Source organism: Dickeya fangzhongdai (genome assembly GCF_002812485.1).
In the GTDB taxonomy this organism is placed as follows: Bacteria; Pseudomonadota; Gammaproteobacteria; order Enterobacterales; family Enterobacteriaceae; genus Dickeya; species Dickeya fangzhongdai.
In genome coordinates this window covers 1-230,686 of sequence record NZ_CP025003.1, presented here as the reverse complement: position 1 = coordinate 230,686, position 230,686 = coordinate 1, and the positions used below count along the sequence as shown (strand labels likewise).

The 230,686-nt window shown below is 57.6% G+C and carries 203 protein-coding genes, 2 pseudogenes and 1 riboswitch (1 of these 206 cut by a window edge); of the genes and pseudogenes, 104 read left to right on the top strand and 101 right to left on the bottom strand.

Features of this window, described 5'->3' with window-relative positions; all coding sequences use genetic code 11:
- A protein-coding gene (gene fadA, locus CVE23_RS01055) for an acetyl-CoA C-acyltransferase FadA (protein ID WP_100848697.1) crosses the window boundary here: on the top strand, positions 1–690 show its 3' portion. 474 nt of this gene lie to the left of the window's left edge; only the last 690 of its 1,164 coding nucleotides appear in the window; the start codon falls outside the window, past its left edge; the stop codon is at positions 688–690.
- Positions 691–736: 46 nt separating this feature from the next.
- Here the strand turns inward: fadA and CVE23_RS01050 are convergent, their stop codons facing one another.
- From CVE23_RS01050 to ubiD, 5 genes are all read right to left on the bottom strand, one after another.
- Positions 737–1,165, bottom strand: coding sequence for a DUF6691 family protein (locus CVE23_RS01050; protein WP_100848696.1), 429 nt, complete (start codon positions 1,163–1,165; stop codon positions 737–739).
- Positions 1,166–1,198: 33 nt separating this feature from the next.
- The gene (locus tag CVE23_RS01045) at positions 1,199–1,627 is read right to left on the bottom strand and encodes a YeeE/YedE family protein (protein WP_038920535.1); all 429 of its coding nucleotides are present in this window, start codon (positions 1,625–1,627) and stop codon (positions 1,199–1,201) included.
- 36 nt (positions 1,628–1,663) lie between these two features.
- A complete protein-coding gene (locus CVE23_RS01040; RefSeq protein WP_072093578.1) occupies positions 1,664–1,981 on the bottom strand; it encodes an ArsR/SmtB family transcription factor in 318 nt (105 codons plus the stop codon).
- Positions 1,982–2,284: 303 nt separating this feature from the next.
- A complete protein-coding gene (gene fre / locus CVE23_RS01035) occupies positions 2,285–2,986 on the bottom strand; it encodes an NAD(P)H-flavin reductase (protein WP_038663391.1) in 702 nt (233 codons plus the stop codon).
- Between the two features lie 49 nt (positions 2,987–3,035).
- Positions 3,036–4,523 carry a 4-hydroxy-3-polyprenylbenzoate decarboxylase gene (ubiD, locus tag CVE23_RS01030; protein ID WP_100848695.1) on the bottom strand — a complete coding sequence of 496 codons (1,488 nt, stop codon included), beginning with the start codon at positions 4,521–4,523 and terminating at the stop codon, positions 3,036–3,038.
- 211 nt (positions 4,524–4,734) lie between these two features.
- Here ubiD and rfaH point away from each other — a divergent pair, with 211 nt between their 5' ends.
- Positions 4,735–5,223 carry a transcription/translation regulatory transformer protein RfaH gene (gene rfaH / locus CVE23_RS01025; protein ID WP_100848694.1) on the top strand — a complete coding sequence of 163 codons (489 nt, stop codon included), beginning with the start codon at positions 4,735–4,737 and terminating at the stop codon, positions 5,221–5,223.
- 31 nt (positions 5,224–5,254) lie between these two features.
- Here rfaH and hemB read toward each other — a convergent pair whose 3' ends face one another.
- The 12 genes from hemB to argC all read right to left on the bottom strand — a co-directional run bounded on the left by hemB (position 5,255) and on the right by argC (position 17,031).
- Positions 5,255–6,277: a porphobilinogen synthase gene (gene hemB, locus CVE23_RS01020; protein ID WP_100848693.1), complete on the bottom strand. Its 1,023-nt coding sequence runs from the start codon at positions 6,275–6,277 to the stop codon at positions 5,255–5,257.
- Positions 6,278–6,279: 2 nt separating this feature from the next.
- Positions 6,280–7,074 (bottom strand): 3'-5' ssDNA/RNA exonuclease TatD, encoded by a 795-nt coding sequence (tatD, locus tag CVE23_RS01015; protein ID WP_100848692.1) that lies wholly within the window; start codon positions 7,072–7,074, stop codon positions 6,280–6,282.
- Between the two features lie 113 nt (positions 7,075–7,187).
- Positions 7,188–7,958 (bottom strand): Sec-independent protein translocase subunit TatC, encoded by a 771-nt coding sequence (gene tatC, locus CVE23_RS01010; RefSeq protein WP_049855339.1) that lies wholly within the window; start codon positions 7,956–7,958, stop codon positions 7,188–7,190.
- 3 nt (positions 7,959–7,961) lie between these two features.
- Positions 7,962–8,528: a Sec-independent protein translocase protein TatB gene (tatB, locus tag CVE23_RS01005; RefSeq protein WP_049855338.1), complete on the bottom strand. Its 567-nt coding sequence runs from the start codon at positions 8,526–8,528 to the stop codon at positions 7,962–7,964.
- Between the two features lie 3 nt (positions 8,529–8,531).
- A complete protein-coding gene (gene tatA / locus CVE23_RS01000; RefSeq protein WP_013319898.1) occupies positions 8,532–8,786 on the bottom strand; it encodes a Sec-independent protein translocase subunit TatA in 255 nt (84 codons plus the stop codon).
- Between the two features lie 97 nt (positions 8,787–8,883).
- On the bottom strand, positions 8,884–10,521 hold the full coding sequence (ubiB, locus tag CVE23_RS00995; protein WP_038920541.1) for a ubiquinone biosynthesis regulatory protein kinase UbiB: 1,638 nt from the start codon (positions 10,519–10,521) through the stop codon (positions 8,884–8,886).
- Entirely contained in the window at positions 10,518–11,126 is a 609-nt protein-coding gene (ubiJ, locus tag CVE23_RS00990; RefSeq protein WP_038920542.1) for a ubiquinone biosynthesis protein UbiJ, read from the bottom strand. Before ubiJ ends, ubiB begins: the two co-directional genes overlap by 4 nt.
- 13 nt (positions 11,127–11,139) lie before the next feature.
- The gene (gene ubiE / locus CVE23_RS00985) at positions 11,140–11,895 is read right to left on the bottom strand and encodes a bifunctional demethylmenaquinone methyltransferase/2-methoxy-6-polyprenyl-1,4-benzoquinol methylase UbiE (RefSeq protein WP_100848691.1); all 756 of its coding nucleotides are present in this window, start codon (positions 11,893–11,895) and stop codon (positions 11,140–11,142) included.
- A gap of 121 nt (positions 11,896–12,016) precedes the next feature.
- Entirely contained in the window at positions 12,017–13,549 is a 1,533-nt protein-coding gene (gene rmuC / locus CVE23_RS00980) for a DNA recombination protein RmuC (protein ID WP_100848690.1), read from the bottom strand.
- Between the two features lie 188 nt (positions 13,550–13,737).
- Entirely contained in the window at positions 13,738–15,111 is a 1,374-nt protein-coding gene (argH, locus tag CVE23_RS00975; RefSeq protein ID WP_100848689.1) for an argininosuccinate lyase, read from the bottom strand.
- A 117-nt stretch (positions 15,112–15,228) separates the two neighbouring features.
- Positions 15,229–16,002, bottom strand: a complete 774-nt coding sequence (gene argB, locus CVE23_RS00970) for an acetylglutamate kinase (RefSeq protein ID WP_038663426.1) — start codon at positions 16,000–16,002, stop codon at positions 15,229–15,231.
- A gap of 24 nt (positions 16,003–16,026) precedes the next feature.
- Complete coding sequence (gene argC, locus CVE23_RS00965) at positions 16,027–17,031, bottom strand: N-acetyl-gamma-glutamyl-phosphate reductase (RefSeq protein WP_038663429.1); 1,005 nt, start codon at positions 17,029–17,031, stop codon at positions 16,027–16,029.
- A gap of 214 nt (positions 17,032–17,245) precedes the next feature.
- On the opposite strand from argC, the gene argE reads away from it, so the two are divergent.
- On the top strand, positions 17,246–18,397 hold the full coding sequence (gene argE / locus CVE23_RS00960) for an acetylornithine deacetylase (RefSeq protein ID WP_100848688.1): 1,152 nt from the start codon (positions 17,246–17,248) through the stop codon (positions 18,395–18,397).
- Between the two features lie 350 nt (positions 18,398–18,747).
- The gene (gene ppc / locus CVE23_RS00955; RefSeq protein WP_049855334.1) at positions 18,748–21,387 is read left to right on the top strand and encodes a phosphoenolpyruvate carboxylase; all 2,640 of its coding nucleotides are present in this window, start codon (positions 18,748–18,750) and stop codon (positions 21,385–21,387) included.
- Between the two features lie 62 nt (positions 21,388–21,449).
- Here ppc and CVE23_RS00950 read toward each other — a convergent pair whose 3' ends face one another.
- A complete protein-coding gene (locus CVE23_RS00950; RefSeq protein ID WP_038920546.1) occupies positions 21,450–22,232 on the bottom strand; it encodes a tyrosine-protein phosphatase in 783 nt (260 codons plus the stop codon).
- 264 nt (positions 22,233–22,496) lie between these two features.
- Positions 22,497–23,258: a uridine phosphorylase gene (gene udp / locus CVE23_RS00945; protein WP_013319909.1), complete on the bottom strand. Its 762-nt coding sequence runs from the start codon at positions 23,256–23,258 to the stop codon at positions 22,497–22,499.
- Between the two features lie 287 nt (positions 23,259–23,545).
- Here udp and CVE23_RS00940 point away from each other — a divergent pair, with 287 nt between their 5' ends.
- Positions 23,546–24,373, top strand: coding sequence for a dienelactone hydrolase family protein (locus tag CVE23_RS00940; RefSeq protein ID WP_049855332.1), 828 nt, complete (start codon positions 23,546–23,548; stop codon positions 24,371–24,373).
- Positions 24,374–24,541: 168 nt separating this feature from the next.
- Here the strand turns inward: CVE23_RS00940 and metE are convergent, their stop codons facing one another.
- A complete protein-coding gene (gene metE / locus CVE23_RS00935) occupies positions 24,542–26,809 on the bottom strand; it encodes a 5-methyltetrahydropteroyltriglutamate--homocysteine S-methyltransferase (protein ID WP_100848687.1) in 2,268 nt (755 codons plus the stop codon).
- Between the two features lie 104 nt (positions 26,810–26,913).
- On the opposite strand from metE, the gene metR reads away from it, so the two are divergent.
- Positions 26,914–27,852, top strand: coding sequence for an HTH-type transcriptional regulator MetR (metR, locus tag CVE23_RS00930; RefSeq protein ID WP_049855330.1), 939 nt, complete (start codon positions 26,914–26,916; stop codon positions 27,850–27,852).
- Here metR and CVE23_RS00925 read toward each other — a convergent pair.
- From CVE23_RS00925 to CVE23_RS00900, 6 genes are all read right to left on the bottom strand, one after another.
- Positions 27,755–28,654, bottom strand: coding sequence for a carboxylate/amino acid/amine transporter (locus CVE23_RS00925; protein ID WP_038921155.1), 900 nt, complete (start codon positions 28,652–28,654; stop codon positions 27,755–27,757). The two genes, metR and CVE23_RS00925, sit on opposite strands and share 98 nt — an antisense overlap.
- A 110-nt stretch (positions 28,655–28,764) precedes the next feature.
- On the bottom strand, positions 28,765–29,370 hold the full coding sequence (gene pagP, locus CVE23_RS00920; RefSeq protein ID WP_038921156.1) for a lipid IV(A) palmitoyltransferase PagP: 606 nt from the start codon (positions 29,368–29,370) through the stop codon (positions 28,765–28,767).
- Positions 29,371–29,746: 376 nt separating this feature from the next.
- Positions 29,747–30,568, bottom strand: a complete 822-nt coding sequence (cysE, locus tag CVE23_RS00915) for a serine O-acetyltransferase (RefSeq protein ID WP_013319915.1) — start codon at positions 30,566–30,568, stop codon at positions 29,747–29,749.
- A 130-nt stretch (positions 30,569–30,698) separates the two neighbouring features.
- A complete protein-coding gene (gene gpsA, locus CVE23_RS00910; protein ID WP_038920552.1) occupies positions 30,699–31,718 on the bottom strand; it encodes an NAD(P)H-dependent glycerol-3-phosphate dehydrogenase in 1,020 nt (339 codons plus the stop codon).
- Positions 31,718–32,188, bottom strand: a complete 471-nt coding sequence (gene secB / locus CVE23_RS00905; protein WP_038920553.1) for a protein-export chaperone SecB — start codon at positions 32,186–32,188, stop codon at positions 31,718–31,720. Before secB ends, gpsA begins: the two co-directional genes overlap by 1 nt.
- A gap of 99 nt (positions 32,189–32,287) precedes the next feature.
- Positions 32,288–32,719, bottom strand: a complete 432-nt coding sequence (locus CVE23_RS00900; protein WP_038663462.1) for a rhodanese-like domain-containing protein — start codon at positions 32,717–32,719, stop codon at positions 32,288–32,290.
- Positions 32,720–32,945: 226 nt separating this feature from the next.
- Between CVE23_RS00900 and envC the strand changes: the two genes are divergently transcribed.
- Both envC and CVE23_RS00890 read left to right on the top strand, forming a co-directional pair.
- The gene (gene envC, locus CVE23_RS00895) at positions 32,946–34,220 is read left to right on the top strand and encodes a murein hydrolase activator EnvC (RefSeq protein ID WP_049842694.1); all 1,275 of its coding nucleotides are present in this window, start codon (positions 32,946–32,948) and stop codon (positions 34,218–34,220) included.
- Between the two features lie 41 nt (positions 34,221–34,261).
- The gene (locus CVE23_RS00890) at positions 34,262–35,167 is read left to right on the top strand and encodes a divergent polysaccharide deacetylase family protein (protein WP_100850381.1); all 906 of its coding nucleotides are present in this window, start codon (positions 34,262–34,264) and stop codon (positions 35,165–35,167) included.
- Positions 35,168–35,204: 37 nt separating this feature from the next.
- On the opposite strand, the gene tdh is transcribed toward CVE23_RS00890, so the two are convergent.
- Together tdh and CVE23_RS00880 are read right to left on the bottom strand one after the other, a co-directional pair.
- Positions 35,205–36,227 carry an L-threonine 3-dehydrogenase gene (tdh, locus tag CVE23_RS00885; protein WP_100848686.1) on the bottom strand — a complete coding sequence of 341 codons (1,023 nt, stop codon included), beginning with the start codon at positions 36,225–36,227 and terminating at the stop codon, positions 35,205–35,207.
- A 10-nt stretch (positions 36,228–36,237) separates the two neighbouring features.
- Positions 36,238–37,434, bottom strand: a complete 1,197-nt coding sequence (locus tag CVE23_RS00880; RefSeq protein ID WP_100850380.1) for a glycine C-acetyltransferase — start codon at positions 37,432–37,434, stop codon at positions 36,238–36,240.
- A gap of 262 nt (positions 37,435–37,696) precedes the next feature.
- Here CVE23_RS00880 and rfaD point away from each other — a divergent pair, with 262 nt between their 5' ends.
- Genes rfaD through CVE23_RS00855 form a run of 5 tightly spaced genes read left to right on the top strand, consistent with a single transcriptional unit; the run spans position 37,697 to position 42,893 of the window.
- The gene (gene rfaD / locus CVE23_RS00875; RefSeq protein WP_049855326.1) at positions 37,697–38,629 is read left to right on the top strand and encodes an ADP-glyceromanno-heptose 6-epimerase; all 933 of its coding nucleotides are present in this window, start codon (positions 37,697–37,699) and stop codon (positions 38,627–38,629) included.
- A 30-nt stretch (positions 38,630–38,659) separates the two neighbouring features.
- Positions 38,660–39,712, top strand: coding sequence for an ADP-heptose--LPS heptosyltransferase RfaF (gene rfaF / locus CVE23_RS00870; protein WP_038920558.1), 1,053 nt, complete (start codon positions 38,660–38,662; stop codon positions 39,710–39,712).
- Positions 39,709–40,680, top strand: coding sequence for a lipopolysaccharide heptosyltransferase RfaC (gene rfaC, locus CVE23_RS00865; protein WP_100848685.1), 972 nt, complete (start codon positions 39,709–39,711; stop codon positions 40,678–40,680). Before rfaF ends, rfaC begins: the two co-directional genes overlap by 4 nt.
- 12 nt (positions 40,681–40,692) lie before the next feature.
- A complete protein-coding gene (gene rfaQ / locus CVE23_RS00860) occupies positions 40,693–41,778 on the top strand; it encodes a putative lipopolysaccharide heptosyltransferase III (RefSeq protein WP_100848684.1) in 1,086 nt (361 codons plus the stop codon).
- Positions 41,775–42,893, top strand: a complete 1,119-nt coding sequence (locus CVE23_RS00855) for a glycosyltransferase family 4 protein (protein ID WP_100848683.1) — start codon at positions 41,775–41,777, stop codon at positions 42,891–42,893. The genes rfaQ and CVE23_RS00855 overlap by 4 nt, the downstream gene beginning before the upstream one ends.
- A 94-nt stretch (positions 42,894–42,987) precedes the next feature.
- Here CVE23_RS00855 and CVE23_RS00850 read toward each other — a convergent pair whose 3' ends face one another.
- From CVE23_RS00850 to CVE23_RS00840, 3 genes are read right to left on the bottom strand one after another with little or no spacing between them, the layout of a single operon-like run.
- The gene (locus CVE23_RS00850) at positions 42,988–44,196 is read right to left on the bottom strand and encodes an O-antigen ligase family protein (protein ID WP_038920562.1); all 1,209 of its coding nucleotides are present in this window, start codon (positions 44,194–44,196) and stop codon (positions 42,988–42,990) included.
- Positions 44,196–45,302 carry a glycosyltransferase family 9 protein gene (locus CVE23_RS00845; protein ID WP_100848682.1) on the bottom strand — a complete coding sequence of 369 codons (1,107 nt, stop codon included), beginning with the start codon at positions 45,300–45,302 and terminating at the stop codon, positions 44,196–44,198. Before CVE23_RS00845 ends, CVE23_RS00850 begins: the two co-directional genes overlap by 1 nt.
- Positions 45,299–46,423, bottom strand: a complete 1,125-nt coding sequence (locus CVE23_RS00840) for a glycosyltransferase family 4 protein (RefSeq protein ID WP_038663493.1) — start codon at positions 46,421–46,423, stop codon at positions 45,299–45,301. The genes CVE23_RS00845 and CVE23_RS00840 overlap by 4 nt, the downstream gene beginning before the upstream one ends.
- Positions 46,424–46,973: 550 nt before the next feature.
- Here CVE23_RS00840 and waaA point away from each other — a divergent pair.
- The 3 genes from waaA to coaD are packed head-to-tail and all read left to right on the top strand — an operon-like array spanning position 46,974 to position 49,511.
- Positions 46,974–48,251, top strand: a complete 1,278-nt coding sequence (gene waaA, locus CVE23_RS00830) for a lipid IV(A) 3-deoxy-D-manno-octulosonic acid transferase (RefSeq protein ID WP_100850379.1) — start codon at positions 46,974–46,976, stop codon at positions 48,249–48,251.
- On the top strand, positions 48,251–49,042 hold the full coding sequence (locus CVE23_RS00825) for a glycosyltransferase family 2 protein (RefSeq protein WP_100848680.1): 792 nt from the start codon (positions 48,251–48,253) through the stop codon (positions 49,040–49,042). Before waaA ends, CVE23_RS00825 begins: the two co-directional genes overlap by 1 nt.
- Positions 49,032–49,511 carry a pantetheine-phosphate adenylyltransferase gene (gene coaD, locus CVE23_RS00820; protein WP_038920566.1) on the top strand — a complete coding sequence of 160 codons (480 nt, stop codon included), beginning with the start codon at positions 49,032–49,034 and terminating at the stop codon, positions 49,509–49,511. Before CVE23_RS00825 ends, coaD begins: the two co-directional genes overlap by 11 nt.
- A gap of 43 nt (positions 49,512–49,554) precedes the next feature.
- Here the strand turns inward: coaD and mutM are convergent, their stop codons facing one another.
- From mutM to radC, 4 genes are all read right to left on the bottom strand, one after another.
- The gene (mutM, locus tag CVE23_RS00815; RefSeq protein ID WP_100848679.1) at positions 49,555–50,364 is read right to left on the bottom strand and encodes a bifunctional DNA-formamidopyrimidine glycosylase/DNA-(apurinic or apyrimidinic site) lyase; all 810 of its coding nucleotides are present in this window, start codon (positions 50,362–50,364) and stop codon (positions 49,555–49,557) included.
- A 75-nt stretch (positions 50,365–50,439) separates the two neighbouring features.
- A complete protein-coding gene (gene rpmG, locus CVE23_RS00810) occupies positions 50,440–50,607 on the bottom strand; it encodes a 50S ribosomal protein L33 (protein ID WP_012763802.1) in 168 nt (55 codons plus the stop codon).
- Positions 50,608–50,618: 11 nt separating this feature from the next.
- Positions 50,619–50,855 carry a 50S ribosomal protein L28 gene (rpmB, locus tag CVE23_RS00805; RefSeq protein WP_012763801.1) on the bottom strand — a complete coding sequence of 79 codons (237 nt, stop codon included), beginning with the start codon at positions 50,853–50,855 and terminating at the stop codon, positions 50,619–50,621.
- Positions 50,856–51,093: 238 nt separating this feature from the next.
- On the bottom strand, positions 51,094–51,759 hold the full coding sequence (gene radC, locus CVE23_RS00800; RefSeq protein WP_038920568.1) for a RadC family protein: 666 nt from the start codon (positions 51,757–51,759) through the stop codon (positions 51,094–51,096).
- A gap of 189 nt (positions 51,760–51,948) precedes the next feature.
- On the opposite strand from radC, the gene coaBC reads away from it, so the two are divergent.
- From coaBC to slmA, 3 genes are all read left to right on the top strand, one after another.
- Entirely contained in the window at positions 51,949–53,220 is a 1,272-nt protein-coding gene (coaBC, locus tag CVE23_RS00795) for a bifunctional phosphopantothenoylcysteine decarboxylase/phosphopantothenate--cysteine ligase CoaBC (RefSeq protein WP_049855320.1), read from the top strand.
- On the top strand, positions 53,189–53,647 hold the full coding sequence (gene dut / locus CVE23_RS00790; RefSeq protein WP_038663517.1) for a dUTP diphosphatase: 459 nt from the start codon (positions 53,189–53,191) through the stop codon (positions 53,645–53,647). The genes coaBC and dut overlap by 32 nt, the downstream gene beginning before the upstream one ends.
- 108 nt (positions 53,648–53,755) lie before the next feature.
- Positions 53,756–54,352, top strand: coding sequence for a nucleoid occlusion factor SlmA (slmA, locus tag CVE23_RS00785; RefSeq protein ID WP_013319939.1), 597 nt, complete (start codon positions 53,756–53,758; stop codon positions 54,350–54,352).
- A gap of 48 nt (positions 54,353–54,400) precedes the next feature.
- On the opposite strand, the gene pyrE is transcribed toward slmA, so the two are convergent.
- Positions 54,401–55,042 (bottom strand): orotate phosphoribosyltransferase, encoded by a 642-nt coding sequence (gene pyrE, locus CVE23_RS00780; RefSeq protein WP_100848678.1) that lies wholly within the window; start codon positions 55,040–55,042, stop codon positions 54,401–54,403.
- A 103-nt stretch (positions 55,043–55,145) separates the two neighbouring features.
- Complete coding sequence (gene rph, locus CVE23_RS00775; RefSeq protein WP_033568040.1) at positions 55,146–55,862, bottom strand: ribonuclease PH; 717 nt, start codon at positions 55,860–55,862, stop codon at positions 55,146–55,148.
- Between the two features lie 178 nt (positions 55,863–56,040).
- On the opposite strand from rph, the gene CVE23_RS00770 reads away from it, so the two are divergent.
- The 12 genes from CVE23_RS00770 to CVE23_RS00715 all read left to right on the top strand — a co-directional run bounded on the left by CVE23_RS00770 (position 56,041) and on the right by CVE23_RS00715 (position 69,085).
- Positions 56,041–56,442: a YidH family protein gene (locus CVE23_RS00770; RefSeq protein WP_049842701.1), complete on the top strand. Its 402-nt coding sequence runs from the start codon at positions 56,041–56,043 to the stop codon at positions 56,440–56,442.
- A 6-nt stretch (positions 56,443–56,448) separates the two neighbouring features.
- Positions 56,449–56,787 carry a DUF202 domain-containing protein gene (locus CVE23_RS00765; protein WP_038920571.1) on the top strand — a complete coding sequence of 113 codons (339 nt, stop codon included), beginning with the start codon at positions 56,449–56,451 and terminating at the stop codon, positions 56,785–56,787.
- Between the two features lie 244 nt (positions 56,788–57,031).
- The gene (dgcN, locus tag CVE23_RS00760) at positions 57,032–58,039 is read left to right on the top strand and encodes an N-acetyltransferase DgcN (RefSeq protein WP_038663531.1); all 1,008 of its coding nucleotides are present in this window, start codon (positions 57,032–57,034) and stop codon (positions 58,037–58,039) included.
- Positions 58,040–58,043: 4 nt separating this feature from the next.
- On the top strand, positions 58,044–59,009 hold the full coding sequence (dgcA, locus tag CVE23_RS00755) for an N-acetyl-D-Glu racemase DgcA (protein ID WP_100848677.1): 966 nt from the start codon (positions 58,044–58,046) through the stop codon (positions 59,007–59,009).
- 20 nt (positions 59,010–59,029) lie between these two features.
- A complete protein-coding gene (locus tag CVE23_RS00750; RefSeq protein WP_100848676.1) occupies positions 59,030–60,925 on the top strand; it encodes an ABC transporter ATP-binding protein in 1,896 nt (631 codons plus the stop codon).
- A 195-nt stretch (positions 60,926–61,120) separates the two neighbouring features.
- Positions 61,121–62,677 carry a glutathione ABC transporter substrate-binding protein gene (locus CVE23_RS00745; protein WP_038920573.1) on the top strand — a complete coding sequence of 519 codons (1,557 nt, stop codon included), beginning with the start codon at positions 61,121–61,123 and terminating at the stop codon, positions 62,675–62,677.
- A 17-nt stretch (positions 62,678–62,694) separates the two neighbouring features.
- On the top strand, positions 62,695–63,615 hold the full coding sequence (locus tag CVE23_RS00740; RefSeq protein ID WP_038920574.1) for an ABC transporter permease: 921 nt from the start codon (positions 62,695–62,697) through the stop codon (positions 63,613–63,615).
- An 8-nt stretch (positions 63,616–63,623) separates the two neighbouring features.
- Complete coding sequence (locus CVE23_RS00735; RefSeq protein WP_038920575.1) at positions 63,624–64,526, top strand: ABC transporter permease subunit; 903 nt, start codon at positions 63,624–63,626, stop codon at positions 64,524–64,526.
- 11 nt (positions 64,527–64,537) lie between these two features.
- Complete coding sequence (locus CVE23_RS00730) at positions 64,538–65,596, top strand: DmpA family aminopeptidase (RefSeq protein WP_100848675.1); 1,059 nt, start codon at positions 64,538–64,540, stop codon at positions 65,594–65,596.
- Between the two features lie 33 nt (positions 65,597–65,629).
- Positions 65,630–66,451, top strand: coding sequence for a M55 family metallopeptidase (locus CVE23_RS00725; RefSeq protein ID WP_038920577.1), 822 nt, complete (start codon positions 65,630–65,632; stop codon positions 66,449–66,451).
- Between the two features lie 27 nt (positions 66,452–66,478).
- Entirely contained in the window at positions 66,479–67,438 is a 960-nt protein-coding gene (locus CVE23_RS00720) for an isoaspartyl peptidase/L-asparaginase family protein (protein WP_100848674.1), read from the top strand.
- 321 nt (positions 67,439–67,759) lie between these two features.
- Positions 67,760–69,085 (top strand): sulfotransferase family 2 domain-containing protein, encoded by a 1,326-nt coding sequence (locus tag CVE23_RS00715; RefSeq protein ID WP_100848673.1) that lies wholly within the window; start codon positions 67,760–67,762, stop codon positions 69,083–69,085.
- Positions 69,086–69,699: 614 nt separating this feature from the next.
- Here the strand turns inward: CVE23_RS00715 and CVE23_RS00710 are convergent.
- The 6 genes from CVE23_RS00710 to CVE23_RS00685 all read right to left on the bottom strand — a co-directional run bounded on the left by CVE23_RS00710 (position 69,700) and on the right by CVE23_RS00685 (position 76,347).
- Entirely contained in the window at positions 69,700–71,211 is a 1,512-nt protein-coding gene (locus CVE23_RS00710) for a serine hydrolase domain-containing protein (RefSeq protein ID WP_100848672.1), read from the bottom strand.
- On the bottom strand, positions 71,208–71,948 hold the full coding sequence (locus tag CVE23_RS00705; RefSeq protein ID WP_038920581.1) for an ABC transporter ATP-binding protein: 741 nt from the start codon (positions 71,946–71,948) through the stop codon (positions 71,208–71,210). Before CVE23_RS00705 ends, CVE23_RS00710 begins: the two co-directional genes overlap by 4 nt.
- Before the next feature lie 63 nt (positions 71,949–72,011).
- Entirely contained in the window at positions 72,012–72,842 is an 831-nt protein-coding gene (locus CVE23_RS00700) for an ABC transporter ATP-binding protein (protein ID WP_100848671.1), read from the bottom strand.
- Positions 72,843–73,745 (bottom strand): ABC transporter permease, encoded by a 903-nt coding sequence (locus tag CVE23_RS00695; RefSeq protein ID WP_038663569.1) that lies wholly within the window; start codon positions 73,743–73,745, stop codon positions 72,843–72,845.
- Positions 73,742–74,752 (bottom strand): ABC transporter permease, encoded by a 1,011-nt coding sequence (locus CVE23_RS00690; RefSeq protein WP_038920583.1) that lies wholly within the window; start codon positions 74,750–74,752, stop codon positions 73,742–73,744. Before CVE23_RS00690 ends, CVE23_RS00695 begins: the two co-directional genes overlap by 4 nt.
- Positions 74,752–76,347 carry an ABC transporter substrate-binding protein gene (locus CVE23_RS00685; RefSeq protein ID WP_049855311.1) on the bottom strand — a complete coding sequence of 532 codons (1,596 nt, stop codon included), beginning with the start codon at positions 76,345–76,347 and terminating at the stop codon, positions 74,752–74,754. Before CVE23_RS00685 ends, CVE23_RS00690 begins: the two co-directional genes overlap by 1 nt.
- Before the next feature lie 202 nt (positions 76,348–76,549).
- Here CVE23_RS00685 and CVE23_RS00680 point away from each other — a divergent pair, with 202 nt between their 5' ends.
- The 9 genes from CVE23_RS00680 to CVE23_RS00640 all read left to right on the top strand — a co-directional run bounded on the left by CVE23_RS00680 (position 76,550) and on the right by CVE23_RS00640 (position 85,363).
- Positions 76,550–77,626 carry a dipeptidase gene (locus CVE23_RS00680; RefSeq protein WP_100848670.1) on the top strand — a complete coding sequence of 359 codons (1,077 nt, stop codon included), beginning with the start codon at positions 76,550–76,552 and terminating at the stop codon, positions 77,624–77,626.
- 128 nt (positions 77,627–77,754) lie between these two features.
- On the top strand, positions 77,755–78,663 hold the full coding sequence (locus CVE23_RS00675; protein WP_038920586.1) for a LysR family transcriptional regulator: 909 nt from the start codon (positions 77,755–77,757) through the stop codon (positions 78,661–78,663).
- A gap of 129 nt (positions 78,664–78,792) precedes the next feature.
- Entirely contained in the window at positions 78,793–79,656 is an 864-nt protein-coding gene (locus CVE23_RS00670; RefSeq protein WP_038920587.1) for a YicC/YloC family endoribonuclease, read from the top strand.
- Between the two features lie 167 nt (positions 79,657–79,823).
- Complete coding sequence (locus tag CVE23_RS00665; protein WP_038920589.1) at positions 79,824–80,144, top strand: helix-turn-helix domain-containing protein; 321 nt, start codon at positions 79,824–79,826, stop codon at positions 80,142–80,144.
- A 188-nt stretch (positions 80,145–80,332) separates the two neighbouring features.
- The gene (locus CVE23_RS00660; protein ID WP_100848669.1) at positions 80,333–82,711 is read left to right on the top strand and encodes a glycoside hydrolase family 19 protein; all 2,379 of its coding nucleotides are present in this window, start codon (positions 80,333–80,335) and stop codon (positions 82,709–82,711) included.
- Positions 82,708–83,178 carry a hypothetical protein gene (locus tag CVE23_RS00655; protein WP_100848668.1) on the top strand — a complete coding sequence of 157 codons (471 nt, stop codon included), beginning with the start codon at positions 82,708–82,710 and terminating at the stop codon, positions 83,176–83,178. Before CVE23_RS00660 ends, CVE23_RS00655 begins: the two co-directional genes overlap by 4 nt.
- Positions 83,179–83,660: 482 nt before the next feature.
- Positions 83,661–84,011: a hypothetical protein gene (locus tag CVE23_RS22580; protein WP_145958389.1), complete on the top strand. Its 351-nt coding sequence runs from the start codon at positions 83,661–83,663 to the stop codon at positions 84,009–84,011.
- A 23-nt stretch (positions 84,012–84,034) separates the two neighbouring features.
- The gene (locus CVE23_RS00645; protein WP_145958388.1) at positions 84,035–84,589 is read left to right on the top strand and encodes a hypothetical protein; all 555 of its coding nucleotides are present in this window, start codon (positions 84,035–84,037) and stop codon (positions 84,587–84,589) included.
- Between the two features lie 48 nt (positions 84,590–84,637).
- On the top strand, positions 84,638–85,363 hold the full coding sequence (locus CVE23_RS00640; protein ID WP_145958387.1) for a hypothetical protein: 726 nt from the start codon (positions 84,638–84,640) through the stop codon (positions 85,361–85,363).
- 150 nt (positions 85,364–85,513) lie between these two features.
- Here the strand turns inward: CVE23_RS00640 and CVE23_RS00635 are convergent.
- Positions 85,514–85,897 (bottom strand): annotated as a pseudogene (locus CVE23_RS00635) (type VI secretion system PAAR protein); the annotation flags it as partial.
- Between the two features lie 167 nt (positions 85,898–86,064).
- The gene (locus CVE23_RS00630) at positions 86,065–86,748 is read right to left on the bottom strand and encodes a hypothetical protein (RefSeq protein ID WP_038920591.1); all 684 of its coding nucleotides are present in this window, start codon (positions 86,746–86,748) and stop codon (positions 86,065–86,067) included.
- A gap of 83 nt (positions 86,749–86,831) precedes the next feature.
- Here CVE23_RS00630 and CVE23_RS00625 point away from each other — a divergent pair, with 83 nt between their 5' ends.
- Positions 86,832–87,050: a DUF7661 family protein gene (locus CVE23_RS00625; RefSeq protein ID WP_038920592.1), complete on the top strand. Its 219-nt coding sequence runs from the start codon at positions 86,832–86,834 to the stop codon at positions 87,048–87,050.
- A gap of 140 nt (positions 87,051–87,190) precedes the next feature.
- Here the strand turns inward: CVE23_RS00625 and bhsA (CVE23_RS00620) are convergent, their stop codons facing one another.
- Complete coding sequence (gene bhsA, locus CVE23_RS00620; RefSeq protein ID WP_049842698.1) at positions 87,191–87,436, bottom strand: multiple stress resistance protein BhsA; 246 nt, start codon at positions 87,434–87,436, stop codon at positions 87,191–87,193.
- A gap of 419 nt (positions 87,437–87,855) precedes the next feature.
- Entirely contained in the window at positions 87,856–90,543 is a 2,688-nt protein-coding gene (locus tag CVE23_RS00615; RefSeq protein ID WP_225622628.1) for a fibronectin type III domain-containing protein, read from the bottom strand.
- A gap of 577 nt (positions 90,544–91,120) precedes the next feature.
- On the opposite strand from CVE23_RS00615, the gene CVE23_RS00610 reads away from it, so the two are divergent.
- Positions 91,121–91,759 carry an acyl-homoserine-lactone synthase gene (locus CVE23_RS00610; protein WP_038663597.1) on the top strand — a complete coding sequence of 213 codons (639 nt, stop codon included), beginning with the start codon at positions 91,121–91,123 and terminating at the stop codon, positions 91,757–91,759.
- Here the strand turns inward: CVE23_RS00610 and CVE23_RS00605 are convergent.
- Positions 91,725–92,477, bottom strand: a complete 753-nt coding sequence (locus CVE23_RS00605; protein WP_038921165.1) for a helix-turn-helix transcriptional regulator — start codon at positions 92,475–92,477, stop codon at positions 91,725–91,727. The genes CVE23_RS00610 and CVE23_RS00605 overlap by 35 nt on opposite strands.
- Positions 92,478–93,390: 913 nt before the next feature.
- On the opposite strand from CVE23_RS00605, the gene CVE23_RS00595 reads away from it, so the two are divergent.
- The 15 genes from CVE23_RS00595 to CVE23_RS00525 all read left to right on the top strand — a co-directional run bounded on the left by CVE23_RS00595 (position 93,391) and on the right by CVE23_RS00525 (position 108,057).
- The gene (locus CVE23_RS00595; RefSeq protein WP_038920593.1) at positions 93,391–93,702 is read left to right on the top strand and encodes a hypothetical protein; all 312 of its coding nucleotides are present in this window, start codon (positions 93,391–93,393) and stop codon (positions 93,700–93,702) included.
- Positions 93,695–95,023, top strand: coding sequence for a diaminopimelate decarboxylase (gene lysA, locus CVE23_RS00590; RefSeq protein ID WP_038920594.1), 1,329 nt, complete (start codon positions 93,695–93,697; stop codon positions 95,021–95,023). The genes CVE23_RS00595 and lysA overlap by 8 nt, the downstream gene beginning before the upstream one ends.
- The gene (locus tag CVE23_RS00585) at positions 95,020–95,928 is read left to right on the top strand and encodes a hypothetical protein (RefSeq protein WP_100848663.1); all 909 of its coding nucleotides are present in this window, start codon (positions 95,020–95,022) and stop codon (positions 95,926–95,928) included. Before lysA ends, CVE23_RS00585 begins: the two co-directional genes overlap by 4 nt.
- Before the next feature lie 12 nt (positions 95,929–95,940).
- Complete coding sequence (locus CVE23_RS00580) at positions 95,941–97,524, top strand: class I adenylate-forming enzyme family protein (protein ID WP_100848662.1); 1,584 nt, start codon at positions 95,941–95,943, stop codon at positions 97,522–97,524.
- A 5-nt stretch (positions 97,525–97,529) separates the two neighbouring features.
- On the top strand, positions 97,530–97,838 hold the full coding sequence (locus tag CVE23_RS00575) for an acyl carrier protein (RefSeq protein ID WP_100848661.1): 309 nt from the start codon (positions 97,530–97,532) through the stop codon (positions 97,836–97,838).
- Positions 97,835–99,379, top strand: a complete 1,545-nt coding sequence (locus CVE23_RS00570) for an AMP-binding protein (protein WP_100848660.1) — start codon at positions 97,835–97,837, stop codon at positions 99,377–99,379. Before CVE23_RS00575 ends, CVE23_RS00570 begins: the two co-directional genes overlap by 4 nt.
- Positions 99,360–100,883 carry an AMP-binding protein gene (locus CVE23_RS00565; protein ID WP_100848659.1) on the top strand — a complete coding sequence of 508 codons (1,524 nt, stop codon included), beginning with the start codon at positions 99,360–99,362 and terminating at the stop codon, positions 100,881–100,883. Before CVE23_RS00570 ends, CVE23_RS00565 begins: the two co-directional genes overlap by 20 nt.
- Before the next feature lie 97 nt (positions 100,884–100,980).
- Positions 100,981–101,412 (top strand): VOC family protein, encoded by a 432-nt coding sequence (locus CVE23_RS00560; protein WP_038920600.1) that lies wholly within the window; start codon positions 100,981–100,983, stop codon positions 101,410–101,412.
- On the top strand, positions 101,409–102,542 hold the full coding sequence (locus CVE23_RS00555; protein WP_049855300.1) for an acyl-CoA dehydrogenase family protein: 1,134 nt from the start codon (positions 101,409–101,411) through the stop codon (positions 102,540–102,542). Before CVE23_RS00560 ends, CVE23_RS00555 begins: the two co-directional genes overlap by 4 nt.
- A gap of 1 nt (position 102,543) precedes the next feature.
- A complete protein-coding gene (locus CVE23_RS00550; protein WP_038920602.1) occupies positions 102,544–103,056 on the top strand; it encodes a hypothetical protein in 513 nt (170 codons plus the stop codon).
- 93 nt (positions 103,057–103,149) lie between these two features.
- Positions 103,150–104,073, top strand: coding sequence for a 3-oxoacyl-[acyl-carrier-protein] synthase III C-terminal domain-containing protein (locus CVE23_RS00545; protein ID WP_100848658.1), 924 nt, complete (start codon positions 103,150–103,152; stop codon positions 104,071–104,073).
- 100 nt (positions 104,074–104,173) lie between these two features.
- Entirely contained in the window at positions 104,174–105,310 is a 1,137-nt protein-coding gene (locus CVE23_RS00540) for an acyl-CoA dehydrogenase family protein (RefSeq protein ID WP_100848657.1), read from the top strand.
- Positions 105,294–106,151 carry a hypothetical protein gene (locus CVE23_RS00535; protein ID WP_038920605.1) on the top strand — a complete coding sequence of 286 codons (858 nt, stop codon included), beginning with the start codon at positions 105,294–105,296 and terminating at the stop codon, positions 106,149–106,151. The genes CVE23_RS00540 and CVE23_RS00535 overlap by 17 nt, the downstream gene beginning before the upstream one ends.
- 38 nt (positions 106,152–106,189) lie before the next feature.
- A complete protein-coding gene (locus CVE23_RS00530) occupies positions 106,190–107,128 on the top strand; it encodes a beta-ketoacyl-[acyl-carrier-protein] synthase family protein (protein ID WP_038920607.1) in 939 nt (312 codons plus the stop codon).
- Positions 107,129–107,409: 281 nt separating this feature from the next.
- Positions 107,410–108,057, top strand: a complete 648-nt coding sequence (locus CVE23_RS00525; RefSeq protein ID WP_049855295.1) for a GIN domain-containing protein — start codon at positions 107,410–107,412, stop codon at positions 108,055–108,057.
- On the opposite strand, the gene CVE23_RS00520 is transcribed toward CVE23_RS00525, so the two are convergent.
- From CVE23_RS00520 to CVE23_RS00500, 5 genes are all read right to left on the bottom strand, one after another.
- Positions 108,045–108,803 carry a 4'-phosphopantetheinyl transferase superfamily protein gene (locus CVE23_RS00520; RefSeq protein ID WP_225622627.1) on the bottom strand — a complete coding sequence of 253 codons (759 nt, stop codon included), beginning with the start codon at positions 108,801–108,803 and terminating at the stop codon, positions 108,045–108,047. The genes CVE23_RS00525 and CVE23_RS00520 overlap by 13 nt on opposite strands.
- Entirely contained in the window at positions 108,772–110,091 is a 1,320-nt protein-coding gene (gene vfmI / locus CVE23_RS00515) for a two-component system sensor histidine kinase VfmI (RefSeq protein ID WP_023638054.1), read from the bottom strand. The genes CVE23_RS00520 and vfmI overlap by 32 nt, the downstream gene beginning before the upstream one ends.
- On the bottom strand, positions 110,084–111,484 hold the full coding sequence (vfmH, locus tag CVE23_RS00510) for a two-component system response regulator VfmH (RefSeq protein ID WP_038920611.1): 1,401 nt from the start codon (positions 111,482–111,484) through the stop codon (positions 110,084–110,086). Before vfmH ends, vfmI begins: the two co-directional genes overlap by 8 nt.
- Before the next feature lie 203 nt (positions 111,485–111,687).
- Positions 111,688–114,123, bottom strand: a complete 2,436-nt coding sequence (locus CVE23_RS00505) for an ADOP family duplicated permease (protein ID WP_038920612.1) — start codon at positions 114,121–114,123, stop codon at positions 111,688–111,690.
- Between the two features lie 4 nt (positions 114,124–114,127).
- Positions 114,128–114,835, bottom strand: a complete 708-nt coding sequence (locus CVE23_RS00500) for an ABC transporter ATP-binding protein (RefSeq protein WP_038663661.1) — start codon at positions 114,833–114,835, stop codon at positions 114,128–114,130.
- Positions 114,836–115,426: 591 nt separating this feature from the next.
- Here CVE23_RS00500 and vfmE point away from each other — a divergent pair.
- On the top strand, positions 115,427–115,990 hold the full coding sequence (vfmE, locus tag CVE23_RS00495; RefSeq protein WP_038663664.1) for an AraC family transcriptional regulator VfmE: 564 nt from the start codon (positions 115,427–115,429) through the stop codon (positions 115,988–115,990).
- Positions 115,991–116,053: 63 nt separating this feature from the next.
- On the opposite strand, the gene CVE23_RS00490 is transcribed toward vfmE, so the two are convergent.
- The 9 genes from CVE23_RS00490 to CVE23_RS00450 all read right to left on the bottom strand — a co-directional run bounded on the left by CVE23_RS00490 (position 116,054) and on the right by CVE23_RS00450 (position 128,291).
- Positions 116,054–117,142, bottom strand: coding sequence for an alpha/beta fold hydrolase (locus tag CVE23_RS00490; protein WP_100848655.1), 1,089 nt, complete (start codon positions 117,140–117,142; stop codon positions 116,054–116,056).
- Positions 117,129–118,484 (bottom strand): MATE family efflux transporter, encoded by a 1,356-nt coding sequence (locus tag CVE23_RS00485; RefSeq protein WP_100848654.1) that lies wholly within the window; start codon positions 118,482–118,484, stop codon positions 117,129–117,131. Before CVE23_RS00485 ends, CVE23_RS00490 begins: the two co-directional genes overlap by 14 nt.
- 20 nt (positions 118,485–118,504) lie before the next feature.
- Positions 118,505–119,116 (bottom strand): VfmB protein, encoded by a 612-nt coding sequence (locus CVE23_RS00480; protein ID WP_038920615.1) that lies wholly within the window; start codon positions 119,114–119,116, stop codon positions 118,505–118,507.
- Positions 119,106–119,372 carry an acyl carrier protein gene (locus CVE23_RS00475; RefSeq protein ID WP_174213724.1) on the bottom strand — a complete coding sequence of 89 codons (267 nt, stop codon included), beginning with the start codon at positions 119,370–119,372 and terminating at the stop codon, positions 119,106–119,108. Before CVE23_RS00475 ends, CVE23_RS00480 begins: the two co-directional genes overlap by 11 nt.
- Positions 119,373–119,385: 13 nt before the next feature.
- On the bottom strand, positions 119,386–120,342 hold the full coding sequence (locus CVE23_RS00470; protein ID WP_225622625.1) for a 3-oxoacyl-[acyl-carrier-protein] synthase III C-terminal domain-containing protein: 957 nt from the start codon (positions 120,340–120,342) through the stop codon (positions 119,386–119,388).
- Between the two features lie 314 nt (positions 120,343–120,656).
- A complete protein-coding gene (gene indC, locus CVE23_RS00465; protein WP_100848653.1) occupies positions 120,657–125,123 on the bottom strand; it encodes an indigoidine synthase IndC in 4,467 nt (1,488 codons plus the stop codon).
- Positions 125,124–125,397: 274 nt separating this feature from the next.
- Complete coding sequence (locus tag CVE23_RS00460; protein WP_038920620.1) at positions 125,398–126,090, bottom strand: HAD family hydrolase; 693 nt, start codon at positions 126,088–126,090, stop codon at positions 125,398–125,400.
- Between the two features lie 11 nt (positions 126,091–126,101).
- Positions 126,102–127,052 (bottom strand): pseudouridine-5'-phosphate glycosidase, encoded by a 951-nt coding sequence (locus CVE23_RS00455; RefSeq protein WP_100848652.1) that lies wholly within the window; start codon positions 127,050–127,052, stop codon positions 126,102–126,104.
- Between the two features lie 345 nt (positions 127,053–127,397).
- Positions 127,398–128,291 (bottom strand): carboxylate/amino acid/amine transporter, encoded by an 894-nt coding sequence (locus tag CVE23_RS00450; RefSeq protein ID WP_100848651.1) that lies wholly within the window; start codon positions 128,289–128,291, stop codon positions 127,398–127,400.
- 357 nt (positions 128,292–128,648) lie between these two features.
- On the opposite strand from CVE23_RS00450, the gene CVE23_RS00445 reads away from it, so the two are divergent.
- Positions 128,649–129,149 carry a MarR family winged helix-turn-helix transcriptional regulator gene (locus tag CVE23_RS00445; RefSeq protein ID WP_038663695.1) on the top strand — a complete coding sequence of 167 codons (501 nt, stop codon included), beginning with the start codon at positions 128,649–128,651 and terminating at the stop codon, positions 129,147–129,149.
- Positions 129,150–129,253: 104 nt separating this feature from the next.
- Here the strand turns inward: CVE23_RS00445 and argG are convergent, their stop codons facing one another.
- Positions 129,254–130,603 carry an argininosuccinate synthase gene (gene argG, locus CVE23_RS00440; RefSeq protein ID WP_100848650.1) on the bottom strand — a complete coding sequence of 450 codons (1,350 nt, stop codon included), beginning with the start codon at positions 130,601–130,603 and terminating at the stop codon, positions 129,254–129,256.
- A gap of 119 nt (positions 130,604–130,722) precedes the next feature.
- Between argG and CVE23_RS22575 the strand changes: the two genes are divergently transcribed.
- The gene (locus tag CVE23_RS22575; RefSeq protein WP_145958386.1) at positions 130,723–130,944 is read left to right on the top strand and encodes a hypothetical protein; all 222 of its coding nucleotides are present in this window, start codon (positions 130,723–130,725) and stop codon (positions 130,942–130,944) included.
- Here CVE23_RS22575 and CVE23_RS00435 read toward each other — a convergent pair.
- The gene (locus CVE23_RS00435; RefSeq protein ID WP_100848649.1) at positions 130,917–131,777 is read right to left on the bottom strand and encodes a nickel/cobalt efflux protein RcnA; all 861 of its coding nucleotides are present in this window, start codon (positions 131,775–131,777) and stop codon (positions 130,917–130,919) included. The two genes, CVE23_RS22575 and CVE23_RS00435, sit on opposite strands and share 28 nt — an antisense overlap.
- 99 nt (positions 131,778–131,876) lie before the next feature.
- On the opposite strand from CVE23_RS00435, the gene CVE23_RS00430 reads away from it, so the two are divergent.
- A complete protein-coding gene (locus CVE23_RS00430) occupies positions 131,877–132,155 on the top strand; it encodes a metal/formaldehyde-sensitive transcriptional repressor (RefSeq protein ID WP_038920625.1) in 279 nt (92 codons plus the stop codon).
- Between the two features lie 257 nt (positions 132,156–132,412).
- Entirely contained in the window at positions 132,413–132,988 is a 576-nt protein-coding gene (locus CVE23_RS00425) for a DJ-1/PfpI family protein (protein WP_038663704.1), read from the top strand.
- 72 nt (positions 132,989–133,060) lie between these two features.
- Here the strand turns inward: CVE23_RS00425 and xylR are convergent, their stop codons facing one another.
- The 4 genes from xylR to xylF all read right to left on the bottom strand — a co-directional run bounded on the left by xylR (position 133,061) and on the right by xylF (position 138,235).
- Positions 133,061–134,266 (bottom strand): D-xylose utilization transcriptional activator XylR, encoded by a 1,206-nt coding sequence (gene xylR, locus CVE23_RS00420; protein ID WP_042861607.1) that lies wholly within the window; start codon positions 134,264–134,266, stop codon positions 133,061–133,063.
- Between the two features lie 196 nt (positions 134,267–134,462).
- A complete protein-coding gene (gene xylH, locus CVE23_RS00415; RefSeq protein WP_042861608.1) occupies positions 134,463–135,647 on the bottom strand; it encodes a xylose ABC transporter permease XylH in 1,185 nt (394 codons plus the stop codon).
- Positions 135,625–137,166, bottom strand: a complete 1,542-nt coding sequence (locus CVE23_RS00410; RefSeq protein ID WP_100848648.1) for a xylose ABC transporter ATP-binding protein — start codon at positions 137,164–137,166, stop codon at positions 135,625–135,627. Before CVE23_RS00410 ends, xylH begins: the two co-directional genes overlap by 23 nt.
- A 73-nt stretch (positions 137,167–137,239) precedes the next feature.
- Positions 137,240–138,235 (bottom strand): D-xylose ABC transporter substrate-binding protein, encoded by a 996-nt coding sequence (gene xylF / locus CVE23_RS00405; RefSeq protein ID WP_038920629.1) that lies wholly within the window; start codon positions 138,233–138,235, stop codon positions 137,240–137,242.
- A gap of 366 nt (positions 138,236–138,601) precedes the next feature.
- Between xylF and xylA the strand changes: the two genes are divergently transcribed.
- Together xylA and xylB are read left to right on the top strand one after the other, a co-directional pair.
- Positions 138,602–139,921, top strand: a complete 1,320-nt coding sequence (gene xylA / locus CVE23_RS00400; RefSeq protein WP_038920630.1) for a xylose isomerase — start codon at positions 138,602–138,604, stop codon at positions 139,919–139,921.
- Between the two features lie 119 nt (positions 139,922–140,040).
- Complete coding sequence (gene xylB, locus CVE23_RS00395) at positions 140,041–141,501, top strand: xylulokinase (protein WP_100848647.1); 1,461 nt, start codon at positions 140,041–140,043, stop codon at positions 141,499–141,501.
- Between the two features lie 105 nt (positions 141,502–141,606).
- On the opposite strand, the gene exaC is transcribed toward xylB, so the two are convergent.
- Positions 141,607–143,145: an acetaldehyde dehydrogenase ExaC gene (exaC, locus tag CVE23_RS00390; RefSeq protein WP_039691870.1), complete on the bottom strand. Its 1,539-nt coding sequence runs from the start codon at positions 143,143–143,145 to the stop codon at positions 141,607–141,609.
- Between the two features lie 368 nt (positions 143,146–143,513).
- On the opposite strand from exaC, the gene fdhD reads away from it, so the two are divergent.
- The 3 genes from fdhD to CVE23_RS00375 all read left to right on the top strand — a co-directional run bounded on the left by fdhD (position 143,514) and on the right by CVE23_RS00375 (position 147,346).
- Positions 143,514–144,338, top strand: a complete 825-nt coding sequence (gene fdhD, locus CVE23_RS00385) for a formate dehydrogenase accessory sulfurtransferase FdhD (protein WP_100848646.1) — start codon at positions 143,514–143,516, stop codon at positions 144,336–144,338.
- A gap of 228 nt (positions 144,339–144,566) precedes the next feature.
- Entirely contained in the window at positions 144,567–145,193 is a 627-nt protein-coding gene (sodA, locus tag CVE23_RS00380; protein WP_038920635.1) for a superoxide dismutase [Mn], read from the top strand.
- A gap of 266 nt (positions 145,194–145,459) precedes the next feature.
- On the top strand, positions 145,460–147,346 hold the full coding sequence (locus tag CVE23_RS00375) for a methyl-accepting chemotaxis protein (protein ID WP_100848645.1): 1,887 nt from the start codon (positions 145,460–145,462) through the stop codon (positions 147,344–147,346).
- A gap of 177 nt (positions 147,347–147,523) precedes the next feature.
- Here the strand turns inward: CVE23_RS00375 and tnpA are convergent, their stop codons facing one another.
- From tnpA to CVE23_RS00340, 5 genes are all read right to left on the bottom strand, one after another.
- Positions 147,524–147,982, bottom strand: a complete 459-nt coding sequence (gene tnpA / locus CVE23_RS00365; RefSeq protein WP_038918153.1) for an IS200/IS605 family transposase — start codon at positions 147,980–147,982, stop codon at positions 147,524–147,526.
- A 199-nt stretch (positions 147,983–148,181) separates the two neighbouring features.
- The gene (locus CVE23_RS00355) at positions 148,182–148,796 is read right to left on the bottom strand and encodes an MltR family transcriptional regulator (protein WP_202438406.1); all 615 of its coding nucleotides are present in this window, start codon (positions 148,794–148,796) and stop codon (positions 148,182–148,184) included.
- A gap of 77 nt (positions 148,797–148,873) precedes the next feature.
- On the bottom strand, positions 148,874–150,022 hold the full coding sequence (locus CVE23_RS00350; RefSeq protein ID WP_038921167.1) for a mannitol-1-phosphate 5-dehydrogenase: 1,149 nt from the start codon (positions 150,020–150,022) through the stop codon (positions 148,874–148,876).
- A gap of 75 nt (positions 150,023–150,097) precedes the next feature.
- On the bottom strand, positions 150,098–152,005 hold the full coding sequence (locus CVE23_RS00345) for a PTS mannitol transporter subunit IICBA (RefSeq protein WP_100848643.1): 1,908 nt from the start codon (positions 152,003–152,005) through the stop codon (positions 150,098–150,100).
- Positions 152,006–152,513: 508 nt separating this feature from the next.
- Positions 152,514–153,224: a DUF3053 domain-containing protein gene (locus CVE23_RS00340; RefSeq protein ID WP_038920638.1), complete on the bottom strand. Its 711-nt coding sequence runs from the start codon at positions 153,222–153,224 to the stop codon at positions 152,514–152,516.
- A gap of 514 nt (positions 153,225–153,738) precedes the next feature.
- Positions 153,739–153,833, top strand: a riboswitch (guanidine-I (ykkC/yxkD leader).
- 71 nt (positions 153,834–153,904) lie between these two features.
- Here CVE23_RS00340 and CVE23_RS00335 point away from each other — a divergent pair.
- The 7 genes from CVE23_RS00335 (at position 153,905) to CVE23_RS00305 (ending at position 162,092) form a co-directional block, all read left to right on the top strand.
- The gene (locus CVE23_RS00335; protein ID WP_049855280.1) at positions 153,905–154,960 is read left to right on the top strand and encodes a putative urea ABC transporter substrate-binding protein; all 1,056 of its coding nucleotides are present in this window, start codon (positions 153,905–153,907) and stop codon (positions 154,958–154,960) included.
- Positions 154,961–154,976: 16 nt separating this feature from the next.
- Positions 154,977–155,789 carry an ABC transporter permease gene (locus tag CVE23_RS00330; protein WP_038920640.1) on the top strand — a complete coding sequence of 271 codons (813 nt, stop codon included), beginning with the start codon at positions 154,977–154,979 and terminating at the stop codon, positions 155,787–155,789.
- A 26-nt stretch (positions 155,790–155,815) separates the two neighbouring features.
- A complete protein-coding gene (locus CVE23_RS00325) occupies positions 155,816–156,595 on the top strand; it encodes an ABC transporter ATP-binding protein (protein ID WP_038663755.1) in 780 nt (259 codons plus the stop codon).
- A 16-nt stretch (positions 156,596–156,611) separates the two neighbouring features.
- Positions 156,612–157,331, top strand: a complete 720-nt coding sequence (locus CVE23_RS00320; protein ID WP_038920643.1) for an urea amidolyase associated protein UAAP1 — start codon at positions 156,612–156,614, stop codon at positions 157,329–157,331.
- A gap of 2 nt (positions 157,332–157,333) precedes the next feature.
- Positions 157,334–157,969 (top strand): urea amidolyase associated protein UAAP2, encoded by a 636-nt coding sequence (locus tag CVE23_RS00315; protein WP_049855278.1) that lies wholly within the window; start codon positions 157,334–157,336, stop codon positions 157,967–157,969.
- Between the two features lie 101 nt (positions 157,970–158,070).
- Complete coding sequence (gene uca / locus CVE23_RS00310) at positions 158,071–161,664, top strand: urea carboxylase (RefSeq protein WP_100848642.1); 3,594 nt, start codon at positions 158,071–158,073, stop codon at positions 161,662–161,664.
- Between the two features lie 110 nt (positions 161,665–161,774).
- A complete protein-coding gene (locus CVE23_RS00305; RefSeq protein ID WP_100848641.1) occupies positions 161,775–162,092 on the top strand; it encodes a hypothetical protein in 318 nt (105 codons plus the stop codon).
- 238 nt (positions 162,093–162,330) lie between these two features.
- On the opposite strand, the pseudogene CVE23_RS23200 reads toward CVE23_RS00305, so the two are convergent.
- From CVE23_RS23200 to CVE23_RS00275, 6 genes and pseudogenes are all read right to left on the bottom strand, one after another.
- A pseudogene (locus tag CVE23_RS23200) lies at positions 162,331–162,582 on the bottom strand (RHS repeat-associated core domain-containing protein); the annotation flags it as partial.
- Between the two features lie 117 nt (positions 162,583–162,699).
- The gene (locus CVE23_RS00295; protein ID WP_049855275.1) at positions 162,700–163,398 is read right to left on the bottom strand and encodes a hypothetical protein; all 699 of its coding nucleotides are present in this window, start codon (positions 163,396–163,398) and stop codon (positions 162,700–162,702) included.
- A gap of 3 nt (positions 163,399–163,401) precedes the next feature.
- Positions 163,402–167,784, bottom strand: a complete 4,383-nt coding sequence (locus CVE23_RS00290) for an RHS repeat-associated core domain-containing protein (RefSeq protein ID WP_225622623.1) — start codon at positions 167,782–167,784, stop codon at positions 163,402–163,404.
- An 11-nt stretch (positions 167,785–167,795) separates the two neighbouring features.
- A complete protein-coding gene (locus CVE23_RS00285; protein ID WP_100848640.1) occupies positions 167,796–168,203 on the bottom strand; it encodes a DUF1795 domain-containing protein in 408 nt (135 codons plus the stop codon).
- A 13-nt stretch (positions 168,204–168,216) separates the two neighbouring features.
- Positions 168,217–170,070 (bottom strand): type VI secretion system Vgr family protein, encoded by a 1,854-nt coding sequence (locus CVE23_RS00280; RefSeq protein ID WP_100848639.1) that lies wholly within the window; start codon positions 170,068–170,070, stop codon positions 168,217–168,219.
- A 114-nt stretch (positions 170,071–170,184) separates the two neighbouring features.
- On the bottom strand, positions 170,185–170,703 hold the full coding sequence (locus tag CVE23_RS00275) for an Hcp family type VI secretion system effector (RefSeq protein ID WP_012768188.1): 519 nt from the start codon (positions 170,701–170,703) through the stop codon (positions 170,185–170,187).
- A 573-nt stretch (positions 170,704–171,276) separates the two neighbouring features.
- Here CVE23_RS00275 and CVE23_RS00270 point away from each other — a divergent pair.
- Positions 171,277–172,653 carry an MFS transporter gene (locus tag CVE23_RS00270; RefSeq protein WP_100848638.1) on the top strand — a complete coding sequence of 459 codons (1,377 nt, stop codon included), beginning with the start codon at positions 171,277–171,279 and terminating at the stop codon, positions 172,651–172,653.
- An 89-nt stretch (positions 172,654–172,742) separates the two neighbouring features.
- Here the strand turns inward: CVE23_RS00270 and glyS are convergent, their stop codons facing one another.
- The 3 genes from glyS to CVE23_RS00255 form a co-directional block, all read right to left on the bottom strand.
- Positions 172,743–174,827: a glycine--tRNA ligase subunit beta gene (glyS, locus tag CVE23_RS00265; protein ID WP_100848637.1), complete on the bottom strand. Its 2,085-nt coding sequence runs from the start codon at positions 174,825–174,827 to the stop codon at positions 172,743–172,745.
- Between the two features lie 9 nt (positions 174,828–174,836).
- Complete coding sequence (glyQ, locus tag CVE23_RS00260; protein WP_100848636.1) at positions 174,837–175,751, bottom strand: glycine--tRNA ligase subunit alpha; 915 nt, start codon at positions 175,749–175,751, stop codon at positions 174,837–174,839.
- A 142-nt stretch (positions 175,752–175,893) separates the two neighbouring features.
- Complete coding sequence (locus CVE23_RS00255; protein WP_049855498.1) at positions 175,894–176,700, bottom strand: sulfite exporter TauE/SafE family protein; 807 nt, start codon at positions 176,698–176,700, stop codon at positions 175,894–175,896.
- Positions 176,701–176,888: 188 nt separating this feature from the next.
- On the opposite strand from CVE23_RS00255, the gene CVE23_RS00250 reads away from it, so the two are divergent.
- The 3 genes from CVE23_RS00250 (at position 176,889) to ghrB (ending at position 179,416) form a co-directional block, all read left to right on the top strand.
- Positions 176,889–177,449, top strand: coding sequence for a DNA-3-methyladenine glycosylase I (locus CVE23_RS00250; RefSeq protein ID WP_049855497.1), 561 nt, complete (start codon positions 176,889–176,891; stop codon positions 177,447–177,449).
- Complete coding sequence (locus CVE23_RS00245) at positions 177,446–177,901, top strand: N-acetyltransferase (RefSeq protein ID WP_049855496.1); 456 nt, start codon at positions 177,446–177,448, stop codon at positions 177,899–177,901. The genes CVE23_RS00250 and CVE23_RS00245 overlap by 4 nt, the downstream gene beginning before the upstream one ends.
- A 552-nt stretch (positions 177,902–178,453) precedes the next feature.
- Complete coding sequence (gene ghrB, locus CVE23_RS00240) at positions 178,454–179,416, top strand: glyoxylate/hydroxypyruvate reductase GhrB (RefSeq protein WP_100848635.1); 963 nt, start codon at positions 178,454–178,456, stop codon at positions 179,414–179,416.
- 102 nt (positions 179,417–179,518) lie between these two features.
- Here the strand turns inward: ghrB and CVE23_RS00235 are convergent, their stop codons facing one another.
- On the bottom strand, positions 179,519–180,727 hold the full coding sequence (locus CVE23_RS00235) for an aldose 1-epimerase family protein (protein WP_100848634.1): 1,209 nt from the start codon (positions 180,725–180,727) through the stop codon (positions 179,519–179,521).
- A gap of 392 nt (positions 180,728–181,119) precedes the next feature.
- On the opposite strand from CVE23_RS00235, the gene CVE23_RS00230 reads away from it, so the two are divergent.
- Positions 181,120–182,376: a valine--pyruvate transaminase gene (locus tag CVE23_RS00230; RefSeq protein ID WP_038663807.1), complete on the top strand. Its 1,257-nt coding sequence runs from the start codon at positions 181,120–181,122 to the stop codon at positions 182,374–182,376.
- Positions 182,377–182,441: 65 nt separating this feature from the next.
- On the opposite strand, the gene bhsA (CVE23_RS00225) is transcribed toward CVE23_RS00230, so the two are convergent.
- A complete protein-coding gene (gene bhsA / locus CVE23_RS00225; protein ID WP_038920657.1) occupies positions 182,442–182,693 on the bottom strand; it encodes a multiple stress resistance protein BhsA in 252 nt (83 codons plus the stop codon).
- A 330-nt stretch (positions 182,694–183,023) separates the two neighbouring features.
- Between bhsA (CVE23_RS00225) and CVE23_RS00220 the strand changes: the two genes are divergently transcribed.
- Genes CVE23_RS00220 through CVE23_RS00195 form a run of 6 tightly spaced genes read left to right on the top strand, consistent with a single transcriptional unit; the run spans position 183,024 to position 190,357 of the window.
- Positions 183,024–184,667, top strand: coding sequence for a TIGR04028 family ABC transporter substrate-binding protein (locus CVE23_RS00220; RefSeq protein WP_100848633.1), 1,644 nt, complete (start codon positions 183,024–183,026; stop codon positions 184,665–184,667).
- A gap of 25 nt (positions 184,668–184,692) precedes the next feature.
- Positions 184,693–185,634: an ABC transporter permease gene (locus CVE23_RS00215; protein WP_038663815.1), complete on the top strand. Its 942-nt coding sequence runs from the start codon at positions 184,693–184,695 to the stop codon at positions 185,632–185,634.
- Between the two features lies 1 nt (position 185,635).
- Positions 185,636–186,496, top strand: coding sequence for an ABC transporter permease (locus tag CVE23_RS00210; RefSeq protein ID WP_038920660.1), 861 nt, complete (start codon positions 185,636–185,638; stop codon positions 186,494–186,496).
- Positions 186,493–188,172: a dipeptide ABC transporter ATP-binding protein gene (locus CVE23_RS00205; RefSeq protein WP_100848632.1), complete on the top strand. Its 1,680-nt coding sequence runs from the start codon at positions 186,493–186,495 to the stop codon at positions 188,170–188,172. Before CVE23_RS00210 ends, CVE23_RS00205 begins: the two co-directional genes overlap by 4 nt.
- Positions 188,173–188,201: 29 nt before the next feature.
- Complete coding sequence (locus CVE23_RS00200; protein WP_100848631.1) at positions 188,202–189,242, top strand: putative FMN-dependent luciferase-like monooxygenase; 1,041 nt, start codon at positions 188,202–188,204, stop codon at positions 189,240–189,242.
- Positions 189,239–190,357 (top strand): alkylhydroperoxidase domain protein, encoded by a 1,119-nt coding sequence (locus tag CVE23_RS00195; RefSeq protein ID WP_038920663.1) that lies wholly within the window; start codon positions 189,239–189,241, stop codon positions 190,355–190,357. Before CVE23_RS00200 ends, CVE23_RS00195 begins: the two co-directional genes overlap by 4 nt.
- Before the next feature lie 195 nt (positions 190,358–190,552).
- Here the strand turns inward: CVE23_RS00195 and glk are convergent, their stop codons facing one another.
- A complete protein-coding gene (gene glk / locus CVE23_RS00185; protein ID WP_038920664.1) occupies positions 190,553–191,521 on the bottom strand; it encodes a glucokinase in 969 nt (322 codons plus the stop codon).
- 140 nt (positions 191,522–191,661) lie between these two features.
- Positions 191,662–191,952 carry a DUF3861 domain-containing protein gene (locus CVE23_RS00180; RefSeq protein WP_038663832.1) on the bottom strand — a complete coding sequence of 97 codons (291 nt, stop codon included), beginning with the start codon at positions 191,950–191,952 and terminating at the stop codon, positions 191,662–191,664.
- A 118-nt stretch (positions 191,953–192,070) separates the two neighbouring features.
- Here CVE23_RS00180 and CVE23_RS00175 point away from each other — a divergent pair, with 118 nt between their 5' ends.
- The gene (locus CVE23_RS00175) at positions 192,071–192,514 is read left to right on the top strand and encodes a MarR family winged helix-turn-helix transcriptional regulator (protein WP_100848630.1); all 444 of its coding nucleotides are present in this window, start codon (positions 192,071–192,073) and stop codon (positions 192,512–192,514) included.
- Between the two features lie 24 nt (positions 192,515–192,538).
- Here the strand turns inward: CVE23_RS00175 and CVE23_RS00170 are convergent, their stop codons facing one another.
- Both CVE23_RS00170 and CVE23_RS00165 read right to left on the bottom strand, forming a co-directional pair.
- A complete protein-coding gene (locus tag CVE23_RS00170; protein WP_084682755.1) occupies positions 192,539–192,991 on the bottom strand; it encodes a GNAT family N-acetyltransferase in 453 nt (150 codons plus the stop codon).
- Between the two features lie 395 nt (positions 192,992–193,386).
- Positions 193,387–194,283 carry a LysR family transcriptional regulator gene (locus tag CVE23_RS00165; RefSeq protein WP_038920666.1) on the bottom strand — a complete coding sequence of 299 codons (897 nt, stop codon included), beginning with the start codon at positions 194,281–194,283 and terminating at the stop codon, positions 193,387–193,389.
- Between the two features lie 700 nt (positions 194,284–194,983).
- Here CVE23_RS00165 and CVE23_RS00155 point away from each other — a divergent pair.
- From CVE23_RS00155 to frc (CVE23_RS00135), 5 genes are all read left to right on the top strand, one after another.
- Positions 194,984–196,291, top strand: coding sequence for an MFS transporter (locus tag CVE23_RS00155; RefSeq protein WP_038920669.1), 1,308 nt, complete (start codon positions 194,984–194,986; stop codon positions 196,289–196,291).
- Between the two features lie 53 nt (positions 196,292–196,344).
- Complete coding sequence (gene oxc / locus CVE23_RS00150) at positions 196,345–198,090, top strand: oxalyl-CoA decarboxylase (protein ID WP_100848628.1); 1,746 nt, start codon at positions 196,345–196,347, stop codon at positions 198,088–198,090.
- A gap of 39 nt (positions 198,091–198,129) precedes the next feature.
- Positions 198,130–199,407 carry a formyl-CoA transferase gene (frc, locus tag CVE23_RS00145; RefSeq protein WP_100848627.1) on the top strand — a complete coding sequence of 426 codons (1,278 nt, stop codon included), beginning with the start codon at positions 198,130–198,132 and terminating at the stop codon, positions 199,405–199,407.
- A gap of 5 nt (positions 199,408–199,412) precedes the next feature.
- Positions 199,413–199,844, top strand: a complete 432-nt coding sequence (locus CVE23_RS00140) for a PAS domain S-box protein (protein ID WP_100848626.1) — start codon at positions 199,413–199,415, stop codon at positions 199,842–199,844.
- Between the two features lie 130 nt (positions 199,845–199,974).
- Positions 199,975–201,222, top strand: coding sequence for a formyl-CoA transferase (gene frc, locus CVE23_RS00135; RefSeq protein WP_100848625.1), 1,248 nt, complete (start codon positions 199,975–199,977; stop codon positions 201,220–201,222).
- A 178-nt stretch (positions 201,223–201,400) separates the two neighbouring features.
- Here the strand turns inward: frc (CVE23_RS00135) and CVE23_RS00130 are convergent, their stop codons facing one another.
- Genes CVE23_RS00130 through CVE23_RS00115 form a run of 4 tightly spaced genes read right to left on the bottom strand, consistent with a single transcriptional unit; the run spans position 201,401 to position 206,019 of the window.
- Positions 201,401–202,663, bottom strand: coding sequence for an MFS transporter (locus CVE23_RS00130; protein WP_100848624.1), 1,263 nt, complete (start codon positions 202,661–202,663; stop codon positions 201,401–201,403).
- Between the two features lie 46 nt (positions 202,664–202,709).
- Complete coding sequence (locus CVE23_RS00125) at positions 202,710–203,414, bottom strand: 2OG-Fe dioxygenase family protein (protein ID WP_038663863.1); 705 nt, start codon at positions 203,412–203,414, stop codon at positions 202,710–202,712.
- A 15-nt stretch (positions 203,415–203,429) separates the two neighbouring features.
- Positions 203,430–204,836, bottom strand: a complete 1,407-nt coding sequence (locus CVE23_RS00120; protein ID WP_100848623.1) for an ATP-grasp domain-containing protein — start codon at positions 204,834–204,836, stop codon at positions 203,430–203,432.
- A gap of 22 nt (positions 204,837–204,858) precedes the next feature.
- Positions 204,859–206,019 carry a KamA family radical SAM protein gene (locus CVE23_RS00115; RefSeq protein WP_100848622.1) on the bottom strand — a complete coding sequence of 387 codons (1,161 nt, stop codon included), beginning with the start codon at positions 206,017–206,019 and terminating at the stop codon, positions 204,859–204,861.
- Between the two features lie 577 nt (positions 206,020–206,596).
- Between CVE23_RS00115 and CVE23_RS00110 the strand changes: the two genes are divergently transcribed.
- On the top strand, positions 206,597–207,718 hold the full coding sequence (locus CVE23_RS00110; RefSeq protein ID WP_049855478.1) for an aminotransferase class V-fold PLP-dependent enzyme: 1,122 nt from the start codon (positions 206,597–206,599) through the stop codon (positions 207,716–207,718).
- A 2-nt stretch (positions 207,719–207,720) separates the two neighbouring features.
- On the opposite strand, the gene CVE23_RS00105 is transcribed toward CVE23_RS00110, so the two are convergent.
- A complete protein-coding gene (locus tag CVE23_RS00105) occupies positions 207,721–208,191 on the bottom strand; it encodes an Lrp/AsnC family transcriptional regulator (RefSeq protein WP_038920680.1) in 471 nt (156 codons plus the stop codon).
- A gap of 218 nt (positions 208,192–208,409) precedes the next feature.
- Here CVE23_RS00105 and CVE23_RS00100 point away from each other — a divergent pair, with 218 nt between their 5' ends.
- Entirely contained in the window at positions 208,410–209,039 is a 630-nt protein-coding gene (locus CVE23_RS00100; RefSeq protein WP_225622622.1) for a YitT family protein, read from the top strand.
- Between the two features lie 14 nt (positions 209,040–209,053).
- On the opposite strand, the gene CVE23_RS00095 is transcribed toward CVE23_RS00100, so the two are convergent.
- The gene (locus tag CVE23_RS00095) at positions 209,054–209,788 is read right to left on the bottom strand and encodes a GntR family transcriptional regulator (RefSeq protein ID WP_038920683.1); all 735 of its coding nucleotides are present in this window, start codon (positions 209,786–209,788) and stop codon (positions 209,054–209,056) included.
- 207 nt (positions 209,789–209,995) lie between these two features.
- Between CVE23_RS00095 and CVE23_RS00090 the strand changes: the two genes are divergently transcribed.
- Together CVE23_RS00090 and CVE23_RS00085 are read left to right on the top strand one after the other, a co-directional pair.
- The gene (locus tag CVE23_RS00090; RefSeq protein WP_038663885.1) at positions 209,996–211,348 is read left to right on the top strand and encodes a class-II fumarase/aspartase family protein; all 1,353 of its coding nucleotides are present in this window, start codon (positions 209,996–209,998) and stop codon (positions 211,346–211,348) included.
- Positions 211,349–211,390: 42 nt separating this feature from the next.
- Positions 211,391–212,812, top strand: coding sequence for a DASS family sodium-coupled anion symporter (locus CVE23_RS00085; protein ID WP_049855475.1), 1,422 nt, complete (start codon positions 211,391–211,393; stop codon positions 212,810–212,812).
- Positions 212,813–212,968: 156 nt separating this feature from the next.
- On the opposite strand, the gene gorA is transcribed toward CVE23_RS00085, so the two are convergent.
- On the bottom strand, positions 212,969–214,321 hold the full coding sequence (gene gorA / locus CVE23_RS00080; protein WP_038920686.1) for a glutathione-disulfide reductase: 1,353 nt from the start codon (positions 214,319–214,321) through the stop codon (positions 212,969–212,971).
- A 362-nt stretch (positions 214,322–214,683) separates the two neighbouring features.
- On the opposite strand from gorA, the gene rnz reads away from it, so the two are divergent.
- Positions 214,684–215,598, top strand: a complete 915-nt coding sequence (gene rnz / locus CVE23_RS00075) for a ribonuclease Z (RefSeq protein WP_049855473.1) — start codon at positions 214,684–214,686, stop codon at positions 215,596–215,598.
- A 40-nt stretch (positions 215,599–215,638) separates the two neighbouring features.
- Here rnz and CVE23_RS00070 read toward each other — a convergent pair whose 3' ends face one another.
- Positions 215,639–216,481, bottom strand: coding sequence for a 23S rRNA (adenine(2030)-N(6))-methyltransferase RlmJ (locus CVE23_RS00070; protein WP_038920694.1), 843 nt, complete (start codon positions 216,479–216,481; stop codon positions 215,639–215,641).
- A 372-nt stretch (positions 216,482–216,853) separates the two neighbouring features.
- On the opposite strand from CVE23_RS00070, the gene CVE23_RS00060 reads away from it, so the two are divergent.
- The 8 genes from CVE23_RS00060 (at position 216,854) to CVE23_RS00025 (ending at position 224,159) form a co-directional block, all read left to right on the top strand.
- Positions 216,854–217,138: a DUF2623 family protein gene (locus tag CVE23_RS00060; RefSeq protein ID WP_038920695.1), complete on the top strand. Its 285-nt coding sequence runs from the start codon at positions 216,854–216,856 to the stop codon at positions 217,136–217,138.
- A 146-nt stretch (positions 217,139–217,284) separates the two neighbouring features.
- Positions 217,285–219,327 carry an oligopeptidase A gene (gene prlC / locus CVE23_RS00055; protein ID WP_049855472.1) on the top strand — a complete coding sequence of 681 codons (2,043 nt, stop codon included), beginning with the start codon at positions 217,285–217,287 and terminating at the stop codon, positions 219,325–219,327.
- Positions 219,324–220,076, top strand: coding sequence for a 16S rRNA (guanine(1516)-N(2))-methyltransferase RsmJ (gene rsmJ / locus CVE23_RS00050; protein WP_038920697.1), 753 nt, complete (start codon positions 219,324–219,326; stop codon positions 220,074–220,076). Before prlC ends, rsmJ begins: the two co-directional genes overlap by 4 nt.
- 195 nt (positions 220,077–220,271) lie before the next feature.
- The gene (locus tag CVE23_RS00045) at positions 220,272–221,456 is read left to right on the top strand and encodes an MFS transporter (protein WP_100848620.1); all 1,185 of its coding nucleotides are present in this window, start codon (positions 220,272–220,274) and stop codon (positions 221,454–221,456) included.
- A gap of 344 nt (positions 221,457–221,800) precedes the next feature.
- Entirely contained in the window at positions 221,801–222,220 is a 420-nt protein-coding gene (locus CVE23_RS00040; RefSeq protein WP_100848619.1) for a TIR domain-containing protein, read from the top strand.
- Positions 222,221–222,222: 2 nt separating this feature from the next.
- Entirely contained in the window at positions 222,223–222,726 is a 504-nt protein-coding gene (locus tag CVE23_RS00035; RefSeq protein ID WP_100848618.1) for a toll/interleukin-1 receptor domain-containing protein, read from the top strand.
- Positions 222,727–222,820: 94 nt separating this feature from the next.
- Entirely contained in the window at positions 222,821–223,135 is a 315-nt protein-coding gene (locus CVE23_RS00030) for a TIR domain-containing protein (RefSeq protein ID WP_100848617.1), read from the top strand.
- Positions 223,136–223,184: 49 nt separating this feature from the next.
- A complete protein-coding gene (locus CVE23_RS00025; protein ID WP_100848616.1) occupies positions 223,185–224,159 on the top strand; it encodes a caspase family protein in 975 nt (324 codons plus the stop codon).
- A gap of 287 nt (positions 224,160–224,446) precedes the next feature.
- Here CVE23_RS00025 and gyrB read toward each other — a convergent pair whose 3' ends face one another.
- The 4 genes from gyrB to dnaA all read right to left on the bottom strand — a co-directional run bounded on the left by gyrB (position 224,447) and on the right by dnaA (position 230,605).
- Positions 224,447–226,858, bottom strand: coding sequence for a DNA topoisomerase (ATP-hydrolyzing) subunit B (gene gyrB / locus CVE23_RS00020; RefSeq protein ID WP_038920700.1), 2,412 nt, complete (start codon positions 226,856–226,858; stop codon positions 224,447–224,449).
- A gap of 17 nt (positions 226,859–226,875) precedes the next feature.
- A complete protein-coding gene (gene recF, locus CVE23_RS00015; RefSeq protein ID WP_013320098.1) occupies positions 226,876–227,961 on the bottom strand; it encodes a DNA replication/repair protein RecF in 1,086 nt (361 codons plus the stop codon).
- 150 nt (positions 227,962–228,111) lie between these two features.
- Entirely contained in the window at positions 228,112–229,212 is a 1,101-nt protein-coding gene (gene dnaN, locus CVE23_RS00010; RefSeq protein ID WP_033568156.1) for a DNA polymerase III subunit beta, read from the bottom strand.
- A gap of 4 nt (positions 229,213–229,216) precedes the next feature.
- Positions 229,217–230,605: a chromosomal replication initiator protein DnaA gene (gene dnaA, locus CVE23_RS00005; protein ID WP_188726101.1), complete on the bottom strand. Its 1,389-nt coding sequence runs from the start codon at positions 230,603–230,605 to the stop codon at positions 229,217–229,219.
- Positions 230,606–230,686 lie beyond the last annotated feature (81 nt).

The window sequence follows — 230,686 nt, the reverse complement described above, 5'->3', positions numbered from 1 at the left end:
CACATCAGCCGCGAGATGCAGGACGCTTTCGCCGCCCGTTCGCACCAGCGCGCCTGGGCCGCCACCCAGTCCGGCGCCTTTCGCCGCGAAATTATCCCCACAACCGGCCATAACGCCGATGGCGCGCTGCAACCGTTTGACTACGACGAGGTGGTCAGGGCGGAAACCAGCGTCGATGCGCTGGCGGCGCTGCGCCCGGCGTTTGATCCGGTCAATGGCACCGTCACCGCCGGCAGTTCATCGGCGCTGTCGGACGGCGCGGCGGCGCTGCTGGTTATGAGCGAGTCCCGCGCTCTGGCGCTGGGGCTGACGCCTCGGGTACGCATCCGCGCCATGGCGGTAGTCGGGTGCGATCCGTCAGTGATGGGATACGGCCCGGTGCCCGCCACCCAAAAAGCGTTGCAACGGGCGGGGCTTGCGCTGAGCGATATCGGTCTGTTTGAACTGAATGAGGCGTTCGCCGCCCAAACGCTGCCTTGCATCAAGGCGCTGGGGCTGATGGACAACCTGGACGATAAGGTCAACCTGAACGGCGGCGCCATCGCACTCGGTCATCCGCTGGGATGTTCCGGCGCGCGTATCACCGCTACGCTTACCAATCTGATGGAACAGCGAAATGTGGAATTCGGCGTGGCAACCATGTGCATCGGTTTGGGTCAGGGCATCGCCACCGTGCTTGAGCGGGTATAACGCCGCTTCCGCCAATACCTGTTAGTGGTATCGGCGGGCGCCAGTATCAGGGAACCGTCGCCCGTTTGCGGGCGACAAACCACTCATACAGCCCCATGCCTGCGAGCATGGAGGCAAAGAACACCCAGCCTTTCACGGTGCCATACGACAGCAACACCAGGGCCGGGCCGGGACAAATACCGGCCATTCCCCAGCCGATGCCGAACAGCAGGCTGCCCACCACCAGCGGTTTATCGACCGCTTTTTTTAGCGGCAGGGAGAACGACGCCACGCACAGCGGCTTTGACATCCGGCCGACAACGCGAAACCCCATCACCCCGACCACCAGCGCGCCACCCATCACCAGCGCCAGCGAAGGGTCCCACTGCCGGGTAATATCCAGAAAACCCAGCACTTTCTGCGGATTCGCCATCCCGCTGATCAGCAACCCGAGGCCGAAAACCAACCCGGCCAGAAAAGAAAACAGATTATTCATTTCCGCTCCTTAACGTGCATCATCGCGCTATGCTCAACGGAACGCGCCCAGCGCCCAGACGGTGACGAACGCCGCGCCCATAAAGGTCAACGTCGCTACCAGCGAACGTAACGAAAAACGGGACAAGCCGCACACGCTATGCCCGCTGGTACAGCCCGCCCCGTAACGGGTACCGAACCCTACCAGCAGGCCCGACGCCACCAGCCAGGGCATCGGCGTGGCTATCGCGCTTTCCGGCAGCGGCGCCGCCAGTTGGTAAAGCCAGGGCGCAGCGAGCATCCCCAGCACAAACGCCAGCCGCCATCCTTTATCCTGCCATGTTCGGCTCAACAGGCTGCCGAGAATGCCGCTAATGCCGGCGATACGCCCGCAGAACAGCGCCAGCATCACCACCGCCACGCCAATCACCATACCGCCCGTCAGACTCATCAACGGGGTGAATGCCTGCATATCAATCGTCATGATCGGCTCCTTAAGCGGCCGGTTGCAGAAATACGATTATTTTGGGCAATACAACGTATACAGCGTACTGAGCAGCGTCAGGATGCGCGGGTCCTCAATACGGTAGAAAATCTGTTTGCCCTCGCGGCGCGTCGCCACCAGTTTTAAGCGCCGCATTACGGCAAGCTGCTGCGACAGCGTCGGCTGGTGAATGCCCAGCGCCTGTTCCAACTGCCCGACCGACGCCTCGCCCTGGCTCAAAAAACACATCAGCATCAGCCGGTCGTCATTCGCCAGCGCCCGCAGCACATCCGCCGCGCCATGTGCGGCCTCGCGCATCATCTGTTGTGTGATTTCCGGGTCTGTCGCCGCCATAAGGGCACCTTTGTTTGTCTTGCTTGCAAAATACAATATATATTTTTATATAATATATTATTGTATATAGTAGTCAAGCCAACCACGGGAACCCCGCCATCACAGCTGGGACTCACCCGCCCTTACGTTTTGCCTGTCGGCAGTGTGACAGACGGCTTTATAAGCGATCGGGTATCCGTAGCGCAGTAGGCAGGCTGGAGAGTTCAATCGGTTGAAAAGCGGTGGGCAGTTGAAAAATCGCAGACAGTGAAAACAGCGCGGCCGGGCATCAATCCCGGCCGCGACAGAACAACGCAGAAATGATCAGATGAAAGAAAAAGCGTCGCTGTACATGTGCGCAAGCTGCGCGCCGCGCTCATTGCAGAAACGCTCGCGGGCGATTTTCGCCATCTCGAAGCGGCCCGCGATATAAATATCGTGCGACGCCAGCGAACCGAAATCCTGCAACACCGCGCTCAGCACCGTGCCGGAGCGGCCATGCCACTGTTCATCCGGCTGCTCGACCACCGGGATCACGTTCAGGTTGGGATGCGCCTGCGCCAGCCCTTGCAGTTCCCCCAGATCGTACAAGTGGCTCAGTTCGCGCCCGCCCCAATACACGGAGACCGGACGCGTAGGCTGGTTTGCCAGCACCGTCAACAGGATGGAACGCACGTAGGAGAATCCGGTACCGCCGGCAACCAGGATCAGCGGCCGTTCACTGTCTTCACGCAGCCAGGCCTCGCCGTGGGGAATGTCCACCACCAACGACTTTTCTTTCAGAATGCGATCCATTACCGCCATCGCATACAGATTCATCTCGGAAGCCCCGATATGCAGTTCGATAGACCCTTGTTCAATCGGCGTGGAGGCCACGGAGAACGGGCGCTTGTCGCGCTCGTCCATCACCACCATCAGATATTGCCCGGCACGGAAGGAAAAAGGCGCCGATGGCAATAAGCGCACCCGGTAAACCGTATCGGTGATGGCTTCCACCGACGTTACTGTACAGCTCAACGTTGTCATGCGATCCCTCTGTAGGGTCTAAAGCAAAACGGGAACAGAATAAGCGCCGTCAGTGCGGCTTATCGCTGTCATTCAATATGGCTAACTCGTCCCATATGGCATCCACACGGGCGACAACCGATGGGTCCTTGGTAATCGGGTGACCCCATTCTCGCTGCGTCTCGCCCGGCCATTTGTTGGTGGCATCCAGCCCCATTTTGGAGCCGAGCCCGGAAACCGGCGAGGCAAAATCCAGATAATCGATCGGCGTATTTTCCACCAGCACCGTATCGCGCGCCGGATCCATACGCGTGGTGATCGCCCAAATCACATCTTTCCAGTCGCGGGCATTAATATCATCATCGCAAACGATAACGAATTTGGTATACATGAACTGGCGTAAAAAGGACCAGACGCCCATCATCACCCGTTTGGCATGCCCGGCATACTGTTTTTTCATAGTAACCACCGCCAGGCGGTAAGAACAGCCTTCCGGCGGCAGATAAAAGTCGACGATTTCCGGAAACTGCTTTTGCAGCAGCGGCACGAATACCTCGTTCAGCGCCACGCCAAGCACCGCCGGCTCATCAGGCGGCCGTCCGGTATAAGTGGAATGGTAAATCGCGTCGCGTCGCTGGGTGACATGGGTGACGGTAAAGACCGGGAAATGATCGACTTCATTGTAATAACCGGTGTGATCGCCATAAGGGCCTTCCGGCGCCATTTCATCCGGGTCTATATACCCTTCCAGCACGATTTCGGCGCTGGCCGGCACTTCCAGATCGCTGGACAGGCATTTCACTACTTCGGTCTTGTGACCACGCAGCAATCCGGCGAAGGCATATTCGGACAAGGTATCCGGCACCGGCGTCACCGCGCCCAGAATCGTGGCGGGGTCGGCGCCCAGCGCCACCGCCACCGGGAAACGCTCGCCGGGATGCTGCTGGCGCCATTCCTGAAAATCCAGCGCGCCGCCCCGATGCGACAACCAGCGCATAATCAGCTTGTTGCGGCCGATTAACTGCTGGCGGTAAATACCCAGATTCTGGCGCTCCTTGAACGGTCCGCGCGTCACCGTCAGCCCCCAGGTGACCAGCGGTGCGGCATCACCCGGCCAGCAGTGCATAATCGGAATCCGCCCCAGATCCACCTCGTCGCCTTCCCACACCTGTTCCTGACAGGGCGCGCTCGACAGCCGTTTGGTCGGCATGTTGAGCACCTGACGGAATTTAGGCAGCTTGTCCACCAGATCGCGGAAACCGCGCGGCGGCTCCGGCTCTTTCAAAAACGCCAGCAAGCGGCCGACATCGCGCAACGCGCTGACCTCTTCCTGCCCCATGCCCAGCGCCACGCGCTTGGGCGTGCCGAACAGATTGCACAGCACAGGCATACCGTAACCTTTGGGATTTTCAAACAGCAGGGCCGGGCCTCCGGCACGCAAGGTGCGATCGGCGATTTCGGTCATTTCCAGATAGGGGTCAATCGGCTGGTGGATACGTTTGAGCTCGCCTCTCGCTTCGAGTTGAGCGAGAAATTCACGTAAGTCACGGTATTTCATGCTGAATCATCAGAAAGGTCAGTGGTGGGGCTATTATAGAGGCTCTTGGTCATGCTGTCGCTTCCCGCCCGCGCTATTTCTGGCGGCGGTTAGCTCGCGCCTGTGACCAACGCAACGCGCGATTACACGTTTTTGCCGGAAATTTTTATCCCGCAAGGCGTAACGCTTTTGTTATCCTCTCCCGCTGTGAGAGCCACAGAAAAGTGAAATTATGCGAGCCTGGTACCTACTTTATTGCAAGCGCGGCCAACTGTTACGGGCAAAAGAACACCTGGAACGTCAGGAAGTGGCCTGCCTGAGCCCGATGATCGCGCTGGAGAAAATCGTACGAGGGAAACGAACCGAGGTCAGCGAGCCGCTGTTCCCCAATTATCTGTTCGTCGAGTTCGACCCGGAGCACATACACACCACCACCATCAGCTCGACGCGCGGCGTGAGTCATTTTGTCCGTTTCGGCAACCTGCCGGCCCTGGTGCCTCAACAGGTGATTGACGATTTGCTGCAGCATCCGTGCGCCACGCATATCGACCCGGAAACGCCGCAACCCGGCGACGAGGTGACCATTACCGAAGGGGTGTTCAGCGGCCTGCAGGCCATCTACACCGAACCGGATGGCGAAGCGCGTTCCATGCTGCTGCTCAATCTGCTGAACAAGCAGGTGCGGCAAAGCATCGACAACCGTCAGTTCCGAAAAGCGTAAACCGCCAGGGCGCAGCCCTGACGGTTTATCATCAGCGACGCAACGCCTCGTCCCGCAGCCATTCGGCCACGCGTTTGGCGAAATAGGTCAGCACCCCATCCGCCCCGGCGCGTTTGAAGCACAGCAACGACTCCATCACCAGCGGCTGTTCCTGCAGCCAGCCATTCTGGATCGCCGCCATCTGCATCGCATATTCGCCAGACACCTGATAGGCGAAAGTCGGTACGCCAAAGGTGTCTTTCACACGGCTCACCACGTCCAGATACGGCATCCCCGGTTTCACCATCACCATGTCGGCCCCTTCCTGCAGATCCTGCGCGATCTCCTGCAGCGCCTCATTGGTGTTGGCTGGATCCATCTGATAGGTTTTCTTATTGCCGCCTTTCAGGTTGCCCGATGAACCGAGCGCATCGCGGAACGGCCCGTAGTAACAGGACGCGTACTTGGCTGAGTAAGCCATGATCTGGGTGTTCACCAGCCCTTGATCTTCCAGCCGATCGCGGATAGCGCCGATACGGCCGTCCATCATGTCGCTGGGCGCGACGATCTCCGCGCCGGCTTCAGCGTGGGACAATGCCTGGCGCACCAGAATCTCTTTGGTGATGTCATTGACCACATAACCGTCTTCATCGATCACGCCGTCCTGACCGTGCGTGGTGTAAGGGTCCAGTGCGACATCCGTCAGCAGCCCCAGCTCCGGCACCGCGTCTTTCAACGCGCGCACGGTACGCTGCACCAGCCCGTCCGGGTTGTAGGCTTCTTCGGCCAGCAACGATTTTTTGTCCGCTTCAATCACCGGGAACAGCGACAGCACCGGGATACCCAATTTAGCGATGATTTCCGCTTCCCTGACCAGCTCATCGATCGTCAGACGATACACGCCCGGCATGGAGGGCACTTCCTGACGTCCCTGTTTGCCTTCCATGACAAATACCGGGTAGATGAGGTCGTTAACCGTGACCTGATGTTCCGCCACCAGACGGCGGCTGAAATCATGACGGCGCAGACGACGCATGCGCCGTCCGGGAAACGTACCGGGAAAAGCATGACTCATAATTATTCTCCTTTCTGGCCCGGCCGGAAAATCCGGCGGGCGTTTTCATCCACATTTCTGCCAAGCCATTCGGCATCCTGCCCGCGCCAGGCCGCAACCTGACGGACAATATGCGGCAGAAAACAGGGTTCGTTACGGCGGGATGCAGGTTTAGGATGTAAATCCCGGGGTAACAGGTAGGGCGCGTCGGTTTCCAGCAGCAACCGATCGTCTGGAATACGGGGCAACAGCGCGCGCAACGCCAGCCCACGACGCTCATCGCACACCCAGCCGGTAATGCCGATCATCAACCCGGCGCGCAAACTGTCGTCCAGCTCGTCGCCGGAACCGGTGAAGCAGTGCAGTACCGCGGCCGGCAACTTATCGAGCCACGGCGTCAGCAGCGCCATAAAACGCGCATGCGCATCGCGACAGTGCAGAAAGACCGGCATCGCGCGTTCAGCGGCAATCGCCAGTTGCGCGCTGAATGCCAGCTCCTGCTCCTGTGGGGTGGAAAAGTTGCGGTTGAAATCCAGCCCGCACTCGCCAATCGCCAGCACCTGCTCACTTCCTGCCAGTTGATGAATCAACCCGGCGGTATCGTCATTCCAGCCGCTGGCGTCATGCGGATGAACCCCAGCGGTCGACCAGCAGTAATCGGGATATTGCGCGGCAAGCAGACATGCCTGCTCGCTCTCTTCGGCGCTGGTCCCCGTCAGCAGCAGACCGGTCACGCCAGCCTGACGGGCGCGCGCCACAACCTGTTCCCGATCTGATCGAAATTGCGAGCTGGTGAGGTTAACGCCAATGTCGAACATGCACAGATATCCCAAAATCCATCGCGGTTATCCCGATGGATAACCCCAAAAAACAACACCTCCCGAAAGAGGTGTTGCAGTAAGAAGACCGCCGTTTCACGGCGAGACGCCACTCAGGAAGAGGGCGCAGACTCGTCCACGTCTTCTTCTTCGTCTGTCCGGCGCCGTTTACCGACGTAGAACCGGGCGAAAAACACCCCGATTTCAAACAGTAAATACATCGGGATCGCCAGCAAAGTCTGGGAGAACACATCCGGCGGCGTCAGCAACATGCCAACCACAAACGCGCCCACCAGAACGTAGGGCCGCTTCTGTTTCAGGCTCTCCGGCGTCACCACCCCGCTCCAGCACAGCAGCACGATCGCCACCGGCACTTCGAACGACACGCCGAACGCCATGAACAACGCCATAACGAAATCGAGGTAGTTGTTGATATCGGTGGCAATCAGCACCCCTTTCGGCGCGGTCTGAGCAAAGAAGCTGAACGCCAGCGGGAAGACGACGAAATAGGCGAACGCCATCCCCATGTAGAACAACAGGCTGCTGGACACCAGCAACGGCATCATCAGCCGCCGCTCATGTTTGTACAACGCCGGGGCCACAAACGCCCAGATCTGATATAGCACCAGCGGCGCGGACAAAAAGACCGACACGATCAGCGTCAGCTTGATCGGGGTAAAAAACGGCGACGCCACGTCGGTCGCAATCATGCTGGCGCCGGCCGGCAACTGTTTGATGAGCGGCGCGGAGACAATCTGATAGATGTCGTTAGCGAAATAGACCAGTGCCAGAAACACCACCAGCACGCTGATAATGCTATTCAACAACCGCTTACGCAGTTCGATCAGATGGCTGATCAGCGGTTGGGTTTGATCAACAGCCATAGGTTAACGATCACCAGAAGGTTGGGAGGAAGGCGCTGACGCCGTCTGTTCAGATTTGGTCTTGCTTTCAGCATGGCTGGCGGACGCCGCACCTGCAGGCGCTGTCGGCGGCACAGCCGTCATCGCCTCGCCGCGCGTAACCGGCTCCACAGCGGGAGTCGCGGTGACCGCTGGCGTCGGCCCGGCATTGCGCTCGACGTCCAGAACACCATCGTGCGCCGCTTCAGGATCGGCAAGCGGTACATGTTCCGGCGCATCGCTGCCATCCAGCTTGATGCTGTGAGGGCGCTTCATCGCTTCGGCAGCCTCTTTCAGTTCATCCATCGACGCTTTAAGCTCCGGCGACAAATTCTGCAGTTGGCTGGCCTGTTCCACTTTCTTCAGGCTTTCCTGCAATTCCTGCAGTTTCATCTCTTGCGCCAGTTCATTCTGCACCGTCGATGCCAGCGAGCGCAGCGCGCGAATCCATCCCGCTACGGTTCTTACCGCTACCGGCAGGCGTTCAGGCCCCAGCACTACCAGACCGATCACCATCACCAGCAGCAGTTCACTAAACCCGATATCAAACACCGATTACACCTGCTCTTTATGCTGGCTTTTCTCTTCCTGACTGGCTTGCGGCTTCTGCTCCGAAATGGATTTGGTCGCAAAGTCAGCGTCCTGTTGTTTGTCGTCGTTGGCAGCGGGCTGATCGTCGCTCATCGCTTTCTTGAAGCCCTTAATCGACGCGCCCAGGTCGGAACCCAGGGTTCTCAGCTTGTTGGTTCCGAACAGCAGTACCACGATCACCGCGATAACCAACAGATTCCAGATACTAATACCGCCCATACTGTGCTTACCTCTTTACTCAAAAGGAATTCATGTGACACGTTCATCAGGAACCGTCAGGCTCCTGATGAGGCGCTTGTTCAATGGGTGCAACTGCTCAACGAGTACTACGCCAGCCGATAATCCAGGCCACAAAACCGGCGGCAATTAGGCCAGCCGGTACGATATCGGCCTCTACCTTACTGACCAACAGTATCGTCCCGCTCAACAGCAGCGTCGCCCCGACACCCAGCATATAACGGGCCCGACCATGGCGGGTGCGTTGTGTCCGCAGCTCGCTGGTCAACAGCTCCATGTTCTGCTTCAGCATCTTATGCTGGCGTAAACCGTCATAGAACAATTCGGGAATCTCAGGCAGTTTTTCCACCCAAAACGGCGCTTTCTCTTTAAATGCGCGCAACATGGCGGGCAATCCAACCTGATCCTTCAGCCAGGTTTCCAGAAAAGGCTTGGCCGTCTTCCACAAATCCAGTTGCGGGTAGAGCTGGCGCCCCACGCCCTCAATGTACAGTAACGTCTTCTGCAGCAGCACTAGTTGGGGCTGCACTTCCATATTGAAGCGACGCGCCGTATTAAAGAGGTTCAATAATACATGACCGAAAGAAATTTCTGCTAACGGCTTTTCAAATATTGGCTCGCACACGGTACGGATGGCGAATTCGAACTCTTCTACATTGGTATCTTGCGGAACCCAACCGGAGTCTACATGCAGCTCGGCGACGCGGCGGTAGTCGCGGTTGAAAAAGGCGATAAAGTTCTCCGCCAGATAGCGCTTATCGTTTTTATTCAGCGAACCGACAATACCGCAGTCAATGCCGATATATTGCGGGTCTTCCGGATGCTCGTAGCTGATGAAGATATTGCCGGGATGCATATCGGCATGGAAGAAGCTGTCGCGGAACACCTGGGTGAAAAAGACTTGCACGCCGCGCTCGGCCAGCAGCGGCATATTGATGCCGTGCCGCTTGAGCGCCTCGATATCCGACACCGGAATACCGTAAATACGCTCCATTACCAGCACTCGTTCGTTGCAGTAATCAGAGTAGATTTCCGGCACATACAGCATCGGGCTATTTTCAAAATTGCGCCGCAACTGGATGGCGTTGGCGGCTTCACGCAGCAGATTCAGTTCATCCAGCAACGTTTTTTCATACTCGCGCACCACTTCGCGCGGCCGCAGACGACGCCCGTCCGGCAGCAGAATCGGCAGCCAGCCAGCCAGACGATTCATCAACCGCATATCCGCCTTGATGACCGGCAGAATATCCGGACGAATGACTTTGATGACGATGTCTTTGCCGGTGGTTTTCAGCCTGGCGGTGTGCACCTGAGCAATCGACGCCGAGGCCAGCGGTTTGGCGTCAAAATCATCGAACCAGGTTTCCAGTTTTCCGCCCATCGACATCTCGATCTGCCGACGGGCCAGCTCGCCGTCAAACGGCTCCACCTGATCCTGCAGCATCGCCAGTTGGTCGGCGATAGCGGGGGGAAACAAGTCACGGCGGGTCGACATCATCTGGCCGAACTTGATCCATACCGGACCCAGCTCTTGCAGCGCCAGACGCAAACGCTCGCCCAATGGTTTGTCCTTGTGGCGATTCGGCAACCAGAACCAAAGGCAACGCCAAAGACGCAACGGCGTCGTCAGAGGAATACGCGGAATCAGCTCATCCAGACCATAACTCAGCAGCACCCCGATAATCCGGTACAGCCGCAGCAATTCTCCCGGCGTCATGGCGATCCCTCCAGTTTTGCCAGCCGGCGGGACAGGGTTTCCGCCGACTGCGCCAGAGCGTCCACTTCATCGGCAAACCACAGCCCTTCCAGTTTGCCCGGCGCCAGACGCCACTCTTCGGTCACCGTTTCCGACAACGCCTGCTGCTGGCGGCACGCCGAGCGCATTAGCGCCCCGGCCACGTTGCCGACCGCCTGACTCAGCCCTTGCGCCACCACATCGCCCAGCCAGGGCGACAGCCACTCCGCCGGGTCAAACTCCGCCAGATCCAGCAAGGTGACAAACTGCTGCGCAACCTGAATGTCGCCTTCCAGCACCAGCTCGCCACTACGCATCAACGCGGACAATTGCTGCCGGTCGCGCAGTTTCACCAGCGCCGACAGGCGGGTCTGCAACAGGCAATCCGGCTGCGCCGACCACTGACTCATGACATCGAGACGGTACTCGGAGAAAACCAATACCAGCGGCGTATCCAGCTCCGCCACTTCAACTCGCAACGTTTTTCCGTGCAAACGCTGACGGGCGGCTTTCATGCTCCGGTCGCGGAACAACAGCTGGTTGAGCGCTGTTTCCAGTGCCGCCGTCAACACAGGCATTATCAACATGGGAGTATCCAACTCAGAATTTAAATCCGCGATGCAACGCCACGATACCGCTGGTCAGATTGAAGTAATCCACACTGTCAAAACCGGCATCGACCATCATCCCTTTCAGAGTTTCCTGATCCGGGTGCATACGGATAGACTCCGCCAGATAGCGGTAGCTGCCGGCGTCGCTGGCTATCATTTCGCCAATGCGGGGCAGCACATGGAAAGAGTAAGCATCGTATACCTTGCTTAACGCTTTCACGGTTGGCTTCGAAAACTCCAGTACCAGCAGGCGACCACCAGGCTTCAACACCCGATACATGGAACGCAGCGCCTTCTCTTTTTCGGTTACGTTACGCAACCCGAACGAAATAGTGATGCAGTCGAAAAAGTTATCCGGAAACGGCAGGGCTTCGGCATTGGCCTGAACATAGCTGACATTGCCCACCACACCGTGGTTGCGCAGTTTCTCGCGTCCTACTTTCAACATCGACGCGTTGATATCCGCCAGCACCACTTCGCCTTCATCCCCCACCAGACGGGAGAATTTAGCGGTCAGGTCGCCGGTGCCGCCAGCCAGATCCAGCACGAGCTGGCCGCGGCGCACACCGCTGCATTCGATGGTAAACCGTTTCCAGATGCGGTGAATGCCAAACGACATCAGATCGTTCATCAGGTCATATTTGGCCGCCACAGAATGAAAAACACCCGCGACCATGGCTTCCTTATCGTCTTTAGCCACCGTGCGAAAACCAAAATGTGTCGTTTTTTCCGAATCGTCTACCATGTTATCCGCCTGCTTTTTCAACTTCAGGATCGTGTTACCTATTAATGGGTAGAGAGTGTAACAGACCCCGCCCAAAAGCGACCGCCCTTCTTTTCACCCTATACATCGAACCTGATCAACATCATACCGCCGTGCCGTTGTGCACATCATCCGTACCGCATTCAGCCGCATCGTCATCCAGATCCTGCGACAGCGCGGGCAACTCATCATACGCCAACGGTTCGTCTTGCATTACAGGCACGTTGACCGGCCGCTTAATCTCCACCCCCAGCGCACGAAACCCTTCGGCCTGACCGATCAGGTTGCCACGCCCGGACACCAGCTTTTTCATCGCCTGACGGTAACTGGCCTGCGCTTTGTCCAGCCCCTGCCCCAGCGCGGCCATATCGTCAACGAACAAACGCAGTTTGTCATACAGCCGGGACGCCCGTTCGGCGATCAGTTGCGCATTGCGGCTTTGCTGCTCGTAACGCCAGAGATTGTTAATTGTCCGTAACGCTACCAGCAAAGTCGTGGGGCTGACCAGCATAATATTGTGACGCAGTGCCTCGGTAATCAGATCAGGCTGGCGGTCGATCGCCACCAGAAACGCCGGCTCGACCGGGATGAACATCAGTACATAGTCGAGCGAACGCAACCCCGGCAGTTGCTGGTAGTCTTTACTGCCCAGCAGCCGGATATGATTGCGGATGGACAGCAGATGCTCGTTTAGCGCCGCCGCCCGCTCGACCTCGTTGTCGCTGTTGAAATAACGCTCATAGGCCACCAACGACATTTTGGCGTCGATGACTACATCCTTGCCGTGCGGCAGCCGGACTATCACATCCGGTTGCAGGCGACTGTTGTTGCCGGTTTGTACGCTGACCTGGGTGTCATACTCATGCCCTTCGCGCAGCCCGGAGCTTTCCAGCACCCGACTTAACACCACCTCTCCCCAGTTGCCCTGGGTTTTGTTGTCCCCTTTCAACGCATTGGTGAGGTTGATGGCTTCCTGCGCCATACGGGCGTTAAGCTGTTGCAGGTTACGGATCTCATGGGCCAGCGTGTGTCGCTCCTTCGATTCGGCGCCAAAGCTCTCCTGCACCTGACGGCGAAAACCGTCCAGTTGTTCGCGTAGCGGCGTCAGCAGCTTTTCCATGCTCTGCTGATTTTGCTGGTCCACTTTGTGCCCGCTCTGTTCAAAGATGCGATTGGCAAGGTTTTCAAACTGGGTGGACAACCGCTGTTCGCTGTTCATCAGCAACCGCTGCTTTTCTTCCGCCGCCAGCCGGGTTTCTTCAAGGCGGATCGTCACTTCGCGCAGTTCCGCTTCCTGTGCGCCGTTGGCTTCGCGCAGCGCACGCAGCTCCTGATTAAGCTGAACGCACTCTTCCCGCAGCTCCGCCAGTTGCCGCAACTTTTCCTCGCCAGCCGCCAGTTGGCCGTGCAGCATACGCAGTTCCTGCGTCTGCTGATCCAGCCGCTGCTGGTCCTGCCGTCGCATCTGCTGGCTTTCAATCAGCTGTTGGCGCGCCTGTTCCAGCGCCTGCTGTTGCAACTGTAATTCGGTGTCATGCCGCGCCTGACGCTGTTGCTGCCACAGGCTGGCAGCCAGCCAACCCAGCAGCAGGCCGACCACGCCGCCGCCGACGCCATAAAACAAGGAGATCTCCACACCGCCTCCGGGTTATGAGTACCACTGCCCGCCAAGGTAAAATGAGGCTGTATATATGTCCAGAGGTGACGTGAGAAATCGGCCGAAAAAGCCGCTGTCAAACGAGAAAATGCGAGCCGACTTCAGAAAGCGGGCGGCAGAAAAAACAAAACCGGCCCTTGAGCCGGTTTTGGAATTTATCGCAAGGATTACGCCAGACGCTGTTTTGCGTCGGCGATGGCGCGCGCGACCTGTTGCGGCGACACCCCGCCCTGCGCGGCGCGTTTTTCCAGACAGGACTGCAACGACAGCACCGGATACACATCGTCTTCGATCACGGCGCTGAACTGTTTGAGATCCGCCAGCGACAACGCTTCCAACGCTTTGCCCTGACGAATGGCCTCCACCACCGCTTCACCGACGATGTGGTGCGCTTCACGGAACGGCACGCCTTTGGCGACCAGATAGTCGGCCAGTTCGGTGGCGTTGGCGTAGCCCTGCTGCGCCGCTTCCTGACAACGCGGACGTTTCACCTGAATGCCTTCCAGCACCAGCGCCGCCATCATCAGGCAATCGTGCCAGGTGTCCAGCGCGTCGAACAGCCCTTCCTTGTCTTCCTGCATATCTTTGTTGTACGCCAGCGGCAGGCCTTTCAGCGTCACCAGCATGCCGGCCAGCGCGCCCTGCACCCGTCCGCATTTACCGCGGATCAGCTCCAGCGCGTCCGGGTTCTTTTTCTGCGGCATCAGCGAGGAGCCGGAGGTCACGCGGTCGGACAGTTCGACAAACGCCGCTTCGCCGCTGTTGAAGAAGATCAAGTCTTCAGCGAAGCGCGACAGGTGCACCATGCCGATGGAGGCGTCAGACAACAGTTCCAGCACGTGATCGCGATCGGATACCGTATCCAGACTGTTGCGTGTCGCCGAGGCAAAACCCAGCCAGCCGGCCAGTTGCTCGCGGTCGATAGGATAGGCGGTGCCTGCCAGCGCGCCGCAACCCAGCGGGCTGACGTCCAGGCGCTTGAGCGTGTCTTCCAGACGACTCTCGTCACGCGCGAGCATTTCATGATAAGCCAGACACCAGTGGGCGAACGTTACCGGCTGCGCGCGCTGCAAATGGGTATACCCCGGCATCACCGCATCCTGATTAGCCTCGGCGGTAGCGACCAGCGCGGCGCGCAGATGACGGATCGCCTGCGCCAGTTCGCTCACCTGCGCCTTGCACCACAGTTTCAGGTCGGTAGCGACCTGATCGTTACGGCTGCGCCCGGTGTGCAGTTTCTTGCCCAGATCGCCGACTTTCTCGATCAGTTTCTGCTCCACCCAACTGTGGATGTCTTCCGCGTCGCTTTGCAGGATAGCGTCGGGATCCGCCTGCACCTCTTTCAGCAGTGCGTTGAGCGCCAGCTCCAGTTGCTGCTGTTCCTGAGCGCTCAGTACGTTCACCGTCACCAGCGCCTTGGACCAGCCGATGGATCCGATGATGTCCTGCTCCGCCAGACGGTAATCAAACCGCAGTGAATCGTTGAACTGTTTAAAACGTTGATCTGCCGCCTGCGTGAACCGTCCGCCCCACAAAGCCATAACTACACTCCCGGTATCTCTGATAAAGGCGGGCCGACTCCTGTCCGCCCCGCCGTTGAACTGCTCGTATTTCTCCGGCGGTTGTCGCCGGGAGAAAACGTGATTGATGCTCGCGGCTTACGCCAGAATACGGGTGCCGATGGACACGCCGTTGAACAACGCCGGCAACTGCTCGGCGTGACGCCAGCTGGCGATATCCACCGGACGTCCCAGCGCGCGCGCCGCGTCCAGCGCCGCATTAACCTTGACGATCATGCCGTCGGTAATAATGCCCTGCGCGATCAGTTCTTCCGCTTTGCCGGCGGTCATTTCCGCGATGCGCTGACCTTTGCCGTCCAGAATGCCGCTGACATCGGACAGCAGGATCAGGTCGGCGCCCAGCGTCTGCGCCAGCGCGGTGGCGGCCTGATCGGCGTTGACGTTCATCAGTTCGCCGCCGGCAGTGATGCCGATGGAGCTAATGACCGGCAGATAACCGGCATTCAGCAGGGTGTTGAGCAACGCCGGAGAGCCGACTTCGGCTTTACCCACGTGCCCCAGTTCGTCGTTCAGTTGCGTGACCACCGTGCTGCCGCCATCCGCCAGACTCAGGCCAACGGCGTTGATGCCGTGACGAATCGACCAGGCCAGCAGGGTTTTGTTGGCGGAACCGGCCAGCGCGCCGGTAATGATGTCGATCTGATCGGCGGGCGTCACGCGCAGGCCGTTCTTCTTGACCACCGGCAGCGACAGTTTCTTCATCAGGTCGTCCACCAGACAACCGCCGCCATGCACGATCACCAGCGGGCGCTGATGCTGCTGACGGTAGGTCACCAGCGCGGTGAACAGGCGCTCCAGCGCCTCTTCGCTATCCAGTAATACGCCGCCTAATTTGATAATTAACGGATTCATCGGTCTTTGCGCCTCAGGGTGTCATCAGAGTAAGGATTGGGTTTCAGGGAAACCGAAGCGAATGTTCATGCACTGCACAGCCTGCGCCGCCGCGCCTTTGAGCAGGTTATCTTCGGTGGCGACCACGATCAGGTGCTCGTCCTGCACCGCGAAGCCGATGTCGCAGAACGGCAGACCGACCACCGATTTCAGCGCCGGTACGCCTTTCTCATACAACCGCACCAGCGGTTTGTCATGGTAGGCGTTGTGGTAAGCTTCCGCCACGTCCTGCGCGGTAACGCCCGGCTGCAGGCGGCAGGTGATGGTCGCCAGAATGCCGCGCGGGAAATTGCCCAGATGCGGGGTAAAAATCACCGGAATGCCGAGATGGGTGGCGATTTCCGGATGATGGCGATGATTGAAAATGCCATACGGCTGCAGGCTGACTTCACAAAAGCTGTTGGTCATGCTCGCTTTACGGCCAGCGCCGCTGACGCCGCTGGTGGCGTCGATCACCGGCCACTGGTTCGGGTTCAGCAAGCCGCCTTCCACCAGCGGTTTCAATGCCAGCTGGGACGCGGTCGGGTAGCAACCCGGCACCGCGATCAGCTGCGCCTGTTTGATGCTGTCCGCCTGCCATTCCGCCAGACCGTACACCGCCTGCGCCAGCCAGTCGGCGTGCTGATGCTCGAAACCGTAGTAACGGGTGTAGAATTCAGGATCCTGCACGCGAAACGCGCCGGAAAGATCGAACACGGTGCAGCCGGCTTTCAGGAACTGCGGCGCCAGATCGTGGCTCACCTTGTGGTCGGTGGCCAGAAACACCACGTCCACGCCTTTGGCGGCGTCGGCCACGTCGGTCAGCGGCTGCACCGGCAAGTCAATAATGCCTTTAAGCTGGGGATGCAGGTCGGAAATGCGTTTTCCCGCATCAACACTTTGCGCGGAAACCGCCAAAGCGGTTATGTTCATCTGCGGGTGACGGTTCAGGTACAGGGCCAGCTCAGCGCCGGTATAGCCACTTGCACCAACGATCAACGTATTCAGCATGAGTTCGGTATACCTTTATTGCCAGATAGGTGGAACAGGAAGCAGGCTCATCAGCGCGGCCACGCCGTTCACCCACAAAAGCCAGAAGAAACGATTATGCGACAATCTCGTATCGCCGCACAGCTTATGATTTCATTTCGCCTGGCATTATTGTATTTTTATTCACAATAAATGCATGAATATTGATACTATCCTAACCCAGAGGCTGTCAACAGTGAAGATGAATTTACCCCCTTTTATGGAGCTGTACCGGGCATTGATCGCCACCCCGTCCATCAGCGCCACCGAGCGCGCCCTGGATCAAAGCAATGAGACCTTAATCAACCTGTTGGCGGGATGGTTTAGCGATCTGGGTTTTCATGTCGACGTGCAGCCGGTACCCGGCACCTTTAATAAATTCAACCTGCTGGCCCGACTGGGAGAAGGCAGCGGCGGGCTGCTGCTGGCCGGCCATACCGACACGGTGCCGTTCGACGACGGCCGCTGGACGCGCGACCCGTTCACCCTGACCGAGCACGACAACAAACTCTACGGGCTCGGCACCGCCGACATGAAAGGCTTTTTCGCCTTTATTCTCGATGCGCTGCGCGATGTGGATGCCGGTAAGCTGACCAAACCGCTGTACATTCTGGCGACCGCGGATGAAGAAACGACGATGGCAGGCGCCAAGTATTTCTCCGAATCGACCGGCATTCGCCCGGACTGCGCGATTATCGGCGAGCCGACGTCATTGCAGCCGGTGCGCGCCCACAAGGGCCACATGTCGAATGTGGTTCGTATTCAGGGCCAGTCCGGCCACTCCAGCGACCCGTCGCGCGGCGTCAACGCCATCGAACTGATGCACGAAGCCATTTCCGAACTGATGGTGCTGCGCAACACGCTGCAAGAGCGCTATCACAACCCGGCGTTCCATATCCCTTATCCGACCATGAACTTTGGTCACATTCATGGCGGCGACGCCGCCAACCGCATCTGCGCCTGCTGCGACCTGCACATGGATATCCGCCCGCTGCCGGGCATGACGCTGAGCGATCTCAACGGTCTTATGAGCGAAGCGCTGGCGCCGGTCAGCGAACGCTGGCCCGGCCGTCTCACCATCAGCGAACTGCATCCGCCGATTCCGGGTTACGAGTGCCCGGCGGATCATCATCTGGCGCAGGTGGTGGAAAAACTGGTGGGGCAGCCGACCGATGTGGTGAATTACTGCACCGAAGCGCCGTTCATTCAGGAACTGTGCCCGACGCTGGTGCTTGGCCCCGGCTCCATCAATCAGGCGCATCAGCCGGATGAATTTATCGACATGTCGTTCATCAAACCGACGCGCACGTTGATTACCGAGTTGGTGCATCACTTCTGCCAGCACTGATTTCGTGTTCTGGCGTTGCCCGGCTGTGACCGCCGGGCAACATTGCCATTGCCGCCGAAAAAAACTCTGCACGCATCCAACCGGCTACCCGCCTCTTTTTTATTGTCTTCTTGCCGCCTTCTCATTGCCGTTCTTGCTTTCGCCGCCGCTATAAGATAAGCGTCACTTATCGGCAAGCTTTTGTAATTAAATTTCACAAATTGCCTTTGCACCGGTTAAACAGGTACAACTGTAGGGATTAAAGGACGTTCATTGACGAACAATGGCGAACGTGGCTAGATAACAGACAGTAACCACACAATTTTTGTGTGTAATAAATTTACAAAATCAAGAGATGGGTCAGGGTAACTATGAATGAACAATATTCCGCCATGCGGAGCAATGTCAGCATGCTGGGTAAATTGCTCGGCGACACCATCAAGGATGCGCTGGGCGCCAATATCCTTGAGCGTGTTGAAACAATCCGCAAGCTGTCCAAAGCCTCGCGAGCCGGCAGCGAAACACACCGTCAGGAACTGCTGACCACACTGCAGAACCTGTCCAACGAGGAACTGCTGCCGGTCGCCCGCGCGTTCAGCCAGTTCCTTAACCTGACCAACACGGCGGAGCAGTACCACAGCATTTCTCCGCACGGCGAGGCGGCCAGTAACCCGGAAGCGCTGGCGACGGTGTTTCGCAACCTGAAAAGCCGCGACAATCTGAGCGACAAGGACATCCGCGACGCGGTGGAATCGCTCTCCATCGAGCTGGTGCTGACCGCGCACCCGACCGAAATCACCCGCCGCACGTTGATCCACAAACTGGTTGAAGTGAATACCTGCCTCAAGCAGCTCGACCACGACGATCTGGCCGACTATGAACGCCATCAGATCATGCGCCGTCTGCGCCAGTTGATCGCCCAGTACTGGCATACCGATGAAATCCGCAAAATCCGCCCGACGCCGGTGGACGAAGCCAAGTGGGGCTTCGCGGTGGTGGAGAACAGCCTGTGGGAAGGGGTGCCGGCGTTCCTGCGCGAACTCGACGAACAGATGGACAAGGAACTCGGTTATCGTCTGCCGGTGGATTCGGTGCCGGTACGCTTCACCTCCTGGATGGGCGGCGACCGCGACGGCAACCCGAACGTGACCGCTGAAGTCACCCGCCGCGTACTGCTGTTAAGCCGCTGGAAAGCCGCCGATCTGTTCCTGCGCGACGTACAAGTACTGGTGTCCGAGCTGTCGATGACCACCTGTACCCCGGAGCTGCAACAGCTGGCGGGCGGCGACGAGGTGCAGGAACCCTACCGCGAGCTGATGAAAACGCTGCGCGCGCAGTTGACCGCCACCCTGAACTATCTGGACGCGCGTCTGAAAGGCGAGCAACTGGTCGCGCCCAAAGATCTGCTGGTCACCAACGAGCAGTTGTGGGATCCGCTGTACGCCTGTTACCAGTCGCTGCATGCCTGCGGCATGGGCATCATCGCCGACGGTCAGTTGCTCGACACCCTGCGCCGGGTACGCTGCTTCGGCGTGCCGCTGGTGCGTATCGACGTACGGCAGGAGAGCACCCGTCACACCGACGCGCTGGCGGAAATCACCCGCTATCTGGGGTTGGGAGACTACGAAAGCTGGTCGGAATCCGACAAACAGGCGTTCCTGATCCGCGAGCTTAACTCCAAGCGTCCGCTGCTGCCGCGTCAGTGGGAACCCAGCGCCGACACGCAGGAAGTGCTGGAAACCTGCCGGGTGATCGCCGAAACCCCACGCGATTCCATCGCCGCCTACGTGATCTCGATGGCGCGCACCCCGTCCGACGTGCTGGCGGTGCATCTGCTGCTGAAGGAAGCCGGCTGCCCGTACGCGCTGCCGGTGGCGCCGCTGTTCGAAACGCTGGACGACCTGAATAACGCCGACAGCGTCATGATCCAGTTGCTCAACATCGACTGGTATCGCGGCTTCATTCAGGGCAAACAGATGGTGATGATCGGCTATTCCGACTCCGCCAAAGACGCCGGGGTGATGGCCGCCTCCTGGGCCCAGTACCGCGCGCAGGACGCACTGATCAAGACCTGTGAGAAATACGGCATCGCGCTGACGCTGTTCCACGGTCGCGGCGGCTCCATCGGCCGCGGCGGCGCGCCGGCTCATGCCGCGCTGCTCTCCCAACCGCCGGGAAGCCTGAAAGGCGGCCTGCGCGTCACCGAACAGGGCGAGATGATCCGCTTCAAGTTCGGTCTGCCGGAAGTCACCATCAGCAGCCTGTCGCTCTACACCTCCGCTATTCTGGAAGCCAACCTGCTGCCGCCGCCGGAACCGAAGCAGGAATGGCATCACATCATGAACGAGCTGTCGCGCATTTCCTGCGACATGTACCGCGGCTACGTGCGGGAAAACCCGGACTTCGTGCCTTATTTCCGCGCCGCCACGCCGGAACTGGAACTGGGTAAACTGCCGCTGGGGTCGCGCCCGGCTAAACGCCGACCGAACGGCGGCGTGGAAAGCCTGCGCGCCATCCCGTGGATTTTCGCCTGGACCCAGAACCGCCTGATGCTGCCCGCCTGGCTGGGCGCCGGCGCCGCGCTGCAAAAAGTGATCGACGACGGTCACCAAAACCAGCTGGAAGACATGTGCCGCGACTGGCCGTTCTTCTCCACCCGCATCGGTATGCTGGAGATGGTGTTCGCCAAGGCCGACCTGTGGCTGGCGGAATACTACGATCAACGGCTGGTGGAAGAGAAACTGTGGTCGCTCGGCAAACAGCTGCGCGAGCAGTTGGAAAAAGACATCAAGGCGGTACTGACCATCTCCAACGACGACCATCTGATGGCTGACCTGCCGTGGATCGCCGAATCCATCGCGCTGCGCAACGTCTACACCGACCCGCTCAACGTGTTGCAGGCGGAACTGTTGCACCGTTCGCGTCAGCAAGACACTCTGGATCCGCAGGTAGAGCAGGCGCTGATGGTCACCATCGCCGGCGTCGCCGCCGGGATGCGCAATACCGGCTAATGACCCACCAACACAAACCGGGAGCAATAGCTCCCGGTTTGTTACTGCAATCGTTCACGACCTCACGCCAGATACTTATCCCGCAGCCCTTCCCGCACCGACGCATCCAGTCCGTAATCCTGCTCCAGCCAGTTATCCACCGAGCCATGTCGTTCACGGATAGTATGCAGCGCGGTCACCAGAAACTCTTCGCGGGCGGAAAGCACGAAATCAAAGCGCTTCAGCGCCTTTTCACTCAGGCTCGACGCCAAATCTTCCAGCAACTGGCGACGGAACGGAATCAGGGTGGATTCGGTGATCAGATAATCTTCCATAACCGTTTGTTCATCCGCGCCCAGCGCGAACAGCACCAGCGCGGAACCAATGCCGGTACGATCCTTGCCCACCGCGCAATGTTGCACCAGCGCGCCATCGTCAGGCTGGCGCAGCAACGCCACCAAATGCTGGTAGGCCGGATTGCCGAACGGCAGGCGACGGTACAGTTCCAGCATAAAAGCGCGGGAATCGAACGCTTCGAGTTTTTCCGACCCCAGCGTTTCCAGGCTGGCGGTCACTTCATGCCGTAGCGGATTGGCGGGAACCTGATGATAACGGGCGCCGGACCACAGCCGGTCGGGCCGCAGCGAGGCTTCATCCTGATCGCGATAGTCCACCACGTGCGCCACCGGCACGCTGGCGAGATGGTCGATGTCACGTTCACTCAGCATGTCCAGCGCGCCGGAGCGAAACAGCCTGCCGCGCCGGACTTGCCGCCCGTCTGCCACGCGGATCCCCCCCAAATCACGGAAATTGACGCCGCCGTCAAGCGGAAGCAACGAGGGATGCAGTAATGAGGTTAAAGTCATATTTTTCCCTGTAGTTCTCGATATTTAGTTACCGATAATTCGTTATCGATACGGAGTTATCAATGCTGAATGATTACGGTTGACTCACCGTCGAATGATGGAAACCGATTCGTATTATCAGACCTGACAATTAAATTAGCATGAAGACGGGCAGGCAGATGAACCGCGCGAGAGAAGTCCCCGCGGAAACAGAAAAAGCGGTACGAAGGCTCGGCCATATCGTACCGCCCGCGCCGAACATATCGCCCGGCGATTGAATCACACTCAGGCGCTCAGCAGTTTGCGGGCCGCCGACAACACTACGTTGACCGACGCGTGTTCCGCTTTCTGCATCGTAGCGGTATCGGGGATTTCCTGCTGAGTACGATTGACAATCACGCCCGCCACCATTCCGGCGCGCAGCCCTTGACTGGCGCACATGGTCAGCAGCGTAGCGGACTCCATTTCATAGTTCAGTACGCCCATGCTCTGCCACTCCGCCATTGACCCCTGGAAACGGCGCACCACGCGGCCGGAATAGGTGTCGTAACGCTCCTGGCCCGGATAGAAGGTATCCGAAGAAGCTGTAACGCCGACATGCAGCGTCGCCCCCGCTTCACGCGCCGCTTCCGCCAGCGCGGAAGTACAGGCGAAATCCGCCACCGCCGGGAATTCCAGCGGCGCAAAATGCAGGCTGGCGCCGTCCAGACGAACCGCCGCCGTGGTCACCAGCACATCGCCCACCGCGATATGCGGCTGGATGGCGCCGGTGGTGCCGACACGCAGAAACGTGCGCACACCCAGTTGCGCCAGCTCTTCTACCGCAATCGACGTAGACGGGCCGCCAATACCGGTGGAACAAACAATCACCGGCTTACCCGCCAGTTCCGCGCGCCAGGAAGTGAACTCCCGATGCGATGCCAGAAACACCGGGTTCTCCATCAGCCGGGCGATTTTCTCCACCCGAGCCGGATCGCCGGGCACAATCGCCAGCGTGGCACCTTGTAAATCCTGCTTTGTTAAACCGAGATGAAATACATCGGACATAAACGCCTCCAGACAACGGTCAGGTACGGAACGATCTTAGCGCACACACTGCGGCCGTTAAGTGAAGTGCGTCGCTGATTGGAAAGTAACAAACATCCATTTACATTAATATTGTGATTTTAATCACAATTTAAACTGTAATCACCCGACGTTGCGTCACGCAATGTGGCACCGATTGCCTTATCGGGTTGCCGGTATTCGCAATACACTACAAAGTTCCTACACTTGCTTAACGCGGGGGCGGCATTATCCCGCTGGCAGATTCCAGTCTTGATAAAGGAAAGGCAATGAAAACCGATGAGCTACTGACACTCAGAGAGACCACACGGGCATTTTCGCCAGCCGTCATGCCGCTGGCTTCTTCCGCGATGACTACTGACGCCGCCGGGCTGGTCGCCGGCGAGACCACCATCCCTTCGCAGGGCGACAACCTGCCCGCGTATATTGCCAAACCGGAAAAAGCCGACGGCCCGCTGCCGATCGTACTGGTGGTGCAGGAAATCTTTGGCGTGCATGAGCACATCCGCGATGTATGCCGGCGACTGGCAAAACAAGGCTATCTGGCGATCGCGCCGGAACTCTATTTCCGTCAGGGCGACCCGCAACAGTACAGCGACATTCCCACACTGCTGAGCGAACTGGTCAGCAAGGTGCCGGATAATCAGGTGCTGTCCGACCTCGACCACACCGCGCATTGGGCGGTGCGCCAGGGTGGCGACGCCAGTCGGCTGGCGATCACCGGTTTCTGCTGGGGCGGCCGCATCAGTTGGCTGTACGCTGCGCACAATCCGCAGTTAAAAGCCGCCGTCGCCTGGTACGGCAAACTGGTCGCCGAAAAAACGCTGACCTCGCCTCAACACCCGGTGGACGTGGCGAAAGACCTGAGCGCGCCGGTGCTGGGCCTGTACGGCGGGCAGGATAAAGGCATTTCGCTGGAGCAGGTGGAAACCATGCGTCAGGCGCTACGGGCGGTCAATGCCGATGCGGAGATCGTGGTCTACCCGGAAGCGGAGCATGCTTTCCATGCCGATTACCGCGCTACTTACCACGAAGCCTCGGCCAAAGACGGCTGGCAACGCATGCTGGAGTGGTTCGCCCGCTACGGCGTGGTGTAACCCCGCAACAAATGTAAAAAGGGAGACGCTATCGTCTCCCTTTTTCATGTCAGGCGGTGATGCGGAACGTCCCGGCCCTGTGCGTCACATCCTGTGGTTCACGCGCGTCCTGTCATCCTTTGCGCCATTCCTCATCACCGTGTTCGGTTACTGACTGTTTTCGCTAACTTACTCGGCGGTTTCGCGCAGACGTTTCGCTGCCTGCACCATGTTCGCCAGCGACTGACGGGTTTCCGGCCAGCCGCGGGTTTTCAGGCCGCAGTCCGGGTTAACCCACAGACGTTCGGACGGAATACGCTGGGCCGCTTTGCGCAGCAGCGCTTCAATCCACTCTACGCTCGGCACGTTCGGCGAGTGAATGTCGTACACGCCTGGGCCGATTTCATTCGGGTACTCGAACTCTTCGAACGATTCCAGCAGTTCCATGTCGGAACGCGAGGTTTCGATGGTGATCACGTCCGCATCCAGTGCCGCGATGGAATCCATGATGTCGTTGAATTCGCAGTAGCACATGTGGGTGTGGATCTGGGTGTCGTCTTTCGCTACCGCCGCGTTCAGGCGGAACGCATCGACCGCCCACTCCAGATAAGCAGCCCAGTCGGAGCGGTGCAGCGGCAAGCCTTCACGTAGCGCCGGTTCGTCAATCTGGATGATGCCGATGCCGGCCTGTTCCAGATCCGCCACTTCGTCGCGCAGCGCCAGCGCAATCTGCCTGGCGATGGTTTCACGGGTGACGTCTTCACGCGGGAAGGACCAGCACAGAATGGTGACCGGACCAGTCAGCATGCCTTTCACCGGCTTGTCGGTCAGCGACTGGGCATATTTCGCCCACTCGACCGTGATCGGCTCCGGACGGCTGATGTCGCCAATCACCACCGGCGGTTTCACGCAACGGGAACCGTAGCTCTGTACCCAGCCGTTCTGGGTGAACACGAAACCATCCAGATGTTCGCCGAAATACTCCACCATGTCGTTACGTTCGGCTTCACCGTGCACCAGTACGTCCAGCTCCAGACGTTCCTGTTCCACAATCGCCTGTTTAATGTGCTCGGCGATGCCGATACGGTAGTTCTGACCGTCCAGACGACCCTGTTTGAAGTCCAGACGCAGGCTGCGGATTTCGGTGGTCTGCGGGAACGAACCGATAGTGGTGGTCGGCCAGGCCGGCAGGTTGAAACGCGCACGCTGTGCGTCGGCGCGTACCGGGTACGGATTCTGACGCAGACTGTCCTGCGCGGTGATCGCCGCCAGACGCTTCGCCACCTCCGGGTTGTTAACGCGAGTAGAGGTGCGACGGGCGCGGATCGGCGCGCTGTAAGCCACCAGTTCGTCGCCGTTGCCGCTGTTGAGCGCGCGGGTCAGCAGCGCCAGTTCCTGACACTTCTGAATCGCAAAGGCGAACCAGCTTTTCACTTCCTCGTCCAGACGGGTTTCGACGCTGAGATCGATCGGGCTGTGCAGCAGGGAGCAGGAGCTGCCCAGCCACAGAGCGCGTTTACCCAGCAGCGGTTGCAGGCGTTCGAACCAGCTCGCCAGATCGGCGCGCCACACGTTACGACCGTTGATCACGCCCAGCGACAGCACCCAGTCAGCCGGCAATTGCGCGTTCAGCGCCGCGGCGTCGTCTTTGCCGTGCACCAGATCGACATGCAGACCCTGTACCGGCAGCGCTGTGATCACGTCCAGATTCTGGCCGATGCTGTCGAAATAGGTGGTCAGCAGCAGTTTCACCTGCCCTTGCAGCGCATCGTAAGCCGGTTTGAAAGCGGCTTTCCACTCGGCGTCCAGTTCCAGCGCCAGCAGCGGCTCGTCAATCTGCACCCACTCGATGCCGCGTTTAGCCAGTTCGGCCAGCACCTGCTGGTACACCGGCAGCACCGCGTTCAGCAGATCCAGACGATTGAAGGCTTCCCCTTTGACTTTGCCCAGCCACAGGTAGGTCACCGGACCCAGCAGCACCGGTTTCACCTTGTGGCCCAGCGCCAGCGCTTCATCCACTTCATCCAGCAGTTGGGTCCAGCTCAGCTTGAACTGCTGGCCTTTGCTGAATTCCGGCACCATGTAGTGATAGTTGGTGTTGAACCATTTGGTCATTTCAGCGGCGGCGGCCGGCTCACCGGTCGGTGCGCGGCCACGGCCGATACGAAACAGGGTATCCAGATCGACGGAACCATCCGCATTCTGGTGACGGGCAGGTACATTCCCCAGCAGCAGGCTGGTGGTCAGCACATGGTCGTACCAGGCAAAATCGCCTACCGGCAGCAATTCCACGCCGGCGTCTTTCTGCTGTTGCCAGTGACGGGCACGCAACTCACGGCCCACGGTCAGCAACTCTTCCTGCGTGCTGTTCCCTGCCCAATAGCTTTCCTGTGCTTTTTTCAGTTCACGACGCAGACCGACGCGCGGAAAACCGAGAGTGTGATTTAAAATTGCCATGCTTGAATTCCCATTTAGCCGTCCAGATGTTTACACATCCATAATCCGCAGGTAGTGTAGTAAGTACAAGCGCAATTTATTCACTGTCACTGTGAAGGACTCTCATGATCGAACTTAAACACTTACGGACGCTGCAGGCGCTGCGCAACACGGGATCGTTAGCCGCCGCCGCCGCACAGCTCCATCAGACGCAATCCGCCCTGTCGCATCAGTTCAGCGATCTGGAACAACGGCTGGGATTCCGCTTGTTCGTCCGTAAGAGCCAGCCGCTGCGCTTTACGCCGCAGGGGGAAATTCTGCTGCAGCTGGCCGAGCAGATCCTGCCGCAGATACAGCAGGCGCTGCAGGCATGCAACGAGCCGCATCAGACCACCTTGCGGCTGGCGATCGAGTGTCACAGTTGTATTCAGTGGCTGACGCCGGCGCTGGAGAACTTCCACCAAAGCTGGCCGCAAGTGGTGATGGATTTCAAATCCGGCGTCACTTTCGACCCGCAACCTGCGCTGCAACAAGGCGAGCTGGACCTGGTGATGACCTCCGACATTCTGCCGCGCAGCGGCTTGCACTACTCGCCGATGTTCGACTTTGAGGTACGGCTGGTGCTGTCGCCGGATCATCCGCTGGCCGCCAAAGCCGTGATTGCGCCTGAGGATCTGGCGCAGGAAACGCTGATGATTTATCCGGTGCAGCGTCAGCGGCTGGATGTGTGGCGCCACTTTCTGCAACCAGCGGGGGTCAGCCCGTCGCTAAAAAGCGTAGACAATACCTTGCTGTTGATCCAGATGGTGGCGGCGCGCATGGGCATCGCCGCGCTGCCGCACTGGGTGGTGGAGAGCTTTGAACGTCAGGGGCTGGTCGTCACCAAAACCCTGGGAGAAGGCTTGTGGAGCCGGCTGTACGCCGCCGTTCGCGATGGCGAGCAGCGTCAGCCGGTTATCGAAGCGTTTATTCGCTCCGCGCGCCAGCATGCCTGCGAGCATCTGCCGTTTGTGCGGGACGCTTCACGACCCAACGCCGGTGCACCCACAAAGCAACCGCAATAATCGCAGAACCGATGAGAAAGCTGGTCCAGTTCGGCGTTTTCTGCCAGAACGCGAAATTGACCAGCAACCCGGCCGGGACGTGAAAGTTGTTCATGATACTCAACGTACCGGCGTCCACCTGAGTCGCGCCGTAGTTCCACATGAAATAGCCAAGACCCGACACCACCACGCCAAGAAACGCCAGCACCCCCCACTGCACCGGTGCGGTGGGCAGTTTGGTCAGATTGCCGAATAGCGCCCAGGCTACCAGCGTCACCAGCGCGGCGCCGAGGTAGAACCAGGAAAAGGCGCTGTGCTGCGGCATCGGATGCACTTCCATCAGCCGTTTATACCCCACTTGCCCCACGGCAAAACAAACATTGGCCGCCTGTACCAGCAGCAGCCCCCACCAGAAATGTTCGCTCACGCCGTGATAGTGGATCACAGCGGCGCCCAGAACAGCCAGCAAGGCGCTGAATACATAGCCCCAGCGCAGGCGATGCCCGCTGAGCAGGTCGTAAATCAGCGTGACGTACAGCGGCGTCATCACCGAAAACAGCAGAATCGTCGGCACATTGAGGTACAGGTAACTGCGGAACAGGAACAGATACATGACGCCAAGCTGGAAAACGCCCACCAGCAGATACAGCCCCAACACTTTGGGGGAATAGCCGCGCCAGCGCAGGAAAGGCAGAAACACCAGCGCCGCCAGTACCAGCCGAAACATAGCGGAGAACCAACTATCAACCTGGCCGGCCAGGTATTCGCCAATCAGGCTGAAGGAAAACGACCACAAAATCGTGGTGATGATCAATAACGGCACGGCGTAACTCACTCTATCGCTGTTAACAGGAAGAGCATTGTAGTCGAGTTACGTGGCCGTATTTTCCTCAACTTGGTTTACATGAGAATAAAATACAACCAATCAATTAATCAAAATTGCCAGCGCAACCAGGCGAAGAACACGTTGCCATTATTATGCGTGCCGGGAATGTAAGTAGCCTGAAGAGACAGGCGCTGATAACTGACCGACGCCAGCGGCAGCAGCACCGGGATCGGGATATATTTCCAGTTGTCCCGCATGGTGGCCCCGGCGGTAAAACCCAACCCCAACTGAAAATCCTGATTTTCCAGCGGCCGCCAGCGTTTTTCATAGCCATAGCCGCCGATAGGCTCCCACTTGTTAAAAGAGTCCTTGAACGCCATCAGGTACAGGCTGTGCCAGTCGCCATCGCGATCCAGCCGGGATACGCCATAGCCTGCTCCCCAGGGACGCTCGTTGTACCTGTCGGTCTTCGTCTTGTCGTAAGTCCAGCGGTTATGCCAGGTCATGACCGGCACATACAGATCCTGAGACTGCCAGTGATGCCAGGTCTCCGACAGATTATCGCCGGCGCGCCGCCAGATTCCCGGCTCCGCGCCGCTTTCAACGACATCAGACGCCGTATTTTCGCCAGACGGCGCGGCAGCAAATGCCGGGGTAGATAACAGGGCAGACAGCGCAAAGAGGCAAGTGTGTGGTGTCAATTTTAATTGCATAAACAACATGTCCAAAGCGAATTACCAATGACCGGCAGGTCAGGTGGTCTGGCGTTTATGTCCAGAGGTTTATGGTCCGACCACCGATATACAACGATTTTCGCGATATTAAATACAACTAAAGCCAAACCACTGGGCTAATCCGGCACTTTTGAGAGACTTCCTAGACAAAGTGTAGAAGAAACAACCAAGTCAGGCGATTTGCCACAATAAGGGGGATAACGCGCGGACAACAGAGTATTCCTGCGGTACTAATGTGTTCTAAAAAGCTACCGCGCCGACTTTGCCAGCCAGATAGAAAAAGAGAGGAGCCCGCAGAGGCTAGGGTGAAAAAATCCGGTTATCCGGCTTGCCGGGCAGACAGGCCGGAAAAATATCAGATGCCGTCGCCGTCTTCGAAACCGCGCAACGAGCCGTTGAAGTACTGGTCCATATCCAACGAGGGTTTATCGCTTTCCGGGCGGCCAACAATTCGCGCCGGCACGCCGGCGGCAGTGGTATGCGGCGGCACCGGCTGCAAAACCACCGACCCCGCGCCAATCTTGGCGCCGCATCCCACTTCGATATTACCCAGGATCTTAGCGCCCGCGCCGATCATCACCCCTTCCCGAATCTTGGGATGACGGTCGCCGTTGGTCTTGCCGGTCCCGCCCAGGGTGACCGATTGCAGGATGGAAACGTCGTTTTCCACGACGGCGGTTTCACCGATCACGATACCGGTGGCGTGGTCCAGCATGATGCCGCAACCGATGCGCGCCGCCGGGTGGATATCCACCCCAAATGACACTGAAATCTGGTTCTGCAGGTAAATCGCCAGCGCCTGCCGTTCCTGCCGCCACAGCCAGTGGCCGATACGGTAAGCCTGCAGAGCATGAAATCCTTTCAGGTAGAGCAGCGGCGTCGAGTATTTATCCACCGCCGGGTCGCGCAGGCGCACCGCCAGAATGTCGCGGGCAGCGGACGCAATCATCTGCGGTTCGGCGCGGTAGGCCTCTTCCACCACTTCACGGATGGCAATCGCCGGCATGATGGCGTTAGCCAGCTTATTCGCCAGCATGTAGCTCAATGCGCTGCCCAGATTCTCATGTTTCAGCAGCGTCGCGTGAAAGAAACTGGCCAGCATCGGTTCGCATTCCGCCAGACTGCGCGCCTCTTCCTTAATGTTTTTCCAAACCAGCTCCAGCTCATCATTCGACATCGCGACACCTCTTTGAAAAACCGTCAACCCACCGCTTCACTTACAACTGCACGACGCGCTACTGCACAAAGCTCTATCAGCATAAAACAACAACGGGCCTCCCAAGGGAAGCCCGAACAATGCCCTGCCGTCACAGGCTGGCGCTTTCGTCTTTGCGCGCCCGGCCCAGCAGGCTCAACGCCGCTTCACGCGCGTCTTTACCACAATACAGCACTTGCCAGAGCTGCTCGGTGATCGGCATTTCCACACCGTAGCGCTGCGCCAGCGCCATCACTTCCTTGGTATTACGGTAGCCTTCCACCACCTGACCAATCTGGTTCTGGGCGCTGACCACGTCCATCCCTTGTCCCAGCATCATGCCGAAACGACGGTTGCGTGACTGGTTGTCGGTGCAGGTCAGCACCAGATCGCCCAAGCCCGCCATGCCCATAAACGTGGTCGGGTCGGCCCCCAGCGCCACGCCCAGCCGCGTCATTTCGGCCAGACCGCGGGTGATAAGCGCAGTACGCGCATTGGCGCCGAACCCCATGCCGTCAGACATGCCGGCGCCGATGGCGATCACGTTCTTCACGGCGCCTCCCAGCTGCACCCCGATAAAATCAGGGTTGCTGTAGACGCGAAAACTTTTGCCGCAATGCAGCAGATGTTGCAAATCGTCGGAAAACGGCTGATCGGTCGATGCCAACGCAATCGCAGTAGGCAACCCGGCCGCCAGCTCTTTGGCGAAAGTCGGCCCGGAGAGCACCGCCAGCGGGATCGTATTACCCAGCGCTTCGCGGGCGACGTCCTGCAACAGACGACCGGTTTCCGCTTCCAGCCCCTTGGTAGCCCACACCAGTCGCGCGTCCGCCCGCAGATGGGGCTTGAGCTGGCGCAGCACATCGCCAAACACATGGCTCGGCACCACCACCAGAATGTTGCGGCTGGCGGCCAACGCCTGCGACAGGTCCGCTTCCAGTTGCAGGGTATCCGGGAACGGTACGTCGGGCAGGAACGCCTGATTGCACCGTGCGGCCTGCAACGCCTGAATATGAGCGGGGTCATGGCCCCAGAGCACCACACGGTGGCCGTTGCGGGCCACCGTGATCGCCAGCGCGGTGCCGTAAGATCCGGCACCGACTACCGTCATTGCTGCATCAGACGGGTTCATCAGGCATCCAGCGTCTGAGCGGTGCCGTCCTGGCCTGCCTGCTGTTCCAGATAGTTCATGAACAGAGCGTCAAAGTTAACCGGAGCCAGGTTCAACTGCGGGAAGGTACCGCGGGACACCAGGCTGGTAATGCACTCGCGCGCGTACGGGAACAGCACGTTCGGGCAGTAAGCGCCCAGGCAGTGGGCCAGTTGGGTGCCTTCGATGCCGGAGACGGTGAAGATACCCGCCTGCTGCACTTCGCACAGGAACGCGGTTTCTTCGCCGAGGGTGGAGGTCACGGTCACGCGCAGCACCACTTCGTACACATCGTCAGCCAACTGGGTGGATGCGGTATCCAGATCCAGTTTGACTTCCGGGTTCCATTCCTGCTGGAACACCTGCGGCGCGTTCGGCGCTTCGAAAGAAATATCCTTGGTGTAGATACGCTGGATCTGGAAAGTCAGTTCGCCGTTGTTTTGTTCAGACATGTTGAATAATACCCTTTCGTTAGATTTCCTTGCGCGCTTCCCTTCGCCAGGAAGGACACGCCATAACACAAACAGACTCCCCTCTGACGGGGCGTCGCATTATTTACCGCGCACCAGCGGGAGGTTCTCGCCGCTCCAGCCAGCCAGCCCGTCTTTCAGGATCACGACGCGCTCAAACCCGGCTTTGAACAGATTCTCTGCCGATTCACGAGATGCCATGCCGTTGGCGCACACCACAATCACCGGCTGCGCTTTGTGTTTTTCCAGCTCGCTCAGGCTGCCGTTTTTGATGTCGTTCGGCAACAGGTTGATGGCGCCGGCGATATGTCCACGACGGTAATCATCGCGATTACGGGTGTCTACCACCACCGCATCTTCTTTATTAATCAGTTGGATCGCTTCACCACGAGCCACTTCTTTTACCTTGGACAGTTTACTCTTCACCGTAAGCACAATGACCGCGACCAGCAGGGCAATCCAGGCCACGCTCAGAATCGGGTGTCGGCTGATGAATGGCATAATCTCTTGCATGGGGTGTAACGACTCCGAAATCAGTTAAGCAATTCAAATACAGGGTGTCTGAGTATACCTATGCGATACCGCAATTACAGCCTGTAAGCCAACATCGCGTCATGATTATGCGCGGCGGATTGCATTTATCCGTAGGATCCAGGGCCGCTCGCTGTCATGGATGGAAATAGAAATCCCTGACGAGACAACTGGTAAGGCGCTGTTCATCGTGGAATAATCTTTCGCCATGAGCAAAAAAGCGTTCTCTGTACCGTTGCCGACGGGTCGTGACAAACTGTTAATCCGGTGCGCCAGTGTGCTTTGTGTCGGCGTGCTGCTGTTGCCGTGCCCCAGTTGGAGCGACGACGGCCAGCAGCAGTTGAAATCCCTGCAGCAAGACATCGCAGAGAAGGAAAAAAGCGTCCGGGAACAGCAGCAACGTCGCAGCGCCCTGCTTGAGCAACTGAAAAAGCAGGAACAGTCGATCGCTCAGTCCACCCGCCAGCTACGCGACACCCGCGCCACCCTTGAACGTCTGAATCAGGATGTCGGCAGCCTGAGCGCCTCCATCGCCAAACTGCAAACCCAGCAGAAAACGCAGGAAACCCTGCTGGCGAAACAGCTGGATGCCGCGTTCCGTCAGGGCCAGCATGGCGCCCTGCAACTGATCCTCAGCGGTGAGGAAAGCCAGCGGCGCGAGCGCATCCTCGCCTACTTCAATTATCTGAATCAGGCGCGCGAGCAATCCATCACCGCGTTACAGCAAACCCGTACGCAGCTTGCCAGCCAGAAACAGCAACTGGAGCAGAAACAGGCGCAGCAAAAACGCCTGCTCGGCGACCAACAGCAGCAGCAGAAAACGCTGGAACAGGCGCAGGGCGAACGTCAGAAGACGTTGGGCGCACTGGAAAACGCACTGGAAAAAGACCAGCAACAATTGACGGAACTGCGTCAGAACGAAACCCGTTTGCGCGACCAGATCGCGCGTGCGGAACGGGAAGCCAGGGCGCGAGCGGAGCGAGAAGCACGCGAAGCAGCCAAACTACGTGAAAAAGAAGAACAGGCCAAACGCAGCGGCGCCAGTTACAAACCCACCGAGCAGGAGCGTTCGCTGATGGCGCGCACCGGCGGTCTGGGTCAGCCGGCCGGCCAGTACGTATGGCCGGTGCGCGGCCGCACGCTGCACCGTTTCGGCGAACCGTTGCAGGGCGAACTGCGCTGGAAGGGGCTGGTGATCGGCGCATCCGAAGGTACCGAGGTGCGCGCCATCGCCGACGGCACCGTGCTGATGGCAGACTGGCTGCAGGGCTATGGTCAGGTGGTGGTGCTGGAACACGGCAGGGGCGACATGAGCCTGTATGGTTATAACCAGAGCGCGCTGGTCTCGGTAGGCGCGCAGGTGAAAGCCGGTCAGCCGGTGGCGCTGGTCGGCAACAGCGGCGGGCAGAATCAGCCCGCCCTCTATTTTGAAATTCGACGTCAGGGACAGGCGGTCAACCCCTTACCCTGGCTAGGAAGGTAGGTTTGCGTCCATTAATTTCCCGCTTGTTGACTCTCACCGGCATGACGCTCACCGGCACGCTGCTGGCCCTTCCCGTCTGGGCGGGCAAGCTGGCGCTGGTGATCGACGATTTCGGCTACCGCCCGCATAACGAAAATCAGGTGCTGGCGATGCCCACCGCCATTTCCGTGGCCGTGTTGCCCAATGCGCCATACGCCCGCGACATGGCGACCAAGGCCCATGCGCAAGGCAGAGAAGTGTTGATTCACCTGCCGATGGCGCCGATGAGCAAGCAGCCGCTGGAGCGTGACACGCTGCGCCCGGACATGAGCAGCGAGGAAATCGCGCGCATCCTGCGCGATGCGGTCAACAAGGTGCCTTACGCCGTCGGGCTGAACAACCACATGGGCAGCGCCATGACCGCCAGCCTGCCGGGCATGCAGAAGGTGATGCAGGCGATGACCGCCTACCGCTTCTATTTCCTCGACAGCATGACCATCGGCAGCAGTCAGGCCACCCAGGCGGCGGCCGGTACCGGCATCAAGGTACTCAAACGCAAGGTCTTCCTGGACGACACCCAGAACGTTGCCGACATTCGGCGTCAGTTCAGCCGGGCGGTGGAGATCGCGCAACGCAGCGGGTACGCCATCGCCATCGGCCACCCTCACCCCACCACCATTCAGGTGTTGCAGCAGATGTTGCCGACGCTGCCGGCCGATATCGTACTGGTGCGCCCCAGTCAATTGCTGAACGAACCGGAACCGCGCTATGCGCCGGTGCCGACGTACCTTGCGTCGCAACCGACCGCCCCGGCGCAAAAACGGCTGCGCCCTATTCAGGTCTGCGCGATCAAACAGCCGCTGCCGGCGATCTCTCAGTCGGATCTGTGGCGGCAGCTTGGACATAATCTGGCGACCAGCCCCGCCGTCAGCTATCTGAAACAGCACTGGCAGACCTGGCTGGGGTAATACGGCGAGCCGCGTCGTCTATCGGCGGCGCGGCCGGTTACCAGCTCAGCACCACCTTGCCGGATTGGCCGGAGCGCATCACATCAAACCCGTTTTGGAAATCGTCAATGGCGTAGCGATGGGTGATGATCGGCGACAGATCCAGTCCGGACTGGATCAACGCCGCCATTTTGTACCAGGTTTCAAACATTTCACGGCCGTAGATACCTTTAATCACCAGCCCCTTGAAAATGATGTCACTCCAGTCTACCGATACGGCTTCCGGCGGAATACCCAGCATGGCGATGCGACCGCCGTGGTTCATCACCGACAGCAACGTGCGCAAGGCCGCCGGCGCGCCGGACATCTCCAGCCCGACGTCAAATCCTTCGGTCATACCCAGTTCCCGCATCACGTCGGTCAGCGATTCCCGCGCTACATTCACCGCCCGGTTAACGCCCATCCGCCGCGCCAGCGCCAGCCGGTAGTCATTGACGTCGGTAATCACCACATGACGGGCGCCGACATGGCGGCAAACCGCCGCCGCCATGACGCCAATCGGCCCCGCGCCGCTTACCAACACGTCTTCACCCACCAGATCAAACGCCAGCGCCGTATGCACCGCGTTGCCGAACGGATCGAAAATAGCAGCGATGTCATCGGGAATCGCCGCCGGAAGACGGAACGCGTTATACGCCGGAATCACCAGGTACTCGGCGAAAGCGCCCGGCCGGTTGACACCGACGCCGGAGGTATTGCGGCACAAATGACGGCGTCCGGCGCGGCAGTTACGGCAATAGCCGCAGGTGATATGCCCTTCGCCCGACACCCGATCGCCAATCCTGAACCCTTCCACTTCCTGCCCTATCGCCACGATCTCGCCGACATACTCATGCCCGACCACCATCGGCACCGGGATGGTTTTCTGCGACCACGCATCCCAGTTGTAGATATGCACGTCGGTGCCGCAAATGGCGGTTTTACGGATTTTGATCATCACATCGTTGTGGCCCGGTTCCGGCGCGGAAACGTCAGTCAGCCAGATGCCCGGTTCCGGGCGCAGTTTCGCCAGCGCTTTCATCATCGTCTCCTCACTTCACCACGCCCAGTTGGCGGCCGACCCGGATAAACGCCGTCACCGCCCGTTCAATCTGCTCCGGCGTATGCGCCGCCGACATCTGGGTACGGATGCGCGCCTGCCCGTGCGGCACCACCGGGTAGAAAAAACCGGTGACATAAATGCCTTCCTGTCGCAACGCCGCCGCGAATGCCTGCGCCAGCCGGGCATCGCCCAGCATCACCGGAATAATGGCGTGATCTGCGCCCGCGAGCGTAAACCCCGCCTCAGTCATCCGCTGACGAAACAGACTGGCGTTATGCCACAGACGCCGACGCAGCGCCTGTCCATCCTGCAGCAGGTCCAATACCTTGATCGACGCCGACACAATCGACGGCGCCAGCGAATTGGAAAACAGGTACGGCCGGGAGCGCTGACGCAGCCACGCCACCACCTCCCGCCGGGCGGCGGTATAGCCGCCGGACGCACCGCCCAGCGCTTTGCCCAGCGTGCCGGTAATAATGTCCACCCGCCCCATCACCTGGCAGTATTCATGGGTGCCGCGTCCCTGTTCGCCGACAAATCCCACCGCGTGGGAGTCATCCACCATCACCAGCGCGTCGTAGCGCTCCGCCAGATCGCAAATACCGCGCAAATTGGCGATCACGCCGTCCATCGAAAACACGCCGTCGGTGGCAATCATCAGATTACGCGCCCCTTCCGACCGGGCCTGTTGCAACCGTGCCTCCAGCTGATGCATATCGTTATTGTCGTAACGATAACGGCGCGCTTTTGACAGGCGAATACCGTCGATGATCGACGCATGATTGAGCGCATCGGACACAATCGCGTCGTTTTCCCCCATCAGGGTTTCGAACAACCCGCCGTTGGCGTCAAAGCAGGAGGAGTAGAGGATGGCATCCTCCATATCGAGAAACGCCGCCAGCCGGCGCTCCAGCATCTGGTGAATATCCTGCGTACCGCAGATAAAACGTACCGACGCCATGCCGAAGCCGTGGCTATCCAGCCCGGCTTTGGCCGCGGCAATCACCGCCGGGTGATTGGCTAACCCCAGATAATTGTTCGCGCAGAAGTTAATCAGCTCGCCGCCGTCCGCCGCCGTAATGTGCGCCTGCTGCGCTGTGGTGATCGGCCGTTCATCCTTAAACAGTCCCTCGTCGTGCAGCGAGGCAAGCTGGGCGGTCAGTTGGTGATAAAACGCATCAGGCATGGCGCGGCTCTCCTTTTCGTCCGTCATCGGAATTTCCGCCGAGCGGCGGTAGGCCTTATGGAGGTAAAGGTAGTGGAGAAATGCGAGCCGGGCTGACAGGTCAGCCACAAAATGCCACAGTGATCACGCCGGAAATGCGAAGCGCCTGGCAAGAAACGGCGGGAAAATCCGCACAGGATGTCTGTGATGCGTCGAAATGCTATTATAGCGGCCAATAGGTGTGGAGCGCGGTGCTCCACCAGCAAGATAGCAGGTAACTCCCATGATTATCGTAACTGGCGGCGCTGGTTTCATCGGCAGCAATATCGTAAAAGCGCTGAATGATGACGGGTATCGGGATATTCTGGTGGTCGACAACCTTAAGGATGGCACCAAGTTCGCCAATCTGGTTGATCTGGACATCGCCGACTACATGGATAAGGAAGACTTCCTCGCCAGCATCGTTGCCGGAGACGATCTGGGCGATATCGAGGTTATTTTCCACGAAGGCGCCTGTTCCTCCACTACTGAGTGGGATGGTAAGTACATGATGGATAATAACTATCAGTACTCCAAGGACGTGTTGCACTACTGCCTGGAGCGTGGAATTCCATTCATGTATGCCTCTTCTGCCGCTACCTACGGCGGCCGCACCGACAACTTCGTGGAAGAGCGTCAATATGAGCAGCCGCTGAATGTTTACGGCTATTCCAAGTTCCTGTTCGACCAGTATGTGCGTGAAATTCTGCCGCAAACCAGCTCACAGATTTGCGGCTTTCGCTACTTCAACGTCTACGGGCCGCGCGAAGGCCACAAAGGCAGCATGGCCAGCGTGGCGTTCCACCTGAATAACCAGATCAATCAGGGTGAAAAACCCAAATTGTTCGCCGGCAGCGAAAATTTCAAACGCGATTTCATCTATGTCGGCGACGTGGCGGCGGTGAACCTGTGGTTCTGGCAACACGAAGTTTCCGGCATCTTCAACTGCGGCACCGGCCGTGCCGAGTCCTTCCAGGCCGTGGCGGATGCCGTACTGGCCTACCACCAGAAAGACGGCGTGGAATACATCCCTTTCCCGGAAAAACTGAAAGGCCGCTATCAGTCCTACACGCAGGCAGACCTCACCAACCTGCGCGCCGCTGGTTATGAAAAGCCGTTCAAAACCGTAGCGGAAGGGGTCGCCGACTACCTGGCCTGGCTGAACCGCAACGCCTGATTCGCTTTGCCGTAAGGAAACACGAACGGTATGAAAATTCTGGTTATCGGCCCTTCCTGGGTGGGCGACATGATGATGTCGCACAGTCTTTACCGCACCCTGAAGGCCGAACACCCGGACGCCATCATCGATGTGATGGCGCCGGCTTGGTGTCGCCCGCTGCTGGCGCGCATGCCCGAAGTACATCAGGCATTGCCCATGCCGCTGGGACACGGCATGCTGGCGCTCGGCGAACGTCGGCGACTGGGCGTATCGCTGCGCGAGCAGCGATACGATCGCGCCTATGTGCTGCCCAATTCCTTCAAATCGGCGCTGGTGCCTTTTTTTGCCGATATTCCGCATCGCACCGGCTGGCGCGGTGAAATGCGTTACGGTCTGCTCAATGACCTACGGGTTCTGGACAAAGCCGCTTTCCCGCTGATGGTGCAGCGCTATGTCGCGCTGGCTTATGACCGTGCCCGCATTCATACCGCCGCTGATTTGCCTCAGCCTTTACTGTGGCCGCAGTTGGCGGTGAATGACGCCGAAATTGCGGATGTCACCGCCGCCTTTAATTTGACCGACGCCCGGCCGCTGATTGGTTTCTGCCCCGGCGCCGAGTTCGGCCCGGCCAAACGCTGGCCGCATTACCACTACGGTTCGCTGGCACAAACGCTGATTGAACAAGGTTATCAGGTCATCTTGTTCGGTTCGAACAACGACCGTCAGGCAGGTGAGGACATCCGTCAAACCCTGAGTGCCGATGCCCGCGAACATTGTCTCAATCTGGCCGGGCAGACTGCGCTGGATCAGGCGGTGGTGTTGATCGCCGCCTGTCAGGCGATCGTCAGCAACGACTCGGGTCTGATGCACGTGGCAGCAGCGCTCAACCGCCCACTGGTGGCGCTGTACGGCCCCAGCAGCCCGGACTTCACCCCGCCGCTCTCCCACCAGGCCGAGGTCATCCGCCTGATCACCGGTTATCACCGGGTGCGCAAGGGCGATGCCGAACAAGGGTATCATCAGAGCCTGATCGATATTCAGCCGCAACAGGTGCTGGACGCCCTGTCACGCTATCTGCCCGCCAAAGGGGAGCCTGCATGAGGGTATTGATCGTCAAAACGTCTTCCATGGGCGACGTGCTGCACACCCTGCCCGCACTCACCGATGCGATGCAGGTGATTCACGGCATCCAGTTCGACTGGGTGGTGGAAGAAGGTTTTGCCCAGATCCCCGGCTGGCACCCGGCGGTTGATCGCGTCATTTCGGTGGCAATCCGCCGCTGGCGCAAAAGCTGGTTCAGCCGTGAAACCCGCGCCGAGCGGGCCGCATTCAAAACACAGCTGCGGGAAAAACGCTATGATGCGGTCATCGATGCGCAGGGGCTGCTGAAAAGCGCGGTGCTGGTGACCCGCCAGGCACTCGGCAACAAGCATGGGCTGGACTGGAAAAGCGCCCGCGAGCCGCTGGCCAGCTGGTTTTATCAGTATCGACATCCGATCGCCAGCCAGCAGCACGCGGTAGAACGCATCCGGGAGCTGTTTTCCGTCAGCCTGAATTACCGTAAACCGACGGAACAGGGCGATTACGCCATTGCGGCGCGTTTTCTGTCGGCACAGCCCGCCGACAACCAGCCGTATCTGGTGTTTCTGCATGCCACCACCCGGGATGAAAAACACTGGCCGGAGTCGCACTGGCGCGAACTGATCGCGCTGGCCGAACCTCGCGGACTGCGCATCAAATTGCCCTGGGGCGCGGAGCACGAGCACCAGCGGGCGCAGCGACTGGCAGCCGGGTTTTCTCACGTAGACGTGCTGCCCCGGCTTACTCTGGAACAGGTCGCAGGCATACTGGCGGGCGCAAAAGCCGTGGTCTCGGTGGATACCGGGCTCAGTCACCTCGCCGCCGCGCTCGACCGCCCCAACATCACGCTGTACGGCCCGACCGATCCGGGGTTGATTGGCGGCTACGGCCAAAACCAGCATGTCTGCCGTCCGGCAGGCAGCCGCAATCTGGCGGATCTCCGCGCCGCCGATGTGTGGCAGCACTGTGCTTCTCTCTTGACTGAATAAGGCGGTTTTACTGTGACCTCACCGCGTAAGGTTGAACTCCGGCGAATCCTTATTACCAAATTCCGCCATCATGGCGATGTGCTGCTGACATCGCCGCTATTTTCCATTCTGCGTCAGCATTACCCGGACGCCCAAATCGACGCGCTGGTGTTTGCCGACACGGCGGAAATGCTATCGCTGCATCCGGCGATTGACCAGCTTTATACCGTCGACAAAAAATGGAAAAAACTTGGGCCGTTCGGTCATCTGGCGAAAGAGTGGGCGCTGCTGAAAACGCTGCGGGCGCAACGTTATGACGCCATCATTCACCTGACCGAGAGTATGCGCGGTTTATGGATCGCGCGTCTGGCGGGCATCCCGCTCGGCGTCACCTTTCGCAACAGCGCACGCGACAAACTGTCGTTCTGGAAAAAGACGTTTCAGTATCGCGTACCGCGCATTCCGCGCCGCCACACGGTGGAATCCCATCTGGATACCCTGCGAGTACTGGGGATCCAGCCGGAACCGGAAGCGCGTCGGTTACAACTGATCGCCGGCGAGGAGGCCGATCAGGCGGTAGACCAGAAACTGCGGGCCCAGCAATGGCAGGGACAACCCTTCATCGTGGTTCATCCAACATCGCGCTGGCTGTTCAAATGCTGGAAGAGCAGCGCGATGGCGGAAGCCATCAACACCCTGTGCGAACGCGGCCACACCATCGTGCTAAGCGCTTCGCCGGCGGAAAGCGAAATGGCGATGATCGCCGACATCAAGTCGCGCCTGACCCATCCGGTGTTGGATCTGGCCGGCCAGTTGACGCTCAAACAGCTGGCGAGCCTGATCGGCAAAGCACAATTGCTGCTGGGCGTGGACTCGGTGCCGATGCATATCGCGTCTGCGATGCAAACGCCGGTGGTGGCGCTGTTCGGCCCCAGCGGAGACACCGAATGGGCGCCGTGGATGACCGTCAACCGGGTGATAGTCTCCGACCGCCATCCCTGCCGCCCTTGCGGTAAAGACGGTTGCGGCGGCAGCAAGGTTAGCGACTGTCTGCAGCAAATCAGCGTTCAGCAGGTGTTGCTGGCGGTTGATTCGGCACTGCTGGAGGCACAGGGATGAAACTGGCGATCGTGCGGCAGAAATACCGACCGGACGGCGGGGCGGAGCGCTTCGTTTCCAGGGCGCTCGACGCGCTCAGCAACCACCGTTCACTGGATGTCAGTGTTATCACCCGCAGTTGGGAAGGCGCGGAACAGGTCAACCGCAGCGTTATCATCTGTAACCCGCGCATCACCGGCCGGGTCCAGCGCGAGAGCGCGTTCGCACAGGCTGCTCAGCAGCACTTCGCCGCGTTCGATCTGGTGCAGAGCCACGAACGGATTCCAGGCTGCCATATTTACCGCGCCGGCGACGGCGTTCATCAGTCCTGGCTTACCCAGCGTTCGCGGATTCTCAACCCGTTGCAGCGACGTCTGCTGTGGTGGTCCGGTTTTCACCGCTATGTGATGGCGCAGGAGCAGGCGATGTATCAGCATCCATCGCTGAAAGCCGTCATCTGCAACTCGCAGATGGTGGCGGATGAAATTCGCCACTACTTTGGCGTGCCTGCCGATAAAATTCAGCTGATTTACAACGGGGTAAACACCGACACCTTTACCCCCGACCTGCGCGCGACCTACCGACACGCGCTGCGTCAGCAACTGGGTGTACCGCAAAACGCGCCAGTGATGCTGTTTGTCGGTTCCGGTTTCGAGCGCAAAGGGCTGGCGGGCGCGATCCACGCCATCAGCGGCGTTCCTCAGCATCCGCACCTGATCGTGGTGGGGAAAGATAAGCACAGTCGTCGTTATCAGCGTCTGGCCCGGCGGCTCGGCGTCGCCGATCGGGTTCATTTCGTCGGTATGCAGCCGGATACCCGGCCCTACTACGGCGCGGCGGATATGCTGCTGCTGCCGACGCTGTACGACCCGTTCCCGAATGTGGTGTTGGAAGCGATGGCCAGCGGACTGGGGGTGATTACGTCACAACAGTGCGGCGGCAAAGAGTTTATCCAGTCAGGTTTGAACGGGTTTGTTTGCGATTCGCTGGACTATGACGGCCTGCGCCAGTCGGTACGACAGGCTTGCGAAACCGGGTTCGGCGGGTTTGGCGAGCAGGCGAGAGCCAAAGTGGAACGCTACGACCTGCGCTTTCTGAGCGATAACATGCTCAAACTCTATGAACAGTTGATTTGATGCTATACCGGGTGCGCCGCGATTTTCGGCGTATGCCTTTCGGTAAAAGAAGCCGGGTCACGGCCGACGTTACGTCCATGACCCGGCTGTCGGATCAGATAAAACGCTGACGATCGTAGCGATACTGGCTCAGCCACAGTGCAAAACAGAGCATGCTCAGATTGGCATGTTCATGATGGAAAGTGGTGTTAACCAACCCGACCACCAGCGTGACCACCAATGCCGAGCAGGCCGCCCCCCACGATAGCCAGGAAACCGGCAACGCATTTTTCTTCGGTATATAACGCGCCAACGTCACGCCCATCGCGCCAAACAGGCTGAAGACCCAAAAAGCGCCCCAGACGCCGTTTTCCGCCAGCACGTTGATAAAGATATTATGGGCATGAGAAACATGTGTGAACAGTGGCTTATCTGGCCATTTATTGATGTCGATTTTCTCGAAGTTTTCTTTCCCTACACCAAAGAAAGGATGCTGTTTGAAGACATCAAGAGCTGAACTCCAGATAACATCACGATAACTCAATACATTGTTATCCGAAGCATTTTGCTCCTGTTTTACCACAACGCGCGCATTACTGAGGATTGCAACCGCAATTAACCCGGCGATAAAGACAGCAGGCAGCAGCAGAAATTTTTTATTTTTTCTGGCGAACCCTACTCCCAAAACCAGCGCCACCACAAGAACGGCCCCGAAGGTCGCCCGGCTTTCACCAAACGCCACATAGACCAGAGACAGCGCCAGCATGGCTATCCACATCAGTCGTTTGCCAACGCCCAACATCGACCAGTAACTGAACAGAACCGTCAACGCCATCCCGCAAATAATAGCGTTATAGATGGCGGCGTGATTCACATGACCAACCGAGTTGAGCGTCCAGTACGTTTCCCTGCCGAGGTAAAAGTGTTCCCACGCGCCATAAATCAGACCGACGAATGTCCCCAGCGTGGCCCAGAACACCAGACCGATTTTCTGCTTTTCGCTGAAACTGGCATGATAGATCACCCAGCCGAACAGCATATAACGGGCTACATCGGTCAGAGAACGCACATCGGTGTGATAAGCGGAAAACGGCAGGCCAACCAGATACGAGAGTATGTAAAGGGCAAAAAACAGATCCCACCCTGACCACTGGCGCTCTTTTTTATTCATGACCGCCTGAACGATCACCCACAGCAGCAACAGCGCCATTGCGATGTTTTTAGGCGCTTCGGCCAACGGGTTAACAAAAATAGCCAGCGCACTGAGAAAATACAGGCCGCGATTATCGGTACGTCGGGTGTTAAACGATAACTGAGTTGTCATTAAATCTTTCTCAACAAATGGGTAAAAGCCGTCTGAATCTCAGGAAGGGAAATCTGTTGCATACACGCTGACTGCCCGTCGCAGAACTGCAGGCAGCGCGTTTCATTCCGATTGCACCGTTCAAGCCAGGACAATTCACGGCCAAATAGCGTGTGCTGGTCGCGACAAGGAATCGGGTGGAAACCGATGTTGATAATCGGGTTATTCTGCCAGAAGCGGCCGGGACCAAACGCGACCGGATTACCCGGACCATACAGCGTCATGGTCGGGGTATTGACCCATTTCGCCAGATGCGCCACGCCGGTGTCGGCGCAGATCAGCGCTTTCGAACCCGCCAGCAGCGTCAGCAGTTGCGACAAAGACAACTCACCGGCAAAACTGCGATAACGCCGTTCCGGGTCAATCGCGTCAACGATATACCGTTCATTGCCGCCGCCGCTCCATACCGGGGTGTAACCTTGCGCCGCCAGCCAATCCGCCAACGCCAGCCAGCGCTCCGGCGGCCAGAAACGCACCGGATTGCTGGCGCCGACATGCAGTACGACAAAAGGCGACTCCGGCGAGGAAAAATCGCACGCCGGCGCAGACCAGCGCTGAGGCGCGGGCAACGCGCCGTCCGTCAGGGCGGCCATCGCGTCGCCCCACGCCATCGGTTCAACCGGATAGTCTCGATATTCATTGACCGGCCAGCTCTTGGCATTACGCAGCGCAGGTCGATGCGCAACGATCCAACGGCTGCCCGCCGCCAGCGCCAGCCAGCTATAGCGGTTGTCGCCTGGAATCAACGCCAGATCATAGGGTCCGCTGTTAACAATCGCCGACACCGACGACGCCGAAGCGGGTTGGTAAGGCATCGGCACTACGCCGTAGGGATTCAGGCGATAAACCTCGACGAACGGCGGCTTGCACAGCAGCACGATTTCCGCCCGTGGATAATTACGCCGCAGCTTGGCCAGCAACGGCGTCAGCATCACGGTATCGCCCAGCAACAGATTGTGGGCGACCAGAATGCGTTTCACCGCTGTCGGCGCGCGACGCCAGGGCTTTTTCAGCAACTGCAGCAGACCGCGCGGAAAAATCCGCAACCGGGCGGAAAATTTACTCATGAACGAGTCGACCGCAGGCTGTTCCGGAAAATAGTGGTCATTCGGTCGAGCATGATATCCGCGCCAAACTGCTCGGACGCGCGTTTGAGCGCCGCTTCGCCAAATTGGGCGCGCAACGCATCGTCGCCCATCAGTTGACGCAATTTCTGTTCCAGCAACGCGGTGTCTTTGGGCGTGATCAAATAGCCGGTCTGTTCATTGACCACCGCTTCGTCAATCGCGCCGACCGTGGTCGACACCACCGGCAAGCCGCAGGCCATCGCCTGCATAATGCTTTGCGGTACGCCTTCGTTGCCGTAGGAGGGCAGCACAAACAGATCCATGCTGTTCAGGCAATCCGGCACATCGTCGCGGTTGCCCAGAAAAATGACCCGATCGGCCAGCCCCATCGACGCGACCTGCTGCTCCAGCGCCTGACGCTGCGGCCCATCGCCCACCATCAGCAACTGCCAGTCCGGAAAATCCTTCGCCAGCGTCTGCCAGGCCTCCAGCAGATAGGTGTGCCCTTTCCAGGAACGCATGGTCGCCAGAATACCCAGCGTCGGCCGATCCGGCACGCCGATGGTCTGACGGGCGCTCTGCCGGGCAGCCTGACGATAAAAGCTCAGGTCGATGCCGGTCGGCACCGAGGTCATATGCGACAACGGATAGCGATTGTCGCGATGCAACTGCTGACGCAGCCGTTCGCCGGTGGTGGCGATGTGGCGGGTTGCGGTCATGTACAGCCAGCGGGTGGTCAGCGAACGGTTGATGTCGGTGGAAACATGGCGGGTACGCACCATCGGCGGCACCCGTTTTCCCAGCATCAGCCCGGCGACCGCGACCAGCCAGGCATCGGTGGAGCTGTGCGTATTGATGATATCGAACGCGCAACCGTGCTGACGCAGCCAACCGACCAGCGCCAGCAGGGAAGACAACCGTTTTTTCTCGATCGGCAGCCCAACCACGGCAATACCCCGCGCCTGCGCTTCACGATAAATATTGGAGTGCGGACAACACAGAATGGTGACCTTATGGCCACGCTTCATCATTCCCTGAGACTCCGTAAGAATACGAATTTCCTGCCCACCCCAACCACAAGAGGACTCGGTATGTAATATATTTAAAGATGTGTCTAACATCTTTTTATACCTATATCAAATAAGCCTTAAATCATAAACCGCCTATAATACATGAAGGCTGGCGAAGAATCCTGTACAAAATGCGTTCGTCATACGTTAAAGAGAGGATTGATTTAAGATCGGAATCGTAAAACGGAATGTCGCCAGGCTGTTCAACTTTCTGCCATTTTTCGATAACGCCACCACCTTCTCCCCACGGGATCAAACACATTTTGAAATAAACCACCATATCGTTAAATATTATTTGATAATTCACTTCATGAGTTGATAAATATATTTTCTTCACCGGATAAAAACAGAGTAAATATTTATTTACCTTGTCCTTTTGTTTTAATTATCACGTCCCTTTATTCCCCTAATTGATGTTTCCTGCGACGAATAATCCTGTTTGTCATCAATCATTAATCCAACGTGCAACGGTGCAATTTCCAGCGCTAATTACCTGTTTCTTCGGTAGAAAGGAGAACACCGGCCGTAGCCGGTTAAAATGATAGATTTAACCGCTATAAATATATAGAATTCGCTATCGCCGACTATAATACCGATGATTATGTTACAAACGCTGTACACCTTTCTGTTTTACATGATCCAGCCGCTTATCTGGCTGCGCCTCTGGCTCCGGGGCCGCAAAATCCCCGCTTACCGCAAACGCTGGGGGGAGCGCTACGGCTTCTACAGGAATCAGGTAAAACCCGAAGGCATACTGCTGCATTCCGTCTCCGTCGGAGAGACGCTGGCCGCGGTGCCGCTGGTCCGCGCCTTGCGCCACCGTTATCCATCTCTGCCGATTACCGTCACCACCATGACGCCGACCGGCTCCGAGCGCGCGTTATCCGCATTCGGCAAAGATGTTTACCATGTCTATCTGCCCTACGATCTGCCCGGCGCTATGGCGCGCTTTCTCGACCATGTGCAGCCGCGTCTGGTAATCATCATGGAAACCGAGCTGTGGCCTAACCTGATCACGGCGCTGCACCAGCGCAAAATTCCGCTGATCATCGCCAACGCTCGTCTGTCCGAACGTTCCGCCAACGGCTACCGTAAACTCGGCCGCTTTATGCGAACGCTGCTGCGTCGCATCACCCTCATTGCGGTGCAAAATGAGGAAGATGGCGAGCGCTTTATCAATCTGGGGCTGAAACGCACCCAGTTGAACGTGACCGGCAGCCTGAAATTCGATATTTCCGTCACGCCGGAGCTGGCCGCGCGCGCCGTGACGCTGCGTCGACAGTGGGCGCCGCAGCGCCCGGTGTGGATCGCCGCCAGTACCCATGAAGGCGAAGAAAAAATCATCGTCGACGCCCACACCGAATTGCTGAAAGCCTTTCCTACTCTGTTGCTGATTCTGGTGCCGCGCCATCCCGACCGTTTTGACGATGCCAAAGCGATCGTCCGCAAGGCCGGGCTGGAATATACTCTGCGCAGCGCAGGTACCGTTCCTCCCGCCTCGTCTCATGTAGTGATTGGCGATACCATGGGTGAACTGATGCTGCTGTACGGCATTGCCGACCTGGCATTTGTCGGCGGCAGCCTGATTGAGCGGGGCGGACACAATCCGCTGGAACCGGCTGCGCACGCCATACCGGTGCTGATGGGACCGCATACCTTCAATTTCAAGGATATCTGCGCCCGCCTGCAGGAATCCGATGGGCTGATCACCGTGCGGGATACCGCATCGCTGGTGGAACAGGTCACCACCCTGCTGTCCGACGATGATTATCGCCGTTATCACGGCCACCATGCTGTGGACGTACTGCACAAAAATCAGGGCGCGCTGCAAAGTCTGCTGGCTCTGCTGGAGCCCTATCTGCCGCCACGGAGTCAGTAATGAGCCGGAAACGCCTGTCCGTCGTTCTTATCAGTCATAACGCGGCGGAGCTGCTGCCCGACTGTCTGGCGTCAGTCGACTGGGCCGACGAGATTATCGTGCTGGATTCCGGCAGCAGCGACGCCACACTGGATGTCGCCCGCCGCCACGGCGCGCAGGTTTATCAGAACACCGACTGGCCCGGTTTCGGCAAACAGCGTCAACTGGCGCAGCAGTATGCCAGCGGCGATTACATCTTCATGATTGATACCGACGAACGGGTCACGCCGGCGCTGCGGCAATCCATCGAGACGACGCTCGAATCCCCTGAAAGCGATGCCGTCTATCGCTGCGCGCGCCGCAATCTGTTTCTGGGGCGCTTCATGCGCCACAGCGGCTGGTATCCGGATGAGGTTATCCGCCTGTACCCCAACCGCTACCGTTACAACGACAACGCGGTACACGAATCCCTCGATTATGGCGCCGCCCGGGTGATTTCGCTGGATGGCGACCTGAAGCACCTGACCTGCCGGGACTTTTTCAGTTTCCAGCAAAAGCAGTTCGCCTACGCGGCAAGCTGGGCGGAAGAGCGCTTTCGTCAGGGCAAACGCTGCGGTTTCTCCTCCATCGTACTGCACACGCTGGGAGCGTTTGTCAAAACCTGGCTGTTGCGGGCCGGCTTTCTGGACGGCAAACAAGGACTGTTGCTGGCCATCGTAAATGCACAGTACACATTTAACAAATATACTGGTCTATGGGCCCTGAATAACCGGCGCGACACTCACCAGGAACATCAGCACCATGAAGACTAGAGCCATCTATCCCGGCACCTTTGACCCGCTGACCAACGGCCATCTGGACCTGTTGACACGCGCGGCGCGCATGTTCGATCACCTGATTCTGGCTATTGCCGCCAGCCCCGGTAAAAAAACGCTGTTTACGCTGGAAGAACGGGTGGCGCTGGCTAAAGAAGCCACGCAGCATCTGTCGAACATCGAGGTGGTTGGGTTTACCGATCTGATGGCTAATTTCGCCCGGCAGCAGCGGGCGACGATTCTGGTGCGGGGGTTACGCGCCGTGTCTGATTTCGAATACGAACTGCAACTGGCCAAAATGAACCACCACCTGATGCCGACGCTGGAAAGCATATTTCTGATGCCATCGGAGCAGTGGTCTTTCATCTCATCGTCATTGGTTAAAGAAGTTGCCCGTCACGGCGGCGACGTTTCACACTTTTTGCCACGACCTGTCGCCGCTGCTCTGCTGGAAAAATTAGGCTGAGCGCTACGCTATCGTTGTTTAATTACTCCGGAACGGATTGCGCTTAACGCTGACAGCACTTACAGAAAAAAGTGCTGCGCTGGCCCTGCTTGATGCTCTCAATCGGCGTGCCGCAATGGTGACAGGGCTCGCCGCTGCGGCCATAGACCTGCAACTCCTGCGCAAAATAACCCGGTTTGCCATCGGACTGCAGAAAATCCCGCAGCGTGGTGCCGCCCTGCTCAATCGAGCGTTGCAATACCTGCTTGATGGAACGTACCAGTTGGTCCGCTTCAACCTCAGACAGCGAACCCGCCGGCCGGTTCGGCAGAATACCGGCGTTAAACAGCGACTCGCTGGCGTAGATGTTGCCTACGCCCACCACCAGCTTGTTATCCATAATCCACAGCTTGACCGGCGTTTTACGACCGCGGGATTGGGTGAACAGATAGCGACCGGAAAAATCGTCGCTGAGCGGTTCCGGCCCCAGATGCGCCAGCACCGAACTGGTCGCCGGGTCATCACACCACAGCCAGGCGCCGAAACGACGCGGATCGGTATAACGCAGCACCTTACCGCTGTCCATCACCAGGTCGACGTGGTCATGCTTATCCGGTTCGCTGTATTCCGGCAACACCCGCAAACTGCCGGACATGCCAAGATGGACGATTATCCAGCCGGTCGTCAGCTCAATCAGCAGGTATTTGGCGCGCCGCTGCACACTCAGCACCGGCGTATCGCTCAGCGACAGAATTTCAGGAGAGACGGGCCAGCGCAGGCGCGCATTACGCACCTCGGCATACAAAATAGTATGACCGACCAGCCAGGGTGAAATGCCGCGGCGGCTGGTTTCCACTTCGGGTAATTCTGGCATGCGTCCTCCGGTGAAACGTCCTGCTGAAGCGATAAAAAAACCCGGCCGAAGCCGGGTTTTTCAGATCCACTAAAATTACTTGATTTTAGCTTCTTTGTAGACGACGTGCTGACGAACGACTGGATCGAATTTTTTCAGTTCCAGTTTTTCCGGCATCGTACGTTTGTTCTTCGTAGTGGTATAGTAGTGACCAGTACCAGCAGAAGAAACCAGCTTGATCTTCTCGCGAACACCTTTAGCCATGATTCAGTTCCTTAATACTTTTCACCACGGGCACGCAGATCGGCCAGAACCGCTTCGATACCCTTTTTATCGATAACACGCATACCTTTAGCAGATACGCGCAGCGTTACAAAACGCTTCTCACCTTCAACCCAAAAACGATGGGAATGCAGGTTTGGCAGAAAACGGCGTTTAGTCGCATTCATTGCGTGGGAACGGTTATTACCGGTCACCGGACGCTTGCCAGTAACTTGGCAGACTCGGGACATGTCTATTCTCCAAAAATCAAATCAGCTCGAGCTTCGTAGAGGGTGTCGGCCGCCTCGTCAGGCTTTAGAGCCCATCTCAGCAACTTCACTGAAAAGACTCTGTCATCAGGGTAAACCTGCTGAGATAGGCTCTTAACGCCACACCCAAGATTCTCAAAGGTGGCGTAGTATACGCTCTGAAGCGTATGCGCTCAAGTCCCGAACAGCTAAAGATCCCACAGGATCGCGGAAATATCTTTCAAATCCACCCTCGCTCGGCAAAAGAAACGTACTCGCCGCGCCCGATAACCAGGTGGTCGAGCACCCGAATTTCCAGCAACTGACAGGCTTGCACGATTTTTCCGGTGATGGAACGGTCGGCCTGACTGGGCTCCGCCCGACCGGACGGATGGTTATGCGCCAGAATCAGCGCGGCGGCGTTGGCTTTGAGAGCCTCACGCACAATCTCGCGCGGATGCACCTCCACGCTGCTGATCGTGCCGGCGAACATTTCCTGATGACGAATCACTCGGTGCTGGTTATCCAGAAACATCACCAGAAAGATCTCCCGTTCATGATGCGCCAGCAGCAATTGCAGATACTGCTGCGTCACTTCCGGGTTAAGCATGGCGTCCTCCCGCGCCAGATGGGAAGAAAACAGCCGCCGGGCCAGCTCCGCCACCGCCTGCAGCTGCGTATATTTGGACACCCCCACGCCCCGTGCGGTGCAAAAGGTGTCTTTGTCCGCCATCATGAGCTGATACAACGACCCAAACTGCACCAGCAGACTTTCCGCCAGTTGCATCACATGCGTACCTGCGATGCCGGTACGCAGAAAGATCGCCAACAGTTCCGTATCGCTCAACGCCCCGGCGCCCAGCGTCATCAGTTTTTCACGCGGCGCACACCCGTCATTCCATGCCATTGCTGCTCTCCTTGCCGAACGGTGGCTTATCATCCCATGCGTCCGCCAAAGGGACGACAGGCCGGTGCGCGGGTTGCGAGGCGTTCCGCAATTTTTTCTGTATCAGGAAATGCGATACCTAACATTCCTCGACCTGCGGCAGCTTATGATAAAATGCAGCCTCTTTTCGGCTGACAAACGGATATAACGATGACAGATTCTTCCAGTCTGCACGGGCTTTCCGGCACGCTGCTTGCGGAAAAACGGCTTGCAGGAAAACATGTCGTACTGGGCATCAGCGGCGGCATCGCCGCCTACAAATGCCCGGAACTGGTTCGACGCCTGCGCGACAGAGGCGCCGAGGTGCGCGTGGTGATGACGCCCGCCGCCAGCGCGTTTATCACGCCGTTGACGCTGCAGGCGGTGTCCGGTCATCCGGTATCGACCGATCTGCTGGATCCCGCCGCCGAGGCCGCCATGGGCCATATCGAGCTGGGGAAATGGGCGGACCTGGTGATTCTGGCTCCTGCGTCAGCAGACCTGATCGCCCGGATGGCGGCAGGCATGGCCAACGATCTGCTGACTACCGTCTGTCTGGCGACGGCGGCGCCTGTCGCCATCGCACCGGCCATGAACCAGCAGATGTACCGCGCCGCCGCCACACAGCACAATCTGGGCGTGCTGGCTGCCCGCGGCGCGTTGATCTGGGGTCCGGACAGCGGCAGTCAGGCCTGTGGCGATGTCGGCCCCGGCCGGATGATTGATCCGCTGGAGATTGTGGCGAACGCCGACGCGCACTTCTCTCATGTCAATGATCTGCAACACCTCAGTGTTATGGTGACGGCAGGGCCGACGCGTGAAGCGCTGGATCCGGTGCGCTTCATCAGCAATCACAGTTCCGGGAAAATGGGATTCGCCATCGCCGCCGCCGCCGCCGCGCGCGGGGCTCGCGTGACGCTGGTGGCAGGCCCGGTTAATTTACCGACGCCTGATAACGTCACTCGTATTGATGTCATCAGCGCGCAGGAAATGCACCAGGCCGTGATGCGTGAAGCGCCGCAGCAGAATATCGTGGTGGGCTGCGCCGCCGTGGCGGACTACCGGGCGCAGGCGATCGCCGATGAAAAGATCAAAAAACAGGGTGATGAAATCAGTGTCACTTTGGTCAAAAATCCGGATATCATCGCCGATGTGGCCGCCATGAGCGAAAACCGTCCTTATGTTGTCGGGTTTGCCGCCGAAACCAGTAATGTGGAAGAATACGCGCGCCAGAAACTGGCCCGCAAACAGCTGGACCTGATTTGCGCGAATGATGTATCCCTTTCCGATCAAGGGTTTAATTCGGAAAATAATGCATTGCATCTTTTCTGGCCAGGCGGGGATAAGCGCCTGCCGCACGGCAGCAAACACCTGCTGGGCCAACAGTTAATCGACGAGATTGTCAGCCGTTATGATGAAAAAAATCGACGTAAAAATTCTTGATGCGCGTATCGGGCAACAGTTCCCGCTGCCGACCTACGCAACGCCGGGTTCTGCCGGGCTGGACCTGCGCGCCTGTCTGGACAGCGCGGTGGAACTGGCGGCTGGCGCAACCACGCTGGTGCCGACCGGTCTGGCTATCCACATCGGCGACCCGTCGCTGGCTGCGGTAATATTGCCTCGTTCGGGCCTCGGCCACAAACATGGCGTAGTGCTGGGCAATCTGGTGGGTCTGATCGATTCCGACTACCAGGGTCAGTTGATGGTGTCGGTCTGGAACCGCGGTAGTCAGTCTTTCATCATCGAACCCGGTGAACGCATTGCCCAGATGGTATTCGTGCCGGTGGTGCAGGCCGAATTCAATCTGGTTAACGATTTTGTCGGCAGCGAACGGGGAGAGGGTGGTTTCGGCCATTCCGGCCGTCACTGATACGCCCCATCCCTGCCTCCCAGGAAAACTATAAAGCCACAGCGTTAATGCGACTGTGGCGCTATCTGGTGTTTGTCCGTCACATTTTTATCAAGGGTCTTTTCTGACATGGCAGAGAAAGAAAATACGAAAAGGAATCGTCGCGAAGAAATTCTGCAGGCGCTAGCGCAGATGCTGGAATCCAGCGACGGCAGTCAACGCATTACCACCGCCAAGCTGGCCGCCACCGTCGGCGTTTCAGAAGCCGCGCTTTACCGGCACTTTCCCAGCAAAACGCGGATGTTTGACAGCCTGATCGAATTTATTGAAGACAGCCTGACCACTCGCATCAACCTGATTCTGCAGGATGAAAAAGACACCTTTAACCGGCTGCGGCTGATTTTGTTGCTGATTCTCGGCTTTGCGGAGAAAAACCCCGGCCTGACGCGCATTCTCACCGGTCACGCGCTGATGTTCGAGCAGGATCGGTTGCAGGGCCGCATCAACCAGCTGTTTGACCGCATCGAATCCCAGTTGCGTCAGGTACTGCGCGAACACAAGCTGCGTAGCGGCGAAGCGTTCCGCCATGACGAAACGCTGCTGGCCAGCCAGTTGCTGGCGTTCTGCGAAGGTATGCTGTCGCGCTTTACCCGCTCCGAGTTCCGCACCCTGCCCACGCAGGATTTCGATACCCGCTGGCCGCTGCTGGCTGCCCAGCTTCAGTAACCGCACTGCGTGGCAACTCGCCACGCCGCTTATTTCACGCCCTGAATTTCACACGCCGAACTGCGCGCGATAGGCTTTCACCGCCTCCAGATGCGCGGCCATCTCCGGTTTTTCGGCCAGATAGGTAATCAGATCTTCCAGAGTGATGATCGACGTAACCTTGCACTGGTAGTCGCGTTCCACTTCCTGAATGGCGGACAGTTCGCCGCGGCCGCGTTCCTGACGGTCCAGCGCGATCAGCACGCCCGCCAGCGTCGCCCCCTGTGCGGCGATGATTTCCATCGACTCGCGGATGGCGGTGCCGGCGGTAATCACATCGTCCACCAGCATGATGCGGCCTTTCAGCGGGCTGCCGACCAGATTGCCGCCCTCGCCATGATACTTGGCTTCCTTACGGTTGAAGCAGTACGGCACGTCGCGGTCGTGGTGCTCCGCCAGCGCCACCGCAGTGGTGGTGGCAATCGGAATGCCCTTGTAGGCCGGCCCGAACAAGACGTCGAATTCGACGGCGGCGTCCACCAGCGCCTCGGCATAAAAGCGCCCCAGCAACGCCAGATCGCGCCCGGTGTTGAACAGCCCGGCATTAAAGAAATAAGGGCTGATACGCCCGGATTTCAGGGTAAATTCGCCGAACTTCAATACCTGCTTGCTGAGTGCGAATTCGATAAACTGGCGCTGGTAGGCTTTCATGACTCCCTCTCCTGTAACGACCGCGGGGCGCCCCGCCGTCCTGACGACATAGCATAAAAAAATGATGGCATAAAAAAGCGACCACTGGGGTCGCTTTGAAAAATCAGTCGGCCAGTGCGGCCTTCTGCGCGTTGACAATATCTTCGATGCCCCGGCGCGCCAGCGCCAGCAACGACAACAACTCATCGTGGCTGAACGGCTCGCCCTCGGCGGTGCCCTGCACCTCGATCATACGGCCGTCTTCGGTCATCACCACGTTCATGTCGGTTTCCGCCGCGGAGTCTTCCACGTATTCCAGGTCGCACACCGCTTCGCCGTTGACGATCCCGACCGATACCGCCGCCACCATGCCTTTCAGCGGGCTGGTTTTCAGCTTGCCGCTGGCCACCATGCCATTCAGCGCGTCGGCCAACGCCACACAGGCGCCGGTGATGGACGCGGTACGGGTGCCGCCATCGGCCTGCAGCACATCGCAATCCAGCGTAATGGTGTATTCACCCAATTTGTTCAGATCGACCGCGGCGCGCAGCGAACGGGCGATCAGGCGCTGGATTTCCAGCGTGCGGCCGCCCTGCTTGCCTTTCGCCGCTTCACGGGCGTTACGGCTGTGAGTAGAACGCGGCAGCATACCGTATTCAGCGGTAATCCAGCCTTGTCCCTGACCTTTCAGAAAACGCGGTACCCCTTCTTCCACCGTGGCGTTGCACAATACCTTGGTATCGCCAAACTCAACCAGCACCGATCCTTCGGCATGTTTGGTGTAGTGGCGGGTTAATGTAAGAGGGCGGATTTGCTGGGCATTTCGGCCTGTTGGGCGCATGGCTCGTCTCCGGGCAGGTTCATTAAACTGGCGCGCATTATACGGTCTTCCCCCTGCCCTGCCTACCGCCAGTCACGATTAAAATTTCATCAATTTTTCCGCCGCCATCCGCCTCACTGGCTGGAGAGCCGCGGCCCGGCCATGTAGAATGCGGGCATTGTCTATCCGCTGGCCGTTGATGCCCATGAGTGACCCAGCCGCTTCACCCACTTCACCGACGTCGTCCGACAAGAAAATCCCCTGGCAGCAGCAGGGCTCGACGCCGGATTACCGCTTTTCGCTGGCCAACGAGCGTACTTTTCTGGCCTGGATCCGCACCGCGCTGGCGTTTCTGGCGGGCGCGGTCGCCATTGACCAGTTTGCGCCCACGCTGGCGCCGCCCGCCGTCCGGGGCGGCATTGCGGTGGTGCTGTCGCTGGCGGCGGCGCTGCTGGCGTGGATGGCTTATCGACGCTGGGCCGACAACGAGCGGGCGATGCGCACCGGGCAAGCGCTGCCTTATACCCGTATGCTGATTATCATCGCCAGCTGCGTGAGCGCCATTTCCGTCGCGCTGGCGTTGGTTATCCTGCTGCTGTAGGCCGCCATGATTCCCTCTGCCGATACCCCGCCGCGCGATCCGGGTCTGCAGCCTGAACGTACGCGGCTTGCCTGGTCGCGGACCGCTTTTGTGCTGCTGGTCAACAGCGTACTGCTGTTGAAAGCCGGATCGATGAAAAGCCAGCCGCTGATGCTGGTTGTCGGGCTGTTTCTGCTGCTGATGACGCTGATTACCTATATCTGGTCACGCCTGCGGTTGCGCGCCCTGTTGCGCAGCGGCTACCCCTGTACCCGGCAATTAATGTGGATGATGCGGCTACTGATGCTGACGGTGGTGGCAACCGCACTGAGTCTGCTGCTCGGGCTGGTGGTCTTCTACACGTAATCCGCGAAGCGTTTTCCTACTGATGTAAAAGATTTTGATCTGCCTGTTTCGACATAACCCGCCGCTATACCCTGCCGGCATTTGCAAACACTATTCCTTAAATAACAATAAATTAAATAAAATCACACCTATAACGTCAGGTTATACCCCACCCATAAACAAGCATTCGTCAGGAAAAAAGCATCGTGGAATAGTCTTAGACATCACCTTTATGCAACCACTATGCAACCACGGATAAGACATCATGCTGATTCCACAACCTTACCTGCTTTTTCTTGGCGACGTGACCGACCCGCTGGCGGTGAAAACGGCGCGCGGCATTCACACCTGGCGCCCCGAACAGTGCGTAGGTCAGCTGCGCCTGCCGGGCAGCACGGTGTCGCTGGGGCTCGATGATCTGGATATTCCGTCCGCCGTGGCGCGCGGCGCCAAAACGCTGGTGCTGGGCACCGCCAACGCCGGCGGTTTTCTGCCGCCGCACTGGCTGGATACCGTGCGCGCCGCTATCGAAGCCGGCATGAACGTCGCCAACGGCCTGCATCAGCGCCTGATCGACGTCCCCGGTTTGCAGGCGCTGGCGGAACAGCATCAGGTACAGCTGTTCGATATTCGCCACCTGCGCCCGGAACTGACCGTCGGCAGCGGCAAAAAACGCAGCGGCAAGCGTGTGCTGACCGTCGGCACCGACTGCTCGGTCGGTAAGATGTACACCTCGCTGGCGCTGGAATCCGCCATGCGCGCGCAGGGTCTGAAAGCCGATTTTCGCGCCACCGGCCAGACCGGAGTGCTGGTCGCCGGCGACGGCATCGCCATTGACGCGGTAATCGCCGACTTCATCGCCGGCGCGGCGGAAGCGCTGTCTCCGGCCAACGACGACGACCACTGGGATATCGTCGAAGGCCAGGGATCGCTGTTTCATCCGTCCTACGCCGGGGTGACCACCGGTCTTATCCACGGCGCACAGCCGCACTGGCTGGTGATGTGCCACGAAATGGGCCGCCCGCACATGCGCCACCTGCCCCATCAGCCGATGGTGGAACTGGGCGACTGCGTGGACGCCAACCTGCGCGCCGCCCGCGTCACCAATCCGGACGTACAGTTGGCCGGTTTCGCCATCAACACCTCCAACTATGGCGAACAGGAAGCGCGCGATTACTGCCGTGACCTGAGCGAACGCTTTGGCGTGCCGGCCACCGACCCGATCCGCTTCGGTATCGATGACATTGCGACGCTGCTGAAAACCCGGGGGTAAGCCCATGCGACAGATGCAAATCGAAACCGTGGAATTGCCGCTGGCTCGTCCTTTCGCCATCTCCCGCGGCACCCGCACCGCCGTCACGGTGGTGCGGGTCACGCTGGAAGAGCGCGGCTTTATCGGTCGGGGAGAATGCACCCCCACCGCGCACTATCAGGAAACCGCCGACAGCGTGACCCGCCAGTTGGAAACCGTGCGTCAGGCGGTGGAAAACGGCATCGGCCTGGAAGCATTGCAGCAGTCGTTGCCGCCGGGCTCCGCCCGCAACGCGCTGGACTGCGCCCTATGGCGGCTGAACGCCGCGCTGGCCAGACAGACGCTGTGGCAGCACCTCGCCATTGCGCCGCCGCAGTCGATCATCACCGCCGAGACCCTGAGTCTCGACAGCGTGGAAAACATGGCGAACGCCGCCAAAGACGCGGTCTCCCGCGGCGCGCTGTTGCTGAAAATCAAGCTCGACCGGGAGCAGATTCTGGAAAAAGTGGCGGCGATTCGCCAGTCCGCGCCCAACGTGACGCTGATTGTGGACGCCAACGAAGCCTGGGGCGGACTGGAACTGGAGCCGCTGCTGCGCCAGCTTGCCGCGCATCGCATCGCGATGGTGGAGCAGCCGCTGCCCGCCGGGCAGGACAGCGCGCTGGCGACGTTTGAACACGCCATTCCGGTGTGCGCCGACGAAAGCTGCCATCACCGCGGCGACATCGCCGCCCTGCACGACCGCTACGAAATGATCAACATCAAGCTGGACAAGTGCGGCGGGCTGACCGAAGCGCTGGCGATGGTGGCGGAAGCACGCCAGTACGACATGCGCATCATGGTGGGCTGCATGCTCGGCTCCTCGCTGGCGATGGAAGCCGCCATGCCGGCGGCGCTGGCCGCCGAACACGTGGATCTGGACGGCCCGATCTGGCTGGCGGCGGACAGCTCGCCGTACCTGACGTATAACCTCGGCCGCATCTGGCTGTGACAGAACCTACCGGAGTGACGATGACGGATACCACCTCAACCGCAATCCCTGCTGCGATCGCGTCCGACCCGGCGCCGCAACCGGTGCTGGAGATCGATGACCTGAGCGTTAGCTTCAGCGGCCGCTCCGGCACCCATCTGGCGCTCAAGGGTGTCTCTTTCAGCCTCAACAAAGGGGAAGTGGTGGCGGTGGTCGGCGAGAGTGGCTCCGGCAAGTCGGTCACCTCTCTGACGGTAATGGGGCTGCTGGCCGCTTCCGCCCGCATTGAACGCGGCGGTATCCGCTTTATCGATAGCGCCGGTCGCCGCCACGACCTGCTGAACATGAAGGACGACGCCCGCCGTCGGCTGCGCGGCCGCGATATGGCGATGATCTTTCAGGAGCCGATGACCTCGCTCAACCCGGTGCTGAAAGTGGGCGACCAGCTCACCGAGGCGTTGCTGGATCACCAGATGTGCGACGCCGCCAGCGCCGACAACAAAGCGCGCGAGCTGCTGCGCAAGGTGCGCATCGCCGACATCGACCGGGTGATGGACAGCTACCCGCACTCGCTGTCCGGCGGCATGCGCCAGCGGGTGATGATCGCTCAGGCGCTCGCCTGCGACCCGCAGTTGCTGATCGCCGACGAACCCACCACCGCGCTGGATGTCACGGTGCAGGCGCGCATCCTGCAAATCCTGCGCGACCTGCAACGCCAGAGCAACATGTCGGTGTTGTTCATCACCCACGACATGGGCGTGGTAGCGGAAATCGCCGACCGCGTGGTGGTGATGTACCGCGGCGAGGTAGTGGAACAGGGAACGGTGGACGCCATTTTCAACCGCCCGCAGCACGACTACACCAAAGCGCTGCTGGCGGCGGTGCCGCGGCTGGGCGACATGCGCGACAGCGCCTGGCCCCGCCGTTTCCCGCTGCTGGGGCAGCAAAGCGCCGCGCCCGAACAGGACCATACCACCGCGCGTTATGACGCGCCGCCGCTGCTCGATATCCGCGGTCTGAAAGTCTATTACCCGATACGCAGCGGCATTCTCTCCTCCGTCACCCACCGGGTACATGCGGTGGAGCAGATCGATTTCGCCGTCTGGCCGGGCGAAACGCTGGCGATCGTCGGCGAATCCGGCTGCGGCAAATCCACCACCGGGCGGGCCTTGCTGCGTCTGGTGGAAAGCCAGACCGACAGCCTGCTGTTCGACGGGCAGGAAATCGCCAGCCTGCGCGACCGCGACTTCCAGCCGCTGCGCCGCAAAATGCAGATGGTGTTTCAGGACCCGTATGCCTCGCTCAACCCGCGTCTGACCGTCGGTTTCACCATCGCCGAGCCGCTGCTGCTGCACGGGCTGGTGAAATCGCTGGAAGACGCCACGCCGCAGGTACAGGCGCTGCTGAAAAGCGTCGGCCTGCAACCGGAACACGCCCAGCGCTATCCGCACGAATTTTCCGGCGGCCAGCGCCAGCGTATCGCCATCGCCCGCGCTATGGCGCTGCAACCGCAGGTGATCATCGCCGACGAGGCGGTGTCGGCGCTGGACGTGTCGATTCAGGCGCAGGTGGTCAACCTGATGATGGATTTACAGCAGAAAACTGGCGTGTCGTGGATTTTCATCTCCCACGACATGGCGGTGGTGGAACGCATCGCCAACCGCGTGGCGGTGATGTACCTCGGTCAGATCGTGGAAATCGGCCCGCGCCAGTCGGTATTCAACAATCCGCAGCATCCGTATACCCGACGCCTGCTGGCTTCGGTGCCGATCGCCGACCCCGGCCGCCGCTATGCGCGCGAGCTGGACGACAGCGAAATTCCCTCGCCGCTGCGCAAGGCGAACGAGGTGGTGGAAAAAGCCCGTTACCGCGAAGTCGCCCCGCACCATTGGGTGAGCGAAGCCGGGCTCGGACCGTCCGCCAGTAGTAAATCGTAGTTAGTTATAAACCGTAGTTAGTTATAAACCGTAGTTAGTTGTAAATCGTAGTGCCGTCCAACACCAGGGACACCTCACGTCACTGTGAGCGATAACAAACCGTCATACACGAACGGTTGATTACATCATAAAAAACAAAAAGTTAATAAAAGCAGCAATCACAACCAGCAACACACACCATTTACAGGAGACACCATGAAACCGTTACTATCCACAGTAACTTCACGCCGTTCCGCTGTCGCTCTTGGGCTGTCATTGTGTCTGGCCGCTGCGGCTCAGGCACAGGATCTGCGCATTTCCATGTATGCCGATATTACCGGGCTGGACCCGCACGATACCTCGGACACCCTGAGCTACTCCATCCAGAGCGGGATCTTCGAGCGTCTGTTCCAGTTCGACAACCAGATGAAACTGGTACCGCGGCTGGCCACCGGTTACACCGGCAACGCCGACGCCACCGAATTCACCATCACCCTGCGCGAAGGCGTCACCTTCCAGGACGGCACGCCGTTCAACGCCGATGCGGTGAAAGCCAACCTCGACCGTCTGGCCGACCAGACCAAAGGGCTCAAGCGCAACAGCCTGTTCAACATGATCAAAAGCGTGACGGTACTGTCGCCGACGCAGGTGAAAATCGAGCTGAACAAATCCTTCGGCGCCTTCGTCAACACGCTGGCCCACCCGTCGGCGGTGATGCACAGCCCGGCGGCGCTGAAACAGTATCCGGACGAAACCCAGCTGCGCGTGCATCCGGTCGGCACCGGCCCGTTCAAGTTCTCCGAATGGCAGCAGGGTAAAGACGTCAAGCTGGTGAAATACGACAACTACTGGCAGAAAGGCTGGCCGAAAGTCGACAGCGTGACCTTCTACCCGTCGCCGGAAGACGCCACCCGCGTCGCGGCGCTGAAATCCGGTCAGTCCGACGCCATCTACCCGCTGCCGTCCGACCTGGTAAGCACGGTGGAAGGCGACGCCAAGCTGGCTATCCAGCGTGACCCCAGCATCTATCTGTACTACATGGCGATCAACACCCAGCACGCGCCGCTGAACGACGTGCGTGTGCGTCAGGCGCTGAACTACGCCATCAACCGTACCATCTGGCTGAAAGTCGGCTTTGCCGGCATGGGCTTGCCCGCCGCCTCCGCCATGGCGCCGCGCGTACAGTTCTTCACCAGCCAGAGCGAACCGAACTACACCTACAGCCCGGCCAAGGCCAAAGAACTGCTGAAGGAAGCCGGCTACGAAAAAGGGCTGGAGCTGAAACTGTGGACCACCAACACCACCGCCGCGGTGCGTAGCGCCCAGTTCTTCAAACAGCAGCTGGAACAAGTCGGCATCAAGGCGACCGTCACCCCGATGGACTCCGGCGCGCGCAACGAAAAACTGTGGGGCGTGAAAGACCCGAAACAGGCCGAGTTTGACCTGTACTACGGCGGCTGGTCGCCGTCCACCGGCGATGCCGACTGGGCGCTGCGTCCGCTGTTCGCTACCGAGTCCTGGGTGCCGAAAGCCTACAACGTCTCTTACTACAGCAACCCGGACGTGGACAAAGCCATCATGGCCGGTCTGGCGACTCCGGATAACGACAAACGCGCCGCCGCTTACGCCGATGCTCAGAAGCTGATCTGGAAAGACGCGCCGGTGGTGTTCCTGGGCGTGCCGGACAACCTGGTGGGCAAAGTGAAAAATCTGTCCGGCGTTTACATGCTGGCTGACGGTTCGCTGATCTTCGATCAGGCTGAGTTCAAGTAATCGCACAGGGGATCGCCATGTTTGCTTATATCGTCCGACGTTTGCTGGAAATGATCCCGGTCTTGCTGGTGATCTCCCTGTTGGTGTTCGGTTTTATCAAGCTGTTACCGGGTGACCCGGCGCGGATCTACGCCGGCCCCGACGCCCCCATCGAGGCGGTGGAAGCCGCCCGTGAGCGTCTGGGGTTGAACGATCCGCTGCCGCAGCAGTACCTCAACTGGCTGGATGGGCTGGTGCACGGCGATCTCGGCATCACCTACCGCACCCAACAGCCGGTGCTGACGGTCATCCAGAAAAGTTTTATGCCGACGCTGTGGCTGGCGTTGGCCGGTTTCGCCTGGTCGGTGATCCTCGGACTGCTGATCGGCGTGTTTGCCGCGCTTAAACGCGGCAAATGGCAGGACTGGTCGCTGATGAGTCTGGCGGTGGGTGGTATCTCGATGCCGCCGTTCTGGCTCGGCCTGCTGCTGATCCAGTTCGTCGCCATGCCGTTCGGCGTGTTCTCGGTCAGCGGCTACAACAAACCGGCCGACATCATCCTGCCCGCGCTGACGCTGGGCGCCTCGGTGGCCGCAGTGATGGCGCGTTTTACCCGTTCCGCCTTCCTGGAAGTGATGCAGGAAGATTATGTACGCACCGCCCGCGCCAAAGGGCTGCGCCAGCGGCTGATCGTCTGGAAACACGTGATGCGCAACGCGCTGATTCCAGTTATCACCATGCTCGGGTTGCAGTTCGGTTTTCTGCTGGGCGGCTCCATCGTGGTGGAAAGCGTGTTCAACTGGCCGGGGCTCGGCTGGCTGCTGATCGAATCCATCAAGACGCAGGATCAGCCGGTGATTCAGGCGCTGGTGATGCTGTTCGTGTTTGAATTTATTCTGATTAATCTGCTGGTCGACCTGCTGTACGCGGTGGTGAACCCGGCCATTCGTCTGCGTTAGGAGCTGCGATGAACACTTCTCAAGAGCCGACCGTGGCGACCTCATCCGCCCTGAACGACAGCGCGATTCGTTCACCGTGGCGTGATTTTCTGCATGCGTTCATCCGCAACCCGATGGCGCTGGCTTCCGGCGGTTTTGTCCTGCTGCTGGTGCTGGTGGCGGTGTTCGCCCCCTGGCTGGCGCCCTGGAATCCGATGGATCCGGACTGGATGGCGCTCGGCGAGGCGCCGACCACCAGCCACTGGATGGGCACCGACGATCTGGGCCGCGACGTAATGAGCCGCATTATTTACGGCGCGCGCATCTCGCTCTACATCGGCATCGTCTCGGTTACGCTCGGTATGCTGGCGGGCATCGCCCTCGGTTTGCTGGCGGGCTATTATGGCCGCAGCATCGACATGCTGATCATGCGCGGTTGCGACGTACTGTTCGCCTTTCCCGGCATGCTGCTGGCGATCGCGGTGGTGGCGATCCTCGGCCCCGGCCTCAATAACGTGATTATCGCGGTGGCGGTGTTCAGCGTGCCGGTGTTCGCCCGTATCGTGCGCGCCTCCACGCTGTCGCTCAAACAGGCCGCCTATGTCGAAGCGGTACGCTGCGCCGGCGCGCCGGACCGGGTGATTCTGCTGCGCCATATTCTGCCCGGCACGCTGTCGAACGTGATCGTTTATTTCACCATGCGCATCGGCACCAGTATCCTGACCGCGGCCGGCCTGAGTTTTATCGGCCTGGGGCCAGAGCCGGACGTGCCCGAGTGGGGCAACATTCTGGCGATGAGCCGTAGCATGATGATGGCGGGACAATGGCACGTCAGCGTGTTCCCCGGTCTGGCGATCTTCTGCACCGTGCTGGCGTTCAACCTGCTGGGCGACGCGCTGCGCGATACGCTGGACCCGAAACTGAAAAGCTGAGCAAACACACCATGACATGTTACCAACAGGCACGACTGGCGCCGCTGCTGCAACGCTGGCGCTCGGAACGACAGCTCGGCACGCCGCGTACGCCGCTCGGCCCGCACAATCGCCTGAGCGACGTGCCCGGCGTGCGGGTCGGCCACCATACACTGGCGCAGGGCGAGATTCAGACCGGCGTCACCGCCATCGTGCCGCCCGGCGATAACCTGTTTATACAACCGTTGCCCTGCGGCGCCGCGGTGCTCAACGGCTTCGCCAAACCGGTGGGGCTGGTGCAGATTGAAGAGCTGGGACGATTGCAGACACCTATCCTGCTCAGCAACACCCTGTCGGTCGGCACGCTGTTTACCACGCTGGTGCGCGACGCCATTGGCCGTAATCCGGAACTGGGCCGTAGCTTGCCGACCGTCAACCCGCTGGCGCTGGAGTGCAACGACGGCTGGCTCAACGATATTCAGGCGCTGGCGGTCAGCGAAGAGATGGCGCGCGCGGCGCTGGATAACGCCACGGCCGATTTCGCCCGCGGCAGCGTCGGCGCCGGGCGCGGCATGAGCTGCTTTGCGCTCAAAGGCGGCATCGGCACCGCCTCCCGGCTGATTCCGGAACTGAACGCCACCCTCGGCGTGCTGGTGCTGGCCAATTTCGGCACCCTCTCCGCCCTGACGCTGGACGGCGTACAGGTCGGCGAGGCGATCGCGCCGCTGCTGCCGGAACTGGCGCCCCAGCGCGACGCCGGTTCCATCATCATTATTATGGCCACCGACGCCGCGCTGGATGCCCGTCAGTTGACCCGCATCGCCCGTCGCGCCGGCGCCGGTCTTGGGCGGCTCGGCAGCTACTGGGGGCACGGCTCCGGCGATATCGCGGTGGCCTTTTCCACCCAGCCGACGCCCCAACCGCCGGAAGACGCACAGCTGGAAGCGCTGCTCAATGCGGCGGCCGACGCCACCGAACACGCGGTGCTGGATGCCCTGCTGCAGGCAGAGGCCGTCACCGGTTTTCGCGGCCACCATCGCCCGGCCCTGACGCAGGTGCTGGACCGTCTGGCACAGGATTTCCCCGCATAACCGCCTGATGAAACAGGCGCTAAGGACGCTGACATGAAAGTATTTATTTCTGCGGATATCGAAGGCATCGCGGGCGTGATGCGCCCGGAACAGTGCAGCCCCGGCACACCGGAATACCAGTTAGCCCGCGGGCTGATGGAGCAGGAGGTGAACGCCGCCATTGAAGGCGCCTTCGCCGGCGGCGCCAGCGAAGTGGTCGTCGCCGACAGCCACGCCGCCATGACCAACCTACGCGCCGAGAATATCGACCCGCGCGCCCGGCTGGTGCAGGGCAAACCGCGCGGTTTGTCGATGGTGGAAGGCTTACAACAGCAACAGTTCGATGGCCTGATGTTCATCGGCTACCACAGCGCCGCCGGAGAACACGGCGTGCTGGCGCACACCATCAACGGCCGGGCGTTTTATCGGGTGCGCATCAACGGCGAAGTGATGGGCGAAAGCGATATCTACGCCGCCGCCGGCGCGGAACTGAACACCCCGCTGTGGCTGGTGAGCGGCGACGATACGCTGCAAACCTGGATCAATCGTTACTACCCGGCGGCGGACTACGCCTGCGTCAAGCGCGCCATTTCCCAGACCGCAGCGGAGTCGCTGAGTCCGGAAGCGGCGCGCAACGCCATCCGGCTGGCGGCGACCCAGGCGGTGCAAAAAGCGCATAAAGAGACAACCACCCGCCTGCAGCCGCCGTATGCACTGGAGCTGATGGTCGCCAAACCGGTGCTGGCAGACCTGTTCTGCCTGATTCCAGGCGTCGTCCGCAAAGACGCGATCACCGTCGGCTATCAATCCCCGACCATCGCGCCGATCGTCAGCCTGCTGGGTGCCTTTTCCTATCTGGCGACCACGCAAAACTAAGCGCTCAGTGCACTAAAGGAAGAAAAGATGAAACCGGTCATTGTGATTCATGGCGGCGCAGGCGCATTAAGCCGCACGGCGATGGACAGCGAGAAAGAACAGCGCTATCGCGCCGCGTTGCAGGCGATTGTGAACCGTGGGCAGGAAATTCTGGCCGCCAACGGCAGCGCGCTGGATGCGGTCACCGAAGCGGTGCGTATGCTGGAAGAGTGCCCGCTGTTCAATGCGGGTAAAGGGGCGGTGTTTACCCACCTCGGCACCCACGAACTGGACGCCAGCATCATGGACGGCCGTTCGCTGGAAGCAGGCGCCATCGCCGGTGTTAACCATATCCGCAACCCGATTCTGGCGGCCCGCGCGGTGCTGGAGCGCAGTCCGCATGTGATGTTCACCGCCGACGGCGCCGAAACCTTCGCCCGCGAGCAGGGGCTGGAAATGGTCGAACCGGACTTTTTCTCCACCGACGAGCGTTACCAGCAGTTGCTGAAAGCGCAGGCGGGCGACGGCAAGATCCTGCTGGATCACGACGGCGAACGTCAGGCGCAGGGCGCCGATCCGCTCGATCCGGATCGCAAATTCGGCACCGTTGGCGCGGTAGCGCTGGACGCAGCCGGTAACCTGGCGGCGGCGACCTCCACCGGCGGCATGACCAACAAACGCGCCGGGCGTGTCGGCGACTCGCCGATCGTCGGCGCAGGCTGTTACGCCAACAACCGCACCGTCGCCGTCTCCTGCACCGGCACCGGCGAAGTGTTCATGCGCACCGTCGCCGCTTACGACATCTCGGCGTTGATGGAATACGGCAACCTGCCGCTGTCGCAGGCCGCCGACAAAGTCGTTATGGAAAAAGTGCTGGCGCTGGGCGGTAGCGGCGGGCTGATCGCCGTCGACCATCAGGGCAACATCGCGCTGCCGTTCAACAGCGAAGGCATGTACCGCGGTTACGGTTACGTCGGCGAAGACGCGGTAGTGGGGATTTATCGGTAACAACGATCCCCGTCGTGTCTGCATATTAGTCAGGCTATATCCCACACCATTTATTCACTGGCGGATATCTGCCACAGTGGCGAATCTAGACCTTGTACCAGACTCGCCATTTTTACCCGTCAGTACCTCAATTTTCTGTCAGTCACCAGCCACTCACGTTTTATAATAACGATAACCCACTGGGCAGTGGATGATCGCGGATATCCAGCTCGCCGCCAGTGGTTAAAGCCACAATAAGTAACATGTAATTACTGTAATTATATAAATAATTATAATATTATTTAGATGGGTATATGTTATTACGGAAAGTAAGGATAAGGCATGCCTCGTATTGTTTTTCATCATATTGATAAGTGCGCAGGCACGTCTCTTCTAAAGTATTTACAAAATTTTTTTCCGTCCGATGAGTGTATTTATTTAGAAGAACACACCGATTGGATGGGCGCCGGTGACATCGAGCTGGACCCAAATCGGTTGGCACGTGCGCGTTTTATTCATGTTCCATTCAGCAGCAGGATTTGGCCGGATCACATATCGAATGCGGCAACGCTGTGCTTTTTACGAGACCCGCTGGACAGGCTGGTATCTAACTGGTGGATGGTGCATCGTTGGACTGACGAAGAAGCAGCGGCTTTCCCTGATGGTGAACTGATCCGTGATTTGGCCCGCAATAATCCGGCATTATTCTTTTCCTCCAACCACCCACAGTGCCAATACCTTAACTGGAACCGAATCAGTCGCCATCTGGCATGCGCGCCCCATGAGTACCGGGAAGCCTGGCGAGCGGGTTCTCTCGATAGTAAGGATTTTCGGGCGTTCGTCCGGCAGCGGGCAGAGAAAACGCTGCGCTCGCTTTCCTTTATTGGCTTCAAAGAGGACTTTGGGCGCTCGCTCTCCGCGCTGCAATTATGGCTGGCGCTCCCTCTCGATCGGCCGCAGCCGCTCAATATACACGCCAGTGACCAGCAAAAGCCGAACTTAAGCGAAGAGGCGATAGCAGCTGCCAATCGGATGATTGATATTGATCAGGAAATCGTTGCTATTGCCCGCGAACTTTACGACGAGCAAATGGCGCGTTTCCAGGCGACCTATGGCGTGGATTTTGCGAGCGCCGTTGAGGATAACTACCGCAAAGCCTTGATTCGCCCGGCTGGCTGGACTGTGGTGGACATGTCGCAACCATTGAATGGAACGGGGTGGCATTGCCGTGAGCAGAATGACCGCAAATTCAGCCGCTGGATTGGCCCGACGCCGACTGCGACAATCGATATTCCATTCCGCAAGGACCGGGATATTCTGGTGCGATTTAGGGTCACGAACATACTGTCTACACGCCAGGTCGACGAACTTACATTGAAGGTCGATGACTATGCCGCGCCCCTGCATCGGTGGTCAGAAAGTACGTTCGTTGTGGTTTTTGATGCGCTTATACCGCAGCAAGAACTAAACCAAGCTAACGACATTCTGCGGCTGACGATTGACTGCGCCGAAACAATTACCATGGACACGTCAAACGATGGTCGTCAGCTCGGCCTTGAGATCTGTGAGATTGAAGTCGGTCCATCGGATGCCTTCATACTCCAGTCACCGGGTACGCCTGCTAACGCGCGCGGTCTGCGGGGAATATCAACCAGCAGAAACGATTGATGCAATAACGCCTTCACACCAACGTAAACCCCAACATCCATGCTGTCGGCCCTTCCACCCTATGGAAGGCCACAGCATGGCTGCCGCTTCAACAAGCGGATTGCCTGCCGTTATTTGACCCATTCTTTTTGAATAGCCTGAATATGCTAATTAAAAGCAGGCAATCAGTCGTTTGATTATCAAGTTAGAAACTGCCGATCGTTCGCCTCTCATTTTTTCGAGGCTAATATATGTAATGAGAATCAATATTTATTATTGGCGGCGATTATTGTTAGTAGCTGTGACCATCGTTGTCACCTTAATTTCTGCGGGAACATATCGATTTATTGAGGTGCCGGGAAATATGCTCGGAAAAAAATTACTCAGAACCGATACCTTAACTAGTTCGGGTTCAGAAAAGGGAAAGCGACAGCCGGGTAAATCGGCCTGAAACAGATTTGAACGCGGCTTTTGCAATCAGCTGATATCGCTTTTGATGAAGTGATGATCATCATGGCGGAGGGGAGAGCTCTCCCCCTCCGCCATTGGGCATAGGTTAATCATCGTCTTTGCTGATTAGGGCTGGTCGAAGCAAAAAGACCAGATCACGGCTAAATAGTAATCAAAAAACCGCGTCACCCGCGCTGATACCGCACCACCCGGCTGCGATTAAGCAATAAAGTCAGATAGCCGTCTTGTACCAGCAGCGAGAAGCGTTTTTCCCACGGGCCGTCCTGTACCGTGGCGAGCGCGCGGCCGTTGCCGAGCGATTGCAGAGAGCCGGCAATCGCCGCCGGGCCGAGTCCCATCACGATACTATCGCCGTCAATCACCAGTTCGCTGCGCGTGTCCGGCCAGTACCAGCGGCCTTGCAGTTGCGCCATGCTGTTGTCGGCCTCCACCGGCAGAAAGCGGCACGGCGCGTGACCGATTTCCCCTTCGATCGCCATGCCGTGCTGCCGCAGCTTCATCGGCAGATGGCTGGACAGCGACACCGTCACACCCGGCGTCTCACTGCGATACAGCGTTTCGGTCGCGCCCAGCCAGCAGGCGCCCGGGCCTTTCACCTCCAGCCAGTGGCCACCCTGCTCCGCCGCGTACAGCCCCGGCGTCAGGTCATGCCCGCGCGCCGGCAGCGGCTGGTCCAGCAAGGCGGACATCACCCGCAGCACGCTGTCGTAGGTGGCGACATCTTCCCGGTTGGCGACCAGCGCCACCCCGACCTGCAATACCGGGTCAAGCAGGAAGTAACTCTTATAACCCGCGTGAGAGCCGCCATGCCCCACCAGCAACGCATCGCCGATGCGACTGTGCGCCACGCCCAGCCCGTAACCGGTGACGCGGCCGTCGCTCAGGCAACGCGGCTGAGACAGGCGCGCCAGCACGCCTTCGCCCGGCCCCTGATTCATCAGCAGCGACTGCAGCCAGACCGTTAAATCGCGCACGTTGCCGGTAACGCAACCGGACGTGGACAGGTGCAGCCCGGCGCAGGACAACTGCCAGCCCTGCGGCGATGGCCAGTAGCCCGGCACCAGTCCGGGCACGATATCAAACCAGGTTTCCGGCGCGCTGAGCGCAATCCCCAGCGGCTGGTTGATGTGCTGGCGCAGCAGGTCGGCGAAATAGATGCCTTTGGCTTTCAGCGCTTCCTCCACCAGCCGGTAGCCGGTGTTGGTGTAGGAGATCTCGCTGCCTGCAGGGTAATTCAGACAGCCATTGTCCGCCAGAAACGCCAGCAGACTGTCGGCCGAGGTGGCGTTGTACACCGACAACCCCAGCAGCGACAGGCTTTCACGCACATCCGGCAGGCCGGAGGTCATGTCCAGCGCCTGCCCGACCGTCACCTTGCCGTTCTCGCCGGTCAGTTGCGGCAGATGCCGGCTGAGCGGGTCGGTCAGCGCAAGCTGCGAGCTGGCGGCCCCTGTCACCAGCGAGGCAAACAGATGCTTGGTGACCGAGGCGAAACGCACCACGCTCTGGGTGGTGAATGGCGTTTGCTGCGCCAGATCCGCCAGCCCGCCGCAGCAGGCGGCGCGAATCTGCTCGCCGTCGAACAGCGTGATGGCGCCGCCCGGCTGGCCGGGCTGATTCCAGGACTGGGTGATTGCGCGCGCCTCATCGACGGCACGCTGCCAGTGTAATCTCATGCCGGTTCCTCCAGCGTCATGCTTAAATCATACAGCTCCGCCGTGTGCGGATGATGCAGGTTGCGCGAGCGCAAATGCTCCACGCTGAGCTGTTCCACCATCTCGCCATGTTGCATCACGCCGACGCGCTGACACAGATGGGACACCACCGCCAGATTATGGCTGACCATGATGTAGGTGAGCCTACGCTCCTGACGCAGGTCTGTCAGCAGATTGAGGATTTCCGCCTGCACCGACACGTCCAGCGCCGAGGTCGGTTCATCCAGCAGCAGCACTTCCGGCTCGGCGATCAGCGCGCGGGCAATCGCCACCCGCTGGCGCTGGCCGCCGGAGAGCTGGTGGGGAAAGCGAAAGCGCGCCGCGGCGGGCAAGCCCACTTCTTCCAGCGCCCGGGTAATACGCTGCTCGGCGCGATCGAAGCGGTGCACCAGCAGCGGCTCATGCAAAATGCGATCGATGGTCTGGCGCGGATGCAACGATCCGTACGGATCCTGAAACACCATCTGCACCTGACGGAAAAAGCTGCGATCCCGCCGCGCCGACTGCGCCATGCCGCCAAACTCGATACGTCCGCGCCACTGGGTATTTAACCCGGCCAGCGCGCGCAAAATGGTGGACTTGCCGGAGCCGCTTTCGCCGACCATACCGAAGCTGTCGCCGCTTTCCAGCGCGAAGGACACCCCTTTCACTACCTCGACGCCGCCGAAGGCGATACGCAGGTTTTCTACTTTAATCATGCGTTGCACCCGTCATCATGCGTTACACCCGTCATGCGTTACACTCATCATGCACTCCACCCATCATGCAGTTCTCCAGGCCGGGTCGCGCTGCAACACCGGCAGTCGATCGCGCGGATGTTTCAGCGACGGCAGGCAGGCCAACAGCCCCTGGGTATACGGATGCTGCGCCTGTAACAGTTCGCTGGCCTGCAACATCTCGACGATCCGCCCGGCGTACATCACCGCCACCCGATCGCAGAAATGCGACACCAGCGGCAGATCGTGACTGATCAGGATCAATCCCATGCCGCGCTGCGATACCAGATCATCGATCAGACACAGGATCTCCGCCTGCACCGTGGCGTCCAGCGCCGAAGTCGGTTCATCGGCGATCAGCAGTTCCGGGTCGGGCGCCAGCATCATGGCGATCATCACCCTCTGCCCCATGCCGCCCGACACTTCGTGCGGGTAACACGTCGCCACCCGCTGCGGATCGCGAATGCGCACCTGATTCAGCAGATCAATGGCGGCGTCCATCGCCGCGCGGCGGCTACCGCCTTTGTGCTCGCGCCAGGCTTCCGCCACCTGCTGGCCGATGGTCATCACCGGATTCAGCGAGTACTTCGGGTCTTGCAGGATAAAGCCGACCCGCTTGCCGCGAATCTGGCGTAACGTTTTCTCGCCGGCGCCGCGCAGGTCGATGCCGTCAAAACTCAGTTTGTCGGCCTGAATGCGGGCGCTGCCCGGCAGTAACTGCATCAGGCTGCGTGCGGTCAGCGACTTGCCGGAGCCGCTTTCGCCGACGATGGCGAACTTCTCCTTGCCGACGCTGAAGCTGACGCCGCGCACCGCCTCAAAAGTTTCCGTCCGGTTGGCGAACGCGATACGGAGGTTCTCAATTTCCACCAGCATTTAGCGCTCCTTCGGGTCCAGCAGATCGCGCAGGCCGTCGCCGAGAAAGTTGAAGGCCAGCGAGGTGAGGAAAATGGCGATACAGGGCACCAGCGGCACCCACCAGGCGTTGAACAGGAAACGGCGCGCGGTGGCGATCATGGTGCCCCATTCAGGTGACGGCGGCTGCGCGCCCATGCCGAGGAAACCCAGGCTGGCGGCGGTGATGATGATGGAGCTCATGTCCAGCGTCACCCGCACAATCAGGCTCGGCACGCACAGCGGCATGATGTGGCGCAGAATAATACGCAGCGGCGCGGCGCCGGTCAGGCGGCAGGCGGCGATAAAATCGGTGTGGCGAAACTGCAGCGTCTCCGCCCGCGCCAGCCGCGCATACGGCGGCCAGGCGGTGAGCGCAATCGCCAGAATGGCGCTTTCCACCCCCGGTTTCAGCGCCGCCACAAACGCCAGCGCCAGCACCAGCCGCGGAAACGCCAGAAAGATATCGGTCAGCCGCATCAGGATTTTATCAAGCAACCCACCGGCGTAACCGGCGATACAGCCGACCAGCAGACCGATCGGCGCGGTCAGCGCCACCACCGCAATCACCATGCCCAGCGTGGTGCGACCGCCATATAAAATACGGCTGAATACATCGCGCCCCAGTTCATCAGTACCCAGCCAATGCGCAGCGGACGGCGCCGCCAGCCGGTTGGACAAGTTCTGAAAACCGGGGTCGTACGGCGTCAGCCAGGGCGCGGCCAGCGACAACAGCATGACTGCGGCGATGATGATCAACCCCAGCATCGCCATCGGATTGGTGCGAAACCCCAGCCACAGGCGGTAACGCTGCCCCCACACCGCCTGACGGCGTGTGCTGGGCGTTTCGTCGAGCAACCAGGCTCGTGAGACAAGAAAACTCATGTTACGCGGGGATCCAAAAGTCGATAGAGAATGTCAGCCAGCAGGTTCAGCAGCACGTAGGTCGCGCCCACCAGCAATGTGGCGCCCACCACCGGGTTCATGTCCGCATTGAGCAGCGCGGTAGTGAGGTACTGGCCCAGTCCCGGCCAGGAGAATACGTTTTCCGTCACCACCGCGCCTTCCAGCAGCCCGGCGTAGGTCAGCGCCAGCACCGTCACCAGTTGCACCGCCACCGTGGGGAAAGCATGCCGCCAGACGACCCGACGGGACGACAGCCCTTTGGCGCGGGCGGTGATCACGAACTCGCCGCCGAGCGCATTGAGCATGAAAGTACGGGTCATGCGGGTGATGTAGGCCATACTGAAATACGCCAGAATCAGCACCGGCTGCACCATGTGCGCCAGCGCATCGCGCAACGCGTCATAGTCGCCCGCCAGCAGCGAGTCCACCGTCAGCAGCCCGGTGACGTGCGGCACCATGTCCTGAAAGATGATGTCCTGCCGCCCCGGCCCCGGCGCAATGCCCAGCACCGCGTAGAAAATCAGCAGGCTCAGCAGCGCCAGCACAAACACCGGCAGCGAATGCCCGGCCAGACAGACGACGCGGATGGTTTGATCCACCCAGCGTCCTTGTCGCACCGCCGCCCACACCCCGAGCGGAATGCCGACCAACGCCGCGACGATGATCGCGGCGGTCGCCAGTTCCAGCGTGGCGGGGAAGTAGCGGGCGATATCGGTGGTCACCGGATTAGAGGTCAGCACCGAGCGACCCAGATCGCCGTGCAGCAGTTGGTTCAGGTAGTGGCCGTACTGCATCCACAGGGGCTGATCCAGCCCCATTTCCTGACGTACCCGCTCCACCACCGCCTGGGGCGCATTGTCCCCGACGGCGGCGAGCACCGGGTCGGTCGGCATGATACGACCGATGAAGAAGGTCAGCACCGATAACCCCAGCAGGGTCAGCAACAGGCTGCCGAGCGTACTGCAAAAACGGATCAGTATCTGCATCAGGCTTTCTTCACCTGCTGGTAAGGCACTTTGCTCAATACCGTCATGGTGACGCCGCTGAGGTTCTTACGGCAGGCCAGCGTTTTCTCATCCTGCATCATCAGCGTGAACGGGCTCAGTTCGCGGTGGTTGCGTTGCAGGGTTTCGTACAGCGCGATGCGTTTGGCCGGGTCCTGCTCATGCAGCGCCTGTTCGGTCAACTGGTTGAATTTTTCATCCGACCAGCCGCAACGCCAGGCCAGCGTGCGATTGCGGGCGCCGTCGCTGTTGTCGGTATTGACGCAGAAGGCTTCGGCGTTGGAGTTCGGGTCGAAATAGTCCGCTCCCCACACCGTCAGCGCCAGTTGCTGCTGGCGGGCGCGCATTTTAGTGAGTACCTGACGGTTTTCCGCCGCAATCAGCTTCACCTTGATGCCGATAGCGCCAAGCTGGGTCTGGATCGCCTGCGCAATATCCGGATGCGGCTGGGCGGAGTAGTGATCCATCGTAATCTCAAAGCCGTCCGGATAACCGGCGTCTTTCAGCAACGCTTTGGCTTTGGCGACATCCAGATGGAACGGGGTGTCGTCCAGCGCCGCCGGAAAACCGCCCGGCAGGAAGCTCTGATGCACCTTGTGCGTCAGCGGCAGAATGTTTTTCTGGATGCTGTCGTAGTCCAGCGCCCACTTGATAGCCTGCCACACCTGCGGTTTTTTCAGGAATTCGTTGGCGGTGTTACAGGACAGCAGCATCACGCTGGCGATGCTCTGACGCACCAGATGGTAGTTACTGTCGTTCACCAGCGGGCGAATCTGCTCGGTGGTCAGGTTGCGGGCGATATCCACGTCCCCTTTCTGCAGCATCAGCAACTGGGCGGACGGGTCGACGATGTGCTTGAGCAGGACGCGCTTAAAGGCGTTGTCAGTCGGGAAGTGATCGTTCTTCTGCAGGATGATGCTTTCGCTGGCTTTCCAGCTCACCAGCGAGAACGGGCCGGAGCCGGCGCTGTTCTGTTTCAGCCATTGGTTGCCCAGATCGTTGTTCTGCTGATTAGCCAGCGCCGCCTTTTTCTGCACGATGCTGCCCACCGGCGCAGACAGGCAGTACAGCAGGAAGGTTTCCGCCGCCGGCTTATCCAGGCTTATCACCAGCGTTTTTTCATCCGGCGCGGTGATGTGCTGCTCCACGTTGTCTTTGGTAAAACCGAACTGGTTGATGATGAACGCCGGGCTCTTGTCCAGCTTGACCGCGCGCTGCAACGAGAAGGCGGCATCGTCGGCGGTAACCGGCGAACCGTCGGCGAATTTGGCTTTCGGATTGAGGTGGAAGGTGAAGGTTTTGCTGTCGTTGCCAACCTCCCAACTGACGGCCAGATCGCCAATCACCTCTTGCGGGTTGGCCGGGTTTGGCATCACCAGACGCTGGTACAGGTTGCCGATGATTTCGGTCCCTACCGCCTCAAACCCTTCCTGCGGGTCGAGACTGGTCATGTTATCGAGCTGCATCGCCATCACCAGCATGGACGGCGGCGTATCGGCAAACGCGGTGTTCAGATTGAGCCAGGACAGGAAAGGCACGGTAGCGCAACCGGCAAGAAAACGTCTTCTGGTGACCATTAATCCCCCAAGTGTCTGATTTTAAAATAAAATAAAATATATTTTTTCTGTCTGCGGCTTGACAGATATCACAGGCGCTGGCTTAAATGGTGCTGCGGCGAACAAAATTTCTCCGCCTGAATGAACCGCACCAGCATGGTGCAGAGCAGGTTCCATTTCAGAAAATCATTCTTCTTTCAATCCAGTATCGGTACTTTCTTCCATGTCAGATTCGCCCATGTCAGACAAGCCGCTTGTACATAATCTCCCTGTCTTCGATGGCCACAACGACGTGCTGTCACGCCTGTGGCGACTTCATCGCGATAATCCGACCGATGCCTTTCTGAACGGGCCGTCGCAGGGTCATATTGACCTGCCCCGGATCCGGCAGGGCGGATTCGCCGGCGGCCTGTTCGCCACCTACGTTCCCTCGAACCAGAGTGATGCAACATCCATACCAGATGGCAACGTTTTATTAACCACCCCGTCCATGGCGCAGGCGCGCGACGTCAGCTTCTGGATGCTCGCCACCCTACTGCGCCTTGAAGCGGCATCCGCCGGGCAACTGCGGGTGTGCCGCAGTGCGGCCGATATCCGTCGCTGCATGGCGGACGGCGTAGTGGCGGCGGTGATGCACATCGAAGGCGCCGAGATGCTGGATGCCGACCTGGAGCTGCTGGATATTCTCTACGCCGCCGGGCTGCGCAGCCTGGGGCCGCTGTGGAGCCGGCCGAATATCTTTGGTCAGGGAGTGCCGTTCCGTTTCCCTTCCTCGCCCGACACCGGCGATGGCCTGACCGATGCCGGGCTACGGCTGGTGCGCGCCTGCAACGCCAAACGCATTCTGGTGGACCTCTCCCACATGGATGAAAAAGGCTTCTGGCAGACGGCGGCGGTTTCCGACGCGCCGCTGGTAGCCAGCCACTCCAACGCCCACGCGCTGTGCGCCCAGTCGCGCAACCTCACCGACCGCCAGCTGGCGGCTATCCGCGAGCGCGACGGCTTTGTCGGCGTCAATTTCGGTACCTCCTTCCTGCGTGCCGACGGCCAGAAAGACCCGTCCGCCACGGTGCAGGAGATCGTGCGTCATGTGGAGTATCTGCTGGAAAAACTGGGCGAAAATGGCGTCGGCTTCGGTTCCGATCTGGACGGCACCACCATCCCGGGCGACCTCAAAGATGTGGCGGGTTTCCCCATTTTGGTGCAGGCGCTGGCCGATCGCGGCTACTCACGCACCCTGTTGGAGAAAATCTGTTACGGCAACTGGCTGCGGGTGCTGGAAGCCACCTGGGGCGAATAGCCAACGGACGCGGCCTGCCGCCATTCGGCCGCGTTTTTCAGTAACATGGCGTGAATCTTGCTTGTTTCTGCGTTGGATCGTGCTCCATCGGGCCGGTCGGGCACACATCACACAACAGGACTCAGGTTATGCGTTTACGCCACATCGAAGTCTTTCAGGCGATCGTTCAGGCCGGCACCATCAGCGGCGCGGCGCGGTTACTCAACGTTTCCCAGCCCAACGTCAGCCGGGTGCTGAATCACGCCGAACAGCAACTGGGTTTCGCGCTGTTCGAACGCCGTTCGCAAGGATTGGTGCCAACGGTGGAAGGGCAACGGCTGATGCCGGAAATCGAACAGCTTTACAGCCAATTACAGAGTATTTCCCGCCTGACCGAACAGATCCGCAAAGGCCAGCGCGAGGCGGTGCGGCTCGGTGCGGCGCACGCCTTTGGCCAGATGATTGTCGCCCCGGCGATGGTGGAGTTTCAGCAACAGGCGCCGCTGGTGAATATGGAGCTGGTCACCGAGCATTTCAGCACCCTGTGTCAGAATATTCAGCAGCATCAGCTCGACCTGGCGCTGGTGTTCGGCCAACAGGTGCCGCCGGATTTGCTGGCCGAGCCGCTGTGCCAGTCGCGGATGGTGGCGATTCTGCCGAAAGACAGCCCGCAACAGGGGCCGGTATCGCTGGAATGGCTGTGCCACAACAACCTGCTGATGATGCAGCAGCAGGACCCGCTGGGCCAGGTGGTGCACCGCGCGCTGCGCGATCGTCGCCTCAAACCGGCGGCTTCGCTGTACATCAAGACCTACTCGGTGATCGCCGATATGGTGCTGGCGGGCGGCGGCACCGGCATCGTCGACCTGTTCACCGCGCGCCGTTATGCCGATCAGCTCAAAATCGTGCCCATCAGCCAGCCGCTGCCGTTTGAGGTGATGCTGATCAGCCGCCGCGACATCCCGCAATCCCGCGAGATCCTGCAGCTCAAACAGGTGCTGAAAAGCAAGTGCCGCGAACTCGCCAGCCAGTGTCTGCCGCTGCTGGAAGCGGCATAACCGCCGCCGTACGCTTTCGGCCATCGCGTGGTTTGGCCGGAAGCCGTGATTTGTCAGTCCGTTACCGCTGTCGCTTTTGGCAAACCGCCCGTTATAATTACCCCATCACTTCTTAACAGGTATGCACCGATGATTCGTAGCATGACCGCTTACGCCCGGCGAGAAATCAAGGGTGACTGGGGTAGCGCCGCCTGGGAGCTTCGCTCCGTAAACCAGCGTTATCTGGAAACCTACATCCGTTTACCCGAGCAGTTCCGCAGCTTAGAGCCGGTAATCCGCGAACGCATCCGCAACCGCCTGACCCGCGGCAAAATCGAGTGCGGCCTGCGTTTTGAGCTGGACCCGCGCGCACAAGGGCAACTCATCCTCAACGAGCAACTGGCCAAACAGCTGGTGACGGCGGCGAACTGGGTGAAAATGCAGAGCGACGAAGGCGAGGTCAACCCGCTCGACATCCTGCGCTGGCCGGGGGTGATGTCGGCGCAGGAGCAGGATCTGGACGCCATCAGCGCCGAACTGATGCAGGCGCTGGAAGCCGCGCTGGACGACTTCATCCTCGCCCGCGAAAGCGAAGGCAACGCGCTCAAGGCGCTGATTGAACAGCGGCTGGTGGGCGTCAGCGCCGAAGTCGCCAAGGTTCGCGCCCACATGCCGAACATTCTGCAATGGCAGCGGGAAAAACTGCAAAGCAAGCTGGATGAAGCGCAGGTGCAACTCGACGGCAACCGGCTGGAGCAGGAGCTGGTGCTGCTGGCGCAGCGCATCGACGTAGCCGAAGAACTCGACCGGCTGGAAGCCCACGTGCGGGAAACCTACAAAATCCTCAACAAGCAGGAAGCCGTCGGCCGCCGTCTGGACTTCATGATGCAGGAATTCAACCGCGAATCGAACACGCTGGGTTCCAAATCCATCAACGCCGACGTCACCGCCTCCGCCATCGAACTGAAAGTGCTGATTGAGCAGATGCGGGAGCAGATTCAGAATATCGAGTGATTTCTGTACTGCGCTACCGACTATTACAACGCCCTGTTTTCAGGGCGTTTTTGCTGCTTACTATACTCCGTTTTCCGCCTGATCGCATCGACGCTAAACAGCAATGTCGACCATAACTACGATAATCGTAGTATCTCACTCAAGCAAAAACTACGATTCTCGTAGTCATGAAATCAAGACCAAACTACCATGACGTTTTCTGTCAACGACTTAAGCAAGCCCGGCTCGCGAAAGGCCTCTCACAAAAAAAACTCGGCATCGCTGCCGGGATCGATGAATTTGTGGCAAGCCCCCGTATTAACCGTTATGAAAAGGGCGTGCACGAAGCCAGCATTGACACCGCTCAACAACTCGCGGACGCGCTCGACGTCCCGCTGGCATTCTTCTACACCGCTGATGATGAACTGGCAGAATTGATGCTGGCGTTTTTGGGGCTGTCACCAGAGAAACGGGCAGAGATTTTGGCGTTAGTGAAAACGGTTGGGTAGTAAATCAGCGCTCAGTTTTTCTACACTGACAGGGATAGAATCACACTTATCACCAGCTATTCAGGAACCCCAGCCCATACCGCAATCATCTGGCATGATGTGCGGATAAAGCGTATGTTACCGTCTGCATTCAGGAAGAAACCGTTTACGATCAGGCCGATCGCTCTGACGGTGCAAGGGAGAACAGGATGGACACGCGTTATCCGATACGGAAAGCGGATGGCAAGGATTACGACAGTCTGGATACGTTACTGAACGTCTTGCGGAATGAACCGGACGGCTGGTGGCTGGCTAGCAGTAACCGACAGTGGCATGGCGGCATCCACATCAGCCGTCGTAGCGCCCCGGAATCAGTGCTGACCTCGGCGAACGCCGACAGAGCGGTTCCACTTCAGTGTATCGCCAACGGGGAAGTGGCGGCATGGCGCATCAACAAAAACTACTGCACCGCGCCGTATGACAAATATCAGTTGCGCTATTCCAGCACGTTTTTGCTGGTGCGTTCGGAACATCAACCGAATCCGGACGACCAGAGCACCTGGCTGACGTTTTACACGCTGTATATGCACCTCGCCCCAGTTTCTGCTTACCCAACGCTGACGAATTGTTATCGTGTCAAACCCAATATAAATAACTTATCGACAAGCGAATACAATGGCCGGGAAATCAGCGGGCAAAAATTGCCTAAAGTGGGAAATATCACACTCAAAGAAAATGATTTACTGGTGGTTTCAAAACAGGAAACATTCAAAATAGGGCACGAAACTACTAACGGTGTTTTCGGGTTGGCCCAACTCCTGAAAGATGGGAGTGTGAGTGAAAAAAAATTCTGGGTTTCCCTGGAGGATCGATTTGTCGAGCCGGTTACCCCTCGCTATCACCGTATGCCGGAATGGATGACTAAAGCTGTTGAGCATGGGGAATATAATGCGGTGGTCATCCCCGGAGAGAAACTGACGATCAACGCCGGAGACGCGATCGGTTTTTTAGCAGAAGATAACTCCCCCGCCAAATCCGGTTCTGGTGGTGTGGATATAGACTTTTATTCGCACATTGAAGTCATCAGTGTCGATACCAATATGCCCGGTTTTCTCTCTAATCCCAAACAGATTAAAACCGGCCGAGCCTTTGTGAAGATAAAAGCAGGAAAGCCGTTATATCAGAAATCCGGTGAAGGTGACGAAACAACATTTACGCCAACAAATACGGTGACCAAAAGTACGGATGACGGAAGAATTCTGCCTCGTGATAAAGCCAGCCCGATAGATGCTCAGGGAGCAACGTGGTTTCAAATTGCGCCGGATAACTGGGTGAAAGGCCAGGATGTGGACGTGTTGAGCCAACATGATTTGTCTGAACTTGGCTTTATTACGCTGGAAGAAGCCTCGACGGAGGATTTCGGTTCTCTGCTAAAAGAAAATTTTCTCAAAGGCATTTTTGACTGGGTATCAAAATCCCTGCGGGGAGATACCGAGTTCGAAGGCCAACAGGGATCCGAGACGTATAAGAAGCTGGTGAAAGTCATAGACCAGAACAATGACGGGAATTTATCACAGTACGAACTGGCTGCATTTGAAAAACGTATCTTCGAAAATTTACATTCCGGAGAAAATAACGTACCAGACCTGGTGCGTCGGCTGATAGTCAAACATGATAGCGAATGGTTTGGCGACAGCAAACATAAACACTGGCAATCTTTCCTTAACAACGACAGTTACCCTGAAATGATGCCGTATCTGAAAAAGTGGCGGGATGATATGGCGTGGATGAGTGAGGTTCCCGAGTTTAAATCGGGCAAACCTGTTTGGCATTTTCATCCGGTGGAGTTTTTGGATTATATTAGTTCAACAGATGGACCAATAACAATTAACATGGTATTAGCAGCAAATCTTGGAATGAATAAAAATCAATGTGATATTGTTCTACCATATATGAACAAATATGCAATTAGATATAAAATTAATGATGATGTTGAAATTGCACATTTTCTTTCTCAAATTGGCCATGAAAGTCAATTTAAACCGTTAGAAGAAGGACTTTCATATAGTGCAAAAAGAATGAGAGAGTTTTTCGGATGCAAAGAGGGAAAGTATGATGACTCTCGTGATGAATGTGTAATCGGGCGATTACGAGAAAAATTGTGGACTCATGAGACGTACTATGCAAGAAATCCAGTAAATCTTGGAAACTATGTTTATGCTAAACGATTAGGAAATGGTAGTGAAGATAGCGGTGACGGATATAAATATAGAGGAAGGGGAATGATACAGTTAACTGGAAAAGATAATTATCGTGATTTCACGATTCAACATAATGCGAACAATCCTGATGACATGAGAGATTTTGTCAATAACCCTGACTTACTTACAGAAATTGAATATGCGGTAGAATCAGCTTTCTTTTTCTGGTGTAATAAAATAGATAAGAATGGTAAGTCATTAAGAGATATTGCAAAAACAGGCAGTGTTTTGGATGTCACATTAGTAGTAAATGGCGGAAAGAATGGCTATAACGACAGAGATGAACGACATTCCAGAGTATCAAAAGCAATAAAGGAGGGGAAATGAAAACAATATCCGTTTTTTTATTATTTTTTATTTCATTTTTTTCTTTTGCATCAGATATTATTCAAGGACCATTTCATCTAGATAATGATTCAGACATTTCATTCCAAAGAAAAGATGAAAATGTTTTATTTATTAAAAGTGAAAAGAACCGACTGGATATCATAGATACTTATGAACCCGAGGGAGAAAAAGCTCAAATTGAAACAGTTTTCTTTACAAAGTTAGAAAAAATAAGAAATGTCATCGTCATTATTTCATGGAAACAATATCACCCTAGCCTTGGAATTGATGGGGTTTTATATGAGATCAAAGGCTATAGCTATATAAAAGGTAGACTAAAAATCAATGAAAGTCTATTAAAAGATAATAACCTATCAGGTTTTGATGGGGTGAAAAGTGATAATCACTTTGTATATAAATACAAAAACGCCGAGACAATAAAGGAATACTTGAAGAAAAATCATTAGAAATATAATTTATTATGAGGACATATAAGATGAGTTATAACATAAATAAAAGACGCATAAGATTCCGCATCATAATAATATTGTTATTTCTTTATGCACCTCATGGTTTTTCCGCTTTTTCTGAAAAGCAAAATAGTGAATTGATAAAAATAAACACCAAAGCAAAAAACGATAAAGTTATTGTTATAAAAAAAATTAGATAAATCTATCAAAAAAGCCATTGAAGACAACCCAGAAAAAGCAAATTTAATTATAGACCTGAAAAAATCATGAGATTTAACAATTGAAAAAAATGCTGATTTGAGACTTTCGAGCCTAAAGGAATTGACGCAGAAATAGCTGAAGTAAACAATTTTCTCGTCAGAAATTATCTGGATGAAATGAAATACTTTGACGATATACTTCCATAGTTTATCGATAAGGTATGAAGAAGTCCTAGTAAACACCAGTATAGATATGCTAATTTTCAACGGACGTTAATCATGAAAATAAAAACAACATGCTTGTTATCTTTACTAATAGTCCATGCAGCAATAGCTGACGAATCTAAAATTACTTACGGCTATGATAAAAGTAAAGGAGAAATTTATGCGATGAGTGGAACAGAAAAGGGATTCTTTAGTTTTGAAGAAGACTATACCGGTAACCCTGCTGTTTCATTTGGATCCTTTAATAATCAACCATCAATTATTGTTTCAGCCCGTTCTTTGCATGATTATACCGCGTATATGACATTGCAATTTAAAAATGGTAAATTTTATACAGACTGCCTATATATTGATATAAAGAGTAAAAAAACGGTATTGCTTCGAAAGAAGGCTTGTGCGGGTTAAACATGCCAGTTTCGGATGATTACATGGATCTTATTGAAAAAGAGATTAATGATGTATCAAATAATATTGATACGGTAGATACATCCTATTTTTTAAATGGAAAAACAACTTACATCCCATTAATTCTATTTCGCGGGAAAGATAGTTTAATTTATAAGATTTATAAAAATAAAAGCGCCATGCTAAGCGATGATTATCAAATATTACTCACAGACAAGAATGGGCAATGTCGTTCATACAATAAAAATACTTGGCTGAAATATAACACCAAAGCAGCAGACAACGCTCATATCAAAGCAGAAATAAATAAAGATGATAAAACATCATTAAAACTCATCACGGTAGAAGATGGAAAAAGATCTAACGATTGTGAAAAATACCCAACATTTAAGATAAAATCAGAAAAGTCTTTTTTCTACGATGAAAATAAAATCCCCAAAAAGTCTTATCTAATAAAGGGGGATGATATTACTTTACTGTCAACTCAAGATGATGATAAATGGTGTCAAGTCAGATATGTTTCAGAAAAGAACAAAAAGACAGAGGGTAATATTCTCTGCTCAGCACTAACATTGTAGAATGTTACACTTCTATAAGAATAATTAGCAAGCCATAGGGAGAATAAGATGAAATCAGCCACATCAAAGAGAACTATTTTAATCTTATTATTTCTTACTTCATTCAAAACATTTGCAAATGAAAATTTATGCAGTAAAGATTATTGCGATGGCTTTACTGTTCCCCGTAACATCAGAAACATGATTAACAATGGTTATGGAAAGACAACATTAGTAATAATTATTGGAAGAAAATACCTGATTGCAACAACAAATAGTGATATTAATAAGTGCTCACTTGTCTTTTTAATAAAAGATAATGAAATAAAGGAAAAACCTGTTCTTCCAGAAAAGAATCCAATATGTAATTACTCTATCAATAAAAACAATGTGATTAGCTCATGGAAGGATGAAGGAAAATGGAATGAAGACATTTATCAGGTCTCAGATGAAAAATGGACGCTGATGTTTCGTGATGCATGCGTAGGCTGCGGTATAGTTAAACGCACCTATTTTAAAGAAGGTGTAGCTACCGAAACGGCACTCCTAAAAGATGAAAGTATCTATACGGAAAGAGCGCCAATTTTTGGCACCGTATCGGTAGAGAAAACCGTATTGTTAAACTCACCAATAATGACAGACCGGAAAAATTCATACCTGATTGCTGGCGATCATTTTAAGCTGCTAGATATGAGCGATAACGGCGAATTTTATAAAATAAGCTATCAAATGAAATCAGGTAAGAGCTTAACAGCATGGATTAACTCTGATGATTTCTCATTAGATGAGAAGTAACCTGATATTATCCATCGACTCAAGCCTGTCTACGATTAAATGTCACTATTTTCTATATAGATGACAATATGATAGTCCCTGATACCACCTGTATCAGGGATTTTATTTAATCAACTATCGACTCCATCGGGGTGGAGGGGTTATATTTTTCATGATATCCGAAAAAGAGATCAACGGATCGCGTCTTTTTACCGCCGCTTCCACACAATGTTGTACCGGAGATTGATAGGGCGTATCACCAATAATCACATTGCCGCTGCCTGAAACAATCAGACCGCCGCAGTCAATATCATCACCAATCCGCGCGGCGGATTTCCCATTAACCAATACCGTAGCGGATCCTGACGATATTTTTCTACCATGCACGCCATGAGGCGCCTGGGGACAAGGGCATCCGTGCATCTGAACCGTATCGCCAACCCGCGCCGCCGGCAGACCATTAATCAATACGTCGGAACTGCCTTCTATTATCGGGGTATCTGGAAAGCACTCATGTCCGCTTCCAATATCATTTAAGCGAGCCGCTCCTGGCATACCACTCTCCTTACTTCATTTGATTGAATAATATCCAATCTAAAATGCGGTCCAACATATCGGTTCGGTCATAGTATTCCCTTTGGCAGCACGAGCAAATATTTCCCGTCGGATTAACTGACTTTGTATAGTCCAGTGAATAAAGCAATGATATATTAGTCAGCGCATTATTTTTTCAAACGATAAATACTGCTGAAGCTGACATTTGCTCCACCACATTCGCCATTATCTTCAACGATCAAATTACCGTTAATTAGCTGCATCACACCGCTACATTCAAACTCTTCACGCGTATCACCCCATTGAAGCGTATTACCGTTCGGTGTCGCCGAGGCAGAAATGCTACCGATATGAACAATCGATTCACCATAACCGGATACCCCACCATTCCAGGTGGCATTACCTTTTATATGAAGCGTGCTATTTTTCCCGCGGGTAATATTTATCTTACTGTAACCATCACTCCACGAACCGATCCAGGCATTGACTCCAACCGTTTCGATAGCCTGTTTTTCAAGATAAGTCGATTGCAGCCAGCCGACAAATTCAGACTTCCGGCCAAAATACCACACACAAGACCAGCCGCTTTTTTCCTGCGCCACTATCACGCCGTCACCATTAATCAGATAGGCTTTCTGCTGGCAAAGCGCCTGATTCTCCGGGCATCCTTTGTCACTGTCATCATCGTAAAAATGCACTTTAGCGCCATTAGGCGCGTTGATTCTGGCGACAGAATATTGGCCGGGATAACCGGGAAACGCGCCATTGCGGCACATCGTCATGTCATAATCACTTCTCGCAAAACATGAAAATGAGACACATGAAAACAAAATAATCGCCATTCCTTTCATTACCCGGTTCTCCTTGTTAAAAATATTACCAGTACAACACGAACTTATCGCTCTTTGAATCAATAATATCACAGGAGAAGCTTGTGCTGATTTATAACGTATTTGGCAGAATTATCGGCGTAAAACGACACCAACAACAGTGGCAGGTATTCCGCATCGATCTAAATGAACGAAAGCACTCTCCGCTTCACGGCGTTGTTATACCAGACGATGCGACGGAAGAGGAAATCCCTGTCTGGCTGGACGATATATTTCACGAAGCCGCCAGCGATAAATATCCCCAGGTATTCCGGATTGAATAGTATCCGTCAGTCATGCACACGGCATAAAAAAACCGGGCGCAAGCCCGGTTAAAAGAGGTATCAAGACAGACACAAAGGGAGGGTTATCAATGATGTCAGGGATGGGAGAGGGGTACGCTCCCCTGCCTCATTGATTGATTTTATTTGAACAGAACAGCGTTGCCGTGCAGCGTGTCGTCACCCTGAACGGACGTGATCTGGAACGTTTTTGCACCGGCGGCATCCGCTTTGGCGGCCAGTTTAGCCTGCAGGCTATCAAGCGTGTTGGCACTGGCGGAGATGCTGCCGATTTCCTGACCCTGCGGGTACTGGATTTCCGTTGCAGCAAAAGCGCCGACAGACAGTGTGCTCAGTGCGATGGCGGTAAAGACAGTTTTCATATTCATGATTGCTTCCTTTTTTACGTTTTCGTTGTTGATGATGTTCGTAAATGACAAGTCAATTATCACTATAGTAACTATACCCCACTTCACAAAAAGTGCGATCCATATCACACTCTTATGTCATGAATATGAAAAAACAAGGCATTCAACGGATTACCAACTTTCACTATCACGAACTTTTTTAGATGGGTCGGCAGGCGCATTCTGGCGGTATCACGAAGAAGTCTGCGCAGGAAAACCATCCAGCAAAATCATCCAGCTTATGAAATACGCCGGGAAGTGAATGAAATCAGCGGGATACGCATGAGCATGCAGGATGAGCCGGCGAAAAAAGTAAAACGCCACACGCGCCAGCCGTCAGACCAGACACGTGTGGCGAGGAGTTCAAACCCCGTCAGGCAGCCGTCGCCGGCGCCGTCCTATCAGGGATGGCTCCACATGGACGGATAACTTTCGCCATTGCCGTTCACGGTGACGACCCGGTAGTAGTAGCCGCCGGTCGGTGCTTTTGAGCTGTCGCTGTAGGCGTTGGCGGTAACGGTGGCGACCGTCTGGTAATCACCGTTTTCACTGGCGGCACGCAGTATTTTGTAGCGCTCGGCGCCGGATGCCGCCGTCCAGGATAGCCCGGTTACATCGTTGCTGCGCTGCGCTTTCAGGTACAGCGGCGTGCCGGGTACCGGTTTGGCATCACGGGTTCCATCCAGATAGAGCACCACGCTGGCGCGCGGCCCCACGGTCACAGCGCCCGATTGCGTTCGCTGTGACACCAGGTCTTCCGCCGCGTTGAAGCCAACCGGCGTTTTCAGCGCATAACTGTTGCTGACACTGGCGTTAATCCCCATCAGATAGCGGCCGAAGCGCAAGGCGTAAAAATCGGCCTTACCCCGGAACGGATCGTCGCCGGACGCATCGGCCGGCACCGGCCCCAGCGGCAGCAGCTCTCCGGCATAGGCGTTGCCCGGCGGATTAGGCGGCGTGTAAGGAGTCTTCTCCGGCATATCGATCAGGTTGGGGCGCGCATACACCGCGGCGGATCGGAAGATCGGCGTGGTTTCCAGTATGCCGTATTGGTCATAGCCGGAAGTACTGAAGTGGAAACGCGCCAGACCGTTGATGCCCGTCCCCGCCTTGGCCTGCCAGTAAGCGCTCAGCCACAGGCGTTCGTCCCCTTTTTTGATCGCCGCGATGGCGTTCTCTTCATCCACCCAGGCAAAGTCAGGCTGTCCATCGGTCATCGGCAGGCGCACACCGTTGTCGCTCGCCGTTTTGACCGTCCGATAATCGGCGAACACGTCCAACGCCTCAAATGCGGACTCCGAACCGGCCAGGTTGGCGAAGAACTGATTGTCTTCCAGCATTTGTCTGGCGTAACCAATAAGCGCCGCGTCCTTGCTGGCGGCGGCGACACGCAACGCTTTGGCGCGTTCATTGGTATTCACCGCGTCGGCATAAGCGATGTAGCCGGCGAAGTTGCCGTCGCTTTCATGCGCACCGCGCCAGGCCAGCAGGCCAATCGCTTCCATCGAACGGTAGTTGGCGCCATTGCTGATTTCAATCGCCGGGCGGCGGAACGGCGCACGCGCTTTGGTCATTTTCACCATCTGCGTGCGGAAATCCTCATTACCGGTAACCCGGTAGAATTCGGCAAGATATGACTGCACTTCGCCGTAACCTGCGCCAACATAGCCCCACTCACGGGTCTGGCCTTTATCGGTGACCTGATAATAGCTGCCGCCAAACGGTTTCCAACCGCCATCATCCGGCAGGCCATTACCATTACTGTCCGCCTTATCATCGCCGCTCCAGGGTAAGAGTCCGACGGCTTCCTTAATATAGCGCTGCGCGGTTTCCTCCGGGAAAGCGCGCGAATCTTTCAACACCAACATACCTTTGTTGGCGAAATAGATACTGGTATTGGCAATCAGGTTCTGGTTGCTCAATCTAAGACGATTTTGCAATCGGCCGTATTCACGGCTGGCAAACAGCATATCGGCCCAGGCGGCGCGGCGCGTTTTCTTGCCGGCAGCGCCATAGCTGACAGAGGCATTGAGAATATCGCCAGTCAGCTGATCTCGCAGGTAATAGATCGCCTGTCCCTGCGAGCCAAAACTCCCGCCCCAGTTTTTCACTGTATTGTTGTCGTCATAGTACTGCGCGGCGTAAGCATCCAGCGCGGCGACAACCTGGCTCACCACCGTCGGGTTCTGATAACTGCTCAGTTCCGCAACGGAATAGGCGCGGGCAAGATAGCGCAAATCGCCGCCGGAGAGATTCGCCGTTGTCGGCGCCTTGCCAAGCAGGCTGGCGATTCGGTTATTGATGGCGACGCGGAACGAGCCATTCGCGCCCAGAATCTCATCGCCCGGAGCAGGACGGGTGGTGACCGCCGGCGCACTGCCCTGCCTTTCGCCCGAAACGTCGAGGAACGGATCGACATGGGTATAAGCCCGGTAAATTCCGCGACTCGGCACGTTCATCGCATATTGATACGGATTGCTGGCATCCGGACCGCCGCTGCCGAACGGATAGAGACGGCCAGTGGAAACGATTTTCAGGGTAACGGTGCTGCTGCCTTTGGTCATCGCGTAAGGCAGTAAGGTAGTCGAATAGAAGAAACGCCCGGGCAACGGTTTACTCCAGTGGGTCACGCTGAGTGGCATATAGTCGCCCTCATGACGGTAGCCGACCTGATATTCCACACCATCTTTGACGATGTACAGATAAAGGCGGCCGGTATCATAGTTGCCGTCATCCTCTCCCCACAGTTTGACGGAAACGTAGTTACGGCGCAGCGGATCCACCCGCAGGGTAACCGTCAGACTACCGCCATAAACGCCTGCCGGGCTGAGCGGCAGTAATCTGCGGGCAGATTCGCCCAGCCCGCCGGAGAGTGTCTGGCTGTTGTTTTTTACCAGGCTATGACTTTTCTCCGACGCGCTGTCGCCAAACGAAACCTGATCAATCGTCCCCACTGCAATCGCCGCGGCCGATGACGAAGCGGCCCCTGAACCCGAACTTTCCGCGGCAACGGCCGCATGGCTTACCGTTGTGGCCGCCAGCGCCAGCGCAACCAGCCACGCCTGTCTGAACGTTGTGTTTTTCTGCATATGTCAGTCCCTTTTTTTCAGTTTGCTATCATCCGTGCAGCCATATCAGATGGCAGTGACGGAACCTACATCATTACCACGCTATTATTTCCATTAATTAATCACAACTTCTCGTCGCTATTGATACTTTTTCTGTATCGTCCTCTCGCCGATCGTCTAAATACCCCAAGCCGCCTTCCATTCAGATGGAAACAGCAGGCCGGAAAACCGGGATTACGGCACATCATTTCCCACGGCCGAACTCGCATCGGTATTGATGACAGCCCTGCCCGCCAATTAATCTTATCGCCGCTCTATGCCTGAAAAACACCGACCAGATGGCACGTGACCGTTAACCACATCGGACCACCGCTAAGTCCAGGCGACTTTATCACGGCAACAAGGAGGGAGATTGTCCGGCTGGCAGATGCCACAATGAGGATAGAAAAGGAAATAATATGTCAACTAATGAAAATAAACTTTCCTTAAATGGACGCAAATAATCACGCTGGAAAAGCAAGCGGTAAAAACGTTAACATATATCCCCACCAGGTGAGTTTTTGCGTAAAAAGACATAAAAGTGATGACAGGGGGAAATATGTTAGAAATATTTGATGTGAGTTTTAGCTTAATGTCAAATAACAAGCTGGACGAGGTGTTTACACTACGCAAAGAGACATTTAAGGACCGTCTGGACTGGACCGTCAACTGTATTAACGGGATGGAATTTGACGAGTACGATAATGAACACACGACCTACTTGTTAGGCGTCAAGGAAGGAAAAATCATTTGCAGTGTCAGATTTATAGAAATGAAATATCCCAACATGATTACTGGCACGTTTTTCTCTTATTTCGACGGTCTCAACATCCCCGAAGGAAATTACATTGAGTCCAGCCGGTTTTTCGTCGACCGTGACCGAGTGAGAAATTTGATTGGCACCCGTAACCCAGCTTGCCTGACGTTATTTCTTGCCATGATCAATTACGCCAGAAAATGCCATTATGACGGGATACTCACGATTGTCAGCCACCCGATGCTGACCTTGTTAAAACGTTCAGGCTGGCGCATTTCCATCATTCAGCAGGGGTTGTCGGAAAAGCAGGAGAAAATTTATCTGCTGCACCTGCCCACAGACGATGAGAGCCGATACGCGCTGATCGAACGCATTACACAGATAACAACGGCCGAATCCGAGCAGCTTAAGACCTTGCCTTTGCTGGTCCCACTGGCTTGATCAGATTCATTTCAACGCCGAGCCTGATCGCATGCTTGGCATTCAGCACACCCAGTTTTTTTACAACGTTGCCGATATGAAATTTTACTGTACTGGTGGTGATACCAAGAATAAGCGCAATCTCCTGATAGGTTTTCCCCATGCTTGCCCAGTAGAGAATTTCGTTTTCTCTTTGTGAGAAAAGATCGGCTTCCTGCGACTTGCTGTTGTTTCTGTTTCTGCTCATCTCTCGGTAAAGAGAGGTGAGTTTCTCATGAGCTGAAATCAACAGCATTTGCAATTTATCTTTATTATTCTGAATAATTTCTTCCAGTTCTTCGCTGCGATGCTCTTCAATCATAAAAGACAAGGCGGCCAAATTGTTGCCCGGGTCGTGCAACACAAAGGTATAGCCATTAACAATGTCGTATTCTTTGGAGAGATTGAATATTCTGGAAAATTTCAACTTTGAACTGATGACCAGATCATCATCCCAGGAAAAAGGAGAAATCTTATTGATGGCGGTCAGGATTACCGGGTCAATATGCTGATAATTGTTATTTCTGTAAATATCAACCCATTCCGTCGGATAGTTGGAGATGATCACAACATCCGTCGGTTTCTTCTTGTTCATGATCAAATAGGCGTACTTGGGGTCGCCATAGCTTTTTAACTTTCTGTTAAGATAGGTTTGTATTGTGCTATTGATGAAGTCAACGTTAGAGAATGATATAGACATCCAACTCTCCCAAAATCGCGTGCGACAGCCCAGCCTGACCATAACGGCACGAAAGTATAGTATCAACCTATACCTAAGTCTAACTATCTTTCCCTGTACAAAATCCTTAGAATTTTCAAAAAATAACATCAAGTACCAAAATAAAAACATCTGATCCGCTTTAAAGATCGGAAAGCCAAATTGGCGCACACCAGGGAAATATCTGTTAGTTTATTAATTCTCTACCCTAAATAATTCGAGTTGCAGGAAGGCGGCAACCGAGTAAATCCCCAGGAGCTTACATAAGTAAGTGACTGGGGTGAGTGACAAATTGGCGTAAGCCGATTTGAACGCTGCTGGCAGCGGCCCCGAAGGGGCGAGGCCCATGAAATGGGCCGAGTAACGCAGCCAACACACCTGCAACTTGAAGTATGACGGGTATATGCCCTAAATAATTCGGGCGGCAGAAAGGCGGCAACCCAGTGAATCACCGGAAACTGGCATGAGTCAGCGACGGGGATGAATGCAGGCGGTCACCTCTCTGTAATCCGGAGTATGGCAGGCAATAATGCTATATTGTTAGCCCTTCTCTCTCTTGTTATCCCACAAGGCTTGCAGGAGAGAGAAAGGTCATTTTCTCCCTCTCTATTATTTTCGCTCTGTATCCCGATATTGCCCAATTCTCCCTTCAGCCTGTCTGTGACGGAATGCCGACCGCATCCTGTTATATCCCGCACGCGCTCCCCGCAGAATATCGATGATGGAAACATTCGGACAAAAAACGCGATAACGTAGCTATCAGAATAAATTATGCCGATTTTACCGCCGATCTGACGACATTAATCCTTTCATATCAGCGAGCGTGCAATTTCAAACAAAACGCCTGAATAACGCTGGTTATACTCCCGTCAAAGAGACAGATAAGGGGAGTAGAATGGATTATCCGGTAATGACTCATCATGATGATGACACCTTGCATACCCTCCTGCGTGACAAACTCACCGCGATTGGCGTCGATAAAGGCCGTATTGCCGAGATCTTTCAGGGAGCCCCCCTGTTCGGCGAAGAAGGGCGTCTGGACTCCATCAACATCGTCACCCTGATTGCCGTACTCAGCGACCACTGCGAAGCGGCCTACAACCTGAGCGGCGATCTGTTCGACCTGACGAACGACCGCGTTTTTGATGCCTTCCAGAATCTGACCAGTCTGACGCGCTTCCTGCGCGAGCGGCTTCATCATGGCTGACCCCGCCCATCCCGTTGCCCGTTCCGAGGCTGACTCGCTGTTCGCCAACGGCTATATAGAAGAGGTGCCTGTCGCCGATATTGCCGACCGCATCGGTACGCCTTTCTATGTTTATAGCGCCCGTCAGTTGCGCGGCCAGTTCCAGCAACTCCGCCAGCAACTGCCAACCGGAACCGCGATTTACTATTCTCTGAAAGCCAATCCCAATCTTTCGGTGGTCAGCGTGCTGGCGGAACAAGGAGCGGGATGTGAGGTCTGCTCGCCTGCCGAGCTGAAAACCGCGCTGGCGGCGGGCGTCTCGCCGCAGCACATCCTGTATGTCGGGCCGGGCAAATCCCTGCCTGCGCTGAAATTCGCTATTGACTGCGGCATCCGGGCGATTGTGGTGGAATCGGTAGCAGAGCTGGATAACCTCAACCGGCTGGCCGCGCAGGCCAATACCGTGCAGACGGTGGCGCTGCGCATCAATCCGGATTTCAGCAGCGAACACGCCCGGCTGGTGATGAGCGGCAAACCCACCCAGTTCGGCATGACGCTGGATACCCTGCATACCGTGCTGACCAGCCTGCACCGTTGGCCCTCGGTTTCTCTGCGCGGTTTTCATGTTTATCTGGGCACCCGGATCCTCAATGCCCAGTCTATCGCCGACAACACCCGAAATATCCTGCAACTGGCGCTAAATCTGCGCGATACGCACCAGTTAACGCTGGATTTTGTCGATGTCGGCGGCGGTTTCGGCGTCCCCTATTTTGCGAAGGAAACGCCGTTGGATCTGCCGGCGTTAACCGAGGCCATCGCGTCAATCGTGGCGGACTTCCGCCGCCAGGCCGCCGCCACGCAGATCATCATCGAACTGGGGCGTTATCTGGTAGCGGAAGCCGGCCTGTTCGTCACCCGGGTCAACACCCTGAAAACCGCCGGCGGGAAAACGTTCGCTATCTGCGATGGCGGCGCTAATTGCCACAGTGCGGCGGCCGGCCTGAACAGCATGCTGCGCAAAAACTTTCCGTTGTTGCGGCTGGGCGACAATCTGGAGCGGCCGTTGCAGCCTTATCAGGTCAGCGGGCCGCTTTGCACGCCCACCGATCTGCTGGGCGACAATGTGCTGCTGCCGACGCTGGCGGTCGACGATCTGATCGGCATCACCCACTCCGGCGCTTACGGGCTGACCGCGTCGCCGGGCTCGTTCCTTAGCTTCGGTTACCCGGCGGAAGTGATGGTGGACGGTCGCCGCCTGACCCTGATTCGCCAGCCGGAAACCACCGAGCAGTTGCTGGCCCGGCAACAGCCGGTCGAGATCTGGCGCGGGGATACGCCATGACGTTGTGTATCCAGCCGGATGACCTGGTATGGCGCGCTTTTGCGCCCGAGAACGAGGCCGCGTTACTGGCCCCGCATCCCAGTCAGGCATTGATGGCGGATTATCTGCGTGCTTTTTTCCGTTCCCACGACGAACCGCAGGAGCCGGACGACGCCCTGCTGACCCGTTGGCTCAACGGCCGTCATACTTTTACCGCGATGATGCAGGCGCTGCTGCCCGAATTGCAGGCGCGTCATACGCTGCAACAGCTTGATCTGGTGATGTTCGCCCACTGGACGCCGGACAGCGATCTCGGCTGCGCGGTATCCAACGCGTTGATCCACGCCTGCGACGCCCGACAGGCGTTCGGGCTGTCGGTGTCGGATCGCGGGCTGGCGGCGCCGTTGTTCGCGCTAAGCGCCATCGACGACTATCTGACCAGTGATGAAAACCGGCGCGAGGCGTTGCTGATGATCGCCGATCAGGATCTGGCGCCTTATCCCAGCGAGCGGCTGGCGCAGTTGCGTCCCCAAAAGAACTGTTGCCTGATGCGAATAGAAAAACGTCCGCCCCATCAGGCCAGCGGGCTGATATTTGAAGGGTATTATCGCCAGCCTTACGCCGAAAACGGCGACCCGATCGACACCATGCGGCAATTGCTTTCGCGCCTGCCCACGGCAGACACGCTGACGCTGCTGGGCAACCCGTCGCTGGCGGCGGCGTTGCAGGGCGCGTTCCCCGAACACCAGACTGCGGCCGTGGCGGAATCGTTACTGTGCGCCGCTCCGTTCGTCTACCTGAAACACCATGCGCAGCCGGGCCGGCGTTATCTGCTGGCGGTGCCGGAATCGCGTCACCTTACCGCCGGTGTGTTGCGCTACCAACCTTGCCACGACGGGCCGTTCACCCGCCCTTCCCGTACCTGATAAGGATGCTCCATGACCAATATTACCCACCTGACCACCTGGCTTGACCGGGCAGCCAAAGAAGCCGTCAACAAAACCGCGGTCATCGACACCGACCGCGAGGTCAGCTGGTTTATGCTGCGCCTGCAGGCCCGGCAATTGGCGGACCACCTGCGTGAAAACGGAGTGGAAAAAGGCGACCGGGTGATCGTCTGCATGCCGAATTCACTGACGTTCGTACTCTATTTCTGGGCGTTGCAGTATCTGGGGGCGATCTTTATTCCGCTGAATCCGGACACCAAAGCCGGCAAACTGAGCTGGCTGGTGGACAACGCCGGTTGCCGGTTGCTGATTGCCGATCGCGCCCTGAAAGAGGAAATCGGCATCGCTCAGGCCAGCGAGCATTGGCAGCAATACAATCGCCACACCCGCGTCTGCTTCAGCAACGATATAGCGGCTGTGCTGGCGGAAGAACCGTACCGCATCTCCGTTGAACGCGACCGGCAGGTGGCGGGCATCGATCTCGATCTGGCCTGCATCATCTACACATCCGGCTCTACCGGCCATCCTAAAGGGGTGATGCTTAGCCGGCGCAATATGATTACCGCCGCCGGTTCAGTGGCCAGCTACCTGCAACTGCGCGGTGACGACCGCATCATGTCGATGATCCCAATGAGCTTCGATTACGGCCTGTACCAGGTGATTATGTCGGCGCTGGCGCAGTGTACGCTGATCGTGGAGCCGGATTTCCGGCGTCCGCTGCTGTCGTTGCAGCGCATGGTCACCCTGCGCGCCACCGTATTGCCGATCGTGCCGACCATGCTGCGGCTGATCGCGCCGCTGGCGTCCCGCTATAACTTCGGCGCCATCCGCACCGTGACCAACACCGCCGCCGCGCTGCATGCCGGTGATATCGATCAGTTGCATACCATCTTTCCGCAGGCGCGCATCTACTCGATGTACGGGCTGACCGAGTGCCACCGCTGCACCTACCTGCCACCGGAATACCTCGCCACCCATCCACAGAGCGTCGGCATCGCTATTCCCAACACCGAACTATGGGTGGTGGACGACAACGGCCAGCGCCATACCCGCAACGCCACCGGCGAACTGGTGATCCGCGGCGCGACCGTCATGTGCGGCTACTGGCGCAATGAAGAGAAGAGCGCCGAAAAGCTGCGCCCCGGCCTGCTGCCGGGCGAGCGGGTGCTGTACACCGGCGATATCTGTCGGCTGGATGAGCAGGGGCTGCTCTATTTTGTCGGCCGCCGGGACGAAATGCTGAAAAGCTGCGGCGAAAAAGTGTCGCCGAAAGAGGTGGAAGCGGTGCTCAACCGCCATCCGCAGGTGGTACAGGCGGTGGTGCTCGGCGTGCCGCACCCGATTTACGGCGACGAAATCATCGCCTGCGTGGTGACTCGCGGCGACCTCAATGAAAAGGCGCTGTCGCGCTGGAGCAAAACCCAGATGGAGTCGCACATGGTGCCGCGCCGCTTCCGGCTGATGTCGCAGTTGCCCCTAAACCATAACGGCAAAATCAACCGTTCGCTGCTGCAGGAACAACTGACGGCGGACGCAACGGCTCAGGTTTGCCCGCAACCCGGCCTGATGGAGTAACGCCGATGTCATTCAATACGGATTACGCGCCCCAAACCGGCCACAGCCCGGATTTTTACTATCAGAAAATCGTCACGGCGATCGGCATAGTGCTGGAAACCGACGACCTGTCGGAACTGCATCCGCACACCGATCTGGAACGGGATTTAGGCTTCGAAAGCGGCATCTTCATCGAACTGATGATGTATCTGGAAGAGATGATCGAAGGCTTGTCCATCGACCCGGTGACGCTGGACAGCCAGCAGATCAGCACCATCGACTCGCTCGGCCGTTTCATTCACTCACAGCTGGAGCACGGCGTCCCTTGTGCATGATCGCGTCGTGGCAGTACCTGACTACCGTGTTCGCCCGCTTTGACGGCGTACACACTCCTGCCTGCCATCACACCGAAGGCGACCTGACCTATCACCAGCTTTATCAGGGCGCACTGGCGCTGGCGGAGCGGTTGCAGGCGTTGCATGAAGCCGGCGGGCATCGCCAGCGCGCGCCGGTGCTGCTGTACGGCCACAAACACCCAGCCTGCCTGATCGCCTGGTGGGCCTGCCTGCTGGCCGGTCATCCGGTAGTTCCGGTGGAAACCGACAACACCGACGAGCGCCTGCGCTTTATCGCCGGCAGCATTCAGGCCGCACTGTTGCTCAACGCCACCGGGCAGGCGGCGCCAGATATCGGCATTCCCACGCTGGCGGTTTCAACGGCAGTATGCGATATGCCCGCCGCCCGGCTGGCCGAGCACTGCCGCCAGATGGGGCTGGCGTTTGGTCGGGACGCGATCGGCGGCATTGCCTACATCATGTTTTCTTCCGGCACCACCGGCGCCCCTAAAGGCATCCGGGTGAGCTACGCCAATCTGGCGCATTTCGTTCGCTGGGCGGCGGATGCGTTTCCCGCTCCCGGCCCGATCAGCGGCAACATTCGCTACTGCTTCGACGTGTCCCAATATGAGCTGTGGCTGGCGTGGCATTATCGTCAGCCGCTTTCGGTGCTGGATTACCGCGACTTCATCAATACCCGCAAGATGATCGCCCGCCATGCCGACGCCGGGGTACAAACCTGGGTCAGCACCCCGTCGCTGACCCGTAATTATCTGAGAGACCGGGAGTTCCGTCAGGATAACCTGCCGCGGCTGAACACCTTTATCTTTTGCGGCGAGGTGCTGACGAAAGAGATCGTCAGCGCCCTGTGGCAGGCGTTTCCCGGTTGTCGCATCGTCAATACCTACGGCCCGACGGAGTGCACGGTCGCCGTCACCGCCTGCGACATTACCCCCGGCATGCTGGATGACGACGCGCCGCTGCCGCTGGGCTATGTACGCCCCGGCGTCGAACTGCGCATCAACGCCCCGGCGAACAGCGAACGCGGGGAAATCGTCATCGCCGGCCCGGTGGTCGGCGAAGGCTACCTGAACGCGCCGCCCGTCCAGCAGGCGCGTTTCGTCATCGAACCCGACGGTACCCGCAGTTACCGCACCGGCGACATCGGTTCGCTGCAAAATAACCTGCTCTACTTTCACGGTCGGGAAGACAGCGAACTGAAAATTCAGGGTTACCGCATCGTCCTCAGCGACATCGAAAACGCGCTGCGGGAACACCCGCAGGTACAGGACGCGATCGTCACGCCCTGGCTGTTGCACGACACGCCCCAGGGACTGCAGGCGTTTATCCTGTCCGGCCAGACGGATATTTTCCCGGCGCTGGCGGCTTATCTGCGCCGCTATTTTCCGCTCTATATGGTGCCCAAATTCTGGTATCCGGTGGACGACGCCACGCTCAATCACAACAGCAAGCTGGATCGCCAGCGCGTCGCCCGGCAGGCGCTCGACAAAGGCAAACGCTATGTTTTCGTCAGTTCTTAATCCGATTCAGACACAGATGCGGGAAAACCCGCAGCATCTCGCTCTCGTCAACGACAGCGGCAGCTATACCTTTGCGCAACTGGGACGTCGGGTGGAAGGCATTCGTCAGGCGCTACGCCGACACACGCCGCGCTACGTGATGATTTACGGCCACAAGCAGTTGGACGCCGCCGCCGCCATGCTGGCCTGCGCGTTTGAAGCCATTCCCTTCACCTTTGCCGATATCGCCAACCCGGCCGCCCGTATCGAACGTATCGCTGCGATGGTTCAGGTAGATCTGGTACTGCTGGCGTGCGAACCGCGAACCTCATTTCCCTTATTGTCAGCGCCGACCATCATCACGACCAGCCTGGCGGACGGTAGCCCGCTACTCCCGGCGGTTATACCGACATCAGAACAACTCTTTTATATCCTGACCACCTCCGGCAGCACCGGCGAACCGAAGGGGGTGAAAATCAGTTATGGGAATTTTGCTGTATTTTCTGACTGGTACATTCCCAGTCTTGACGCGGAACGCTTCCCAGGCAGTCACGTTAATCATGCCTGTTTGTCTTTTGATATGGGTGTTATGGATCTTTTCCCTTCACTGGCTGCCGGTAAGCCGGTCTTGATGCTCAATCATGCTAATAATATCCGCCCCCGCAAGAACCTGCAGTTGCTCACCGAATCCGCAGTAAAAGCCAGCAGTTGGTTTTCCACGCCCAGCTTTTTAGACATTATGTGTATGGATCGCCAATTCAACGCCAAAAGTCTGCCTGAACTACGCGTGATTTTCGTTGGTGGGGAGCCGGTTTCTCCCTCATTGGTGCAAACATTACAAACCCGGTTTCCTCAGGCAGAGGTACGGCACGCATATGGTCCTACCGAAACTACCTGCGTCACCCACGCCTTATGCTTACCTCCCATTATTGACGCCAAAGCGATAAACGCGTTGCCATTGGGGCGACCACAAGGCAAAAACCGCATTGTGGTCTGTGATGAGTGGGAAAAACCACTCCCAGCTGGTCGCTATGGCGAAATCGTCATTCTGGGTCCTCAGGTCGGGGCAGGTTATTTACCAAGTGATCTACCTGCTAATCAGGCATTTGGTTATCAGGATAATGAACGTTATTACCGTACCGGCGATATCGGCTATCTGGACGAGCAGGGACAATTGTTCATTCAGGGGCGCAATGACAGCCAAATCAAATGGCGCGGTAATCGAATCGATCTGGCCGAAATAGAGAAAGCCGCCAGCCAATGCGATCAGGTAAAACAAGCAGCGGTGATCATAGAAAAAAACAATAACGTCGTAACTGAACTGGTGTTATGCGTCCACTTGAGCATCGACACCAACGAGCAGCGCGACAGCCTGCGACGCGAGCTGGCGCAGCGGCTGCCCGCTTACATGGTGCCGCGCATCATCCGGTTCACCGGTCCGTTTCCACTGACGCTGCACGGCAAAACCGATCGCCAGGCGCTGATGCGGCAATTCGAAACCGACGCGGAAACCCTGCCGAAGTAACACGTCGCCAAAATAGCGGTACGACCTGCAAGCAGGCATAAAAAAAAACCTCTGTCGCCGGTAGTCTGGTACAAACGGTATTGACGGGGGAAAAGTCATGAAATTCAGCCATCTTGGATACATCGTCAGAAATAGTGATACCACTATTGCGGCAATGGCGACTTTTTTCCCGCATATCACCGTGCACCGCAAAAAAGTCAGCGCGCAGCAGATTTACGTCACCTTCATGAATACCACCCGCCACGATATGCAGATTGAACTGGTGGAACCGCTGCCGGAAAACCGACTGCTGAGCGGCATGCTGGACAAGGAAAACAAAGCGTGCCTGCCCTACCACATCTGCTTTGAAGTGGATGATTTCGATAAAAAATATCAGCAGTTGCGCGACGATGGCTGGCTGGCGCTGACGCGCCCGTTTCATGCCTATCCGCAGGGGCCGCTGGCCAGCCACCTGTATAAACCGGAGGCTGGCATCATGGAGATCATGTCCGGCAGTACCAATCTGATCGCACAAGGAGAAACCGCGTGAATGATTACGCCCTTTTCCTTGAGCCGCTAAAACGCCTGATTGAAGACACCCTACCCGAGGGGCGTCATCTTGGCGGGCAAATAGATATCGCCCCGGAGAAAGCGCGCCTTACCGCGCAGTATTCGCTGGCGCCGATGCTCAATACGCTGGGCGTGCCGGCCGACTACCGGCCAGCCTGCTGGCTGGAAGATGATGGCGTCGCCCTGCGAACGCTGCCGTTGCCGCTACGGTGCGAAGCCTATGAATCGTTTGGCTACATCGACCCCAACCTGCTGTTCGCCGCGCCGGGGCCCGGTATGGCGGCGCTGGTGGTGGAAAACATGGGCAGCCAGGAACAGCAGGATGCGTTCTTCTCCCAGTTTAGCCGCGAGTTGACCTGGAGCTGCTTTGCCATGACCGAGCCGGAAGTGGGCAGCGATGCGCAGCAAATCCAGACCAGCGCCATCAAGGTAGACGGCGGCTGGCTGATCAACGGCGAGAAGTATCTGATCGGCAATGGCGTCATTGCCGACACCGGAGTGCTGTTTGCCCGCACCGCATCCGGTCCGCTCGGCATCAATGTTTTCACCTTTGCGCCGCGCCATCAGGATGGCGTGTTCGCCGAACGTATCCCGATCAACGGCGTACCGGGCTGCAACGTGTCGCATCTGACCTTCCGGGATCTGTTCGTACCGGACAACGCGTTGCTGGGGCAACACCTAAGACCGACCGAGCGTTTTGCCCGCTCCGCGATGGTAACCTTCGACTCGCTGCGCCCCTGCGTCGGCGCGATTGCGCTCGGCGTCGCCCGCTCCACGCTCGACCTCGCCCTGCAGCAACGCTGGGCCACGCCCCGCTCCGCCTGGTTGCTGAAAGCCCGGCGGCAGTTGCAGGCGGCTATGTCGCAGGCACGAATGGTCTGCAAACGTTTCGAACTGGGGGAAACCTGCGGGCGCGACGCCGGGCTGGCGAAAATCACCGCCACCCGGGTGGCCGAGCAGGTGGTCATGGCGGTCATTCATCATGCGCCGCCCGCCGCGCTGGGCGAATATCCGCGTCTGGCGAAAGCCTGGCGTGACGTGAAAGCCTTCGAGTACACCGAAGGCACCACCTTTATCCACCTGATTAACCACGGTTATCGGGGGGCATAGCATGGCATACCCGGCGTTGGTCCCCGTTAGCCGTTCGATAGTACAGGAGACCGGTAGTCTGGCGGTGGAAACCCGCGCCACCCCGTTGACGGCGGAGCAGCATGCCCTGCTGTCTCCCTGGTTTGCCCTCAATCATGCCGACCCCGCTATTCCCTGGTTTCTGCATGAGCCCGTCCACAGCGACGAATTCGGCCTGCATGCCGCCAACGTCATCGCGCTCTGCCGTCATTTTTGCGCCAGCCATGCCAACAGCGTCCTGCTGTACGAGTATTACGGCGCGCCGCTCCAGTTCCGTACCCCGCTGCTGCAAAGCCTGCTCTATGCCGCGCCGGGTTTTCATCACAGTCTGGGGATCAAGGCGCAAGGGCGGATACAGGCCGAGCGTGATTTGGCCGGTACGCTGCTGGACCACGACGGCGCCGTGCTTTATCTGAGCGATCCGCTGCGCCGCATCAGCCCGTGCGCCGACGCCGAGCCGGTCGTCTACCGTTACTGCCGGCTTTACCCGCGCTAGCCCCGTCGCGCCGCTACCATGACACGCTCCATATCATGACGCCGGACACGCTGTTCGCCCTTTTTCCCCCCGCTAACCGCCAGGAGTGCGCTTGTGCTAGGACACCTTGAGGCGATAGAAGTCGCGTTTCCGCCCGAAATACAATCACTGGACGAGGTCGCGCAGGAAGTCGGCCTGACCCGGCTTGATGTCCGCATGTTTGACCGTTTTTACGGGTTACGCCGTTTTCACGGCGGCCCCGGCACGCTGGACGAACTGCTGACGCCGGTGATCGACCAGATGCAGCACAGCCGACCGCAGGCTTTCGCCGCCATCAGCCATGTCGTGCACTGCCATACCGTACCTTGCGTGCGGGTGTTTGAAACCGTGAGCCAGACGCCGTCCTGGCTGGATCGCTTTTCACCCCAGACCGAATTCGCCAGCCTGACCATGGGCCACTGCGCCACCCCGCTCACCGCGGCGGAATGGCTGCTGAAACAACTTTCGCCCGGCGGCTTCGGCCTGATACTGATCGGCGAGAAAGCCTTTCACCCCAGAGTCAGGCTGATCAAAGACACCACCCTGATGGGCGAAGCCGCCTGCGCGGTGCTGTTGAGCCGCCAGGGCGACGGCCCGGCGATCCTGAGCCGTTATACCGGTCAGGACGGACGCTTCAGTATTCAGAAAGGCGCTGACGAGCACGAGACCTCCGACTTTGGGCAGCATTATATTGATTTTACCTGCCAACACCTGCAGGCAGCGCTGGACAAAGCCGGCGTAACCATTGATTGTATTGACTGGATCGCACCTCATAACGTCAATCTCTCGTCGTGGCATCGTCTGGCGCAGTTGATGAATTTTCCACGGGAGAAAATCTTTCTGGAAAACATCCCGCGCTATGGTCACTGCTTTGGCGCCGACCCGTTTATCAACCTGCGCCAGTTGCAGCAACAGCAGCAGCTGCGCAAAGGCGATACCGTGCTGCTGGTCAGCGTGGGGCTGGGCGCGACCTACTCATCGTTACTGATCAAGATTTAACCAAAACGCAATATCGGGCAATACACCACTGCTATTCCCGATAAGGTACATAATTATCGTGCGAATGGTATTTTTTGCGACTCGACTAACAGGACAGAACATGAAGGCTCTTACGTTCAGTAATGTATTAAAAGAATTGGATGCACTGGGCGAAAAATTACGGCAGGCGGCCAGTCAGGTAGAATCCGATCGTAGCCGGGCGTTATCCTGTCTTGAGGATGAGTTGCTTTATACCATCGCCTACATTGGCATTCCGCCCGAATTCATTCCGTTCCGGGGCTGGGACTATCAGGCCTGCCACTATAGCGATCACATCGACATGCTGGAGTACCTTAGCCGCTTTGACGCCAGCGGTCTGATGATGTTGCCCGGCGCTTCGCTGTCGGCGCGAGCGGTCACGGTGCTGGGCACGCCGGAACAACAGGCGTTCCTCTTCTCCCGCTTTAACCAACCGCCTTGCTGGGCGTTTTTTGCCGTCACCGAGCCTGAAGTCGGCTCCGATACGCAATCGATCACTTCCTCGCTGACGCCGACCGATAACGGCTACTTACTTAACGCCCGCAAGAAATTCATCGGCGGCGCTCAACTGGCGTCCGTCGGGCTGGTTTTCGCCCGCGAAGGCAACCTCCAGCGGCTGGTGATGGTGGAACCGGAACAGGCCGCCGCCCATATGACGATCACGCCGCTTGAGCAGTTCGGGCTACAGGGTTCTAACCTGACGGAAATCGAGATCAACGGGCTACCGATCACGCCGGATCGCATTCTGGGTTATGACCGCAAAGGACTGAATCAGGGGCTGACCGCGCTGGGAGAAGTGTTTGAACGCCACCGCCCGATGGTCAGCGCAATGGCGCTCGGCACCGCCTACGGGCTACTGCGCGTGCTGGACGACACCACGCTGAACGCTGAACAGCAACGCTGGCGCGCCCAGCAGTGGCGCACTTACCATCTGCTGCGACAGCAGCTGTCGGAAATCGCCGGGCGCTACCAGTCCGGTCAGCCGCAATACCACGCCACCAGCCAGTTGAAACGGCGCTGTACCCTGTTCGTGGAAACGGTGGCGCACCGTATGCCGCATCTGCTGGGCGAGCAGGCGTGGCTGGAAGACGCGCCGTTACGCCGCCGCTGTCGCGACGCGCTGGCGTTCGAATACATGGAAGGCACCGCCAATATCCATCTGATGAACAGTTTCCGTTGCTACACTGCCAGGGGAGGCGTCTGTGCCCACGTATCTTGACCCACGGTCGATACTGCACCGCCGCTTTACGTCGCCCGCCAGCATGCCGCGGCAGGCGATCAGCCCGGCGCAGGAGTATTACTGGCACAGCTACGCCACCCGGTTCTTCGACAGCAACGGTCTTGACTGGCATGAGAGGATGGCCAACCTGCAATGCGGCAGCCGGACCAGCGACCTGACATCGTTCATCAACATGATCGGTCAGTTGCTGCCCGTTTATCGGGCCAGAAACGATCTGTCGCATATCGACAGCGTGCTGATGGCGCACTGGACGCCGGACTTACATCTTGGCAGTTCGGTGATCAACTATGTGATCGAATCGCTCAGGCTGCCGGCCTGTCTGGCGCTGACCATCAGCGATCGCGGGCCGGACGCGGCGCTATTCGCGCTCTCCAGCATCGCCAATTGCCAGCAGGAAGACGACCATGATTCGCTGTTGCTGATCGCCGACCAGAGCAGCCTGCCGTATCACTCTTCCCTGCTTGAATCACTCGCCCCGGAAAACAACGCCTGCCTGTTTTCCGTCAGTTGCCATGAGCAGCCGCTGCGCTATCAGGGTTTCTGTCGCCATCCTCAACCCGCGGCCGACACTCTGGCGCAAACCGTAGCCCAGTTATGCCAACGCTTTACGCTGCGGCAAGACCGCTTATGCGTAGTGGCGGAGCCGCTGCTGTTGGCGGCGCTGCCGCCGGCGCTGACCGGTATCGCCACCAATCCGCATCTGGTGTGCGCCGCGCCGTTTGTGGCGCTGGCGGAAAATTACCAGCCAGGCTGCGACTACCTGCTGCTGGTTCATTACCAGGACAAGCTCAGCGCCGTCGCATTGCAGGGAATGGAGTAATTGCAAGGGGTTAAGTAATTGCAGGGAGTAGAGTAACAGTGCGTCTGACCCGTTTTGTGACCTGGGTGCCGGAGCAGAGACTGAACGCCAGCGAGATTATTCGCGCCGCGGGCGCCAGCGCCTCGGAAGCGCGGGTTTTCTCGCAACTGTTCGGCTTTCGGCAGGTAGCGGCGCTGGGTAGCGACGTGTCGCTGGCCTCGGTGTTCCACCGGCTGCTCAGTGAGCTGCAGCGCCAGTCGCCGCACCCCGATCGCCCGGCTGATGTGCTGATCTACGCCCACGGCATGCCGGTGCAGGCGGCGGAACGACAACCCTGGCTGGCTCAACTTGGTCAAGAGCATCCGTTTATTCGCGATAGCGCCCCCTGCTACGAACTCGACCAGCAAAACTGCGCCACGCTATTTTGGGCGCTGGCGCTGGCCCAACGGCTGCTGTCGCAACAACGAGCCAAGCGGGTGGCGATCATTGCCGGCGATACCTTGTCTGCATTTGCGATGCAGGAGCGATATTTCCCCGGCTGTACTATGGTAGGTGATGCCTTCGCAGCACTGCTACTGGAAAATCAGCCATCCGGCTTCCAAATAGAACCAGTCTATACCGGACAGCGACCAGAGTTTCATGAAGGAATTCATGGTAGCGAGCATGCCAAAAAGGGATTTTATCAAGCTCATGATGAGCTGATTTTCGATGCGCTACAAAATACAAGGTCAGGTAACCCGACACATCTCCATCTCTTGCCGCACAACGTCAATCGGTTAAGCTGGCTCAATTATTCCCGTCGTCATCAACATCCGCTGGAAAACATTGCGCTCGGTCTGATGCCGGATATCGGACACTGCTACACCGTCGATCCGCTGCTGTTGCTACCGGCCGCGTTGCCTGCCATTCAGTCCGGCAAGCCCCACGTCATGCTGTCCGTCGGGCTGGGCGCCTGGATCGGCAGTTGCCGAATCCGATACGCTGACGCGCCGATCTGACGCTGTGCGGCCTTGCCGCACTATTTAGCCGCATTTATCAGAATAGTTCTCAATTTCAGACAAAAATGGATAATTCCGCTATGCATAATAGTCATCAGGGAAAGCTTTCGCTGGCTTGCCGGCGATAAGAGACAAGGATGTAACTGAACCGCCCCGACTGAACAACGGATGAATGATCAGACGGGTATCGGCCAGACAAGGATAAGCTGGCCGCGGGTTCCCTCCTGATACAGGACGTCAGGCTGGCATAGCAGGGATAGCAACGGAAAAGGGGGAGAGGAATGAAGGCATTGCTTTGTTCCGCGCTGGCGCTGCTGCCATTGATGGCGGCCTGTTCTCCGGCGAATCAGCAAAACGTGGAAGTGCCCTCCTTTACGACATTGGATGTCAGCCGTGGCCTGAGCGTCACGTTGGTTTGCGGTAATGGATACCGCGTGGAGGCCAGCGCCAGACAGGATGTTCTGGAGAAGCTGGTCATCCGCCCTCAGGGACAGAGCCTGGTAATCGAAAACCACTCCAGCGATGACAATATTCTGCGCGATCACAGCGTTGCGATCACCGTCACCATCAGTGCGCCGATTAATACGATCAAGGCGCAGTCAGGCGTCAAAATGACCGTTCCCGCCTGCGCGGTCTCACCCGACACATTCACAGTCGACGGCAGTATGGGCGCGGAGATCAATGTCGCGGGCAACACGCGTCAACTCGACCTGTCGCTGGCGATGGGGTCCTCTTTCAATACCCATGAACCAGCTTTTTCGGCGCAAGAGGCCGTTGTGAATATCGCCATGGGCGTAGACGCGCGGTTATGCCACGTGCGGCAACTGAGTGGAACCGTCACCACCGGCGCCAGAGTTCGGGTAGCGCCGGATACGCTGGTTCATACCAGCAACGGCGTAGCCAGCCTGATAGACCATCACGGCTGCTGAAGCGATGCGCTATTTCCCGGCGCCTCGCCCTGCAGTATCAGCAAGCGCCACGCATCCGGCACGATCGATTTCGCGGGGAACAGGCAGTAGCTGAGCGCTACGGACGGCGCCCCCGCAATCCACGCCTCATCCAGCCAGCAATCGCTAATCTGCCCGTCATCCGCCACCCGGAGAGCGCCCTGACTGTCGGCCAGACAGCTGAACGACGCCAGCGATTTGTGCAGCCCTAATCCCAACGCTTTGATATAGGCTTCCTTGCGGCTCCACAAACAGGTGAACGCCGGCAGGAATTGCGCGTCATCCAACGAGTCCAGCCAGCGGATTTCATCAGGGTGAAAGAAACGTCTGGCTATCGACCGCTTACGGCTCGCATGACCCTGACAGCTTTCCACATCCACGCCCACCGGGCTGTGGCGCGCAAAAGCGAAGGCAAAGGCGCTATGGGTATGAGACAGGTTGAACTGAATAGTCGGGTGCTGCGGTAAAAACGGTTTGCCGTGCGGGGTGCGCTCAAAGCGTAATGCGGCGGCCTCCTGCTGACACAACGGCGCCAGCAGATTACGCAACATTCCTTCCGCCAGCTGGCGGGACGCCAGCGCCGTATCCGGCGGTACGCCGCAGGCCTGACGGGCCTGAGCGACGACTACCGGACTCGCCAATTGCGCACGCGGCACCACAATGCAGTGGGGATACGGCCATGCTCTCGCCGTCAGGTCATCCCAGCGGCAGGAAGATATTGACGACACAGCCTTCTGCATCCTTACGGTTCTCCAGCGTCAGGTGCCCGTCATGGCCTTCGACAATCTGCCGGCACAGAATCAGCCCGATGCCGCTGCCATGCGTTTTGGTGGTATAAAACGGCACGAACAGGTTTTCGATATTCGCCACCCCTTTGCCTTGATCGATAATCTCGATATGCAGTTGCCGGGCAATCACTTTCCAGCGCAGCACGATTTCACCCTGCCCGGGCGCCATTGCTTCATCGGCGTTTTTCAGCAGGTTGATGAACATCTGCTGCATTTGATTGGCATCGACCATCGCCTGCTGCGGCGCGTCCCCGGAAAGAACCAGTTTGCGCTGTGGGAACAGCATCGCCATTTGCATCATCAGCCCGGCGATATCGCATGGCTGTTTGTTGGCCGGCGGCAGACGGTTCAACTGACGATAACTGCCGACAAAGGTGATCAATTCGCGGGCGCGATTGTTGATGATTTCCATGCCGTTGACCAAATCCGGCGCCGCCTGATGCTGATTATCCTTACGGAACACCTGCAACAGCGTCTGGCTGATGGAGGCAATCGGCGTCAACGAGTTGTTGATCTCATGGCTGATCACCCGCAGCAGGTTCTGCCAGGTTTTCTGCTCTTCGTTACGCAACAGCTTGCTCACGTCGCTGATGAACAACAGATGGTTTTGCCGGCCGTCTTCGATAAAGGAATCGTGACGAATCTGGAACATTCCCCGTGTACCGGGGAAACGCCAGTCGACCGGCTCGGCATCGGACGGCTGCTGCAACAGCCCTTCCAATCCGAACTCCGCCGCCGGTTGTCCCACCAGCAGTGATAACGGTTTGTTAACCAGCGCCGCCGCCGCGTCGTTGCACCAGATGATGCGCCGCTCCGCATCCAGCGCGAACACGCTGATATTGATATTGGAGATCACCTTGTGCAGCACATAGTAGGTTTCTTTTTGCTGCTGACGGCTGCGCGCCATCGTGCCGGAAAGCTGGTTAATCTGACGGATCAGGTTATCAAAGGCGCCTTTGTCCTTGGTCACGCCGCGCAGGCTGAAGTTTTCCTGCTCCAGCGCTTCCAGCAGGTTGGACACGACGTGGATCTTGCCGTTCAGTCGCTCGGAGAAAGTAAAGCTGCTGTAGACCAGACACAGAAAAATGATGAAGACCGTCAGTATTTTCAGGTACACCGACTGGTCGGGAAACAGCCATAGCAGGAAATACCCCAGCAAGCCGGCAATCGCTGCGACATTGAATGACAACAGGTGAGGAGGCTCAAAGGAGGAGTCGAGTTTACTCATGGTTAATCTTGTATTTTTCCAGTCGTCGGTAAAACGCACTACGGCTCAGGCCCAGCGAACGGGCAGCCTTGATGGCGTTGCCCTCAAACTTCGCCATACGCTGACACAGCAGGCGTTCTTCAATATCGGCCAGCGTCGCCTCGGAGGCCACTTCCGGCTCGGCTTTCGCCACTTTCTGCGGCGCGCCAGGCAGTGACGGAAAGATATCGTCACTGTTCAGCCGGGATGCTCCGCACAGCAACACCGCCCGCTCCAGCAAATGACTCAGTTCGCGGATATTACCCGGCCAGTGGTAACCCGACAGCGCCGCCTGCCCGGACTGGCTGAGTCCCGGCGCCGGCTTGTTGTATTTTCTGGCGTAGCGGTCAATGAAATTCAACGCCAGCGGCATGATATCCTGCTGCCGTTCCACCAGTGACGGTACGCGTAACTCAATGGTGTTGAGACGATAATAGAGATCCTGACGAAACGTCCCTTCCGCCACCCTGACATCCAGTTCAGCGTTGGTGGCGGCGATAATACGGCAATTGGTTTTCAGCGTACGGGACGAGCCAACCCGCTCAAAACAACGCTCTTCCAGAATACGCAGCAGCTTGCTTTGCTGGGTCATCGGCAGATTGCCGATCTCATCCAGAAATAGCGTCCCTTTATCCGCCAGTTCGAAACGCCCGACGCGGCTTTCCCGGGCGTCGGTAAACGCGCCTTTCACATGGCCGAACATCTCGCTTTCAAACAGGTTTTCGTTGATGCAACCCATGTTTACCGACACCATGTTCTCGTCACGGCGCGGAGAAAGCTGATGAATGACCCGGGCCAGCAGGCTTTTGCCGGTGCCATTCTCACCCAGAATCAGGATGTTGGTCTCGGTTGCGGCCACCTGCTCCACGACCCGCATTAACTGTTTCATCGGCGCGGATTCCACCACCCACTCGCCATTGAAATTGTCTTCCAGTTCCAGCTTCAGCAGTTTGTTTTCTTCTTTCAACCGCTTGCCGGAACGCTGGCTGAGGCTAAAGGAGATCTGCTGGCGAATCACATTCAGCAACCGCTCGTTGTCCCAGGGTTTCTGAATAAAATCCACCGCGCCCGCCTGCATGGCGCTCACCGCGATATCGACGCTGCCCCAACCGGTCATCGCCACCACCGGCAGGTATTCGTCGTAACGCTTTATCTCTTCCAGCAACACCAGCCCTTCCTGCCCGGACGTGGTATCCCGTTGATAGTTCATATCCATCAGGATCAAATCGAAATCATGCTGGGACAACTGAACGGGCACCTGCTCAACGGCGGAAGCGAGTGTGACCTGATAGCCTTCCATGGACAGTAACATCTGCAGGCTGGCCAGAATATGCGCGTCATCATCAACAATCAGGATATGTTGCTTATCCGCCATATGGGTCCTTATCACGCTGGTTCATACTGAAATTTCACACTGACAGGCGCCGCCGCAGGAAAACTCCCGCCGCGACGTCCCTTACAGCATAATCGATCCGTGGTAACTATTAACGGCTCTGTTGCGGGAAACTGGAGCGCCAACCGGTATCCTGACATGAGCGCCAGCACTGGCGCCACTGGCAGCATACCGCCCGCTCCCGTTTATTCATAACGTATCGCATCACCCGGTTTCATCATGATGACGCGCCGGGATGGGATCCAGGTAGCGAGTGCAACGATGAGCATGATAAATAAAGCAACGCAGACAAACAGCAGCACAAAATGACCCCTGCCATCGCCTAAAGCACGGTTAATTCCGGGAGCAGCCAGCAATGCCAAGGGTAATCCCAGTATCAAACCAGCAATAAGCTGGTTCACCCCTTGTAACATCAACATCTTAAGCAAATGGCTAGGGGTCGCTCCCAGTACCTGCCGGATGCCTATTTCCTGAGTTCGCTGGCTGATTGCGTTTTGTGTCACGGCATAGATACCGCTGGATGAAAGTACTATTGCAATAATCCCAAACAGCATGAATAAATTAGCGACGAACCTGACACCAAGCGTATTTCTTTCAAGCACATTGTTTAACGTTTGGGGCTGCGCCACCGGCATCATGCTATCAACGTTATATAACGCGAGTTTGAGCTTCTCAGGCAGGGAAGAAAGATGCTCTGCCTTAAGCATGATAGTCATCATGGGCGTGGGCCGTTGTAATAGCGAACGATAGACTGTTGAACGGTTTTTAAACGCACTAAACGGCCTGCCATGTACAACATGGGTTACAACGCCGATTATTGTATACCAACCAGACTCTTCCTCGTTTCTAAAACGGACGCGTTTGCCAATCGCACTTTTTCCATCAGGCCAATACTTCCTGGCCAGCGACTCACTGATTACAGCGACGGGAGGCGATTTTTCATTATCTAATGCTGAGAATTCACGACCATAAATCACCTTGACCCCCATCCCTGCAAGGCTTCCCGGCATGACTTGCACATCATTCACCATGGGATAATTCTCATCACCACTACTCCCATCTTCTCTGTTTTCAATGAGAAGCTGATGAGCAGCCGTGAATTCCCCCGGAGCGCTTGTGGTAAGCGATTCGGCAGTTATGTCAGGTATATCATGTAATTGTTTAGATAATTTCAGATAAAAATCACGCCTGCTTTGTGCATTCGGGTAAATATCTTTATTAAGGTTGACGCGAGATATCAGGTAGCCATCAGTTGCTACCCCATAGTCTGCATTTTTCGCCTGTGTCACTAAAATTAACAATAGGATACTAATGCACAAAATTGAAAAAGAGAGTGCCACCTCAATAACAACTAATGAACGTCCAGCCTTACTGGTTCGATAACCGGGTATGCCACGGGAGCCATCCCTTAACGCTTGAAAGAACTGACCATTAGCGATTTTCCAGGCAGGTAATGCACCGGTAATGAATGCGGTGACAATCACTAAAATGCCCGCATTCAAAATCATGCTGCCGTCAAGCGACAAATGCCACCAGGATGGCACACGATTAGGAACAAAACGGGGAAATATCGTATTTGTTAAATCCAATCCCCAAGCTGCAAGCAATACCCCGACAATGCCAGCCAGGATACATATAATTAAGCTCTCCCATAACATCTGCATGATCAATCGAATCATAGGTGAACCTAAAGCGACACGCACTGCAATCTCTCTCGTACGCTGATGAGAGCGGGCTAGAAGCAGATTCCCCACATTACAACAGGCTAATAATAGAACAAATGCTACAGCAGATAGGGTAATAAGAAACACCTGAGCAGTATCATCACCCATAAAGCTGACTTGAAATGAAAGTGCTATCGCTGAAATACCTTTATTACTTTCCGGATATTTATCAGCCAGCCTTCCCATTACGGATGCAATTTCCTGATTAGCCTCATCTAGGGAGAATCGAGGATTTAAGTGAGCATAAACATAAACCTCTGGTGCCTGATTTCTCAGAGATAAAGATTGTAACTTTATTTTTGATGGTAACCACAAGTCATGGAAAAATGGAAATGCGAATCCTTTAGGCATAACACCAACAATATAAGTACGCACACCATTTATCTGTATCGATTGGTTAAGAATGTCTCTTCTGCCGTTAAAATAATTTTCCCATAGGTCATAACTAATTACCGTAACAGGTACTGCTCCAGACAGCATATCGTCATCATTCAAAACCCGCCCCATTAATGGCGAGACCCCCGTATAATCAAACATCTGGGGTGTACTGAGAATACCTATATACCTAGCAGATCTTTTTCCATCATTAAGATCCAAATACTCGGCATAAAAATACCCGACATCTTCTACCTTGGTCAGTTGACGAGAAAGCTCTGTATAATCAAGAAAATTCAAGCCAGAGTCATCAAGACTCACGCCACCCACATTCGGCGTCACCATCACCATGCCTTCCCCCTTCGGATACGGCAGGGTTTTGTACATGATGGTGTTGATGACGGAATACATATACAGCGCCAGCCCCAACCCGCAGGCCATCACGGTAATGGTCAGCACGCTGAATCCGGGGCTTTTGAGCAGCAGACGCAGGGCGTAACGGATATCGAACCATAAATTCATCGTGTTATACCGCCTGACGCAATTGTCCGTTTTCGCCATCGGCCACCACCTGCCCGTCAGACAGCACAATGGTGCGCTGGGCGCGCATGGCGGAACGCGGGTCATGGGTAACGATACAGATGGTCGCGCCGTCCTGATGCAGTTCATCCAGAATATTCATTACCGCTTCGGCATTGGCGGAATCCAGGTTTCCGGTCGGTTCGTCCGCCAACAGCAACGACGGCTTGCCGACAATGGCTCGCGCCACCGCTACCCGCTGTTGCTGACCGCCGGAAAGCTGTGACGGGTAATGGCGCACCCGGTGCGACATGTTGACTTTTTCCAACGCCTGGATGACCCGCGCTTTCTGCTCCGATCGCGACAGGTCATTACGGTAAGTGAGCGGCAACGCAACGTTTTCCGCGATAGTCAGGTCGCTTATCAGATTAAACGACTGAAAGATAAAGCCGATTTCCCGGTTACGCAGTCGAGCCATTTCCCGGCGGCCGATGCGTTCAACATCCGTGCCGTTCAGCCGATAGCGCCCTTCCGTTGGCGTATCCAGCAACCCCATGATGGACAGCAGCGTCGATTTCCCACAACCGGACGGCCCCGCGATAGAGACGTATTCTCCCGAGTGAATAGAAAGGTTTATCTTGCTAAGGGCATGCGTTTCAATTTCATCGGTAAGGAAGATTTTATGCACATTATCAAGTTGAACCAGCACCGTCATGGGAAATCCTCAGTGTATAAATAGAGTCAGCCTTCCTGAGGCCGAGGGTATCTTACAGGCAGCAGGCCACTCACTTTTATCTCTGGTTTTAAAAATGTGTCCAAAATACCTCCACCTGTCCATGACGACGCCTCTTTCCTTCTGCTGACCAGCTCTCCATGCCGTTTCCCGTTCATCTGCGTCATACCGCACGCGCACGGTCTTCGTAAACGCCGGTGCTGCGTCTTTTTCTAACAGCACAAATCATACCAATTACATCCTGATCACGGCCGGCACCCGATGCGTACGTCGGCTTCCTATCGGCACGGCGTGTCGTACCCCCAGCCCGTGGCAGGGTAGCGCATCAGGATTGTCATTTGCGAGACGAAAAATCCCATGTTCGGCACAGACCGATCCCATAAATGGGACGAGTTACAGGTAGATGTAAGTATTTCCCTTGAAAAACAACCCTTCACAACATGGCACACAATTTGCGTTAGACAGATCGCACATCTGACCAAAGGACAATAATTAACCACTGACTTCGCCGCTGTAAGGATTTTTGGATTTAGCTGGACCAGACACGGGGAATCTATTTTTTGGGATGACACCATGAGCTTACAGAACACCTACGCCCATACGTTGGATAATGATATTTTCAACAACAACCTGATTCAGGATATGTACCGCCGTCACCCTAATTTGAGAAAAACGCTCGCAGCCAATAATAAAGCCACCAGCCTGGCGGGAATTATTGACTATATCATCGACAATATCGGTAACAATATTACGCTGGAAGATCTTGAAGACGTCAGTGGTAAATCAAAATTTGATATTTGCCGTCTTTTCAATCAGGTCTATAACATTACGCCGATGCGCTGGATTTGGCGTGTACGCCTGACGCTGGCAAAAGAGATCATTCATATTTCGCCCAACTGGTCGCTCACCGATATTTGCTATGCCTGCGGTTTTTCTTCGCTGCCGCACTTTTCCCGTTGTTTTACCAAGACCTACAACATTCCGCCGCTGAAGTATCGCAAAGCGGTTTCGCAGGAACGGGAAAACGAACAGCCGCGCACCCTGCAAAACATGAGCTTCGATATTATTTTCGGCAAACAGCGTCATCTGTTCTCGCGTCACGTGCTGCTGGATAATATCCAGAACCTCTGTAATTAAACCCCCGATAGAGCCCGCCGTCACCGATGGCGGGCTCGGCTGATGCGCCAACTCTCTGCAATATCATGCCCGCTTTGACGCCACCGACATCGGACCGTACCGCGACGGCTCCGCGCCATCAGCCATTATCGAATGCTGAATGAGTGGTGGAATCTGTCTTTCAGTTCCCGCTCCGGCGTCAGATAAAAACGACAGAATGCGTTGATGTACCTGGGGGCTGCGTAAAATCCCCAGATGGCCCAGCCCGCGGGTATAGAACACGTCGCTGCGGGCAAACGCCTGGTGGATCTCGTCCGCCACCTCCGGACGGACGCGCACATCCTGCCAGTCATGGCAAATCAGCGCCGGGCAGTCGAGCGTGCGGTAGAGCGCCTCGCCGACCTGATCGGGATGAAAACCAAAGCGCTGCGCATAAATCGCTTTCATGGGCGCCGCCAGCGACGCCGACACCGAAGCGCCCGCCAGAAACCGGTCGATCATCTTGCCGAAATTGTCCGGGCTAGCCAGCAACACCAGCCGCTCCGCCGCCAGTCCCTGCGCCAGCGCCAGGCTACACACCAGGCCGCCGCTGGAATGCCCGACCACCGCACAGAACGGTCCGTAGCGCTGCCCCAGCCGAATAATCAGGCTGGCCAGTTCATAGTTGGACACCCGCTTTCCCTCAGACAGCCCGTGCGCCAGCAGATCCGGCATCACCACGCCGTATCCCTGCGCTTTTAGCGCCTCGCACAACGGCCGGAACATGATGCCGCGGCCCTCCCAGCCATGTACCAGCAAGACGGTTTTTGCCGGCGTATCCGCAGGCGGCGGCACCCAGCGAAACACATACACGTTCTGGTGTTGAAAACAGACCGTCTCCTGCCGAAAGCCGGCCAGATATTCGTGGTCCATCTGCTTGTAAGAGATGTAACGCGTGGTTTCAAACAGATGCAGCAGATAGCGCGCCGCCAGATGCAGCGAACAGCGCTCCAGCAACCACAAATCCGCCAAACGCAACGCGCGGCACAGCCGGATGTAATGCGTTTCCGGCTTAATCCGCACTTTAAGCAGCAACGACGGGCGACGCCCGAGCTTCACCAGCACACGGTAGTAGTTGTACTGGACGAGCGTCGCCAGCCACATCAAGGGGTAGCACAGGCTATACAGCAGCATCCCGTTCTCCCAGCGCGCTGGCCAGCAACCGGTACTCACGCAGGAACACCGCGGCGTACAGCAGGCTGAACGCCACCATCAGGCCGGCAATCGCCTGCACGTCGTTAAGGTAGCGATGCGCGATCAGCGCGACCGCCACCATCAGCAGTTCCAGCATCAGCGTGAAAATCAGCACCCGCTTTCCCCGCTCCATCTGTTCCAGCAGCGTTTGCAGCGCCGCCACCAGCGAGGTGAGGAAGAATGTCGGCAGCAACAGCAACAGTAACGTCTGGCTGGATTGCCGGATCGCCTCGTCATTGGAGAACCCGGCCAGAATGCCGTCGCGCACCCAGCATACGCCGGCAGTCAACGCCAGATAGGCCAGCACGATAAGCCAGACGCCATTGTTCAGCAGGCTCGCCAGCAGCGGCGCGGCATGGGTTTTGAGGCGCTGGTTCAGCAAAATGGCGATGGCGGAGCCGGTCGCCACCGCCGGAATGATGAAGAACGCCCGCAGCTTTATCACGATCAGGAACGCAGGCAAGAATCCCGCGCCCAGCGCGGCCACCAGCGGAAAAATCACCATCGAACTGAGGAACACCACCAGCATGGAAAAGCCTACCGGCAACCCGGCGTTGGTCAGCAAGGCCAGCAGGCGAGGCGCGAACGCCTGCGGCCGCTCATCCGGCACCGGTGTGGCGACCCGGCGCAGCGCCCGCGCCGCCAACGGCAGCAGCACTAGCGCCGGAACGCTGTTTGCCAGCAGCACGGCATCAAAACCAAGCCGGTAGACGTGAAAACCCAGGTAACAGCCCGCGGCGTTCAGCAGCACATAGCCGCACATCAACGTCATGGCCGGCACGGTTCGCCCCTGTCCGCGCAGCGCCGCGTTGCACATTTCCAGCGCCAGAAACGGCGTCATCGACAACAGATACCCCGGCGCGGCGCTCTGCATCCACGCCAGATCAGGGCTGTTCATCCAGCCGGACAGCGGCGATGCCAGCACCCGGCACAGCAACGCCGCCAGCGCCGTCGTCAACACGCCGGCGCCGGCGAGCCACAGCGTACTGTGCCAGATGCGCTGTCGCGGCCAGTCATGGCGGGAGCGGGCGCTGAACACCTGATTCGTGATCGCCAGACATTCCAGAATGGCGATAAACAGGAAGTTGAACGGCTGCAAAAAGGAGAGCGTCAGCAGCGTCTGGCTTTCGGTACCGTTGCCCAGAATCGCAATCTGCATATTCTGAGACAGCGACACCACTACTGCGGTCACCATCATCGGCCAGGCCAATGCCATGATCTGCCGCATATCCCCACTCGCAGCCGGGGCAGCTCTGGACATCACACGCGAGATCAGGCTCATCGTCCTATCCTTTTCCGTATTCAGGCCGCCGCCAGACAGCTCGCCTTGCCATAGACGCTGTAAAGCATCATGGAGAAATAGGACAGGCTATGGGTGTTGCCCAGCAGGAAACCGTGTCCGCCCATCATCTTTTCCGCTTCATTGTTAAGCTGGGTGATCTGGTAGTGATCATCCTCCAGGCCGGCCAGGTCGCCCTCCTGCAAACGCTGATACTGTTGCTCCAGCAACAGCGCCGCCTTACCGGCCACGTCGGCGAAACTGGCTTTGATCAACTGATGGCGGGTGGTTTTGGTGCCAAAGCTGTTGCGGCTGGACAGATGCTGCCAGCTCATGGTCTGCATGCGGGCCAGCACCCCCAGACGAGCGGCGCACACCAGTATCGGGAAACTGGCCGGCAGCGTCAGGGTATCCGTACCGCGCACCGCATCCAGACCGAGGTGATTCAACACCCGGTCAAACAAGCGCTGCGGCTGGTCGGCGTCAGGCAGGCTGCTGATTTCCTGAATCTGATACCCAATCGGATGAACGTACTGCGCCGCTCCCGACGACGGTTGCAGCAGACAGGCCAGCGCATCGGACAACGGCTGCTCCCGAAAAACGTCCCAGACCTGCTTGACGCGTTCAACTGACATGCCGTACCTCCTGCAATACATTGGCGTTCAGCCAGCTAATCAGACTGCCCACGGTGGTGAAGGCATCCATGTTGATTTGGTCAGGATCGAACAGTAGCCCGTCGATGTTATCTTCAAGCGTCAGCAAAAATTGCACAAACATCACCGAGTCCAGGTCGAGGTCATGATCAAAATCCGTTTTTTCATTGATCTTGATGTCGTCATTCTCCATGACTTCGCGTAACGCCTGTTGAATAGTGATTAATAACGCAGACATGTCTGTCTCCTGTTTAGATATCAATTTGCTGTATCAGCGCGCAGGAAAGCGTGACCCCCATTCCCATCGAAAAACAAAAATAGTTTTTCGCGCGACCGGTTGTAGTTTTCATTAGTGAAGAAAAATTAAATAAAACGTCTGAACAATACAGATGCCCGTAGTCAGAAACCTGCCGGCTGAATAAGCGATCGCCCATATTCAGACGTTGCGCCACCTGACGTAATAACGGGAAATTAAGATTGCAGGGAACAAAATAGTCCATCTCATCCATGCCGATACCGCTGTCCCTGACGGCATCGACAATAAAACGGCACAATTCATCCAGCAGACAACCATTCAATTCGGCTTTTTCCTGCCGGGTCATGTTGCTCGGATTGTTATAAAAACGGCTCAAATGTCTGACCGCCGTAAACGTCACCTGCCACGAACTGTTCGCCGCATTGAAGAGCGCCGCCACCGGCAGCTCCCCCTGTACGCCGACCGTGAAGCGGTTGATTTCAGGGTGAAACGCCTTCTCCCCCGTCAGCAACAGCACCGGCGTATTCCGACGCACCGCGCTGTGCCGCACCAGATGCAACGCCGACAGCGCGCTGGCGCAGTGATTCAGACCCAGCGTCGTGACGTCCCAGTGCCCCAACCGCTGGCGCTGCAGGATGTCATCCAGCCAGGGGCGGTCAAAAAAGGTGTTATGCGTCTGCGTTTTGGCATAGATCAGCAGCCCTTCCTGCGAAGGCAGCGTCGGCCAGCTCTCAATCAGCCCCGCCACCACCGACTCCAGCATCGCCTGATGGCTGTCGGGGCGCATCGGCACCGTCTTTAGCTGATACAGCTTTTCCATCATGCGGCGCTGCCCTTCCCGCAGCTGATGCGAATCCCCCAATTCTCCCAGGGGAAAACGCCGGATGCGTTCCGGCGCTTCATGATGAATGTCATTCAGGCAAAACATGCCGGTTTCCGATGAAGTTCGCACGGCTACCGTCCCCATGTCGCACAAACGCTCATGACGCTAATGCTCATGACGCTAATAGTGAAGCTATGTCGCAGCGACACCGTTCATGACCCATGATCGAACACAGTCAATCTACAGACACTTTGCCAACAAACGAGTTTTGTTTTTATCCGCAATTGCCGCCGCCTTGTTTTCAGCACGCTTTTATCTCGAAAGTGGGATTAATGCGCTAAAAAATGGGATTGTGCCGGCAAAACAGCGGAAAAATCGGTTTGATAATGGGACAACAAAGAAAAGCGCGCGGGAGACTCCCCGCGCGCGTTATGCCGACTGTCTCACCCCACCAGGCTGGAAGGCGACTGTTGGTACTGAATGACGCTCGTCAGTTCGGCGATCCCCGGCGCTTTCAGCATGCTGTAGTGGTCCGCCATCAGTTCCAGCACCGTGGGCGGCAAAGCGGAGAACCCGCCGTGATTCTCGATGAACGAGTAATCGTCGCCCTGCGCCTTGATGATGGTTACCGGCGCGTTCAGTTGCCGTTGCTGTAGCTCGCTGAAGGTGTAGGAGAACTCGAAGGTCTGCGCCACAATGCGGGTGATCCGCCGTACCAGCCCATCATCCAGCGCCGGGTTGAGCTCGGTGATAAAGGCCACAAAACTCTCCTCGTCGCGTACCGTTTCCAGACAGCGCGCCAGCGCCGGGTCGGTAATACTGCCGATAAATACCGAGAACAGGATGGTCAGATAACCTGGATTATCGAAATCCGCCGTACGGCTCATGGCGGCCACCCGCTCATCGCGCAGCTTCGGCGAACCGGGCGCCAGCAGATACAGGTTGTCCACCACCTCGCCCGCCTGCTCCAGTTGCCAGGCGGTTTCGAACGCGACGCGCGCGCCGAAAGAGTAGCCCCACAGCGTATAAGGCCCGTGCGGCTGGTGCTGGCGAATCAGTTCAATGTCTCTGGCCGCCATCTCGCCGATGGTAGCATAAGGCGTCTCGCCCGGATTGATACCATGCGCCTGAATGCCAAAGAACGGTCGCTCCGCGCCCAGTTGACGCGCCAGCAACCGCAGGTTCATGCAGTAACCGCCCAGCCCCGGCCAGCAGTAAATTGGCGCCTGACGCCCTTTGGGCTGCAACTGTACCAGACGGGATACCGGCTCCTGACGCGCGCGGCTCAGCCACACCGCCAGTTTCTCAACGGTGGGCGCCTGGAACAGCACCTGCAGCGGCAGGCTGGCGTTCAGCGTCGCGTTCAACTCATTGATCAGGCTGACGGCGATCAGCGAATTACCGCCCGACTCGAAGAAATTGTCGTCCACCGATACCTCCTCGCGTTTCAGTTTCGCCTGCCAGACCGCCATAATCTGCTGCTCCAGCGGGTTACGGGGCGCGACGATCGTCTTGTGCTTCAGCTCGACATTAATATTCGCCAGCGCTTTCATGTCGATTTTGCCGTTTGCCGTCAGCGGCATTTCATCGAGAATCAGTACCTTGTTTGGCATCATGTAATCCGGCATGAACGTCGCCAGATCGTCACGAATCATCTCCGCCGGCCCTTTCATGTGTACGGCGTCTTCCCGCATGCCCTCGCTGTATTTCTGCTCGTCGCTGATGCGCCCGCCAATAAAGAAATAATACGGTCCGGTGCGATGACCGAGAATGTGCCAGAAGCGGCGGGCGGCGGGCAGATCGTTGCCGGTTTCCGAGCTGTAGCCGGAAGACATCAGCCCGAAATTCAGCGGGTTCATCTGCAGGCGTTGCAGTTTACGCCCCACATTCACGTAGCCGGCCCAACCTTTGGTCCGGCTGGCGATACTGATGCCGAACGACGAGCGCTCATACACCGCCTGATTGATGGCGATAACATGTTTCTTATCAATAACGTCATTGGCAATGTGCTGCAGATCGCCGTGAACGTAGCGATAAGTCCCCACCGGCAGATCGGCGATGTTCGCGCCGGCGGTCTGCACATAAATATCCAGATCGTCATCCGCCGGCAGACGCGGCCCGCACAGCACATCACAGGCTCCCAGATAGTCATCGTCCGGATTCATAGCCAGCGGCGCCGGGTCCAGCGCCGCTGCGTCGCACAGCGTCACGCCCAAACCGTAATCCGGCAGGATGTTATCCAGCATGCCGATGATGTGCCCCATCTCCATTTGCAGCACTTCCCGAATGTTATTTTTGTAGATGGGTTCGATGGCGCTCTTCTTGCCGACAAAGTGCAACCGCAGGCTGCCCGGCGTCACCGAAATCTGCTCGCTGACCCGAATCAACTGGTGATGCACCGGCTGGTAGTAATAATGTCCGGCGGCCAGCCCGGCCACGTCGTTCAGTTCCAGAAAAACCTGCGTGGCGTACAACGCGCCCGGCGAAGCGTAGGTATATTTGGGCAGCAGCCGTTCCGCGCTGGCGAACTGACCCAGATAACGCAGCCAGTGCCCCAGTTCGTCCAGCGTCAGGGCATCCGGCTGGCGGGAAATGGCCGTCAACAGCGGTTCGTGCAGCAACGAGAGAATGTCGTTACGGCTGACGGCGCCGCCGTCGTAAAACCGATAGGTTTTGCGGGCGAACGCGGTGAGGCGCTGTTTCTCATCCGGCTGTTTGCCTGGCAAATCGAGGGTATACGGCTGGCTGGCGGCCGGAAATTCCCGGCATCCTTTATTGGCCAGCTGCATCATGACCTGCGCCTTATCGGCTTTGGACTGATGATGCGAACCGTGATTGCCCTGATCCATCAGCGCCGCTTCGCGGGCATTCAGTTCAATAAACGAAATCAGGTTCTGATAGCCGGTGAACGGGTCGTTCCTGACGATCACCGCCGCCGCTTTCACCCAGTCATGGGTTTCGATCGCCGAGCGGATCTCATCCAGCTCGACGCGATAACCGCGCAGCTTGACCTGATTGTCGGCACGGCCGGCGTACTGGACCGTGCCATCGTGATTCCAGCTGGCGATATCGCCGGTCCGGTATAAGCGCTGTCCGGAGCCGGCCGGCGCAAACGGATCGGTAATGAAACGCTCGGCGGTCAGGTCATCACGATTCAGATAGCCTCTCGCCACCCCGTCGCCGCCGATGTACAGCTCCCCGGTCTGCCCGACGGCCACCGGCGTCAGGCAGTTATCCAGAATGTAATAACGGGTATTCGCCACCGGCGCGCCGATGGACAGCGTATCCGGCCCCTGCTGCACGCTGGCGGGATCAACCCGGAAAGCGGAACTGTTGATGGTGCATTCGGTCGGGCCGTACAAATTAACGAGTTCGCAATCAGGCAACGTCTCCAGACACGCCTGCGCCAGGTGCTTTTGCAGCGCTTCACCGCCGCTGAAAATCCGCCTCAGCGCCGGGCAGTCAGTCAGGCGTTCGGTATCCAGCAGCGCCTGCAGCAACGTCGGCACGCACTGCAACGTCGTCACCTGATACTCCGCCAGCATATCCACCAACTGCTCCGGGTTACGGTATACGCCCGGCTCGCCCATCACCACCCGGCAACCGCAGGCTGGCGACAGAATTTCCCACTGCGCCGCATCAAAGCTCATCGGCGTTTTCTGCAGAATCACCGTCTCTTCATTCAGCCCGAAGGTTTGTGCCAGCCAGTTCATCTGATTCAGCACGCTATGATGTTCAATCATCACGCCTTTCGGCTTGCCGGTGCTGCCGGAGGTATAAATCACGTAGGCCAGATGATGCGGTGCGATATCGTTCGCCGGCGCGTCGGGCAGAGGGTGCGTGTGCTGATGCAGAAACGCATCGACATCGTCCGGCGTCACCACCTGAATTCCCGGCGGCGCCAGCGCCAGCAGCCGCTCACGCAAATGCGGCTGGGTAACGATGATACGGGTTTGGCTGTTCTCCAGCATATAAGCCAGCCGATCTTCCGGGTATTCCGGCGACAACGGCAGATAAGCATTGCCGGACAGCAGGATCCCCCAGGCGCCGGTCATTAGTTCCAGCGATGGCTCGACAAACAACCCTACGCAGCGCTCGCGTTCCGTCTCCAGCGCATTCAGGTAGTGCGCCAGCGCGCCCGCCTGCCGGTAGAGTTGCCGGTAACTCAGCGACCGATCGCGGAACACCACCGCGGTCTGTTCCGGATGGCGTTGCGCCCGGTTTTTCAGCCGTGCGGCGACCGTCGTTTCTCCGTCCCACGCCCGTTCGGTCTGGTTAAAAACGTGCAGCACGCGTTGGCGTTCGGCGTCGTCAATCAACCCGATATCACGCAGCGTTTCCACACCGGTTTTCGCCGCGAACGTCGTTATCTGATGCCATACCTCAGGCAGTTTTTGCATCTGCGTCGCGTTGAAACGAGCCGGGTTAAACCGCAACGTCAGCACTAACGCCTCTTCATGGCTGGCGACATGGCATGTCAGCGCCCGAACCGGCTCGTTCTCCACTGGCGGCTGCCAGGATATTTCCAGGTCAAAAATATCGTGGAGCGCATGTTGCGTGCCCAGCTTCAGCACGCTGACGCCCACATCATTTTTCTGACGAATAGCGTCCGGCGTCATCCAGGTTATTATTTCGCGGGTAAAATCGGCAATCGGCGTGGCGCTATTAAGCCGAACATTCAGCGGGAGAATATGTTGACGAATATGTTCGTCATCTTTCCAAAAGGCTATTTCCTGTGGATGCAAATGAAAACCGACGATCATTTCTTCATTCTGGGTAATACGCGATACCGCCAGCGTCAGAGCAGAAAAAAGATAACGAGCCAGGGAGATATCGTCATGATCAGGTAATAATCCTTTATTCAAAACTAATACCGGGTAATTGAATGCGTGATTCGAGATGTTATCCATTACAATCCTCGTGCATGAATCAATAAAAAATAAATCGAACGGTTTTATTTCAGGATAAATCGCCGTACATAGGATTTGACCCCAGACTCCAGTCTTCAGGTCAAATCCATTTTCCGGGCAATAAAATGACTAAGAAAACTCAGGTATACTCGTCATACTTCAAGTTGCTGGTGCGTTGGCTGTCCTCGTTCACCCCAGTCACTTACTTGAGTAAGCTCCTGGGGATTCACTCGGTTGCCGTTTTCCTGCAACTCGAATTATTTAGGGTATAGAATCAACAATAAGATATCGGGGAAGAAGACAGTTTTAATAACGCGTGGGCAGCCCCGACTACCTCGCTAAATGTATCAACAATTACCTGCGGTTCCGCCGCCTTAAGCTGGTCGGTGTTATGAATCCCCCAGGTGACGCCAATGGCGGCTATACCGGCCTGTTTCGCCATCAGCAAATCATGAGTGGTGTCGCCCACCATCGCAGTGGTCGCCGCATCAGCGCCCAAACGGGACATCGCCAGCAGCCCCATTTCGGGGTGCGGTTTGGGGTGTGCCACCATGTCCGCCCCCAGCACCAGATCGAAGTACGACCACAATCCGGCCGCCTCCAGCAGCGCCTTCGCACTGGCGAATACCTTGCTGGTGGCGACCGCCAGCGTATACCCTTGCCCCTTAAGCAACGCCAGCCCCTCCACCACGCCGGGAAAAACCAGCCCCGGCGCCAGCGGCAGCACCTGCTCACGGAAAACGGCCTGATACAGCCTGACAGCAGCGGTTACCCTTTCGTCCTCGACCGGCAGCGCCAGAAGCTGACCAAAAGCTTTTTCCAGTGGCAGGCCGATAGTGGCGCGAATGGCGCGACGGTCCTCAACCGGCATCCCCAGATCGCGCAATGCCGTGACAAATGCACTAACAATGCCGCTCGGCGTGTCGACCAGCGTGCCGTCCAGATCAAAAATCACAAGTGGCTTCATGAGACATATCCTTATGCCTGGTTTTGCTGCCGTAGGTAGTCGGTATGGGCGCGGGCCAGTTTGCCAGCCAGCGCGGCGGTACTGATCAGCACCGACATATTGGCCTTGACCGTCCGCCCTTGCGTGGCTTTGGCGACGGCGCGCATCAGATACGGCGTGGCGCCCGGCCCGCGAATACCTTCACGCTCCGCCTGAACGGCGGCTTCACGGATAATCGACTCCACTTCATCGGTGTCGATGGCGTCCTCTTCGTGAATCGGATGGGTAATCAGCACCGAGCTCTGGTTACCCAGCTTCCAGTGCATCTCGATGGAACGGGCAATAACCGTGGCGTCGTCCAGCCGATGGGGGCTGTGAAAACCACTGGAACGGCAGTAAAAAGCGGGAAAATCGTCAGATTGATAGGAAATGATGGGTACGCACTGGGTTTCCAGATATTCAAGCGTCAAACCAAGGTCGAGAATACTCTTGGCGCCGGCGCACACCACCGCGACCCGGGAGCGGGTGAACTGGATCAGGTCGGCGGAAATATCCATCGACCGCTCGGCGCCGCGGTGCACGCCGCCGATGCCCGCCGATGCAAAGAAAGGAATACCGGCCAGGTCCGCCGCCACCAGCGACGAAGCCACGGTGGTCGCGCCCATGCCGCCTTGCGCCAGAATCACCGGAATATCGCGGCTGCTGGCTTTCGGAATGCCCTTGGTCGAGCCAAACCGTTCAATATCGGCATCCGACATACCAATCAGAAATCGGCCGTTTTCGATGCCGATCGTCGCAGGAATCGCCCCTTCGGCACGCACAGCGGCCTCAATCTTTCTGGCCGTAGCCACATTCTCAGGATAAGGCAGGCCGTGGGCGATCACGGTCGACTCCAGCGCCACCACCGGCTTACCGGTATGCAGCGCCTCCTTTACCTCATCGCTAAACCGCAGTAACTCATGCGAAAAATCCGTTTTAGACATAATATTCTCTCATCCTGGGCGATTATGTCAGGTTATCCCCGTCATACTTCAAGTTGCAGGCGCATTACGTTGCTCAACGCACGAGCATGTGGTCCTGCAACTCAAATTTATTGGGGGTATATTATCGATAATAATACATCCTGAATTATTATCGATTCGTACTAATCGCCAGCGTAATATTTTCACCGACTGGCGTATAACATCTTCATTAAATTAAAAAACGTTTTTCCTGTCTGCAAGATATTAACTATTGATCTGATAACCTAAATTTATTAGGCAATATGTATATTACTTTAATATTTCATGTTCAAGATTATTTTGTGATATGTAACACAAAAATATTATTTATTTGACAGCACAGTCAGATTGCTCCAACTGCTTCACTTTTTTTCTTCTGCTAAATAACGAAACATCCTGAACAATAATAATCGCCGAGAAAATGAATACCACTCCGACCAATTGTGCTCCGGAAAGCCCTTGTTGAAGAAATAAAAAGCCCAGTAACAGCGCGACCAACGGGCTGAGAAAACCCAGCATCGACATCATCACCGGCGAATTAGCTTCAATACCGGAGAACCACATGAAATACGCCAGTAAAGAGCCGGGAATCGCCAGGTAAAAATAACCGGCAAGGTTGGTCAGGGTCACCACATCCGGCAACGGCTCTGTCAGCATCTGCACCGGCAGAATCACCAGCCCGCCGCAAAACAGCTGCCAGCCGGTAAACGTCAGCATCGTCATTCCGGCCGGGCGCCCCCACTTTTTAGTCAGCACCAGACCGGACGCCATACTCACCGTCGCCAACGCCGACGCCACCAGCCCGGCGGGGTTCAGCGGCGCTTTCGGCAGCGAAATCAGCAACGCAATACCGATGCCGCCGGCCACGGCCGCCGCCATCTGCTTTTTCAGCACCGGCTGCGTCAGCAACAGGAAAGACAACAGGATGACGATCAGCGGCTGAAGCGACCCAACCAGCGCCACCACGCCGCCAGGCAGGCGATAAGCAGCAAAAAACAGCATCACAAAGAACACGCCGATATTGAGTGCGCCCAGTACAAACAAGCGCCACAGCCAGCCGACCGGCGGCAGAGTTTTACCGAGAATGAGAATAATACCAGCCGGCAACGCCCGGATCAGGGCAGCCAACAGCGGTTTGTCGGCAGGCAGAAATTGGGTGGTGACAAAGTAGGTGGTTCCCCAGACACAGGGGGCGTAAAAAGCGAAATCTTTTAATTTCACGAAATGAACCTTCCTCAAACTGTTCCTGTCAAAAAGCGGAGGTCTATTTACGATCTCCGCTCAGCCTGAGGCGTACCGCCTCCCTGGCCGTACAGAAGGCGCACATCCATGTGCAGTTCTCCTGACTTACTCACTTTCGATCTTCCCGTATCTTGACGCATCACATCCTGTGACACCGATAAACAACACCGCATATTACGATTTCGTAATATACGCATACGTAATTAGTGTGTCAATAACATCTGACATTGAATATTTCTTTCCAGAATATTACAGTAGGGTTGATCGCGTAATGGTATTGACCTACGCCTTAATAAAAAGGAATGGTTTTTTATATTAATCAAGGATATCTAGTTAATGGCACGCTACCTGGAAGTATCAGATATTGTTCAACAATGGCGCAACGAGCGCCCCGACCTCGATGTCGAGCCCATGCTGGTGATTGGCACCCTATCCCGTGTCAGTCTGCTGATTGACCGCGCCCTGGACAAAGTATTCAGCAAGTACAAACTGAGCGCCCGCGAGTTCGACATCCTGGCGACCCTGCGCAGACGAGGCGCGCCTTATGCCATCAGCCCGTCTCAGATCGTCAACGCGCTGATGATCAACAACAGCACCCTGACCAGTCGGCTGGACAGGCTGGAGCAGGCCGGCTGGCTGCGCCGGATGCCGATTGAAGGCGACCGCCGTTCAGTCAACATCCAATTGACCGACGAGGGTTTCGCTCTGATCAATCGGGTAGTGGAAGAGCATGTGGAAAATGAACGCGACATTCTCTCCCCGTTCAGTGAAGAAGAAAAAACGCAGTTGCGCGCCCTGCTGGGGCGGGTTGAAAAACACCTGGTAAACAACCGTTAATGATCGGGTGACATCGCGGTCTGGCAGCCAGCGGCAACAGACGGCAGGCACGAAAAAGGGGCATCCAGACGGATGCCCCTTTTGCCGTTACATGCAGGCCGCGATTATTTCGCGGACTTGTCCTGCAGCAACGGATTGGCGACCTGCGGCAGACCCGCATTGCCGGAGGAAATCAGGCCGCTTTCCACGTAGTTAAACAGCTTCTCGCGGGTGTCGGTGATGTCCAGATTACGCATCGTCAGCTGACCGATACGGTCATCCGGCGAGAACACGGATTCGCCTTTTTCCATCGTCAGGCGTTCCGGTTTGTAGGTCAGGTTGTCCGACACGGTATTCAGGATCGAATAGTCGTTGCCGCGACGCAGTTCAAGCGTCACTTCGCCGGTGATTTCGCTGGCGACCCAACGCTGCAGCGCGTCACGCAGCATCAGCGCCTGCGGGTCAAACCAACGGCCCTGATACAGCAGGCGGCCCAGTTGGCGGCCATGAGCGTGGTACTGCTCGATGGTGTCTTCGTTATGGATGCCGGTCACCAGACGTTCGTAGGCGATGTGCAACAGCGCCATCCCCGGTGCTTCATAGATGCCGCGGCTTTTCGCTTCGATGATACGGTTTTCGATCTGGTCGCTCATGCCGAGGCCGTGACGACCCCCGATGCGATTGGCTTCCAGCAACAGTTCCACGTCATCGGAGAACGTCTGGCCGTTCAGCGCCACCGGATGGCCGCGCTCGAAACGCACGGTCACTTCTTCCGCCGGAATGCGCACGTTTTCGTCCCAGAACTTCACGCCCATGATCGGATTAACGATTTTCACGCTGGAGTTCAGGAATTCCAGATCCTTCGCTTCGTGGGTCGCGCCCAGCATGTTGGAGTCGGTAGAGTAGGCTTTTTCCGCCGACATTTTGTAGTCGAAGCCCGACTTCGTCATAAACTCGGACATCTCCTGACGGCCGCCCAGTTCGTCGATGAAATCGGTGTCCAGCCAGGGTTTGTAGATTTTCAGTTCGGCATTGGTCAGCAGGCCATAGCGATAGAAACGCTCGATGTCGTTGCCTTTGTAGGTGCTGCCGTCGCCCCAGATATTAACGCCGTCTTCTTTCATCGCCGCCACCAGCATGGTGCCGGTCACCGCACGGCCCAGCGGCGTGGTGTTGAAGTAAGTCATACCGCCGGTGGTGTTGTGGAACGCGCCGCACTGAATCGCCGCGATGCCTTCCGCTACCAGCTGTTTACGGCAATCGATCAGACGAGCATTCTCGGCGCCATATTCTTTGGCGCGACGCGGAATGGCGTCGTAGTCCTCTTCATCCGGCTGACCCAGGTTCGCGGTATAGGCATAAGGCACCGCGCCTTTCTGACGCATCCACAACAAGGCGGCGCTGGTATCCAGACCACCGGAGAAAGCAATCCCAATCCGCTGGCCCACCGGAAGATGTTTCAAAATCGTCGTCATAACTATTAATCCCTGCTTGATTTCGATGGCGTTAAGCTTAGCAGCCCTGCCGCCGGGTTACGCAATGTCTGGTCATGCATTGAGACGCGCACGACACGGCGCCATCAGAATCGACTGCGATGAACAACCGCGCATCAATGCATATTTATGCAGAATTTATGATTGATAATTTAAACATCTTTTCCGGCAGACCGGAAGAGAGGAGGCGGATTTTCAGGAAAAAAATTCACTACGACGGCCCCGGCCCCAAAGAAAAGCCAAAAAGCCGCCGTTTTTCATGCTGCTGGCACGGCTGCTGTATGGAGCGACGCGGCTATAGCGGCAAACGCGCCCAGCCATGAAGCAGCATATACACACCCACTACCGCGATCAGCAAGCTGGAAAAATAGGGCGCCCGGCGCGCCGGCGTGGCGAATCCCGGCCAGCGGCGGCTGGCCTGCTGTACGCTCAGCGCCGCGCCGACCCCGACAGCCACCAGCGTCAACGCCAGCCCGATGCTGAAACACACCACCAACGCCGCCCCCAGCGTAAAAGCCTTCACCTGAATACACAACAGTAGCACCGTGATGGCGGCCGGGCAGGGAATCAGCCCGCCGGTCAGGCCAAACAGCAAAATCTGCCCGTTGGTGGCTTCCCGATTGGCGAAACGCAGGCGTATCTCGTTGGCATGCGCCCGCTCATGTGCGTCCTGATACTCACCATGAGCCTGCCCGTGGTCATGTGGATGTTCGGCATGCTGGTGAGCGTGATTACGCTCATGGTGATGATGGTCATCATGGTCATGGTCGTGATGATGCTCATGACTATGCCGATGTTGCACCCATGCCCGCTCGTCGCGCCAGGTGCGCCAGAACATCCAGGTGGCGGTCCCCAGAATGATGATGCCGGAAATAAACTGCAGCCAGGGCTCGGTGGATTCGGCGGTAAATTGCTGGCTCAGGTACATGCCGCCCAGCGCAATCAGCCAAACCACGGCGGTATGGGACAACGTAGCGGCCACCCCCAGCATCACCGCCTGCTTCACCGTTCCGCGAATCGCCACGATAAACGCCGCCATCATGGTCTTGGAATGCCCCGGCTCCAGGCCGTGTAACGCGCCCAACAACACCGCGCTGGGAATAAACAGCCAGGCGTTAGCCACGCCCTGCTGCAAAAGTAAGGAAAAATCCGTCATAGTTAGCGTCCGAATCAGGTGGTCGGCAGGCCAGCCTGGAAGTGAAATGATGAAAATATACTATACCCCAGTATAGGGTCAAACAAGACGGGAGTCGCCATGCCGCATACCATTCACGAAAAAAAGAAACTACTGACGCGCGTCAGACGCATCAAAGGTCAGACGGACGCGCTGGAAAAAGCGCTGGACGGCGGGGGACGTTCATGTCTGGAAATCCTGCAACAGATCGCCGCCATTCGGGGAGCGGTGAACGGATTGATGGGCGAGGTGCTGGAAGGCCACATCCGTGACCATCTGATGAATGAAGAAGCGGACCCGGCGGAACGCGCCGGCGATCTGGAAGCGATCGTGACGGTAATTCGTTCGTATATGAAGTAGCTTGTATGGCGTAGTTTGCATGACGTAGTGGGTTGAAAAACCGACCCTACGCAGCCGGTCGCCAGCGTCTGCCCTACCGGGCGGCGACCACGGCATGAAGGGAGGGAGTATAGCGCTGTTTATCGCCAGCGCGGACGAGCAAACATCGATTACGCGACCTACCACTCAATATTAAAACGACGTTTCATTTGAAACGAGTTTCTTTGCTATCCTCGGCGGCACAGATGTTACTCCCTTTGATGATTGCTGGAGATACCATGGCCAAGAACGTCGCCATTCTTTTGGCTCCCGGATTTGAAGAAGCGGAAGCGATTATGGTGATCGATGTGCTGCATCGCACGAAACTGGACGTCACCCTGCTTTCCTGTCACGACCGGCTGGAGCTACACAGTTACCACAATATCCGCATGTTCGCGGATGCCCTGCTGGAAAGAAATATGGACCGGCTGTTTGATGCCGTGGTGATTCCGGGAGGTCCGCAGGGTACGGTGAATCTGGCCGCCAATCCGATGGTGACGGAATTTATCCGCCGCCACGACGAAGCCGGCAAGCTGATTTGCCCGCTGTGCTCGGCGGCCGCCAGAGTGCTGGGCGGCAACCAGTTGCTGAAGGGCCGTCGCTATGTCTGCTCCGGCGACCTGTGGAAAGACGTGACCGACGGCGTGTATGTCGACCAGAAAGTGGTGGAAGACGGCAACCTGATCAGCGGCAAAGGGCTGGGCGTGGCGTTTGATTTCGCGTTCACCCTTGCCAGCCGACTGAGCGAAGATCGCGACGATGTGAACTTCCAGGTCGAGCATATCTATTACGACTACTGGCGCGTGCCCGCCTGAATGGACGCTCTGTGACGGCGCGGGCGCGCCGTCACTCCTGTCGTGCTCAGATTACCCCCGGATTACATCCCGTCATTCATTGTCATATCGGCTGTCGCCGTAGCCGCCTTCGCCATAGCGTTCGCGGTATTCGCGCGGCGTCAGGTCGTAATCCTTACGGAACACGGAATAAAAATACGGCAACGAGGGATAACCACACATAGACGAAATCTCGTTGATCGACAGCGACGTAGACACCAGCAGATTTCTCGCCCGCTCCAGTTTTTCGGTGTGGATCATACCATGAATGGTCTGCCCGGTTTCATCCTTGAAGCGTTTTTCAAGGTTGGAACGCGACAGCCCGACCGCGTCCAGCACCTGCTCCACTTTGATGCCTTTACAGGCGTGATGACGGATAAAATGCATCGCCTGAATCACCGCCGGGTCATGCACCGAACGGTAATCGGTCGAGCTGCGTTCCACCACCCGCAGCGGCGGCACCAGAATGCGCTGCAACGGCAGCGCATAGGGCGTCAGCAACAACTGATGCAACAGTTTGGCGGCCCGATACCCCATCTGCCGCGTCCCCTGCGCCACTGAAGATAGGGCCACGCGCGACAGGTAGCGGGTCAGTTCTTCATTATCGATGCCAATCACGCACAGCTTTTCCGGCACCGCGATGTTCAGGTGCTCGCACACCTGCAACAGATGGCGGGCGCGGGCATCCGTCACCGCAATGATGCCGGTTTGAGGCGGCAGAGTCTGAATCCAGTCCGCCAGCCGGTTCTGAGCGTACTGCCAGTTGCCCGGCGATGTCTCCATGCCCTGATACACCACGCCCTGATACTGCTCCGCCGCCACCAACTGCCGAAAAGCGTGTTCCCGTTCCTGCGCCCACCCTTTCCCCACCGATGCCGGCAGGCCGTAAAACGCGAACCGGTTCAACCCCTTATTCTTCAGATGCAAAAACGCGCTCTCCACCAGCGCGTGGTTATCGGTGGCGATATAGTGCACCGGCGGATAGTCCTGCGGATGGTGATAAGAACCACCCACACCCACCAGCGGCACCCGCACCCCGGACAGCAATGCGATAATCGCCGGATCGTCGAAATCCGCGATCACGCCATCCCCCAGCCAGTCGCGGATATTTTCGATGCGACAGCGAAAATCCTCCTCGATGAAGATATCCCAGTCGCACTGAGACGCCTGCAGATACTCACCTACGCCTTCAACCACCTGCCGGTCGTATACTTTGTTGGCATTGAACAGCAACGTAATACGGTAGCGTTTCTCAAACATGGCGATACGTTCTCTTCGGACAGTACGATGGTGGGCGTCGTCCCTTCTCCGGGCGAAATCCGGCGATCCGGCGCAAAAAGCGCGCCTTCCGCCTAAATAGCACGGTCGACCGTTAGCCCAAAAATAATTTCCTTACTTTGCGAACTGTCTCGCTCATTTTGCCGCAGATATACCGCCATCCCGGCCATCACAGTGATCAGGCCTTATGCTTGGTGGCGGTATCCATCCACACCGCCAGCAGCAGGATGCCGCCCTTGACGATGTACTGCCAGAAGGTGGGTACATCGAGCATGCTCATGCCGTTATCCAGCGACGCCATAATGAACGCCCCCATCACGGCGCCCGCTACGCTACCCACCCCGCCCGCCAGGCTGGTGCCGCCGATGACGCAGGCGGCGATGGCGTCCAGCTCCGCGATATTCCCGGCTGACGGCGACCCGGCGCCCAGCCGGGAACTGAGCACCAGACCCGCCACCGCCACCATCAGGCCGTTGATGGCGAACACCGCCAGCTTGGTGCGCTCGACATTCACCCCCGACAGGCGAGCCGCGTCGATATTGCCGCCCACGGCGTAAATACGCCGCCCGAAGGCGGTGCGTACCGCCATGAACATGCCGCCCAGCATGATGAGCGTCAGCAGCAGTACCGGCGTCGGCACCCCGCGATAATCATTGAGCAGATAGATGGCGCCCAGCACCAGCACCGCCATCAGCGCCTGGCGAGCGACATCGCCGGACGCGGCGGCCACCGGCAGCCCCAGTCGCTGACGACGCAGCCGCTGACGCCAGCGCCATACCACAAACACCATCAGCCCGATAACGCCGAACAAAAATCCCACGCCTTCCGGCAGATAACTCTGGCCAATCTGCGACATCGCCGGGCTGGTTGGCGATACCGTCGTCCCGTTGGTGATGCCGATCAGCACGCCGCGAAACGCCAGCATGCCCGCCAACGTCACAATGAACGACGGCACGCGCCGGTATGCCACCCACCAGCCGTTCCAGGCGCCGAGCAACAGCCCCAATAGCAGGGTCGCCGCCACCGTCAGGGGCAACGGCCAGCCATACCAGACATCCAGAATCGCCGCCACGCCGCCCAGCAGCCCCATCATGGAACCGACCGACAGGTCGATTTCGGCGGAAATAATCACAAACACCATGCCCACCGCCAGAATGCCGGTGATGGCGGTCTGGCGCAGCAGGTTGGAAATGTTGCGCGCGCTGAGGTACGCGCCATCGGTCATGAAGGTGAAAAACAGCATGATGGCGACAATCGCCGCGATCATCACCAGCACCTGCAGATTGAAAGGACGGCGGCGAGGCGCGTCGCCGGGAGACGCCGCCGACGCGGGCGTACGGTCAGACAGCCAGGTTTTCAGCATGATGCTCACTCCTTAATGCGGCTTCCATCACCTGCTCCTGCGTCAGGCCCCGATTAGGCAAATCCGCCTTAAGCCGCCCCTGATGCATCACCAGCACCCGGTCGCTCAGGCCCAGCACCTCGGGCAGTTCGGAGGAAATCACGATGACGGCGATTTGTTGCTTCACCAACTGATTGATCAGTTTATAGATTTCATATTTTGCGCCGATGTCGATCCCCCGGGTCGGCTCATCCAGAATCAGGATTTTCGGGCGCAACAGCAGGCACTTCGCCAGGATGGCCTTTTGCTGGTTGCCGCCGCTGAGGCGGGCGATCGCCAGCTCAGGCGACGCGGTTTTCACTTTCAGATGGGTGATCGACTCCCGCAGACTATGCTGCTCGTCGGCATCCTGCAGCACCGACAGCGCGCCGGTGAACTGGTCGAGCGCCGCCAGCGTAATATTCTGCGCCACGCTCATCACTGGAATGATGCCGTCCTTTTTGCGATCTTCCGGCACCATAGCGATCCCCAGCGCCATCGCCTGCCGACAATGCCGGATAGCGACCGGTTTGCCTTCCACCCGGATATCGCCCTGCCATCGCCCTGGATACGCGCCGAACAGGCACTGGACCGTTTCGGTGCGCCCGGCGCCGACCAGCCCGGCGATCCCCAGCACTTCGCCGCGGCGCAGGCTGAACGACACGTCGTCCACCCGGCGAATATGGCGGTTCACCGGATGCCAGGCGGTCAGGTGCTCCACCCGCAGCACCTCTTCGCCGATATCATGCGGTTGGTTCGGGTACAGCTCCGTCAGCTCACGCCCCACCATCATGGCGATGATCTGATCTTCGCTGAGCGAGTCCGCCGGGCAGGTGCCAATGTGTTTGCCGTCGCGGATCACGCAGATCACGTCGGAAATCGCCTTGACCTCGTTGAGCTTGTGGGAGATGTAGATGCAGGCGATGCCGTGGTGACGCAGGTCGCGCACGATATCCAGCAACACGCCGGTTTCCCGTTCGGTCAGCGACGCGGTGGGTTCATCGAGAATCAGCAGCCTAACCTGCTTGTTCAACGCTTTGGCGATCTCCACCAGTTGCTGTTGACCCAACCCCAGTTCGCCAACGCGGGTATTCGGATCGATGTCCAGCCGCACCTGCGCCAGCATCGTCTGACAGCGCAGGTACATGGCGTCGTAATCCATCACGCCAAAGCGCGTCCGCTCATTGCCGAGAAAGATGTTTTCCAGCACCGTCATCGCTTTGACCAGCGCCAGCTCCTGATGAATGATAGCGATCCCTTTCTGCTCGGTGTCGCGGATATGCCCGGCCCGCAGCTCATCGCCGGCGAACCGGATGCTGCCCTCATAGCTGCCGTACGGATACACCGCGCACAGCACCTTCATCAGCGTCGACTTGCCGGAACCGTTCTCGCCGCACAGCGACAACACCTGCCCCGCCTCCAGCTGCAGGCTGACATTGTCCACCGCTTTCACCGCCCCGAAGGCCTTGGTGATGTTTTTCATTTCCAACAGACACGGCATAACCCCTCCGCCTGGCCGATGCCGCACATCCAGCGACGCCGCAAAGCGGCTCGCCGGACGGCGGGCGAACTGGTTAATAGATGTCCGCTTTCTTATGGAATCCGTCGGCGACGACGGTGCTGTCGATATTCGTCTTGTCGACCGGGATCGGCGTCAGCAGGAAGGCAGGCACATCCTTCTTGCCGTTATTGAGCGTGGCGTTGGACTCCGGCTTTTTCCCCTGCCCCAGCGACACCGCGATATTGGCCGCATCCTGCGCCAGTTTGCTGATGGGTTTGTACACGGTCATGGTCTGGGTGCCAGCCACGATCCGCTTGATGGCCGCCAGATCGGCGTCCTGACCGGAGATCGCCACCTTGCCGGCCAGCCCCTGGGCGGAGAGCGCCTGAATCGCGCCGCCCGCGGTCGCGTCGTTCGAGGCCACCACCGCATCAATCTTGTTGTTGTTGGCGGTCAGCGCGTTTTCCATGATTTTCAGCGCATTTTCCGGCAGCCAGGCATCCACCCACTGGTCGCCCGCCACCTTGATCTTGCCGCTATCAATTAACGGTTTTAATACTTTCATCTGGCCCTGACGGAACAGCTTGGCGTTATTATCAACCGGCGATCCGCCCATCAGAAAATAACTGCCCTGCGGCACCTTATTGATCAAATATTGTGCCTGAAGTTCTCCGACTTTTTCATTATCAAACGAAATGTAAAAATCGATATCCGCGTTATTAATCATACGGTCATAAGCCAGTACTTTTATTCCCTCGCGTTTGGCTTCGGCAATCACGTTACTTAAAACCTGACCGTTATAAGGGATAATCACCAGCACATCGACGCCGCGGTTAATCATATTTTCTATCTGGGATATCTGGGTTTCTTCATTGCCGTTGGCGGACTGCACAAACACTTTCGCCCCTTTTTCTTCGGCGTTCTTCACAAAAATATCCCGATCCTTCTGCCAGCGCTCGAGACGCAGGTCGTCGATAGCCATGCCGATTTTAACCTCTTTGGCAAACCCCGGCTGACTCAGCATGGCAAGTGCGGCACAGGCTGACAGTAATACGTGTTTCATTTTCATCGTAGAGTACCTTTGTTATAGGAAGGCAGGATAAAAACGTCACTTCACTTACGGCTACGTTGCATGAAATTGTTGACAAGAAAAGTCAGGGTCAGCAATTGCTGATTTTTATCTCCGAATTACGTTTTTTGGTTTAATTGTTATTTTTTGATAGCGGTCATATTTTCATCTTGTTAATCCATTTCATAACACCAACGAGTGCGAGCGGTTTTGCAGATTATTCCGGTTATTTTTTGCGATCGAGCGCACATTTAATAATTATCTGAATTTCACTGTGAAATAACGTAATTGAGGAAACCGGCAGGCAAACGGAATATTGAGAAAAGGCTGAAAACAGCCATTCCGGTGGTTTGCAAGGAGATAACAATGCACGCTTATTTTGATCAGATAGAAAAAGTCCGCTTTGAAGGTCAGGGCAGCCGCAATCCGTTTGCCTTCCGCCATTACAATCCTGACGAGGTCATCCTCGGCAAGCGCATGGCCGACCATTTGCGTTTCGCGGTCTGTTACTGGCACACCTTCTGCTGGAACGGTTCCGACATGTTCGGCGCCGGCGCCTTCGCCCGGCCCTGGCAGCAGTCCGGCGACGCGCTGGCGCTGGCGAAACGCAAAGCCGATATCGCTTTTGAGTTCCTGCACAAACTGGGCGCGCCCTATTACTGTTTCCACGATGTCGACGTCGCGCCGGAAGGCGGTTCGTTACAGGAATACCAGAACAACTTCGCCGCCATGACCGAGATTCTGGCGGCCAAACAGCAGGAAACCGGCGTGAAGCTGCTGTGGGGCACCGCCAACTGTTTCACGAATCCGCGTTACGCCGCCGGCGCCGCCACCAACCCCGACCCGGAAGTGTTCGCTTGGGCCGCCACGCAGGTGTTCAGCGCCATGAACGCCACCAAAACGCTGGGCGGCGAGAACTATGTCCTGTGGGGCGGCCGCGAAGGCTACGAGACCCTGCTCAATACCGACCTGCGTCAGGAGCGCGAACAGATTGGGCGCTTTATGCAGATGGTGGTGGAGCACAAGCACAAGATCGGTTTCAACGGCACGCTGCTGATCGAACCCAAACCGCAGGAGCCGACCAAACACCAGTACGACTACGATGTCGCCACCGTCTACGGCTTCCTCAAACAGTTCGGGCTGGAGAAAGAAATCAAGGTCAATATCGAGGCCAACCACGCCACGCTGGCGGGGCATACCTTCCATCACGAGATCGCTACAGCGATTGCGCTCGGCATCTTCGGTTCGGTGGACACCAATCGCGGCGACCCGCAGCTCGGCTGGGACACCGACCAGTTCCCCAACAGCGTGGAGGAAAACGCGCTGGTACTCTATGAAATCCTGAAAGCAGGCGGATTCACCACCGGCGGCCTCAATTTCGACGCCAAGGTCCGCCGCCAGAGCACCGATCGCTACGATCTGTTCCACGCCCATATCGGCGCGATGGACACGATGGCGCTGTCGCTCAAGGTGGCCGTCCGCATGCTGGAAGACGGCGAGCTGAACCAGCACGTCGCCAACCGCTACGCCGGCTGGAACGGCGAACTGGGGCAGCAGATCCTGCAGGGCAACGCGTCGCTGGAGATGCTGGCGGGTTATGCCGCCCGCAATCAGCTTGACCCGCAACACCACAGCGGGCAGCAGGAACGACTGGAAAATCTGGTTAATCGCTACCTGTTCGGTTGAATAGGTGTAGGCTGGCGCAACCCCAACAACGCGGAAAACGGGTTTTTGGCGTCTGCGCCAGCAGTACAAATATTAAGGGTACAGCCTGATAACGGCACACGAAGTCACAGCGAGGCGTTATGTACATCGGCATCGATCTTGGCACATCGGGCGTGAAAGCCATCTTATTACGGGAAAACGGCGACGTGGCGGCCAGCCACAGTGTGCCGCTGAATGTCTCACGCCCACATCCGCTGTGGTCGGAACAGGATCCGCAAGCGTGGTGGCAGGCGACCGACGCCGCCCTGACCGGGTTGGCCGAGCAACAGGCGTTGCAGGGTGTGCGGGCCATCGGGCTGACCGGCCAGATGCACGGCGCGACGCTGCTGGATGCGAAGCAGCGGGTGTTGCGCCCGGCTATCCTGTGGAACGACGGACGCAGCGCCGCACAATGCCTGCAACTGGAGCAACAGGTGCCGGACGCCCGCCGCATCACTGGCAACCTGATGATGCCCGGCTTTACCGCGCCGAAACTGAAGTGGGTACAGCAGCACGAGCCGGATATTTTTCGGCAAATCGACAAGGTGCTGTTGCCAAAAGATTACCTGCGCTGGCGCCTGACCGGGGATTTCGCCAGCGACATGTCCGATGCGGCGGGCACGTTGTGGATGGATGTCGCCCGACGGGACTGGAATGACGCCCTGCTCACCGCCTGCGGACTACACCGCGATCAGATGCCTGCATTGTTCGAAGGCAACCAGATTACCGGACAGCTGCGCGCCGACATCGCCGCCCGCTGGGGCATACCGCCGGTGCCGGTGGTCGCAGGCGGCGGCGACAATGCCGCCGGCGCCATCGGCGTCGGGCTGTATCAGGCCGGCCAGGCCATGCTGTCGCTCGGCACGTCCGGGGTTTACTTCGCGGTCAGCAACGGCTTTCTCAGCAATCCCCAACGTGCCGTTCACAGCTTTTGCCATGCGTTGCCCAACAGCTGGCATCTGATGTCCGTCATGCTGAGCGCCGCGTCCTGTCTCGATTGGGCCGCACGGCTCACGCACGCCGACAGCGTGGCGGCGCTGCTCGCCGAAGCCGAACAGGCAAGCGAGGATGAAACCGCCACGCCGGTGTGGTTCCTGCCCTACCTGTCCGGCGAACGCACGCCGCACAACAACCCGCAAGCTAAGGGCGCCTTCTGGGGGCTGACCCACTCGCACGGCCGTGCGGCGCTGGCGCGCGCGGTGTTGGAAGGCGTGGGATTTGCGCTGGCGGACGGCATGGACGCGCTGCATGCAACCGGGCTGGAACCCCGGCAGGTAACGCTGATCGGCGGCGGCGCCCGCAGCGCTTACTGGCGACAGATGCTGGCGGATATCAGCGGCAAGACGCTGGAGTACCGCACCGGCGGCGATGTCGGCCCGGCGCTGGGCGCAGCGCGGCTGGCGCAAATTGCGCTGAATCCGACGACGCCGCTGGCGCAGTTGCTGCCCGCTTTGCCGCTGGAACAAACGCACCAGCCGGACCCGACGCGCCACGCGCAGTACGCGCAACAGCGCACGGTATTCCGCCAGCTCTACCAGCAACTCAGCCCGCTGATGATCTGATGCAAGCCGCCCAGCCGATGGCAAAACTCACCGTATTAATAAACTTACCGTATTAGCAAAAAGGAAAGGGCCGCAAAAGCGGCCCTCTTCTGACTAGCGGCTGGCTTAGAACAAACCGAGTGGTTTCTCGGAGTAACTGACCAGCAGACATTTGGTCTGCTGATAGTGCTCCAGCATCATCTTGTGGGTTTCGCGCCCAATACCGGACTGTTTATAACCGCCGAACGCCGCATGCGCCGGGTAGGCATGGTAACAGTTGGTCCAGACGCGGCCGGCCTGGATGCCGCGGCCCATGCGGTAGGCGATGTTGGCGTTGCGGCTCCATACCCCGGCGCCCAGACCGTAAGGGGTGTCGTTGGCGATCGCTAGCGCTTCCTCCGGCGTTTTGAAGGTAGTCACCGCCAGCACCGGCCCGAATATCTCCTCCTGGAACACCCGCATGCTGTTCTGGCCGAACAGAATGGTCGGCTCCAGATAGTAACCTTGCGCCAGTTCCCCCGGCAGCACTTTGCGGTGCCCGCCGGTCAGCACCTGCGCCCCTTCTTTCTTGCCGATATCGATGTAATTGAGGATGGTATCCAGTTGCCCCGCCGACACCTGCGCGCCCATCATGGTTTGACTGTCGAGCGGATTGCCGACCCGGATGGATTCCACCCGTTTGATGGCGCGCTCCATGAACCGTTCGTAAATCGATTCCTGAATCAACGCCCGGCTCGGGCAGGTACACACCTCGCCCTGATTGAACGCAAACAGCGCAAACCCTTCCAGCACCTTGTCAAAGAAGCTGTCTTCCTGATCCATCACATCGGCAAAGAAGATATTCGGCGATTTACCGCCCAGTTCCAGCGTTACCGGGATGACGTTCTGCGCCGCATAACCCATGATCTGCTGGCCGACTTCGGTCGAGCCGGTAAAGGCCACCTTGGCGATGCGCGGCGACGTCGCCAGGTACTCGCCGATCTGCCCGCCGGCGCCGTTAACCACGTTCAGCACGCCCGGCGGCAGCACATCCTGAATCAGCTCCATCAGCAACAGCACCGACAGCGGCGTCAGCTTGGCGGGTTTCAGTACGATGCAGTTACCGGCCGCCAGCGCCGGCGCCAGTTTCCAGCACGCCATCAGCAGCGGGAAGTTCCACGGAATAATCTGCCCGACTACGCCCAACGGTTCGTGGAAATGGTAGGCGACGGTATCGTGGTCGATCTCGCTGATCGACCCTTCCTGCGCGCGAATACAGGCGGCAAAGTAACGGAAGTGATCGATACCCAGCGGCACATCGGCATTGCGCGTTTCCCGGATCGGTTTCCCGTTGTCCCAGGTTTCCGCGCTGGCCAGCAGATCCAGATTGGCCTCCATGCGATCGGCGATGCGATTAAGGATCTGCGCCCGTTCGCGGGTGGATAACGCCCCCCATTCGGCGCTGGCCTTGTGAGCCGCGTCCAGCGCATGTTCGACGTCGCGGTTGTTTGAACTGGCGACTTCACACAGCGGCTGGCCGGTCACCGGCGTCAGGTTGACGTAGTATTCATTGCTGGATGGCGGCACCCACGCGCCGCCGATAAAGTTGTCGTAGCGCTTTTTCAGCGTGAGGGCGGGTCCGTATTCACCGGGCAACACCCGGTTTCCTGCGGTATCGATGGCCATGTCTGTCTCCTTTGGTGATACAGGGTGTCATCGCAGGCGGATACCCGGCGTCATGCCGGCCCCCCCCTGCGCCGCGGCAGCCAGAGCCTGCCAGAGCGAAACCGGCAGGCATGAAAAGCTCCGTCTGGCTGATAAGTCCTCACAGAAAGTAATGATTAAATCGTATACAGTGTTACCAGATTGTAAAAGGTCTACCGCAGGGAAAAACGCCACTCTTCGACGCAGCGCACAGTTTGTTATTCCCACATTCAGGCCATACTTTTTTATCCGTAGGGTGTGGATGGAAACTGACGGGATAAAAATTCGCATCCCTGCCACGGCGGTGAAATAATGTCAAAATAGACACACGTAACAGCGGGCACAACACCGTGAACAATGATGATTCTCAGGGCGTCGCAGAGAGATTGATAGCTGGCGCCTGCCAGCGCACCGTCTGGCATCAGGGTGAACTGGATTCGCCGCGGCAGGACTGGTTGGCGGAAGAAGTGCCGGTGGCGCTGGTCTATAACGGTATTTCGCACGTCGTGATGATGGCGTCGCCAAAAGATCTGGAGCCGTTTGCGCTCGGCTTTTCCCTGTCGGAAGGCATCATCCAGTCGCCACAGGACATCTACGGCATGGATGTCGTGCCGGTGTGCAACGGCATTGAAGTACAGATCGAGCTGTCCAGCCGCCGTTTCGCCGGGTTGAAAGCGCGCCGGCGGGCGATGGATGGGCGAACCGGCTGCGGGGTCTGCGGGGTGGAGCAGTTGGAAGAAATCGGCAAACCGGTGTCGCCGCTGCCGTTCACCCAGCACTTCTCGCTGTCCCGTCTGGAGCAGGCGTTGCAGGCGCTGAAAAGCGTGCAACAGGCGGGCGCGCTGACCGGTTCGACGCACGCCGCGGCCTGGTTGTCGCCGGAAGGGGAACTGTTGGGCGGCTGTGAGGACGTCGGCCGCCATGTAGCGCTGGACAAACTGCTGGGAACGCGCGCGCGCCGGCCCTGGCAACAGGGAGCGGCGCTGGTATCCAGCCGCGCCAGCTATGAAATGGTGCAAAAATCCGCCATGTGCGGGGTGGAAATTCTGTTTGCGGTTTCAGCCGCTACGTCGCTGGCGGTAGAGGTGGCCGAGCGGTGCAATCTGACGCTGGTCGGCTTCTGTCGCCCCGGACGCGCCACCATCTATACCCATCCGCAGCGCTTGCAGGCCTGATGGTCAGACCGGGCAGAGCTTAGATCGATTTGTTGTTAGTCGGAGCGATTACGGCATAAACGCTTGTAATCGCGGAATAAAGCGCGCAGATAAACCGGCCGGTGCCACGAATAGTCGTTTTCAAGATCATTTAATTAACTATAATGAACCTAATGCTTACGCGGTGCTAACAAGCAATAGCGCCGCCCAATAACTAAATTGCGCACGACAACAATGGAGATGCTAAACATGAGTTATTCACTGCCATCCCTGCCTTATGCTTATGACGCACTGGAGCCGCACTTCGACAAGCAGACGATGGAAATCCATCACTCCAAACACCATCAGGCTTACGTCAATAACGCTAACGCAGCGCTGGAATCCCTGCCAGAGTTCGCCAGCCTGTCCGCCGAAGAGCTGATCACCAAACTGGATCAACTGCCGGCCGACAAAAAAGGCCCTCTGCGTAACAACGCCGGCGGTCACGCCAACCACAGCCTGTTCTGGAAAGGCCTGAAACTGGGCACCACGCTGACAGGCGAACTGAAAGCCGCCATTGAGCGCGATTTCGGCAGCGTTGACGCGTTCAAAGAAAAATTCGAGCAGGCGGCAGCAACCCGTTTCGGTTCCGGCTGGGCGTGGCTGGTGCTGAAAGATGACGGCAAACTGGCTGTCGTTTCCACCGCCAACCAGGACAGCCCGCTGATGGGCGAAGCGATTTCCGGCGCATCCGGCTATCCGCTCATCGCACTGGACGTGTGGGAGCACGCTTATTACCTGAAATACCAGAACCGCCGTCCGGACTACATTAAAGCGTTCTGGAGCGTCGTAAACTGGGACGAAGCGGCTAAACGTCTCGCTGAAGCCAAAAAATAAGTAAAAGGTAAAAATTAATTTCTAAATCAGAAATTAACGCGACCAAACCCGGAATAACATTTGTTATGCCGGGTTTTTTTTATTTTATTTTCAGGATTATCGCCGCGAAAAGCAGTATAAAGTTTCACTATGGCGCGCCGATAGATTCTGCAGTTTTTGTTATAGACTACACACAGCCGCCAACATGGCAATCTCACATTCACGAATAAATCGGTTATTCACCACATTACTTCATCACTCAGCCTATTAATGATGGAAGAAAAAAAATGGCTATAAAATTCGAAAATATCAAAGTCGGCAGGAAGTTAGGATTAGGGTTTTCCTTAATTCTGTTGCTGACCGTCATTATTGCTGCAGTAAGCGTACACTACATCGAAATACTGAAAGGGCGTTTTGAAAAAGTTATCTTTAGCAATCAAATCAGCGATGAGGTTAATGAAGCCCGTTATTATCGTGTTTTGTATAGCACAAGTTATAACCCGGATAGCATCCAGCAAAACACCAAACATATTGATAACATTGTTAATTTAATCTCTTCAATCCAGGATAAATCCTGGCGCGGCGATTACGACGACAAACTGAGCAATATCGCCAGGCTCATCAGCCAATATAAAGAAAGACAAAAAAACTATACCGACGCCATCGCCAAAAAAGATGACGTCAGAAAAAGCTGGAACCTGTCCGATTCGGAAAAACCGCTCAAGCAGATCGAGCAACAGGTTGCCGGCAATCTGCCGCTTCAGTTGCAGTTAAGCACGCTGCACCAGAAGCTGGTGACGGTCCGCTATCTGGTGCGCGGCCTGTTGCTATCGCTGAACAGTGATGCTGAAAAACCGCTGGTTACCTCGCTGGATGACGCGCAGGCGGCGCTTAATCAGTTTATTCAAGCGCTGACGCCGGAACAGCAAGCCATCATGGCGCCGGTGGTTTCTACGCTTTCGACCTACAAAACGCAGGTACTGGCTTACCTTCCGGCTTATCAGACGGAGATGAATCAGGCCAAACAGCTGGGTGAAACCGCCAATCAACTGCTCGACAATGTCGACAAGATGGTCACCGAGGAAACCGCCGCCACCCAGAGCGATATCACCAGCGCCGAATGGCAGATTGCTATCACCGCGCTGATTACGCTGGTGCTGGGCGCGCTGATTGCCTGGTATATTTCCCGCCAGATTACCCAGCCGCTGAACAACACCGTAGCTATCGCCGAAAGCATCGCCATCGGCGATCTGACCATCGCCATTGAAACCACACGCCGTGACGAACTGGGCATGTTGTTTGGCGCTATGGCGAAAATGAAGGCCAATCTGCACAACATGATCGATGACATCCGTATGGGCGTCAGCCAGATCACCACCGCCGCCAGCGAAATCGTCACCGGTAACAATGACCTGGCCGCCCGTACCGAATCCCAGGCCGCGTCGGTGGAACAAACCGCCGCCAGCATGGAACAACTGACCTCCACCGTGAAACAGAACGCCGCTAACGCGCATCAGGCCAACAAGCTGGTGCTGGATGCGACGCACACGGCACAGGAAGGCGGCAAACTGGTGGAAGACGTGGTGCAAACCATGTCCGACATCGAGGGCAGTTCCAAACGGATTGCGGAAATCACCTCGGTGATCAACGGCATCGCCTTCCAGACCAATATTCTGGCGCTCAACGCCGCGGTGGAAGCCGCCCGCGCCGGTGAACAAGGCCGCGGTTTTGCCGTAGTGGCCAACGAAGTACGCAACCTGGCGCAACGCAGCTCGCAGGCGGCCAAAGAGATTGAAGGTTTGATCTCCACCTCGGTCGATCAGGTATCGAAAGGCGCCCATCTGGTGCACTCAGCCGGTAAAACCATGCAGGAAATTGTGACGGCGGTGACGCATGTGCACGACATCATGGGGGAAATTACGGTCGCGTCCGATGAACAAAGCCGCGGTATCGCCCAGGTGAATCAGGCGATCGTCGAGATGGACAGCACCACCCAGCAGAACGCCGCGCTGGTGCAGCAATCTTCCGCGGCTGCCAGCTCGCTGGAAGAACAGGCGGTCATGCTCTCCAACACCGTGTCGGCTTTCCGCCTCTCCTCCACGCAGGAACTGGCGCCCGCCAGCCACGGTTTGCCGTTTGCCGGTCATCAACAGCAGCTGTCTTATAAGCGGTAACGGCAGGCAGCAGCCGGACGGCGCATCGCATCCCCTTCGGCGAAGGGGATAAGCGAAAGCGAGAATGCAATAAATATCCTCCGGCATAGCCGGAGGTTTTTCAGATGCGCCTATAAGGCTCTGTTACCAGCCGCGCCCTAACAGGCGCATACGATCTGACATTTGCATCAAACTTCGTTACTTACGGCCCGTAAACGGGCTACCCGGATAAGGGATCGACAACTGCTCTCCCATTTTATCCTCTTCAAGCTGGTGCTTTATGTATTCCTGTATCTTCGCCGTGTTCTTCCCTACCGTATCTACGTAATATCCCCGGCACCAGAACTCCCTGTTCCTGTATTTGAATTTCAGATCTCCAAACTGCTCATAAAGCATCAGACTGCTTTTCCCTTTCAGATATCCCATAAAGCCGGATACGCTCATTTTGGGCGGGATTTCCACAAGCATATGGATATGATCTGCGCAGCATTCCGCTTCCAGAATACGTACGTTTTTCCACTCACACAGCTTTCTTAAAATGCTGCCTATCGCCAGGCGTTTCTCTCCGTAGAACGCCTGTCTTCGGTATTTTGGCGCAAAAACTATGTGATATTTACAGTTCCATCGGGTGTGCGCTAAGCTCTTTTCGTCCCCCATTGGGACCCCCTTTTGATTTCTTGTTGAACTTTTGCAGTTGCCAGACCGCAAGGTGTTTTAACAAATCAAAAGGGGTTTTGATAACTGGCTCAAAGCTGGAAGCTTTACGGAACCCCCAGCCTAGCTGGGGGTTTTCTATAGACAAAAAGGGCAACCCAAACGGGTTGCCCTTTGTTTCTGATTATCTGATATCCCTGACTCAGAACGCCTTTTTCAGGCTGATGCCGGCGATAAGTTCGGTCAGCGACAGCACCAGCGTGGAACGCACCATCTGCTGATAACGCTGCTGTTGCATGGCCGCCAGCAACGCGTCGTCGGGATCGACGCTCGGCGGCAGCATCGGCGACGGCGGCAGGCTGCTCACACAATGCAGCTCGCTGATCGGTCCGAGAATTTCATCATCGGTAAACCGGTATCCATGCTCATCGTGGGTCAGCTCCTCGCCCAGCGCCATCAGCAGCTCGGTATCTTCGTATTCTTTACGGCTGATCATCCCCAGACCGTAAATCAGCTTCAACCGCACTGACAGCTCGCCCAGCGGCCCGCTGCCGGATAACAGGGGTTCGACGGCGTACTTCACGGCATAATCGTCTTTGCGAAACGCCTGCAGCATCAGCAGGCTGACGGCTTCCGCCAATAATTCGACGGCCATCAGCATAAAGCTTCTGACCGTTTTCGATGCATTCAGGGATTCCAGTACCCGGTTTTCAAATGCCTGCGTATCGTCCATCGTCGCTTCTCGTACGTTAATTCCGCGCACAGTATTGCCCCTGCGCGTTGGAGCGGCTGACTCCACGGGGGCATGGCTTTTCATCTTCAACGCCCCCGTCCTATCCAACGCACTCGATTGAAAAGCAGGGACACAGCCTGATCTGTGCCGAGACGCGCCGATTACTGCATGGCGTTATACACACTCACCGCTTTTCCGACAACCTCGCTGTCAGCGTCCAGACCGGAAATCTGCGCCAGCGCAACCTTCGGCCCTTGCGAGGCGATCAATGCCGCCAGTTCCTGCGCCTGCGGGTCCTGCTCGCTGCGATAATGCATCGCGGCGGCAATACCCTGGATCAGGTTGTCATGCGGCAGGCTGTATTCCAGCGTGCCCAGCAACGGTTTGATCAGGCGATCGCCAGCGCTGAGTTTACGCAGCGGCTGACGGCCGACGCGCTCCACCTCATCGTGCAGCCACGGGTTTTCAAAACGGGTAAGAATTTTGCGGATGTAAGCCTGATGCTTGTCGGCATCAAAACCGTAGCGACGAATCAGCACCGCGCCGCTCTCTTCCATCGCCCCCTGCACCACGCGGCGGATCGCCGGGTCCAGAATGGCGTCGCGGATGGTGCTGTGCCCGGCGCGCTGGCCGAGGTAAGCGGTGATGGCATGACCGGTGTTCAGGGTGAACAGCTTGCGCTCAACGAACGCCATCAGATTATCGGTCAGTTCCATACCGGCGATCGCCGGCGGCTCGCCGTTGAACTGGGTTTTATCCACAATCCATTCGCTGAAGGTTTCCACCGTCACCGCCAGCGGATCGGACTCGCCGGCTTCAGCCGGCGGCACAATACGGTCCACCGCCGAGTCCACGAAACCGACATGCTGCGCGACCCACGCCTGCGTATTTTCCGGCAATTGCGCCAGCACATGCTGTTTGAGCTGGCTGGTGCCGCGCACCATGTTTTCGCAGGCGATAATATTCAGCGGCGAGGTGTTGCCGTTGGCATGGCGTTTCACCAGCCCCTGAGCAATAGCGCCGGCGATCTTCGCCAGAATCTGCGGCCCCACGGCCGTTGTCACCAGGTCCACCCCGGCAATCAGCTCAACCGCCTGCGGGCTGCCGCTGTGTACGGCGCTGACCTGACTGACCGTCTCTACCTGCTGTTGTTCGCCGACGATCCGAACCGGATAGCTACCGCGTTGATTGATGGCATCCAGCAACGGCTGGTTCACATCGGCAAACGTCAGGGAAATGCCCGCGTCCGCCAGCAGCTTGCCGATAAACCCACGGCCGATATTGCCGGCCCCAAAATGTAATGCTTTCATCATGCGTAACCTTACTACTGAGATTTAACAATCCGGGAAAGAAAGCGCCGCCCGAAGGCGGCACTTTTTTATCTGTCAGGCAGGCGACTTGCCGGAAAGCAGGTCGAGGACATCCTGCACATTCTCCGTCTGAGCCAGCCGTTCTATTATCGACTCATCATCCAGCGCGCTGGTGAGATTGGTGATGACCTGCACGTGTTCGTTGTTGCGGGCCGCGATACCGATGACCAGACGAGCCACGTCGTCCTCATCGTCGCCGAAGCGCACCCCTTGCGGATACTGACAGAACACCACGCCGGTTTTCAGCACCCGGTCCTTGGCTTCAATCGTCCCGTGCGGCACGGCGATCGACTCGCCCAGGTAGGTGGAGGTCAGTTTCTCACGCTCCAGCATCGCGTCGACATACGCCGGCTCGACATAACCGCCTTTTACCAGTTGTTCACCGGCAAAACGAATGGCCTGTTCTTTGTCGGCGGCCTGCAGGTTCAGGAAGACGTTTTTCTCCGTCAACTGGAACAACGTCTGCGGTGCGGCGGCCGGCTCGGCAACCGCAGCGGCGGCAGCGGGTTTGGCCTCGCCAGGTTGAGCAGCCTGCAGACGGGCAACCAGATCGTTGTACAGGTTGCTGTCGAGGAAGTTGGTCAGCGAAATGTGCTGAGCCTGCGGCGCATGGCGCATGGCGCGCTCGGTCAGATCACGATGGGTGATCACCAGATCCACGTCTTCCGGCAGGTTGTTGATGGCGCTGTTGGTCACCGAAATGCCCCGCAGACCGGCATCCTGTACCTTCTTGCGCAGCACCCCTGCTCCCATGGCGCTGGAGCCCATGCCGGCGTCGCAGGCGACGATGATCTTACGCACGGTGCCAAGGTCGCCGCTCACGCCGCTGACAGCCTGGCCTTTGGACGCGGATTTCATTTCCTGCATACGGCGGGTCGCCAGCTCCAGTTCGTCGTCATCCTTCACTTTGCTGCTTTTCAGCAGGATGGCCGACACCACAAAGGAGACCGCGAAAGCGGCGGCGATCGCGACGATATTGGCGAAGTAGGCGCCTTTCGGCGTCATGGCCAGCACCGCCAGAATGGAACCCGGCGAGGCTGGAGACACCAGACCGCCGTTCAGCAGGCCCAGCGTGAACACGCCGGTCATGCCGCCAAGAATAACGGCGATAATCAAACGCGGATTCATCAGCACATACGGGAAGTAGATTTCATGAATCCCGCCCAGGAAGTGGATGATGGCCGCGCCCGGCGCAGACTGTTTGGCGTTGCCGCGGCCGAACAGCATGTAAGCCATCAGCACTCCCATACCCGGACCCGGGTTGGCTTCGATCAGGAAGAAGATGGATTTCCCGGCTTCCGTCGCCTGCTGGATGCCCAGCGGCGAGAAGATGCCGTGGTTGATGGCGTTATTCAGGAACAGGATCTTCGCCGGTTCAACGAAAATCGACGCCAGCGGCAACAGGTTGTTCTGCACCATCAGGTGTACGCCGGCGGCCAGAATGCGCGACAGCGCCTCGACCAGCGGACCAATCGCCAGGAAGGACAGAATAGCCAGCAACATGCCGATGATACCGGCGGAGAAGTTGTTGACCAGCATCTCAAAGCCGCTTTTGATTTTGCCGTCAACCGCGCGGTCAAAGTGTTTGATCGCCCAGCCACCCAACGGGCCGGCAATCATGGCGCCGAGGAACATCGGGATATCAGAGCCGACCACCACGCCCATAGTGGTGATGGCGCCGACCACGCCGCCGCGCTCTCCACCTACCAGACGTCCGCCGGTAAAACCGATCAGTAACGGCAACAGATAGGTGATCATCGGGCCGACCAGCTTGGCCAACGTCGCGTTGGGGATCCATCCGGTAGGAATAAACAGTGCTGTGATAATCCCCCAGGCAATAAAGGCGCCGATATTCGGCATCACCATATTGCTCAGGAAACGGCCAAAATTCTGCACCTTGACCTTGGTATCTGGTGAGAGCATAGAGATACACCCCTTTGAAACGCGCGGCGGAAAGCGTTCGCGCGGTAATTATTGATTGTTAGACAGCGTGATGACTTCCGTCGGAATCATGAGGTCGTGTACCGCAATGTGTGCATACCGCTATTGTCGTCATTGTCGACTCTGTCGTATCGCGATCACGGCATCGTGTGACGACGAAAAATCTCAATAGCGTGCGCCACCGGCGTGGCCCCCCAAAACCCGTTATCAAGCGGACTCTAGCACGTGGTTTTCAGACCGCAACTCGCGGGAAAATCGTGACAAAAATCACAAAAACCACCCACAATCCCACCACAAATAAGTGACACAATTCACAAAAAAATAATAAAACCGGATAAATGGTCAGAAAAAAACCAATCAGGTCACAAAAAATAGTGATTAAGATCACCATTTTACGAATTGGGTTTATATGAAATATGTGAGATAAATCACAATATATTTTCAGCACGAACCGGCCTTCGCAAGAAAACCAGCCCGTGCCGGGGTCACCTTAGTGAGGCAGGAAATTCTGGGATTTGAGCGTCGTGAACAGTTTCTGCTGCTGATTGGCGATATCGGTCATCATGCTGTTGTACTGATCCACCTGCTGCTGGGTGTGGAACTGGACGCCGTTGTTGCCAAACACCACCTGATTGCCTTGCGTCTGCAGATAATCGCCCACCTGCACCACGCTCTGTGCAAACGACGTGCTGGCCGGCACTACCGTCACCATCGCATTGGCCGGCAGGGAAACGGCGCGGTTATAGACTTTATCGTATACCGTCTGCAATTCTTCCGGCTGCTTGAGCGCACGGCGGGCGTTATCCGCCTGGGTTTTGGCGTTCTGCACCTGCGGGCTCAGCATATTGAGGCCGCCCAGCGCCTGACGCAGGTTATCGCGCTGAGTAACGTAATCCTGCGGCACGCGAATGCGGGACACTACGTCCAGCATCGGCGTCAGGCTGCCTGCCAGCGCCTGATCCAGTTGCTGATTGAAAGCGGTCATCACAGCGTAATCCTGGGTAAAACGCCCGAAGCTCTGTTTCTGCGGTTCGGACAACGCCGGCAACTGGCGCCCTTCCTGCTGTGAAATCCCCTGCAGGAAGGTGATGAACGCCTGACGCGCATCCTTATCCTTGTCGCCGCAGGCCGACAGTTGCAATGCCACAACCAACATAACCACTGGCAGCAGCCAGCGCGAACGGTAATCCGCCAACATCATTACTACTCCTGTTTATTTTCACCACCGTGACCCGGCGGTCTCTATCGCCCGGCGAGCCATGTCGCCATAAGCGTAACCGAACCTGCCGCCGCGTGGGACATACCACGCCTGTTTTTTTCTCCCAACGGCCTGTTCAACAATCAAGGACCGCTATTCTACGCCGGATCGACGCCATGCCACCCGCAGAATCGTCTGTTCTGCTGCCGCTATTCTGTTACCACAACGTGCATAAGGCTTCGCGCAGGTTGCACACCATCTTGCACACAACATGTCATCTTGCACACAAATCTTGCACACAAGTAGTGCATCCCGGTAATGCACGGCAGGTAATCGCCGACCAACCGACAGGCTGGAGGATGCCATAGCACATCACAGTTAATAATTTGAAAGATAAATAAAAAATCAAGAAAACGCCTGCGGCGGATTCGTATCGACACGCAACATGGCAAGTATTTTGCTTTGTCTGACTGGCAGCAGGAGCGATAGCGGGCAACCGGTGTCGCCAGACAATTTGGAAATGGGTGACTAGGGTTCCGGCTTTACTGCGCAGGTCCGAGAGTCACCGACCGCCCTCTGGCGGTTACACGGCGGGATAAAAGCCCGGGAGGATACAGCGAGATACATGCTCGCCGCCCTCCTGCTTTGCTAATGATTGCGCCCAACGTCAGAGGATATACGCCATGAAAACGATTCAACGATTACTGCTTGTTTGCGCACTGGCGCTGTGCAGCGCTGGCGCGCTGGCCGCCAACAAACCCGCCTTCAAACTCTGCTGGTCCATTTACGCCGGCTGGATGCCGTGGGACTACGCCCAGCAGCAAGGCATCATCAAGAAATGGGCCGACAAATACGGCATCGATATCCAGTTTGTTCAGGTCAACGACTACATCGAATCCGTTAACCAGTACACCGCAGGCGGCTTTGACGGCTGCGCCATGACCAACATGGACGCGCTGACCATTCCGGCGGCCGGCGGCGTGGACAGCACCGCGCTTATCGTCGGCGACTACTCAAACGGCAACGACGGCATTCTGATCAAAGGCACTAACAGCCTGGCCGCGCTCAAAGGCAAGCCGATCAATCTGGTCCAGCTGTCCGTGTCTCACTACCTGCTGGCGCGGGCGCTGGAAAAGAACGGCATGAGCGAGAAAGACATCAAGGTGGTGAATACCGCCGATGCCGATCTGGTCGCCGCCTTCGGTACGTCGGAGGTGCAGGCCATCGTCACCTGGAACCCGTTGCTGGCGGAAGCCAAAAAACAGCCGGGCAGCCAGCTGGCGTTTTCTTCCGCGCAAATCCCCGGCGAAATTCTCGATCTGCTGGTGGTCAATACCGCCACACTGAAGCAACACCCCGAGCTGGGCAAAGCCCTGACCGGCGCCTGGTATGAAACCCTGCAAGCGATGTCCGGCGACAGCAGCGTCGCCCGCCAAGCCCGCACCTTCATGGGGCAGGCCGCCGGCACCGACCTGGCCGGATTTGACGAGCAACTGGCCGCCACCCACCTGTTCGCCACCCCGAAACAGGCGCTGGAGTTCGTCCAGAACGCCCAGTTGAAAACCACCATGCAGTCGGTCGCGGAATTCTCCTTCCGTCACGGCCTGCTGGGCGACGGCGCGCCGGGCGCAGACGTGGTGGGGGTATCCACCCCTGTGGGTCTGTGGGGCAACACCGGTAACGTCAAACTGCGTTTCAGCGACGAGTTTCTGAAACTGGCGGCCGACAACAAGCTGTAATACGGGAGAACGCCGGATGCGCAAATTGATCAACTACCAGCCGCTGCCGCTGACACGCGGGATGATGGGGTTTCTGCCGCTACTGGCGCTGCTGCTTGTCTACCTGATGGCGTCCGACGCCCGACTGGCGGCGAACGCCGCCGACAAGCTGTTGCCGGGGCTGGGCGCGATGGCGGACGCCATGCATCGCATGGCGTTCGAGCCCAACGAACGCACCGGCGAATACATGCTGTGGGTCGACACCGCCGCCAGCCTGCTTCGGCTGTTGATCGGCGTGGGGTTGAGCGCGATGCTGGCGCTGGTGTTCGGCCTGCTGTGCGGCGCGCTGCCGGCAGTGCGCGCCACGCTGTCGCCGCTGATCACCCTGTTTGCGCTGATCCCGCCGCTGGCGGTGCTGCCTGTCCTGTTCATCTGCTTCGGACTGGGCGAGGTATCCAAAGTGGTGCTGATCATGGTGGGCATCACGCCGTTCATCATTCGCGACCTGCAACTCTACATCCAGAGCCTGCCGCAGGAGCAACTGGTCAAAGCGCAAACCCTCGGCGGCCACAGCGGCCAAATCCTGTGGCGGGTGATTCTACCGCAATTGATGCCGCGGTTGCTGGATGCGGTGCGCCTGTCGCTCAGTTCCGCCTGGCTGTTCCTGATCGCCGCCGAAGCTATCGCCGCCACCGAGGGGCTGGGCTACCGCATCTTCCTGATGCGCCGCTATCTGGCGATGGACGTCATTCTGCCTTACGTCGCCTGGATCACGGCGCTGGCGTTCCTGCTCGATGTGCTGCTGCGGGTCATCAGCCGTCGCGGCTGGCCCTGGTATTACTCGAAATGAGCGTCAACCGGAATGCAGGAGAACCTATGTCGTTGTTAAAACTTAAAAACATCAGGAAAGAGTACGACGGTCAGGTGGTGCTGGAACGGCTCAACGTCTCGGTCGAGGAAGGCGAATTCGTCTCCATCGTCGGTGCGTCCGGTTGCGGCAAGACCACGTTTCTCAAGATGCTGCTCGGCACTGAAAGCCCCAGCAGCGGCCAGTTGCTGCTCGACGGCGCGCCCATGCCGCAGGAGCCGGACGAACACCGCGGCGTGGTGTTCCAGCGCTACTCGGTTTTCCCTCACCTCAGCGTGGCGGAGAACGTCATGCTCGGTGCGGAATTCGCCGAAGCCCGCTGGCTGGGCCGGGTATGGGGCCGGCGGCGTCGCGCCCTGCACGCCGGCGCAATGGAGATGTTGCGTCAGGTAGGTCTGGAACAATCCGCTCACAAGTATCCGCATCAGCTGTCCGGCGGCATGCAGCAGCGGCTGGCGCTGGCGCAGGCGTTGATCAAACGCCCGCGCATTCTGCTGCTGGATGAGCCGTTCGGCGCGCTGGACCCCGGCATCCGCGCCGAGATGCACCAGTTGATCAGCCAGTTGTGGCGGGAAAATTGCCTGACCATTTTCATGATCACCCATGACCTTAAAGAAGGTTTTTCACTCGGGTCGCGCCTGTGGGTGTTCGACAAGCTGCGCCAGGACCCGCAAGCGCCAGACGCTTTTGGCGCCAGCATCACCTACGACCTTCCGCTGGAGCGCTCGCCTGCCGGCGTGCGAGCTTCGGTGGGAGAACTGATTGACGGGCGGCGGCATGTCGCCTGATGGGAGGAGTCACACAATGAACGATCATTATCAGACCGAACTGCCCGCTGGGTCGCACTGGTCGCTGGTCATGCGCCGTGGTACCGCGCTGTGCCTGACCGACGTCGAAGGCGGCGCCAACGTGGGCATGCTGTTCTACAACCCGGAAAATCCGCTGGAGCGTTACAACGCGCCGGACACGCTCAAATGCCAGCATACGTTTCGCCTGACCGCCGGCCACTGCCTGTACTCGGATATGGGCCGTATTTTCTGCGGCATCGAAGCCGACAGTTTCGGCTGGCATGAAACCGTGTGCGGTAGCGCCAACGCGCAGCAGGTGGCGCGTCAGTTCGGCGAACTGAACTACCAGCAGGCCCGTAACAGCCGCCATCAGAACGGCTACGACAGCTTTCTGGTGGAACTGGCGAAATACGGTCTTGGCAAGCGCGACATGGCCGCCTGCGTTAACTTTTTCGCCCGCGTGAGCAGCGACGACGACGGCAACCTGACGCTGGAACAGCAGGGACAGCCCGGCGCCAGCGTCACTCTGCGTTTCGCCATGGATACGCTGGTTATCCTGCATACCTGCCCGCATCCGCTCAGCGCCGCCGCTGACTACCCGCGACATCCGATCCTGCTGACACTGGACCACCAGCGTGCGCCGTTGCCGGACATCTGTCTGGCACGACCGGAGAACCGGCGCGGACTGCGCAACAACACGCTTTACTATCTGGCCGAACAACCCCAAGGAGTCTGATCATGATCCAGACCAGCCAACGCGACCCCGCCACGGCGGTTTATCGCGCCACCCTTCCCGCCGGCGACTACTGGCTGCACCGCATTGAAGCCGGTCAGACGCTGCGTATTACCGATCTCGAAGGCAATCAGGCCGCCGATACCCTGTTCTACAACGCCGACGACACCGCCGAGCGCTACAGCGTGACCGATACCCTGCGCGGTCAGCGCAACGTCTTTCTCACCACCGGCAGCATACTGCGTTCCAACGAGGACCGCCCGATGCTGGAAATCGTGGCGGACACCTGCGGCCGCCACGACACCCTCGGCGGCGCCTGCGCCACCGAGAGCAACACGGTGCGCTACGATCTGGAAAAACGCCACATGCACGCCTGCCGCGACAGCTGGATGCTGGCGGTGGCGCAACACCCGGAATACCACCTGACCAAACGCGACATCACCCACAACATCAATTTTTTCATGAACGTGCCGGTGACGCGGGAAGGCGGATTGACCTTCGCCGACGGCATCTCCGCACCGGGGAAATACGTGGAAATGGTGGCGAAAATGAACGTACTGGTGCTGATCTCCAATTGTCCGCAGTTGAACAACCCTTGTAACGGCTATAACCCCACCCCGATCGATATCGCCGTCTGGTAAACGCGGCGGCAACGACACGCATCGGGAACAGCGACGCGCGGGACGACCCGCAACACGCGTCCGAGACTTCGCAGGACGACCTGCCCGTAAGAGACTCTGTCATGTTTGAGCGAGTACTGATTGCCAACCGTGGCGCTATTGCGGTGCGTATCATCCGCACCCTGAAAACAATGGGCGTGAAGGCCATCGTCGTTTACGCCGAAGCGGATCGTCATTCGCTGCACGTACGTCAGGCGGACGAAGCCTGGTCGCTGGGCGACGGCCCGGTGCGCGATACCTACCTGAATCAGGACAAATTACTGCACATCGCAGCGAAAAGCGGCGCACAGGCCATTCACCCCGGCTACGGCTTCCTGAGCGAGAACGCCGGTTTCGTCACCCGCTGCGAGCAGGCGGGTCTGGTATTTCTCGGCCCGACCGTGGCGCAGATGACCGCTTTCGGCCTCAAGCATCAGGCGCGTGTGCTGGCGCAGCAGAATGACGTACCGCTGCTGCCCGGCAGCGGCCTGCTCACCTCGCTGGACAGCGCCTGCGAACAGGCGCGCCGCATTGGTTATCCGGTGATGTTAAAGAGCACCGCGGGCGGCGGCGGCATCGGCATGCAGCGCTGTAATGACCAGGACCAGTTGGTCGATGCCTTTACCCGCGTGAAACGACTGGCGGGCAACAATTTCGCCGACGACGGCGTGTTTCTGGAAAAATTCATCGCCCAGGCCCGCCACATCGAAGTGCAGGTATTCGGCGACGGTCAGGGCAACGTCATCGCCCTTGGCGAGCGCGACTGCTCTGCCCAGCGCCGCAACCAGAAAGTGATTGAGGAGACCCCGGCCCCCAACCTTGGCGACAACGTACGCGCCGAACTACAGGCCACCGCCATCCGGCTGTGTCAGGCGGTGAACTACCGCAGCGCAGGCACGGTAGAGTATGTGTACGACGAAATCAGCAAGCAGTTCTGGTTCCTGGAGGTCAACACTCGCCTGCAGGTAGAACACGGCGTGACCGAGATGGTGTACGGCGTCGACATCGTGCAATGGATGGTGACGCTGGGCGCCGGTTGCCTGCCGCCGCTCCACACACTTGCCGCCGCGCCGCGCGGCCACGCCATTCAGGTGCGGCTGTACGCCGAAGACCCGGCCAAACAGTTCCAGCCTTGCGCCGGGTTGCTGAGCAACGTCAGTTTCCCGGACTCGCTGCCCGGCCTCACCCTGCGTATCGACCACTGGCTGGACAGCGGCAGCGAGGTGTCGCCGTTTTATGACCCGATGCTGGCGAAAGTCCTCGTTCACGGCGCCAGCCGGGACGCCGCGCTCGACGGTATGGCGCAGGCGCTGAGCGCCACGTCGCTGTACGGCATCGAAACCAATCTCGACTGGCTGCGCTACCTGCTGACCCTGCCCGCCGTCAGGCGCGGAGAAATCATCACCGCGACGCTGGGCGGCGTCGTCTGGCAGCCCGCTACGCTGGATGTCCTCGGCGGCGGCACGCTTACCACCGTGCAGGATGCGCCCGGCCGTACCGGTTACTGGCATGTCGGCGTCCCGCCCTCCGGACCGTTCGACACTCGCTCCTTCCGACTCGGCAATCAGTTGCTGGGCAACGCGCCGGACGCCGCCGGGCTGGAGCTCACCCTGCGTGGCCCAACGCTGCGCTTCAACCGCGACTGCGCTTTCGTCATCACCGGCGCCGCCATCAACGCCCGGCTGGATGATGCTCCGCTCGCCGGCTGGCGGACTCATCACGCCCGCGCCGGGCAAACGCTGACGCTTGGCGATATTCAGGGCGCGGGCTGCCGCAGCTACCTGTTGCTGGCCGGCGGTCTGGCCTGCCCGACGTATCTGGGCAGCCGCAGCACCTTCACGCTCGGCAAATTCGGCGGTCATGCCGGGCGTGCATTGCGCGCCGGCGACGTACTGCATCTGGCCGCGCCTCAGTCGCCCGCCATCGATGTCGCCCTGCCTGCGCCCGACTGGCACTCTCACTGGCAATTGCGGGTGGTGTACGGGCCGCACGGCGCGCCGGACTACTTTACCCCAGAGGACATCGGGGCCTTTTTCGCTGCCGACTGGCAGGTGCATTACAACTCCAGCCGTACCGGCATCCGGCTGATTGGCCCTAAACCTCAGTGGGCGCGAACCGACGGCGGCGAAGCCGGCATGCACCCGTCCAATATCCACGACAACGCCTACGCCTTCGGCACGGTGGATTTTACCGGCGATATGCCGGTCATCCTGGGGCCGGACGGCCCATCGCTGGGCGGGTTCGTCTGCCCGGCCACGGTGATCCACGCCGATTTATGGAAACTCGGCCAGTTAAAAGCCGGCGACAGCATTCGTTTCATGCCGGTGAGCCTGGAGCAGGCGGACGAACTGGCGCGCGAAGCGGAATCCGCCATCGCCGCCGGTCGCCCGGTGGCAGAACCCACCCTCGCCGCCTGTTGCCCCTCGCCCGTGCTGTATCACCGATCGGCGCAAGGCGATCGGCCATCGGTGAACTGTCTGGCGGCAGGCGACCGTTTCCTGCTGCTGGAGTATGGCGAGCACCGGCTGGATATCGCCCTGCGTTTTCGCGTGCACGCGCTGATGCAGTGGCTGGAACAGCATCCGTTACCGGGTGTACAGGAGCTGACGCCGGGTATCCGCTCGCTGCAAATCCATTTCGATAGCCTGCAATGCCCGCGCAGCGCGCTGCTGGCGCATCTGCAGCAAGCAGACGACGCGCTCGGCGACCTGCAGCATGCCGCCGTTCCTTCCCGCACCGTGTGGCTGCCGCTCAGTTGGGACGACGACGCCTGCCGCGAGGCCATCACCCGCTATACCCAGTCGGTCAGACCCGGCGCCCCCTGGTGCCCCAGCAACATCGAATTCATCCGTCGCATCAACGGGCTGGAATCGGTGGATCAGGTCAAAGACATCGTCTTCAGCGCCCGTTATCTGGTGATGGGGCTGGGAGACGTCTACCTCGGCGCGCCGGTCGCCACCCCGCTCGACCCGCGTCACCGGCTGGTGACCACCAAATACAACCCGGCCCGCACCTGGACGGCGGAAAACTCGGTCGGCATCGGCGGCGCCTATCTGTGTGTATACGGTATGGAAGGCCCCGGCGGCTATCAGTTCATCGGCCGCACGTTGCAGATGTGGAACCGCGATCGACAAACCGACGTTTTCCGTCAACCCTGGTTGCTGCGGTTCTTCGATCAGATTCGCTTTTATCCGGTTACCGCGCAGGAGCTGCTGGCGATCCGCGAGCGCTTCCCGTGGGGAGATTATCCGTTGCGTACCGAAGAAGGGGAGTTTCATCTCGCCGACTATCAGCGGAATCTGGTGGAGCAGCAATCGGCGATCGACGCTTTCCAGCAGCAACGCCAGCGAGCCTTTGACGAGGAACTGGCGCGCTGGCGCGCCGACGGTCAGTTCACTTTCGACAGCAGCTTGCAGGAGACTACCGCTGATGACGATACCGTTCCGGCCCACGGCTACGGCGTGGAAAGCCAGGTGGCGGGCAGCGTCTGGCAGTGGCTGGTTGCTCCCGGCGATACCGTCAGCGCCGGTCAACTGGTGGGGATTCTGGAGTCGATGAAAATGGAAATCCCCATCACCGCGCCGGTCGCGGGCATTATTCACACACTGCACCGTCAACCCGGCCATCAGGTGCAGGCGGGACAGTTGCTGATGGTGATCGAACCCGCTGACGCCTGATATTGTTATTCCGCCGTCTTATCCGGCTGACATGCGTCAGCCGGTTGTTTTTATGTGAAATGACGGTAACGATACCGGTACCGGATTCAGGCAGATAACGGCATAAAAATATGAAAGTCAGAGCAATTTTGTGGTGGATACTGGTTATCGTCACCCCAACGGCATGGGCCGATTACCGTGCGTGCAATATCATCAACGGGCAAATCGCCGCCTGCGGCTCGTGGTTTCAGGGCTCGGCCCCGGTTTTGCAACACGGCGAGTATCGGGAATGCACTATCACCAACGGCAGAGTGACATTTTGCGGCAAATGGTATCAGGGGAACGCAGCCGTGCTGAAAGAGGGCGCTTACCGCGAATGCAGCATCGCCAACGGCAGGGTGACGTTTTGCGGGAAGTGGTATCAGGGAAAAGCGGTGGTGGATAATTAGTGGGTTACGGCTGACGGCTGTGGGCGTAGCGGGCGGTGGAGTTCAGCCTCCACTGTCAGCGGTTGCCGTCCACGTAGCTCAACAGGTTGTTATGCCGGTAGGCTGCATTGCAATTACCGAGCAGGACATCCGCTAATTGTGATACCTGCAAGCGCCGAGTGACACGCGGTTTGATAAACAAGCGGTGACGCAGTGGTTAACGGGTGAGCTGGATTGGTGGGGATTATGGACAGCACGCTATCCCTATCGGGTCTGGCGATGCATAACACCCGCCAGCCGAGTCGTAGTACCGAAAGCGGTTATAGCATAGCCCGCTTTCGCTGTCACGGTACTGTCCGGCAAAGGCAAGGCCCGGGTCGGCAGAGTCTTCCATGGAGACTGGTCGCTGGCCCCAGAGGGTGCTTTTGGGTGCCTGCCAGCGCAGGGTGCCGTCGGGTTTGTACAGAGCCTGGGGTTCACCGTTCTGGCTGCTGGTGACAAAATCGGTTTCCCTAGCCGTTGTGTACCCTGTGGTACAATTTTACTAGTACTGAAGTGCACAACTTACATATTATTCAGATGCTTCAATTAACATGTTAGCTTTTATTAACTTGTAGATGCGTAAAATTCAATCTATCTCTATATCGTAAAATGTTGACTTGAGGTGTTTTATAAAATCAACAATTTGTAATAATCTCACGTCAGTATGTTGATAAACTGAGCATTCTTCTTCCAATTTATTCATCATTAACAAGTAATGACTGTCCATATCATCCATTGCGTCATATGCTTCTTGCGTGCAAAAAACCAGCATTTTTACTAAAAATGAATTAAAAATATCATCATTGCATTCTTTAATATACCCATAAATATGATGGGTGGCATTGACTAATAAATACCCTTGATATGTGAAATTTTTATCTAGTAAAAAATAGAGATCATCTGATATTAGAACCTTATAAAAGATCAGTGAATTATTAGATGTAACGACTAACTCATTTCTTTTAATGAAGTAAGTGGCTTCGTTTTGTATTGAAACATTATCGGAAAAAATGTGAACGCAGTCTGACAATTTAATTATACAGAGAGAATTAGTATCAATATTAGAGATTTCGGATGATTTTTTTAAAACTGAAGGGATTGTTAGTAATAAAAACGAGATCTGACCAGTAATCTTATTTGATAGAAACCAGTCTAAAGAATCTATTTCACTAAAATTACTACTGCCAGAGTTTTTTTCCATGTCGCTCTCTAATTCATAAATGTCAGCATACTGACCCTTCATAGAAATGTTAAAACCCGCAAGATCCCAAATAATAGGTTTCACCTGTTATCCCCCAGATGTGATAGGTATTGCAGGAGGTAGAAATCCACCACCTGGTTTTGGTATCTGCCCATTTACAATCATACTATCTGTAATTGGCAAGCCAGGATCACTCGCTAATCCTCCATGAATTGCAGCCCCACTATCACCTCTTGGACCAGAAGGGCCATATGATGTAATTGCCTGTCCCTTATAAGCTCCTGATTTATTTCCTGCCAATATGACTATGTCCCCATCCTTAGCAAATATAATATTATTGTTACCGCCACTTGAGACATAAACTCTATCAGGGCTTTTGATAACTTCCTGCATTCTTTGCTCTGAAAGCCTACCATGATATCCTTTTGGTGATATTTTCCCTGGAGCTATTTTAGGAATCTTTCCATTGTTCGCTCTTTCTTGAATTTTACTAGCTAGTTTTGCGTTTGGACAACCAGCCAACCCAAACGGATCAACCCAGTCCATCGGGTTATGTACATACCCATAATTACTTTCACCCCCCAACACGCCTATCGGGTCCGGCGAGACATAACACCCGCCGGCCGGGTCGTAGTACCGAAAGCGGTTATAGCACAGCCCGCTTTCGCTGTCACGGAGCTGCCCGGCGAAGGCCAGGCCGGGGTCCGGACTTTCCGATTTTTCTGTCTGCCGGTGTCCCCACAGCGTCGCTTTCGGCGCCTGCCAGCGCAGGGTGCCGTCCGGTGCGAACAGCGCCTGCGGTGCACCGTTCTGGCTGCTGGTCACAAAATCCGTTTCCCAGTCGCCGCCGGTGTGCTGGCGCTGCTGCACCACCAGCTCCCAGCCGTTGTAGACCCAGTGACGGCGGGCCACCAGCTGACCGTGGCGGTAGTGCCGCACTTCGGCTATCTGGTCGCCGTCCCACAGGTAACGCACGTCCTCGCCGCGCGCCTCGCAGCGTTTGCCCACCCGGCGGCCGAACGGGTCGTAGCGGTACAGCCAGCGTTCCCCTGTCGGCGTGTCCACCACCCGCAGCTGGTTGCGGCTGTCCCAGCGGTACTGCCACACCTGCGGGCGGTAGCCCGGCTGCAGCACCTGTTTACGGATAAGCCGTCCGGCCCTGTCGTACTGGTAGTGGGTATCATCGCGCTGAACCAGTCTGCCAGACTGCCACTCGGTAAGCCGTCCGGCCTCCTGTGGCAGGCCGCTGCGGGTGTACTGGTAGCGGGCGGTGGTGTCCACGATTTTGCCCGCGCCACCGCGCAGGACTTCCTGCACCCGGCCGGTGGCATCCAGCCGGTAGCCTTCAGCCTCGCGGTTGTGGCGCACCCCGGTCAGGTTGCCCGCGCCGTCGTAGCGGTATTCCCGCGTCTGTGCTGGTTGCAGGTGACCGTCGTGCTGGGCGCCGCTTTGCTCCCGCGTCAGCCAGCCCATCACGTCGTATTCGCGCCGCTGCACAAACCCGCTGCCGCCGCTACGGAGCGATTCCCGGCCCGCTGCGTCATGGGTCAGCGTCAGCTCGGCGCCGTCCGGCAACTGCACCTGCCGCAGTTCGCCGGTACGGGTGTAATGGAACAGGCTGGTGAGTGGGGCAAGAGCGTGTGCGGTATCGTCCGCATCGCCGTCCCACGCCAGGGTGCGGGTGACGGTGCGGGCCGTGTCGTCGTACTGGCGGGTGAGCAGCGTGCCGTTGTGCCATTCGCGCACCACCCGGTCGCGCAGGTCGTAGTCCAGCTGCACATGGGCGGTGGCCGACGAGACTTCGGTCAGGCGGCCCACCGCGTCATAGCGGTAGTGCAGGCTGTCATCCGGCGCGGTTTCGCGCAGCAGCAGCCCGCGGGCGTCGTAGAGGAAGTGGCGGGTGTCGCCTTCGCCGTTGCGCACGCTGATGCACAGGCCGTCTTCGTCGTAGCCGTAATGCGTGTCGGTGCCGGTCATGTCGCGCTCGCGGATGACCCGCCCGTCGGCGTCCAGCCACCACTGCCAGCGGCTGCCGTCCGGGGCGATAACCGTTGTCAGCTGCTGGCTCTCTTTATCGTACGCGTAGTGCCAGGTGCGACCTTCGGCATCGGTGCGCGCGGTCAGCAGGTCGAACGGCCCGAAGGTCTGACGCCACAGCGCACCGTTGCCGTCCACGTAGCTCAGCAGGTTGTTGTGGCGGTCGTACTGGCGCCGCTCTTCCCTGTCGTCCGGGCGCATCAGCTGCTCCGGCAGTTTCCAGCTGGCCCGGCGGTAGCCGAACCCAAAGCGCGCGCCGTCCGCCCGTTGCCACTGCACTACCCGGTCCTGCCTGTCGTAGCGTAACTGCTGGGTGCGGCTCTCGGCGTCGGTGGCGCTCAGCAACCGCTGACGGTGGTCATACTGCAACCGCGCCTGCACCTCGCCGGCGGCGTCGCTTACCTGGGTCAGCAGGCCGTAGCGGTTCCAGGTGAATCGCACTTCGCTGGCGTCGGGACCGGTGAGCCGCTCCGGGTTGCCTTCGGCGTCATACACCCAGCCCCATTCGCGCCCCAGCGGGTCGGTGACGCCGCACAGCCGCTGCGCCTCATCATAGTCGTACTGCCACTGGTGGCCGCTGGCGTCGGTAAAGGTGCTGACCCGCCCGGTATCGTCCAGATAGCCGAATTCGACCACCCGCCCGGCGGGCGAGATTTCCCGCAGCAGGTTGCCAACCTCGTCGTAGTCGTAGTGGGTGACGTGACCGAGCGGGGATGTTTCCCAGCTCATCAGGGACAGGTCGTTAAAACCGAATTCGCTGCGCTGGCCGAGGCCGTCGGTCATCACCACCCGGTCGGGGTGGTAGTCGAAGCGGGCAGTCAGAAAGCCGTCGGCGCAGGTGGTGTAGACGCAGCGCCCCTGCGCGTCGTATTCGTAGCGCGCCCAGGTCTGGTCGTGGTCGTGCCAGCGCGTCAGCCGATGGGCGGCGTCGTACTCGTAGTACAGGTGATAAGCCTGAGTGGCGTTGGCCTCAATCAGTCGGCCCAGTTCATCCTGGCGGTACTCGGCCAGCAGCGTTTTCTGGCCGCCGTCGGTGCGCTGAATCTGGTGCAGGAAGTCGCCCTGCCACACCAGCAGCAGGGTAACGCCGTCGCTGTGACGCAATTGCCGCAGGTAGCCTTTCGGGTCGCGCACCAGCTCGATGCGGTTGTCGTGGGTATCGTGAATGGCCGACAGCAACCGGCGCGTGCCCTGTACCACGCTAAAGTCGCGCCAGGTCTGCTGGTCGCGGTGCCACAGGCTGAAACCCTCGCCCCGGCGGTGCAGGGTGAATTCAGGGTAGTGCGGGCAGTACACCGCCTGCACGTCCTGATGGAAGGTAAAATCGATGTCGTAGCCCTGTGCCAGCGTGATGACCACGTGGGTGTTAAGGCCGTCGCGCGTTACCGTCGCCACCTCGCTCCCGCTGTCGTGCCAGCCGTGGCCCAGTAGCCCGACATGCACGGAGGCGGAGCGGTAGGTGCGTTCGAACACCAGCGGCAGCGTCTGGCCCAGTGCGATATCGGTACGGGATTCAATCACCTCGCCGCTGGCGATGTAGACCGGGTCTTTGAGGAAGCCGCGCACCGCTTCCGTGACACGCGACAGCCCCTTGTTGTTGCGAAACCCTTCGCTGGCGCATTTGACCGCGCTTTTCAGTCCTTCCAGCGTTTTCAGCGCCCCGACACGCATCCCTTTTAGTACCGCCATCGGCCCACGGGTGAACAACTTGCCCAGCCCTCTGAACATGCCGCGGCTGGGTGGCACCAGAAACTCCACCGCAATCAGCAGCGCTCGTTGCAGCGCGGTAAACTCTTCGGCAATCTCCAGATAGGTGCCCTGCCCGGAGCCGAAAAATACCGTCGAGGCGCCTTCCTTGAGGGTGGCACCACACACGGTTTTATCGTCGATACGGGCCGCTGGCGCGTCGTTCACGAACACGGATTCGCTGCCCTGGGCAATCAGTTGCGGGCTGTTGTGCCGGGTGCAGGCGACGGTATCTTTCGTGGCGCGGGCCACCGGCTGTTTTTCGACAAACACGTTACCCGAGCCCGCCATCACCGGTCCGAACGATGGCGAGCCGCTGTCCACCATCGCCGACACCTTGCTGGACACCGCGTCTATCAGCCCACCCAGCAGGCTGACCGCACCAAATCCGGCGGCCAGTTTTACCGCCCCCACCACCAGCGCCGCCCCCATTCCACCCGTGCCAATCACCGCAACGGCGATAGCACCCGCCACGGCCGCGGCGGCGGTAAATACGGCGGCCGCCACCAGCGCCCCGGCCACGGCACCGGCCAGTGCACCCAGGAAACTCTTGTGTTTGATGGTCTTGCCCGGCGACGTTGGCGGTTTACCCTGACAGGGTTGAGGCCGGTCGGCGGGCGGGTTGGGACGGTTTCCGGCGTGCATGGCCCCGACCCGGGCCACCCGGCTCAGAATATCGTTCAGCATCGTGACTCCCTTCAGGGTACGGCTTTAAACGTCTCAATCACCGCCAGCAGCGCGGTTTTCTGTTCATCCTTCAGTTCGCCGGCGGCGGTAATGGTAAAGGTCAGCAGCAGCTCGCCGCGCACCTGCATCACCACCACCTGATGCATCGGTCCTTCCGGCGAGCGCCAGCTGTACTCCAGCCCGCGTGCGGGTTGACCATCCAGCGTCAGTTCCCAGGCGGCACGCTCCTGATAGCCCTTCAGGTGGGCGGAAAACTGTGACAGCGTCTGTTCATAGACGGTGTCCGGCGACAGGCCGAATTCAATCGGTGTGCGGTTGACCACCAGATTGGCGGTGTCGCCGGGCAGCACAAACACGTGCAACGACTCGTCGCGCCAGCCCGTCGGAATAGCCAGGGTGCCTTCGTTCATCTGATACATGCGTGCTGCTCCCTCAGTTCAAATCGATACGGGTGCCGTTCAGCACCAGTCCTTTGCCGGTAATGGAAATGTTGCCTTCGCTGTCAATGGCGATGAAGCCGCCGGCGGTGGCAATCAGGATGTCGCCGCTCTGGGACTGGATGGCGATATTGTTTTTCACCTGCAGCGACTCGTTGTCGTCAACGGTGGTGTTGCGGTTTTTGGTGACGGCGACGGTCTGCTCACCCTGAATTTCGGTGACCTGATTTTCCTTCACCGACACCGTCTGGTTGTGCTGCACCACCACCGTCTGGTCGCCGCCCACGTTCTCGGTATGACTGGCGTTGACCGCCGTGCTGCGGTTGTTCAGCACCACGGTGTTCATGTCCTTCTGGGCGTGGATAAACACCTCTTCCTGCCCGGCCTGGTCTTCAAAACGCAGTTCGTTGAACCCGGCGCCCTTGTGGGTATTGGTGCGCAGCGAGGTGCGGGTCTTGTTCGCCGGCAGCGGATACGGCGACGGGTTGGTGGCGTGAAAGGTGCGACCGGTGACGATGGGCTGGTCCGGGTCGCCTTCCAGAAAGCTCACCACCACTTCATGACCGATGCGCGGAATGGCAATCAGCCCGTACTGGCCGCCGGCCCAGCCCTGGCTCACCCGCACCCAGCACGAACTCTGGTCGTCGCTGGCGCCGTAGCGGTCCCACGGGAACTGCAGCTTTATCCGGCCAAACTCGTCGCAGTAAATCTCTTCGCCTGCCGGGCCGACCACGGTGGCAATCTGCGGGCCGTCCACCATCGGCTTGTACGGCATGGCCGCCCGCCAGGTGGTGATGCCTTTTATCACCTCGAAACTGTTGCTGAGCGTGGTCGGTTCGCCGCCGCTCTCCTCTTCCAGCGCCTGCGGCTGCTGGCCGCTGTGGGTCACCGCCACCACCTGCCAGGCCAGGTTAAACGCCGGGTTCGGGTGTTCGGTGAGGGTAAAGGTGCTGCCCGGCATCAGTTCGGCGGCGTTGGATTCGCCGCTGCCGGTCATGGCCCCGGCACGCAGCGCGTCCAGCCGGTAGCCGGTAAACGCCTTGCCGCTCGGGTCCTGCTTGAAGCGGCCGGGATAATCAAAGTGCTGGTAGGATTCGCGCTGATGGTCCAGCTCGCTGCTCATCCTGTTGTGCAGCAGCCCGTAGGCCGGGGTTTTGAAGCTGTAATCCTTCAGCGCCACCTCGGCGGTACTGACCGCTTCGGCGTAGCGGAAACGGCGCACATAGGCGCCTTCGGTCAGCCCCTGCGTCGCCAGGTTGAAGAACAGCTCCGGGCCCTTGGTCAGCGCGCCGGCATCGTCGGCGAACACCACCCGGTGCTTGCCGGCGTCGAACTCGTGGAAGTAGAACAGCCCTTCTTCCGCCGCCAGCCGGTTGATGAACGCCAGGTCGCTTTCGCGGTACTGCACGCAGTACTCGCGCACCGCGTGCTCATGGCGCAGGGCGAAGGCGTAATCGGTGATGCCCGCTTCCTCCAGCAGGGCGCTGATAATCTCGTCCGGTTTTTGGGTCTGAAAAATACGGGCGTTGGTGCGCAGCCCCAGCCGCCACAGCGCCGGGCGCACCTCGGCCTGGTAGCGGGTGCGGCGAAAACCGGTGTCGCCCTGGGCAAAGCGGCTGACGATGCCGCTGACCCGACGCTGCAGCTCGCCTTCGTACCACACCAGCAGCTCGCACGGCTGGTCCAGCACCGCGCCGAAGTCGATGCCGGGCTGGCTGCTGGCCAGATTCAGCGACAGGGCGAACGGCTGGTTCAGCGCCTCGTCGAGTTCAAAATCCACCACCGCGAAGGTACTCTCCGGCAGCGCGCCGATTTTTACGGTGAACTGAAGTCCTGTACTGTTGGCCACCTGGCTTCCTCCTTACGTCCCCGACCTGCGTCCGCACTCAGCGATGGCTGCCGCCACGGCTCAGTACAGACTGAAAACAGCACAACCCGGACCGCAGTCCGGGTTAAGACGGCATTACGCTTCGATCGGCGCGCGCCAGTCATCAGAGCCGGACGTCCCGGCCACGGTGTGCTCCCAGTCCACCTTGCGGTAGGCCAGCGACACTTCGATAAGCTGGGTGTAATCCTGTTTGGACGGGTCCTGGCAGTGCGGCATCTGGTTGTTGATGTCGACAATGGTGGCGTCGGTCAGGGTGGTGGTGAAAAAATGCTCCTGCTTGCCTTCCACGGAAGTGCGGTACCACTTCAGGGTCACGGTCGGCAGCATTTCGCCGGAGGCCAGCGCGTTATACAGCAGCGGCACGGCCTTGTTCAGGGCGACGGTGAATTTGAACGGTTTGTGCACGCGCTGACCGGCAGGCTGGCCGGACTGCGGGTCGGTCGGGACGGTGACGATGTGTTTGAATTCCTGCACCAGCATCTCGTCTTCGTGGCCCTGCACGTAGATGTTGCCGACGGAGTCGGAGGTGAAGGCACCGGCGGTGATATTGCCCTGGGTTTTCCCTTCGATGCTGATATAGCATGGAGTTGGCATGGTCTTGCTCCTTGTTATTGAACGGTTAGGTGTGACTTCGCCCGTTTATGCAGCAATGACCATGCCAGTTTTTATTTCATTGTTTTTAAAGGTAAAAACAATATCTCCATTTTCCCTAAGTCAAATTTGAGCAAAAAATTGCGCAGACCTCCCGAAAAAACGGCATCCATTGCGCAAACAGGGATTTATGCTGGAAAGTGAGCAAGAAGTTGCGCAGATTTTGTGATTGTTCTGAAACCGCTTTCCTGCTGATAAATAAATCGACATAAAGCGTGATTAAAATCACATTTTGATTTTAGGGTGCTTCGACAAGCAAACCCCAAGCGCATCGCATGGTATACCGCTCGCTTATCCATCATACGGTCATCTCTGCCCGGTCAGCCCATTACCTCACACAACCGCGTTGTATACGGTCGATTTCCTCTACCTATTTGGTATAACATCAATAAAAAGTTGTCACACCGCTTCACCGATAAGCAGATGTGCCGTCACTGATGCAGAGGATGTAACGTGGCCTTCTCCGATCCTAACGATATTCCACAACCCCTACCCCGTAAGGCGCCCATCTCCGGCATGGCGCTGCTGGTCGCAAGCGCTTTTTTTATGGAATTCCTCGACGGGACGGTCATCGCCACCGCCTTACCGGAGATGGCGAAAGCGTTTGGCGTTCCGGCGATCGATCTCAACATCGGGATCAGCGCCTATCTGCTGACGCTGGCGGTTCTGATCCCGGCCAGCGGCTGGATTGCCGAGCGCTTCGGCGCCAGAAACGTCTTTAGCCTGGCGCTGCTGATTTTTAGCGTATCGTCGCTGTTCTGCGGACTGACGCAGACGGTCACGCAGTTCGTTTTGATGCGTATTGTGCAAGGCATCGGCGGCGCCATGATGGTGCCGGTAGGCCGACTGGCGGTTCTGCGCAATACGCCTAAAGATCAATTGATCAAAGCCATCGCCACCCTGACCTGGCCTGCGCTGGTGGCACCGATTCTGGGGCCGCCGCTGGGGGGCTTCATTACCACCTATGCCAGCTGGCACTGGATCTTCTTCCTCAACGTCCCATTGGGCATAATCGCGATCGCGCTGTCGTTCCGGCTGATGCCCAATCAAGCACCTGATAAGAAACAACCTTTTGATCTGATGGGTTTTCTCTCAATGGGCGCCGCCATGCTGTGTCTGGTCGCCGGTCTGGAAATGTTCAGCCAGCAGAATCTGGATTCAACCCACGCACTGATCCTGATGGCAGCGGGCCTGCTGGCGCTGTGGTGGGCGGTACGGCATCTGCGGCGGGCTGCCGCCCCGCTGATCCGGTTGACGTCACTGAATGTGCCGACCTTTCGCATCACCATGCGCGGCGGGTTTATCCTACGCGCCACCATCAGCTCCGCGCCGTTCATGCTGCCGCTGATGTTTCAGGTGGGATTCGGGCTGGACGCCTTTCACGCCGGGACGCTGGTGCTGGCCGTCTTTGCCGGCAATCTGGCGATGAAACCGGCCACCACGCCCCTGATGCGCCGTTTCGGCTTCAAAAAACTGCTGATGGTCAACGGCATACTGTGCGTATTGTCGTTGCTGCTTTGTGCCGCGCTGACCCCCACCACGCCGCAGATTCTCACATTATTGCTGCTGTTCTGGGGCGGACTCAGCCGTTCGATGCAATTTACCGGCATCAGTTCGCTGGCGTTCGCGGATGTTCCGGCACAGGAAATGAGTTCGGCCAACACACTGTTCAGCACCTCACTTCAGTTGGCGAACGGTCTGGGCGTTACGCTGGGCGCGCTCAGTATTCGCGCCGGCGGCTGGATTACCGATGCTATCGGCATACCGCCGGCGGCAGGCATCGACTTCCGGTTAGGGTTCGTGATCATCGCGCTGATCACCGCGCTGGCGCTGTGGGATATCGCCCGTCTGGTGCCCAACGCCGGCAGTAACGTATCCCGGAAAGCAAAATAGTCGTTAAAAACCAGAAGATAAAAAAAGCCTCCATTTGGAGGCTCTCTGTTTACGGGCAATATCCACGCGCTGATTTATTGCAGCCTGACTTACTGCAGCACGGAGATATCCGCGACTTTCAGGAACAGGTTGCGCAGTTCGTTGAGCAGCGTCAGGCGATTGATACGCACCTGCTGGTCCTCGGCGTTCACCATCACCTTATCGAAGAAGTTGTCCACCGGCTCGCGCAGCTGCGCCAGCTCGCCCAGCGCTTCCTGATAGCGGCCTTCGGCAAACCACGGCGCCAGCTTGCTGGTCAGCGCGGTGACATAGGTCGCCAGCTGGATTTCTTCGTTCTCTTTCAGCAACGCCGCCTGCACGCTGTCGTTCAGCGTTTCGGTGGATTTAGCCAGAATGTTGGACACGCGCTTGTTGGCGGCGGCCAGCGCTTCGGCTTGCTCCAGCGTGCGGAAATGGCTCACCGCTTTCACACGGGCGTCGAAATCCGCCGGGCGAGTCGGACGACGCGCCAGCACCGCCTGAATGGTGTCCACGCTGTGACCTTCTTCCTGATACCAGGCGCGGAAGCGACCCAGCATGAACTCGATCACATCGTCCACCACGTTGGCGTTCCCTGCATTGATAGCACTCAGCTTGTTACCGTACAGGCGCACCGCTTCTTCGGTCAGGGTTTGCAAGTCCAGCGGCAGACGTTTTTCCACGATGATGCGCAGCGCGCCCAGCGCGGCGCGGCGCAGCGCGAACGGGTCTTTGTCGCCTTTCGGATGCTGGCCGATGCCGAAGATCCCCGCCAGGGTATCCATCTTGTCGGCGATCGCCAACGCGCAGGCTACCGGCGAAGACGGCAGCTCGTCACCGGCAAAGCGCGGCTGATACTGTTCGTTCAGCGCCACCGCCACGTCTTCGGCTTCGCCGTCGTGACGGGCGTAGTGCATCCCCATCACGCCCTGAGTATCGGTGAATTCGAACACCATGTTGGTCATCAGGTCGCATTTGGACAGCAGGCCCGCGCGCTCGGCATGATTCACATCGGCGCCGATCTGGCCGGCTACCCAGCCCGCCAGCGCCGCGATGCGGTCGGTCTTGTCGCGCAGCGTGCCCAACTGCTGCTGGAACAGCACGGTTTCCAGACGCGGCAGATGATCTTCAAGGCGTTTTTTACGGTCGGTATTGAAGAAGAACTCGGCGTCGGCCAGACGCGGACGCACCACCTTCTCGTTACCGGCGATGATCTGCTGCGGGTCTTTGGACTCGATGTTGGCGACAAAGATGAAGTTCGGCAGCAGATTGCCGCTGTTGTCGTAAACCGGGAAGTATTTCTGGTCGCCTTTCATGGTGTACACCAGCGCTTCCGCCGGCACCGCCAGGAATTTCTCTTCGAACTTCGCGGTCAGCACCACCGGCCATTCCACCAGCGAGGTGACTTCTTCCAGCAGGCTGTCGCTCAGATCGGCGTTACCGCCGATGTTGCGGGCGGCCGCTTCGGCATCCGCTTTGATTTTGGCTTTACGCGCCTCGTAGTCGGCAAGCACCTTGCCGCGCTCCAGCAGAATCTGCGGATACTGGTCGGCGTTATCGATGGTGAATTCCGGCTCGCCCATAAAGCGATGGCCGCGGATGTTGCGGGCGGAGTCGATGCCCAGCACGGTGCCGGGGACCAATTCGTCGCCCAGCAGCAGGGTTACGGTGTGCACCGGACGCACAAACTGGGTTTCTTTGTCGCCCCAGTGCATCAATTTCGGGATCGGCAGCTTCGCCAGCGCGGTGCTGACCATGCCCGGCAGCAGCGTCTGCGCCGCTTCGCCTTTCACCTGAGCGCGGAACAGTAGCCATTCGCCCTTGTCGGTGGTCAGGCGTTCGGCCTGCTCGACGGTGATGCCGCAGCCGCGCGCCCAGCCTTCAGCCGCTTTGGTCGGTTTGCCTTCGGCGTCAAACGCCTGCGCGATGGCCGGCCCGCGTTTTTCCACTTCACGATCCGGCTGAGACGCGCTCAGACCGGCTACTTTCAGCGCCAGACGGCGCGGCGCTGCAAACCAGTTGACCGACTGATAACCCAGCCCGGCCGTATCCAGTTCAGCGGTAAAATTAGCGGCAAAAGATTCCGCCAGATTGCGCAAAGCCTTCGGCGGCAGCTCTTCCGTGCCGATTTCCACCAGAAACGTCTTGTCTGTCATCGCTGCCTCTCAGCTCTCTTTTCGATTGCACATCGGGAAGCCCAGCGCCTCGCGGGAGGCGTAGTAGGCTTCCGCCACCGCTTTGGTCAGGGTACGGATCCGCAGGATGTAGCGCTGACGTTCGGTCACGGAAATGGCTTTGCGCGCGTCCAGCAGGTTGAAGCTGTGGGCGGCTTTCAGAATGCGCTCGTAGGCAGGCAGCGGCAGCGGTTTTTCCAGCGCCAGCAGGTGCTGGGCTTCTTTTTCGTACTGCTCGAAGCAGGTAAACAGGAAATCCACGTCGGCGTATTCGAAGTTATAGGTGGACTGCTCCACTTCGTTCTGATGAAACACGTCGCCGTAGGTGGTTTTACCCAGCGGGCCGTTGCTCCACACCAGATCGTAGACGCTGTCTACGCTCTGAATGTACATCGCCAGACGTTCCAGACCGTAGGTGATCTCGCCGGTCACCGGCTTGCACTCCAGACCGCCCACCTGCTGGAAATAGGTGAACTGGGTCACTTCCATCCCGTTGAGCCACACTTCCCAGCCCAGACCCCAGGCGCCCAGCGTCGGGTTTTCCCAGTTATCTTCCACGAAACGAATGTCGTGAATGGTCGGGTCCATACCCAGCTCTTTCAGAGAGCCGAGGTACAGCTCCTGAATGTTGTCCGGCGACGGCTTAATGATCACCTGAAACTGGTAATAGTGTTGCAGACGGTTGGGGTTCTCACCGTAGCGGCCGTCGGTAGGACGGCGGGACGGCTGCACATAGGCGGCGGCGATCGGCTCCGGGCCGAGCGCGCGCAGGCAGGTCATAGGGTGAGAAGTGCCGGCGCCGACTTCCATGTCCAGCGGTTGGACGATGGTGCAGCCTTGACGCGCCCAGTAATCCTGTAACGTCAGGATCAGGCCCTGAAAGGTCTTGGTATCAAACTTTTGCATGTTGGATTCGCACGCGATACAAGTGGTTTTTACAATGAAGGCGCCAGTATACCCTCTGAGTGCAAGATATACAGCCAGAATGCGGCAACAACTTGGGCCGCATTGCTCTGTAGCCGGCTTTTCCTTCCGGTTCCCGCGGCAATCAGCCCGCGAACACGGTCTGCAGCATTTTCAGGCTCAGCAGCAGCAATAACCCGGCGAACGCCTTTTTCAACGTGGCGACCGGCAGCCGGTGCGCCAGACGCGCGCCCACCGGCGCGGTGAAGAAACTGACCGCGGAGATCAGCACCACCGCCGGCAACGAGACATAACCCACGCTGAACGCGGGCAAGCCGGTAGCCGACCAGCCGTTGATCACGTACCCCAGCGCGCCGGACAAGGCAATCGGCAGGCCAACCGCCGCCGATGTGCCGATAGCCTGCTGGATGCGCACGTTGCACCAGGTCAGAAACGGCACGGTGAGCGACCCGCCGCCGATAGCAACCAGCGCGGAAATACCGCCGATGGTCAGCCCGGCCAGCGACATACCCGGCACGCCCGGCAACTGCCGGTGAGGTTTCGGCTTGATGTTCAGCACCATCTGCAACGAGACATAAGCCATGAAGCAGGAAAAGAAAATCGCCAGCGCGCGGGTCGGCAACAGCGCCGCCAGCCAGGTGGCGGCGAAGGTCCCCACCAGAATCGCCGGCGTGATGCGCCACACCACCGGCCACAGCACCGCCTGATGTTGATGATGAGTACGCAGACTGGAGATGGCGGTAATCACAATCGCCGCCATCGACGTGCCCAGCGCCAGATGCACCAAATGCGACGTTTCCACACCCTGCGCGGCAAACAGCGCCGTCAGCACCGGCACCATGATGCCGCCCCCGCCAATGCCCAGTAATCCAGCCATAAAACCCACCACGGCGCCCAGCGCCAGATAGGCCAGCACCCACTCAATCCCCATTCTTGTCCCCTGTCGCTTATACTCTGTTATTTCCGGCGTCATGCCTCACACGGCCCCTGTCTGCGCAGGGTTGCATCGCACCGCGCTTAGGCTGATGATCGCCATGCCACGCGGGTGATGCGCTGAAACCGGCCATCATCAATACCAACAATGCCGGTGGATCTCAACCGGGGAGCAAGGAGAAGAGGATGACGCGCTGTGGTTGGGTCACGCAGGACACTTTGTACCTGGATTATCATGACAACGAGTGGGGGAAGCCCTGTACCGACGGGCGGGAACTGTTTGAACTGTTGTGTCTTGAAGGCCAGCAGGCCGGGCTGTCGTGGATAACCGTGCTCAAAAAACGGGAGCACTACCGCCGCTGCTTCCACGGATTTGATCCCCATCGCGTCGCCGCCATGACCGACGACGACGTGAACCGGCTGGTGCTGGACCCCGGCATCATCCGCCATCGCGGCAAAATTGAAGCCATCATCCGCAATGCTCGCGCCTGGCTGGCGATGCAGCAGCAAGGAGAAGACTTCGCCGCTTTTATCTGGTCCTTCGTCGACCACCAACCGGTTGTCAACCGACACGCCTCGCTGGCCGACGTGCCCGCGAAGACAACGGTGTCGGACGCGATGTCCAAGGCGCTGAAAAAACGCGGCTTTACCTTCATCGGCTCGACCATCTGCTACGCCTTTATGCAGGCCGCCGGACTGGTGAACGACCATACCACCGAATGCTTTTGTCATCCGGAGGCGTCGTGATCCGACCCTATCGGCCGCAGGATCTGGATCCGCTGGTGCGGTTATGGCTGGAAAGCACCACCCGGGCGCATCCGTTTATCTCGCCGCGCTATTGGCGGGAAAGCGAGGAGCTGGTGCGCGGGCACTATATTCCCCACTCGCAGACCTGGATTTATGAGGACGAACAGGGCATCGGCGGTTTTATCAGCGTGATGGATCAGCGTTTTATCGGCGCGCTGTTTGTCCATCACAACCTGTACGGCCAGGGGGCGGGCGCAGCGCTGATGCAGCATATCCAACACCGCTTTCCGATGCTCAGCCTGGAGGTGTATCAGCAAAACCACCGCGCCTGCGCCTTTTACCGCAAACAGGGGTTTATCACCGTGCAGGAAAATTACCAGCACGAAACCCGCTCACGCCTGTTGATCATGCACTGGCAGGATCAGGAACTGCTCGCCTCCGTCATGCCCTGAATCAGGTTTGTGCAGCTGAAGAACGTCCTGCTACGGTTGCATTACCGCCATGAAATGATACTTTATAACATACCAACTCATGCCGCTGGCGTGAGTGTGGCTGCCAATTATTTCATCTTTTTTGTAACACCGCTGATTTCAGCCAATACCAGGGTTTTTAGCGGGAGCGCGCCTTCGGGCACATCAGAAGGCGCGCCGCCCGACTACCGTCTGACTTGCAGTCTCCCGCCATGTCGACCATCATGCCTGAAGCAACCTGTTCAGAACCCGCAGTCTCTGGGCCGATTTATGCCTTACGGGTCGGGCGGCGCTTTCCCCAACAGAACAAATCGCTTCGCATCCGGTCGTTGCGCGTGAATGGAGCGCGGATGATAAGCACATATGACTGTTTACCATCGTATTTTATTGAATCTTCCAATCGTTTTTGGGCGATGGCACGGCAGAGACCGGGCATCAATATGCGAAGCTAGCAGAGAACCCTTTTTTAAAAGACCTCTTTTAAATACAACCGTCGTTTTAATCAGACAATCGCCTATCAGCCGGAGTGAACTGATGAAACCTGAAGTGATCCTCTACAGAAGTATCCCTGACGCCCTGCGCGCTCGCCTTGAGCAATACGCCACCGTGCATGAATTCAACGGGCTGCCGCCGGTCGATCACCCCGTACTGGAACGGGTGGAAGGCCTGATCGGCTCCAGCGCCACGGTTAGCCGGGAATTTCTCTCCCATTTACCGCGCCTGCGCGCCGTCTCAACCATCTCGGTCGGCTACGACAATATCGATCTCGCCACCCTGAACGACAAAGGGGCGCTGTTGATGCACACGCCGACCGCCCTGACGGAAACGGTGGCGGATGCGGTGCTGACGCTGATGCTGATGACCGCCCGCCGCGGGCTGGAAGTGGCAGAGCGGGTTAAGGCCGGAGAGTGGAAAGCCAGTGTCGATAAAGACTGGTTTGGCATTGACGTGCACCACAAAACCATCGGTATTCTGGGTATGGGTCGCATCGGTCTGGCGGTGGCGCAGCGCGCGCATCTGGGCTTCGGCATGCCGGTGCTGTACCACGCCCGCCGTCATCATCAGGAAGCGGAAACCCGCTTCAACACCGGTTACCGCGATCTGGACGGCTTGCTGGCAGAGTCGGATTTTCTGTGCATTACCCTGCCGCTGACACCGCAGACCCATCATCTGATCGGCCGCGAACAGTTGAAGAAAATGAAATCCAGCGCGATTGTGATCAATATCGGTCGCGGCCCGGTTATCGACGAACCGGCGTTAATTGACGCGCTGACTGACGGCACTATTTACGCTGCCGGTCTGGATGTGTTCGAGCAGGAACCGCTGCCGGTGGACTCGCCGCTGCTGAAGTTGCCCAACGTGGTCGCGCTGCCGCATATCGGCTCCGCTACCCATGAAACCCGCTACAATATGTCGGCCTGCGCGGTGGATAATCTGATCGCCGCGCTGAGCGGCAACGTCAAAGAGAACTGCGTCAATCCGGACGTGCTGAAGTAATTCAGCACGTTACCTCTGTTTTATATTCAATATTCCGCCCTCCTGATATCAGGAAGGCGGAATAACAGCATGAATCCTGACCTTAACCTACGGTAAGTGCGATTACTCCACCGCAATCGGTTTTTCGTTCAGCGTCGTGGTGCGATCACCCTGAATCGCTTTCACTTTCTGCTCGGTTTGTTGTACCGCGGCCGGGCTGCTCAACAGGCTGTAGGTCAGCTCAAACGTGGTGCTCTGGCCGGGTTGCAGCTTCTTCACCCTTCCCTGCTGGCGTTCGATGGTGACCGGGTAGGCGTAATTGGTGCCGGGTTCGATGCCGGTAACGTAGCCCTGTTTCAGGGTGTCGGTGTTTTTCCACAGCGTCAGCAGCGGCAACTGATGGGTATCAAAGGCGATGGACACCCCTTTGTCGCCGGCGCGATTCACCAGCGCGGCCAGCGTCTTGCCCTCTTTATCCGCGTACGGCGTCATGTTAAACACCATTTCGTCGAAGTCTTTAGTCGGCCCTTTATACGTCTGCCAGCTTTTCAGACCCGCTTTGGCGTAGTCGTTAAACGGCGAAATCTCCTTCACCGGCGCCAGGAAACGTGCGCCTTCTTCCAGAATCGGCGTACCGAAATTACTGTGGTAGATGATCTGGTAATCGCGGGCGTAATCCGACTTGTTGGTCAGCACATCGTGTACGGTAAAGGACTCGCTGCCCGGCACGTAACGCAGTTCGGTCCAGGTTTCGAGATTGGATTTCTTGAAGCTGTTTTCCTTCAGCAAACCGCGCACGGTGATGGTGTAAGGCGCCTTGTCGCTGACGTCCACAATCACTTTCGACGCCGGCGTATTACCGGCACGGCCGTGCAGGGTGTAAATCATGCCGTCGCTGGTGACCGGATGGCCGGTCCACTCATAGCCGCAGCGCACCATCATCTCATTGAAACCTTCCAGCCAGCCCAGCCCGTTGCGGCTTTCAAGCGTGATGGTATTCGGGTTCACCACCTCATCCACCGGCGAATCCCAGCCCAGCCGGATGTTTTTGCCGGTGACATGCAGCAAATCCATGCCGCGAGTCGGACTGAGGGTGATTTGCAGCCCGTTCGGGCTGGTGATGGTGAGAATTTTGCTGCCTTCCTGACGTCCGCCGTGCAGCACTTTCTGCTCGATGCTGAAGCGCTGATCCTTGATCTTCAGCGCGTCGCTGCTGATCTGCCAGTTTCCTTTCTCGATGCTGCTTTCAACGTCCGTCAGCACAAAGGTCTGAGCCGATGCCTGCCAGGAAACCAGCGCCAGAGCGATACTTATTGCCAGTACATTTTTCATCCCATTCGTCCTTCTAGCTGAATTGATTAAGCCTGCGGAGCTAAAAGACTACAAATCCGGCTGACGGGAGAATGTGACTGCTATCACCAGATAACCAACTGCTCTTTTTTCGCGATAGATTTGGATTACACATCACAATTTTAATAAGCATGATGAGTAATTTTGCAGAAAAAACGTGAGAGAAATCAGCCAAAAGCTGAAGCGCGTTCAGCTTTTGGCGTCATGCGGGTGGGTTGCGCTGAAGCAGACAGTAACCACAATAGTTAACTATTGCGCCATAACAAAAATAGACAGCATAAAGAGTGGAGAGGGATTTTCCGTTACGATTGCACCTGCCCGGCACGCGCGCTAAGGTGTCGGTTTACCTGTGTTTTACCCTTTATTGACAAACTATGAACTTTTCCCGTTTCGGCAACAAATTTACCCGCCATGCCGGCATTACCCAACTGATGGACGACCTGAACGACGGGCTGCGTACCCCCGGCGCCATCATGCTGGGCGGCGGCAATCCGGCTCATATCCCGGCGATGGACGATTATTTTCAGCAGTTGTGTCGCGACCTGCTGGATCAAGGAAAACTGACCGATGCCCTGTGCAACTACGACGGTCCGCAAGGCAAGGATGTGCTACTGCATTCGCTCTCCGGCCTGCTGCGCGAACAGCTGGGCTGGGAGATTGGACCACAGAATATTGCACTGACCAACGGCAGCCAGAGCGCGTTTTTCTACCTGTTCAACCTGTTTGCCGGCCGCACCGACGACGATCAGCGCCGCCGAGTGCTGTTCCCGCTGGCGCCGGAATACATCGGTTACGCCGATTCCGGGCTGGATGAAGACATGTTCGTCTCCGTTCGCCCCCAGATTGAGCTGTTGCCCGAAGGGCAATTCAAATACCACGTCGACTTCGAACAGCTGCGCATCACCGACGACATCGGCATGATTTGCGTCTCGCGGCCCACCAACCCCACCGGCAATGTGCTGACCGACGAAGAGTTGCAGCATCTGGATGCGCTGGCCCGCGAACATCAGATTCCGCTGGTGATCGACAACGCCTACGGCGTGCCGTTCCCCGGCATTATTTTCAGCGACGCCACGCCGCTGTGGAACCCGAACACGATCCTGTGCATGAGCCTGTCGAAACTCGGTCTGCCCGGCTCGCGCTGCGGCATCGTGATCGGTTCGGAGCAGGTGATCGAAGCACTCGGCAACATGAACGGCATCGTCAGCCTGGCGCCCGGCTCCATCGGCCCGGCGCTGGCTCACGAGATGATTCAGCGCGGCGACCTGCTGCGGCTATCCAACGACGTGGTGCGGCCGTTCTACCGTCAGCGGGTGGAACAGACTATCGCCATCATTCGTCGCTATCTGTCGCCGGAAGTGTGCCTGATCCACAAACCAGAAGGAGCGATTTTCCTGTGGCTGTGGTTCAAAGACCTGCCGATCACCACCGAAGTGCTGTACCAGCGGCTGAAACAACGCGGTGTGCTGATGGTGCCGGGCCACTACTTCTTCCCCGGTCTGGAGCAGGAATGGCCGCACGCCCACCAGTGCCTGCGCATGAACTATGTGCCGGAACCGGAAAAAATCGAGCAGGGCGTCGCCATTCTGGCCGAAGAGGTAGAGCGGGCGCGGAAAGAAGCCGGCATCTGATATCTGAACATTCCGTACACAAAAAAGCCGCCCGAAGGCGGCCTGTGCGGGCTGGAGAGCGATTATCAGTTGTAGATTTCCGCTACGCCGCGCAGCTGGTTATCGTTACCGGTGGCGGAGATGATGCGGAATGACTTGGCGCCGGCGGCATTGGCTTTTTCAGACAGGCTGGCCTGCAAGCCGTCCAGCGTACCAGCGGAGGCGCTCACGGTGCCAACAGACTGGCTGCCAGCGTGCTGTACTTCGGTCGCTGCAAAAGTGCCGAAAGAAAGGGTAGCCAGAGCGATAACTGCAACAACGTTTTTGATGGTTTTCATGGTCAATATCCTTCACTTTGAATTCGGTTAGTGTTCTTAACTGGAGGCGTTCTCGCCTTCGATGGAAGTGATAATAGACCTGTTGCCCGCACGTTAAAACCGGGTTTATTTGCAGATATCATTCAAATTTTATGAAATAAAAAAACCCGCCATTTCGGCGAATTCTCACCCACCTTCACTTACCCCAAAACCAGATATTTATTACCAGTATTGTACTTTGCGGTTTCACCATGCCTGTGGAAGTATCCCTTTCGTATGACAGCCTTTTTCCAGCCCTGACACCACCTGCACAGCGGCTGATATAACTCTGATAACTAAAAGGAAAAAACCATGTCTGGTTTCTTGAACGCTCGGCAGAAGCGGGGGATTAGTCTGCTTGTTTCATTAGCGCTACTGGGGAATGGCGCTCAGGCGCTGGCCGCCGACGCTTCGCCCAAAACCGGCGGTACGTTGATCTATCTGGAACAACAGCCGCACACCAATTTGTATCCGCCCGCAGGCGGTTTTTACCCCAACGGCGGCATCCTCAACCAAATTACCGACAAGCTGACCTACCAGAACCCGGAAACGCTGGACATCGAGCCCTGGATCGCCGAATCCTGGACTATCAACGCCGACAGCACCGAATACACGTTCAAACTGCGTCCCGGCGTCACCTTCTCTGACGGCACGCCGCTGGATGCCAACGCCGTCGCCAAGAATTTCGACACCTACGGGCTGGGCAACAAAGAACTGAACCAGCCGGTATCCGAGGTGATCAACAACTACCAGCGCAGCGAAGTGATCGACCCGCTGACGGTGAAGTTCTACTTCAAAAAGCCGTCGCCCGGCTTCCTGCAAGGTACCGCCGCCATCGGCTCCGGGCTGGTGTCGCTGAGCACGCTGGCGCGCAACTTCAACCAGTTGGGCGATGCTACCCGCATCATCGGCTCCGGTCCGTTTGTGGTCAGCAGCGAGAAACCGGGGCGTGAGCTGAAACTGGCGGCGCGCAAGGATTACCACTGGGCGCCGGTGAAATTCGCCCATCAGGGCCGCCCTTATCTGGACGGCATCACCTATCTGGTCACGCCGGAAGACAGCGTGCGCATCGGCGCGCTGGTGTCCGGTCAGGCGGATTTCATCCGCCAGATTCAGGCCTATGACGAAAAACGGGTACAGAGTGAAGGCATCCGGATCTACGCCGCCCCTACCCGCGGGGTGAATAACAGCGTCAACTTCCGTCCCGATAACCCGCTGGTGGCGGATATCCACGTGCGTCAGGCGCTCCGTTACGCCACCAACCCGAAAGAAATCATCCAGACGCTCTACTCCGATAACTACCCGCAGGCCACCTCGGTGCTGGCGAAAACCGCCGCCGGTTACGTCAACCTGTCCGATAAGCTGACGTTCGACCCGGCCGCCGCCGCCCGCCTGCTGGATGACGCAGGCTGGAAAGCGGGCGCACAGGGCATCCGCCAGAAAGACGGCCAGTCGCTGGTGCTGACCGCCTACGAGTCGCCGCCGCAGCCGCAAAACAAAGAGATGCTGCAACTGGTGGCGCAGCAGTGGGCCAAAGTGGGTGTGAAACTGAACGTGCTGGCGGGCGACGCGGGCACCAAAACCGTCGACAGTCTCGACCCGCTGAAAACCGGCGTGTCGCCGGGCATGGTGGGACGTGCCGACCCGGATGTGCTGAAAAGCCAGTATTACCCGACGCTGCGCAACGTACTGCTGCAAAAAGGCGGCGCCAGCGACAAGGTGAAAACCTTTGAAGATGCGCGACTCAACACGCTGCTGGACGGCATCGCTTCCGCTACCGATCGCGGTAAACGGCTGGCGCTGGTGGGCGAGGTGCAGAACTACCTGATCGATCGGGCGTATGTGATCCCGATATTTGAAGAACCGCAGGTGTTCGCCGGGCGCGCCGCCACCAAAGGAATCGGCTTCGAAGCCGTGGGCCGCCCCAGTTTCTACAACACCTGGCTGGACAAGTAACCAAACCGGCGACGGAGGGCAAAACGTGCGGATAACCTATCTGGCGACACGCCTCGGGCAGGCGCTGCTGGTGCTGTGGGCGGCATTTACCCTGTCGTTCATTCTGCTGCAGGCGCTGCCGGGCGACGCGGTGCTGATTAAATTCATGAGTCCGGAACTGGGGCTCAGCGCCGGCCAGATCGCCGAATTGCGGCTGGCCTACGGCGCCGATGTGCCGCTGCTGACGCAGTACGCCGCGTCGCTGTCGCGCCTGCTGCACGGCGATTTCGGGCTGTCGCTACAGGCTGGCTTGCCGGTCAGCGACTTGCTGGCGACTAACCTGCCGCCGACGTTGCTGCTGGCGGTGCTGGGGTTTGGCGTGGCGCTGCTGCTGGCGTTCGCGCTGGCGTTTCTCTCGGCGCTGACGTCGTTCGCCTGGCTGCGCCAGCTGTTTCAGTCGGTGCCGTCGCTGCTGATTTCCATTCCCACCTTCTGGCTCGGCATCGTGCTGATTCAGGTGTTTTCCTTCCGGCTGGGATGGATTTCGGTGATCAACCCCGGTGAGTGGGAAGGGCTGATTCTGCCGGTGCTGACGCTCTCGGTGCCGATTGCAGCTCCCATCGCCCAGGTGCTGATGCGCAGCATCGATCAGGTGCTGGCGCAGCCGTTCGTGGCGGTAGCGCGCGCCAAAGGCCTGAGCCGCCGCGGCGTGCTGTGGCGCCACGTGGCGCGCAACGCCATGCTGCCGGCGCTGACGCTGGCGGGCCTGTTGCTGGGCGAGCTGATCGCCGGCGCGCTGATTACCGAAACCGTGTTCGGTCGCAGCGGCCTGGGCCAGTTGACGCAGGAAGCGGTCAACACCCAGGACGCCAGCGTATTGCAGGCCATCGTGCTGGTTTCCGCCACGGCGTTCGTGGCGGTCAACCTGCTGGTCGACCTGCTCTACCCGTTGCTTGATCCGCGTCTGAAAACCGCCCCGGAGGTGTGATATGGCGAGTATTCAACTGGAAAAAATCGCTTTTCCGCTGCTGCGCAAGACGCCCCGCTTGCGCCGTTATGCCGCGCAACCCGGTCTGGTGATCGCCTGGCTGGTACTGCTGACGGTGGCGCTATGGGCGCTGTTCCCCGGCCTGTTTACCCACGCGTCGCCGATTGAAGGCGTGCCGGGCGCGCAACGGCTGGCGCCGGGCGGCGACTACCTGCTCGGCACCGACCAACTGGGGCGCGACCTCTACACCCGCATCGTCTACGGTTCGGCGCATTCGCTGTCCGGCGCGGTGATCGCCGTGTCGCTGGGTCTGGTGCTCGGCAGCCTGCTGGGGCTGCTGGCGGGCGCGGTCGGCGGCCGGCTGGATACGCTGGTAATGCGTACCGTCGATGTGCTGCTGGCGATCCCCGGCCTGTTGCTGGCGTTGAGCGTCATCATCCTGCTGGGGTTCGGCAACCTGAACGCCGCTATCGCGGTGGGCGTAACCTCGGTGGCGAACTTCACCCGACTGGTGCGCGCGGAAGTGCTGCGCGTACGCCGCAGCGATTACGTTGAAGCGGCGTTTGGCAGCGGCGGCACCTTTTTGGGCGTGCTGTGGCGCCACATCCTGCCCAACTCGCTCACCAGCGTGCTGGCGTTCGCCGCGTTGCAGTTCGGCAGCGCGATTCTGGCGCTCGCCACCCTGAGTTTCCTCGGCTACGGCGCGCCGCCGCCGACGCCGGAATGGGGGCTGTTGATCGCCGAGGGCCGCAACTATCTGGCCACCGCCTGGTGGCTGACTACCTTCCCCGGCCTGCTGGTGGTCGCCGTGGTGCTGGCGACCAACCGCATCAGCCAGTCGATCCGGAGGCCGACGCGATGAGCCTGACGCTGAGTTTGCAAAGCAGCACGACAACGCCGGTGCTGGAACTGGAAGACGTCGCCATCGCCTACCGCGGCGACGACGGCGAACGCACGGTGGTGGAGGGCGTGTCCTTCGTCATCCAGCCCGGCGAAGTAGTGGCGCTGGTAGGCGAATCCGGCTCCGGTAAAACCACCACCGCGCAGGCGGTGATCGGTCTGCTGGCGGATAACGGCCGTCTGGCGCGCGGCGCGATTCGCCTTAACGGCGCCGATATCAGCCGCTGGTCGCAACAACGGCTGGACAGCATTCGCGGCAGCGTGGTCAGCCTGGTGCCGCAGGACCCCGGCAGCTCGCTCAACCCGGTGAAAACCATCGGCGAGCAGGTGGATGAAATTCTGCGGCTGCACCAGAAAAGCGATCGCCATAGCCTGCGCCGACAAACGCTGGCATTGCTGACGCGCGTCGGGCTGACAGAGCCGGAACTGCGCGCCAGCCAGTACCCGCACGAGCTATCCGGCGGCATGAAACAACGGGTGCTGATTGCCATCGCCATCGCGCTGAAACCGGCGCTGATCATCGCCGACGAGCCCACCAGCGCGCTGGACGTCACGGTGCAAAAACGCATTCTCGATTTACTGGACGAACTGCGCCGGGAAAACGGCACCGCCATTCTGTTCGTCACCCACGATCTGGGGGTGGCCGCCGAACGCGCCGACCGGTTGCTGGTATTCCAGAAAGGCTACATCCAGGAACAGGGACCAACCCGGCAGGTGCTGAGCGCGCCGCAAAGCCAGTACGCCCGCACCCTACTGGCTAACATCCCGTCGCTGGCGCCGGCCCGTCGACCATCACGCGCCGCCGTTCACCCCGCCGCATCCGCTCAACCGATTTCCAGTCAACCCATACCCAGCCAACCCATTGTGCAGGTGGAGCAACTGGTGCAGGAGTTCCCGCTGGCGGGCAACCGGAAAGCGCCATTCCGGGCGGTGGACGGGGTGTCGTTCAGCGTAGCGCCCGGCACCACCCACGCCATTGTCGGCGAGTCCGGTTCCGGCAAAACCACCACCGCGCGCATGATTCTTGGCTTCCAGCGTCCGACCGCTGGCCGCATCCTGATCGACGGCACCGACATCACCCGGCTGCGCGGCGAAGCGCTGCGCCAGTTCCGCCAGACCATCCAGTTGGTTTATCAGAATCCGTTTAGCTCGCTCGACCCGTCGCAACGGCTGTTCGACATCGAGGAAGAGCCGCTGCGCAATTTTAATCGTTACTCCCGGCCAGAGCGGGCCAACCGGGTGCATGAGATGTTCGAGCGGGTGGCGCTGCCCGCTTCGCTGCTGCAACGCCGCCCGCTTGAATTGTCCGGCGGCCAGCGTCAGCGGGTCGCCATCGCCCGCGCGCTGGTGCTGGAGCCGAAAGTGCTGGTGCTGGACGAAGCCGTCTCGGCGCTGGATGTCACGGTGCAGGCGCAAATCCTGCGCTTGCTGGAAGAGCTACAGGCCTCGCTGGGGCTGACCTATCTGTTTATTTCCCACGATCTCGCCGTGGTACGACAGATAGCCGATACCGTTTCCGTGCTGTATCACGGCAAACAGGTGGAATCCGGGCCGGTAGAGCAGATTTTTGCCCAGCCGGCCGAGCGCTATACCCGGGAACTGATCGACGCGATCCCCGGCCAGCGCCATGTCTCTTAAGGGACACAGCCTAAACCAAGGATTTAATCATGACTCAAAAACGTCTGGGGTTTTTCACCCGGCTGCTGGATGACGCGCCCGCCGGGCAGCGCTACCGGCTGGCCGCCGAGCAAATCATCAAAGCCGAACAGCTGGGCTTCGACAGCGCCTGGGTGGCGCAGCATCACTTTCACGCCGACGAAGGCGGCCTGCCGTCGCCGCTGGTGTTTCTGGCGCAGGTCGCCGCGCAGACTCGCCGCATCCGCCTCGGCACCGGAGTAATCACGCTGCCGATGGAGCAGCCGCTGCGGGTGGCGGAAGACACCGCGGTGCTTGACCTGCTCAGCAACGGCCGGTTGGAAGTGGGCATCGGTTCCGGCGGCACGCCGTCATCGTTCGCCGCCTTCGGCCACAACAGCGAGCAGCGCGGCGAGATTCTGGGCCGCTATCTGGCGCAGGTGCGCGCCGCCTGGGCGGGGGAACCGCTGAGCGCCGACGGCAACCAGCTTTACCCGGCCGCGCCGCACCTTAACCGCCGCGTGTGGCAGGCGACGTTCTCGGTGGAAGGCGCCATCCGCGCCGGTCAGGCGGGCGACGGGCTGATGCTGTCCCGCACCCAACCGCGCCCGGACGGTTTCCCCGACGCCACGCTGGCCGACCTGCAAAATCCGATGATCGATGCCTATCTGGACGCGCTGCCATCCGGCATTACACCGCGCATCATGGGCTCGCGCAGCGTATTTGTGGCCGACGACCGGGCGCTGGCGCTGCAACTGGCGCAAACCGGGCTGCAACGCTCCGCCGCCCGGCTGGCCCAGTTGGGCCGCCCGGCCCGCGACGGTTCGGTGGAAGAGCTGATCGCCTCGTTCGACAGCCATGTCGGCACGCCGGAAGACGTCATCGCCTCGTTGCAGGCCGACAGTTCGCTGGCGCGGACCACCGATCTGGCGTTTCAGGTGCATTCCATCGACCCGCCGCACGCCCATATTCTGCGTTCGCTGGAACTGATCGCTACCCGGGTGGCGCCCGCGCTGGGCTGGTCGCCCGCTAAAGATAAACAAACCAGCCCGGTTGGGCAGGAGGTCGCATGACGCAATCTACATCCGACATTTTAGATACGCTGGCGGAGATCGCCCCGGATTCGCCGCTGGCGCAGGCCAGAGCGACGCGCGATGCCGCTACCCGGCACACGCAGGGCAGCTATGACGCGCTGTTCAGCCAGACGGCGGGCAATGCTCTGCCGCTGGCGCTGCGCTTTTTCATCGCCGAAAAGGTCAGCGGCTGGCATCAGAACACGCGGTTACAGCACTTTTACGCCCAACGGCTGGCGGATTTTCCGGCCCCGACGCCCGGTGCGGCGCTGGACCGGGCGCTGGAACATGCCGAGCGGCTGGCGTTCCAGCCCATCGCCGCGCAACCGCAATCATTGCAGGCGCTGCAACAGGCCGGCTGGAAGGTGGATGATATCGTCACCCTGTCGCAACTGGTGGCGTTTGTCAGTTTTCAAAGCCGGTTGCTGCACGGTTATCGGCTGCTGGCCGGTCATGCCGGAGAGTCGTCGCCCGCTGCGCCCGCGGCCGTCGCCGGGCGCTGGCACACCCAGCCGCTGACCCACAGCGGCAAAACCGCCCCGGATGCGTTTACGCAAGGTGAACTGGGCTGGGAGCCGTGGGTTACGGCCAAGCCGCTGGCGGAATTCACCGCCGACGAACAGGCGATTCTGGCGCGCTTCGGTCATACCGATTCCGACTACTTCCGCCTGTTGGGCCGCAACCTGCCGGTGCTGGAACAACGCACCCTCACCGACAAAGGCATCTTCTATACGTCCGGTGGCCTGCCGCGCAAAGACCGGGAGCTGGCGGCCGCGGTAGTCAGCAAGGTCAACGGCTGTATTTATTGCGCCTCGGTGCACGCCCGTAAAGCCAGCCAGCTGTCGAAACAGGACGACGCGGTACAGCGCCTGCTCGATGTGCCGCCGGGCGGCGATCTCGCCGCCGGACAGGACGCGCGCTGGCAGGCGATCATCACCTTTGCCGCCCGGCTGTCCACCACGCCGTCGCAGACCAACGCGCAGGATCTGGCGCGCCTGCGCGAACAGGGGCTGGACACGCTGGAGATTCTCGACCTGATTCAGTCCACCGCTTTCTTCGCCTGGGCCAACCGGCTGATGCTGACGCTGGGCGAGCCGTTCTGGCCGGGCAGATAGATATCCACATCGAAATGCAGGGTATTTTTCGGCCGCAGGAGAACGATCGTCAGGTGGTGGCACTGATCAGCGATGCCGACGGCGTAGACATTCAGGCGACAGCTCTCGCTTATCACGCTCACACCCAGTAAACACAAACCGTCAAGTAACCAATAGGTTACTTGACGAAGAGGTTATCGAAGCCGGATAAGGGGATTACAGGGTCTGGCCCAGCGCCTGACGCAGATACGCGCCCGCGCCCAGCAGCCCCGGCTGCGGGTGAGTGATCATAAACACCGGAACGTCGGCGAGGTAATCGCGGAAACGGCCTTTGTCTTCAAAGGCGCTGCGAAAACCGGAGTTGCGGAAGAATTCCAGAAAACGCGGCACGATGCCGCCGGCGATGTAGACGCCGCCGAAGGTGCCGAGCGTCAGCGCCAGATTGCCGCCGAAACGCCCCATCAGTACGCAGAACAGCGACAGTGCGCGCAGGCAGTCCACATCGCTGTGCGCCAGCGCCCGTTCGGACACGACCTGCGGCGTCAGCGCTTCCGGCACCCGGTCGTCCGCCTTGACGATCGCCCGATAAATATTCACCAGCCCCGGCCCGGACAGCACGCGCTCGGCGGAAACGTGTCCCAGTTCCTGACGCAGCACCTGCAACAGGATGTCCTCTTCTTCGCTGTTGGGCGCGAAATCCACGTGACCGCCCTCGCCCGGCAGGCTAAGCCATTTGCCGTCCACCGGCAGCAGGTGCGCCACGCCGAGCCCGGTTCCGGCGCCATACACCGCCACCGGCTTACCGGCGACCGCATCGGCGCCGCCCAGCTGAATCACATCCTCCGGCGTCAGCACCGGAATCGCCATGCTGACGGCGGTAAAATCGTTGATCACCGCCAGACGCTCAAACCCCAGACTCTGCCGCATGGCGTCAATGGAGAACGCCCAGTGATGATTGGTCATCTCCACCCAGTCATCGGTCACCGGGCAGGCAATGGCAATACAGGCTTCTTTGATAGTGAGACTCGCGTGCTCCGTCAGAAACAGACGAATAGCGTCTTCCAGACTGTCGTGCTCCTGAACCGCGTACTGTTTACTGTGTGACAGATGCCCATTCGCCAGTTCGCAAAGGGCAAGACGTGCGTTGGTTCCACCGACATCACCTACCAGCGCATACTGATGCATAAATTACGATCTCCCATTGAAATATCATCATGCGTACTTGAGCACACGGAGAAAACCGCGCGCCGATGACGGCAAGCACGCCCGAATTTCACTCATATTCACTGGCGGTCCATGCCATCAGGGAGACACGACATATCACATCAGGCCGTTTCTCCCCGTTTCAGCCGCAGCATAAAGTCCCGAAATGCGGGAGCCAATTCCTGAAACAGAGCCTCTTTGCGGTGGGTCATCATGACCTCGCTAAACAGCTTCAGCCCGGTGCAGAACGCAGCGACCTCCGAGTCCGGCAAAATCCCCTTTGACCGAACTTTCTCAATGATTTCCAGAATATCGTCATGATTGGTGACGTCAAACGTCAGTGCGCGATTTTGCGGCGTTTCGTCGCGATTATCGGTGAGATTTTCCAGCGTGATACGATAGTGATAAGGCATGATTTTATCCTTGCGGTTGTGCGGTTGTAATCGTGCGACTGAATGGGCGACCGGGCGTCGCCACATGGTTGATATTATCAACCATATAATCCGAATAGTTGATAAGGTCAATAAATTAATGCGCGACACCCTTGATACCCAGACCTTCGAGCTGCTGGGAGAACTGATCCACGGTTTTAAACAGCGTCTGCAGGAGAGCGACGCGCTGACGCAGACGGGCCTCGCCCCGTTTCAGGCGCGCACGCTGGGGCTGATAGCCCGCCACCCCGGTCAGAGCCAGCATTTTCTGGCGCAGTACATGGGGCGGGACAAAGCGCAGATTGCCCGTCTGCTGAAAGATCTGGAAACGCTGGGGCTGATCACCCGCCAGCCCTCGCCGAATGACCGGCGGGCGCAGGTGGTGTCACTGACGAAAAAAGGCGAGGACACGCATCGCCGGTTCGCCGACGCGCGCACCGACCTGTTGCAGCGCGCCTTTGCCGACGTGACGCCGGAAGAGCGCCGCCAGTTCGCGCAGGTATTGCAGAAAATGAAGGCCAACCTGGCCTCAATATCGGAATAAAAGCCTGATGATGAGCCGCTGATCTCAGCCTGCAGTCCCGGTGCTGTAGATATCCTTGCGGACAAACGTCCAGGCGTAATCCTGACGATTGACGGGCTCGTAGCCCACTTTTTGATACAGCCACGGCGCGGTAGAGGTGAGCAGCAACTGACGGCGCAGGCGCTGCAATCGCGGGTGGTTGACCGTGCACTCCACCAGAAAACGGCCCAGCCCGGCGCCCTGATGCGCGGGCAGCACAAATACATCGCATAGATAGCCGAAGGTGGCGAAATCGGTCACCATGCGGGCAAAGCCAATCTGGCGGCCCTGATGATAAAGCCCGAAACACAGGCTGTTGGCGACAGACAACGCGACCGTTTCCCGGTCGATGCCCGCTGCCCAACTGGAGGTGGTGAGATAGCCATGAATGATGTCCAGATCGAGCCGCTGCGAATCCGTCGAGACCTGATAGTCCTTTTTCTCCCATTGCGCTGACACGGTGTTACTCCTTTTGATCATGATGAGGGTTTATCATCCCACCAGAACGCTCACCTGAACAACGCCGACAACAACGATAAAGTCCACTCTTGCATCACACAGCAACCGCAGCAATGGTCATGCCGGCAGCGAAATCGGCGCCGCCTGTGACCTCGCGAATAAAATGCTTACCCGCCTGATGTGTTTACCTTCCCTGATATTGGCGCAATGAAATATTGCAAATAGCCGGTCTGACTCGCTCCTGGCTCTCAACATGGTCAGATCCGTTATTCTGGAAACGTGAAAAGTATCGACCGGCGAATGACTGATGGCAAAGCGGGTTAGCCGCCTCTGCTGCTCATCGTCAATCTGTTTTATGTATACGGCATGAACCGTTGACTAAGGCCGGTAAAAACTTAGGCCTGACACAGCGTCTGAATTAACGTCCATACTGCGGTTGCCGCAGTGGAGAGTGAACGATTACGGCGGCGTACCAACTGCAATCGCCGGTTCTCGATTGGCCATAACTGACGTACGGCCAGACCAGAGCATTCAAGGGAAGATAGCGCCAGTTGCGGGATGACCGAAACCCCGATACCCGACTGTAAAATGCGAAATATTGTAGTGACATGCCCAAGTTCCTGAATGACATGCGGTGTGACGCCATGACGAATTAATGCATTGTCGATTAAGGGGCGGCTACCTGAGGCATAGTCAAGTAACACCATTTCTTGATTCTGCAGATCATGCCATGTCACCTGTTTCAGACGTGCAATCTGGTGGTTCTCAGGCAATACCAGACAAAATGGTTCCTCCATAAATGTCTCCGTGTACAGGTCGGACGGTACGGAGGGTTCGATAATCACGCCAAAATCAACTTCGCCGTTCAATACCATCTGCATTGCCTGCTGTTGTACCTGATCATGGATTATCAGATTGATCTGTGGATAATTCTCAACAATCTGCGCGATGCAATCAGGCATGATTCCTGCCGAAATCGTCGGACTGGTCGCCACATGCACCAGCCCACGGCGCCGTTCTCCTCTGCTCTGGACATTACACAGTGTGGTTTCCAGCTCACCCAGCACACGGCGGAGTTCTTCCGACAGCTCGGCCCCCTCTTGCGTCAACAACACCTCCCGGGTCGTGCGCTCAAATAATCTGATCCCAAGTTCATTTTCCAGTTCACCGATACTGTGACTCATGGCTGATTGCGTCAGGGAAATCATGTTGCCTGCGCGACTAAAGCCATGATGCTCCGCAACCGCTAAAAAAATACGTAACTGTCTTAACGATATATTTGAAATATTCATGATTTTAAGTCATCGATAGATTAAAAAAAAACATTTCCACATTTAGAGCCTTGTGGTTATTAATAAATACCAGAAACAGAGCGAAGCGCAATTTTATTCTGGCAACAATGAGTCAGTTATCAAAATGACCAAAGAAACGAGTTGAATTTATTAAAAGAGGCGACAGCCAGTGTAAATAAAAAATGAATAGTTATTAATTGGTAACAACAATGTTTCATGTTGCCTTGTCGTCGACAACATTGAATCGCACAGGCAGCCCATTTCTGATGGATTGTGTAATCCTGATAGATTGTGTAATCCTGATGGAACATGTAATTCTGATGAATTGTATAAGCAGGATTTTAATCATTCTCGATTTTAAAATCGTAACCATCTGTATCCAGAAACATACCGTGATTTTTTTAAAATCAGCAGGAGCCGCATGTAACAAGGAAAAATACTTAAAAACAGAATCAATTAGCCAGGTGAAAAATAACTCATCAGACATAAATACAGCCATCGAGTGAAACCATATCGTTTGAATAAGTAAACCACTGGAGGTAAGTAAGACAATCAACACACCTGCAAATAAAATCAATCATAAACAGACAAATTAAGTAAAACACGTCGTGAATAAGTGGCCATTGTTATGGCCACATTATTCCCTTCATGTTTCATTCCAACTCTTATTTTCAAATTCTCGAAGTCAGGAGAGTGTATTATGAGTGAAAAAATAGATGTGCAGAATCGAACGGATAAGGAAATACTCGGTTTTAATCGATGGTGGCTTTTTGCATTGGCTTTTCTGGCAATGTCCGTTATTAGCCCTTATGAGTACGCCTGGTCAGTCATTGCGCCGCATTTTGCAAAGATGTATAGCTGGGAACCGACAAAAATATCGCTAATGTTCAGCATGTTCGTTATTTTTCAGGCATTCGGCACCCTGCCCGGCGGGATTTTTCGTGACAAGTTTGGACCAAAGGCCGTATCTGTCGTTGCCGGCATCTTTTCAGGCATCGGGCTGCTGGTTTGCGCATTTGGGCAGGTACTGTCGTATAACATCGTGCTCACGGTCTGGTGTATTGGCTGTTTTTTCTGCGGATTTGTCTACAACGCGGCGATAACCACCTGCAACAAATGGTTCCCCGATCACAGGAACATCACCATAGGTCTTATCTCTGCCGCTTTCTCCTGGGGAGCATTGCCTTTTATTTTCCCCATTCGAAATATTCCGGAAGATGCCCCAGATAATATCTTTTTTAATGTCATTTTTATTATGGCAGCGGTTATCTCCGGCGTTATTATTATTACAGGTCTGTTAATGAAAGACCCACCGAAAGGCTGGTGTAATTTCACCCCATCATCGGCAACAAAACATACCGTAGTAAAACGCCCTTGTGAGAAGCAATACAGTATGGGAGAAGCAATGCACACCTGGCAATTCTGGGTGTTAATTGCCTCTTTCGTTTTGGTATCTGCATCTGGTTTAACGTTTATTTCAAATAGCATCAAGTTTGCGTCAGCGTTCCACTTTAGTCTGACGGCAGGCACGGTAGTCACCGTAGGAATGGCAATTACGAGCGGTCTTAGCCGGGTTGTGGGCGGTTGGATTGCAGATAAAATCGGCATCGATAAGACCATGACTATCTTTTATATCCTGTGCGGATTGTTTTCTCTTATCGCGCTGTTTCTTGCTGAAGCGGGCAGCGCAACAGGATTTATCAGCAGCTGCATTATCTCGATATTCTTCTGGGGCGCATTATATTCCCTGTTTGCGTCAATCGTGGGTTATTACTACGGCGAAGTCGCTTCCGGCTCCAACTACGGCATGCTGTATGCCTCAGCCAAAGGGATAGGCGGGATTTATGGCGGTGTACTCTCCGCCTATTTAATCTCCACCTATGGACACCCCTTCACCATTATTACCTCTTCCGTCATGGCGTTACTTTCCGGGCTCATTCTTATTCCACTTTGGAAACATCCGCCCGTCTGGAAGGAAACGAATGGAATGCTAATAACCACACACTAACAATTTAAATTTATTACAGAAACTAATGACATTGGAAATTAAAGCGAGGTCTTATGTCTTCTATTACCGAAATTGATACTACCGTTGAGGCCGTATCAGAAAAAACAACACTGATTGATGGATTTCACCTCTTTCTGGATGCACTCAAGCTCAACGATATCGACACCCTCTTCGGCTTACCCGGCATCCCGATTACCGATCTGCTGCGTATGGCCCAGGCGGAAGGATTGCGGGTGATTTCTTTCCGGCATGAGCAGCACGCCGGTAACGCGGCGGCGGCGGCCGGTTTCCTCACCGCCAAACCCGGTATCTGTATGACGGTTTCCGCCCCGGGCTTTCTGAACGGCCTGACCGCTCTCGCCAACGCGACGACCAACTGTTTCCCGATGATCCTGATCAGTGGTTCCAGCGAACGTGAAATCGTCGATTTGCAGCAAGGCGATTACGAAGAAATGGATCAGCTGGCCATTGCCAAACCGCTGTGTAAGGCCGCCTTCCGCGTGTTGCGAGCCGAAGACATCGGCGTTGGTATCGCCCGCGCCATCCGTGCAGCCGTCTCCGGACGCCCCGGCGGGGTCTATCTGGATCTGCCGGCTAAACTGTTCTCACAAACCCTACCGCTGGATGCCGGGCGCAAATCGTTAATCAAGGTTGTAGACCCTGCGCCCCGCCAGCTCCCCGCGCCAGATGCCGTAACCCGTGCGCTTGAGCTACTCAAGAATGCTAAAAAACCGCTGATTCTGCTGGGCAAAGGGGCGGCCTACGCCCGTGCCGATGCCGGGATTCGCGCCTTAGTCGAAAAAACCGGCATCCCCTACCTGCCGATGTCGATGGCTAAAGGCTTGCTGCCGGATACGCATGAACTGTCAGCCGCCGCCACACGCTCCTACGTTTTGAAAGAAGCGGATGTGGTGCTGCTGATCGGCGCTCGTCTGAACTGGTTGCTCTCACACGGTAAAGGCAAGACCTGGGGACAGGAAAACGGGCCGAAGAAATTTATCCAGATCGATATCGCGCCGACTGAAATCGACAGCAACGTCGCTATCGATGCGCCGCTTATCGGTGATGTCAGCTCTTGCGTCACCGCCTTGTTGAACGGCATCGGCAACGACTGGGCCAAACCCTCGAATGACTGGACCGGCGTTATCGCAGAACGCAGAGCCAAAAACATCAACAAGATGGCTGACATGTTGGCCGCCCGCCCATCACCGATGAACTTCCATAGCGCATTGAGCGTAGTGAAAGCGATCGTAAAGGACAACCCGGAAGCCATCGTCGTCAGCGAAGGCGCCAACACGCTGGATTTTGGCCGCAGCATCGTGGACATGTACCTGCCGCGCAAACGTCTGGATGTCGGCACCTGGGGGGTGATGGGCATCGGCATGGGCTTTGCCGTCGCAGGCGCGGTGGTGACGGGCAAACCCGTCATCGCCATTGAGGGCGATTCCGCCTTCGGTTTCAGCGGTATGGAAGTTGAAACGATCTGCCGTTACCACCTGCCCGTCTGCATTGTCGTGTTCAACAACAACGGCATTTACAAAGGGACCGACACCAATGCCTCCGGCGGCGATGACATGGCGCCCACCGTGTTCGTCAAAGACGCACGCTACGAAATGATGATGCAGGCTTTTGGCGGCGTGGGCGTGCATGTCACCACCACGGATGAACTGCATCGCGCCATGAATGAAGCCATTGCCTCTGGCAAACCGACGCTTATCAATGCAGTGATTGATGAGACGGTCGGTACCGAAAGTGGCCGCATCACCAACCTGAACCCCGCCAAAGCGATCAAAAAATAATCGCCACGGTAATTAATGAGTAACAACGGAGATAATTTTATGAATAACAAAAAAGATCTGCCTTTGGCCGGCGTCAAAATCATCGACTTCACCCACGTTCAGGCTGGCCCGGCATGTACACAAATGCTGGCGTGGTTCGGCGCAGACGTGATCAAAATCGAACGTCCGGGTTCAGGCGACATCACCCGTAACCAATTACGCGACATCCCGGATGCGGACGCCCTGTATTTCACCATGCTCAACAGCAACAAGCGCTCACTCACACTGGATACCAAAAAGCCCGAGGGCAAGGAAGTGCTGACCCGACTGATCAAAGAATGTGACGTGATGGTGGAAAACTTCGGCCCCGGCGCGCTGGATCGCATGGGGTTTACCTGGGAGCACATTCAGGAACTGAACCCCCGCATGATCCTTGCCTCTGTCAAAGGCTTCAGCGAAGGCCACCACTACGAACACCTGCGAGCCTATGAAAACGTGGCGCAATGCGCAGGTGGGGCGGCGTCAACCACCGGCTGGTGGAAGGGTGAGAATGCCGTACCGACCATTTCAGCCGCCGCGTTAGGCGACAGCAATACCGGTATGCATTTAGCCATCGGTATCCTGACTGCCTATATCGGTCGCCAAAAGACCGGCAAAGGGCAGAAAGTCGCCTGCGCCATGCAGGACGCCGTGCTCAACCTCTGCCGCGTCAAAATGCGCGATCAACTGCGTCTGGACAAAGTCGGCTATCTGGAAGAGTACCCGCAGTATCCGCATGAACCGTTCTCCGACGTGGTACCGCGCGGCGGGAATGCCGGCGGCGGCGGCCAGCCCGGCTGGATCCTCAAGTGCAAAGGCTGGGAGACCGACCCCAATGCCTACATCTACTTCACGGTACAGGACCTGGTCTGGACGCCGATTTGCGATGCGATAGAGCGTCCAGAGTGGCGGGAAGACCCGGCCTATACCACCCCGAAGGCGCGCCAGCCGCACATCATGGATATTTTCGGCGCCATTGAAAGTTTCATTCTGAGGACCGGTAAAAACAAATTCGACGCGGTGGAATACTTTGGTAAGTTCGGCATCCCCTGTGCGCCGGTGATGTCGATGAAGGAACTGCTGCACGACGAATCGCTGCGTAAAAGCGGTTCCATCGTCGAAGTGCCGCACAAAGTGCGCGGAAGCTACTGGACCGTCGGCTGCCCGATCAAGTTCTCGAATCTCAAACCCGAGATTACCGCCTCGCCGCTGCTCGGCGAGCATACCGACGACGTGCTGGCGGAACTGGGCTACTCGACAGAGCAGATCGCGCTCATTCACACAGCCAAAGCGGTGTAAGCACGATGGCGCTCACGCTACAGCAGTTCCTCTCAGCGGTGGGTGATGCCGTGATTATTTGCGATGCCGACGGCATCATCACCGCCTGGAACCCCGCAGCCGAACGTCTGTTCGGCTTCACCCAGGGCGAGGCGCTGGGCGCCTCGCTCGACATCATTATTCCCGAACGGCAACGCCAGCGGCACTGGTCTGGCTACCACCAAACCATGCACAGCGGCACCACCCGGTACGGCACTTCGTTACTTCACGTACCGGCCCTGACGCGTGACGGCGGCACGATTTCCATCGCCTTCACCGTGGCCTTGCTGCCTGGGGAGGCGGGGCAGCCAGCCTCCATCGCCGCCGTCATCCGTGACGACACGACGTGCTTCAACGAAGAACGCACGTTGCGCAAGCGTCTGGCTGAGGCAGAACAGCAAGCAAAGCGACCGACATAAACCGCCCTAACTAAAAAGTCGACTGACGACACGCCCTGACCGTCGCCACTGACGCTCAGGGCAAACAGACCGAGGAAGGATGAAGAGCGGTGAATCACGTCGAGGTGAATTAGAGTCGAGGAGAATTATCATGAGCAAGGCATTAGACGGGATCAGAATTATCGATTTTACCCATGTTCAGTCTGGCCCAAGCTGCACCCAGTTACTCGCCTGGATGGGCGCAGACGTTATCAAGATCGAACGCGTCGGCGAGGGTGACGCGACACGCAAGCAATTACGCGACATTCCCGGCGTGGACAGCTTGTATTTTACTATGCTGAACCACAACAAACGCGCCGTCACCCTCAATACCAAGACGCCCGAAGGCCTGCAGGTACTGGATAGCCTGATCAGGCGCTGTGACGTACTGGTTGAGAACTTTGCTCCCGGCGCGCTGGACCGCATGGGGCTGACCTGGCAGCACATCCACGCCACCAATCCACGCCTGATCCTCGCCTCGGTCAAGGGCTTCGGGCCAGGTCGCTACGAGGACTGCAAATCCTACGAGAATGTGGCGCAATGTGCCGGCGGCGCGGCGTCAACCACCGGCTTCAACGATGGCCCGCCGATTGTTACCGGCGCGCAGATCGGCGATTCAGGCTCAGGCTTGCACCTGGCGCTGGGTATTGTCTCCGCGCTTTTCCAGCGTCATACCACGGGGCGCGGACAAAAAGTCTCGGTGTCGATGCAAGACGCCGTGCTCAATCTATGCCGGGTCAAACTGCGTGACCAGCAACGGCTGGAACGCACCGGCGTATTGGACGAATATCCGCCATTCCCGGATGGTCACATTGGCGACGCGGTGCCGCGCGCAGGCAATGCTTCGGGTGGGGGCCAGCCGGGTTCTATCCTCAAATGCAAAGGGTGGGAAACCGACCACAACGCCTACCTCTATTTCATCGCTCAGGCGGCGGTCTGGCCGGCGATATGCAACCTGATCGGCGAACACAGCTGGATCGAGGACGAGCGTTTCAGCACCCCCGCGGCCCGCCAGCCCAGACTCAACGCCATCTTTCAGCGCATCGAACAGTGGACCATGACCAAGAACAAATTCGAGGTGATGGAAATTCTCAACCATTACGACATCCCCTGCGGTCCGGTGCTTTCAATGAAAGAGATAGCCAGAGACGATGCCCTGCGCGCCAGCGGCACCATCGTCGAGGTTGATCATCCCACACGTGGCAGGTACACCACCGTTGGCATGCCGATAAAAATGTCCGACAGCCCGGTGGATATCACCCGATCCCCTCTGCACGGCGAGCATACCGACGAGGTTCTGCGTGAACTGGGCTATGACAGCACAGCCGTGGCGGCCCTGCGCGACAAGAACGTCATTTGATGGCTTGATACCTCTTACCGACGCTGACGGGTGAATGCCGGTGACATGACATCCCGTCTATCACCATGTACCGGCACCTCCCCAGCGTCGGGGTGGCATGGCAACGGAATGCTCAGCCGGTACACAGCCCGCATGGCGTCACGGCGTCAACGGTGAACGTGCGCTGAGCCGCGACCCGTTACGCATCGCGCTGTTTCGCCACATCGCCTTTAGCGACCTGAGCACGTTGCCCATAACGATAAGCCCACCCTTGCACCACCAGCAGCATAGTCAGCGGCAAACCGTGGAACAGCACAATCACCGCCGCAGGCGTCCACCACACATAAAACGGCGCCACCACCAGCATGCCGATACCGAACCCGGTCATCTGCATCAATGTCAGCAGGCTGAAAATAGGCAGACGCAAAGATTCCGGTTCGCTCTGCGCGCGGGAAATCAGGCTGACCTCCGCCACGCCATCGCCAATGCCCGCCCACACCACAAACACCAGCAGCCACATCAGCCCGGTCTGCTGGAAGGTCAGAATAAAACCGGTGGACATCAGCGCCACGCCGATGAAAAAAGCCCGCTCCATCGCCCGGCGCCGCCCTTGTCTGAGCAGAAAACCGCTGACCCGCGCGCCGGCGAATTTACCCACCGCCCACAGCGCCAGCATCAACCCCATGGTCTTACTGGCGCTGTCGGGAGAAATCAGTGCGGACAACACCGGGAAACCCACGTTATGCGCGGCGCTGCCAAGCGTGTCCGCCATACTGACGATCAACATGCCCGCCAGCATCGGCGCGCCGCGCAGCCCTTCTTTCAGTTGACGCCATTCGCTGAGCCGATCGCGCTGACTTACCCGCGGCTGCGGCTTTTCCACCATGCGCAGCGGCAGAATCAACAGCGCGGCCGCCAGATAGGTCGCCACGTTCAGCGCAAACACCACCGGATAGCCGAAACCGGCGACCAGCAGACCCGACACCAGGCTGCCCAGCACCGCGCCGCTGGCCGCCACCGAAGTCAGCCAGGCGTTGGTGCCGAGCCGCATCGAACTCTCCACCCAGTAGGGCAACTGGCTGTTGAGCCCAATCGCGAACATGGCGTTCCCGACCCCTACGCCCAGCGCGATCACCGGCAATAACGGCAGTTGCCACGCCGGCGGCAACACCAGCAGCAGCGAAAGCAGCGCCGCCCGCAGCAGGTCAAAGCCGACCAGCGAGGCGCGTCCCTGAAAGCGGCGGAAAAACGGCGTACCGATCAGGCTCGCCAGCAGACCGCCCGCCACCCGGCAGGCCAGAAAAATACTGACGCTCACCACGCTGTTGCTCAGCAGATAAACGTAGGTGGACAGCGCCACCATATTCAGAAACGCGCCAAAATCGGAAATAAAACGCGCGGCAATGATCAACCCGGCATTGCGCCGGGATTGTCCCATGTCGATATCATGATACTCAGCCATGACGGATTACCTTTTGTTTTCCCTGTGGTGTTCCCTGTTAACGTTCCTACGCCGGCCGAAACGTCACCAGCAATAAATCCCGGTAGGCTGACTCCGCCGTCGCTGCCGGTCGAACCGGCCCGGCGCGGTGGTACAGCTTTTTGTCATTCACAATCAGCGTCTCCAGAAACCGGCTCATCGCCGTTGCCAGCAACGGCGGGGATGCTTCCTGCGCCGAGGTGAAAATTTCAGACACCACCGGCTGCGTGTCCACACTCTGAATGAAATGCATGCAAATCCACGCCATGCCGTCCTGATGAATGCCGGAGGTGGTCGGGCTGCTGTGCCCTTTTTCCGCCCTGACCCGGAACTGATGAATATCGACGGCATACTGCTGATCGGCCGCCATCCAGGGTCGCATCATCGCGATATCCGTCGCCACGATGCGCTGTAACAGCGGGTGGCGGATAAACCCCTCTTCGGCATACTGCAGGTGGTTCGGCCCCGGTTTGTAGTCGATGTCGTATTTCACCGTGGAGCGGTAATCCGCGTCGGTATTCAGTTGCAGCGGTCGGCCGGGCTGGTGGAAAAACCGCAAAATCCGCCGTTCGCGGCAGGTGTAGTTTTTGAAGTTTTCATCCTCGGCCAGATTATCCCAGTAGGCTTTGAAGGTCTTTTCTTCCTCCGGCTCCACGGCGATCCATTCCCGGCTGGCGGCAAAATGGCAATAATCCTGCCGCGCCAGTTGCTCAACAATCCTGTCTGTATTCATAGCGGTTTTCCTGATTTAACGCATCGCGACAGGCGCGGGCGATACGCCGTCGGCGACGGCGGGCGGCATCGGGTCGATCATTGGGCGGAGGTGCTGTTGCAATGCGTCGTACAACGCCTGCGCGTCTTGCGCCGACGCGACGCGGGCCCACCCTTTAAACAGGTAATGCTCTTCGATATCGGCATCTACGTAATGCCCCACCGGATAATGGCCGAACGCCAGTACCGCCGGGTGACGCTCGACCCACGGCAGACCATCAAAACCGTTGAAATAGCCGCTGGCGGGAGGATAAATCGCGAACATCGAATAGTGTTGCCGGTGATGGGCGACGCGCTCGCAGGCCGTGCGCACCGACGCCTCAATCCCTTCCTCCGCCAGCAGCAAAGACAGGTACAGATCGTAAGGGTTCAGCCCGGCGATATCCTGAAACGCCGCGTTCACGTACAGCCCGCCCAGCCGCGGATTGATCTCGATAACCACCGGCCCCGACGCCGTCATACGGAACTCGACATGCGCCACGGCGTAAGTCAGCCCCACCGCCTGCAGGCAGGCGACGGCGTATTCCCGAATCTGTTGCTGCTGCACGTCGGAGAAGGCGACCGGCGGCGTAATCAGCAGGTTTTCCAGCACCGTGGTGTCTTGCGTGGTCAGCAACAGTTTTTCATTAATCAGCACCGGAAAAACCGCCTGCGCTGTCGCCACGCACTCCACACTGCCTTCAACGCCGTCGATGTAGGACTCCAGCAGAACCGAACGACCGGGCACATAGTGGTGTGAATATCCGTCAAGATCGGTGAAATGGTGCGATTCGCCATAGAAACTGGCGACGGACGCCCGATCGTACTGTTCGAGAAAGGTGCGGTAATAGGCCCGCAGCTGCGGCCAGTCGAGGCATTTGCGGATAAAGGCGGAAGCCGCCCCGTAGGGCGGTTTGGCGATCAGCGGGTAGCCGACCCGTTCGGCCTCGCGCTGCAATTCGGCTTCATCATGGCACAGCGCATACGCCACGGACCGGACGCCGGCCCGCGCCAGCGCCTGACGCATCAGGAACTTGTTATTACACCGGTCTATCGCCTGCGCCGCGCTGTAGACCAGGCCGTGACGCTGACACAGCTCCGCCACCAGACACCCCATCTGCCCCAGCGGCGAGGCGTGGCCGGCGTGACATAACACCGCCCGCACCTGATAACGCTCGGCCAGTTGCCGCAGCAGCGTATCCAGCGACGCCACCGAGAGCGTCGGCAGCCAGAACACCTCGTCGCTGTCCGCCTCCAGCCGCTGAGGTTGCCGGTGACCGCGCCACGCCGCCGTCAGGCACGCCAGCCCCCGGCGGCGCGCGGCGGCGAAGTGCGGCTCGCGGTAGGTATAGACGGGCACCGCGGTATCATTGACATCAACAAACAAAATCGCTTCGGATTTCATGCCGGTTCTCCCTATGTCGCTGTTAGCTGTCCTGCCAGCGGCACACATCGCCCTGCCAGTTGGTGAAACGGTAAAAACGCGTTCCGTCGATGTCTTCAAACTGCGGCATCTCTTCCACGCCGCTGAGCAACGGTACGGTGAATTTCCCTTTGGCGTGAGGCAGCACGTACTCCGGCAGCGCAATATTGGATACCCGGCGTTTCAGCCGATTCATGATGGCGATGGCGTCGCGAATCGATGCCTTGTATTCCGAAGCGCCCGGCGAAAACGGCATAAAGTGGTATAAATAATAGGGCTTGACCCCCATGCGGTATAATTCGATAAACAGACTTCTGAGCGTTTCCTCATTGTCATTCACGCCGCGCAGCAACGGCATATTGGAAAACACAATCGGCACCACCTGCTGAATACGTGTTACCGCATCGCGGAATGCGCCGCTCAATTCCAGCGGATGACAAACGTGAACCCCGAAGGCATTAACGCGGTGCCGCCGGAGAATATCCAGCAGATTATCGGTAATACGGTAAGGGTTGAAGGTCAGCGAACGGGAATGAATACGAATCAACAGGGAATCACGGATATTACGGATCGCCCCCAGACACTCATCCAGTTTGGCGTCCGTCAGCATCATCGGATCGCCGCCGCTGAGAATAACTTCCTCCACCTCGGGGGTATTTCGAATATAATCCAGCGAATCCTGAAAAGCTTTTCGCCCGGCATTCTCTTTTTCCGAATCGACCTTTAACGTTCGCAGCGCTTCAAAGCAGAACTGGCAGTAGGAATTACAGGTATTGACCATCCGTAAAATAACCCGATTGTCATATTTGTGCTGACAAATCGGCGTTTTCATTTCATGCGACAATTCCCAGTTTTCTGATTCGCCGTCGTAACCGGTTACGCCGTCATCATGCCAAAACGGCACCACCTGGCGCCACAGCGGATTATCGACGATATCCGTGTACGCGGCTTGTCGTATCAGGTCGGCATAATACGGCGTGATCTGCATTTTGCGGTCTTTGAGATTATGGACGATGTGTTGCGCCACCTCCTCGCTCCAGCCGCCGCAGGCCGCCCGTAATGCCGGCTCGTCCCGGATCGCGTTTTTCTGCTGCCAGCGCCAGTCCGTCCAGCGCGAACGCTCCTCTGCCGGGAATAACGCCAGTTCGGTTACTGATATATCCATATTACCTCCGTGATCACCGTGTTTTCAGCGATGCAAAGTCACGTCAGGCTGCTGACCATTATTTCTCTTCATGGATGAGTTCGGTATTTTTAATACCAGATTAAATCTGGCGACAATAAACGTTCGACTAACGTGAAAAGATAAAAATACGATCACATGAAAAAATAACCATAGCAGACCGACGATACTTCACATTGAAATACCCTTTCCTGGTGATCACATAGCCAACCGATTAGGCTTTGAGAAATAATTCAGTTTTCAATAATTTATTCTTTTGGAAAAAGCTATTCTCTTTGAAAAATTATATTTTGGGAAAAAATCAATATCATGACTGGCGACAAACACCATCGCCCCGCCCCATTATTCCAATAACATTACCGTTATTATTGTTATAACAAAATGCGTTTTTTGCAAACAGATAATTAACATTTTAGTATCGTATTTCCCTATCATGCCTGTTTTCAGCACCAACGCCACCGTGCTATTACGTTGAAATAGTCGTACCGCTTTTCCTCCATCCTGCGTATTCTCATAGCAACAACATCATGAAAACAATACAGAACCCGAGGAGAGACGTGTGGCGATAACCCTTCCTGAAGCACTGATTCCAGCCGACCCCCGTTTTGGCTGCGGCCCGTCGTTGATTCAGCTTGACGACCTGACGCAACTGAAAGACAAAGGGCCGCATCTGCTGGGCACCAGCCACCGCAAGGAGCCGGTGCGCGCGCTGTGCCGCGAGATTCAGCAGGGCCTGCGGGATTACCTGTCGGTGCCGGACGACTACAGCATTGTGCTGGGGAACGGCGGCGCCACCGCACTGTTCGACATGGTCGGCCTCGGGCTGGTCAGAAAGCGCATCGTCCACCACACCTGCGGCGAGTTCTCCGACAAATGGTTCAAAGCTTCGCGCCGGATTCCGTGGATTCAGGCGGACAGCGCCGCGGTGGAATACGGCCAGGCAAACACCGCGTTTGTGACGGAAGGTGCGGACGTGGTGGCCTGTACGCTGAATGAAACCTCCACCGGGGTGATGAACACCCGTTTACCCGAGGTCGGCGAGGATTGCCTGCTGGCGGTAGACGCCACCAGCGGCGCGGGGCAAATCGCCTGCGACCTGTCCCGCGTGGATGTGTTCTTCTTCTCGCCGCAGAAGGTGTTCGCCAGTGAAGGCGGGTTGTTTGTCGCTATTTTGTCGCCGCAGGCCAAAGCGCGGATCGCCGAGATCGCCGCCGATCCCAACCGCTATATCCCGGCGTTCGCCGACTGGCGGCTGGCACTGAGCAACAGCGAACAGCAGCAGACTTACAATACTCCGGCGGTGGTGACGCTGTTCCTGTTCGCCGAGCAGGTCAAACGCATGAACGCGCTGGGCTTCGCCGAGGTGGAACGTCAGGCCGCCGCTAAAGCGGCGTTGCTGTATCAGTGGGCCGCCGACCGGGATTATCTGTCCGCCTATGTGGCCGACCCGGCGTTTCGCTCCACCACCGTCGCCGCCATCGACGTGGCGGATACGATTTCCGTGGACAAGCTGACCCGCTATCTGGATGAACAAGGGCTGGCGCACGGCATCGAAGGCTACCGGGCGCTGGGGCGCAATCAGTTACGCATCGCGCTGTTTCACAACATCGCCTTTGACGACCTGAAAACGCTGACCGCGTTGATCGATTTTCTGGTCGCCAGCGGCGAATTCGCCGCCTGACGTCACACCGTCGCCTTAACCGGCAGCGCGGTTTTGTGAATCAGCCGCCGCAGTGAAAACGAGGACTGCACATCGCGCAGTCCTTCAATTTTGATCAATTTCTTCTGCAAGAATTTCTCGAAATCCGACAGGCTGGCGGCCACCACCCGCAGCATGAAATCGTGGCTGCCGGACATCAGGTGGCACTCCATCACTTCGTCGAAGGTGGCGATCTGCTGTTCGAATTTGCGGAAGGTGGCTTCCGACTTCGGCTCCAGCGTCAGCGAAATGTAAGCGTTCACCGGAAACCCGGCCTTTTCCTGATCCAGCAGCGTCACATAGCGGTCGATCATGCCTGCGTCTTCCAACTGCTTCAGCCGCCGGGTGCAGGGTGTGGCCGACAGGCATACCCGTTCGGCCAGCTCGGTGATTTTCAGCCGCGCATCCTGCTGTAGCTCATTCAAAATCTGTGCGTCGATGCGGTCGATCTTCATGAGTGAAAGTCTCTATTTATGCCATTACGATGGGTGATTATCCCTAATTTAATGGATAAATGGCTTTTCTTTTAGTTAAAAGTCACTCCGTGATCAATGTTAACTTGAGCGCCATAAATGAATGTTCAGTCATGAAAGACGCAAATATATGCATTTCTTATGGCTAAATCAGACAAGATCGCGCTGAGAGGGCAACACCCGTGCTGAAAGAGTCTGTCGTGCTACCCAAGACAGCGGAAACCGGCCAGAAGCCGGGGCTGGCTCACACCCTGAAAGACGACGTGTACGGCCTGATGCTGGGGGTGATGTTTATCGCCTTCGGCCTGAACATGCTGAAACTGTCCGGTATGGTCACCGGCGGGATCGCCGGCATCGCTTTACTGCTCTCCTACTTTGTTCCGCTGTCGATCGGCGTACTGTTTATCCTTGCCAACATCCCGTTCATGGTTTTCTGCTACTTCAGCATGGGGCGCGCCTTTACGCTGAAAACGCTGATCGTCAACATCGCCCTGAGCGCCGCCACTCAGGCGGTGCCCTACCTGCTGAGCATCAATTACATCCACCCGCTGTTTTCCGCCTTGGTGGGCGGCACCTTTCTCGGCATGGGCATCCTCTCGCTGGCGCGCCATAATGCCTCGGTCGGCGGCACCGGCGTCGTCACCCTGTGGCTCTACAAACGTTTCAACATCAACGCCGGCAAAAGCCAGATGCTGCTGGATGTGCTGGTGTTCGCCGTATCGATGATCACCATGCCTGTTCACCTGCTGCTGTGGTCGGCGCTCAGCGCGCTGGCGATGAACGCCATGCTGATGAACTGGCATAAGCCGGGGCGTTATCAGGGCGGGTGAAAAACGCCGCCGGCCTAGCTGTTCCCATCGTGGTGTTTCAGGACGATCGAACAGGTATATCGCCCGGCGGGATGAATGGAGATGGTGGTTTCAAAGGTCTCGCCGTTGCGATCCACATAGCGCCGTATGATTTTCAACGCCGGCGACCCTGCTTCCACCCCTAACTGTTTGGCGATTTTGGCCGGTACGCCAACCGCGGTAATGGTCTGGTGCACTTCCTTGCTTTTCACGCCATAGTGATTTTCGATCAAATCGCTGATCAACGAAAACGGGTCGCTGCGCACCAAACGCCGGACCTTATCGTAGGCAACGCTGGCATAGCTGTCCGTCCAGCAAATCGGCGCGTCCGGCTTTATGCTGTCTTCCCGAATACTCGCGATATGCAGCCAACGCGACCCCGGCGGGCAACCGATGACTTGCGACAATTCATAATCGGCGACGATCTCATCAATCTTTTTCACCACCCGCAAATTATTCCGCGCCAGCGCCAGCAAATCTTCCAGGTTTGCCAGCGGGTGATTCGTGTTCCCTTCTCTGGCATCGGTGACGTGGGTCCCGGCGCCTTTGCGTCTTGAGATCAGACCCTGTTCGGTCAGCTCGCGCAGCGCTTCCCGCACGGTATGCCGGCTGGCCTGATACACCTCGCAGAGCGCCTTTTCGGTCGGGAAAAGCGCGCCGGCGGGGTACTTGCCGGAAACAATATCCTGCGCCAGCTCTCGGGCAATGCGCTTATAGAGGGACTCTTTCATAAGGATACATTCTTCAAAAATTAATGATCATTATCACAAAGCAGTGAGTAAACACTTCCGCTAGCCATTTATGCTCGCTATAAATGTCCGTACATTTAAAATATGTCCGGACATTTTCATCACCATTGTCGGTCGTCGCGGACATACCGTACCAAGACCGTTGCTATCGGTCAGTCTATCACTAAATCAGACCCGGGAGGGTTCACTATGGCATCGAATGTTCTTGATTCTATTCTGTTCAGGGACTCGTTCGGCACGCCGGAAATGCGCGCCATCTTTGACGATCATGAACTGATCCGCAAATACGTTGAGGTGGAGATCGCGCTGGCGAAAGCCGAAGCACGCTGCGGCGTCATCCCGCAGGAAGCGGCGGAAGAGATCGCCAAAACCTGTAACGCCGACACGCTGGATTTCGACCTCCTGCGGCATGAAACCGAAATCGTCGGCTACCCGATTTTACCGCTGGTCCATCAGATCTCGAAGCAGGCCGGAGCCTCCGGCGGCTACGTGCACTGGGGCGCGACCACCCAGGACATCATGGATACGGCGGTGGTGTTGCAAATCCGCGACGCCTTCGACCTGATCGACGCGGATATCAAATCACTGCGCAAAATTCTCGCCGATCTGGCGCTGCGCTACCGCGATACGCCGATGGCGGGCAGAACCCATCTGCAACAGGCGTTGCCCATCACTTTCGGCTACAAGGCCGCTATCTGGCTGGATATGTTTGACCGCCACGCCGAGCGCCTTGAGCAGGCTCGCCCGCGCATTCTGGTCGGCGAGTTCGCCGGCGCCGCCGGTACGCTGGCTTCGCTGGGAGACAAAGGTCTGGCGGTGCAGAAAGCGATGATGGCAGAGCTGAAACTGGGCGTGCCGACCTCAACCTGGCATGTGGCGCGCGACGGCTTCGCCGAAGCGGTGAACTTGCTGGCGGTCATCACCGGCTCGCTGGGGAAAATCGCCTATGACGTCATGCTGATGGCCTCCAACGAGTTTGGCGAACTGTACGAGCCCTTCGTCAAAGGCCGCGGCGCCAGCAGCACCATGCCGCAAAAACGCAATCCGATCTCCAGCGAACTGATGCTCGCCTGCGCCAAAGGCGTGCGCCAACACGCCGGCTTAATGCTGGACGCGATGGTGCAGGATCTGGAACGCGCCACCGGCCCGTGGCACGCGGAGTGGATTGCGATCCCGGAAAGTTTTGTGCTGGCCGCCGGCGCGCTCAATCAGGCCAAATTCATGCTCAGCGGTCTGATTGTCGACGAACAGGCGATGGCGAAAAACCTCGACATGACCAAGGGGCTGATCGTGGCGGAAGCCGTGATGATGGGGCTGGCGCCTTACATGGGCCGGCAGGATGCGCACGACGTGGTTTACGACGCCTGCCGCATCGTCAATACGCAGGGAGGACGCCTGGCCGACGTACTGAACGCCATGCCTCAGGTATCCAGTCGTCTTGAACCGGCATTAATCGAACGGTTAACAGACCCGGTCAACTATCTCGGCATTGCGCCGGAAATGGTCGACCAGGTACTGGAAAAATCGGCCAAACGGCAATAATCCCCCAGAAAATCAATAACCCGTAAGATTGAGGAGATGATCATGTCATCTGATTCATCTAAGGGAAAATCGATAATCGCCTTTATGGTTCCCCTATTACTGGGAACCATAATCTGGTTTTCCCCTGTACCCGAAGGATTAACGCCTCAGGCATGGCATATGTTTGCCATTTTTCTCGCCACCATTGCGGCAATATTAACCCAGCCGTTGCCCTCCGGCGCCGTTATGCTGATTGCGTTATGCGTTGTTATTTTCACCAACACATTACCGGAAGCAAAAGCGCTGGCCGGCTTCTCCAGCGGAACGGTATGGCTAATATTTTGCGCGTATATTCTTTCGCTGGGATTTGTCACCTCCGGTCTTGGAAAAAGAATCGCCTATAAAATGCTGTCGTTATTTGGCGGCAGCAGTCTGGGCATCGCCTACTCATTAGGGGTTTCCGACCTGATTATGGCGCCCGCCATGCCATCGGTTACCGCTCGATCAGGGGGGATTATTTTCCCCATCGTGCGCTCCATCAACGAAGTATTAGGTTCCACACCGGGCGAGTCAGGGAAAAAAATCGGCGATTTCCTGATCATGGTTTGCTTTCAGTTCACCCCGATAACCGGCGCCATTTTTCTGACCGGCATGGCGGCGAATCCGCTGGTGGGCAGCCTGGCGAAATCGTCGCTGAATGTGGAAATCACCTGGGGAAGCTGGTTCGTTGCCGCGGTGGTGCCGGCGATGGTGTGTTTCTGCCTGATGCCGCTGCTGGTATACAAGCTGTTAAACCCCGAATTAAAGCGCACCCCGGAAGCAAAACAGATGGGAAAACAGGCGCTCGCCGAGCTGGGCGCCATGACGTCCGCCGAGAAGAAAGTCGCGCTGGGATTTCTGCTGGCGCTGATTGGCTGGGGCACCAGTTTGGCTACCGGGCTATCGGCCACCGCCGTTGGGCTGGGCCTTGCCGCCTATCTGTTTGCGTCACGCGCGGTTGACTGGAAAGCCCTGCTCAAAGACCATGCCGCCTGGGACACCGTCATCTGGTTCAGCGTGATCATCAGCTTGGCCGGCGGCCTGTCCGATTTGGGTTTCATCAAATGGATGACGGTTAAAATGGGCGGCGCCATTCACGGCTTTGGCGCGATGGGCACGTTTATCCTGCTCGGGCTTATCTATATTTACGTCCATTACCTTTTCGCCACCGCGACCGGCCATGTCGCCGCGCTGTACGCGCCTTTTGCCGCCACCGCGATTGCCGCAGGCGCCCCGCCCGTCATGGTGGCGATATGCTTTGGTATTTTCAGCAACCTGATGTGGGGAAATACCGAATACGGCGGCGGCCCCGGTCCGATTTATTTCGCCCAGGGCTATTTTGAACGACCGCGGTTTTACAAAATCAATTTATGCGTGGTGACGGTCAATGTCCTGCTGACCTTTGCGGTCGGACTGGTGTGGTGGAATCTGCTGGGGTATTACTGACCTATTGAAGTACTACTGACCCAAATGAATCAGGGTGAGGATAACCTCACCCTGATTGTCACTGCGTAGTGCTAACCGCGTCGTTATCACCCTGTAGCGATCGTCGTGTTGTACTATCACGCCGTCACCACCGTAAGCACACCACGGTTTTGCGCGTTAGCGCATGGTGACAAACTCTTCCGCCGCCGTTGGATGAATCGCCACGGTGTTGTCGAAGTCTTTTTTGGTCGCGCCCATTTTCACCGCCACCGCAAAGCCTTGCAGGATTTCATCCATGCCGAAGCCGATGCCGTGTATACCGACGATTTTCTCTTCCGGCCCCGCGCATACCAGCTTCATGCGGCACGGCTGACGGTGCTGCGTCACCGCGGTGTACATGGCGGTAAACGCGGACTTATACACCTTAACCTGATCGTCGCCGTACTGCTCGCGCGCCTGCGGTTCGGTCAGCCCGACGGTGCCGATCGGCGGGTGGCTGAACACCACGGTCGGAATGTTACTGTAATCCAGATGCTCGTCCGGCTTGTTGTTGAACAACCGCTCGGACAGACGGCGCCCCGCCGCCACGGCGACCGGCGTCAGCTCAACGGCGCCGGTGTTGTCGCCTACCGCGTAAATGCCCGGCACGCTGGTGTTCTGGAACTTATCCACCACGATGTAGCCTTTGCTGTTGAGCGCTACGCCCGCGGCGTCCAGATTGATATTATCGTTCGCCGGTTCGCGGCCGATCGCCCAAATCAGGCAATCTACGGTTTGCTCGTGCCCGCTTTCCAGCTGCAGCGTCAGGCTGCCGTCGGCGTTTTTCACCACCGCGTTGGGAATGGACTCGGTATGCAGCGCCGGGCCTTCGGTATTCATCACTTCCACCAGCGTGTCCACAATCAGCGGATCGAACTGGCGCAGCGGCGCATGCTTGCGCACAAACAGGTGCACATCGGAGCCGAGCGCGTTCAGCACGCCGGCGATTTCCACCGCGATATAACCGGCGCCGACCACCGCCACCCGCTTCGGCAACGCCGTCAGCGCAAAGAAACCATCGGAATCAATGCCGTATTCCGCACCGGGAATCGCCGGGCGCGTCGGCCGACCGCCGGTGGCGATCAGGATATGGTCGGCGGTGATGCGCTCGCCGTTCACTTCCACCGTTTTCGCATCCACGAAACGGGCAAAGCCCTGAATCACCTCGACCTGATTTTTCCCCAGCACGTTATTGTAGGACTGATGAATACGGTCAATGTAGGCGCTGCGATTTTTCAGCAACGTGTCCCAGTTAAACTGATTGACGGTGACATCAAAGCCATAGTCCGGTCCGTACTGGTGAATGGCCTCGGCAATCTGAGCGGCATGCCACATCACCTTCTTCGGCACGCACCCGACATTGACGCAGGTACCGCCCAGGTATTTGGCTTCAATCAGCGCGCATTTCTTGCCATACATGGCCGCACGGTTGATGGAGGCAATGCCGCCGCTGCCGCCACCAATGGCGAGATAGTCATAATGTCTGGTCATCAGGGCTCCACGCTTGCTTTCGATAAGCGTTCAATAAAAGTAAATAGACCCGTCATACTGCAAGTTGCAGGTGTGTTGGCTTTCCTGCAACTCGAATTATTTTGGGTATAGACCGTATCCCGCCGCCGCACCGATGCTGGCGCTGATGACGGGGCTCACAATGTAACGCCGGCGAAAAAAATGTAACGCCAGCGAAAAGTGTAACGCTGGAGAAAAGTGTAACGCCAGCGATCGGTATCCGGCAAAGACAGAAAGCGGGATTGTATGAAGAAATGCGCAGCGGTTCGCAACGGTTTTGAAAATCGGTGCGATAGGTAAAATGACGCGATGCTAAAAAAACAGGTTAACTTTCGGAGCCTTGCATGGAACTGATTTTTCTCGGCACCAACGCGGGCGTGCCAACCAAAGAGCGTAATGTCACCAGCATCGCGCTCGATCTGCACGGCATTCGCCCGGCGTTCTGGCTGTTTGACTGCGGCGAGGGCACCCAGCACCAGATTCTGCGCACCCCGGTCAAACCCGGCAAACTGGAGAAGATTTTCATCACCCATCTGCACGGCGATCATCTGTTCGGGCTGCCCGGCCTGCTCTGCTCGCGTTCCATGGCGGGCATCGAGACGCCGCTGACGCTTTACGGCCCGGCCGGGCTGAAAACCTTCGTCGAAACCGCGCTGACGTTGAGCGGTTCCTGGCTCACCTATCCGCTGGAGGTGGTGGAGGTCGTTCCCGGTACGGTGTTCGAGGACCATCAGTTGCGGGTGACGGCGCATGAGCTGTCGCACACCCTGTATTGCGTGGGATACCGTATTGAGGAACGCCCCAAACCGGGCCCGCTGGACGTGAATAAACTGGCGGCGGAAGGCGTCAAACCCGGCGCCTATTTCCAGCAACTGAAACGTGGGGAAACGGTGACGCTGGACGACGGACGGGTGCTGAACGGCTGGGATTACGTCGGCCCCGGTCTGCCGGGCAAGTCGCTGGCTGTCTTCGGCGATACCCGCCCGACACCGGAAGCGCTCAAACTGGCCGCCGGTGTCGATGTGATGGTGCACGAAGCCACGCTGGAAGGGGCGATGGCGGAACGCGCCAACGAACGCGGGCATTCCACCACTTTGCAAACCGCCGCCGCCGCGCGAGACGCCGGCGCCAGACGGTTAATTATCACTCACTTCAGCGCCCGCTACGGCCAGGAAGATCTGGAACGGCTGCGTCAGGAATGTCAGACGCTGTTCCCGGCTACCGAGGTCGCGACCGATCTCGCCACCTTTCGGGTATAGCGCCGGGCGGCGCTTAGCGCTTAATGAGATAGGCCGGCCGTTACTCCGGCACCACCCACTCGACGCGCGTGTGGCCGGTACCGCCGGGCACCAGCGCCTGATGCAGCCACGGCAGCACGCTTTTCATCTGGGATTCCAGTTTCCACGGCGGATTGATGACAATCATGCCGGAGGCGGTCATGCCGTGACGGTCGCTGTCCGGCAGCACCGCCAGCTCGATTTGCAGGATATTACGGATACCAGTGCCTTCCAGGTCTTTGAGCAGGCGCTTGATATGCTGACGCAGCACCACCGGATACCACAGCGCGAACACGCCGGTGGCAAAGCGGCGATAGCCTTCCTGAATGCCTTTCACCACCGCCTGATAATCGGTTTTCAGTTCATAAGGCGGGTCGATCAGAATCAGCCCGCGGCGCGACAGCGGCGGCAACTGAGCTTTCAACTGCTGGTAGCCGTCCTCGCGCACCACCCGCGCCCGATCGTCACGCAGAAATTCCTGACGCAACAGCGGAAAGTCGGTGGGGTGCAGCTCGGTCAGATGAATTTTGTCCTGCTCGCGCAGCAACTGACGGGCAATCAGCGGCGAGCCGGGATAATAGCGCAGCTTGTCGCCGGAATTATAGGAACGCACCACCTGCATGTACGGCTCCAGTTCCGCCGGAATATCGTCCCGCTGCCAGATGCGGCCAATGCCGTCGAGGTATTCGCCGGTGCGCTCGGCGTGTTCGCTCTGCAACTGATAACGGCCTGCGCCGGAGTGCGTATCCAGATACAGGAACGGTTTGTCCTTCTCTTTCAGCGCGGTAATGATCAGGCTCTGGACAGTGTGTTTCAGCACGTCGGCATGATTGCCGGCATGAAAACTGTGGCGATAACTCAGCATAAAGTGTGGATTTCCGGTCAATGAGGGCGCGTTTGCCGCTAATCGCCATAGTATACCCTAAATAATTCGAGTTGCAGGTAGGCGGCGACGCAGCGAATCCCCAGGAGCTTACACAAGTCAGTGACTGGGGTGAGCGACAACTCTGCCGGGAGCAGATTTGAACGCAGCTCGCTGCGGCCCGTAGGGCGAGGCCCAGGGATGGGCCGAGTAATATAAAGCCAACACACCTGCAACTTGAAGTATGACGGGTATATAAACGGTTAGCGTCGCAAAATAACCCGACAATCACTGCGATCCGTCATCCGGTACTGCAATAACGGAGCTTTTTCGATATATAATCGTTTATATATCGACTACCCGGAAACGACCTTCATGAAAAACCACTTTGGCGACGGTATTCTGGCAGGGTTGCAAGCCTCCACGCCGCAATCGATGAGCGACATCCGTCATTACTGCGACGATTACCGCCGCGGCTACGTCTGCGGCTACGCGCATCAACGGGCCTCGCAACGGGGCAGACAACAGGCCGCGTTCGAAGCCGGGCAGTTGTGCCGCCGTTACGGGCTGATGCGCGATATCGTGGCGGAATTCTTTACCGACGTCAGCAACCCGTCGCTGGTGGCATGGTTTTACGCCGGTTATAACCAGTCATCCTGAATCTCTTCGTCCGCGATGCGATGAGTGACGCTTTTTTCCGGCCGGCGTTGCGCACTGGTGGTACTCGTGATTGTGCCCTCGGCCATTGATTTTCCCTTCATTACCCCCCATGTTAAATCATCATCAACACATTTCAGGACTGTGCCATGACCAATCCATTGCTTTCCTCCTTTACCCTGCCGCCGTTCTCCCAGATTCAGATTGAACACATCCTCCCTGCCGTGCAGGCCGCGCTGGACGACTGCCGTCAGACTGTCGAGCGCGTGGTGGCGCAGCCGGGTCCGTTCACCTGGGATAACCTGTGTCAGCCGCTGGCGGAAAGTGATGATCGGCTGGGGCGGATTTTCTCGCCGGTCAGCCACCTGAATTCGGTCAAAAACAGCCCGGAACTGCGCAGCGCCTACGAACAGTGCCTGCCGCTGCTGTCCGAATACAGCACCTGGGTGGGTCAGCACGCCGGGTTGTACCGCGCCTACCGCGACCTGCACGACGGCGAGCATTACGCCGGCCTGAGCGTGGCGCAGAAAAAAGCGGTGGATAACGCCCTGCGCGACTTCGAACTGTCCGGGATTGCGCTGCCGCCGGAACAACAGAAACGCTACGGCGATATCGCCTCCCGCTTGTCCGAACTGGGCTCGCAGTTCAGCAACAACGTGCTGGACGCCACCATGGGCTGGACCAAACTGATTACCGACGTCAACGAGCTGAGCGGTATGCCGGAAAGCGCGCTGGCGGCGGCCAACGCGCTGGCGGAAGCCAAAGAGCAACAAGGCTGGCTGCTGACGCTGGATATCCCGAGTTATCTGCCGGTAATGACCTACTGTTCCAATCAGGCGCTGCGCGAAGAGATGTACCGCGCCTACGTGACCCGCGCGTCCGAGCAAGGCCCGAACGCCGGTAAGTGGGACAACAGCGAGGTAATGGCACAAACGCTGGCGCTGCGTCATGAACTGGCGCAGTTGCTGGGCTTCGCGAGCTTCGCTGACAAATCGCTGGCCACCAAGATGGCGGAAAACCCGCAGCAGGTACTGGATTTCCTGACCGACCTGGCCAAACGCGCCCGCCCGCAAGGGGAGCAGGAACTGGCGCAACTGCGCGCGTTCGCCAAAGAACACTTCGGCGTCGATGAACTGAACCCGTGGGACATCACCTACTACGCCGAGCAGCAGAAACAGCACCTGTATTCCATCAGCGATGAACTGCTACGCCCTTACTTCCCGGAACCACGCGTGCTGGAAGGGCTGTTCGAGGTGGTGAAACGCATTTACGGCATCACCGCCAAAGAGCGTCAGGGCGTCGACGTCTGGCATCCGGAAGTGCGCTTCTTCGATCTGTTTAACGATAGCGGCGAATTGCTGGGCAGCTTCTACCTTGACCTGTACGCCCGCGAGCACAAACGCGGCGGCGCCTGGATGGATGACTGCGTAGGCCGCCTGCGCAAAGCCGACGGCGAGCTGCAAAAACCGGTGGCGTACCTGACCTGTAACTTCAACCGCCCGGTCAACGGCAAACCGGCGCTGTTTACCCACGATGAAGTCACCACCCTGTTCCACGAATTCGGTCACGGGTTGCACCATATGCTGACCCGCATCGATACCGCCGGCGTATCAGGCATCAACGGCGTGCCGTGGGACGCCGTCGAGCTGCCGAGCCAGTTTATGGAGAACTGGTGCTGGGAGCCGGACGCGCTGGCGTTCATTTCCGGTCACTATGAAACCGGCGAGCCGCTGCCGCAGGCGATGCTGGACAAGATGCTGGCCGCCAAGAATTATCAGGCGGCGTTGTTCATCCTGCGTCAGTTGGAGTTCGGCCTGTTTGATTTCCGTCTGCACGCCGGTTATGACCCGGCTAAAGGCGCGCGCGTGCTGGAGACGCTGGCGGAGGTGAAAGCGCAGGTTTCCGTGGTGAAAAGCCCGGAATGGAACCGTTTCCCGCACTCCTTCAGCCACATCTTCGCCGGCGGTTACGCCGCGGGTTACTACAGCTACCTGTGGGCCGACGTGCTGGCGGCGGACGCCTTCTCCCGCTTTGAAGAGGAAGGCATTTTTAACCGCGACACCGGCTTGTCGTTCCTGGAGAACATTCTGTCCCGCGGCGGTTCCGAAGAGCCGATGGAGCTGTTCAAACGCTTCCGCGGTCGTGAACCCAAACTGGACGCCATGCTGAAGCACTACGGCATTCAGGAATGAGGATTGGTTTACTGACCGAAGCCGGCGCCGACCCCGAGGCGCTGGCGGTACTGGCCCGGCGCTGGGGGCTGGAGAACGACGCCGCCGCATCGCTGGCGCTGGTGCTCACCCCCGAGAGGCTGGAACTGCGTAAATGCGACGAGCCGAAGCTGGGCGCCATCTGCGTGGATTTCGCCTCCGGCGCGCTGGCGCACCGTCGCCGCTTCGGCGGCGGACGCGGCGAAGCGGTCGCCAAAGCAGTCGGCATTAAAAAAGACTATCTGCCCGACGTAGTAGACGCCACCGCCGGCCTCGGCCGCGACGCCTTTGTGCTGGCGGCGCTCGGTTGCCGGGTGCGGATGGTGGAACGTCATCCGGTAGTGGCGGCACTGCTGGATGACGGTCTGCAACGCGGTTATCAGGACCCGGAAATCGGCGGCTGGCTGTGCGAGCGCCTGACGCTGGTGCATGCCTCCAGCATCGACGCGCTGTCCGCGATTACCCCGCCGCCGGACGTGGTCTACCTCGACCCGATGTTTCCTCATCGGCAGAAAAGCGCCTTGGTGAAAAAGGAGATGCGGGTATTTCAGACACTGGTCGGCGCCGACGATGACGCCGATGCCCTGCTGGCGCCGGCGCGCCGTCTGGCGAAAAAGCGGGTGGTGGTCAAACGCCCGGACTACGCGCCGCCGCTGGCCGGCGTACCCGCCCAGTCCGCGCTGGAAACCAAAAGCCATCGGTTTGATTTTTATCTGCCGCTGGCGGAGTAACGCCAGGTTCTGGCTGCGCTTTTTAACCGCCGCAGCCAGACACCTTGTTTTCCGCAATCGATCGTCCTGCCGCACCCTCGCTAATTTTAAAACCCTCTCCCATAAAAGATAGACGGCTAACCGTTCTGGCGATATGTTAACCTTATTGCTGAATCCATCCTTGCGCGCCCGCGCATTTAATCTATTAAAATAACGATGAAAATAAATAAGTTACCACTACTGGCACAGGTTTCTGCCGCTCACTGGGTTAGTCATTTTCACATGATGGTGCTGCCGGCGCTGATGCCGTTGATCTCGGCGCAGCGCGGCATCAGTTACGTGGAAATCGGCGTTGCACTCGGCGTATTCAACGTTGTCTCCGCTATTGTGCAGACGCCGATCGGTTTCGCCGTCGACCGCATCGGGCCGCGCCGCACGCTGATCGCCGGGCTGACGCTGGGCAGCCTGTGCTTCCTGTCGCTCGGTCTGTTTACCAGCTACAGCTGGATGCTGGCAGCCATGGCGCTGGCAGGGCTGGCCAACGCGGTCTATCACCCGGCCGATTACGCGCTGCTGTCGCGTGGCATCGTCGAAAACCGCATGGGGCGCGCCTTCTCGGTCCACACTTTTTCCGGTTTCCTCGGCACCGCCGTCGCTCCCGCGGTGCTGCTGGCGGTCGCGTCCGTCACCAGCATCGAATTCGCGTTTGTACTGTCCGGGATATTCGGGTTGCTGACCGTACCGATGCTGCTGGGCGAACGGGAAGCCCGTCCTTCCGCCGCCGCGCAGAATAAGCACAGCCAGGCGCCCAAGGTGGCGGTGTTCACCCTGCCGATTCTGTCGCTGCTGGTGCTGTTTATGCTGCTCAACCTCAGCACCAACTCGATTCAGAATTTCTCGGTTACCGCACTGGTGAACGGCTACGGTATGCCGCTGACCGAAGCCAACCTGGCGCTGACCGCGTTTCTGTTTACCAGCGCCTTCGGCGTGCTGGCCGGCGGTTCGCTGGCGGACAAAACCCGACACCACGGCATGGTTGCCACCGGCTCGCTGGTCATTACCGCCGTGCTGGTCGCCATCGTGGCGATGTATGCGCTGCCTTCGCTGGCGACCATCCTGATTCTGGCCGTCGCCGGTTTTCTTTCCGGTATTATCGCGCCATCGCGGGATATGCTGGTCCGCGCGGCATCGCCGGCCGGCGCTGAAGGGCGGGTATTCGGCGTGGTCACCACCGGCTTTAACATCGGCGGCGCCGGCGGCCCGGTGGTCTTCGGCTGGTTGTTGGATCAGGGGCATCCCTCCGCCATTTTCTGGTCGGCGGTTATCTTCATGGTGATTACCGCCGTAATGGCGTTGGCGCAGGAGTGGCGTGGAACAGCCCAAGCAGGGTGGCAAAAGTAATAACTCCACGCCGACTTCTGTTATGCACAAAAAAATCGCATCAAGTCCCCTTTCTAAATAAAACGATCAATTATCAATCGTCGAAATCTATAGTTGTGGGGAAGATCAGATGTTCACTGATACCAGTGTAGAACTTGTAACAAACCGTCAGTAATTCTTATTGAAGCGATGATAATTTTCTCTGAAAAATCAAATTGTCTGACACATCAACAGTTAGCTTTAACGCCAGAATTGATTAATTTATCTTGACATTAAATGTCTATCACCACTATATATAGCACCTAAATTGTAAAAAACATCACTATGTTGTTTTTTAGTGATAAAAACTAAAGAGGTGTTTTTTTATGGCTCTATACAATCTTTTTATCAGTCATAGTTGGTCATATAGTAATGCATACGTCAGAGTATGTGAAATGCTTGACTCTCAAGTGACAACCAATGGTTTCAACTACAAGAACTACAGTGTTCCAAAAGATGACCCCATACATAACGCACCAAGTGCTGCAAAGCTGAAAGAGGCCATCAGAGCACAAATCAAACCAGCATCTGTAGTTGTCATTATGGCAGGAGTTTATTCCACCTATAGCAAGTGGATTAATATAGAGATTGAACTTGCTCAAGAAATGGGGAAAAAAATATTAGCTATTGAACCATGGGCATCAGAGAAAACATCTAAAACAGTGAAAGATGCTGCGGATAAAATTGTTGGTTGGAATAGCAAATCTATTGTTGATGAAATAAAAAACCTAGCGGAGGCTAAGTAACAATGCCAGTATTCATTAGCTATAGACATACAGACCGAGAGTACGCCTTTAAAATAGATCAACGGTTGAAGGTTGCTGGAATTAAAACCTACCTTGATGTGTTGGATGAAGAGTCCAGACAAGGTGCTGAAGAAATAACAGACATCATAACTAAGCGTATGAGTGAATGCACTCATTTGTTAGCTATTATTTCTGATGACACATCGAAATCTTGGTGGGTTCCCTTTGAAATTGGTGAAGCCACATATGCAGATAACCGTATTGCTACATTTCAATTGAATATTCTTGACCATCAACTCCCATCCTATTTGAAAAAATGGCCTAAAATAAAAAATCTAAATCAAATTGATCTCTTTATTTCATCTTATAATAAGGACATGAAGTATACGCCAACGATGGAAAGTTTTTCCGGAAATGAGGCGGATCGGAGAATATACAAATCTCGCGGGTATACTACAACTGCTGATGAGTTTCACAGAGTACTCAAGCAGAATTTAGGACAATAAAATGCGGGGGCAATTAAAGCCCCCTTTTCATTTTACACGAAATGCAACATATTCACTAAGCGATTCAGGATGAAACCATGACTTCTAAAAAACTATTTTTGTAGCATTTGCTATTGAAGATGAAAGACAGAGAGATTTATTAAAAGAACAATCATTAAATACAAACTCACCATTTGAGTATATCGATATGTCCGTAAAAGAAGCCTATAAAAAAGAATGGAAGAGTAAGGTGAGAACTCGTATTAAAAGATCTAATGGAGTGATTGCACTCATAAGCAAAAACTCTCTCAACTCTAGCGGACAGATGTGGGAAATTACATGTGCAAGGGAAGAAGGCAAGAAAGTTATTGGTATTTGGGCATACTCCGATGACAGAACAAATATTGAAGCTGTGAAAACTGTATTTTGATCATTGGATGCCATTAAAAACTTCATAAATAGCCTGTAAGGAGCTGCTCATGAGAATCGCATTAATCGTTGGTATAAATTATTATGAACATGGAAATCATCTATATGGGTGTGTTAATGATGCACATTCAGTAAAGGCTATCTTAGAAAGGCATGATGGTGGCTCTGTTAATTTTGACTGTCAATTACTCGCAGGAACAGGACCAACAGAGAAAGTTAATCGAGGCCAATTAAAAGACCAAATATCTAAACTTTTCAGTACTGATGCAGAAATCGCCTTATTTTATTTCGCGGGGCATGGTCACATTGAGCCTACAGGTGGATACTTGCTAACATCTGATGCTTCGCGTGGTGATGAAGGCGTTTCACTTACTGAAATATTGACTCTTGCAAATGACGCACCAGCAAAAAACAAAATTATTATTCTTGATAGCTGCCACTCAGGTATTGCGGGAACTCCCCCCGAGGCAGGACAACTAGCCTCTCTTGCTGAAGGAGTTACCTTTTTAACTGCTTCAACAAAGGATCAGTACGCATCCGAAAAAAATGGACATGGGGTTTTTACTACATTGCTTGTTGATGCACTAAGTGGTAGTGCAGCAAACTTAACTGGAGACATAACTCCAGGCAGCATTTATGCTCATATAGATCAATCACTTGGAGCGTGGGATCAGCGCCCTATTTTTAAAACTAATGTGAAGCAATTTGTATCGCTTAGAAAATCCTCCCCAGCTATATCTATTGAGGATTTGAGGAAAATTACGACATTGTTTCCTATACCCGGTTACTCATTCCCACTCGACCCAACGTTCGAACCAGAAATGAAAGGAAGAGATGAAGGGATGCCAGAACCAGTTGAGGAAAACACAAGGACCTTCTCTTTACTTCAGAAATATAATCGATTAAATCTAGTTGTACCAGATGGAGCAACTCACATGTGGAATGCAGCAATGGAAGGCAAAGCATGTAGATTAACAGCTCTTGGTGAACATTACAGAAGATTGGTTGAAAGAAATAGGATTTGATTCCATTTTTATTTTCAAACAATTTAGATACCAAAAATAGCATTCCTAACAACTAGGGTTGAATTAAACTCTAGTTGTATTTATTACATTCCCTATTATGACCAATTTGTAAATAGTCATAAAACAATCACCACCTCCCGAGGAGGTGGTTTAAAGCTGACAATAAAAAAGAGAGGAACATAAGTCCCTCTCTTTGGTACCCATAACCTATTGCATTTTCAATGAGACGCCATTGCATACATATGAGACGTCATTTCATTTGGAACGAGATCCCACAAAAACGTTTATCAAATATCAATATTCGCCGCTTTCAGGGCGTTTTCTTCGATAAAGGCACGGCGCGGTTCAACGGCGTCGCCCATCAGGGTGGTGAACAGCTCGTCGGCAGCGATGGCGTCTTTCACCGTCACACGCAGCATACGGCGGCTTTCCGGGTCCATGGTGGTTTCCCACAGCTGTTCCGGGTTCATCTCGCCCAGACCTTTATAGCGCTGAATCGCCAGACCACGGCGTGACTCTTTCACCAGCCAGTCCAGTGCCTGCTCGAAGCTGGCGACCGGCTGTTTGCGCTCGCCGCGCTCCACGTAGGCGCCATCTTCAATCAACCCGCGCAGTTTTTCGCCCAGCTGATTGATTTTGCGGTACTCATTGCCCTGCACAAACGCCAGATCCAGCGCATAATCCGAATCCACGCCGTGGGTACGCACCCGCAGCACCGGTTCATGACGCTCGTTCGACTGACGCAGCAGGAAGCTATAAGTACTGCCGTGCTGCTCTTTCTCGTTGAGATAGTGAATCAGCGAGTCAATCCACTGCTGAGCCTGCGCCTGATCGTTCAGCATCGCTTCCGTCAGAGTCGGCTGATAGACCAGCGCATTAAGCAGCGCGCGCGGATAGCGGCGCTCCATACGGTCGATCAGCTTCTGCACGCCGTAGTGATCCGCCACCAGTTTCTCCAGCGGCTCGCCCGCCAGCGCCGGTGCGTGAGCGTTGGCGTGCAACGTGGCGCCGTCCAGCGCCAGCATGATCTGGTACTGGTCCATCGCCTCATCGTCTTTGATGTACTGCTCCTGCTTACCTTTCTTCACCTTGTACAACGGCGGTTGAGCAATGAACACATGGCCGCGCTCGATGATTTCCGGCATCTGGCGGTAGAAGAAGGTCAGCAGCAGGGTACGAATATGAGAGCCGTCGACGTCCGCATCGGTCATGATGATGATGTTGTGGTAACGCAGTTTGTCCGGGTTGTATTCGTCGCGGCCGATACCGCAACCGAGCGCGGTGATCAGCGTCGCCACTTCCTGCGAAGACAGCATCTTGTCGAAACGCGCTTTCTCCACGTTCAGGATCTTACCTTTCAGCGGCAGAATGGCCTGATTCTTACGGTTACGGCCCTGTTTGGCGGAGCCGCCCGCGGAGTCCCCTTCCACTAGGTAGAGTTCGGACAGCGCCGGGTCACGTTCCTGACAGTCCGCCAGTTTGCCCGGCAGGCCGGCCAGATCCAGCGCGCCTTTGCGGCGGGTCATCTCACGCGCCTTACGCGCGGCTTCACGGGCGCGGGCGGCGTCGATGATCTTGCCGACCACGATTTTAGCGTCGTTGGGGTTTTCCATCAGGTAGTCCACCAGACGGTCGTTCATCAGCGATTCCACCGCCGATTTCACCTCTGAAGACACCAGCTTGTCTTTGGTCTGGGACGAGAATTTCGGATCCGGCACTTTCACGGACACCACGGCAATCAGCCCTTCGCGCGCGTCGTCGCCGGTGGCGCTGACTTTGGCTTTCTTGCTGTAGCCTTCCTTGTCCATGTAGTTGTTGAGCGTACGGGTCATGGCAGCGCGGAAGCCGGCCAGATGAGTACCGCCGTCACGCTGCGGAATATTGTTGGTAAAGCAGTAGATGTTTTCCTGGAAACCATCGTTCCACTGCATGGCGATTTCCACGCCAATGTCGTCTTTTTCGGCGCTGAAATAGAACACCTGCGGGTGGATCGGCGTCTTGTTGCGGTTCAGGTACTCGACGAAGGCTTTGATACCGCCTTCGTAGTGGAAATGATCGGCCTTGTTCTCTTCGCGCTCGTCGCGCAGGCGGATGGACACGCCGGAGTTGAGGAACGACAGTTCGCGCAGACGCTTGGCCAGAATGTCATATTCAAACTCGACCACGTTGGTGAAGGTTTCCAGACTCGGCCAGAAACGCACCGTGGTGCCGGTGGTGTCGGCGTCGCCCGTCACGCTCAACGGCGCCTGTGGTTCGCCGTGGCGGTATTCCTGACGATGCACCTTGCCTTCGCGGCGGATAACCAGTTCCAGCTTCTCGGACAGGGCGTTCACCACCGATACCCCCACCCCGTGCAGACCGCCGGACACCTTGTAGGAGTTGTCGTCAAACTTACCGCCCGCGTGCAGCACGGTCATGATGACTTCGGCGGCGGACACGCCCTCTTCTTCGTGGATGCCGGTAGGAATACCACGGCCGTCGTCCTGCACCGATACCGAGTTGTCGGCATGAATGGTGACGACAATATCTTTACAGTAGCCAGCGAGCGCTTCGTCGATAGCGTTGTCCACCACCTCGAATACCATGTGGTGCAGACCGGTTCCGTCATCCGTATCACCGATATACATCCCCGGGCGTTTACGGACCGCATCCAGCCCTTTTAATACCTTGATACTTGAGGAGTCATAAGAATTCGACATCAACGTTTCTCGCTCATTTAGTCCTGTGATTGAACGGTTATTTTACCCTGTTCCACGCGGAACATCTTGCCATTTTCGCCCACCATGTCGCTAATCTGCTCAGCGGTAATGGCGCTGACGAACACCTGCGCTTGCGTCGCCTTCAGCCGCTCGGCCAGCAGGCGGCGGCGGGTGCTGTCCAATTCGGAGGCGAAGTCGTCGATCAGGTACAGGCACTTCAGGCCGTTTTGCCGGGTAAGAAACTCCCCCTGCGCCAGCCTGAGCGCGCACATCAGCAACTTAAGCTGGCCGCGGGACAGCATGTCCTCGACCGCCACGCCGCCGGCGCGGATGCGAAAATCGGCCTTGTGCGGCCCCAGCGCGGTATAGCCCAACTGTCTGTCGCGCTCGAAATGGCGCTCCAGCAGTTCAGCGTAGTCGCTCTCTTTGTCCCAGCCGCGCTGGAAGGAAAAACTCAGGGAAAATTCCGGTAAAAACTGGGCGCAGGTGGAACCGATATCCGCCGCGATGGCGGCGCTGTAGTCGGCGCGCCACTGGCTGATGCCCTCGGCTAACGGCACCAGTTCCCGATCCCAGGCGCGCAGTTGCCCGTAATGGCTGACCTGACGCAACGCCGCGTTACGCTGGCGCAACAGCCGCTTGAGGTTGCTCCAGGCGCTGAAAAAACCGGGTTCGTTGTGAAAACAGCCCCAGTCCAGAAAGGCGCGGCGATATTTAGGGCCGCCGTTAAGCAGGGTAAAGCCTTCCGGGGTGATCAGTTGGATAGGCAGCAATTGCGCCAGCTCCGCCACTTTGTGGCCGTCGCTGCCGTCGATGCGCACCGTGCTGTCGCCGTCGCGGTTCTTGCTCAAGCCCACGGAACGCTCGCGCTCCTGCCCCTCAATACGGCCGTGCAGAATAAATTCGGCCTGCTCGTGGCGAATCACTCTGGCTGCCTGAATACTGCGAAACGCTCGCCCGTGCCCCAGCGTATAGATGGCTTCCAGCACGCTGGTCTTGCCGCTGCCGTTGGCGCCCACCAGAAAATTGAAGCCGGGAATCAGCGCCAGATCGGCCGATTCGATATTACGGAAATCGCGGATAAGAAGACGGGTCAGCGCCATGTTACAACCATTCTGCTTGATTTCTTGCCCAGGCCGGACGTTTTCGCACGCTCACGCCACCATCCCGATAACAACATCTTGATAACAACACGCCGCACCTGATGGCGCGGCGTGTGAAAACGGGCAAAAGCGGACGCCCGCCGCGCGGGATTACAGACGCATCGGCATGACCACGTAGGCCGCCGCCTGACTGGCCGCATCCTCGATCTGGACGCTGGACACCGAATCGGTCAGCAGCAGACGAACGTCTTCGCATTTCAGCGCGTTGAGCACATCCAGCACGTAGCTGACGTTAAAGCCGATTTCCATCTCCGTGCCGCCGTATTCCACATCCAGAATCTCTTCCGCCTCTTCCTGTTCCGGGTTGTTGGCGGTGATCCGCAACTGGTTCTGGTTCAGGTACAGCCGCACGCCGCGGAATTTCTCGTTCGACAGAATCGCCGCACGGGAGAACGCCTGACGCAGCAGGTCGCAGCTCGCTTCCAGCGTCTTGTCCGGGTTTTTCGGCAGCACGCGGCGGTAATCCGGGAAGCGGCCATCCACCAGTTTGGAGGTAAAGATAAAATCACCGACATGGGCGCGGATATTATTGCTGCCGATCTGCAACTGCAGCGGCGTATCGCCGCCATCCAGCAGACGCACCAGTTCCATCACCCCTTTACGCGGCACGATCACCGAATGCGACGGCAGCGACTGCCCGACCGGCATGGCGCACACCGCCAGACGGTGACCATCGGTCGCCACGGTGCGCAGTTCTTCGCCGCCGGTTTCAAACAGCATGCCGTTCAGGTAGTAACGCACATCCTGATGCGCCATCGAGAACTGGGTGGCTTCGATCAGGCGTTTCAGCGTCGCCTGCGGCAAGGTGAATTCCACCTCGCTCTGCCAGTCGTCCAGATTGGGGAAGTCCGCCGCCGGCAGCGTGGACAAAGAGAAGCGGCTACGCCCGGAGCGCACCAGCATCCGATCCCCTTCCAGAGTGACGGAAATCTCCGCGCCGTCCGGCAGACCACGGCAAATATCGAACAGCTTGCGGGCCGGAACGGTAGTCGCGCCCGGTTCATGGGGCTGCGTCAGCGCCAGATGCGCCACCATCTCCATTTCCAGATCGGTACCGGTCAGCGATAACCGACCTTCGCTGACCTGCAACAACAGGTTGCCCAGAATCGGCAACGTCGGTCGCCCGCCCAGCGGGCTGCTGACCTGTTGCAACGGTTTTAACAGATGCTCACGCTCAACGATAAATTTCATGATGTTATGACGATAAGGTTCGGATTAAATTGGAAAAATCTTCTTTGATGTCGTGACTTTCCTCACGCAGCTGCTCGATCTTGCGACAGGCATGCAGCACGGTGGTATGGTCACGGCCACCGAACGCGTCGCCGATCTCCGGCAGGCTGTGGTTGGTCAGCTCTTTGGCCAGCGCCATCGCCATCTGACGCGGACGGGCCACCGAACGTGAACGCCGTTTGGACAACAGGTCGGCAACTTTAATCTTATAGTACTCCGCCACCGTCTTCTGAATATTGTCGATGGTGACCAGCTTTTCCTGCAACGCCAGCAGGTCGCGCAGCGCTTCGCGCACAAAATCGATGGTGATCGACCGGCCGGTAAAATTGGCGTTGGCGATCACGCGGTTCAGCGCGCCTTCCAGCTCACGCACGTTGGAACGCAGGCGCTTGGCGATGAAAAACGCGACCTCGCCCGGCAGGCGAATATCGTTTTCGTCCGCCTTCTTCATCAGGATCGCCACGCGGGTTTCCAGCTCCGGCGGCTCGATCGCGACGGTCAGCCCCCAGCCGAAGCGGGACTTGAGACGATCTTCCACCCCGTTGATCTCTTTAGGGTAACGATCCGACGTCAGGATGATCTGTTGGTTGCCTTCCAGCAAGGCGTTGAACGTGTGGAAAAACTCTTCCTGCGAACGCTCTTTATTGGCAAAAAACTGGATGTCATCGATCAGCAGCGCGTCCACGGAGCGGTAATAGCGTTTGAATTCTTCGATAGCGTTATTCTGCAACGCCTTAACCATATCCTGCACAAAACGCTCGGAATGCATGTACACCACCTTGGCATTCGGCTTGCGGGCCATAATGCCATTGCCCACCGCGTGCAGCAGGTGGGTTTTACCCAGGCCGGTGCCGCCGTACAGAAACAGCGGGTTGTAAGCGCCGCCGGGGTTGTCCGCCACCTGACGCGCCGCCGCGCGGGCCAGTTGGTTGGACTTACCTTCCACGAAATTGTCAAAGGTGTGCTTGGGGTTCACGTTGGAGCGGTAGGTATGCTCGGCCGGCGCCGCCGGGGTTTCCCAGCTCGGGCGCACCGGCGAAGCGGCGCGCGCCTGAGGCGCGGGTACGGCGGCGCTATGATGGCCGGCTGGAACGACAACAGGCGTCACCGGCTTGCTGCCGACTTCAAAACGCAGTAACGGCGCGTCCATGCCGCAGAAATCATTCAACAGTCCATTGATATTATTGATGTATTTATCGCGCACCCAATCCAGTACAAAACGATTAGGGGCGTAAAGCGCCAGAGTGTTGTCACTCAGTTCCGCCTGTAACGGGCGTATCCACATACTGAATTCTGTGGCAGGTAACTCATCCTGCAAACGGGCAAGACACTGCTGCCAAAGCGAAAGTGACACGGCGGACTCCACTCGAACAAGGTCAATCAAGAAAAGGAACAGACGTTAGTTATGTAACTCATGATTTTTCAGGCACCCGGC

Excerpts from the sequence above, each read along its gene's own strand:
- CVE23_RS01050 (WP_100848696.1), bottom strand. The coding sequence starts at position 1,165 with ATGAATAATCTGTTTTCTTTTCTGGCCGGGTTGGTTTTCGGCCTCGGG.
- CVE23_RS01045 (WP_038920535.1), bottom strand. The coding sequence starts at position 1,627 with ATGACGATTGATATGCAGGCATTCACCCCGTTGATGAGTCTGACGGGC.
- CVE23_RS01040 (WP_072093578.1), bottom strand. The coding sequence starts at position 1,981 with ATGGCGGCGACAGACCCGGAAATCACACAACAGATGATGCGCGAGGCC.
- fre (WP_038663391.1), bottom strand. The coding sequence starts at position 2,986 with ATGACAACGTTGAGCTGTACAGTAACGTCGGTGGAAGCCATCACCGAT.
- ubiD (WP_100848695.1), bottom strand. The coding sequence starts at position 4,523 with ATGAAATACCGTGACTTACGTGAATTTCTCGCTCAACTCGAAGCGAGA.
- rfaH (WP_100848694.1), top strand. The coding sequence starts at position 4,735 with ATGCGAGCCTGGTACCTACTTTATTGCAAGCGCGGCCAACTGTTACGG.
- hemB (WP_100848693.1), bottom strand. The coding sequence starts at position 6,277 with ATGAGTCATGCTTTTCCCGGTACGTTTCCCGGACGGCGCATGCGTCGT.
- tatD (WP_100848692.1), bottom strand. The coding sequence starts at position 7,074 with ATGTTCGACATTGGCGTTAACCTCACCAGCTCGCAATTTCGATCAGAT.
- tatC (WP_049855339.1), bottom strand. The coding sequence starts at position 7,958 with ATGGCTGTTGATCAAACCCAACCGCTGATCAGCCATCTGATCGAACTG.
- tatA (WP_013319898.1), bottom strand. The coding sequence starts at position 8,786 with ATGGGCGGTATTAGTATCTGGAATCTGTTGGTTATCGCGGTGATCGTG.
- ubiB (WP_038920541.1), bottom strand. The coding sequence starts at position 10,521 with ATGACGCCGGGAGAATTGCTGCGGCTGTACCGGATTATCGGGGTGCTG.
- ubiJ (WP_038920542.1), bottom strand. The coding sequence starts at position 11,126 with ATGTTGATAATGCCTGTGTTGACGGCGGCACTGGAAACAGCGCTCAAC.
- ubiE (WP_100848691.1), bottom strand. The coding sequence starts at position 11,895 with ATGGTAGACGATTCGGAAAAAACGACACATTTTGGTTTTCGCACGGTG.
- argH (WP_100848689.1), bottom strand. The coding sequence starts at position 15,111 with ATGGCTTTGTGGGGCGGACGGTTCACGCAGGCGGCAGATCAACGTTTT.
- argB (WP_038663426.1), bottom strand. The coding sequence starts at position 16,002 with ATGAATCCGTTAATTATCAAATTAGGCGGCGTATTACTGGATAGCGAA.
- argC (WP_038663429.1), bottom strand. The coding sequence starts at position 17,031 with ATGCTGAATACGTTGATCGTTGGTGCAAGTGGCTATACCGGCGCTGAG.
- ppc (WP_049855334.1), top strand. The coding sequence starts at position 18,748 with ATGAATGAACAATATTCCGCCATGCGGAGCAATGTCAGCATGCTGGGT.
- CVE23_RS00950 (WP_038920546.1), bottom strand. The coding sequence starts at position 22,232 with ATGACTTTAACCTCATTACTGCATCCCTCGTTGCTTCCGCTTGACGGC.
- udp (WP_013319909.1), bottom strand. The coding sequence starts at position 23,258 with ATGTCCGATGTATTTCATCTCGGTTTAACAAAGCAGGATTTACAAGGT.
- CVE23_RS00940 (WP_049855332.1), top strand. The coding sequence starts at position 23,546 with ATGAAAACCGATGAGCTACTGACACTCAGAGAGACCACACGGGCATTT.
- metE (WP_100848687.1), bottom strand. The coding sequence starts at position 26,809 with ATGGCAATTTTAAATCACACTCTCGGTTTTCCGCGCGTCGGTCTGCGT.
- metR (WP_049855330.1), top strand. The coding sequence starts at position 26,914 with ATGATCGAACTTAAACACTTACGGACGCTGCAGGCGCTGCGCAACACG.
- pagP (WP_038921156.1), bottom strand. The coding sequence starts at position 29,370 with ATGCAATTAAAATTGACACCACACACTTGCCTCTTTGCGCTGTCTGCC.
- cysE (WP_013319915.1), bottom strand. The coding sequence starts at position 30,568 with ATGTCGAATGATGAGCTGGAGCTGGTTTGGAAAAACATTAAGGAAGAG.
- gpsA (WP_038920552.1), bottom strand. The coding sequence starts at position 31,718 with ATGAACCCGTCTGATGCAGCAATGACGGTAGTCGGTGCCGGATCTTAC.
- secB (WP_038920553.1), bottom strand. The coding sequence starts at position 32,188 with ATGTCTGAACAAAACAACGGCGAACTGACTTTCCAGATCCAGCGTATC.
- CVE23_RS00900 (WP_038663462.1), bottom strand. The coding sequence starts at position 32,719 with ATGCAAGAGATTATGCCATTCATCAGCCGACACCCGATTCTGAGCGTG.
- envC (WP_049842694.1), top strand. The coding sequence starts at position 32,946 with ATGAGCAAAAAAGCGTTCTCTGTACCGTTGCCGACGGGTCGTGACAAA.
- CVE23_RS00890 (WP_100850381.1), top strand. The coding sequence starts at position 34,262 with ATGACGCTCACCGGCACGCTGCTGGCCCTTCCCGTCTGGGCGGGCAAG.
- tdh (WP_100848686.1), bottom strand. The coding sequence starts at position 36,227 with ATGAAAGCGCTGGCGAAACTGCGCCCGGAACCGGGCATCTGGCTGACT.
- CVE23_RS00880 (WP_100850380.1), bottom strand. The coding sequence starts at position 37,434 with ATGCCTGATGCGTTTTATCACCAACTGACCGCCCAGCTTGCCTCGCTG.
- rfaD (WP_049855326.1), top strand. The coding sequence starts at position 37,697 with ATGATTATCGTAACTGGCGGCGCTGGTTTCATCGGCAGCAATATCGTA.
- rfaF (WP_038920558.1), top strand. The coding sequence starts at position 38,660 with ATGAAAATTCTGGTTATCGGCCCTTCCTGGGTGGGCGACATGATGATG.
- rfaC (WP_100848685.1), top strand. The coding sequence starts at position 39,709 with ATGAGGGTATTGATCGTCAAAACGTCTTCCATGGGCGACGTGCTGCAC.
- CVE23_RS00855 (WP_100848683.1), top strand. The coding sequence starts at position 41,775 with ATGAAACTGGCGATCGTGCGGCAGAAATACCGACCGGACGGCGGGGCG.
- CVE23_RS00850 (WP_038920562.1), bottom strand. The coding sequence starts at position 44,196 with ATGACAACTCAGTTATCGTTTAACACCCGACGTACCGATAATCGCGGC.
- CVE23_RS00845 (WP_100848682.1), bottom strand. The coding sequence starts at position 45,302 with ATGAGTAAATTTTCCGCCCGGTTGCGGATTTTTCCGCGCGGTCTGCTG.
- CVE23_RS00840 (WP_038663493.1), bottom strand. The coding sequence starts at position 46,423 with ATGTTAGACACATCTTTAAATATATTACATACCGAGTCCTCTTGTGGT.
- waaA (WP_100850379.1), top strand. The coding sequence starts at position 46,974 with ATGTTACAAACGCTGTACACCTTTCTGTTTTACATGATCCAGCCGCTT.
- CVE23_RS00825 (WP_100848680.1), top strand. The coding sequence starts at position 48,251 with ATGAGCCGGAAACGCCTGTCCGTCGTTCTTATCAGTCATAACGCGGCG.
- coaD (WP_038920566.1), top strand. The coding sequence starts at position 49,032 with ATGAAGACTAGAGCCATCTATCCCGGCACCTTTGACCCGCTGACCAAC.
- mutM (WP_100848679.1), bottom strand. The coding sequence starts at position 50,364 with ATGCCAGAATTACCCGAAGTGGAAACCAGCCGCCGCGGCATTTCACCC.
- rpmG (WP_012763802.1), bottom strand. The coding sequence starts at position 50,607 with ATGGCTAAAGGTGTTCGCGAGAAGATCAAGCTGGTTTCTTCTGCTGGT.
- rpmB (WP_012763801.1), bottom strand. The coding sequence starts at position 50,855 with ATGTCCCGAGTCTGCCAAGTTACTGGCAAGCGTCCGGTGACCGGTAAT.
- radC (WP_038920568.1), bottom strand. The coding sequence starts at position 51,759 with ATGGCATGGAATGACGGGTGTGCGCCGCGTGAAAAACTGATGACGCTG.
- coaBC (WP_049855320.1), top strand. The coding sequence starts at position 51,949 with ATGACAGATTCTTCCAGTCTGCACGGGCTTTCCGGCACGCTGCTTGCG.
- dut (WP_038663517.1), top strand. The coding sequence starts at position 53,189 with ATGATGAAAAAAATCGACGTAAAAATTCTTGATGCGCGTATCGGGCAA.
- slmA (WP_013319939.1), top strand. The coding sequence starts at position 53,756 with ATGGCAGAGAAAGAAAATACGAAAAGGAATCGTCGCGAAGAAATTCTG.
- pyrE (WP_100848678.1), bottom strand. The coding sequence starts at position 55,042 with ATGAAAGCCTACCAGCGCCAGTTTATCGAATTCGCACTCAGCAAGCAG.
- rph (WP_033568040.1), bottom strand. The coding sequence starts at position 55,862 with ATGCGCCCAACAGGCCGAAATGCCCAGCAAATCCGCCCTCTTACATTA.
- CVE23_RS00770 (WP_049842701.1), top strand. The coding sequence starts at position 56,041 with ATGCCCATGAGTGACCCAGCCGCTTCACCCACTTCACCGACGTCGTCC.
- CVE23_RS00765 (WP_038920571.1), top strand. The coding sequence starts at position 56,449 with ATGATTCCCTCTGCCGATACCCCGCCGCGCGATCCGGGTCTGCAGCCT.
- dgcN (WP_038663531.1), top strand. The coding sequence starts at position 57,032 with ATGCTGATTCCACAACCTTACCTGCTTTTTCTTGGCGACGTGACCGAC.
- dgcA (WP_100848677.1), top strand. The coding sequence starts at position 58,044 with ATGCGACAGATGCAAATCGAAACCGTGGAATTGCCGCTGGCTCGTCCT.
- CVE23_RS00750 (WP_100848676.1), top strand. The coding sequence starts at position 59,030 with ATGACGGATACCACCTCAACCGCAATCCCTGCTGCGATCGCGTCCGAC.
- CVE23_RS00745 (WP_038920573.1), top strand. The coding sequence starts at position 61,121 with ATGAAACCGTTACTATCCACAGTAACTTCACGCCGTTCCGCTGTCGCT.
- CVE23_RS00740 (WP_038920574.1), top strand. The coding sequence starts at position 62,695 with ATGTTTGCTTATATCGTCCGACGTTTGCTGGAAATGATCCCGGTCTTG.
- CVE23_RS00735 (WP_038920575.1), top strand. The coding sequence starts at position 63,624 with ATGAACACTTCTCAAGAGCCGACCGTGGCGACCTCATCCGCCCTGAAC.
- CVE23_RS00730 (WP_100848675.1), top strand. The coding sequence starts at position 64,538 with ATGACATGTTACCAACAGGCACGACTGGCGCCGCTGCTGCAACGCTGG.
- CVE23_RS00725 (WP_038920577.1), top strand. The coding sequence starts at position 65,630 with ATGAAAGTATTTATTTCTGCGGATATCGAAGGCATCGCGGGCGTGATG.
- CVE23_RS00720 (WP_100848674.1), top strand. The coding sequence starts at position 66,479 with ATGAAACCGGTCATTGTGATTCATGGCGGCGCAGGCGCATTAAGCCGC.
- CVE23_RS00715 (WP_100848673.1), top strand. The coding sequence starts at position 67,760 with ATGCCTCGTATTGTTTTTCATCATATTGATAAGTGCGCAGGCACGTCT.
- CVE23_RS00710 (WP_100848672.1), bottom strand. The coding sequence starts at position 71,211 with ATGAGATTACACTGGCAGCGTGCCGTCGATGAGGCGCGCGCAATCACC.
- CVE23_RS00705 (WP_038920581.1), bottom strand. The coding sequence starts at position 71,948 with ATGATTAAAGTAGAAAACCTGCGTATCGCCTTCGGCGGCGTCGAGGTA.
- CVE23_RS00700 (WP_100848671.1), bottom strand. The coding sequence starts at position 72,842 with ATGCTGGTGGAAATTGAGAACCTCCGTATCGCGTTCGCCAACCGGACG.
- CVE23_RS00695 (WP_038663569.1), bottom strand. The coding sequence starts at position 73,745 with ATGAGTTTTCTTGTCTCACGAGCCTGGTTGCTCGACGAAACGCCCAGC.
- CVE23_RS00690 (WP_038920583.1), bottom strand. The coding sequence starts at position 74,752 with ATGCAGATACTGATCCGTTTTTGCAGTACGCTCGGCAGCCTGTTGCTG.
- CVE23_RS00685 (WP_049855311.1), bottom strand. The coding sequence starts at position 76,347 with ATGGTCACCAGAAGACGTTTTCTTGCCGGTTGCGCTACCGTGCCTTTC.
- CVE23_RS00680 (WP_100848670.1), top strand. The coding sequence starts at position 76,550 with ATGTCAGATTCGCCCATGTCAGACAAGCCGCTTGTACATAATCTCCCT.
- CVE23_RS00675 (WP_038920586.1), top strand. The coding sequence starts at position 77,755 with ATGCGTTTACGCCACATCGAAGTCTTTCAGGCGATCGTTCAGGCCGGC.
- CVE23_RS00670 (WP_038920587.1), top strand. The coding sequence starts at position 78,793 with ATGATTCGTAGCATGACCGCTTACGCCCGGCGAGAAATCAAGGGTGAC.
- CVE23_RS00665 (WP_038920589.1), top strand. The coding sequence starts at position 79,824 with ATGAAATCAAGACCAAACTACCATGACGTTTTCTGTCAACGACTTAAG.
- CVE23_RS00660 (WP_100848669.1), top strand. The coding sequence starts at position 80,333 with ATGGACACGCGTTATCCGATACGGAAAGCGGATGGCAAGGATTACGAC.
- CVE23_RS00655 (WP_100848668.1), top strand. The coding sequence starts at position 82,708 with ATGAAAACAATATCCGTTTTTTTATTATTTTTTATTTCATTTTTTTCT.
- CVE23_RS22580 (WP_145958389.1), top strand. The coding sequence starts at position 83,661 with ATGAAAATAAAAACAACATGCTTGTTATCTTTACTAATAGTCCATGCA.
- CVE23_RS00645 (WP_145958388.1), top strand. The coding sequence starts at position 84,035 with ATGGATCTTATTGAAAAAGAGATTAATGATGTATCAAATAATATTGAT.
- CVE23_RS00640 (WP_145958387.1), top strand. The coding sequence starts at position 84,638 with ATGAAATCAGCCACATCAAAGAGAACTATTTTAATCTTATTATTTCTT.
- CVE23_RS00630 (WP_038920591.1), bottom strand. The coding sequence starts at position 86,748 with ATGAAAGGAATGGCGATTATTTTGTTTTCATGTGTCTCATTTTCATGT.
- bhsA (WP_049842698.1), bottom strand. The coding sequence starts at position 87,436 with ATGAATATGAAAACTGTCTTTACCGCCATCGCACTGAGCACACTGTCT.
- CVE23_RS00615 (WP_225622628.1), bottom strand. The coding sequence starts at position 90,543 with ATGCAGAAAAACACAACGTTCAGACAGGCGTGGCTGGTTGCGCTGGCG.
- CVE23_RS00610 (WP_038663597.1), top strand. The coding sequence starts at position 91,121 with ATGTTAGAAATATTTGATGTGAGTTTTAGCTTAATGTCAAATAACAAG.
- CVE23_RS00605 (WP_038921165.1), bottom strand. The coding sequence starts at position 92,477 with ATGTCTATATCATTCTCTAACGTTGACTTCATCAATAGCACAATACAA.
- CVE23_RS00595 (WP_038920593.1), top strand. The coding sequence starts at position 93,391 with ATGGATTATCCGGTAATGACTCATCATGATGATGACACCTTGCATACC.
- lysA (WP_038920594.1), top strand. The coding sequence starts at position 93,695 with ATGGCTGACCCCGCCCATCCCGTTGCCCGTTCCGAGGCTGACTCGCTG.
- CVE23_RS00585 (WP_100848663.1), top strand. The coding sequence starts at position 95,020 with ATGACGTTGTGTATCCAGCCGGATGACCTGGTATGGCGCGCTTTTGCG.
- CVE23_RS00580 (WP_100848662.1), top strand. The coding sequence starts at position 95,941 with ATGACCAATATTACCCACCTGACCACCTGGCTTGACCGGGCAGCCAAA.
- CVE23_RS00575 (WP_100848661.1), top strand. The coding sequence starts at position 97,530 with ATGTCATTCAATACGGATTACGCGCCCCAAACCGGCCACAGCCCGGAT.
- CVE23_RS00570 (WP_100848660.1), top strand. The coding sequence starts at position 97,835 with ATGATCGCGTCGTGGCAGTACCTGACTACCGTGTTCGCCCGCTTTGAC.
- CVE23_RS00565 (WP_100848659.1), top strand. The coding sequence starts at position 99,360 with ATGTTTTCGTCAGTTCTTAATCCGATTCAGACACAGATGCGGGAAAAC.
- CVE23_RS00560 (WP_038920600.1), top strand. The coding sequence starts at position 100,981 with ATGAAATTCAGCCATCTTGGATACATCGTCAGAAATAGTGATACCACT.
- CVE23_RS00550 (WP_038920602.1), top strand. The coding sequence starts at position 102,544 with ATGGCATACCCGGCGTTGGTCCCCGTTAGCCGTTCGATAGTACAGGAG.
- CVE23_RS00540 (WP_100848657.1), top strand. The coding sequence starts at position 104,174 with ATGAAGGCTCTTACGTTCAGTAATGTATTAAAAGAATTGGATGCACTG.
- CVE23_RS00525 (WP_049855295.1), top strand. The coding sequence starts at position 107,410 with ATGAAGGCATTGCTTTGTTCCGCGCTGGCGCTGCTGCCATTGATGGCG.
- vfmI (WP_023638054.1), bottom strand. The coding sequence starts at position 110,091 with ATGAGTAAACTCGACTCCTCCTTTGAGCCTCCTCACCTGTTGTCATTC.
- vfmH (WP_038920611.1), bottom strand. The coding sequence starts at position 111,484 with ATGGCGGATAAGCAACATATCCTGATTGTTGATGATGACGCGCATATT.
- CVE23_RS00505 (WP_038920612.1), bottom strand. The coding sequence starts at position 114,123 with ATGAATTTATGGTTCGATATCCGTTACGCCCTGCGTCTGCTGCTCAAA.
- CVE23_RS00500 (WP_038663661.1), bottom strand. The coding sequence starts at position 114,835 with ATGACGGTGCTGGTTCAACTTGATAATGTGCATAAAATCTTCCTTACC.
- vfmE (WP_038663664.1), top strand. The coding sequence starts at position 115,427 with ATGAGCTTACAGAACACCTACGCCCATACGTTGGATAATGATATTTTC.
- CVE23_RS00490 (WP_100848655.1), bottom strand. The coding sequence starts at position 117,142 with ATGCTGCTGTATAGCCTGTGCTACCCCTTGATGTGGCTGGCGACGCTC.
- CVE23_RS00485 (WP_100848654.1), bottom strand. The coding sequence starts at position 118,484 with ATGAGCCTGATCTCGCGTGTGATGTCCAGAGCTGCCCCGGCTGCGAGT.
- CVE23_RS00480 (WP_038920615.1), bottom strand. The coding sequence starts at position 119,116 with ATGTCAGTTGAACGCGTCAAGCAGGTCTGGGACGTTTTTCGGGAGCAG.
- CVE23_RS00475 (WP_174213724.1), bottom strand. The coding sequence starts at position 119,372 with ATGTCTGCGTTATTAATCACTATTCAACAGGCGTTACGCGAAGTCATG.
- indC (WP_100848653.1), bottom strand. The coding sequence starts at position 125,123 with ATGGATAACATCTCGAATCACGCATTCAATTACCCGGTATTAGTTTTG.
- CVE23_RS00460 (WP_038920620.1), bottom strand. The coding sequence starts at position 126,090 with ATGAAGCCACTTGTGATTTTTGATCTGGACGGCACGCTGGTCGACACG.
- CVE23_RS00455 (WP_100848652.1), bottom strand. The coding sequence starts at position 127,052 with ATGTCTAAAACGGATTTTTCGCATGAGTTACTGCGGTTTAGCGATGAG.
- CVE23_RS00445 (WP_038663695.1), top strand. The coding sequence starts at position 128,649 with ATGGCACGCTACCTGGAAGTATCAGATATTGTTCAACAATGGCGCAAC.
- argG (WP_100848650.1), bottom strand. The coding sequence starts at position 130,603 with ATGACGACGATTTTGAAACATCTTCCGGTGGGCCAGCGGATTGGGATT.
- CVE23_RS22575 (WP_145958386.1), top strand. The coding sequence starts at position 130,723 with ATGAACAACCGCGCATCAATGCATATTTATGCAGAATTTATGATTGAT.
- CVE23_RS00435 (WP_100848649.1), bottom strand. The coding sequence starts at position 131,777 with ATGACGGATTTTTCCTTACTTTTGCAGCAGGGCGTGGCTAACGCCTGG.
- CVE23_RS00430 (WP_038920625.1), top strand. The coding sequence starts at position 131,877 with ATGCCGCATACCATTCACGAAAAAAAGAAACTACTGACGCGCGTCAGA.
- CVE23_RS00425 (WP_038663704.1), top strand. The coding sequence starts at position 132,413 with ATGGCCAAGAACGTCGCCATTCTTTTGGCTCCCGGATTTGAAGAAGCG.
- xylR (WP_042861607.1), bottom strand. The coding sequence starts at position 134,266 with ATGTTTGAGAAACGCTACCGTATTACGTTGCTGTTCAATGCCAACAAA.
- xylH (WP_042861608.1), bottom strand. The coding sequence starts at position 135,647 with ATGCTGAAAACCTGGCTGTCTGACCGTACGCCCGCGTCGGCGGCGTCT.
- CVE23_RS00410 (WP_100848648.1), bottom strand. The coding sequence starts at position 137,166 with ATGCCGTGTCTGTTGGAAATGAAAAACATCACCAAGGCCTTCGGGGCG.
- xylF (WP_038920629.1), bottom strand. The coding sequence starts at position 138,235 with ATGAAAATGAAACACGTATTACTGTCAGCCTGTGCCGCACTTGCCATG.
- xylA (WP_038920630.1), top strand. The coding sequence starts at position 138,602 with ATGCACGCTTATTTTGATCAGATAGAAAAAGTCCGCTTTGAAGGTCAG.
- xylB (WP_100848647.1), top strand. The coding sequence starts at position 140,041 with ATGTACATCGGCATCGATCTTGGCACATCGGGCGTGAAAGCCATCTTA.
- exaC (WP_039691870.1), bottom strand. The coding sequence starts at position 143,145 with ATGGCCATCGATACCGCAGGAAACCGGGTGTTGCCCGGTGAATACGGA.
- sodA (WP_038920635.1), top strand. The coding sequence starts at position 144,567 with ATGAGTTATTCACTGCCATCCCTGCCTTATGCTTATGACGCACTGGAG.
- CVE23_RS00375 (WP_100848645.1), top strand. The coding sequence starts at position 145,460 with ATGGCTATAAAATTCGAAAATATCAAAGTCGGCAGGAAGTTAGGATTA.
- tnpA (WP_038918153.1), bottom strand. The coding sequence starts at position 147,982 with ATGGGGGACGAAAAGAGCTTAGCGCACACCCGATGGAACTGTAAATAT.
- CVE23_RS00355 (WP_202438406.1), bottom strand. The coding sequence starts at position 148,796 with ATGAAAAGCCATGCCCCCGTGGAGTCAGCCGCTCCAACGCGCAGGGGC.
- CVE23_RS00350 (WP_038921167.1), bottom strand. The coding sequence starts at position 150,022 with ATGAAAGCATTACATTTTGGGGCCGGCAATATCGGCCGTGGGTTTATC.
- CVE23_RS00345 (WP_100848643.1), bottom strand. The coding sequence starts at position 152,005 with ATGCTCTCACCAGATACCAAGGTCAAGGTGCAGAATTTTGGCCGTTTC.
- CVE23_RS00340 (WP_038920638.1), bottom strand. The coding sequence starts at position 153,224 with ATGATGTTGGCGGATTACCGTTCGCGCTGGCTGCTGCCAGTGGTTATG.
- CVE23_RS00335 (WP_049855280.1), top strand. The coding sequence starts at position 153,905 with ATGAAAACGATTCAACGATTACTGCTTGTTTGCGCACTGGCGCTGTGC.
- CVE23_RS00330 (WP_038920640.1), top strand. The coding sequence starts at position 154,977 with ATGCGCAAATTGATCAACTACCAGCCGCTGCCGCTGACACGCGGGATG.
- CVE23_RS00325 (WP_038663755.1), top strand. The coding sequence starts at position 155,816 with ATGTCGTTGTTAAAACTTAAAAACATCAGGAAAGAGTACGACGGTCAG.
- CVE23_RS00320 (WP_038920643.1), top strand. The coding sequence starts at position 156,612 with ATGAACGATCATTATCAGACCGAACTGCCCGCTGGGTCGCACTGGTCG.
- CVE23_RS00315 (WP_049855278.1), top strand. The coding sequence starts at position 157,334 with ATGATCCAGACCAGCCAACGCGACCCCGCCACGGCGGTTTATCGCGCC.
- uca (WP_100848642.1), top strand. The coding sequence starts at position 158,071 with ATGTTTGAGCGAGTACTGATTGCCAACCGTGGCGCTATTGCGGTGCGT.
- CVE23_RS00305 (WP_100848641.1), top strand. The coding sequence starts at position 161,775 with ATGAAAGTCAGAGCAATTTTGTGGTGGATACTGGTTATCGTCACCCCA.
- CVE23_RS00290 (WP_225622623.1), bottom strand. The coding sequence starts at position 167,784 with ATGCTGAACGATATTCTGAGCCGGGTGGCCCGGGTCGGGGCCATGCAC.
- CVE23_RS00285 (WP_100848640.1), bottom strand. The coding sequence starts at position 168,203 with ATGTATCAGATGAACGAAGGCACCCTGGCTATTCCGACGGGCTGGCGC.
- CVE23_RS00275 (WP_012768188.1), bottom strand. The coding sequence starts at position 170,703 with ATGCCAACTCCATGCTATATCAGCATCGAAGGGAAAACCCAGGGCAAT.
- CVE23_RS00270 (WP_100848638.1), top strand. The coding sequence starts at position 171,277 with ATGGCGCTGCTGGTCGCAAGCGCTTTTTTTATGGAATTCCTCGACGGG.
- glyS (WP_100848637.1), bottom strand. The coding sequence starts at position 174,827 with ATGACAGACAAGACGTTTCTGGTGGAAATCGGCACGGAAGAGCTGCCG.
- glyQ (WP_100848636.1), bottom strand. The coding sequence starts at position 175,751 with ATGCAAAAGTTTGATACCAAGACCTTTCAGGGCCTGATCCTGACGTTA.
- CVE23_RS00255 (WP_049855498.1), bottom strand. The coding sequence starts at position 176,700 with ATGGGGATTGAGTGGGTGCTGGCCTATCTGGCGCTGGGCGCCGTGGTG.
- CVE23_RS00250 (WP_049855497.1), top strand. The coding sequence starts at position 176,889 with ATGACGCGCTGTGGTTGGGTCACGCAGGACACTTTGTACCTGGATTAT.
- ghrB (WP_100848635.1), top strand. The coding sequence starts at position 178,454 with ATGAAACCTGAAGTGATCCTCTACAGAAGTATCCCTGACGCCCTGCGC.
- CVE23_RS00235 (WP_100848634.1), bottom strand. The coding sequence starts at position 180,727 with ATGAAAAATGTACTGGCAATAAGTATCGCTCTGGCGCTGGTTTCCTGG.
- CVE23_RS00230 (WP_038663807.1), top strand. The coding sequence starts at position 181,120 with ATGAACTTTTCCCGTTTCGGCAACAAATTTACCCGCCATGCCGGCATT.
- bhsA (WP_038920657.1), bottom strand. The coding sequence starts at position 182,693 with ATGAAAACCATCAAAAACGTTGTTGCAGTTATCGCTCTGGCTACCCTT.
- CVE23_RS00220 (WP_100848633.1), top strand. The coding sequence starts at position 183,024 with ATGTCTGGTTTCTTGAACGCTCGGCAGAAGCGGGGGATTAGTCTGCTT.
- CVE23_RS00210 (WP_038920660.1), top strand. The coding sequence starts at position 185,636 with ATGGCGAGTATTCAACTGGAAAAAATCGCTTTTCCGCTGCTGCGCAAG.
- CVE23_RS00205 (WP_100848632.1), top strand. The coding sequence starts at position 186,493 with ATGAGCCTGACGCTGAGTTTGCAAAGCAGCACGACAACGCCGGTGCTG.
- CVE23_RS00200 (WP_100848631.1), top strand. The coding sequence starts at position 188,202 with ATGACTCAAAAACGTCTGGGGTTTTTCACCCGGCTGCTGGATGACGCG.
- CVE23_RS00195 (WP_038920663.1), top strand. The coding sequence starts at position 189,239 with ATGACGCAATCTACATCCGACATTTTAGATACGCTGGCGGAGATCGCC.
- glk (WP_038920664.1), bottom strand. The coding sequence starts at position 191,521 with ATGCATCAGTATGCGCTGGTAGGTGATGTCGGTGGAACCAACGCACGT.
- CVE23_RS00180 (WP_038663832.1), bottom strand. The coding sequence starts at position 191,952 with ATGCCTTATCACTATCGTATCACGCTGGAAAATCTCACCGATAATCGC.
- CVE23_RS00175 (WP_100848630.1), top strand. The coding sequence starts at position 192,071 with ATGCGCGACACCCTTGATACCCAGACCTTCGAGCTGCTGGGAGAACTG.
- CVE23_RS00165 (WP_038920666.1), bottom strand. The coding sequence starts at position 194,283 with ATGAATATTTCAAATATATCGTTAAGACAGTTACGTATTTTTTTAGCG.
- CVE23_RS00155 (WP_038920669.1), top strand. The coding sequence starts at position 194,984 with ATGAGTGAAAAAATAGATGTGCAGAATCGAACGGATAAGGAAATACTC.
- oxc (WP_100848628.1), top strand. The coding sequence starts at position 196,345 with ATGTCTTCTATTACCGAAATTGATACTACCGTTGAGGCCGTATCAGAA.
- frc (WP_100848627.1), top strand. The coding sequence starts at position 198,130 with ATGAATAACAAAAAAGATCTGCCTTTGGCCGGCGTCAAAATCATCGAC.
- CVE23_RS00140 (WP_100848626.1), top strand. The coding sequence starts at position 199,413 with ATGGCGCTCACGCTACAGCAGTTCCTCTCAGCGGTGGGTGATGCCGTG.
- frc (WP_100848625.1), top strand. The coding sequence starts at position 199,975 with ATGAGCAAGGCATTAGACGGGATCAGAATTATCGATTTTACCCATGTT.
- CVE23_RS00130 (WP_100848624.1), bottom strand. The coding sequence starts at position 202,663 with ATGGCTGAGTATCATGATATCGACATGGGACAATCCCGGCGCAATGCC.
- CVE23_RS00125 (WP_038663863.1), bottom strand. The coding sequence starts at position 203,414 with ATGAATACAGACAGGATTGTTGAGCAACTGGCGCGGCAGGATTATTGC.
- CVE23_RS00120 (WP_100848623.1), bottom strand. The coding sequence starts at position 204,836 with ATGAAATCCGAAGCGATTTTGTTTGTTGATGTCAATGATACCGCGGTG.
- CVE23_RS00115 (WP_100848622.1), bottom strand. The coding sequence starts at position 206,019 with ATGGATATATCAGTAACCGAACTGGCGTTATTCCCGGCAGAGGAGCGT.
- CVE23_RS00105 (WP_038920680.1), bottom strand. The coding sequence starts at position 208,191 with ATGAAGATCGACCGCATCGACGCACAGATTTTGAATGAGCTACAGCAG.
- CVE23_RS00095 (WP_038920683.1), bottom strand. The coding sequence starts at position 209,788 with ATGAAAGAGTCCCTCTATAAGCGCATTGCCCGAGAGCTGGCGCAGGAT.
- CVE23_RS00090 (WP_038663885.1), top strand. The coding sequence starts at position 209,996 with ATGGCATCGAATGTTCTTGATTCTATTCTGTTCAGGGACTCGTTCGGC.
- CVE23_RS00085 (WP_049855475.1), top strand. The coding sequence starts at position 211,391 with ATGTCATCTGATTCATCTAAGGGAAAATCGATAATCGCCTTTATGGTT.
- gorA (WP_038920686.1), bottom strand. The coding sequence starts at position 214,321 with ATGACCAGACATTATGACTATCTCGCCATTGGTGGCGGCAGCGGCGGC.
- rnz (WP_049855473.1), top strand. The coding sequence starts at position 214,684 with ATGGAACTGATTTTTCTCGGCACCAACGCGGGCGTGCCAACCAAAGAG.
- CVE23_RS00070 (WP_038920694.1), bottom strand. The coding sequence starts at position 216,481 with ATGCTGAGTTATCGCCACAGTTTTCATGCCGGCAATCATGCCGACGTG.
- CVE23_RS00060 (WP_038920695.1), top strand. The coding sequence starts at position 216,854 with ATGAAAAACCACTTTGGCGACGGTATTCTGGCAGGGTTGCAAGCCTCC.
- prlC (WP_049855472.1), top strand. The coding sequence starts at position 217,285 with ATGACCAATCCATTGCTTTCCTCCTTTACCCTGCCGCCGTTCTCCCAG.
- rsmJ (WP_038920697.1), top strand. The coding sequence starts at position 219,324 with ATGAGGATTGGTTTACTGACCGAAGCCGGCGCCGACCCCGAGGCGCTG.
- CVE23_RS00045 (WP_100848620.1), top strand. The coding sequence starts at position 220,272 with ATGAAAATAAATAAGTTACCACTACTGGCACAGGTTTCTGCCGCTCAC.
- CVE23_RS00040 (WP_100848619.1), top strand. The coding sequence starts at position 221,801 with ATGGCTCTATACAATCTTTTTATCAGTCATAGTTGGTCATATAGTAAT.
- CVE23_RS00035 (WP_100848618.1), top strand. The coding sequence starts at position 222,223 with ATGCCAGTATTCATTAGCTATAGACATACAGACCGAGAGTACGCCTTT.
- CVE23_RS00025 (WP_100848616.1), top strand. The coding sequence starts at position 223,185 with ATGAGAATCGCATTAATCGTTGGTATAAATTATTATGAACATGGAAAT.
- gyrB (WP_038920700.1), bottom strand. The coding sequence starts at position 226,858 with ATGTCGAATTCTTATGACTCCTCAAGTATCAAGGTATTAAAAGGGCTG.
- recF (WP_013320098.1), bottom strand. The coding sequence starts at position 227,961 with ATGGCGCTGACCCGTCTTCTTATCCGCGATTTCCGTAATATCGAATCG.
- dnaN (WP_033568156.1), bottom strand. The coding sequence starts at position 229,212 with ATGAAATTTATCGTTGAGCGTGAGCATCTGTTAAAACCGTTGCAACAG.